Origin of the sequence: Bradyrhizobium sp. WSM1417, assembly GCF_000515415.1 — a bacterium.
Taxonomy (GTDB): domain Bacteria; phylum Pseudomonadota; class Alphaproteobacteria; order Rhizobiales; family Xanthobacteraceae; genus Bradyrhizobium.
The window spans coordinates 2070226-2300911 of sequence record NZ_KI911783.1; the positions used below are offsets into that span (position 1 = coordinate 2070226).

Here is a 230686-nt window from a genome sequence, read left to right on the forward strand (position 1 = left end):
CCTGCACCGGCAATTGTAGGCATCGCCGCGACAGATACTCGATTGTCGCCGACCTGAATGACACCGAGCTGCGTTAAGCTTCCTAATCTGTAGAACTAGAAAAGCACGCGTTTTGAGTCTATATCTCGCCACCGGGGCTGGACTGCATATATTCACGATAGCATTTTGAACCCGGAAGGTCGCCGGCGAGATTGTCGGCGGCCTTTTTCAGCGATAAGCGGATAGGGATGGGCCGGCCTAGATGCGATCGGCCTAGCTTTCATAGTCGCAGCTTGGTTATGACGGATTGGCCCGCCAGTGTGGCGGTGCCACACGGGGGCGTTAATGCATGATTGGAAGAGCGAACTCGACGCCCTGCTCGCTGAAACGGTGGCGTTTACCAAATCGCTGAAGATCGAGCGGTCGAGGTCTGAGCTGAAAAAAGTGGTTGAGCCGCATGAGCTCAGCTTTCCGGACTATGGCGGCAGCGAGCGCGATGAGATCAGGAAGCGGGTCGAGAGCTTCAAAGCACATCAAGCGCGCTTCATGCGGGAGCGCGAGGAACATGCCGAGGCGCTGCTGCGTCGGATCAGGCCGATCACAAAACCCTAGGAGAGCTCAACCCTAGGAGAGCTCAAAGTCGCTGAATCTTCCTAGGCCGCGCCAGATCCACTCGAGTCGCTCATCTCAAGTGATGCATGCTCTAACGGCCGGGATATTTCCGCGTTCGAGATAACCGCGCCCTGGAGTTGGAGCACCCCGAACCGATAATTTCCAAGCTCGGATCGACTATTTCAGTACGGTTTTTGCTAGCCTGACGCGTGAATACTGCGCTGCTTTTGAAGGAGCCGCAGGAATCCTGCTCCAACCGCGGAGCCTCTGACGATCGGAGTTCTTTCGAACGCGATCGGACAAGAGGTCCACCAAGAGCTTGTGGCATTGACCAAATCTAAAAACATTACATTTAGAGTCTCATCGAAGACCTGACGGAGGCTACAGTCAGATGCGCAACCTTCTCTCTCTTGGTGTGCTTGCACTTCCGATCCTCGCCGGCTTTGGATCACCTTCGCTGGCCGCTTCGCGGGGGCATTCGTACATTCCACCGGCTCGGCAGGACGTTTATTGCTTGCAGGGACGTACCTGGGGATATCCGGGCAATTGCGAGTTCTCGACCTATGACCAGTGCATGGCCACTGCCTCCGGTACCTTGGCCTATTGCGGGGTGAATCCAACCTACGCATTCCAGCGACAAGGACGGCCATCGCGCTGATGCGTGATCCGCAAGCGTTATCGAGATATCACCATCATAGAAGTGGATCCGCCGGCTCGGCAGCTTAAGGCTTGAGCTTCTGCCCGATTGACATCCCGCTTGAATACGGTCGCGCTCTCGGTTGCACCGGGACGCAAGCCAGCAATGATGGCGCTATGGCTTATCGGCCTCACATAACATCTGTTGCTGGCCGGAGTGAGCAGGTTCTTCCAGCCAGGCCTTGCCGCGACAGACGCATGGAAGGATTCCTAGAGGCCTCAGTTCGGTTCGCGTGAAGCGTCCCGCCATCTGCTCGAGGAGCGCCAAAGTTTGTCCGCCGCGGTCACGGTGGGACTGGCATTTGCGGTGATCCAGACTAAAATCCTGCTGTTGCCTTGTTTTGTTATTCATTCGCTTGGAGGCGGGAATGAGCAGCCCGCTGACCGCGATCTGCTCTATGCCATGCTGTGGAAGTCCCTCACGGGCTGCGGCGAGCGGACATTTTTTACCCCATTGGATTCTACCCTGACCGGTCGTGTCCAGTCACTCAGGACCTGCTGACAGGAGGACTCGGTGCGCTAATCTTCCTGCTTCCGGCGCTTTTTGAAACGCCGCGGAGGTGGGGCTTTACGCGATGACCTGAGTCACGGTCCTCGTCACTATCGCGCTTGCCGGTCTATGGACCCAGGGCCGAGCATATGGGGCCGCTGAAGAGCTGAAATTTCAAAGGAAAATTTTTCAACCCGGCTCTGCCGAACTGCTTGCGGCGGCCGGAAAGAGGCAAGACATGCTTTTCGCGTCCAGGTTCAGGTGACGAGGGTCTCATCGAAATCCATCACGTGCAATGGCCGATCCGCGCCGCTGAAGCAGATGGCTCTAGCGTGGTTCGGGCGACTCACGGTATCCATCATTCCCGATGACTTACCGCACAATGGGAATAAAATGGTTGCAGCCACCCCTGAATTACCGGCCTCTGGTTACGCCCTTGAAGTGGACGGTCGATTCAAGGCCGAGTTTGCGACCAGAGATGGCGCCAAGGCGGGCGGAGAAGAACTGAAGAAGCGTTTTCCTGTGCTTCAGATCAGGATCTATGACGCGCAGACCAATGCGCGCGAGGAAATCTAGATCTTGCGACTAGCGGTCTCTTCCGCGTGCGCGCGTGCGGCTTTCGCCGCATCGGGCTCTCGTGAACCGAGCCGCTTTGCGTCTCGGTAGGGTAGGCGCGGGATACCTCGACGAGGATATCCCTACGCCTCCCCCCAAACCGTGCGGGCACTTTTCAATGCACACGGCTTTCCGTACGCGCATGCTCTCGACCAGAGACGGCTGCACGGCATGACGGGCACAGGACGATGGTCTTGCGCCGCCAACCGGACCGTTTCCAATCCGTCAGCGATCCGCTTCGCAGGTCTCCTACGCGGCGGAGGTGATGCATCTCAAATGGCCCCGTCGTATCGCCGCATGCTTCGCATCTGCGAGCGTTGAGGCGATCGATCAGATCATTTGGGCTTTTGACCCACCACGCCCCTGCTGTGACGTTGTCGACCACAGGACTCGTCCAGTAGGTTTGGGTCAGATGCTTCAGCCTCCACAGCTTGATGCTGCGAAGCTTACCACGGACCACGGAGCTGACCTCGTAGTCCGTACCATTCCACAGACGCGCCATGGTTCTCGCTCTCGTCGTCCGATGGCGCATCGCCAGCGTCTTCACGAGGCTGCGGAACACAACGAGCTCCAACAGTCCCAAGGCGCCCTTGAAGTCATCAGCAAACGAATGGTAGTTCGCAAAACCACGGAACTCTGAGTTATAGGCGAGGACGGTCGCGACATCGCTGGTAACCAAGAACTGCTCGCGCGGGCGGCCAGTTTTTCTGGCGAGATCGCCATAGCCATGTCGCTTGCAGAACGCGGTAACCTCCTTCCGCGGCACTCGCAAACTGACATTGCCAGTGGTCGGCCGGCGTACCACGCGCCATGTCCGTCCATCCGGTCCCGTGCGGTTGGATTTACGTCCAGCCCCGTAGGATGTGTATGTCGAGATGCGATAGCTCAGGAAGGTCACTCCCTTTGAAGCGGCGTAGATCCCACTTTTCTCGGGCGATACGGTGAGCTTCAATGTCTGCGTCAGAAATTGTTCGACGCAAGCCATGATCTCACACGCTTCCCGCTTGCTCCCGATCACGCCGATGAGGAAGTCGTCGGCGTACCGGCAGTAGCGGAGCCTTTTGAAGTTGGGGTCCATCGGATCGACGGAAGGCACTTTCCGTCTTTCCTGATTGACGGCTTTGATCTCCGCAAATGTAGCATCGATCTCGGCCCGATCCGCGCCTTCGGCGCGGAGCCGTTCAATTTTCCGGCGGAGACTAAGGACGCGCCGTTCCAACGCCGCGTAGCGCGGGAATGGACGTCGATCGCGACCCTTGTCGAAGCCCGCCTTCATCGTCTGCATGTGCTGATCCAGCTCGTGCAGATAGATATTGGCGAGCAAGGGCGAGACAACGCCGCCCTGTGGCGTGCCACTGTAAGTGCGTCCGTAGACCCAATCTTCCATGTAGCCTGCTTTGAGCATTCCCTCGATCAGACCGATGAACTTGTCGTCATCGATCCGCTTCTTTAGAATCCCAAGCAGAATGTCATGGTCGATGTTGTCGAAGAACCCACGTACATCCACTTCGACTAGCCACTTGCAGCCCGTCCAGGTCTTGTTGATGGACTTGAGCGCGGTATGACAGGATCGTCCCGGGCGGAACCCATGCGACTCATCGAGGAACACGGGTTCGTAGATCGCTTCGAGCAGAATCCTGACCGCCTCCTGAACGAGCCGGTCTTCCACCGTAGGGATACCCAGCGGTCGTGTTTTGCCGTTGTCCTTCGGGATATAAACCCGCCGGACCGGCCGGAAGCGATAAGTGCCATCTGCTACCCGCCTGGCGATGCCGGCGATCTTCGCCAGCGACATGCCGTCGAAGGTCTTGCCATCTACGCCAGGCGTCAGGGCTCCCTTGTTGCGAGAGACCTTTTCGTAAGCCCGCTCGAAGAGATGCGGAGATCTCATCAAGCGGTGAAGGCCATTTACGCGCTTACCCGACCGCGACAAAGTCGGCAGTGATTCAATTCTTCTCTGGATGGTAGCGGCCTGCATCAGCAGAACCTCTCCGTCGAAGAATCGTTTCTACGCATACTGCAAATGCCGTTTTTAGCGGCAACGTCCTTCCCCCCGATCGGAGGCGCTTTCGGTCCGGTCACCCGGCCTTATACGCATGATCGTCCGCCTCGCGGCGGCTGTCCCGGCCATTACGCCGGGCATTTGGGTACTATGACGGCTCCGTCGCCATACAGGTCCTCGAAAGAGCCTGCTGCAGGCGATCCCGTAGTTGCGTGTGTAGGAAGTTGCGGCGTGTTTAGGTGTCCCATTCGTCTCCTTGACCCACCGATGGTGGTCGTCCCACGCGGACTGGTGGCAAATCGCACTGGCCGGTGCGATCTGCCCCGCGTGGCATAGCGTGTCAGCCGCGTTCGCTACGGCCAGCCCTTTGGCAACTGGAAACTGGGATTCAGGCAATACAGCTTTCACCATGCACACCTTACTCTGTGCTCTCCACCGGACTGCGGCGCCCGACTTCGAGACGTTTCCCGGCATGCTCTGGTCCCGTTCTCCTTTCGGAGTCTCAGTCGTTTCCGACACCGGTAAGCCGGGCAAGTAAGAGCCATAACCAGCAGGCTCCATTCGTTCGAACACTCCCTTCTTCTCCACGCCTCAACGGCGCACGCCATCCGGCTTCGATCCCTCGCGCAAGAACTTAAGGAGCTCCTCGCCGGGGGCACTCGGAAAAGGGGCTCGCCTTGCGGCGATCGCTATCACTGCCCCGTTCCCGGGTGCCGCTATTGAACCGGTCTCGTCGCTGCACTCGGACCCGCGTGCCCCTTCGGGTCGCTATGCTCACGCTCTCCGGGTGCCATTTTCCCTTGAGGCGATGCGCTATTGGCGCACGCCTGGTGGGGCCTGCGGCCTTAGGTAACTGAACGCATTACCATGAACACCCGATGGAAGGCTGGCTGCCTCGCAGATTTCGCGTTCTCACAGGTAGGGCGAGAGTCAGAGTGTCGCGCGGTTTTGCCGTGACGGGTTACAGGCTGCGAGAGAGGCTCGCGGCGCCCGTCGCGGAGATCCGCGATGTCCAGACATTATCCTCAGGCGCGCACCGGTGAGGACCGGGCAAGCCTTTATGACGACATCACCAACAAGATCATCACCGAGCTGGAGGCTGGCCGGGTGCCGTGGGTGCAGCCTTGGGGCAGCGCGGCGGCGAAGGCGCCTTTGGCCTTGCCGAAGAGCGCGGCGTCCGGCCGCCAATACAGCGGCATAAACATTCTAGTTCTATGGGGTGCCGCGACCGAACACGGATTTACAGGCCAGAGCTGGCTTACCTTCCGCCAGGCGCTGTCGCTCGGTGGTCACGTCCGCAGGGGCGAGCGCGGCACGACCGTCGTCTATGCCGACCGCTTCGTGCCTGCCTGCGAAATGCGCCGCGCACATGAGACCGGCGAGGAAGCGCAGGCCATACCGTTCCTCAAGCAGTTCACGGTGTTCAACAGCGATCAATGCGACGGCCTGCCTCCAGAGATCGCAACAACGTCGTCACCTCCGCCGCCAGGCCTGATCGAGCCGCAGGTCGAATATCTGATCAAGGCGACCGGCATCGACTTCCGCATCGGCGGCAACCGTGCCATCTATATGCCGACGGAAGATTATGTGCAGGTGCCGCCTCCGCAGGCCTATTTTGAAGCAATCAATTGGCATCGAACGGCTCTCCACGAGCTGGCGCATGCCACTGGCCATCCATCGCGTCTCAACCGTGACCTGTCAGGCAGCTACGGTTCCAGGAAGTATGCCTTTGAGGAGCTGGTTGCGGAAATCTCGTCTGCCTTCAGTTGCGCCTCGCTCGGCATCGTGCCGACGGTGCGGCATGCCGATTATATCGGCTCATGGCTTGAAGTCTTGCGCGAGGACAATCGTGCGATTATCCGGGCCGCGTCCCAGGCCAGCAAGGTCGCGGACTATCTCCTTGGATTCCTGCCGGAAGTCACTGCCGACCCGACGGCCGAGAGAGCGGAGCAGGAGGTGGCGTGAGTTTCTCCCCTGTTGCCCCGAACAAGAGAGTGAGAGGGGAGCGGCGGTTTTCGCGACGGGTTGGAGGCCGAGAGAGAGTCTCCCGGCTGCCCGTCGTGGAGAATCGACATGACGAAGGCTGTTCAGAAGATCACGCTCTCCCCCTCGCGTGACATTCCGTTCAACAAGCTCGTGCTGAGCCAATCCAACGTCCGACATGTGAAAGCGGGCATTTCGATCGAGCAACTCGCCGAAAGTATCGCGCAGCGTACGCTGCTGCAGAGTCTGAACGTGCGGGCGGTTGTGGACGCCGAAGGCAATGAGACCGGCATGTTCGAGGTGCCGGCCGGCGGCCGCCGCTATCGCGCGCTCGAGCTTCTCGTCAAGCAGAAGCGGATGGCAAAGACGCAGGCCGTTCCTTGTGTCGTGCGCGAAGTGGGGCATCGCTGAAGACGACTCCCTTGCAGAGAATGACGCGCGGATGGGGCTTCATCCGCTCGATCAGTTCCGGGCCTTCCAGACCTTGAGTGGCGCCGGATTATCCGACGAGGATATCGCTGCCCGGCACTTCGTGACACCGGCCGTCGTGAAGCAACGGCTCCGGCTGGCGTCCGTGTCGCCAAAACTCCACGACGTCTATGCCGAAGACGGCATGGCTCTCGAGCAACTCATGGCCTTCTCTGTGACAGCCGACCACGCCAGGCAGGAGCAGGTCTGGGAGAACGTCAGCCGATCCGGCTATGACGAACCGTATCAGATCCGGCGAATGCTCACGGAAAATTCCGTGCGCGCGTCCGATCGCCGCGTTCAGTTCATTGGACTCGATGTATACGAGCAGGCTGGTGGCGGCGTCTTGCGGGATCTGTTCGAGCACGATGATGGCGGCTGGCTTCAGGACGTGGCTTTGCTCGATCGTCTCGTGACAGAAAAGCTCAAAGCCGAAGCCGAGACGATTGCAGCGGAAGGCTGGAAGTGGATTTCGGTGTCCGTTGAGTTCCCCTACGGCCACACGAATGGGCTGCGTGAGCTGGAGGGTAACCCCGTCGAGCTCTCCCCGGAGGAGCAGGCCACCATCGACGCCCTCAACGCGGAGCAGGCCAAGCTTGAAGCCGATTATCAGGATGCCGACGAGTTGCCCGATCAGGTTGACGAGCGTTCTCTGCGAAATCGAGACGGCACTGATCGCGTTCGAGGACCGGCCGATGATTTACGATCCGGCCGAGATCGCCCGCGCTGGCGTCTTCGTCAGCATCGATTCCGAAGGGCGCCTCTCGGTCGATCGAGGTTACGTCCGGCCGGAGGACGATTTGTCGGCAGCCGAGCCCGATGTCGGGCAGGACGCCGATACACAATCGATCGAGGGGAAGGCGGCTGGTCCTTCCGTCCAACGCTCGGTCATCGCCGCGGCTAGCGGCGCGACTGACGCGGAAGAAGATGATGAGGATGCGACCAAACCTCTGCCGGATCGGCTGATCACCGAGCTAACGGCGCATCGCACGCTGGCATTGCGGGATGCGCTGGCAGAAAATCCTGCGATTGCGTTCCAGGCGGTGCTGCACAACTTCGTGCTCACGGCCTTTTACCGGTTCGCATCGTGCGGGAGCTGCCTCGAGATCGGGCTCCGCACGCCGACCTTTCCGGCTCAAGCGCCTGGCTTGAGGGAAAGCGCGTCCGCGAAGGCCGTCGAGGCGCGGCATGAGTCCTGGAGAGCACGGTTGCCGAAGGGCGAGAACGATCTTTGGGACGCGCTGACGGCTCTCGATGGTGGTGCACAGCCATCGCTGTTCGCTCACTGTGCGTCGTTTGCGGTCAACGCTCTCTACGAGCCGGCCAACCGCTACAATCAGGGCCGCGTCTCCGCCCACGGCGTCCGCACCCGGCTCGACTAAGCCGATGTGCTGGCACGTGCCGTCGGCCTCGACATGGTTCAAGCGGGGTGGAAGCCCTCCCTTAACAACTATCTCGGGCGGGTCACTAAGCCTCGCATTCTGGAGGCAGTGCGGGAAGCCAGAGGCGAGTCTTCCGCGCAATTGATCGACCACCTCAAGAAGGCCGACATGGCCAAGGAGGCCGAGCGTCTTCTCGACGGCTCGGGCTGGTTGCCGGAACCACTGCGTCTCGTCGATCCCGATGCGGCGTCAGGGGAGCAGGAGAGTGAAGCGGGCCCGCTGCCCGAATTCCTCGGCGAGGACGAGGATCGGGACAACGCCGGCGAGGATGATCCGCAACAGCTCGACGCAGCTGAGTGACATCTAGAACGGGATGGCTTCCGCCGTCACACAGTTGCTTGGGACCGGTGTGTCCGCGCCGGTCCCCATTCTTATGGGCGAGGGCTGAGAGGGAGAGCCGGGCCGGAAAGGGTTTGAGCTGTCGGGTCTTGAGGAGAGCGCCTGATGGCTCGACCCATTCCTGCTCTCCCGAAAGAACCCTGTCATGACCGAATCTCTCGCCGGCGGCGCTGCCGCCGCGCCGCTCTCGATGCGTGCCGCTGCAACTATCACCTCCGCCGCCGTCAGGGCCGCGCGACAGCTCGCGATTGATCTCGAGCGCGGCCGTCGCGTCGATGCCGCTGTCCTGCGCGGCGCCATGGAAGCTGCCTTCGGCGGTTCCGACGCCACTGGCGACTGGAACTGGAAGACCGCCTATGATGTCTGCGAGGCGGCAACCGTTCTGTTCCTTCGCAAGTTTGGCCCGGCCATCCGGACCAGGGCTGGCTCGACGGCCGCGATGCTGCCGATACTCGCGAAAATCGCCGCTCTCCTGCCGACCCACACGCGGCGCTCCGAGGACAGCCAGGCCCTTCAACAATTCTCAACGCCGATCCCGCTTGGGCTTGCCGCGTGCACCGCAGCCGGCATCACGCTGTCCGACAGGGTTTTGGAGCCATCCGCGGGGACCGGCTTGCTCGCCATCTTTGCCGAGCTCGCCGAAGGCACTTTGATATTGAACGAGTTGGCCGAGACCCGCGCGGCGTTGCTCGATCAATTGTTTGCCAACGTTAAGGTCACCCGGTTCGACGCTGCCCAGATCGACGATCATCTCGATACGGGTGTCGTGCCGAGCGTCGTCCTGATGAACCCGCCGTTTTCGGCATTGGCGAACGTCGATCGGCGGATGGCGAATGCGGCGCTTCGGCACATCGCTTCTGCCTTGGCGCGTCTTTGCGACGGCGGGCGTCTCGTCGCCATCACCGGCGCGAGTTTTGCGCCGGACAATGCGGCATGGCGAGATGGCTTTGTTCGCCTCCAGCAGCGCGGCAGGGTGGTTTTTTCTGCCGCCATCGATGGCGCGGTCTATGCGAGACACGGAACGCAAACTGACACACGACTGCTCGTGATCGATAAGCTGCCTGCCGTAGATCCGAAAGTCTTTCCGGCCTCGCTGGGCATGGCGAGCGATGTTGCCACATTGCTCGACTGGGTGATCCAGCATGTGCCCCCGAGGCTGCCTGTTGTCGCGCCGGGCATGGTCGACGTCGTCAGGCGCCCTGCGATACCACGATTCGTCGGCGCTTCTGCGCCACGTCGATCGTCTACTTCGAGCGGTGCAGCGCCGGAAAGCGCCGAACTGACGTATGAGACGCTCGAGTGGACACCTCCGGAAGGCGCTCGACTGACCGACGCGCTTTATGAGGAATACGCGCTGCAGGCGATCCGTATTCCAGGCGCGCATGCGCATCCGACCAAACTCGTGCAGTCCGCCGCCATGGCCTCGATCGCGCCGCCGAGGCCCTCTTACCGGCCGCATCTGCCGGCCAAAATCGTGGCGGACGGCATCCTGTCCGACGCCCAGCTTGAGAGCGTCATTTATGCCGGCGAGGCGCATTCCGAGTTTCTTGCGGGCTCCTGGATGGTGGATGCGACCTTTGATCTTGTGGCGGCCGCTCGCGATGCAGAAAATGCCGTGCGGTTTCGCCGCGGCTGGTTCTTGGGCGACGGCACCGGCGCGGGCAAGGGTCGGCAGGTCGCGGGCATCCTGCTCGACAATTGGCTCAAGGGCCGCCGCCGTGCGGTCTGGATCAGCAAGTCCGACAAGTTGATCGAAGATGCGCGGCGCGACTGGTCGGCGCTCGGCATGGAGCGGCTGCTCGTGACGCCGCTGTCACGTTTCCGGCAGGGCACACCGATCCGGCTTTCGGAAGGCGTCCTTTTCACCACCTACGCTACGCTGCGCACCGATGAGCGTGGCGAGAAGCTTTCTCGCGTGCGGCAGATCGTCGATTGGTTGGGCTCCGACTTCGACGGAGTGATCGTCTTCGACGAGAGCCACGCGATGCAGAACGCGGCAGGCCAGAAGGGCGAGCGCGGTGACCTCAAGGCGATCGCTTGCAATCGTCCGGGGGCGGCCTCTCAGCAGGGGCGCGCGGGGCTGAGGCTCCAGCACGCCTTGCCGGATGCCCGCGTCGTCTACGTCTCGGCGACCGGTGCCACCACGGTCCACAATCTCGCCTACGCCCAGCGGCTGGGATTGTGGGGTGGCGTCGATTTCCCGTTCGCTACCCGGGCCGAGTTCGTCGAGGCGATCGATGAGGGCGGCGTCGCGGCCATGGAGGTGCTCGCGCGCGACCTCAAGGCGCTCCGTCTCTACGCCGCCCGCTCGCTCTCTTACGAGGGCGTCGCGTACGAGCTCGTCGAGCACCAGCTCACGCCGGAGCAGGTTCGCATCTACGACGCCTACGCCGGCGCATTCAGCGTCATCCATAACAATCTCGATGCGGCGATGCGGGCTGCCAACATAACGGGCGAGACCGGCACGCTGAACGGCCAGGCTAAATCGGCCGCGCGATCTGCCTTCGAGAGTGCCAAGCAGCGCTTTTTTGGCCACCTCCTGACCTCAATGAAAACGCCGTCGTTGATCCGCTCGATCGAGCGTGATCTCGGCGCCGGCCATGCCGCCGTCATCCAGATCGTCTCGACGGGCGAAGCCCTGATGGAGCGCCGGCTCGCCGAGATTCCGACCGAGGAGTGGGGCGATGTCCGGGGCGATATCACCCCACGCGAGTATGTGCTCGACTATCTCACCCATTCCTTTCCGGTCCAGCTTTACGAGCCGTTCACCGACCAGGAAGGCAATCTCTGCTCCCGGCCTGTCTATCGCGACGGCCAACCAGTCGAGAGCCGGGACGCCGTCGCTCGCCGCGACCGCCTCATCGAGAAGCTCGCCTCGCTGCCGCCGATGCCTGGGGCGCTGGACCAGGTCGTGCAGCGCTTTGGTGCCGACATGGTCGCGGAGGTGACCGGCCGCTCGCGTCGCATCGTTCGCAAGGGCGACCGGCTGCTGGTCGAAAACCGGGCCGCATCGGCCAACCTCGCCGAGACCTCGGCGTTCATGGATGACGTCAAGCGGATCCTCGTGTTCTCCGACGCGGGCGGCACGGGGAGGAGCTACCACGCTGAGCTGTCGGCGCGGAATCGCCGCCTGCGGGTCCACTATTTGCTCGAGCCCGGCTGGAAGGCGGATGCCGCGATCCAGGGGCTCGGCCGCACCAACCGGACCAACCAGGCGCAGCCGCCGCTGTTTCGTCCCATCACGACTGACGTGAAGGCCGAAAAGCGCTTCCTCAGCACCATTGCCCGCCGGCTCGACACATTGGGAGCCATTACGCGCGGTCAGCGCCAGACCGGGGGGCAGGGCTTGTTCCGCCCCGGGGACAATCTGGAAAGCCAGTACGGGCGTGATGCGTTGCGTCAGCTCTATACGCTACTCGCGCGCGGCAAGGTCGACGGCTGCTCGCTCGAGAGGTTCGAGGATGCGACCGGCCTGAAGCTCACAGATGCCAACGGGCTTAGGGATGACCTGCCGCCGATCACGACATTCCTGAACAGGTTGCTGGCGCTCACGATCGAGCTTCAGAATATCCTGTTCACCGTCTTCGAGCAGCTCTTGACTGCTCGGATCGACGGCGCGGTCGCATCAGGCACCTATGACGTCGGGCTGCAAACGCTCCGCGCCGAGAGCTTTGTCGTCACTGACCGGCGCACGATTTACGTTCACCCCGGCACTGGTGCCGAAACCCGGCTTCTCACGATCACCCAGCGCCAGCGCAATCATCCTGTGAGCCTGGATGATGCTCTTGGTCGTCTTTCCGATCCTGGCGCCGTGCTGCTGTTCAATGAGCGCTCGGCACGAACCGCCGTGCAGGTCCCAGCTCCGAGCTTCATGCTTGATGACGGCGAGATCGAGCGGCGTGTTCGCCTGATCCGCGCCGTGGAGCAGCACAGCGTTTCCTTAAGAATGATGGCGGAAAGCCACTGGGTCGAAGCTGACCGCGAACGCTTCGCCGCAAGCTGGCTGGCGGAGCTAGCCGAGATCCCAGAGTTCACGGAAAGCACGATGCACGTTGTGACCGGCTTGCTGCTGCCCATTTGGAAGCGGCTGCCGAATGAGTCGACCCGCGTCTATCGGCTGCAGACCGACGCGGGCGAGCGGATCATTGGTCGCAAGGTTTCGGCGACCTGGGTCGCGAACGTCCTTGCGGCGGACGCACCGGTGTTGACGCCGGACGTTGCCTTTGCCGCGCTCGTCGAGGGGCGAACCGTTCTTGAGCTTGCGGAGGGGCTCCAGCTTCGCCGAGTCCGGGTGATGGGCGCACACGGTATCGAGCTGTCGGGCTTCAACGACACGATGCGTGATCGCTTGCGAGCCTACGGCCTCTTTGGGGAGATCATCTCCTGGAAGCTGCGCATGTTCGTGCCGACGGACGCAAGCGGCGTCGAGATTCTGGCGAAAGTGCTCGACAGCTATCCGGTCGCGCGTATCAGTGAGCGGGAGGCCGCGTGATGTTCCGCGATGCTTCCGAGCTAGCACGCCGCCTCGCGCGCGAGGCCGAGGCGGTGTGCCGACACTATCTCTCCAATGGCAAGCGGGCGGGGCGGTACTGGGTGGTCGGCGACGTCCACAACACCGCGGGCCGCTCACTATTTGTGCGGCTACAGGACTCGCCGAAGGGGCCGGCGGGCAAGTGGACCGATGCCGCAACCGGCGAACATGGTGATCTCCTCGACATCATCCGCGAAAGTCTGGCCCTGCGCGACTTTCGTGAGACCGCCGAGGAGGCGAGGCGCTTTCTTAAGCTTCCTCGTTCTGAGCAGCAACCCACTCTGAAACCTGTTCGTTCCATAGCGCCGGTCGGATCGCAGCAAGCCGCCGGTCGGCTCTTTGCGATATCGAGTTCGATCGACGGGACGGTGGTTGAAACGTACTTGCAGCGCCGTGGAATAACCCGCATCCATCACGGTGGCAGCCTGCGCTTCCACCCACGTTGCTACTATCGGCCGGACGACCATTTGCCGACCGAGACTTGGCCGGCGATGGTCGCCCGCGTCACCGATCTCGATGGTCGGATCACCGGCGTGCACAGGACCTGGCTCGATCCGGATGGCTTTGATCGTGTTCGGCTGGGCAAAGCTCCGATCGACACGCCCCGACGGGCGATGGGTGACCTGCTCGGCAACGCCGTTCGGTTCGGCGTGGTGGACGACGTGCTCGCTGCCGGCGAGGGTATTGAGACGATGCTTTCGCTGCGGTACGTGCTGCCGACTATGCCGATGGCGGCGGCCCTATCGGCCAATCACCTTTCGGCCGTGTTACTGCCCTCGAGCCTGCGACGGCTCTATATCGCGCGCGACGCTGATGCTGCCGGCGATGCCGTACAGGCTATTCTCACCCAGCGCGCGGAAGAGGTCGGCATTGAAGCGATCCCGCTGTCGCCCCGGCTAGGCGATTTCAACGAAGATCTGCATACCTTCGGACCCGAGGCCCTCCGAGCAGCCCTACGATTTCGGCTCGCGCCGGAGGACGTCGCTCGCTTCCTGCATCCGTCGATGGTGGACGCGGAGTAGCTTCTAGTCTTCGATCGAAGTCGATAGGCCGGTCACAAGCGAGGCCAATCCCGGAAGAGGACGCGACCTCGGCCTTCTAGAGGGCGATCGGACGGCAAGCGGCCCGGGCCGGCAATGGCTGCGTCCGGCTATTTTCCGCCGCGCGCCGACGATGTGAAAACACATCATGCGGTTGGCCGCGCGCTTTGCATCGCGAAGCAAAATAGCCGGCCTCCGCCATCCTCCGCTGCCGCTTCGGCCCTTTCGGGTTCTGGCCCGTTCCGCCTGCCGTCAGAGGATCGCCACGAAGGCCGCGATGGTCGCGGCCGATCCGGCAAAGGACCTCTTCCCATGACCGACTATGACGACATCGAACCGCCGCACGCCACATCTCCGACCGACCACGCCCTCACCGAATTACAGCTCTTCGGCTATCGTCCCTTCGACGACCAGCCCGATCCAAGACCGCTCCCGGAGGGCAAGATGATCCTCGGCGCCGTGGTCGATATCTTCGACGCCTTGGTTGCAACCCTGAACGATACGCGGCTCGAGCCGGACCTTGACGATCTGCTCTGGTCGACCGTCAACCTGTTTCATCGCGCCGTCGATCGCATCGAACGCCAGCTCGACGATAACGAGCAAGCGCAGCACAAGAGTCAGCGCGAGCAGAACGGCTCTGAAGTGCGATCGGTCGAACTCGAGCGCCTGACGGCCGAAGGCATTACGCTAATCGAGCGCCGCAATTGCCTGGAGCTCTTCCGGGACCAGGCCATCGAGCAATTTGAGATCCACACCGGCTCGGCCTGGCGTCCTCGGTCGAGATCATTGGTCAATCACCGAACCCTGACCGCAGCAATGATCGACTCCCGCGACTTCATCGTCGCCAAGCGCCGTTCAGAGACTGAGGTCTTGTTGCCCCCAGGACCGAAAATCGCACTTACTGGTGGGCTCGACTTCAACGACCATCAGCTGATCTGGGATCGTCTCGACAAGGTTCATGTCAAGCATCCCGACATGGTCCTGCTCCATGGCGGGTCGCCGAAAGGCGCCGAACTGATCGCCTCGAAATGGGCGGCCAATCGCAAGGTGCCTCAGATCGCCTTCAAGCCCGATTGGGCGAAGCATGCCAAGGCAGCGCCCTTCAAGCGCAACGATGCACTGCTCGAGCTTCTGCCGATCGGCGTCATGCATTTCCCGGGCACGGGAATTCAGGACAATCTCGCCGACAAGGCGAAACGGCTCGGCATTCCGGTCTGGAAGTTCGGCGGCGCATGAGCGCCGTCGCCTCGACACGCCAAGGTGGAGTTGCACGCCGCAACTCCGCCTCGTTTCGTTTTTACATCCAAAACTGCGCCGTGGTGGTGGTGGAAGGCGCGATTGATAAATCCATGCACATGGAGCCACCACCATGCTCGCTATTGGGCTTGCTCTCAACACACTCGGTATCGGTTTGTTTTTGCTGGGCGATCTTTGCGCTCGCGGTGTACGCTTTGCCGTTTTTCGTCGCACTCAGTGTCGGGATACTGGCATTTCGTCATAGCGCGGGCGTCTTCGGCGCACTGCTTATCGGAATTGCTTCTGGCGCGTTGACGCTTGCTGCTGGTCAGGTCGCCGTCGCCCTTAGTCGGTCGTTGACCTTGCGCATCGCGATCGCAACAGCATTCGCGGTCCCTGCGGCAATCGCTGGCTATCATGTGATGTTCGCCCTGTCGCAGATCGGGGTGCCTTCGCTGGCTTGGCGCGAGGCCTTCGCCTGCGGAGGTGCGGTTTGCATCGGCGGCACGGTATGGGCGCGCTTGACCATTTTTCACGAAGACCCGCCCATCGGAGTCGGTCGGGGTGGTGGAGAATACGCCTCGACCAGTTCTTATAGCCGTCGCGCATGAGTGATGAGGCTTCGTCACCATCATCGGTCGAGCAAGACCGCACGGGGCGGCACGTTGAACGAGGTTCGTCGAGCTTGAGCGAGAGGTAATCGCACTCCTCCTCGCGGCGCTTTAAGTAAGCCCTCTCAATCTCTGTCTGGCCCACATAGCTGCGTTGGGGCGGCGCGCGGCGCTCGAGCATTCCTTCCGGACGATACCGCCCTTTGCGGCAGATTGTTTCTCCTTCTACGCCGAAGCGTACCAACCTCTTGTGCAGCTCAACCGAGATTCGCCAAGTCTTCTCCTTAAGATTGCGGTTCAGCACGCAGACCACGTGGCCTCTTTGATGGCTTGATCTGGCCGAAGATCGGCTTCGCCTCGATCGTCTGAGCCGCAACGCCGTTGATGCGACTTTCTTCCCCTGGGCTTCGCCCATTCCTCGCGAGACAAGAAAGTCGCCACAACGACGTCCTCCGCTGCGCTTCGGCCCGCGAGCGGGTGCGTCGCCGATCGTCTTCGGCCCTAGATCGCCATCGAGGCCGCGGTGGTCGCGGGCTCGAAACACAACAGGTAGAGTAGGGGCACAGCGCCTGTCCGTCTTGCGACGGATGGTTTCTGCGCCCCTCTCGCCGAACCGGGCGTGCAAGTTTCCAAGCCACCGGCTCTCCATGCGCGGCTTACGCCGCGTGTGATCCTCACGCGTCCATGAGGGTGTTGAACGACGCCCAGAAGCGATCGGCTCCTTTGCGGAACTTCTCGCCAGGATCGTTCCATCCGTTCGGTATGCGTATGCCCCGGTGCGGGAAGTGGAGTGATCCGCCTTCCCGGAAGAACCGCAGCGATTTCGGTCCGTCGACCCATCGCCAGCGGCTGTCGGGCGCTGTTGCCTGGAAGCGACGACGCAGTTCTTGCCACGTCGTCTTAGGATGCTTTCTGTGCAGCCATCGCCCGATGCGCTCCCACAGCCACCAATCCAGACTGGCGAAGTCCCGCGTGGCCCACGTGGCGTAGCGGTAGTAGTTTCGCCATCCGGTGATGACCGGGTTGAGATCGTCGATGAGATCGGCAAGGGCCTGGCCTGTCGGCGTCGCCCTCACCCTGACCTTGATCTTGTGGCGCAGGTCTTTCAGCTTGCTCTTCGGAATGAAGAGATTACCGACCATACGACCGGTGCGGCGTGCCTTGGTCTGCACCACTCGATAGCCGAGGAAGTCGAAGCCTTCCCCGACGCCGGTGATCCTGGTCTTTTCCATCGACAGTTCCATGCGCAATTCCGTTTTGAGGAACTGCGCCAACGCAAACTTTTCGGCTTCTGCTTCCTCGCGGGTCCCGTCCGTCAGCACGACGAAGTCGTCGGCGTAACGTACGGCGTAGAATGTCGGCCTGTTTCTCCGGCGATCGTAAAGCCGCCGGTCGGCTGCATTCTGCGGTCGTTCGCGAGGGCGCATCGACCACCGTCCGTATCTCTCGTCGATGGCCGCCAGATAGACGTTGGCCAGCAACGGCGAGATGATGCCGCCCTGCGGGGTGCCCGTAACAGGGTGGCGGACGGTGCCCTCGATCATGACACCAGCTTTTAGGAAGGCGAGCACGAGCCTGAGGACCTTGCGATCCCCGATGCGTCGGCGCACACGCTCCATCAGCACATGATGATCGACGGCATCGAAGCAGCCCTTGATGTCACCCTCGATCACGAAGCGGTACTCGGAAGTGCCGCTGGGTGTGGGGTGCAGTCGTCGCTGGATTTTCGCCAGCGCGTCATGGGTGCTCCGGCCGGGCCGGAAGCCATAGGAGGTCGGATAGAAGTCCGCCTCGAAGATCGGCTCCAGCACGAGCTTCAAAGCCATTTGCACCAGTCGGTCTTTGAGCGTCGGAATGCCGAGCGGACGCACCTTGCCGGGCTTACCCGGTTTGGGGATCAGCCTTTGCCGGACAGGCTCGGGCCGATAGGTGCCGCTGCGTAGTTCATCGCGGATATCGTCGATGAACCGTACTGCACCGCCCAGCCGCTCTTCGACCGTCTTCCGCGTGACGCCATCGGTACCCGGTGTGCGGCTGCCTTTGTTACGGGTCAACCGACGCCAGCTTTCCAAAAGCGTCCTGCGGTCGCATACGATGTTAAACAGATCCGCGAACACCTTTTCGGCATTCGCGACACTCCACCTGTGAAGCTTGCGCTGCATGTCGAGGACGAACGCGGTATTCACCGCGCCGGGCCTCATCGGCCCGCCTCCTGCCGGCTTGCTTCACCCACTGTCTCCCTTCGCCATGTGGACGGCTTTCCCGCCCTCCGACTAATACGAAGACTCCGCCCCCTGCCGCGCCAATCATCGGTCGCCTCGATCATCTCGCGCCATCCGGCGCGAGAGAACACGGCAAGGTTCCCAAGTTCACCTGACGTCCCTTCACCTGCCTTAGGGACCGACTCTACCCCGTGAGGATTCCGGCCAACGGTCACCGCAAGCTGGGCCGCTGGCTGACGTGCGCGATCACGCACGTCCCTGATCCCCGTCCACTCAGCGGAGATCGGCACTCCTCCGGTCCTTCGACCGATCCGCCCACTTCCGGTTCGGCGGATTCCATGTTGCAACGAGGCTTCAAACATCGGTTCGATAACTCTTTCCGTAGCAGGTACGCTCGCCGGACCAGCCTCGGACGGAAGTCCCGGGTCGTCCGACTTTGACGGGTTCTGCTCATTTATGGCTCGCCGGAGGCACCCGGCTTACCTCACCCGTCTGCTTCAACCCCCGTGCTTGCGGCACGTGGGCTGCGGGGTCTCCCACCCCGCAGGGGCAACAAGTGCGCGTGACGGACTCCACCCGTCACTCTTGGCGCACGAGAAGTGACATGGCTAACATCGGTTCTTTCAAGAAGGTGGGTAACGAGTTTCACGGCGAGATCGTCACCCTGAGCCTTCAGACCAAGGGCGTCCGCATCGTCGCCGAAACCAACCGCTCCACCGACAACGCGCCGAGCCACCGCATCTATGTGGGCCGGGCGGAGATCGGGGCCGCCTGGTCGAAGCGCTCCGAGGAGGGCCGCGACTACCTCTCGCTCAAGCTCGACGATCCCTCCTTCAACGCACCGATCTACGCGAACCTGTTCGACGATGAAGGTGGCGAGGGGTACACCCTGCTCTGGTCGCGGCCGCGCAAGAACGGAGAGTGAGGCTCACCACCGCCAAGCCCCGCCCGAACTGCTCGGGCGGGGCTCTTCTCTTTTTGAACTTTATTTGCCAGACCGCTCCCTGCCATGTCGCGTTGGAACTAGAATCAAGAACGAATCTTCGACACTTTCTCGTCAAGCAATTCTGCAGGTCGAACTTCAAGCGCCTGAGAAACGTGCCACATTGTAAGAAGGGTGACGTTTTGTAGCCCTCGCTCCATGCTACTGATGAAGGCGCGATCGACGCCCATACGTTCTGCAACGGCCTCCTGACTTAGGTCTAGGCCCAAACGAAATCGACGCGCGTTTGCTCCAAAGACCTTGCGAATATCCATCCGCAGGATAGGAAGCAATCGCGTATTTAGGCGCTACGTGTTATAATACGCGGAAGAAAGCGATTGGTCCGGCGGCTGGCGCGCGCCGCGACTTCAATAACTGGGTCACTAGAGGAATTTTGCTGGACCTGATGACATTATGGCAGTTGTGTGGAGATGCCCAAGAGCAGCGACATATTTCGAGCAACGGAGGTCTTGGTAGCAGCCATGCAGACCCCCCCACTCGACCCTGATGTGGCCGATGCAGCTCCGGATAATCCGGTGCTGACGAGCTATGATGAACAGCATCTCGTGACGTATTGGCGACTTCTTGATGCCGAAGCCGATGGCGCGGATTGGAAAGAAGTGACCCGGATCGTGTTGCATATCGATCCGGATCGCGAGCCGGCTCGCGCCCGCAATGCGTTTGATAGTCATCTCGCGCGCGCAAAATGGATGGCAGACCACGGCTACCGTGACTTGCTTCGCGGCGGCGCCACTAAATAGGAAAATCTGTCATAATGAGTTCGGCCTTGAGAACAGATTTCTCCGCTGAGGCGTGATCGCCTGAATGCATCACGCGATGCACAATTGGTGACTTCCCCAACAATCCCAAGCTTCATAGACATTGCGCCGCAATCGATCTACGGCAGGGAATATAGCAATGTCTGAGTTCGACTGGCGCTCACCGGAGGCGTATCGACAAGCTATCAAGTCGGGCGAGATGGCGGATTTCGCCTGGGAGTCACTGCGGCGGAGCCCCAACTATCGAGCCTCCTATCGTGAAAATCAATCGCAGGTAACTTCCGAATTCCGAAGGAGATGGGGCGTCTGCTTTCGCTCATGACCCTCAGGGGTCCTTTTACCAACAGACAATCTTCTGGGCACCTGAGGCGTTGCCGACGGTGGTGCCGCTCGTTCAGAGCACGTCCGGCTCGAAAGCGGTCGGCGCGAGGCTACGGCTTACCGACCTTTCATCGGGCACCATCAGACAGGCATCTGACGGCTGGCATGCCGTATTGCGCATTCAAGGGGCACAACATCATCTCTGGCTGAAAGAGGCGCCGCAGTTTGGTGTCTCTTATGCGGCCGAACTGCCGCTCGATTCGGACTTTGAGATCCGCGCCCATGCCTCACATCGGCTCTGGCGCGCAATCAAGGGCCGCCGGCCGGGACCTCCCCTTCACCAGCTTTCGGCGCAGCGGCGCGAACGACTCGTCTTGGTGCTGCGAGCGCTCGATGGGCGCATGGATGGTGCGTCATATCGCGTCATCGCCGAGGTGCTGTTCGGCCGAAAACGCATCCCTGAGCGCGGCTGGAAAACCCACGAATTGCGCAGCCGGACCATCCGCCTGGTGCAGGCTGGCTGGGCTCTGATGCGCGGCGGCTATCGCGCATTGCTACGTCCCTCATCTCGCAACGAGTAGGGCAGGGGTGCCGAAAATCATCGCTCAATCTTCGGCATCCCCCTAAGCCCTCCTACTGCGCCATCGTGACCGTCGACGCGCGGCCAAAGCTGGCCACGCTCCAGACGCACCACGGAGCCTCGCAAATGCCCGATCGGAACGCCGGCCTGCCGCCACGATACCTGCGCACGCCCGAAGCGGCGCGCTTTCTCGGACTCTCTGGCCGAACCCTAGAAAAGCACCGCACCTATGGCACAGGCCCGACCTACCGCAAGCTCGGCGGTCGCGTTGTGTATGCGCTCGAGGACCTGAAGGCGTGGGCTGATCGTGGCGCCAAAACGTCCACCAGCGATCCTGGTGCAGGCACAGTCCTGCCCGCGAAACGGCACGCACCGATTCCGTATGCGGGCAAGGAGCGGCGCTGACCTATGCCGGACAGCAACTCAACTGCAGCCGGACGACGGCGGTCAGAGCGCGACCAACTCGATCTGCTTCGCGCGCTTCCTGGCGATCTCGCTCCACGGGACGCGCAAGACTTGATGGCGTATCCGTTCTTTTCGCTCGCAAAGTCGAAGCGGATCGTTCCGATCGACTTCCGCGCAGGTAAGATCACCATCCGTGTCGAAGCGGTGCCGGAGCATGGCCTGGCGACGATCTGGGACGCGGACGTTCTGATCTGGGCTGCCTCGCAGATCGTCCAGGCCCGTGATGCCGGTTTGAAAACCTCGCGCCTGATGGCCGGCACCCCCTATGAGATCCTGACGATCGTCGGCCGTGGCACCAGTGTACGCGACTACGACCGCCTAAAGGCTGCGCTGGACCGATTGCAATCAACCAGCGTCATGACATCAATCCGGCAGCCGACAGAACGGCGGCGGCATCGCTTCTCCTGGATCAACGAATGGAAGCACACGAGCGATGTGCACGGGCATGCTCGTGGAATCGAGTTGATCCTGCCCGATTGGTTCTACACGGGCGTCCTAGACGAATCGCTCGTGCTGACCATTGACCGCGCGTATTTCGATCTGACCGGTGGACTCGAACGTTGGCTCTATCGCCTCGTCCGCAAGCACGGGGGTCGTCAGCATGGCGGTTGGAGCTTCGGTCTCGTGCACTTGCATGCCAAGTCCGGGAGCCTCTCGCCGCTCAAGCACTTCGCCTACGACCTGCGCCAGATCGTGCATCACCAGACGTTGCCGGGCTATCGGCTGGCTATCACACACGACCTAAATGGCGAAGAACGATTGAATTTCGCGCCCGTCGCGATCAACCCGCCTACCCAGCGGTTGCGAAAGCGTGGCGTTATCGGCCCTGCGGGGGATAAGCTGTGAATTCGCTCGTGCTATCAGGGACTGGAAGCCTCGTGCCTCCGGGGACGGCATCCACGTGCTATCGAGGACCGAAATCACACCTAAAGCACTGCGACGCCAATCTTTCCAGCTCTCTTAACTTTACTAACATACTGACACTAACTTCCAGTTGTGAATCAGTACGTTGTGAACAAGTCGGCGGCGCGTGCAGCGAGGATGCCTCAGGCCTCGACTCTCTCACGCGCAAAGCTTCGCTGCAATACGATTGTTATCTCCAGTCTGCGCGCGCGAACGCGATCGCGCGCAAATCTTCGCGATCGCTGGCGTCGACATCATTGCCAGGTGCGCGTCACGTCCTTTTGCAGCCACTCGCTCGTCGAGGAGAACTCGCTAACATCCGTGGTTGGCACGATGGCCACCACAAGCCGGAATCTGAGGAAAGGGCGGTCAGGCTAACCAGCGCCGTGCTTGATGGCTTCAAACCTCGTCATGAAGCCGCCGGCAAGAAAAGTTGCGATCTCACCCAGATCCCCGTCTCCTCGGGAGACGCCGCTCCGCCGTGGCGGAAGGAAAAGGCGCGCGTGGAAGCGGCCGGGTCGCGGAGGCCCTTACACCGCCGCAGCGACCCGGCCGCGCTTGCCGCCGGCGCCAAACCGGAAGGTGGTGCCATCGATCCAGATCTTGTGCAGCAGCACGGCGAGCGCCCGCGCCACCGCGGTTGCCGCGCGCTTCAGACCCTTCTTCCTGGCCAGCCGCAGGCCCCAGAGCCGCAGCTTGAAGGTCTTCGGAATGCGCGTCAGGATTGCGATCGCAGCCTCGTACAGCATCGCCCGCGTCAGCTCGTCGCCGCATTTGGAGATGCTGCCGATCCGGTCGGTCTGGCCGGATTGATAGCGCCGCGGCGTCAGTCCGAAATGGGCGCCGACATTGGTCGACTTTTTGAATCGCGACGGATCGTCGACGGTGGCGCGGAATGTCAGCGCCACCAGCGCGCCGACGCCCGGCACCGTCATCATCCGCCGCACCACCTCGTCACCGCGTGCGGCCGCCAGCACCAGGCGGTGCAGTTTTGCCAACTGCAACCGCATGGCGTTGCGGGCGTCCAGCAGCGGCACGACGATCGCTTCCAATTCCTTCTTCCCGGCCAGGAGATCGCGCACCCGCGCCTCAAAACGGCCGACCGAGATCTCGCCAACCTTGAGGCCGAACGGGCGCAACAGGCCGTGGATCATATTTTCCATGTCCGGCACCTCGCCGAGCGTCGCCTTGCGCCCGACCTGCAACGCCCGCTGCGTTTGCGCGCTTTCCTATTCGACCGCACGGGAACAACCGGTCCGCACCATCTGCGCAATGCCCTTGGCGTCATTGCGGTCGGTCTTGTTCAGCATCGCGTTCGGCGCCGGCTTGGCGCACCCAGTCTCGATGCAGGTCGCGGCAACGTCTTTTTCGCTCAAAGCCGTGAACAGCCAGGCAGACTAAGGGAACCCGTCCAGCTCGAGATGCTTCCGCCGGACTCTCCACTCCGCGAGACTCAGCCCGGTCGCGTCCGGATCGGTCTCGAGTGTCGCTTCCTCGACGGAGTTGCCGTCGCCGTCCACCACGCAAAACATTCATCGTCTGCAGCGACACCTCGATCCCCGCATAAAATGCCGTCGTTCGTCTCTACCATTCTCCGCCGGAACGCGCCGGCCGTTCCGTTCCCCGACTGTCGCGAAGCATCATCTCCACAATCCGGCCGGCGAGGGGACACAAGTCTCGGAAACCTGCAATGCTTTCGCCTCTTCCAACGAATTGGAGCCTCGCCGATGTGGTCCTTTGCAGCAGGATTGCTGCAAGCGTTCGGCGACCACGATTCCATCGAAGCGTCATTACAGCAGTTCTGCCGACGCCACGGCTCTTCGTGCGATGCGCCAGCGAAGCGCATCGTTGGCACGTCAAAAATTCCTCTCGGCGATATGGAGCAGTCAGGTGAGCGAGGTCACAACTGTTGAGCTTTTTTGGCTCGAGAAGCGCATCGAAAATCGAATCCGATTCGGCAAACCTGCATCAGAGAGGATCGTTGACCATCACCGGCGCATTCTCTCGTTTTTGCCCGGTAGCATCTTCGCGCTCGTGCGCTGGACGTCCAACGACTTCGGAACCATCCTGTCTCGGATCGACATTTTGCGCGCAGTCGCGCCAGGGCAGCGATACTCAACTGTGCCTTGGGTCAGCCCCGGCGGCGAAAGCCTGCTGCGATTGTCTGGGTGGCCAAAGGTCGAGCGCGTTCTCCAGTTGATCGACGCCGTGGAGTCACTTGGCATCGATCCTGCCGATGCAGCCCCTGACTATTGGCATCACGCCCACAACCGTCTTTCCGTCAACGAAACGCCACGACCTTATACGCGTGCGCGCCACCAGGCGTGGCTCCGCCGCTGGAGGATAGTATTCTGATGGGACGGCTAAGGATCATTCTTGCGATGTGTGGGGCCACAACGCTCGCGCTTTGGCCGGTCAACGACACCTCGCTATCGTACATCTGGAACGCTTCTGAAAGTGTGCCGATCGGCCTCTACCGTTTGCAAGAGACCGCTCGCTTGCACATCACTGAGCTCGTGGCCGTTCGGGCACCAGAGCCGCTTGCGAGCTTCCTCGACTTCAACGGCTATTTGCCGAGCGGTCTTCCGATGCTCAAGCGCGTGCTGGCGTTGCCCGGGCAAACCGTCTGCAGAACGGGACTCACAATCGTCGTCGGCAGCATCGAAATGGGCCAGGCCCGCGAGCGCGACCGCCGTGGCAGGCCATTGCCGGCCTGGCAGGGTTGCCGGGTCCTCGCCGAGGACGAGGTCTTTCTCATGAACTGGGAGTCGGCCGAGTCCTTTGACGGCAGATATTTCGGACCACTCCCGAGATCGGTCGTCATAGGGCAAGCGGTACCGGTGTGGACCAGGGAGGACTGACAAAATGGCGGCATTGCTGCAATGGCTTGCGGTTTCTCTAGTCGTCCGATCGCACCGTCATTCCTCCATCCCGGCCGAATTGTCGGCAATCGGCGCGCGTCGCAGCCGTCTCGCGCCGGCTCAGTGCTGGCCGGGAAGAGCCTTGTCCTCGACGGCTGTCCGCACGTTGCTATCTCGAGCCGCCGCTTGCTTTTTGGGAATTCTGCTGACGTTCGCAGCGCCATCGGCTGGCAGAGCAGAGGCTGAATCGCGCGCACAAGCTGCGCGCTCCCCAAACCTGCTGCCACGCGTTGCATACGCCGCGTTCGTGACCGAGGCCTCGCATCGGTTCGCGATCCCGGAGCGTTGGATCCGTGCTGTCATGCAGGCCGAAAGCGGCGGCAATGCGCACTCCATATCACCACGGGGAGCGATCGGGCTGATGCAAATCATGCCCGCGACCTGGGTCGACCTTAGCGTTCGTTACGATCTCGGTATCGATCCGTTTGATCCTCACGACAACATTATGGCTGGGGCAGCGTACCTTCGCGAGATGCTCGATCGTTTCGGATCGGAAGGGTTTCTCGCAGCCTACAATGCGGGACCAAAACGGTACGAGGAGCACCTGGCCACCGGTCGACCGCTTCCGGATGAAACACAAATCTATATCGCTAGACTCGCACCAGTGACCGGTATTGAGCAGCGCAACAGCGGTGGTTCGGCTGCCAGACGCTTCGCCGCGTGGCAGCAAGCGCCAGTCCTTGTTCAGCGGTCCGAGAGCTTATCCGCTGACGGCAACTCGGCATCTGGCGTCCGCACAATGAATTCGTCGAAAGCAGCGCCTAAGGCGGGTACGACTGCACTCGTACCTCGTGCGACGGGGCTGTTTGTGCGGCGATCAGACGAGGTGCGGTCCCGATGATCGCAATCGCATTTCCTCGCATGATGTCGAAGCTAGTCGCAACGTTGAGAGTGGTCGGCAGAGAGCCGGGAGTGAGCGACCGGGGAGGGCAGGATAAAAGCCGCAAGGTGCGGCCGGTCGGTTGTGCGAGAAAGTGTATTGATTTCAATGATCGAGTAAACATTACGGGGACTCAGAGCAAGGTTCATCTTTCCCCAAGGCGCTGTTCTTACACGGCATTCGGTACCTTGCGGCAGCCGGAATGACGCGTGACGATGATCTTCGGATCCGTCCCGGCCGTATCCGTTCCACGCGCGCGCCCCGGACAAAGCCCTTTTTGGCGCAGGCACTCACAGCCGCTCGGAAGGCCGGCGGCCTCTCGCGCGGCAAGCATGGCCATGGCCGTAAATTTGGACGCGGCCGCGCCGCGAGCATCGCTGCGGCGCGGCTTCTCAACGCCCGCGCCCGGGGCGCAATGGTCAAGGCGCGGGTGGTGCGGCGGACGCGTTCGCCGGGCGCGTTGCGCGCCCATATCGGTTACCTGCGGCGCGATGGGGTAACGCGCGACGGCGCTCCGGGCAAACTATTCGACGCTGCGGGGGACGATGCGGACGGTCGCGCCTTCGTCGCGCGTTGCGAGGGTGACCGCCATCATTTCAGGTTCATCGTCTCGCCTGATGATGCTGGTGAACTTGCCAGCCTGCGTAGCTTCACTCGGGAGCTGATGGACCAGGCCTCGCGCGACCTTGGCACACGGCTTGACTGGGTCGCGGTCGACCATTGGAATACCGAGCATCCGCACATTCACATCCTCGTGCGGGGCCGTACGGATGACGGTGCCGACCTGGTCATCAGTCGCGATTATATCGCTATGGGCCTACGCGCCCGCGCCAGCGACCTTGTCACACGCGAACTTGGCCCTCGCTCGGAGCTCGAGATACGCCAGAGCCTTGAGGCGGACATGACAGCCGAACGCTGGACCAGGCTCGACCGGGCGCTTGCCCGGGAAGCGGGGACGGCGAACGGCGCCATCGATTTGAGGTTGGAGCGGGATGCCGGCCGCGATCCATTCCGGGAAATTCGGATCGGTCGGATGCGGACGCTTGAGCGGCTCGGCTTGGCGGAACCTGCGGGGCCCGCGGTCTGGGTCCTCGCCGCCGATGCGGAGGCGCGGTTGCGCGCGCTTGGCGAGCGCGGTGACATTATCAAACGGCTGCACAAAAGTCTGACGCGGGACGGCGCCAACCGCCCTCCTGGATCCTGGGCACTGGAGGGCGAAATTCATGGCGAGCCGATCGTTGGCCGTCTCATCGCGCGCGGGCTTGATGACGAGCTCAAGGGCACAGCTTTTGCCGTTGTCGATGGGATTGACGGGCGCGTGCATCACGTGAAGCTTCCTGACCTCGAGGCGGCTGGCGATGGGCCGATTGGTGGGATTGTGGAACTGCGCCGGTTTGCGGACGCCCGTGGCCGAACACGGACTGCACTCGCGGTTCGCTCGGAACTCGTTCTGGAGCAACAGGTCGCGGCGGACGGAGCCACGTGGCTGGACCGGCAGCTCGTCGCGCGAGATTCTGTCGAGCTCTCCCGCAATGCGTTTGGCGCCGAAGTTCGTGCGGCACTCGAACAGCGCATCGATGTTTTGGCCGACCAAGGGCTCGCCCAGCGCCATGGCAACAAGGTCCGGCTAAGCCGCAATCTGATCGACACCCTCCGGAATCGCGAACTCGACATCCTCGCACGACGCCTTATGGAGGAAACGGGCCTTCCGCACTTGCCATCTGATGCAGGTGAGCAGATTTCGGGGATTTATCGTCGGCGCCTGTCACTGGCCTCGGGGCGCTTCGCGATGATCGACAACGGCCTCGGCTTTCAGCTTGTGCCCTGGTCGCCTTCGCTCGAGCGCGAATTGGGCAAACAGGTCAGCGGCATCGCCGGTCTAGGCAGCGTCGACTGGGACTTCGGGCGCAAGCGCGGCCTATCGCTCTGACCTGAGGTCCTGGCGCTGCACTGCGCCCAATTGCAGGGCCGGCGAGACTTGGTTGCCCCCGCGTGGACTGGTCAAGACGGAAAAATGCGAGAGGAGCGACGGTGAGCAGCGAATGGCAAATGGAGGATCCACCGTTCTGTGCGCATCTCTTGTCGCCGCTGGGTTCCCTCGACCTTGGTGGCGCTCGATCGTCGGCTGGACACAGCCGCGTGGAAAAATGCGCCGTTCACGGTGAGCTTGCTGAGGCTCGTCAGCCTCTCACGGCAAAAATCGGCTAGCAGGACCTTAGAATCTAAACGGCCCTCCCGTGCGCGGAACCGGCAAGGGACCTTCGATCTTGAAGTGATCGGAAGGTGTCTGGCTGTGGCTTGATCGCGGTGACGATACCTCCGTGCGTGCTGGTCTCGGATGCCGATGCTCAGATGTTCTGCAGAAGATTCCGCCGCTTCGCTCGCGCTTTTCCGTGCGCCAGAGTCCAGTTTGCTGGACCCCGGTTATGCAGGTGTCATCGAGCGGGCGAATAGCGATTCTATCTGCTCGACTGTGGAGGCATTCGCGCGGGGTCATCCGCGTATGCAGGCCGGCGACAATCGGACAACTCCGGGCCGGCAAGCCAGCTTGAGGAGTTGATAGCCGAACTGCAACCGATTCGCGCAATGATGATTTGGCGAACGCTAGTCGCCTGTCCCACTCTCCAGAGGGACCGCAACAGCTGATATGCAACTTCCAAACATCTAGCGGGCCAAACAATAGGGGCCAATAGGTGACTGGCTGGAGGAGGACCTCGCTCGATACCGATCTGCGGGAGTATCTCGATGACCGTCGGCCCGGCAGTGTCGTCCCGTCGGGTAAGCGCTCCTGCCGGGACGCTCGCCGCGTGAACCTTATGCTCCAACTCCGCGAACCCCGCCTCCGATCGATTTAGTCCGCGAACGTCCGCCTCATCAACAAGGAGTTGTGGCACGCCGCACGATCTCTGGATCGCGCGCGCTTGACGGAGAGCTTTAGGGGAAGACGTGAGCTAGCCTTCGCAGGAATCTATAACCCGGAGCGTCGCTTCGCGAAAGCCGGCCGGTTCGCCTCGAGCGGCAGCACGGTACGAGTTGATTCTGTCATTATCCAAGCGCCGATCACGCGAAGCTGGTTGGGACGGTTCGCTGAGGAAGCCTGCTCTAGGCCGAGCGAACTTTTTCGGCCCAAACGCCGCTTCCCGATCTGACCCGCCGATCCCTTCGCTAGGGTGCGCGCGACTACGAGAAGCGTAAGCCCCTGATTGTCGCCAACAGGTCAATGGTGTCGATATCCGCAAGCCATGACTGCGACAAAAATCATTTGGCATCAGGTCATCCTGGTTTGCCTGATCGCGTTCACCTTCATGTGGGCAGCGACCCAATGGACCGCCCATCAGCTTGCGTACCAGCCGCAGCTTGGACCGGCCTGGTTCATGTTAGGGGCTTGGCCCATCTACCAGCCGTTTGCCTTCTTCATCTGGTGGTTCGAATTCGACGCTTACGCCCCCACGATATTCCTCCAGGGGGGCGCCATCGCCGGAAGTGGTGGGATCGCGGCAGTCGCCGCAGCAATGGTGCTTTCGGTCTTGCGCGCGCATGAGGCTCGCGATGTCACGACTTACGGATCAGCGCGTTGGGCCGATACGCGCGAGGTCAAACGGGCGGGGCTGCTAGGCGGCGATGGCCTCGTGCTCGGGCGTTTCGATGGTCGATATCTTCGCCATGATGGGCCTGAGCACGTGCTCTGCTTTGCGCCTACCCGTTCGGGCAAGGGGGTCGGCCTGGTTGTTCCAACTCTTTTGACTTGGCCGCGCTCGGTGATCGTCCACGATATCAAGGGCGAAAATTTCCAGTTGACCTCGGGATGGCGCGCGCGCCTTGGAGATGTACTCTTGTTCGACCCGACAAACGCGGCAAGCGCGGCTTACAATCCCCTTCTTGAGATTCGGTGTGGTGATTGCGAAGTCCGAGACGCCCAAAACGTGGCGGATATCCTGGTCGATCCCGAAGGAGCGCTCGAGCGCCGCAATCATTGGGAAAAAACCAGCCATTCTCTGCTCGTCGGCGCTATCCTGCATGTCCTCTACGCTGAAGCTGACAAGACACTTGCCGGCGTTGCCAGATTCCTGTCGGACCCGTGCCGCCCGATCGAGACCACGCTGAATGCCATGCTTGCGACCCCTCATCTTGGCGATCGCGTTCATCCCGTCGTCGCTTCAGCTGCGCGAGAGTTGCTCAACAAGAGCGAGAACGAGCGGTCGGGCGTGCTGTCGACCACAATGAGTTTCCTGGGCCTTTATCGCGATCCGGTCGTCGCCAAGGTCACCGCGCGGAGCGACTGGCGGATTCGCGATCTCGTCGACCGACCGCAGCCCGTTTCACTCTATCTCGTCGTACCGCCATCCGACATCGTCCGCACAAAACCGCTGATGCGGCTCATCCTCAATCAGATCGGACGGCGCCTGACCGAGAGCCTTGATCCCGATCATCACCGCCAAAAGCTCCTCCTGATGCTCGACGAGTTTGCAGCCCTTGGCCGGCTCGACTTCTTCGAGAGCCAGCTTGCCTTCATGGCGGGCTATGGCATTCGGAGTTTCCTGATCACTCAGAGCTTGAATCAATTAGAACGCGCCTATGGGCCGAACCACGCGATCCTCGACAATTGCCACATCCGGATCGCCTTCTCCACGAATGACGAGCGCACCGCTAAGCGCGTCTCGGACGCGCTGGGGACCGCGACCGAACTGCGCGCCATGAAAAACTATGCCGGGCACCGCTTAAGCCCCTGGCTTGGACACTTGATGGTGAGCCGCCAAGAGACGTCCCGTCCGCTCCTGACGCCCGGCGAAGTCATGCAGCTCTCATCGAAGGAGGCGATTGTGATGGTGTCGGGCCTCCATCCCCTGCGGGCCACTAAGGTTCGCTACTATGAGGACCCGCAATTTCAGAAGCGAATCTTTAAGCCCGCTAACACAGGGACGATTCTCTTGTCTACGCGCCAGGATGAGGACTGGTTAGGGCACACGACCGCTGCACCCTCGATCGAATTGGTTGCGCCTCGGCAGCGAAAGCGTAGCGACCCGAACGGGGGGCTGCGGCGCGAGCCAGAATTGCCGCAGCACGAGGAGATCGAAATCAAGGCGCCGCTCGCGGAACATGAGTTCGATACTGGTCCCGATGAGCCGGACGCAGATGCGGTCCAGGCACAAGCCCTAAGCCGCGCAATGCAGGGAGTAGCGCGCGCGACCAGCCTCGATTCTGACGATGGCATGGATCTGTGAGCGAGCCGAAATTGGTGAAAAAGATTCAGCTCAGCATCTACCTTGATCCGCAGACATTCAGAACGCTTGATGTCTTCGCAGAGCGTCGCGGCCAGCCCAAGTCGCTGGTCGCAGAGGCCGCGATCGCGTCATTTCTCTCGCCCGACGATTCCGACCGACGCGAGGCGGTTGTTGCCAAGCGGCTGGATCGGATCGCGCGGCTGCTCGAACGTCTCGAACGCAATGACACCATCATGCTGGAGACGCTCGCCCTGTTCATCCGCTTCTGGTTGACGTCGGTGCCAGCGTTACCAGAACAGTCTAGTCCAGCCGCCCGAGCCAAAGGCGCCGAACGCTACGATCGGTTCATTGAAGCACTTGGCCGAAGGCTTTCTAGCGGATCAACCGTTCTGAAAGAGGTGAGCTTCGATTTGAACGCCGGAACTCCAGAGTGATTCGATGGCCGGCGGGCGGACGATGCAGAAGGGAATTTGCGAGGGTGCTTGCGCCGAGACATTTCCGCCACAACAACGATAGGACCGAATCGAACAGAGCGAGCGCGTTAGATCAGGGCCGGGGTAGATTTCTGAGCGGGCAGCATGACATGAATGCTGAATCTGAAGCGAGTTAAGAAAAGACTCGGCCTTGATTCGAGCTGCCGCTCAACCGAGTGAGGCCGCTTGCTTGAGCAAGCGCAAGCCTTTCCAGTCTTCGCAAGGTCTTCTCAATGGTTGCCGCTACCAGTCTTTGCGGATTGCACGGCAGTTCCTCTGTGTTAGCAATCCACATTGTCCGGCCTGACTTCGCGAACACGATATCGAAAAATGCGAAAACATACACTGCCCCAAAGCTCAGCGAATCGGTGCGACGGATCCGTTTACGTCGGATAGCAATCAGGCGGTGCCTGAGACCGCCTGCAGTAAGTTTCCGCATTCAAAAGGCACGCGAACTAAATCACCCTGTTTCGATGAAAGGGACAACTGGGCCCAAGAGAAGCACATCAGTTTGGAGCCGCTCAATGAGGCCCAATTCCCCCGGGTGGGACGATGGCCAAGCATCCTCGCACGAAGATCAATCTGATCAGCTCTTTCGCCTCGCGGCCAGACGGCCTACCCAAGCAGAGTGCGCAAGGCCACGGGATGGAAGCTTGTCCCGATGCCGCTGATCGCCAAGCCGTGCAAGGTGCAGCTGATTACCAACTTGAGAAGGGCAACGTCACTCGCAAGAATGGCAAGATCGCCAGCAAGAGCGGCCACTTCACCACGTACTGCATGACGGCGCATCATTCGACTACGGGAGTAGCCGACGCGACTACCCACACGGCGGGCAGAAAGCCTTATCCCTCAATGCATAAGCCAAACGATGCGGAAAACACGTCATGAGCCATACTCCCGCAGGGCGTTGCGCAGCTATCCGGGACAGGGAAGTTTAGCTATTGCCTCTTTTCGCGCCGGCTATCCCGCTTCGAAGGAATGCGCGAAACTATCATTTCGATGCCAATGCGGAAATCGCGAAACTCGGCTCGCTCGCGGAAGCAACGCAGCGGAGCTTTGACGTCTTGAACGTCAATTTCCGCAGATCCTAGTCAACGTTCAAAAGGCATTGCGTCTGATGCGCAACGGCAGCGCGATTGTTTTCACGGCTTCTTTGTCCGATCAGGCCCGAAATCGCGGCCACATCCACCGTGTCGGCAACGAAGGGTGTACGGCGCAACTTCACCCGAAGGCTTGGCGTCGAGCCGATCCGCCGAAGCGTCCGGGTAAACGCCGAGAGCTCGGGCGTCACCGAAGGCCCACTGTTTAGGAGGCTCAGCATTGCCGAAGTCAGCGTGCAAGAACACGGAAAGGCCCTGCTGGAGCAGATATCCGCGAAACGTTTCGGAACGCCGCGGAAGATCGCGGCGGGTGACTGTTCTCGCTTCCGACGACGCATCCTACATCACCGGCATCGACGTGGCTGTCAATGGCGGACGCAGCACATAGCCCTGAGTCCAACAAGCCCTGCCGGTGTGCTCGAACCAGCCACTCCAGACGCCATCAAGACTCACTACTGTCACCACCTTACTCCGGCAGGTGCGGGCGCGCCCTCAGTAAACAACCGCAGTCTCAGGGCGCAGTATCCACGCCTATGCTGGCCGGGTGGAGCAATCAGTACCTTTTCACGTGCCGCGTACCGGCATGAACGGCAGCGCCTGCTGATAGGAGTGGAGCAGATCGGTCCCGACACTGATCTGCCGGTCGTTTGTCCGGCATGCTCGTTGGTCCATTTGGCGAATGCCTCCATCGGCAAGCTGCTCGGCGACCGCAGTGCTTTCGAAGTGCGGTGAGGCGGTCGACCGGTGACATCCGGCATGCTCACTCCGGTTTGGGTGCGCATCCTTTCCCGATGTAAGTCGCGTATCGTCCCCGGAAAAATCCAGCGCCTTGGAGTTACATGCGAGGGTCGATGCTTGCTGCCGCTGCAGACGTCGCAGCCGACCTCGCTGCCGGCGCTCTTCGTCAAGCCTCGCCAGCATCGGAGACGGAGCTCACGGCTGGCACGGCGCGGGGAAGCGGCAGCGTGCGTTGACGGTTGCGGCCGGCCGGCGAAGGCTTGCCGACGTTGGCATCGTATCCCTCGGCCAGCACCAGAAGCCGCTTTCGCGTGAACGGGTCGGCCTTATCGGCTAGATCGCGGGCCCGCTGTGCTAAGCCCCTGTAGAACTCGACATCCATGATGTGCCCCCACTCAACGCTACCAAGGTCGCACTTAAGTACATCGACGGCTCCGACGTCAAGGCGGGCGAGCAGGGTGGGCGCGTCGCGGAATATTCTGCGACGAGCCTGTAGCAGCCGATCTGGCGCAACGAAGCTCGCCGTCGGCAGTGGGCAATTCAAATCGCAGTCCTGCATCGGATCCGGAAGGTGCCCGGAGTGCGGGGGACCGACGAATCTCCTGCCTGGTAAGGATGGGCACGAGGAGCGCTACGTCTGCAGCCACGCCGAGGGGGGCCCGCTGCGCGATCCAGCCGTCCGCGAATGGGGCCGACAGTCCCCCTGACGCCTCCCGAGAAGTGAGTGGTCGCACTGGGGTCAGCGGATACATTTTGATGATCCTGAGGGGGCTCGGCGCGCGGCGCGCGAACGGTTGTGCATACCGGAAATCGACAAGGCGGGTGTATTCCGTCGCGCGCGCATGAGCTGGTGCGCTTGGTATTGAGGCGCATTGGGTAGAAAGGGATGATGCCGGCGCATTTTCCGGGGTCGTTCCTTCTTTGTCCGATCGGTAGCTTTTTCGATCTCAAGCAAGGGTGCAGGTACCGTCCGCGAAATCGCTTGTCTGTCGGCGACCTCACTGTCTAGAGGGACAAGAGGCTACGAGACGTCTGGTCTTTCGGAGTCCGCCGTTTCTTTCTTTCGGTACACCAGACTGCGACCAGGATGTTCCCGCGGTTGAAGCGGCATGCGGTCTCGGCCCTTTTGTCGTGCGTCGTCGCAGGGAGATTCGTTTCGACCGAACATCCAGAGCACGCGCGTGCAAGCGCGGGCGGTGTGCAGTCGCAGAGAGAAGGAAGCCGGAGTATGCAGATTAGCGGTGAGCGCCGGCAAGAACCGAGCTCAAGTCGGAATGAAGCTGAGGTGGACGCGCAGCCGAGCCCAAGCGAAGCTCAGCGCACCAGAAAGATAACGATTCAAGTTTCGGAGAGCATCTTCCAGCGACTTGAAGCCGCGACTGACCGCCCAGGGATGGGCAAGAGCGTGGTCGTAGAGGCGGCTCTTGATCGCTTCCTAGATCCGGCGCCGCCTATAGAGGGTCTTGTTTACGAGGCCATCGATCGAACGAATGAGCAGGTGCTCGGTCTGCGTACGGACATCGCGAAGATCGCGGAAATAGTGGCCCTCCATGCGCGATACCATCTCACGCTGACGCCGCCGATGCCGCCATCAAAGCAGGACGAGGCGTGCGTACTCGGGCTTGAGCGCTTCAAGGCCTTTGCCGAGCAGGTCGACTGTCGGGTACGGCTTGGCCGGCCGTTGCTGCAGGAGACAATTGATCGCGCTGGAAATTCCAGGCGATCCGGGTCTGAAACGGGCGGCGGGGCGTGCACGGGCGCCAGTTGAAGAAGAACGCCACTGTGTGGCCGCCGTAGGTGAAAAATCGGAAGCGTGTGCTGTCGCCGAGGAGGGCGGCAGCAAGATCAACTTTCGACAGTTGCCAAACGCCTTCTGCTAGCGCCAAAAGCCGCGCTCGCAGATGCACGCGCAGCGATGCCGCCGGGCGGATATCACGCGAAAAGCTGGTCATCCGGCCTTGGAGCTGGCGGATCATCTCTTACGTGTTCCTTCCCTTTGCCGCGGGATATTATCTTTCCTACCTGTTTCGGATGATCAATACGCTCATTTGTGGCCGCCTCGCCTCTGAATTCGAGCTTGGTACAGCCGATTTGGGTTTGTTGGCCTCGATCTACTTTCTGATCGTTACCGGCAGCCAGATCCCGCTCGGCATACTCTTGGATCGCTTTGGTCCGCGCCGGGTCCAAAGTGCGCTCTTGCTGCTGGCCGCCGCAGGCGCTGCACTTTTCGGATTATCGAGCGGATTCCTGTCGCTTCTGCTTGGTCGCGCGATGATAGCGTTTGGCACCGCAGCTTCCCTCATGTCTGGCCTGAAAACAATTGTCCTCTGGTTTCCGAGAGAGCGCGTGGCGCTCGTCAATGGCTATATGATCATGCTGGGTGCACTGGGCGCGGTGACGGCAACCGCACCAGCCGAGGCATTGCTTAACTGGATAGGCTGGCGCGGTCTATTTGAGGTGCTTGCCGCATCCAGTGCCACCGCAGCCGCTGTGATCTATTTTTTAGTTCCAGAGCAAGACGCAGCTACGACGAGTCCTCGAGGGATAGTCAGTCTGAAGACCGTCTATACGGATGGGCGGTTCTGGAGAATTGCGCCGATTTCTTCAACATGTATCGGATCCGCATGGGCCCTGCAGTCCTTGTGGGCAGCGTCTTGGCTGAGCGATGTGGAAGGGTTGGATCGAGCAAGCCTTGTCACACAATTGCTCATCATGGCGATAGCCCTAAGCATTGGCGCATTGCTGCTCGGTGCAATCGCCGATTCGCTGCGCCGGCATGGCAAGAACATTGAAACGTTGCTCGCGATCATAGCTGCTGTGTTCATTGCAGCCGAACTCGCGCTGATCTTGCATCCACCTTTCCTGTCGCTTCCGTCATGGATCATTGTGGCGGTGGTGGGATCAGCAATCGCCCTCAGCTACGCGATCATCGGAGATTACTTTCCGGCCGAATTGATCGCCCGCGCAAACGGCGTGCTCAACGTTCTGCATTTCGGATGGGCTTTCCTGGTCCAGTACGGGACGGGGTTAATTCTCGAGCAATGGCCGGCAAAGGACGGACATTACCCCTCAATCGCGTATCAGACGGCGTTCAGTATCAATGTGCTGCTGCAGCTGGCCGCGCTGGTCTGGTTCATCGCCCTTTGGCTCAAAAAGTTGAACTGGAAATCTCAAATCGCCCTCAAGCGCAAGTCGACGGACCAAAGCAGGTCAGTTCACGTCGTGATCCCGAGCGCTGAAATGGTCATCCTGGAAACCGATCAGGATGTGGAGTGGTGAACTCGGCCTTGCTGCCTGTCTTCCCGCCTCGTCGGTCTACAGGTGCGTCAAGAACGTTCGGCCGACTGATTGCCTGAGATGCCCCAAACAGCTGGTCGGATATGCGACATGCGTCGCGAGGTCGACAGGAATGATACGAAAAATGTGCAATATCAATGAGCGCTGACTGGCATGCGACTTGCTATTTTTTCTCGGCAGAGCCAGGTAAAGCGAGTTTGAGCAATGACCAGTCTGAGCGAGAGCGCAAGTCAAGTCGGTGCGGCGAATGTGCTGAGTGTCGGTTCGCGGGCCCCCTTGATCAAAGTTGAGGACTGGCTACGTGGCCAGCCGGTTACAAAGTTCGAGCCTGGGAAAGTATACATCGTCGAATTATGGGCGACGTGGTCCGGAATATGTATCGCCTCGATGGCGAATTTGGTGATCCTGCAAGACAAATACAGGAACAATGGAGTTGAGGCGGTGGGCATCGCGGCTCACGAACAAGCTTTGACGGCAGATGAAGCGCGAGCCAGCCTGGACGCCTGGTTGACGAAGAACGTGCCGAATCTGAACTACGCGATCGCATTCGACTACGCGGACGAAATGAACAAGCTTTGGATGGATCCCAGCTTTTCTGTCGGGATTCCCACGTCATTCGTGGTCGACCGTGACGGCCGCTTGGCCTTTATCGGCCATCCGACGCAACTCGATAACGCGTTGCCCAAAATTATGAACGGCTCCTGGGTAGTGAGCGATGAAGCCAAAGCGCTGGATGCGGAGAGGATAAACACGGGCCGACGCAGAAAGCGCGAACTATCGCAGAAGCGAGCGCTGGTGGAGCCGATCTTTGCCAGACTTGAACCCGCCGTGAAAAGTAAGGATTGGGCGGCAGCCCTTTCGGCGGTTGAGGAGGCACTCGCTGCGATGCCGGACGAGGTCACCTTCCGCGGGCTTCATGCGGAATTGTTGCTTCACAAGATGCGCGACATGGGGGCCGGCCTGCCGGTATTGCGCCAATTGGTTCGCGAGGCGATCGACAAGAAATCGGTGGTTTGGATGAGCGTGGCCATCCGCCAACTGTTCGACCCAGCGAAAGACTACTCCGGTTTCCCACATGCAGAGCGCTTCGCCATGGGCAAGGACCTCTCCGAACACATCCTGGCGGCGAACGGGGCGGTCGCTCAGTACTATTACGAGGCCGGTAAGAGGGATCGCGCGATCGAATTGGTCGAGGTGGCGCTGCAGTGGCTGGATGCAGCGCCTGCCTCGGATCGTGCGAAACGTGACGTCGTGCACGGCTCTCTCCAGGCCTTGGCGAGCTACAGGAGTGAGAAGCTCTCACACGAGGAGTGCTGTTCAGCGCCGCAAAACACGGCTCCCGAAAAACCGGAATCGAGATCGCCAAGGGAAGCAGCGTGAGCAATGCTGCTTGGCATGTCTTTTCGGCCTCGTGGTTTTGCGATCGAAATCGATGCCGATTGGGAATGTCGGTACATTCACCTTGAGGTGAGGACAAGACGAGTGAGCGGTTGAACGCGGGCGAGCCGACCACCACAAGATATTTACGGCGAATGTTTCTTCAAGATGCGCCGCGCTTGGGTGTGATAGGCGAGAGTGCCTGTCCAGGTGAAGAGTGGTCGCCGGCTGCTAAGGCTGGCGTCTTAGAAGATGCTGGATGGCATCTTCGAACAACAAAAAAATAGAAATGGGTGGTGACGCTGATGCTTTCCAGCTCTCAAGGAAGCTTTCTCAAGATTGCATCGCTGCTCTCAGAAGCGATTCAGAACCTCGTTTCGCTTAGACGGCAAGCCGATTCGGGAGAGGTGCCAATCCGTGGCTCTGGACTGTGCTGTTCGGAGCCGTCAGATTCCCCTTCGCCCCGCACTCAAGGAACACTGAGCGAAGCTGTACCTTCATTGACACCCCTCTTTGCTACCACGGCCCCGGGGGGAGCGTGATGTACAATCGCCGCCAGCGCCGCTCTGTCGAAGCCGCCGTCCTGTTCCAGCCATCTGGCCCCTGGTACAAAGTTCTTTACGTCCAGGTACTCATAGCGATCCTGATTGGCATTCTCGTTGGCTGGTTGTGGCCTGCTGTGGGGACGAGCAGCTGGGTCAAAGCACTTGGTGATGGCTTCATCAAGCTGATCAAGATGGTGATCGCGCCGATCATCTTCTGCACTGTTGTGTCCGGAATTGCGCATGTTCAGGATGCACGAAAGGTCGGCCGAGTCGGGGTCAAGGCGCTGCTTTACTTCGAGATCGTATCAACCTTCGCGCTTGTCCTGGGTCTCGTGATGGGCAATCTCGTTCAGGTAGGTCATGGGCTCGCTCCCAGGGCTGATGCCGCGGCGGTAGCCAACTACGTCAAGTCGGCGGAGGGGCAGAAGGCGGTCGATTTCCTCCTCAATATCATTCCTGATAGCGTGGTTGGCGCCCTGGCGCGAGGCGACGTGTTACAGGTGCTGCTGTTTGCCATCCTATTCGGGTTCTCGTTGATGGCGCTTGGCGAGCGAGGTGAGCGGATGCGCGGTCTGGTTGACGATGCTGCGCACGCGGTGTTTGGTGTCATTAGGATCGTGATGAAGGCCGCGCCGATCGGAGCGTTCGGCGCGATGGCCTACACCATCGGCGAATTCGGCCCCTCCGCGCTCGGTAAACTCATCGGATTGGTTGCGCTGTTCTATGTGACAGCCGGGCTCTTCGTGCTCACTGTGCTTGGCCTGATCGCGCGCTTGGTCGGCTTTTCTATCCTAAAGTTCATCGTCTACATCAAGGATGAGCTGCTGATCGTGCTCGGAACGTCGTCGTCCGAAAGCGCGCTGCCGCAGTTGATGGAAAAGCTCGAACGGCTGGGCTGTTCCAAGCCGGTCGTTGGCCTAGTGGTGCCGACAGGATACTCTTTCAATTTGGATGGGACCAACATTTACATGACGTTGGCGACCTTGTTCATCGCACAGGCGCTCGGGGTCGATCTCAACTTTGGCCAGCAGCTCACGATACTGGTTGTGGCGATGCTCACCTCGAAGGGCGCAAGCGGTGTTACTGGTGCCGGCTTCGTCACCCTGGCCGCAACGTTGACGGTGGTCAGTCCTGAGCTTGTGCCGGGCATTGCGATCGTATTCTCGATCGACAAGTTCATGAGCGAGGTGCGCGCGCTTACGAACATCATCGGGAACGGTGTTGCCGCGGTATTCGTGTCCTGGTGGGAAGGCGAACTCGACCATGTCTCGCTACACGCGCAGCTCAAGTAGATGTGCGAGCTCAGCTCGGCCCGGCGACGGCCAATACCGTCGCCAACAGAATGCCGCGGGCCAGCAAAAGTCGCGGTTCAATCCTGTTCGGGAGCGCCAGCTAAAGGCGGCAAGATTTCCAGAACTTGCTGCAATTGCGGACTAGAAATCACTCTTTGAACTCCTGCATTTTGCGTTGGCAATTCTCGTGCAGTAGTCGGCCGGCCTGAAAGAAATGGTCCTGCAGGGGCGCAACACTCGGGGTGGTATATTGGTGTTTGCGGCTGCCCGCCGGCTGGTGTGGTTCATTATCCCCGGGCTGAGCTTCCTCAAAAAGAAGCGGGATCTCAATCGTGCCCACGTGGGCGAGCGGCACTGGTTCAGGAGAAGCAACGGAGCCTGGGGAAACATCGCTACCGCACGAGAGGCAAATAGCGAAGCCGGGTCATGGGGCATTGCTGATTTCTCGCCTCGTCGTCGACGGGGCGTGGCGTCAAGCTAGCTCTTTCAAATGTTTCTTCTTCTACGCTAGGCTACGAACGGCATATTCCCTTTGTTGCTGTCATCAGGTGCTGCCTCTTATTGCCTCCCGATGAAGCTCCGAAGCGGCCTCAGCAGCTTGTGGCAATTGTGGCGGTCCATTCTTTTGATTCAGAAGCGAACTTGCGCGGCTGGGTACCACGCGACTCCGGATTGTCGGTCCATTCCTTCGATAGATGCAGCACGAGGTCGATGAGCGCATGACCATGACGCCAAACATAGGTAGCGAAGACTCCGATCTGGCTATTTGTAATATTGACTACCGAACCATTGTATTGTCGCGCCACTTCGCACGACGCGTTGCCCTGTCTGAGAACCGGTCTTGTCGATCACCAGCACGTCATCGTCATCCGCCAAATGCTCGACATCGTCGCGCACGATATCGCGCAGGGACTCAGCGTCTCAATCCCAATGGCCCAGAATTGCCAGTTGCCGTCAGGGGCCTGGATCGCCAGCCGCCTCCGCCCGTATCCAACTGGTGTTGCGCTGGTGATCTCCGAGCAGACCTTCCAGAAACAGGCCTGCATTCGTCGCGCGCGCTCTTGCGCAGAAAAGCACCATAGAAGCAACTGTAATGCTATAGCACGTGCACCCACCTACTCCACGGCCGAGATTATGCGGTCCAATTCAGTCGTCTGGCGCTCGAACAGGCCTCGATAGATGCCGCCGGGCTTGCCAGCGAGCGTGGCATGGGTGCCCTGCTCGACGATCTCGCCGCGGTCGAACACCAGGATGCGATCGAAGCTGCGCACCGTCGACAGCCGGTGCGCAATCACGATCGAGGTGCGGCCCTTCATCAGCCGCTCCATCGCCTGCTGGATCAGTGCCTCCGATTCCGAATCGAGGCTCGATGTCGCCTCGTCCAGGATCAGCACCGGCGCATTGGCCAGGAAAGCGCGCGCCAGCGCCACGCGCTGCCGCTCGCCGCCCGACAGCTTGACGCCACGCTCGCCGACCAGCGTGCCGTAGCCCTTCGGCAGGCGCAGGATGAAGTCGTGCGCACTCGCCAGCCGCGCCGCCTGCCCGATCGCTTCGAGGCTGGCACCGGGCCGGCCATAGGCGATGTTCTCGGCGAGCGAACGGTGAAACAGGATCGGATCCTGCTGCACGATCGCGATCTGGCTGCGCAGCGATTGCTGCGTGGCCAGCGCGATATCCTGCCCGTCGATCAGGACGCGGCCGCCGGTGACGTCGTAGAGCCGCTGCACCAGCTTGACGAACGTCGTCTTGCCGGACCCGGAGCGGCCGACGAGGCCGACACGCTCGCCGGCGCGGATCCTGACCGACAGCCCGTCATACAGCGGCGCGCGATGGCCGCCATAGTGGAACGTGACGTCGTCGAACACGATCTCGCCGCCCTCGATCGCGATCGGCCGCGCGTCGGCGGCATCGGCGATGCCGATCGGCTCGTCATGGATCGCCACCAGTTCCTCCATGTCGTTGACCGAGCGCTGGAGGTTGTTGATGTGCATGCCGACATCACGCAGATAAGCGTGGATGACGTAATAACTCGTCAGCACATAGGTGACGTCGCCGGGCGAGGCATGGCCGTACATCCACAGCAGCACCGAACCGCCGATCACCGACCCCCGCAGGCATAGCAGCAGCGAGAGCTGCGCCATGGCGGTGTAGTTGTAGCGGAACCAGGTCCGCCGCACCCGCACGCGCCAGCGTTTGATGACGCGCCCAAGCCGCGCATCCTCGCGCGCTTCCGCGCCGAACGATTTCACCACCGCATTGCATGTCAGCGCATCCGCCAGCGTGCCGCCGACCTTGGTGTCCCAGGCATTGGACACACGCGCAGCCGGCGCGATGTAGCGCGTCGAGAACAGCACCGTCATCGTGACATAGATAGCCGCACCGAGCGCGATCACCGCGCCGAGCGAGGCCCAGTGCACGCCGAGCAGGATCATCGATCCGATCAGCACCGCCAGCGACGGCAGCAGCGCCAGGAGGATAGTCTCGTTCAACAGATCGAGCGCCCACATGCCGCGCGTGATCTTGCGCACGGTCGAGCCCGCGAAGGAGTTGGCGTGCCAGTCGGTCGAGAAGCGCTGCACGCGCAGAAATGCGTCCTGCGCCACGTCGGACATGATCTTCAGCGTGAACGGCACGATCACTTGCAGCCCGGTCAGGCGCAACACCATCGACACCGCGCCCAACACCACGATGCCGCCCAGCGCCACCAGCGCGGCGTGGCGGGCGGCAGGATCGGTCGGGCCACGCGTCAGCGCGTCGACCAGATGTCCTGAAAACACCGGCATGAACAAATCGGCGACGGTCGCACCGAGCAGACCTACGGCAATAGCGAACGTGCGCCCCGGCTGATTCAGCCAGTGCCGGAACACGAAGGGCAGGACCACGCGGATAGCCGCGGGCTTCTTTGACAAAGCGGTCATGGCGTCATCCGGCCGCGTCTGACGCAGGGAGCCGTTCCTGGGTGGAAGCTAGAGCACCGTCTAATGGCCAAGTTTGTCGCGTACACCTCTGAACCTTTGATTTGTACCCCAGTCCAAAAACATGGGAGGCCATAAATCTTGTAGGCCATTATTAAGGATCCTTGAGCAAGCGCTGCTGAACCACAGCTCTCCTTCAATGCTCGTGCCAGTCGCAATAGCTTGACTTTTGGGACATTTTCGAACGGACGTGTCGTGTCCCCGCCGGCCTGTCGCGGACCCGACAGTCGGCCTTCTGTGAAACGGTGGAGCTTCGGTCAAAGGTGCCCCGGCGCGCCGCTGGAGCTCGGCTGAAGCCGTTATTCCGCCGGCCGAGCGTTCCATCCTGGAGCTGGACGAATGCGTCGGCTGGTGAGACCGGCTTTCTTGCCGAGTAGCGTTTGCAGCGCATCGATAGCAGTCTCTTCGAAACTTTCTTCTTCTACGCCGGACTACGATCCATTCGATTACATTGTTGCGATAGCTTACGTTCTGCTTTTTCTACTTGTCCCCATGGAGGCCGCTGAACGGCAGCTGCCTCAATCATCTGGGGGCAGTCGTGGCGATCCATTCATTTCATTCGGAAGCCGAGCTGCGCGGGGCGCGCATGCTGCGCACAGCACTGGGCTCGGCCATCGCAGGTTTTTTGGAAGATCCGTCGGTCGTTGAGGTGATGCTCAATCCAGATGGCCGGCTGTGGATCGACCGGCTATCGAGCGGCCTTACCGAAACCGGCGAGAGCCTTTCCGCGGCCGACGGCGAGCGAATTGTCCGGCTGGTCGCGCACTATGTGGGCGCTGAGGTTCATGCCGGCTCGCCCCGAATCTCGGCTGAGCTGCCGGAGACCGGGGAACGCTTCGAAGGGCTGCTGCCGCCGGTGGTTGCAGCGCCCGCCTTCGCGATCCGCAAACCCGCCGTCGCTGTCTTCGGCTTGGACGACTATGTCGCTGCCGGCATCATGAATTTGGAGCAGGCGAACGCGCTCCGCGATGCGGTTGCCGCGCGAAAGAACATCCTGGTCGCCGGCGGCACCTCAACCGGCAAGACGACGCTGACGAATGCGCTTCTGGCGGAAGTGGCCAAAGGTTCGGATCGCGTCGTTCTCATTGAAGATACGCGGGAGCTTCAGTGCAGGGCACCGAACCTCGTGGCGCTGCGGACCAAGGACGGCGTCATCTCGCTGTCCGAACTTGTGCGCTCGTCACTTCGTCTGCGCCCTGATCGTATCCCGATTGGCGAGGTGCGCGGCGCCGAGGCGCTCGACTTGCTCAAAGCCTGGGGGACGGGCCATCCCGGCGGTGTCGGCACGATCCACGCCGGCACCGCGCTTGGCGCGCTCCGCCGGCTCGAGCAGCTCATCCAGGAGGCGGTCGTCGCGGTCCCGCGCGCGCTGATCGCCGAGACCATCAACGTCATCGTCGTGCTCTCTGGCCGCGGTGCGGAACGGCGATTGAGCGAACTCGCGTCTGTCACCGGGCTTGGGCCATCAGGCGACTACACCCTTTCGAAAATCGGAGATCAGTCATGAACGTACGATCATCTTTCGGGCGAGATTTCACATCAATTGCGGCATTCGCTTGTCTGTACCTGGCCAGCGTGCCGGCCTGGGCCGCCGGGTCGAACATGCCCTGGGAGCAGCCCCTCAACCAGATCCTGCAATCGGTCGAAGGACCCGTGGCCAAGATCATCGCGGTCATCATCATCATCGTGACAGGTCTCTCGCTCGCATTCGGCGACACGTCGGGCGGCTTCCGGCGGCTGATCCAGATCGTGTTTGGTCTGTCGATCGCATTTGCCGCCTCGAGCTTCTTCCTGTCGTTCTTCTCGTTCGGCGGTGGGGTGGTGATCTGATGGATGAGCCAGTCCCGGGCTTTGTCGCCCCTGTCCACCGTGCGCTGACCGAGCCGATCCTGATGGGCGGGGCACCGCGATCGGTTGCCATTCTCAACGGCACATTGGCTGCAGCACTCGGCCTCGGGCTGCGCTTGTGGCTGGCCGGTCTTCTCCTCGCCTTCATAGGCCACATGGCCGCGGTCTGGGCCGCAAAACGCGATCCGGAATTCGTCGAAGTCGTGCGCCGGCACGTTCGTGTTCCCGGTCACCTCAGCGATTGAGAATAGTCCCATGATGAATCTTGCCGAATACCGCCGCTCGAATACGCGCCTTGCCGACTTCCTCCCCTGGGCCGCGCTCGTCGACGAGGGAATTGTATTGAACAAGGATGGCTCGTTTCAGCGGACGGCGAGATTCAGGGGGCCGGATCTCGACAGTTCCGTGCCGGCTGAGCTCGTTGCGGTCGCAAGCCGGCTGAACAACGCGCTCCGGCGTCTCGGATCGGGATGGGCCATCTTCGTCGAGGCGCAACGGCATTCGGCAGGGCGCTATCCGCCCGACACATTCCCCGATGTCGCATCCGCCCTGGTGGATGCGGAGCGCAAAGCGCAATTCGAGGAGGCCGGCAGCCATTATGAATCGAGCTACTACCTGACCTTCCTTTATCTGCCACCCGCAGAGAGTGCAGCTGTCGCAGAGCATCTCCTGTACGAGGGCAGCCATCGCAGCCCCGGGGCGGATGCGCGCGAGGTGCTGAGTGGCTTCGTCGACCGGACCAAGCGCGTGCTGCAGCTCGTGGAGGGCTTTATGCCGGAATGCGGCTGGCTCGATGACGAGGCAACGCTCACCTACCTGCACTCGACGGTCTCGACCAAGCGGCATCGTGTCAGGGTGCCGGAAATCCCGATATATCTCGATGCGCTGCTTGCCGATCAGCCGCTGACCGGCGGGCTTGAGCCGATGCTGGGTGAGGCGCATTTGCGCGTTCTGACCGTCGTGGGGTTCCCGACGGCAACCACGCCCGGCATCCTCGATGATCTGAACCGGCTGGCGTTCCCGTACCGCTGGTCGACTCGGGCGATCATGCTCGACAAGACCGATGCTCTAAAGCTCCTGACCAAGATCAGGCGGCAATGGTTTGCCAAGCGCAAGTCGATTGCCGCGATCCTGAAGGAGGTGATGACCAACGAGGCGTCCACGCTTCTGGATACCGACGCCCACAACAAGGCGATGGATGCAGATCACGCGCTCCAGGAGCTCGGCTCGGATCAGATTGGAGAGGCCTTTGTGACGGCAACCGTCACGGTCTGGGACAGGGATCCGCACGCGGCCGACGAAAAGCTCCGCCTCGTCGAAAAGGTGATCCAGGGCCGGGACTTCACCTGCATGGCCGAGACGGTGAATGCCGTCGAAGCCTGGCTCGGCAGCCTGCCGGGACAAACTTACGCCAATGTCCGCCAGCCTCCGGTCTCGACGTTGAACCTCGCCCACATGATCCCGCTCTCTGCAGTCTGGGCAGGAGAGGTGAGGGATCATCACTTGCACGCGTCTCCGTTGTTCTTTGGCAAGACGGAAGGATCGACCCCTTTCCGCTTCTCGCTGCATGTCGGCGATGTCGGACACACTCTGATCGTTGGACCGACCGGCGCCGGGAAATCGGTGCTGCTCGCGCTGATGGCGCTGCAGTTCCGGCGATATCCGCAAGCGCAGATCTTTGCCTTCGATTTCGGTGGGTCGATCCGTGCGGCGGCGATCGCCATGGGTGGCGACTGGCATGATCTTGGCGGCGCGGTTGGTGGAGACTCGGCAGAGTTCGTGGCGCTCCAGCCGCTTGCGCGCATCGATGATGTCGCGGAGCGCGGTTGGGCAGCGGATTGGATCGCATCGATCCTTGCGCGCGAGCGAATCGAGGTGACGCCCGAGACGAAGGATCATGTCTGGTCGGCATTGACCTCGCTCGCCTCGGCGCCAGTTGGGGAGCGGACGCTGACTGGCTTGTCCGTTCTTCTGCAATCCAATGCCCTGAAGCGCGCGCTGCAACCCTATTGCCTCGGCGGTCCGTTTGAGCGGCTGCTGGATGCGGAAGGTGAGCGGCTGGGAGAGGGCTCCGTCCAGGTGTTTGAGACCGACGGGTTGATCGGGACCGGTGTCGCGCCGGCTGTTCTTTCCTATTTGTTCCACCGGATTGAGGATCGGTTCGACGGCCGTCCGACCCTGCTCATCATCGATGAGGGCTGGCTTGCGCTGGACGATGCCGATTTTTCCGGCAAGCTCCGCGAATGGCTGAAGACGCTGCGCAAGAAGAACGCCTCCGTCGTGTTTGCGACCCAGTCGCTGGCTGATATCGATGGCTCCGCAATTGCGCCCGCCATTATCGAGAGCTGCCCGACCCGGATCCTTCTTCCCAATGACCGCGCGATCGAGCCGCAGATCTTAGGCGTCTACCGGCGCTTTGGACTGAATGACCGGCAGATCGAGATCCTCGCTCGCGCGACGCCAAAGCGCGACTACTACTGCCAGTCGCGCCGGGGCAACCGCCTGTTCGAGCTTGGTCTTGGCGAAATCGCGCTGGCCTTTGCGGCCGCGTCTTCCAAGACCGACCAGACTCTCATCGAGCGGGTTCTTGAGGAGCACGGAAGGGACTATTTCGTCACCGGCTGGCTCAAGGCGCGCGACCTCGGCTGGGCCTGCAATCTCATTCCGCAGCTTGCCAAGGAAGGAGGCTTGTCATGAAACGTCTCCGTCCGCTGCTGGCAGCAAGTATCATCGCAATTAGCCTGACCCAAGGGCCCCGGGAAGGGAAGGCACAGTGGATCGTGTTCGATCCCAACAACTACGTGCAGAATGTGCTGACGGCCGCGCGCGAGCTGCAGCAGATCAACAACCAGATCACCTCGCTGCAAAACGAAGCGCAGATGTTGATCAATCAGGCGAAGAACCTGGCGAGCCTGCCGTACTCGTCGTTGCAGCAGTTCGAGCAATCGATTCAGCGTACCCAACAATTGCTCTCGCAGGCGCAGCGGATCGCCTACGATGTCCAGCAGATCGATCGCGCGTTCTCCACCACTTACGCGCCCGCATCCGCGAGCATGTCCAATGGGCTCCTCGTCGCCAACGCCCAGACACGCTGGCAGAATGCGGTTGCCGGCCTGCAGGACGCCATGCGGGTGCAGGCAACCGTCGTCGGCAATCTAGATACCAACCGCACCCAGATGTCGGCCCTGGTCACGGCAAGCCAGGGCGCGTCAGGTGCTCTGCAGGCAAGTCAGGCCGGCAACCAGCTCCTTGCGCTGCAAGCAAAGCAGCTTTCTGATCTCACCGCGACCGTGGCCGCGCAGGGGCGCGCACAAACGCTCGAAGCCGCGCAAAGAGCAAGTGCCCAGGATCAGGGCAGGGAGCAGCTGCGGCGCTTTCTGACCCAAGGTCAGGGCTATCAACCGACAACCGTGCAGATGTTCCACTGATGATGAAGAACAGATTTGAACGGCTGCCGATGGCAGTGGCAGTTAGCCTCACAGTCCTGGTCGTCGCCGCCTGCGCCATTCGCCTGCGCGGCGACGACAGCGCGACTCAACCTTCCGCCTCGCTCGCGGCGAAGCCCGATCCGACGGCGGCAAAGCTCGAGCAATGCCGCACCGTCACCTACGAGCAGAAAGAGGCTCTGCTTGAATGCCAAAGGATCTGGGCGGAACGGCGCAGCCAGTTCTTGGGGAAAAGCGGATCGGTAAACGGTTCGGATAGCAATGCGGGTACGGCGCCATTTTCCTCGCCTGTGCCGCGTAAGGACGAAAGCCGCCTCCCGTCCCTCTCACCCTCCATTCCAAGCCAAAGCGAGTAAGCAATGGGCGGCACCTCCGTCATCGACCAGTTCCTGGAAACCTTCACCCGCTATATCGATACCGGATTCGGCCTGGTCGGGGGCGAAGTCGGCTATCTCGCGACCACCTTGGCTGCAATCGACCTCACGCTTGCGGGCCTGTTCTGGTCCCTCGGAAGTGATGAGGAGATTCTTGCCCGGCTCGTCAAGAAAACCTTGTTCGTCGGTGTCTTTGCCTACCTGATCGGTAATTGGAACCGCCTCGCCCGCATCGTCTTCGAGAGCTTTGCTGGTCTTGGCCTCAAGGCCTCGGGCACGAGCCTGTCATCGGCAGATTTCTTGCGGCCAGGTCGGATCGCGCAAGTGGGGCTCGATGCCGGCCGTCCGATCCTTGACTCCATCTCGGGCCTGATGGGGTATGTCAGCTTTTTCGAAAATTTCGTCCAGATCGCGGTCCTGCTGTTCGCCTGGATCGTGGTGCTGCTCGCCTTCTTTATTCTCGCCATCCAGCTCTTCGTCACGCTGATCGAGTTCAAGCTGACGACGCTTGCAGGTTTCGTCCTGATTCCCTTCGGTCTGTTCGGGAAGACCGCCTTCGCGGCCGAACGGGTGCTGGGCAACGTCATCTCCTCCGGCATCAAGGTTTTGGTCCTCGCCGTCATCGTCGGCATTGGATCGACCTTATTCTCGCAGTTCACGGCAGGTTTCGGCGGCAATCAGCCGACCATCGAGAACGCGATGGCGCTGGTGCTCGGCGCACTCGCCTTGTTGGGCCTCGGCATTTTCGGACCCGGGATTGCCAACGGCATCGTCTCCGGAGGTCCGCAGCTCGGCGCAGGCAGCGCCGTTGGGACGGGACTTGCCGCCGGTGGAGTCGTCGCGGCTGGCGCTGGCGTTGCAGCCGGTGCTGCCGGTCTCGCCGGCGGCGCGATTGCAGGCTCGCTACGAGGCGGAAGTGCGATTGCAAGCGGCACCATGAGCGTGTTTCGGGCGGGGAGTCAGTCCGGCTCCGAGGCGAGCGCGTCCGGTGCTGCAAGTCCCTTGCGCTCGGTCGCGGCTGGGCTTGGTGGAGCGGCGAGCGATGCCGGCAAGGGGGAAGGGGACGCCTCGAGACCTTCCGACAGTGTGCCCGCTTGGGTTCGGCGCATGAAGAGAGCGCAGACGATCAGCCATGGCGCATCAGCGGCAACCCACGCGATCCGTTCGGGTGATCCCGGCGGGGGCGGCGGATCTGTCGACCTCTCCCAACATGACCGCTGACTCTTCTGATCGACCAAATCCGTTTTCTCACCCGTCACTTGAGGTCTAGCAATGTTCAAACGATCGGCCGTTCACTATGGCCGCACGCCAGAAGCCGTCACCCCCTATCAACGCGCAGCTCAAGTCTGGGATGATCGCATTGGGTCCGCGCGCGTGCAGGCCAAGAACTGGCGCCTGATGGCCTTTGGCTGCCTCTTCTTATCCGCTGGTTTCGCCGGCACCCTGGTCTGGCAATCGGCGCATGGGACGATCACGCCCTGGGTGGTCGAAGTCGATCAATTGGGGGAGGCGAAAGCCGTTGCTCCCGCAAACGCCAGCTATCAACCGACCGATCCGCAAGTAGCTTTTCACCTGGCGCGCTTCATCGAGCATGTGCGCGGCCTGCCGATGGACGCCATTGTCCTTCGCGAAAACTGGCTACGCGCCTACGACTTTACAACCGATCGCGGCGCGGCCGCACTGAATGACTACGCCCGCAACAACGATCCCTTCGCCAAGCTCGGCAAGACGCAAATTGCGATCGAGGTCTCGAGCGTCATCCGGGCTTCGCCTGAGAGCTTTCGCCTCGCCTGGGTCGAGCGGCGCTACGACAACGGTCAGCTTGCCGCAACCGAGCGGTGGAGCGCGATTGTCAGCATCATCGTGGAGATGCCTCGCGATCTCGATCGCCTCCGCAAGAATCCGCTTGGCATCTATGTCAACGCCATCAACTGGTCGAAGGAGCTGGGCTAGTCATGCTGTCAGGTCTCGTTATTGCGTCACAGAGGGTCCGCCCGAGCCTGGCTCTGGCTCTCGTCATTGGTGTGTCCACCCTTGGCGGGTGCACCACGTTCAAGCCGCCGCAAATCAGTTACGATAGCGATGTCCCGCCGGCTCCAGATCTGCCGGCGCTTGCCGACGATCGGCCGCGGCCGCTGCATGTGCCACCGGCCTGGAAGGCTGCGCGCGGCGGCAAGAACGCGGAAGCCAAGGAGCCGATTGAACGGATTGAGACCGCGAATGACGCTGCACGTGTGCAGCCGAGAAAGGCTGGCTACTTCAATGCGGTGCAGGTGTTTTCGTATAGTCCGGGCGCTCTCTATCAAATCTATGCCGCTCCGGGTCAGATCACGGACATTGCGCTGGAGCCCGGCGAGCAGCTGATCGGCTCGGGACCGGTCGCCGCCGGTGACACCGCCCGCTGGGTGGTCGGCGACACCGAGAGCGGCAGCGGCGACACGCGACGTGTGCACATCATGGTGAAGCCGACTCGTCCGGCGATCGAGACCAATCTCGTCGTCAACACGGATCGGCGTACTTACCTGGTCGAGCTCCGGTCCCGCGAAAAGCCCTACATGCCACAGGTCGCGTGGTTCTATCCGGAGGATCGGACCGCGCGTGGTCGAGCTCTGCCGCCCACACCCGTCATCCCGGACCAGGCGCAGCGCCGTTACCGCTACGCCATCGAGGGAGACAGCCCACCCTGGCGTCCTGTCAATGCCTATGACGATGGGCGCAAGGTCTACATCGAGTTTTCGCCCGGCGTCGGCCAGGGCGAGATGCCGCCGCTGTTCGTGATCGGGCCTGATGGCAAGACCGAGCTCGTCAACTATCGCGCTTACAGCAATGTGCTGATCGTCGATCGGCTGTTCGCGGCCGCGGAACTGAGGCTGGGCGAGGAGCGCCAGCAGAAGGTCAGAATCGTCCGAACCGACGGGAGGTCGCTGTGACAGATACTGGCCAGCCCAATGACACACCCAAGGACGCTCCTCGGGTTAAGCCGCCGGAAAATATCACCGAAACCCTTCGGCTCCGGCCAGATCGGCCGCAAGTTACGCGCCTGTCGCGCAAGGTGCTTGCGGGTGGCAGCGCCCTTTTGCTGGTGCTCATCTCTGGTGCGGTCTTCTGGGCTCTGCAGGAGAAGCGATCGCGCTCGCCGGCCGCCAAGGAGCTTTACGCGACCGACCACCACAATGTCGCCGATCAGCTCGCAACCTTGCCGAAGGATTATGCTGAGATCCCGAAGGAGGTGCCGCGTCTTGGACCACCTTTACCCGGCGATCTTGGTCGGCCGATCATTGCAGCACAGGGCTCTTCGACGCTCAGCCCACTCGGTGTTGACGCTGAACAGCAGCGCGTCAATCAGGAGAGCGAGGCGGCACGCACCAGCAAGGTGTTTGCCAGCACGAACGTCCGCGCACAGGCCCCTGTCACATCGCCAAGTGAAGTCCCATCAAATGCGGCGCCATCATCTGACGAAGCATTTGCCCAGAACGGCCAGGATCGAAAACTTGCGTTCGTCAGTGCTTCCGTTGACCGTCGAACTACCAGTCCCGATCGCCTGGCAAGACCGGTCTCTCCCTTTGTGGTCCAGGCGGGAACGGTCATTCCGGCTGCTCTTATCACGGGGATTCGGTCCGACCTGCCTGGGCAGATCACGGCCCAAGTCACAGAAGCGGTATATGATTCCCCTACCGGGCGAGCTCGCCTTATCCCGCAAGGAGCCCGGTTGATCGGGACGTATGATAGCCAAGTCGCATTTGGCCAATCGCGCGTGCTCCTGGTGTGGACGCGCCTCATCATGCCAAATGGGCGGTCGATCGTGCTGGAGCGGCAGCCGGGCGCAGATGCCGCGGGCTACTCTGGGCTTGAGGATGAGGTCGACAACCATTGGAAGGAGCTGTTGGGGGCCGCTGCGCTTTCGACGCTGCTCGCCGTCGGCACCGAGGTGAATTCCGGATCGGATACGGGTAGCACCAACAGCGACCTCATCGCTGCGCTCCGCCGCGGGGCGGGGGACTCGATGAACCAGACGGGCCAGCAGGTGGTCCGCCGCAATCTCAACATCCAGCCGACTTTGACGATTCGTCCGGGATTTCCGGTGCGGGTGATCGTCAACCGTGACCTGGTGCTCGAACCGTACAGAGGCTGAAGACGATGACAAAGCTTAAACTTAGAGCGATCGAAGACGATAAGCCGATCAAGATTACGCATGAACTCCCGGCGAGCGTGCACAGGGATCTCGTGGCATATTCCGAAATCCTTGCACAAGAGAGCGGACAGCCGATCGGGGAGCCGGCGAAACTGATTGCACCCATGTTGGCACGGTTCATGGCAGCGGACAGAAGTTTTCGGAAGGCTCGACGTGCCCGTCAACATCCGAGCGGAGGCGAGGGATAGCGCTCAGAAAGCAAGTTCAAGAAGGCCGCCAACGCAGGGTTTTCGTTGTCGTCTCGCCAGTATGCCGAAAAGTCGAATCGGCTCGGACCGGCTCCATCGCGCAATTCGCGGTAGACGAGGCCCGCATAGTTGATGCCCATGTCGGATTCCAGCACCAGGCTGATTCCTGTGTTCATCCTGATCAGGCTCTTGATGATACCGCGGCTGACGTCGTGACGCTCGAGTTTAGGAAGGTCCTCAGGCGACACGAGCTTGGAAATGAGAAGATCTTCAAACTCTTTTCCCGGATCGTAATGGCTCAGCAGGACCGTCTCACCGCGCAGGTCAGTCCAATAGACTGTCTCGCGCGCGGTGAGGGGATGATCATGGGGTAAGGCGACCAGAACACGTTCGCTCCACAGCGGCATCACCCGGTTGTCGAGTAACGGCAGGTTCCCAGTGACGATCAGGATATCGAGAACGCCGTTGCGAAGTGCAGTCGCGAGGCGTGTTCGCGATTTCTCGATCGTCACAAGCTCGATTTGCGGGAATCGCTGCTTGAAATCCAACAAGGACGTCTGCAGGTTTCCAATTGAAAGTGAGGTGCAGAGCCCGACACTCAGCCGGCCAGCCTCGCTGTTCCGTACAGCCTTCGCGGTCGCGATGAGCGCATCGAACTCCTCCAGAATTGTCCTTGCCAAGCGAAGAACACTGCGGCCTGCCTGCGTGGGGCGCACACCACCGCTGAAGCGCTCAAAAACCGCAATTCCCAGGTGATATTCGATCTCGCTGATTCTTCGGCTGAGACTCGATTGTTGGGTTCTCAGCAATTCCGCCGCTTGACGGAGGCTGCCACAATCAGCCGCAGCCACGACCGATTGCAGGTGTTTCAGTTCGATTGCCTTGCTGGCTTGAACGGAGGGTGTTGATCGACGTGGTTTGTGCATCGTAAGTCTTAAGCAGATGGGTTTCCGCTCCATGCGCAGCGATACCCCGATTGTACTTGCTTCCAGATCCTAGGCGGCCGCTCGGATGACTGGAGCCCAGAGCACCGGACCTGAGATGTGTCCTGCTTTGAGGATGCGACGCAACGCATCGGGCGAGACCTCCAGGTATCCAGCAATGGCCGTGGTGTTGCCGAGAGGACGAGCTTTTCCGATTTTGCGGAGCGGCCAGCCCGCGCGCCGAAGAATGCGTTCCATCCGGGCGTCAGTGACGGTAACGATTTCGGTCAATTCAATCGAAAGGCCGAATTCAATCATGCCCGCAAATAGCTCGTAAGTAGCAGTAGCAAGTCCACCACTTGACTTCGGCGCATCCAGAGGAACATCGAGCGCGAATCGACTGCTCTCCCAAATCCGGTCGCTTCGTGGCGCCGGCTGCCCGTCCAGAAGGATCGGGAAGGTGTCTCTCAGCATGGTTGGGCCGGTCGAAGGCAGAAGTCGGACGCAACCCTGAATACGTCCAGCGTTCGAGCGGTTCAGGAGGTGCGCGGGTCGAAGGACATCAAACTCGTCGACTTCCATCTCGCCGCTGACCTCGACGTTCCAGTCCAGGCGCTGTTTGAAAACGCGATACCGCAGCCGGTGCATCTCGGTGAGATCGTCGACGAACTCGCCGTAGTACTCTGGCCTGATGAGCTGCATCATTCTTGCCTCCCTGATTATGGTGGCAATGAAGCAGAGAAGCCGAAGCAGCGCATCCTGTGCAGTTGCACAGGTGCTTATGAAGTGTCGTCGCTTATCTTCGAAATTTAGATTCGGCTAACAGCACGGCGGCTTGACGAAGCGAGCGAACCCCGAGCTTCGCTCGAGCGTTATCCAAGTGAAAGCCAGCGGTTCGCTCCGAGATGCCGAGAATAATCCCGATGTCCCCGGCAGATTTGCCGCGAGAAGACCATTCGAGACATTCGAACTCGCGAGGAGACAAGACAACCCCACCCACAACGCGATCGGACGTCCAGAAACGTCTCGCATTTGCATGGAAAAAAATCGCGATTAGTCGCAGGTTCTGGGCGTGCTTGACTATCGAGCGTTCGAAAGCAGTTCGACGCGCATCAGTCGCAAAGGTCAGCGCGGCGGTTGCGCCCTTGTTATCGTGGATTGGAAAGGTGATCCCACACCGAATGCCGAATTCGGCAGCTTCTTCGAACAGCTCACGCTCAGATTCCGGCCGATTTCGCGCTTCGAAATTAAGCCCCCAGCGGAAGGGATCAGACTGGCGGATCGCCCGACGTACTACCGGATCGATGGATTCGTAGCCGCGCTTCAAATAAAGGGCGGTCCAAGAGGATGGATATGTCGATATTAGGTTGGGGTTGCTCCCTCGTCTTTGAGGAAGAGCAAGATAGGCGAAGCAAGACAAGTTCAGCGCAGCGGTGACATCGGCCATGCTCTGCTGAGCTACATCTGGGTGTCTGCTTTCCGTTAGTCGCTCAGCAAAAATTTGAAAAACCCGATCCATCGTTGATGAACCCGCGGGCCTCCCTCGTAAGCGCTACTCGTATTGCCGAATTGAGCATCCCTGCGAATGGGGCAAAACAACGAACAAGTCGACCGATTGCCGCTAGATCAAACTCACTACAATTGCTTGGATTGGTGTTAAGGCCGCATCGGTCAGCGGACCTCATGATCACTCAGTTGTATCATCCCCGCAACTCGGGTCCTCGCTTCTCCCGTTCTAAATCCTGCAAGCAGGCCGCGAAGATCGCCGGATTAATGCGCCATTTGGCTCTCCGCGGTGCAGGTTTGTACCGCATTTCCGATTACAAGGAGCCGCGCACCACGGAGATTGCAATGAAGGTCGGCGTTCCCAAGGAAATAAAAACACACGAATACCGCGTGGGGCTGACGCCCGGGGCCGTTCGCGAATACGTGGCCGCTGGCCACAGCGTCTTGGTCGAGACGAATGCCGGTGCGGGCATTGGCGCTACAGATGATGCCTATCGCAAAGCTGGCGCTAACATCGCGGCATCTGCTCGCGAGGTGTTCGCGTCGAGCGAAATGGTAGTGAAGGTCAAGGAACCACAACCGTCCGAATGGACAGAATTGCGCGAAAACCAGATCCTCTTCACTTACCTCCATCTAGCTCCAGATCCGGAGCAGGCCAAAGGGCTCATCAAATCGGGCTGCACCGCAATTGCTTATGAAACGGTCACTGACGCGCAGGGTGGGCTTCCGTTGCTTGCTCCGATGAGTGAGGTTGCGGGGAGGCTTGCGATCGAGGCAGCGGGTGCGGCGCTGAAGCGGTCCGCTGGCGGACGAGGATTGCTGATTGGCGGCGTGCCCGGGGTGCAACCCGCGCGCATCGTGGTGATCGGAGGGGGAGTTGTCGGCACTCACGCGGCCCGGATGGCAGTGGGGCTCGGAGCTGAGGTTACTATCCTGGACCGTTCGATTCCTCGGCTTCGCGAACTTGACGAGGTGTTCAACGGGCGAGTTCGTACCAGATTCTCAACTATAGAATCTCTTGAACAGGAGGTATTTGCGGCAGACGTCGTCATCGGTGCCGTTCTCGTTCCGGGCGCGAGCGCGCCGAAGCTTGTAAGCCGGAACATGTTGAGCTCGATGCGCAAAGGTTCCGTAATGGTTGATGTGGCTATCGATCAGGGCGGCTGCTTCGAGACATCGCGCCCGACGACGCACGCCGATCCAACCTATGAGGTGGATGGCGTGATTCACTACTGCGTCGCAAACATGCCGGGAGCTGTTCCACTCACCTCAAGCCAAGCGCTGAACAATGCGACGCTGCCTTTTGGCCTGGCTCTCGCCAACCGGGGATTCTCAGCCGTGCTCGAAAGTCCGCACCTGCGCTCAGGGCTCAATGTTTATCGTGGGCGGCTCACTTACAGGGCCGTGGCAGAGAGCCTCGGTTTGCCCTTCTCACCGATCGATCAGGCCGCAGCCTGATCCCAGAGGTCCCTCCTTGGGACATTTCCTCCCTGACTTGATGGGGCCACTCTTCGGGGTGGCCCCATTCTTTCTGTTCGATGCGTCCGCAAGGCGGCTGGCCTCAAACGGGCCGTGGTCGCCGCTCGGTCGGACCCATTTTTGCGCAGTCTAGAGGGTAGGATGTGCTGGGAGAGGTGTCGCTCCTGCCACGCTCTTGGCTGACTTCCGCATCGCCGCGGTCCTCAGTGGCGAAAGCGAGAACTGGCTGAAATTCAAAGCATGGAGCGAGGCGCTTTGCTGCAAGCGCAATTATTCCCTCTGTGGCTCTAAACGCCCGCTACCTCGACAGCCTCCCGGGGAGGACATGGTTTACATCTCTGTCCGGAGTGTCTTCCTTCCAGCGAACAGATCCGAATGGGCGATCCAGCATGCGTCGGACGCGCACCGGTTCGGGACCCATGTGGAAAGCCAAAGCTTTCTCGTCCAGCGCGCGTTCCGACTGAGTCGCGCGGTTACGCTGGCGCAAATAGTCAAACCAGGTTGGGCACTGATAGCGCTCAGTCCACGATTCGGGATCAGCGATGTCGCGAGCAATCGACCAGCCGTACGCACCGTTCCGCTTGCGAAACAGCTGAATGTCCTGCATCAGGATGTGGAATGCGCGCGCATTCTCCTGCGCGATCCGATACTCGATCTCCACAACAAGCGGGCCACTGCGGCCAGTCAGCGCCAGCCGCACCTGAGGATCGTCAAGCATCTCGGCCTCTTCGCTCCGAGCGCTGATACGCGGCATAGGTAGCCAAAGCCCCAAGAGCGGAGAAGCGAACATCAGGCCAGCCGAGATCAAAAGCGTAGTATCAACTCCGACGACATCCGTCAGATGGCCCCAGCCCCAGCTACCGAGGGCAACCCCGCCCGAACTCGCTGCCTGGTACGCCGCGAGCGACCGCCCTGCGACCCATCGTGGGGCCGACAGTTGCACGCCTATGCTAAAAAGAACCCAGGCCATCATCCACACCGCTCCCGCCAAGACCAGTGCGACCGCGGTCATAGCGGAGTCGCGACTAAGAGCGACTGCGGCAACCGCTCCGCCCATAGACAGTGAACAGGCGCGGATCGCTGCCTCTCCACTCATGCGCTTACGTACCTCAGTGATGTTGAGCGCACTTACCACCGCGCCCAAACCAAAGGCGCTGAGCATAAGGCCATAAGTCTCGGCGCCACCGCCCAGGAGATCGCGCGTGACTAGCGGCATCAGTGCAAAAATCGCGCCGCCAAACACGCCCATGACCATGGATCGGGTGAGCACGATCCTTATCGCGGGCGAATTGACGATATAGCGCACGCCTGAAACGATGGCGCGGCTGAGCTTCTCAGGAGGCAAACGAGAGGGTTCGGAGATGCGCTTCCACATGAAGAGTGCGAACATCAGCGGCAGATAGAGCAGTGCATTGAGCGCGAAGGCAGCTACCGCGCCGGCCGCCGCAACGACAATGCCGCCGACGGCCGGCCCTATACTGCGCGCTATATTGTAGCTAATGCCATTCAGCGCCACGGCGGCAGGAAGTGCTTCGGAGGGCACCTGCTCGCTCACGGAGGATTGCCAAGCGGGCCCCATCAGCGCCATGCCGCTGCCGACCGCAAAGCAAAGCACCAGCAAGAGATTTGGAGTGGTGAGATCGAACCAGTCGAGCACGCTCAGCGCGGTTGCGCCGCAAAGCTCAATCGAGAGTGCAACGAGCCCCACGATCCGACGGTCATACATGTCAGCGACCGCTCCAGCCGGCATCGAAATCAGCATCACGGGCAGCAAGAGCGCGGTCTGCACCAGCGCGACTTGATCCGCGGAAGATGTCATCTGTGTCATCGCCCAGGCTGCGGCTACGCCTTGGATCAGGATCCCGAGATTGGTGAGCAAGCTCGCAAGCCAAATTCGACGAAAGGCAGGATAGCGCAACGGCGCGGTGATGCCGTCGCTACTGGCCGGCACGGACTTGGACGAATGCGTCACTTCTGCTCCCATGGCGAGACCACATCAGCCATGCCCAGGCAGAGTTGGATTCTCATACCGGCCAACGTTTCTTGTCAGATTTCGTTTTTGCGCACCACGTTTCCGGGCGCTTATTGATTCCGCCAAGCTCCCGAGGACCAGATCGAGGTTCGGAATTAGGGCCCGGCGCGATGGAATTTGACTCTCGGCCTGTGGCCGGACATTCCACGCGCTCCCCGGACTGTGTCGGCATGGCAACTCCGTTCCCGCGGGCGAGGATGCGGCGACGTCCACTAATTCCCTTTTGGAAGTTGCTGCGTCGCGCTTCGGTGCGCAAGCCCCGCCTCGATTCTCTGATCGAGAACAGTGTAAAGGAGGAACCTTGCCTGTTTTCTGCATTTCGCGCGGGCGAGCGAGGAAAAACACACATGTGCCCGCTTTGTGAACCGTGCACTCGTATCAAGCTTCAGGCGGAATCTCTATGGGGACGGCAAAACCTGCCTTTGCTCGATCCATTATGACTATGGTCTTAAATCCCTTGATGTCCGGTTTGTCATAGAAGAAGCGTCGGGTAAACTGCTCATATTCTTCCATGCTGCGCGTAGTGATGTAGAGAACAAAGTCAGCGTCCCCTGTAACGTAGAATCCGCTGACCACTTCGGCTGACGATTTGATTGCCTTCTTGAAGTTATCGATGATTTCTAAGCGTTCCCGCTCGAGACTCACGAGAACGAGCATTTGAACAGGACGTCCTATCGCTTTCGTCGACACGACGGATACATCCGCCTCGATGATGCCCTCCGAACGGAGCCTCTTTAGCCGTCGCTGACACGCGGTAGCAGAAAGCCCCGCCAATTCGCCAATCATCCCAGAAGTCAGCCTATTATTTTTTTGCACGATTTTCAGGATCTGGGCATCTATTCGATCGTACGGCATAATTGGCTCCCAGCTTTCAGCTGCATTCCATCACAAACGCCTGCGTCTTGCAGAAAATCCTCGAAATGGCCGGAAAATGCGACGCAAATATCTCTGCGACAACAGTATTCTGCACCGGAGATTTCACCACGCGACCGCATGGAGTTCAAATGGACTTTCAAGCTGCTCGTCACAAGGGTCCGGATTTGATCGGCATTGCTGCTAGGCACCTGCAAAATCTCCGTCGTCGCGATTTTCTGGCGGGGAACGCGCTCATCGACGGCCGCTGGATTGCGAGCGATGAGAGGGATTCTGTGGTGGATCCCGCTACTGGCGAAGGGATCGCGGAGGTTGTTCGTTGCAACCCTACGCACATGGATCTGGCCATCGCTGCCGCCGAACGATCTTTCCAGACGTGGCGAGGACTATTGCCGACCCAGCGCGGAGCGTTTCTTCGGTCTTGGGCGTCATTGATGAACGAGCACTCAGAAGAGCTTGCTATCCTGATTACGAGCGAGCAGGGAAAGCCACTCGATGAGGCGCGCTACGAGATTAAGTACAGTGCTGGCTTTCTTGAGTGGTTTGCGGCCGAGGGCGAGCGTGCATATGGCGAGACGATTCCCAGTCATAAAGATGGAAGTCTGCTTCAAGTCAGAATGCAGCCCATCGGTGCCGCTGCGGCGATCACGCCATGGAATTTTCCGGTCGCTATGATCACCCGAAAGGCGGGTGCGGCTCTTGCGGCCGGTTGTCCGATAATTGTAAAGCCTGCTCCGGAGACGCCGCTTTCTGCTCTCGCCTTGGCTCGGTTGGCCGAAGAGGCTGGCGTGCCGCGCGGCGTACTCCAGGTGCTCGTTGGCGATCCAGTCGATCTCTCGACTCCGCTTTTGCGTGATCCAAGAATACGCGCTCTCTCGTTTACAGGGTCGACCGAAGTTGGACGTCTGCTTCTTGGGGGCAGCGCGCAGACGGTGAAAAAGGTCTCGCTCGAGCTCGGAGGGCATGCCCCGTTCCTCATCTTTGATGACGTTGATCTTGACAAGGCCGTCAAAGGCGTGATGGCCGCAAAATTTGCGACTTCCGGTCAGGACTGCCTAGCGGCTAACCGCATCTATGTGCAAAGGGGTCTCTACGCTGCTTTTGTCGAGGCGCTTGGTAGGACGGTGGCGCAACTCAGGGTCGGCCATGGTCTGGAACCGGCCACTGAAATTGGTCCGATGACTAAGTTGTCGGTCGCCAACAAGTGTAGGGCACAAATCGACGATGCAGTGAAGAGGGGCGCGCGAGCTATTTCCGCAACCCGCGGAGTTGCTATGGGACCGAATTTCGTTCCGCCGACGTTGCTAAGTGATGTCACCGAAGACATGCTGATTGCACGTGAGGAAACATTTGGGCCTGTAGCTGCTGTGCTTCCGTTCGACTCTGAAGAAGAGGTCATCGCCCGAGCCAATGCCAGCGAAATGGGTTTGGCGGCGTACATTTACACCGATAGCTTGCGTCGCGCGCTCCGGCTTTCAGAGCAGATCGAGTACGGCATGGTCGGCGTCAATACGGCTTCATTCACAGGGCCTCCTATTCCGTTCGGAGGTTGGAAACAGTCTGGGCTCGGTCGCGAAGGGTCGCGGCACGGATTGGCGGAGTATATGGAGCTGAAATATGTCTGCTTTGGCGATTTGGCGGCTTAGGGAGAAGCGATATGGTAGACATTAAGACCATCTCCGAACGAGACCGGGCGAGTGTTTTGCATCCTTTCACGCAGCTGAAGGATTTCGCTAGCGGCAAAAGTGGCGATCCCACGATCGTTACAGGAGGGAAAGGTATTCGAATCGAAGACGCCCAGGGGCGCACCTACATAGACGGCTTTGCCGGCCTCTACTGTGTAAATATCGGCTACGGTCGCACCGAGGTGGCCGAGGCAATTGCGCGACAGGCCTACAAGCTGGCATACTATCACACGTACGCGGCCCACACGACCGAAGAGCTCGCCATTTTGTCGGATCGTCTCGTGCGCATGGCACCTGGCAAGCCCAGCAAAGTGTTCTTCGGGTTATCCGGCTCGGATGCTAATGAAACCCAAGCCAAGCTCGTCTGGTACTACAACAATCTACGTGGTCAGCCCAAGAAGAAGAAGATCATCTCGCGCGAACGAGGCTATCATGGCTGTTCGGTAGTCTCCGGCTCGATGACCGGCATGTCGTTCTACCATGATCACATGGATCTCCCCTTTGCCGGGATTCTGCATACGGGCGCCCCGCACCATTATTGGGGCGCAGAGCCAGGTGAGACAGAGGACTCCTTTTCTCGGCGCCGTGCAGCGGAGCTTGAAGCACTGATCCTGCGAGAGGGGCCGGAAACGATCGGCGCGTTCATTGCCGAGCCGGTGCTGGGTACGGGGGGCATCACACCGCCCCCGACCGGTTATTGGCGTGAAATTCAGGCCGTGCTCAGGCGCTACGACATTCTTCTCATCGCCGACGAGGTAATTTGTGGATTTGGCCGAACCGGCGCCGATTTCGGGAGCACGCTGTACGAGATCGAGCCAGACTTGGTTACGGTCGCCAAAGGCCTGACTTCCGGCTATGTGCCGCTCTCGGGAGCCATCGTTGGCGAGAGAGTTTACGCTGTCATGGAGGAAGCTGCGGAACGAGTAGGGGCATTCTCGCATGGGTACACCTATTCGGGCCATCCGATTGCGGCAGCAGCTGCCAATGCAGTGCTTGATATCGTCCAGAAGGAACAACTAAGCGAGCGCGCCAGGATCGTCGGCTCGCATTTCCAGAAGCGACTCAAGGAACGATTCGCTCAGCTCGAGATCGTCGGGGAAGTTCGTGGGGTGGGCTTACTTGGCGCCGTTGAGTTCGTTGCAGATCGCCAGACGAAAAGACGATTTGACCCGCACCACAAAGTAGGGGCACGCATTTCGAAAGCTGCCCGTGATCGGGGGCTAATTGCACGAGCGATGCCACACGGAGACATTCTTGGTTTTGCACCACCTCTAGTCGTATCCGAAGCTGAGATAGACGAGATTGTTGATCTAGCGTATCGAGCGACCAAGCAGGTTATGGACGAACTCGCCAAGGAATCTGCTGCTTGAAAGACTCTCGTTACGTCGCGCCCGAGACGGCTAACTCGTAAGCCATGTTCGACGGCCCCGCGACGCCCCAACTGACAGACTTTCGTTCAGGCCGATACTGCTCTCGAGGCCGGGATCTGTACGGCGCACAAAAGTGGGCCTAATGGCGTGCATTAGCTCCAGCGGGCCTGAAGTTGCATTGAATGTCGCTTGGAGAGACAAATCAGGCGCGTCCACAAGCTGCCCAATTTCCTCTCTCAGGAACTAACCATGGATGCCATCAAGATCGATGGAAAAGCTATTGCTGAGGCTATTCGGGCTCGTGTCACGCAGAATGTGGCATTGCTGCAATCCAGGTGTGATGTCACCCCTGGTTTGGCTGTGGTGCTAGTCGGTACAGATCCGGCGAGTTCGATTTATGTAAAGACCAAGGCAAGACAGGCGCAGGCGGTAGGCTTCAACTCGCAACAACTGGTGCTGCCGAGTCATATTGGTGAAGACGAGCTGTTGAAATTAATCCAGGAGCTTAACGCCAACGATTCCATCGATGGCATACTCGTTCAGCTTCCGCTCCCCGGCCATATCGACCACTGGCGCGTCCTAGAAACCATTGATCCGGCCAAGGATGTCGATGGCTTTCATCCGTATAACATTGGAAGACTATCAGCGGGTCGGCCCGCTCTCGCCCCTTGCACTCCGCTCGGTGTTGTTCATCTTATTAAGACCGTTGTCAGCGATTTAAATGGAATGGACGTTGTTGTCATCGGTCGCTCGAATGTCGTTGGAAAGCCCCTGGCGCTTTTGCTTGGCGATGCTGGATGCACAGTTACAGGTGCACAACTCCAGACGCGAAACCTACCCGATCTCTGTCGAAGGGCCGACATTGTCGTCGCCGCCGCCGGGTGCGCGGGACTGGTTCGGGGCGATTGGCTTAAACCAGGCGCAATCGTCATTGATGTAGGTATCAACCGTACAATCGATTCGAACGGCACTGCCAGACTTATTGGAGATGTCGCTTTCGTCGAAGCGAGTAAGCGCGCAAGCTACATAACCCCAGTGCCCGGGGGCGTTGGGCCTATGACTGTCGCCTACTTGCTCGCGAACACCATCACTGCGGCAGTTTCGCGCAGAGGACTGTCCCTGCTGACGAATGCTGGGGTTTTTACATTCGACCAGCCCGAGCTGGAGAATCGGCCGGCGACAATCAACCCGCACCGGGAATCACGTAGGGTGCTGGACATCACCGCCGGTTGACGGCGCTTTAGGCAATCGCTTCTGAATGCGAAGGTTCATGAAGCGAAACCCCTTGTCACTGGCGCGGCACAGATGCTCTCGGTCGGCGATAAGGGCTAATGCCCAATCCGCGTTCCAATACGTTCGCCCTCAACTTCGCAGGAAAGCTTCATCTTTACGAGACGGAGCGCGCAATTTATGCGCAAAAGGCGCAATTTTGGTTATATTCGAGCGGATCGCCCGATACTATTTCCACGAAATAGATCAAAGCGGCGGAGTCGCGCGGATCTCGTTAGCGAAGCCGGGGGCGTTCGCCGCATGCTGCGGCGGCGAACTTCGCTCGAAATTGCTCCGGACTGAGGCGCAAGGAAATGAGCAAAGAGGCTTGGAGCGAGTTGCGTACAAACCGACCAGTGATCTTCTGCTCGAGAACGGCTCAATACTTAAATTGGAGGCCCATTCTCCACGGTATTGAAGGCCAACGTAAAGACTGAGGGACAACCACTCATCATCTGTTGAGGGGAACAAAGGAGAGGAGATCCGGCAATGAAAAGACGAGCTTTTTTGAGATTTGCTACTACGGCTGCCGCTGGCGTGCTGGCCGCTCCCTACGTCCAGGCTCAGACGAAAAAATTCGCCAATGTTACGTTGCGCGTGAACGGGTTCGGCGGCGCGTTCGACGAAGCTCTTAGAAAAGGCGTGGCCGGGCCGCTAGAAGAAAAGTACGGGCTAAAAGTCCAATTTACCGCTGGCGCGACGCAAGCAGACCTCGTCAAACTGATCGCGAATAAGAGCAGCCCGCCGTACGACTTGTTTATGTGCGACAGCTCTTACGTCGTCGAGCTTCTTAAGGCCGACATCGTCGAAGAAATCAAGGTGTCAGACGTTCCCAACATCAAACGTGTTCTTCCGGGGTTTCGCGAATTCGGTGACTATGGTGTTCCGTTTAACGTTTCGTCCGTCGTACCGGTTTTCAATTCCAAATATATCAAGCGGCCTCTTACGTCATACTCAGATATCGCCCGGTCCGACCTGACCGGACGCGTGATCCTACCTGCCCCGGACCAAATCGCCAGCAGCTTATATCTTCTGGGCATGGCTGAGGAGAATGGAGGTTCGATTTCGGAAATGGAGCCTGCGATGAAGATACTAAGTGCCGCGAAGCCCAACATTGTTGCGCTAGCACAAACGAACGTCGCCGAACTGCAGATGTTTCAAAGCGAAGAGGGCTACGCCGGTATTTTTTGGGACGGCCGCGCTCACGAATTGCGCACCAAGGGCATTCCTATCGTCACGGTTTTTCCCTCCCAAGGCGTTTACTCCACAATCAGTTATATCAACGTCGTCAAGGGCATGAAGTATCCGGAAGCCGCGTACGCCTTTGCTGACCAGCTGCTCTCGGATCAAGGCATGCTCGCGATACCTGAGGCGCTCCGGTATGGAGTAACGACGGATGTCAAACTGCCCGAAGATCTTCGCAGAGATCTCCTGTTCAATTCTCCTGAGCGCAATGCCCTGAGAAAGCAGATCGATTGGCAACAGCTCTGGGCAAACCGCAGCGGTTGGATCGAACGGGTCAATAAAACGATCCGGAACTAGGAGTGTTTCATCTCGGTGTGGCGCGGATTCTCGGGAGTACGCAAACGCCGGGCCAACCTAGAACGCTCGATCGAAGTACGAAGGGTACGCCGTGAAGCAGTCATTGCTCAAGCGCCGAAGCCTAACTCTGGTGATCTTGCTGACCCCAATGGTCTTGCTTCTTGCAGGCTTTTTGGTGCTTCCAGTCCTAGGATTGCTGCGATCGAGCTTCTTGCCAAGTACCCATCTCCTAGATGGTACGGGTTTCAGCCTTAAGCACTACGTGCATTTCTTCTCAGATACTTACTACTCGTCTGTTCTGGTGGAGACGTTCGTCGACGGACTTATCGTCAGTCTGGTCTGCTTGTTGATCGGCTTTCCCACCGGATATTCGCTCGCCCGTCTAACGTCTGCGGCGCGGAGGTGGCGGATGATTGTTGTGATCCTCCCGTTGACGCTCAGTCTCGTCGTCGTTGTATTTGGCTGGCTGATCATTCTTGGTCGTAATGGTCTCCTCAATTCGCTATTCGTTTACCTTGGCATTTTCTCCTCGCCAAAAACGCTCCTCTTTAGTCGACCTGCGGTGCTGATCGTTTTGGTACAGCAGTTCCTCCCATTCATGATCTTGTCGGTCATGAGCGTAGTCACCCAAATACATCCAGTATTGGAGCAGGCAGCTTCGAATCTGCGTGCCAACCGCTTCGTGACTTTTCGAAAGGTCATTCTTCCACTTGCCGTGCCTGGAATTCTCATTGGCTTTAACATTGTATTCGTTCTCTCGATTTCGGCGTTCATAACGCCTCGTCTAATCGGCGGAGCACGCGTCGCGATGCTCGGAAGCCTGATCTATGAGACCATTATGGCGCAACTGAATTGGCCGTTTGGTGCGGCAATGGCTTTCGTACTTTTCGTGAGCGGACTTGCCTTCACAGTGGCGCTCAATGCGTTGGTTGCTTCGCGTTTCACCGTCAGGGGATGAATCTATGCGCGCTGATCTAATTGATCGTCTGATGGCCGTGTCCGGCACGCTTATTCGTGCGCTCGTTTACTTGATGCTTGCCTCGCCCGCGATCCTGGTGGTTCTATCATCGTTCACCAGCAGCGACACCATGAACTTCCCTCCCATGGGGTTTTCTCTACGATGGTATAAAGTCGCATTTGCAAACGAATTATTTATGGCCGCGCTCTGGACGAGTACCTACGTGGCTGTGCTAGTTGCCATCGTCGCGCTGTTGGTCGGCTTTGCCGGCGCATTCGCCATGAACCGGTTTTCTTTTCGAGGAAAGGCATTCTTGCAAGGCCTGGCGTTCTCGCCGCTGGTGGTCCCGGCTGTCGTGCTCGGAATCGGATTGTTGCAGCTGTTCGCGTGGCTCGATCTTACACAGACAATGTATCCGTTACTTCTGGGACACCTAGTTCTTACGATACCATACGTCGTACGTACGATCCTCGCGAGCCTTACTTTGCACGACCAGCAACTCGAACAGGCCGCAATGAACCTCCGAGCTACACCATTCCGAGTCATTCGACGCATTACGCTGCCGCTGATCATGCCCGGCTTACTCTCTGCTTCGATCTTTGCTTTCGTGACATCGTTTGGAAACGTGACCGTTTCCTCATTTCTCACCTACGGCGGCCACGTTACTCTGCCGGTACAAATCTTTGCGTACGTCGATACCAGCTATGACCCACTAGTGGCGGCCGTCTCTAGCCTCATGATCGTCGTAACATTGGTCGTTATCCTAACAATTGAACGTCTGATTGGCGCGGAAAGACTTGCGTAGATAGGAGTGAATATGCTGGCTTTATCGAAAGAGCGTGACAACTTCGTGCCTGAAGCAGATGATCTTGTCGTCGAATTGCGCTCTGTTTCCAAATACTACGGTGAAGTTGCTGCAGTTTCGAACACTTCGATTGGGGTCCGTCGTGGCGAACTACTTTGCCTGCTTGGACCGTCAGGCTGCGGCAAGACAACAACGCTGCGCATGGTGGCGGGATTTGTAGAACCGACGTCAGGTAGCATTACGATAAATGGCGTCGACATGACGCGCCAGCCACCCTATCGGCGAGATACCGGAATGGTATTTCAGAGCTACGCCTTATTCCCGCATATGACGGTCGCGCAAAATATTGAATTTGGCCTCGAAAATCTCAAATGGCCGCGTGACAAGCGCAAAGCGCGGGTTGAGGAAATGCTCAGGCTGGTGGAGCTGCCTCATTTAGCTGACCGTCTTCCGGCGCAACTTTCGGGCGGGCAGCAGCAACGGATCGCGCTTGCGCGTGCTCTTGCGATGCGACCAGCAGTACTGCTTCTTGATGAACCGTTCTCAAATCTCGATGCGCAGCTGCGCCTACGCATGCGAGAAGAGTTGCGGGAAGTAGTGCGGAGCGTCAACGTCACGACCCTGTTTGTGACGCATGATCAGGAAGAAGCACTGGCTATGTCGGACCGCATCGTCGTCATGAATGCCGGTCAGGTTGAGCAGATAGGCACGCCTGGCGAGATTTACGAGTCGCCGGAAACGCCTTTCGTTGCCAAATTTATTGGCTGGTGCTCTCTTTTGAAGGGAGCCGTAGGGGCTGATGGCAGTTTCACGTCGACGGCTGGATTGCGCCTCGGTGGAAATTGGAGTGCTGGTTCTGCTACAGCGGTGATCCGGCCGGAGCACGTCCGGCTATCGACCGATGGCGGTAGCGGACCATCCTATCAAGGGCGCGTCTTGCAGGCGCACTACTACGGTGGGGCGACGCGAATCGTGCTTGACCTTAATGGAGAGCAGCTGACGATGCAGGAGCGCTTTCCGTTTGGGCAACATCCGAAAACCGGCGATCGTCTCAACGTCGCAATAAGCACGGACGACATTCGCGTTATTCCCGCGGGAGAAGATCGTCGATAGGCAATCATCGCACGAGGTATACCGTGGTCTTTGTTGCTGCGTGCAAGCAAGGGCCCTGTTGTGCCATTCAGAGGGACAGATATGCGGTGGGGGACGGGTAGTCTGAACAACTCGCCTCCGGTTCATCGGCGGCACGGCCCCATGTTCGCCTAGACGCCCGTAAACTCGTGCGTGAAGCGAACGCCGCGCTGCACAATCTCATCGCCGTTTTGCACTGGCCGGCCAGGTTCCGTTCTCATCAGGATGATCTCTCACAGCGAAACTGTGGCAGCCAACATGGCATGCTACACGCGCCGGATCTGATGTGCTCAGGTAAGGTCAGGTCGACAGAATAAAATCGCCGGACCTTGCGGAGAGTGTGCAGTATTTCTGCTTTGAGAACGTCATTTCAGTTTAATTCAACTCCATCAGCCCGATACTATTTGCGTGAGAAATAGAACGCTCCGGCTGACCAAGTCCGAATTACAACGCGCGGGAGGGGGACCGAATTTGCAAAGCTCAAGATAGCCGACCGTTATCGCGCATAGCTGCACGCTCGGCATCAGCCATCAGACACAAGATACAGCGACGTTTGATTTCGCGCATGTGCAGATCGGCTCCCACAGCCCAAGCCTCCAAACATCCCGCGCTATTCACCTGCTGATCCCGCGCAAGGCGCGGGCAGCCAGCGGTCATTTCTCTGAGTCGTTCAAATGCAAAGCAAACTGCCTTCCCAAGCTGAATACGTCATCGTCGGTGGTGGCATCATTGGCCTATCCATCGCCTATCATCTCACCCGACTTGGACATCGCGACGTTTTGCTGCTCGAACGAGACCAGCTCACCTGCGGTACTACGTGGCACGCGGCGGGGCTCGTTACCCAGCTGCGCGCCAGCGAAAACATGGCGAAGCTGGCGCAGTATACCGCAGGCCTATTCCGAGAGCTTGAGCAGGTGACTGGTCAGCACACCGGGTTTCGGCAATGTGGGTCGATTACTGTCGCCGCGACGCCTGCGCGTTTCGAGGAGCTGAGGCGAGGCGCGTCGATGGGGCGCTCCTTTGGTCTCGATGTTGAGATCATCGACGCTGCGGAGGCTAGGCGACGGGTACCCTTGCTCGACGTAACCGACGTGCTTGGCGCGGCATGGATTGCCTCCGATGGAAAGACGAATCCGGTGGACACGGCGCGCGCGTTCGCCACTGGCGCGCGGCAGGGAGGAGCAAAAGTCCTGGAACGCACGCCGGTGACCCGTATCCTGGTCGAGAAGGGGCGAATCGCCGGCGTCGAAACTGCCGAGGGCGTCGTGCGTACCGAAAAGGTGGTTATCTGCGCAGGGATGTGGACCCGGACGCTGGCTGCTGACCTTAATTGGACCGTGCCGCTTCATGCGGCAGAACATTTCTACGTGGTGACCGAGGCCATTTCAGGCTTGCTGCCTGATACTCCCACAGTGCGCGATCTTGATGCGTGCTTCTATGCCAAGGAGGATGCAGGAAAATTGCTGGTGGGCTTCTTCGAACCGAAGGGCAAGCCGTGGGGCATGGAAGGCATTCCCTCAAAGTTCAGTTTTGAGTCTCTGCCTGACGATCTCGATCACATGGAGCCTCACCTCATCAATGCAATGCGGCGTATGCCGGCGCTTGCGGATGTGGGACTGCAACTGAACTTCAACGGACCGGAGAGTTTCACGCCCGACAATCGATTTTTGCTAGGGCCTGCGCCCGATATCGCCGGCCTCTATGTTGCTTCGGGCTTCAACTCGTGTGGCATCGAATCCTCCGGCGGGGCGGGCAAAGTGATGGCCGACTGGATGTCGACCGGTATGCCGGCGGCTGACTATTGGGAAATGGACGTCCGACGCGCCATGCCCTTCCAGCGCAACCGTCGATATTTGCGCGACCGAACAGGCGAAGCTGTTGGACTCCTTTACGCCCTTCACTGGCCTCACAAATCCCCCATGACAGCTCGCAACGTGCGAGTGTCGCCGCTGCATGATCGACTAGCTGCCGCAGGTGCGATCTTCGGCGAGGCCGCGGGGTGGGAGCGAGCGCAGTGGTTTGGTACTCCCGGGATGGAGGCGAGCGGCCACGGCACATTTGCTCGCGATGATTGGTTCAAGGCAAGCGGGGCGGAACATGAGGCGGCTCGTTCCGGAGTTGCACTCTTCGATCAGACGTCATTCGCACATCTCCTTGTGCAGGGCCGCGATGCACCTACGTTTCTTCAACGCCTTTCGACTAACAACATTGATGCTCCGGTGGGGCGTGTCGTCTATACGCCGTGGCTCAATGACCGCGGCGGCATGGAGTCAGACGTCACGATCGCACGAACCGGCGAGAACGAATTCCTCATCGTAACTGCAGCCGTTCAGCGCATTCGAGATCTTGCGTGGTTGCGGACCCATGCCAAAGATGCAGGCCACGTGTTCGTCACCGACGTGTCATCGGGCTACACATGTCTGTCGGTCATGGGGCCGCGTTCACGAGATCTGCTCATGCGCGTCAGCCCAGCTGATTTTTCAGACGCTGCGTTTCCGTTCGCCACGGCCCGAGAAATCGAAATTGGTTATGGCATGGCGCTCGCGTTCCGCATGACCTTCGTGGGCGAACTCGGGTGGGAGCTCCATATTCCTGCCGAGCAGGCGTTGGGTGTCTACGATGCACTTATCGTTGCTGGGCGCGATCTCAATCTGCAACACGCGGGCTACGTGGCACTAAATACGCTGCGCCTCGAGGCGGGTTACCGCGACTGGGGGGCAGACGTAAGTGATGAAGACACACCGATCGAAGCAGGACTGGGCTTCACCATCGCTTGGGACAAGGGGGAGGATTTCATCGGCCGCGCGGCTCTCGAGTCTCAGCGCGGCCAAATCCCGCACCGACGCCTTGTCCAGCTAGCTGCGCCCCGCGCGGTGCCGCTCATGTTTGGAACAGAGCCCGTTTGGCGCAATGGTTCTCTCGTTGGTTACCTGCGGTCAGCGGGATTCGGCCATACTCTTGGCTGCGGTATCGGCATGGGATATTTGCATTGCGCGAGTGGGGTAAGTGCCAAATGGCTGTCTGACGGAGACTTCGAAATAGAGATCGCCGGCCAAAGGCACGCTGCCATCGCATCGCTTCGTCCTTTCTACGATTCGAATCGCACTCGAGTGAAAGGCGAATTGCGAAAGGCCGAAGATTTAATCGCCCCGGAGCTGCTCATGGCACGCTCTAAAAAATGACTTTCAGCTCTGTGTTTTACGAGGGCCGCCGCTGGCGGCGACTGCCATGTCCGACCGTTCCATGATTCTTACCTTGTCTTGCCCTGATCGCCCGGGAATCGTTTCGGCAGTCTCGCGGATCCTATTCGAAGCTGGTTGCAACATCATCGATGCTCAGCAATTTGATGATAACGAGACCGGTCGATTCTTCATGCGCGTTGTCTTCAATCGCCTCGAGCATGCGAACTCGGAAGCCGACATCGCTGCCTCAATCGACGAACTCGCTGGGCGTCTTTCCATGACATTTAATCTGCGGCAGAGCTCCGTAAAGAAACGTGTGATGCTGCTCGTCTCTAAAGTCGACCATTGTCTGGCCGATTTACTTTACCGTTGGCGAATCGGTGAACTGCCGATGGAACTAACCGCGATCGTTTCCAATCATGACCGCGAGCACTTAGCTTCCACAGATCTAGGCCAGCTGCCCTTCTATCATTTCCCGGTTAGCAAGCAGACCAAAATGGAGCAGGAGGCGCGGATTTGGGGACTCGTGCAGGAGACCAACACAGAGCTTGTTGTCCTCGCCCGTTACATGCAGATTCTGTCAGACGGCTTTTCGGCCAAGCTGTCGGGTCGCTGCATAAACATCCACCACTCCTTTTTGCCAGGCTTCAAAGGCGCCAAGCCGTATCACCAAGCCTACGAACGAGGAGTCAAATTGATCGGAGCGACAGCGCACTATGTGACTTCTGATCTCGACGAGGGACCGATCATCGAGCAGGATGTCGAACGGATTTCGCATCGCGATACGCCAGAAGATCTCGTCCGGAAGGGCCGTGATATTGAACGGCGCGTTCTCGCCCGCGCGGTGAGGCATCACCTCGAGGATCGCGTGTTGATGAACGGAAAGAAAACTGTCGTATTCACCGGCTGACCGGGACGTCTGATGGTCTGATGCAACGCACACTGGCGTCTACTCAGCTGTCACCGACTGAAAATCCTTTGGAGCTGCCGCAGACCCTCGCTCCAGTACTTTTGTCATTCCTGCAGACTGAATGAGTGACGAAGCGCCATATCCCTTGCGAGCACCAAAGGAAAAGTTCCTGATCCTCGTTGCAAGCGGCACGGCAAGCGAAAGTGACAACTTTTGTGTTTCGGCATGGAATAAGGGCTCTGACTCATATGTGGAACGGCCCGGGCTGCAAGATCTTTTTCTGGTAGAACAAGGGATGACGGTGCGGTCATATGTTCGGCCTGTGAGTGCGGCGCCTGGCCGCTGGCCACGATGATATCCGCGGAAGCAATCGCCCAATCAATTTCTCGCGCGCGAAGCGCAGTGAGTCAGGCGGTCTGATTGCTACCGGGCATGACGTCATTCGAGGTTCATCCAGATTTGCACCTTGCCTCCTCGGCGGATTTCTTCTTCCGCCGGAGAGCTCTTGAGATTAGGATTTCAGCATTGCGGCCGGCGCCTGATAGATGCCTCCTCTGACCAGCAAGGCCCAGATCGTGCGCGCAATCTTATTAGCGAGCGCGACAGATACGACCTTGACCGGCCGTCTTTGCAGCATGGTCCGAATCCAGAGCGGGACTTTCAAGCCTCGTTTAGCAAGCTTGATGATAGAGGTCGCACCAACGATCAAGAGCGTCCGTAGTTGCCGATTTTCACGCTTTGATATCGCGCCGAGCCTTTCTTTCCCGCCGCTCGATTGTGCCCTCGGTGTTAGCCCCGTCCAAGCGGCAAAATCTCGTGCAGTCGCAAAATCGCGAGCATCCAAGACCGATGTTCGAACGGTAGCGGCGATGAGAGGACCGACACCCGGAATGCTCATCAGACGCCTTGCATCGGGGTCCTGTCTGACGGCAACCAAAATCTCTCTGTCGAGCTTCTCTATGCGGGTTGTAAGCAGCTCAATCTGTTCGGCAAATAGGATCAGGGCAATGCGGGCGGCGCCGGGGATCCTGTTGTCTTTTTCGTCCCGGAGAAGCACCAGGAGTTTTGCGATGCTTGCCATGCCCGTGCCAGCGATAATGCCCAATTCGGCCACATGAGCCCGCAGAGCATTTGCAGTCTGGCTGCGCTGCCTCATCAGCATCTCTCGCGTTCGCAAAATCATGCTGGCTGCTTGTTGTTCGGCAGTCTTCACCGGTACGAACCGCATTGTCGGGCGGGTGACCGCCTCACAAATGGCTTCAGCATCCGCCACGTCGGTCTTGTTACGTTTGACGTAAGGCTTCACGTAGGCTGGCGGCATCATGCGGACAGAGTGGCCCAGCGCCGCTATCTCGCGCGCCCAGTGATGGGCACTCGCGCAGGCCTCCATACCTACGAAGCAAGCTGGAAGGCTCCGAAAGAAGGGCAGAACCTGCGATCGCCGCAATGTGCGACGAACCAAGACTTTCCCGTCTTCGGCGGTGCCGTGAACTCGAAAGATCGACTTGGCCAAATCCAAACCCACTGTGATAATTTTCTCCATGGAACGGTCCTTCCTTTGTGGCGCCTCTCTACGCGACCACGTTAGGCACTTTTGATGCCGGTTCGAAGGGCCGGTCCACACCATCACTTTTAATGAAGTTCAAGCGCCAGCTCGCGTTGGTTTCACAAAGGAATCAATATGATGCAGCGAGCCCTACGTCCGTCGGTCTTGGTCCCTCGCGGATTTGACGTGGAAAGCGCCTTTTGTAGTGGCGCTACAACCGTGATCACCGTACATCCCACGAGCAGGACGAGTCTCTGTCCCGGTTGCGGGACCAGTTCAGAGAGGATTCATAGCCGATATCAGCGGCGCCTCACCGATCTGCCGCTGGCGGGGCGGCAGGTTCGCCTGGTGGTCGTGGCGCGCTGCTTCCGCTGCGTTACTGTTTTGTGCGATCGGCGCATTTTCACCGAGCGCTTCGATGACGGAGCTCTGGCACCGTGGGCGCGGCGAACGACCCGGCTCGATCTAATCGTCCATCACCTTGGCCTTGCTTTGGGGGGCCGCCCGGCGGCGAGTTTTGCCCGTCGACTTATGCTGCCCGTAAGCAACGACACATTGCTTCGGGTGGTTAGAAGGCGCGGGTGTCCGCCCTTTGCTCCGCCGAGCGTGATCGGAATCGACGATTGGGCCTGGCGGCGCAATCAGAGGTACGGAACGATCATCTGCGACCTCGAGCGGCGACGACCAATCACTCTCTTACCCGACAGAGAGCCAGCCACTGCGCAGGTTTGGCTCGCGGGCCAGCCACAGATCGCTGTGGTCTCGCGCGACCGCGGCTGTGGTTACGCCCTTGCTGCGGCCAAGGCACTCCCGCACGCCACCCAGGTCGCCGACCGTTGGCACCTCATGGAGAACGCCAGCCACGACTTCCTGGATGCGGTTCGCAAATCCATGCGCCAGGTCTGCATCGCGGTCGGCTCCGCCACTATAATCCCAGCTTGTTGACCGCCGCCGAGCGCATTCAATATGAGGGCTATCTTCGGCGAGAAGACACCAACGCGGCAATCCTCAAACAGGCTGAGACGGGCATCTCCATAAAGGAGATCGTACGGCTCACCGGCCATAGCCGGGGCCTCATCCGCAGGGTATTGCGAGGTCAGCGATCCGACGTGTTCAGGGTCCGCGAGAGCTCGCTCGAGCACTACCTGCCGTGGCTCGACGCTCAGTGGGCTGCTGGCCATTGAAATGGCGCCGACCTTTGGCGTTGCCTCAAGGCGCAGGGATTTAGAGGCTCGCTGCGGGTCGTTACCGAATGGACGACACGCCGTCGACGTGCCGAAATGCCCGATGCTGAGAGCCTGCAGCGCATACCGTCCGCGAGAACGATCGCCCGCCTGATGACCAATGGCCGCGATACGCTATCAAATGCGGATTCCGGGGATTGCGGCCAGAGATTCCGATTGAACGCGACCATGCATTCCGATCGAAGGCGGCCACCTGTTCCGACGAAGGCGGCCGGGGTGTCGTTGCCGGCATGAGGAGTTGGGTCAGGTTTTCTTCGCGGCGTCAAGATTGGCGCGTTGGGCAGTTATTTTCCGCATGCTGTCTCCTTTGAGGATGAGGCGGTGAGCGTTGTGGACGAGGCGGTCGAGGACGGCGTCGGCGATGGTCGGGTCGGCGATGATCTCATGCCAATTTTCGATCGGTACCTGGCTGGTGATGATGGTCGATCCGCGCTGGTGACGATCGTCGACGACTTCGAGGAGATCGCGACGCTGCTCGCCGGTAATCGGAGCGAGGCCCCAGTCGTCGAGGATGAGCAAATCGACCCTCGATAACGTCTTGAGAAGCCGCGCATAGCGTCCGTCGCCGCGGGCGAGCGCAAGAGCTTCGAACAGCCTTGGCAGGCGATGGTATAAGACCGATCGATTATCGCGGCATGCCTTGTGACCGAGCGCGCAGGCGATCCAGCTCTTGCCGACGCCGGTCGGCCCGGTGATGAGCAAATTTTGCTTGCGGCCGATCCAATCGCCATCGACGAGCTTGGCAAAGAAGGCGCGGTCGATGCCGCGCGGAGCGCGCAGATCGACATCTTCGACGATTGCGGCCTGCCGTAGCGAGGCAAACTTCAGGCGTACGATGAGCCTTTTGTTCTCTCGCTCAGTTGCTTCGCGATCGATCATCAGGCCGAGGCGCTGCTCGAAGGTCAGCGCGGTGACGTCCGGTTGGCGTTGCTGATCATCGAAGGCCTTGGCCATTCCGGCGAGCCCGAGAGCGGCGAGACGTTCGTGGGTATGATTGCTGAGCATAATGCCTCCTTGTTGCTGGTCAGTGGTAGTAGTCGCGGCCACGGATGTTACCGTGCTGGATGGGATCGGCGTCGGGGGTGGTGTCGGGAAGGAAGGACTTGTCCAGGCCGGTCTTGAGGATCGAGGCAATCGACCGATAGCTCGCTGAGCCGATGCTGATCCCGCGGCGGCAAGCGGCTTCGAGACGTTGCGTCCCATAGGTCTTTTCCAACCGCAGGATGCCGAGACAGGATCGGAAGCCCTGCTCGGGATGCGGCTTTGTCCGCATGATCGCCTCGCACAGCGCGATTGTGGACGGACCGACTTTCTCAGCGGCGGCCAGCAGACGCGCCGGCGTCCAGAAGGCGTATCGGCGATGCGCGCTCGGCATGTGCTCGGGGATCGTGGTGTGGCGGCGCTTCACCCCCGAGCGTGCATGGCTGGCGATGCGGGTGCCGCGATGGAACACCTCGATGGTGGCTTCGGTGGCCCGAACCTCGACAACCTGGCGGATCATGCGGGATGGCACCGAGTAGAAGTGTCCCTGAACTTCGACATGGTAATCCGGCGCCACACGGGCACGACGCCATTCGGCGTACTGATAGGCCTCGGCCGGCAGCGGCATCAGGGCCGGACGATCGATGGTGTCGAAGAACTCGCGGCGGCTGGCACCGAGCTTGCGCATCAGGCGGGCGTTGAGTTGGTCGACCAGGATGCGGATCGCAACATTCAACTCGGCGAGCGAGAAGAAGCGCCGGTTGCGCAGCCGCGCCAAAATCCATCGCTGGACGATAAGAACCGCCGCCTCCACCTTGGCCTTGTCGCGCGGCTTGCGGGGCCGCGCCGGCATAATGGTGGTGCCGTAATGGGCGGCAAGATCTTGGTAGGTCCGGTTGACGCCTGGCTCGTAGCGGCTCACCACCGTCACCCCGGCCTTCAGATTGTCGCAGACGAGCGCCTTCGGCACCCCGCCCAGGAAGGTGAGCGCATCCACATGGGCGCCGATCCAGTCGGGCAGCGCCTCGCTGAACCGGGCTTGGGCAAAGGTGTAATTCGACGCTCCCATGACCGCGACGAAGATCTTGGCGGCGCGCACCTCCCCGGTGAGCCCGTCGAACACCGGCATGGTATCGCCGGCGAAGTCCACGAACAGCTTTTCGCCGGCCGCGTGGGTCTGCCGCATGGTCGCCGTGATGCCGTGGCGCCATTCGACGTAGAGGTCGCAGAACCGGCTGTAGCCGTAGCCGTCGGGATGATGGCCGCGGTATTCCTCCCACAGCAGTGCCAGCGTTACGCTGCGGCGGCGCAACTCGGCATGGACATGCCCCCAATCCGGAAGCGGCTTCGATCGTGGCGGGTTGTAGCCGGCCGGCGCAAACAGCTTGCGCTCCAGGGCTGTGTCGTCGAGCTCCTCCGGGATCGGCCAGGTGATGCCGATCACCGCGGCCCGGCGGACATACTCCGCGATCGCCGTGCGACCGATCCCGACCGATCGGGAGATCACCCGATCGCTCACCCCACAGGCATACTTCAGGCGTAGAACTTCTCGAATCTTCCGCATCGGCAATCTCTCGGCGAGCATCGGACCTCCCATTGCGTCAACCGCAAAAGGGACCTTGCCCCGTTCAGATTGCCGACAACGCCCCCCGTCTCACCCTATCAACAGGGTGGCCGCATTCGTTCGGATCGAATGGCCGCTTTCGATCGGAATCGGTGGCCGCCTTCCGTCGGAATCGGTGGCCGCTTTGCCCCGGATTCCGCATTCAAAGTCAGAAACCGTCACCATTGCGGCGATCGAGCAAGGCGTTCCTCTTTTGGTGGAAGCTCGAGAGATCATAGCCGCTTTCCATGCGATGATCCGCAAGAAGGCTCACGTAGAGCTTGAACCATGGTTGGAACGAGGCGCGCAAGCCTCGTCATGTCTTTCGCCAATGGCGTCATCAAGGACAAGGCCGCTGTCAGCGCAGCGATCGCGACGTCATGGTCCAACGGACAGACCGAGGGCCAGATCACCAAGCTCAAACTGGTCAAACGCCAAATGTACGGACGCGCCAAGCTCGACTTGCTACAGGCTCGGCTAATCGGCGCCACGTGACCAGTGCTGCACCAAAAATGCGTCAGAGCCCCTTTTGGATGCCGATAGGGGGGCCCGGTCGAACGCCGATTGACAACTTTTGAGGCGTCTGGACCGAACTACCGCCAAAAAGTGCACAGCGGGCAGAAGCCCACGCGAGATCAATCGTCTGTTGGAGTTTCAATGGGCATGGCAAAGCCCGCCTTTACGCGGTCCATGATAACCATCGTTTTGACCGCCTTGATATCCGGGTTCTCGTAGAAGAAATGTCGCGTAAACTGCTCATAGTCTTCCATACTCCGCGCAGTTATGTAGAGCACGAAGTCGGCGTCGCCGGTGACATAAAATCCATTGACGACTTCCGCTGAGGCTTTGATCGCCTTCTTGAACCTGTCGACAATATCTGAACGCTCCCGCTCCAACGTTACTAGCACGAGCATTTGAATCGGGTTTCCTACCGCCTTGGGTGAAACGATGGAGACATCCGCTTCGATGATGCCTTCCGCACGAAGCCTCTTCAGTCGTCGTTGACACGCCGTCGCTGAAAGTCCTGCTAGTTCCCCGATTACGTCAGTAGTTAAGCGGTTGTTCTTTTGCACGATTTCGAGGATGCGGGCGTCTATTCGATCGTATTGCATGTCGGCTCAGGCCTCAGGTGAATTTCACCGCGGTATGTCTGCATGATGCAGGAAATGGTCCAAACGGCAAGAAAGTGCGACGCAAAAAGTCCAACAAACGCATTATTCTGAATGTAAATGCAATTTCAATAGGCTCTGGAGAATGGACAATTTTTGGTTAAAACAGGCGTTCGACCGGTTAGGGACGCCTCGAGTGCAGTCCTTATCGGCACACGTCACGGCCGACGTGACGATCGTCGGCGGCGGTTATCTGGGTCTCTGGACGGCAATCCGGATCAAAGAGCGGTCGCCCTCGTTAAAAGTCGCGGTAGTGGAGAGAGACCTGTGCGGGTCGGGCGCCAGCGGCCGCAATGGCGGATTTGTCACCAGCTTCTGGGCTAAGTATCTCTCGTTGCACAAGCTTTGCGGTACAGCTGAAGCAACCCGGATTGCGAAAAGCTCAGCGGAAGCAGTATTGGAAATTGGAGCTTTCTGTCGGGATAATGGCGTAAATGCAGATTTCCGAGCCGATGGTTGGCTTTGGACCGCTACTTCCCCTCCGCAAATTGGCTGCTGGAACGTCCTGATCGATGAACTAGGCAAACACAACGTGCGGCCCTTCGAGGTGGTCGACAACGCGGATGTGGCGCGGCTAAGCGGCACTAGTCGCAATTTGGCTGGCGTGTTCGAACCAGATGCCGCCACAGTGCAGCCAGCCATCCTTGCCTTCGGCCTTCGACGGCACGCTCAGAAGCTGGGTGTGACAATCTACGAGCATTCACCCATGGTGAGATTGGAACGGACCAAAACACCAAAGGTGATCACGCACCAAGGCTCAATTGCAAGCAAGAAAGTCATTCTTGCCATGAACGCCTGGGGAGCGAAGTTCTCTTATCTTCGGCGTAAGGTGGCGATCGTTTCCAGTGACATGATCGCGACAACGGCTAACCCCGGCAAGCTGAGAGAGATTGGATTCGAAAACGGTATGGCAATATGTGATTCTCGCATGTTCCTGAACTATTATCGGAACACGCCTGATGGTCGTATCGTTTTCGGCAAATCGCTAGGACACTTCGCATTTGCAGGACAGGTCGCCAACTACTATGAGGGGCCGTCGCATAGGGCTGGCGAAGTCGAGGAAAGCTTCCGCAAGCTTTACCCGATGCTTGATGACATGGATATCGAATCGTCCTGGACTGGCCCGATTGATCGGTCCGTCGACGGACTGCCATTCTTCGGCCGTCTAGACAATCACCCCGACATTCTTTTCGGGATTGGCTTTTCTGGGCAGGGGGTCGGGCCCACTGTTCTGGGTGGAAAAATACTTGCGTCGCTCGCGCTTGACCAAAACGACCACTGGTCCAACTGCGGATTGGTTCGTGAGCGCGTAGACAATTTCCCGATCGAGCCCTTCCGATATGTTGGCTCCGTTCTTGTCCGCGAAGCGTTGCGTCGCAAAGAGGGCCTGGAAGATCATTCCCGGCGCCCCGATCCGCTTACTCTTGCGATCTCGAACCTTGCTCCCGTCGGCTATGTGCCATCGAAGCGTGACTGAAATTAAGATACGAACAGGAACCAATCATGACCCCAGTTGTCCTCAAAGCGTCCGCGAATCTTCCCACCAATGAGCTCGATAGCATCAGCCCGGTTGCCCGGCCGATCGGCGAGCCAGTCTCCATTATGCGCAGTAAAGTCGCGTTCAAGTCTTCGAGCGACTCAACCAGTGCCGGCGTTTGGGAATGCTCGCCTGGAAAATGGCGCCGTCAGGTCGCTGAGGCGGAATTCTCAACGTTTCTGTCAGGACGCTGTACGTTCACGCCGGACTGCGGGCCAACGATTGTCCTCGAAGCCGGCGATTCCATATATTTTCACCCGAATACCAACGGTGAATGGAAAATCATTGAAACGGTTCGGAAGGCCTTTGTCATTCTTCCAACAGCACATCAGCCGGTGTGATCGCTCACTGGACGAAGAGCTAGAATCCACGTCGGGATCGTGCGCCCTTCGCTTAGTCGCTTCCATAAGAGTTCGGCTGCGTCTCGAATCAAACAGGTGACCGGCTTCTCTAACCGACACCTGTTCACCAACAGAGTGCATGAAAAGTTCCGATTGCGCGCACGGTATGAGCGCTATAGTAGGCGGCGCTCGGCACATCCGCTTTACCTAAGCCTCGATCTCGCGGCGCATGCTGTCCATTGTTGGTCTCCGCTTGGGCGTCTAGTCGCAACGCGTCGTGCGTAAGCTTGAGACCTCTCCGTGCTCCCGGCGTATTCGAGTTACGGGTCTCGGTCACCAGCATTATGCAATGCACGTGGCCACGGACACTACCCTCCGTTAGTTAGCATTCAGCTCCCGGGCAGAGCCTACTGTCGAGACAGACTACCGTTTGGGGCTTGAGGTCGAATACCCATTCGTGACCGAACCGCCGCCAGCCCGCCCGCAGCTGTAAAATAGACGTTCGAGCGCTTCAAGTTTAGTCAATCTCTTACGAGGGACTGACGAAAAAAGCGTGTAGACGCGCGGATTTGCAAGCTGAAATTTCACACTAATCTTCTGATGGAGCCTCAATGGGGACGGCAAACCCTGCCTTGACGCGGTCCATAATGACCATCGTTTTGATTCCCTTAATATCTGAGTTCTCATAGAAGAACCGGCGGGTGAACTGTTCATAGTCTTCCATACTACGCGCAGTGATGTAGAGGACGAAGTCAGCGTCCCCTGTAACGTAAAATCCATTCACGACTTCAACTGATGATTTGATCGCCTTCTTGAACTTGTCGATGATATCTGAACGCTCGCGCTCGAGACTCACCAGCACGAGCATTTGAATAGGCCGTCCGACTGCCTTGGGCGAAACGATGGAAACATCAGCCTCGATGATGCCTTCCGAACGGAGCCTCTTCAATCTTCGTTGACACGCGGTAGCGGAAAGCCCAGCCAACTCACCGATCACCTCAGAAGTTAAGCGGTTGTTCTTTTGCACAATCTCAAGGATCCGGGCGTCAATTCGATCGTATTCCATATCCGCTCCAGAGTTCAGGTCTATTTCGCCGCAATATGCCCGCCCGATGCAGGCAATAAAGTGCAGCGCAAACATCTGTGTGATAGCAGTATCCTGAATAGGCGAGCAATTTCAACCAACCGCATGCGCTTTCAAATCGACTTTTAAGTCGGTCATTCCAGACGCTGGCACTGCTCGGTGCTGCTACGTACGTGCAAGATGTTCTGCGGCGCGAAGGAAAGGCAGCTGAGGCGGCGCTCGTCATCGGCAACTCGACTTCAAAGACGAAAGAAATCTGGTCTTCAACGCCTCAGGATCAGCCTGCCAACGAAATGGCCAACGTTTTGGACGTCAGCGGGGCGGTGGCTGCCGGTGTTGCGCTCGCTGCGTACTGCGCCTAACGACCGAAATTCTCACGTTGTCGTCACTCTGCGTTGATAAGATTTTGGAAATCCTTCCTGCCGGCCCTCGCCCAGCACCGCAACTATACGGCTTCAGGTCATGAGCCATTGGAGTGACAAGTGGGTTGAACGACTGTCCACGGGAGCGCGAATGTCCGCTTCAGCGTGCAGATCCCCCCAACGTATCCAACAGGGCCGCTCCGGTGCGAACGCCATTCAGAAAGCAGCGAATCTCGATGTTCTCGTTCGGAGCGTGATTGGCTTCATCGGCATTGGCATAAGGCACCACAAAGGACGGTGTGCCTAGAATCTTTGTAAAGACGTAGTCGGGCAGGGTTGCTCCAAGCGAGGGATAGACCAGAGGTTCTACGCCGTGTGCAATCTGTACCGCGGACTGAATAGCTCTTGAGAACGGTGCGTCGAGGCGGGTTTTTGATGGAGGCGTCGACTCTATGCGTACGAACTCCACGTCCGGAGCATGGCTCTTAACGTGAGCCTCTATCTTCCTAAGGATGTCATCGGGATCTTGCCGATCGACAAGCCGAGCGTCGCACTTCACGACGGCCTCATTCGGCACGATTGTTTTCGATCCGGGCCCGCCGTACCCGCCGTGGAGTCCGTTAATGGTCAATGTCGGGCGAAACATAAGCCTGTCCGCGAGCGGCAGATCTGTTGGGTTATCGAGCTTTGCGAGGCCGAGAGCCCGCTGGACGTCCTCAGCATTTAGAGGCAATCGCGCTGCGGCGGTGCGCTCAAGCTCTGTTGGTGCGACCACATCATCGTAAAAGCCATCAATCGTAATGTTTCCGTCTGCATTTTTCATGGTCGCTAGCAAGTGCACAAGCGTCCAAATCGGGTTCGGCACAAGGCCACCGAAATTGCCTGAATGAACATCCGATCTGGCTGCACGAGCCCGCAGTTCGAACGCTACGATTCCACGGACTCCGTATGTAATAATCGGGCGTCCCGACTCGTGGAGAGGCCCATCTGCCGTGATCACTAAGTCCGCCTTGAGTAGATCCCGATGAGCGTCAACGAACTCGGCAATGTGCGGACTTCCTATCTCCTCTTCACCTTCTAGCAAAACTAATACGTTGCATGGCAAGGAGCCATGTACGGCCAAATGTGACTCTAAGGCTAGGATCTGAGCGAAGTGTTGACCCTTGTTGTCGCCGGCACCGCGCGCATAGACGCGTTCTTCCCGAACCACCGGTTCAAATGGAGGGCTAATCCAGGCTTCCAGGGGATCTGGAGGTTGGACGTCATAGTGCCCGTAGAGCAAGACCGTCGGCGCTCCCGGCGCGCGTTCCCACCTTGCCATGACCACAGGATACCCTGCGGTGGGGATTGCGCTCGCTTCGAGCCCCAGTCTGCGCAGCATGCTCACGAGGAGCTCGACGACCTCTCCCATTCCCACGTTCTGGGCGCTAATACTGGGATGTCTCAAATACTCAAGCAAACGGCTGACGAACTTGTCCTTGTTCGTCTCAATATGATCAAACACTCTGGACAGTTCCGGGCCGACCGTCATTGCTGGGCGCGCATTCATGAGCGGCGATGGCTTTCTCAAAGTTGTAAATTCGACCGCAACTTTGCTTAAATAGGAGATCCATCATAAGGGCAATCACGCGGTGAAAATCATCTCGTTGGCGCGATATAAAGCGACATTTATGCACCTTCGAGCGGACTTTCGCCGTTTTTCGGTGTTGCTGACCGAGATGCTATCGAACGTAGATGGGCGGGCTGACTGTCTCTGATTTAGCAGGTGCCCACTCAGGTGATTGATCCGAAGCGCCTGGAGCATCGTTCGGAGATCGGACCCTAAGTTCTTCAACGGATCTGCCTTAAGCTCGTCCCGCGCGCGTGGTTTTTGCATTTGGCGTACGCCGCGAACACTGCGCTGGTTGCCGCCCATAGCGAGTTTGCTGGCGACCATAGCCACTGTTGACTACACGCAAGCCTCTGATTTTAAATCGCGGGTGCGATCTCATGAGGTCTTCGCGTTTTCGAGAACTGGTGCGGGATTTCGGCGCTAATGTAGATTGATTCGACAGAAAAGCACCTCCGGTCGGCAATATGCTTTCTTGAGATCCGTGCCCGAATCTTGTGAATTGGCCAAGCTGATTCCAGGCGGGTGTTTCACGGATGGACAACAGGAAGATAACTGCCGCTTGGCTAGATGGCTGGTGACGTGGAAGTCGGCAATGAATTCCAGGGTTCAGGGAGGCAGATTCTGACATGGCGCAGAAAAGTGGGGCGCTTGGCGTGTTGCAGTTACAGAATACGCCACAGACCATGGCGGGATCGCTCAGCAATCCTGCTACCTTCCCGTTTCCTACGCTTTATCGCCAAGCTCCAGGCGCATGGACGAAGAATGTCGTTTTCGGTGGCGAGGACGACAAAATGGAAGCCGCATTCATAAGCGCAGCGAAGGATTTGGTGCGTGAGGGGGCGGTCGCGATCACGAGCAATTGCGGATTCACGATTAAGTACCAGAAGGCTATGGCGCGGGCCCTAACTGTGCCTGTTTCGATGTCCTCTTTGCTGCTCCTGCCGTATCTTATGGCCACGATCAAGGGGCGAGTCGGCGTAATGACGTTCGATTCAAGGCCCCTGAGCACTGATCTGCTAAAACTCGCCGGTGTCGTGTCGCTCGATCGTGTGGTGGTTGCTGGCATTGAAAATTCTGAGACCTGGCGCATCATGTCGGGGCCTGAGAATAATTACACCATTCCACAAGTCGCCAGAGACGTGGGAGCCGCAATCGCACTTATGCGAAAGCAACACGACGATATCGAGGCCGTCCTGTTCGAATGTGCGGGGTTTCCAATAGTGACGCAGCAGGTGCGTGAGCAGACCGGCCTGCCGGTATATGACGCCGTTACCAACGCGAAGCTATTGATGAGTAGATACAACGTCCCAGTCTAAGTCTCACCCGACCCTTCAACCACGTTCGTAAGCGAACTCTGAGTTGTCAAGGCGGTATGGGGGGGGCGAGCGGGTCGGTCGCTCTGGCTGTTCCCGGCCATCGATTTGGCGGCGTGAAGCTCTTGTGGTTGACCTACCACGAGAGCTGCGCGCATGCCAATCTCCTTGCGACTCAGAAAGCCATCTGCACCCACGCGATTTCATGAGGCCTCCTCTGGAGCCAGCGAGGCGTGTTGTGCGTGCCTTCGGAATGAAGTTTCCGTCGGTCGGAGATGAGTGCTCTGAATAAAAGTAAACCCGTTTATCACACGTTCGCGTTCAGATAATTGGAAGCACCGAGGAAGATCAAAAACCCAAACCTTGCCGCCTTTCCGCGCTCCGTTTCGAGATGGAGCGGCAATTATGCGTGCCAACGCCTGAATTCGCATGATTCAGGCGTAAGCGTCGGGTTAATCTTAAACTAGCACGGTTCCGGGCCCTTAGTCGGGTCGCTTTACCCAATTCGCCGTCACGCCGAAGTCGAGGGCAGAGATCGAAAAGTTCGGTCGAAAGGCTCTCTTCGCCCGATGCTGCGTATCTCATATGCATGACGCGTAGCGCATTCTGTCAGAAAGGGGAATCGCCATGACCCGAGCTATCACCACGCTCGACGATCTTCGCTCCGGCCTCACGCCTCTCGAGAACCATTTGATTGACGGTTTTGTTGATGGCCGCGTGAGCCGTCGAGAGCTTTTGCGGCACGGCAGCTTACTTGGCCTGTCGCTGCCGTTCCTTGGGCGGGTAGCATTGGCGGCTGGCTTCGGTGTAGCGCCGACGGCAGCCGGCGCCCTCCCTCAGCCAGGTGCCACCATTCGGGTCGCATGCTACCCCCCGTCGACGGCCGTCGACCCTGTGAAGGCTTCCAACGCCCCCTTGTACCTGATGCTTCAGCAGGTCGGTGAGTATCTCTGCATCGATGGACCGGACCTGCTGCCGAAGCCTTGTCTTGCGAAAAGCTGGAAGCCTAACGAGGATGGCACCGTCTGGACCTTCGCGCTGCGCAAAGGGGTCAAATTCCATTCGGGCGGCGAAATGAAGGCCGACGACGTCGTTGCGACCTTCGACCGGCTGACCGATCCGAAAAATTCCTCAGGCGCGCTCTCGGCGTTCAAGGGAATCCTCCAGAACGGCGGTGCCAGGAAGGTGGAAGACTACACCGTAGAATTTCATCTCGACAGTCCGAACGGCAACTTCCCCTACTTGGTCTCGTCTGACACCCCCAATGCTATTATCCTGCCCGCGAGCTACTCCGGCAATTTTGAGGAGACGTGGGACGGTACTGGTCCGTTCAAGATCGACAAGTACACCCGGAACGTTGGTGCGAGTTTTGTGCGCAATGAAGATTACTGGGGCGCGCAGGCGCTGCCAGCGCGGACAGAATTCACGTTCTTTGCTGATATCCAGCCGCAAATCGTTGCTCTTCAGGCCGGACAGGTCGATATCATTAATACGGTTTCCGCGCTTGCCGGTGTAGCGCTGCTGGACGATCCGACGGTGGATGTCATGAGTCTACATTCCGTTGCGCATCAGCCGGTTAATATGCGGTGCGACAGCGAATTCTTCAAAGATCCGCGTGTCCGTCAGGCCGTTGCGCTATGCCTGGATCGCGAAAAACTTACAAAAGGTCTATTGAAGGGGCGCGGCGTGGTCGGCAATGACAGCCCGTTCGCCTCCATCTATCCCTCGATGGACCCGACGGTCCGGCAACGCAATCAGGACATCAGCAAGGCAAAAGAGCTGATGAAGGCGGCGGGGATGGAGAAGGGTTTCCAGGTCACACTCACCACGATGCAATATCTTGAAATCCCGGCTTACGCACAGCTCATCCAGAGTTGGGTGAAGGAGATCGGCATCGAGCTAAAGCTCGAAATCATGGACCGGGCCTCCTTTTACGGCAGTCTTGTCCCCGGCAAATCGCCATACTTGGACTCAGCAATGAGCATCTCCGACTTCGGCCACCGCGGCGTCCCAAACGTCTACCTCACATCATCGTTGATGAGCAGTGGCCCTTGGAATCCGGCACACTTCAAGAACACCGAGTTTGACACCCTGGCCAACAGTTATATCGCCGCACTTGACCTCGATGCGCAGCGAGCTGCCGCAGGGAAAATCCAGCGGCTACTGCTGCAAGAAACACCGGTGCTCTACGGTTATTTCTACGACAAATTGACCGTGGTGAAGCGCGGCATCACCGGGGTCCAGCCGACCGGCATGATGCAGCTCTTCCTTCAGAATGCGGGAAAGCTATAACTTCGCTCGGCTCGCTTGAATTGGTCCAGCGGCGATCAATTGTTCCACCGACTTAGCCAAAGAACATCATGAAGCGCTTCCTTGCTCGACGATTCGCGTTTTCATTGATGACTCTCTTCTTACTGAGCCTGCTCGTTTTCTTTGCCGGACAGGTTCTGCCTGGCAACGTTGGACGAGCTATCCTCGGGCCCTTCGCCGATCAGCTTGCGGTAGATGAGCTGAACCACCAGCTCGGCGTCGATCGACCGTTCCTCGTACAATATGGCACGTGGCTCTGGCATCTTATTCAAGGCGACATGGGGGAGTCGTACATCTATCGGACCCCGGTCGCGCCCTTCGTAATGCAGGCGCTTGGTCATTCACTGAAACTTGCGACGCTGGCCTTTCTGTTCGTCGTGCCGCTCGGCATATTCGGTGGGGTGCTGGCTGCGCTGAACTTGAACCGGCCAATTGATCGCATTATCAGCGTCGCGGGTGTGTCGATGACGGCACTACCCGAGTTCGTCACCGGCATCGTGCTGATCCTGCTCTTCGGCGTCTGGCTGCGCTGGCTGCCAATCTCCGCCGCCTGGCCGGATGGCGCGGGGCCCTTGGTCCAAGTCTACTATCTGATCTTGCCCGCGATGCCGCTCGTCCTTGTCCTGTTTGGGTACATTGCCCGAATGGCACGTGCAGGAATGATCGAGGCGCTCGACTCTGACTACACCCGCACCGCCGTCCTGAAGGGCCTTCCTTGGCGAGGGGTCATCTGGCGGCACGTCCTCAGGAACGCCCTACTGCCGACAATCACTGTCATCGCCAGCCAAACAGGCTACCTCATTGGCGGACTTGTGGTGGTGGAGACATTGTTCCGATACCAGGGAATCGGATCGTTGATCTTCAACGCGGCCAAGAGCAAGGATTTCCCGATGCTTGAGGCGTGCGTACTGACTATTGGCATTATCTATGCCGCAGCGACTTTGATCGCCGATCTCCTCTACTCTCTTCTCAACCCGCGCATTCGGATTGGGAATGCCAATGACTAACCTCGCCGCCGCTGTACCATCGAGCAGGCGCCAGGAGATTTTCTCCGGGCTGTTCCGCTCCAGCTCGTTTCTGGTTGGCATGACCATCGTGCTTTTCTGGGTGATCTGCGCCCTTTTCGGGCCCAGCTTCGTACCCTACGATCCCTTAGCCGAGGACATCCTGAATGCGCTCGGGCGCCCCTCGCAAGAACACTGGTTCGGCACCGATCAGCTCGGCCGCGATATCTTTTCCCGCGTCATTGTTGGCTCGCGCGACATCCTCGCCGTCGCGCCTCTCGCCACGATCCTGGCCACCGTTGTTGGAACCGTGCTTGGCCTTCTGGCCGGCTATTTCCGAGGCATCGTCGATGACCTCGTCTCGCGACTGATCGAGGCGAAGATGGCAATCCCGTCGGTCATTGTCGCGCTAATTGCGATCGTCGCGCTCGGGACTTCCAATATGACAGTCATCATCGTCATCGGCCTCTCCTTCGGTACTCTCATCGCCCGCACCGTTCGCTCTGCCGTCCTATCGGAACGGGAGCTCGACTACGTCGCTGCGGCCGCTCTCCGCCGAGAGAATGCCGCACACATCATGTTCTTCGAAATTCTACCCAACATAATCCCGCCCATTCTCGTGGAATCAACGGTGCGCCTCGGTTATGCGATCTTCGCCGTCGCCACGCTGAGCTTCATCGGATTTGGCCTGCAGCCACCCTCGCCGGATTGGGGATTGTCGATCTCGACCAACTACGGGATGACCAGCGGGGGATATTGGTGGACGGTGCTTTTCGACGCGCTGGCCATTGCTAGCCTCGTAGTTGGGGTAAATTTGCTAGCCGACGGGCTGCATGGAGCCCTCGATGGTTGAGCCTGCGTTTCGCCTGGACCGACTGTCGGTAGCCTATCGCGCTGGCGGGCAAAGCCGTGCGGTGCTGCGCGACGTAAGTTTCGAGATCGCTTGCGGCGAGGCATACGGGCTGGTCGGGGAGTCAGGCTGCGGCAAATCTACTGTGGCGTTCACAGCGGTGCGCTATCTGCCCCGGAATGGCCGAATTACCGGCGGGTCAGTTATACTCGACGGCGCGGAGGTGATGCGGCTCGGGCCCGACGCGCTTAGGGACTTGCGAGCAAAAAAAATCTCGATGGTTTATCAGGACCCTGGCAAAGCGCTGAACCCTTCCCTGAAGGTCGGGCGGCAGTTGGTCGAGGTATTCGAGGTGGCGGGCATCCCGCCGGCACAACGCGAAACTCGTGCACTCGAGATGCTGAAAAAGGTGCGAATCGCTGATCCCAGCTCGGTCATGCAACGCTATCCGCATCAGCTCTCAGGCGGAATGCTGCAGCGTGTATTGATCGCGATGGCGTTGGCGAACGATCCCGCAATGCTTATTCTGGACGAGCCCACGACCGGTCTGGACGCTACCGTGGAGGCCGAGGTCCTCGACCTCATCACCGATCTTCGGCGCGAGTTTGGTACCTCGATCCTGTTCATCAGCCATAACCTCGCGGTTGTGGCGAAGACGTGCGACCGCATCGGTGTCCTTTATGCGGGGATGCTGGTCGAGGAAGGGCCGACGCAAGAGATCCTGGGTTCACCGCGCCATCCGTACACTCGGGCGCTTCTGCGGTGCCTGCCGCGAGGCGGGCAGCGCAAGGACCATGGACGGCTCGACACGATTCCTGGCTTTCTACCCTTGCCCGGCGCGCTGCTGCCGGGATGCCCCTTCGCCGAACGCTGTTTGCTCGCCGACGATCGCTGCAGAACGGAAATTCCTGAGCTGCGAGATTCTAACGGTCGGCTCGTGCGTTGCCACTACTCGGATCGGACCGCTGATCACCCCCCTGCCGCGCCGGCCGATGCGCCGGTACCAAAGCCCACATTGGCGGCAGCCCCGGTCCTGCGGATTGCCAATCTTTCGAAGACTTATGGCCAAGGCAACCATGCGGTCCGCGCGGTTGTCGATGTTTCCCTAAGCCTGCTCCAGGGAGAAACACTAGGTCTGGTCGGCGAGTCCGGCTCAGGCAAAACCACCCTGGCCCGGATGCTTTTGGGCCTCGTGCGTCCCGATTCCGGCGGAACGATCGAGCTCGACGGCAAGCCCCTCGCTGCCAGTCTCGACCGCAGAACGGATCAAGAGGTGAAGGCGGTACAGATCATCTTCCAAAATCCAGACGCGGCGCTGAATCGCTCCCACTCTGTCGGCCGCATCATTCGTCGCGCATTGCGCAAGCTCGGGGGCTTTCGCGGTACCGAGTTTGCGGACCGGCTCGATGCACTCGTAGCGGCGGTCCGGCTGACTACCCGACACCTAGCTCTCCGGCCGCGGCAGCTCTCAGGCGGGCTTAAACAGCGGGTGGCAATAGCCAGAAGCTTTGCCGGCGATCCTCGCGTGGTGGTCTGCGACGAACCCACCTCGGCGCTTGACGTCTCAGTTCAGGCTGCGATCTTGAATCTTCTCGCCGACCTTCAGACCGCCCGCGCTACCAGCTACCTTTTCATATCGCACGATCTCGGCGTCGTGCGCTATCTCTCCGACAGAATTGCCGTGCTTTATCTCGGACGCATCATGGAGCTGGGCCCATCAGAGCAGGTTTTCGAAGGTCCAAGCCATCCTTACACGGAAGCTCTTCTTTCAGCTGCCCCCGACCTTGACGGGACCATCAAATCGCGCATCCGTCTGACGGGCGAAATCCCCTCCGCCGCGAATCCGCTATCGGGCTGCGTCTTTCAGAGCCGATGTCCGCGTAAGATCGGAGCGATCTGTGAGATCATCGAGCCGCCGCTGATAGAAGCGGGGTCCGGCCACGCGATCCGCTGCCACATCAGCCCCACAGACCTCGAGCGCCTTCAACAGCAAACAAAGGCGGCGCAAAGTCGAGAGCAAGGTTTCTCTGGATCGGCTCAGGTCGATCTAGCTCGCACTGCCAGACATAGACCCGAACCCGATGGCTGCACTAAGACGAGGTTGAGCGAATAGGTTGATCATAAGGGCCGCCGTTTGACCGCTCTCGCGAGATAATGCGATGTTTCGATGCTTCTGAGGTCGCCGCGCCAGCTCGGCGAGGCGGTCCGACGAAGGCATCGTTATATCATGTTGTCACTTCAATTCGCGCGCAGATGGCGAGCAACACGTTCCGATTCATGCTCACTCCGCTTTGAGAACTCGTTGACTTGTTCCCGGATCGCGCATTGGGCCGGCCCGTCGCTCCTATAACAGTCTCTAGATGCGTTCTGAGCGCATCGCAAATGACTGCTGCAACGAGAAGCGTCGGCGAAAGGTTTCCGCGCTAAGGGCGAATAGAGCCACCATGAAATGGATACCGCGTTGGCCATCCTCGGCCTGCACTGCCCCCGCACAATATCGTGCAGCGTTTGTTGCGATCGCTTGGGCCCGGGCATGGCCGGAGGTGCCGCACCCGCCACCAGCACTGAGGGCCGGCGCTGCGTGCGATAGGCACTCCGCGGCGTCCGCCAGTCCCTCCGATTCTGCGAGCGATGATGCAACCTCCGGCCGGGCGACGTCGAGGCTGACGCGCAGGGCGAGCACAAATTCGCCGGGCCATGAGTTTCCCATCTGTTCGGCGCGCTATATCGCCAATCACGCTTTACGCGCGAAATGCCTCGCGCGCGAACGCGCTTGTGTGGACGCGCCGGGACGGGAGCTTGCGGCGATGGCGCCGTTCCACAAGAATTTTGCAGGGAGCAGGATTGAGGGGCGCGCACTAGTGATCCATCGCGGCGCCTATTTGGCCAAAACGAAATGACATTGAAGAAAAATAACTTTCTTGCGGCTAGCTGCGATCGAGTAACCGGGAGCACGATGGCCAGGTGCTGGTCAACTTTTGATGAAACTGTCTAATCCTGTCGTCTGAAGGGGCATGATAGCCTGCAAGTACTTAGTTTAGCGCTACAAAGAGATTCCGCCGCGAATTTCCTGTTTGAGCGCCGCCGATCGACCTGCAAAGCCGCTCAGGAGAGAACGATGCCTCTGATCGATTTGGATGTTGATCAAGCGCAAAAGAACCCCGATGTGGACCTCTATCCATATCTCACCGCGGGTTAGCAGGAGTATGTGATCGGTGGTGATCGATCCGGAAAACTTGGTCGCGGATTAAGCGTCGTGCCGCCATACAAGCAATTCGCTCACAACCCGAACGGCTTTGAACGCAAGGACGCCGTTCCTGGCGACGGCACCATTGCCGGTTCGGAGCCGCAGTTGATCATCGACCAGCTGCTTGACCGTAACGGCGTCGCTGCCGGTGCCTCCACGTTGAGCAATCCGTATTTCGCGGCCGATGTGGTGCGGGCGTTTGACGATCACCTCATTGACCATTGGCTCAACTTTGACCAACGATTCTATGGCGATCTGCCTGCAAGTCCCTGAATGGGACGCGGCCGAGATTCGTCGCCACACAATCGTAACGGAGTACAAGTGACCTTAGGCGACGAGTGCGACATGTCAACTCTAGTCATGACTGGGATCATACTTCGTGCGGGCCAAATCGTCCTTCAAGCAGACGACCAGCCTTGGCCTGCTCGCGCCAGCCCCAAGTGACGCGATAAAATCCTCACGTTTTGGCGATCAAGCGCCGAATTTCTCCTTCACAACAGCTCATATTAGTCAAATTCAGATAAGGAGCCCGATACTATTTCTCCCAAATGGAACGCATCGCCGTTTGGCTAGGAGAAGGTGAGAATGATTTCCGAGGTTTTCATCACTTGTGCGGTTACAGGGGGAGGGGCGGCTCCGAGCAGTCCGCATGTGCCGGTGACCCCGGAGCAGATTGCGGATTCGGCGATCGAGGCTGCGCGCGCCGGGGCGGCGGTGGTGCACCTCCACGTACGCGATCCTGAGACCAAGCGAGGATCACGGAATCCAGCCCTGTTTCGGAAAGTGGTCCAGCGCATACGGAAGTCGGATGTCAATCCGGTTATCAACCTGACCGTAGGGGCGGGCGGCGACCTTACGCTCGGTGGTGCCGACACTCCCTTGCCGCCGAATCCGGTTGGGACGGATCTGCCAGGCGCGATTGAGAGACTGGCGCACGTCGAAGAGTTGCGTCCTGAGATTTGCACACTCGATTGCGGCACGATGAACTGGAGCTCCGCCGGAGGGCACTACATCATGACCAATACGTACGGAATGCTGCGCGCGATGGCAGCGCGTGTCAAAGAACTCGGGGTTTGTCCTGAGCTTGAGGTTTTCGATACCGGTCAACTGGTCACCGTGCACGACCTGATGAAAGAAGGGCTGATCGGGGACGCGCCGCTCATCCAGCTATGCATGGGAATTCGCTATGGCGCTCCTGACGACCTGACCACGCTGATGGCGCTGGTCCACCAGCTCCCGCCACGAGCCGTCTACTCCGCCTTCTCGATCGGACGAATGCAGCTTCCCTATGCAGCATTGGCGCCGTTGGTGGGCGCCAACGTGCGGGTAGGGCTGGAGGACAATCTGTACCTCTCTCGCGGGCGGCTGGCGACTAACGCGGAACTCGTTAGGCGGGCGGTCGAGGTTCTCGATGGGATCGGGGTGCGGGCGATGAGCTCTGAAGAGTTGCGCAAGAAGCTCGCCCTCAAAGCCCATGTCTGAGAGGTCAAGGTTCATGTCCAAGAACGCAAACTTGGTCGCGGCGAGGCGGCCGCGAGCGATCGGTCTGCTGGCAGGTGGAGTAATCGGCGGCGGCTGGGCTGCTCGGTTTGTCCTCAACGGGATTGACGTGAAGCTGTATGATCCGGCTCCCGGTGCAGTCGAGCGCGTGCAAGAAACCTTGGCCAGCGCGCGTCGAGCATTTCGGCGGTTAACGTGGATTCCGCTGCCGGCCGAAGGCGCGCTGACGGTGGTAAACTCAGTCGCGGACGCGGTCCACGACGCGGATCTCGTGCAAGAATCTGCGCCGGAGCGCTTGGATATCAAGCAGGAGCTGCTCGCGGCCGCCAGTCGCGAGACCCGGCCCGAGACGCTGATCTGTTCCTCAACGTCTGGCTTGAAGCCGTCGTTACTGGCTGCGGGGTTGGACCACCCCGAGCGCTTTCTAGTCGCGCACCCTTTCAATCCAGTGTACCTGTTGCCGTTGGTTGAACTGTGCGGCGCACATAGCACGGCGCCCGAGATGCTGACATGCGCGGCGGAAATCTTCCAGTCGGTGGGGATGCATCCACTCGTTGTGCGCAAGGAGGTGGATGGGTTCATTGCGAACCGACTGCAAGAAGCGATGTGGCGCGAAGCGCTGTGGCTTGTCCACGATGATTTGGCGACCGTGCAGGAAGTCGATGATGCAGTCCGTTACTCCTTCGGTCTTCGCCGGGCAGTCATAGGCCCCTTCCGCGTTGGCGGGGGCGGGAAGGGAATGCGCAATTTCTTGGAGAAATGGGGCCCGCAATTGAAAGGGCCGTGGTCGAAGCTCACCGAAGTCCCTGATCTCACCGACGCGTTCCTAAACAAACTTGCTGAGCAATCAGATGCGCGGGCCGAAAACCTATCCGGCTCTGAGCTGGAACGGCAGCGCGATGATTGTCTCGTTGCCGTGCTGCAGGGGTTGCGCTCACAGTGCTATGGTGCCGGCGAAACGCTTGCGCGCTGGGAACAGGGGCTGCGTGACCACATTCCGCAGCCCGCCAGCAGGTCTGGCCCGCTCCTGATGCCAACTCTCGAATTGCCGTCTGACTGGGTTGACTACAACGGTCACATCACAGAGAACCGCTATCTCCAACTCTGCGGCATCGCCACAGATAATCTGCTCACTTACGTCGGTATCGACGCCCATTACCGGTCAAAATTCGGCAGCTATTATACAGTCGAGACGCATCTGTCCCATCTCGGCGAACTGCACGCCGGCGACCGCGTGCAGGTTCTTACGCAGGTCCTCGGGGCCGACGACAAGCGACTTCATCTCTTTCACGTGCTCTCGCGCGAAGGGGACGACAAGCCAGCGGCCACGGGTGAACAAATGTTGGTTCACGTCATGTCAGGTAGCGGCCGGAGCGGTGCGGTGCAGGGAGACGCGCGCCAGCGCTTGCTGAAACTCGCGCAGTCGCACACGGAGTTGCCTCATCCGGAGCGGGCTGGCGCAAGCATCGGGCTGCGTTGAGCCGAGGACATCAGCGGCGGCACGTAAACGCGACGACAAGGGCGGGGCTCACGTATTATGCAGCTGCGTGCATGCCGTTGCTCCCCGCTACCACTCCGCATCACAAAAAAGAACAGTTGAATCAAATCACGGCGCAAGCACAGAGCTTGGCCGGCACCGACTTACCCACCGGTCAGCCCTCATTCTGCAAAACGTCGACAAAGATGGGACGTAAAGCGATGCAGAGGGGTAATCTATCGATGCCCGCCGCATTTCTCACAAGCCGCCTGGGGCATCTGACAGCGAAGCTGCGAGGTGATTGCATCAGCTGCATACGGAGCCGCCGTTCGGAAAAGCGACTCTCTATGCCGATGCCGCTCGCATTCATGACCGGTGCCATGTCCCGCAGCAGCGCCAATCAAAATGGAAAGCTAAATCAATGACCAAGGCCTCACAGAACTTGCTGGCCATCCTAGATCTCGAGCCACTCGAGGCAAATCTTTTTCGCGGTGACTGTCAACGTCCAGGCTTGGAGCCGGTGTACGGCGGTCAGCTGATAGGGCAGTCGATCGTAGCGGCATCTCGTACTGTGGATAACCGGATGGCGCATTCGCTACATGGCTACTTCATTAAGCCCGGCGAGCCGCATGTGCCGATTCTCTACAAGGTTGAAGCATTGCGCGATGGCAAGAGTTATTCGATGCGCCGCATCACAGCGATCCAGCATGGGAATGCGATTTTATCAGCCCTGGCGTCTTTTCACGCCGGGGAGGAGAATCCCCCCCTTGACCACCAGGACCCGATGCCCGGCGTACCCCCGCCGGAAGATTTGACCATTGAGAAATTGTCCAAGCAGCCCTTGTTTGCCAAATTGCCAGAACGCATTCGCCGGTGGTATGAACCAGGCACTCCCGTGGAACTACCCGATCGTCCGATCGATTTGCGACCGGTCGAGATCGGTCACCACGTCGGACAGAAGAGCGGCGATGGCCGTGTTCACTACTGGTTCAAAGTCGCCGCGAAGCTGCCTGATGATCTAGCTTTCCATGTTGGTGCGCTGGCCTATGCCTCGGATTGGTCGTTGCTCGATGCGGCGATGGCGCGCTATGGCCGTACGCTGTTTGATAGGCGGATATCGCCGGTAACCCTTGACCATGCTATGTGGTTTCATCGGCCATTCCGGGCCGACGACTGGCTGCTCTATGCCCAAGATTCGCCGAGCGCGCAGCTCGGACGGGGCTTCACACGTGGCCTAATATTCAAACGCGATGGTACGTTGGTCGCGTCTGTGGTCCAGGAAGCTTCAATGCGCGAGCGACGCTGATCTGATGATCATCGCGTGATTGAGCGCGGCATTTCTTGCGCCGGACATCCTGTGCGACTCCAGCGCCCGTGTGCGTCTGCTTCAAGCGTAGCGCGTTGCGCTCCTTGATATCGGGATCTTTCCTGGAGCGAGAGCCGTTCTTCGCGCAGCCGCTGACGCCAGCCTATCATCGGCGGTCGACCGAACGGCTGCCAGTGGCAGAAGCTCAATCGCCGCAGAAGTACTAGTAACACGACCTCTCAATGCAGCTGGCGCACAGCACCGCGTCCGAGAAGTTGTGCATGTGTTCGATAATATGCCCCCAACACAAGCGGATTACGCGCTGTTTGCGCCTATGACCGTGGAGGAGAACCTCGCGTTCCCACTGAAAGTCCCAAAGTCCGTAAGTTCGCCAAAGTCGAGACCGTGACGAGCGCTCGATGCGGCTCGGCGCTTATGGCAATCGCCGGCCCTCCCAGCTTTCGGGCGGTCAGTAGCAGCGCGTCGCGCTCACCGGTGCTGCATGATGCATGATCAGAGTGAGGCGCTGACCACATCGAACAGGATAGCCGTGTTCAACGACGGTCTAATCCAGCCGCTGGCCACGCCCGCCGAGTTTTACGAGCAGCCGCAGAACCGCAGAACCCGTTCGTTGCCGAGTTTATCGGCGAGAACAACGACTAAATGGTACCGTCCTGCGATGAGCGGGACGACCCGCTAGGCGGAGATTCCAGGCGCCGGCACCGAGTGGCTTAGTCGCGAGCGTCGCTGCTGAAAAATTCGTGAAAGAGCCTTACGGTCGCCGCGTTTGATCTCTCGACCATGCGGCGATGCTCGCTCAGAATCAAAGAGGCCTAACGCAGGGATTTAATTGCGCACGTTTGCCTTTAGTTTTCTGGCGCTCGCAAGTTCACCTGCGAGATCCGCTGGCCGCACTTAGCCTAAGTGGCTCGCCCGCCCGACATGATGCGCCCGCGTCCAGCCCGGCCTGAAGCCAAACGTGAAGCTCTATAAATGGAGCTATGCGAGATGCCTGCCGGCGTTCCTCTCCGGCAGGTCATTCGAAATCCGGTGCGCATCACAAAACTTCTAAAAGTCCGGCAGCGCCCATACCGCCTCCGACGCACATGGTAACGACGACGTATCGAACGCCACGCCTTTTGCCCTCAAGCAGTGCATGGCCGACCATGCGCGCGCCCGACATCCCGTAAGGATGCCCGATTGAGATTGCCCCGCCATTAACGTTGAGCCGTGCGTCGGGGATTCCGAGCTTATTCTGACAGTAGAGCACCTGGACGGCAAAAGCCTCATTGAGCTCCCACAAACCGATATCGTCAGAGCACAGGCCAAAGCGGCGTAACAACTTGGGGACGGCAAACACAGGACCAATACCCATTTCGTCCGGCTCGGTCCCCGCCACGGACATGCCGACATAGCGTCCGAGTGGAGCGATGCCACGCTTAGCGGCCAGTTCTGCTTCCATCAGAACACAAGCTGATGCGCCATCAGACAGTTGAGAGGCGTTGCCGGCGGTAACGACACCGCCCCCCACAACCGGCTTGAGCGATGCCAACGCTTCGAACGTCGTTCCAGGCCTATTGCCCTCGTCCTTAGTAAGCGAAACCTCCTTCTTGGAGGTCGTGCCAGTCGCCTTGTCGACGACAGCCATCGTGGCCGTAACCGGAATGATCTCGCGCTCAAAGGCACCGGTGTCCTGCCCCTTCGCGGTCAGCTGCTGCGATTGGAGTGCATAGGCGTCCTGGCGCTCCCGGGAAATGCCATAACGTTTTGCCACCACCTCGGCCGTTTGTATCATTGGCATATGAATGTCGGGATGCATCGCGACTAGTTCGGGGTCCGATCCGAGGCGAACCTCCTTGGTTTCCACCGTGGAAATTGATTCGACGCCTCCGGCGACGACCACATCCATGCGATCGACAATCACCTGTTTGGCTGCGGTTGCGATTGCTATCAGCCCAGAGGAGCACTGACGGTCGATTGTCATGCCTGAGACAGATACAGGCAGGCCAGCGCGAAGGGCAGCCGTTCGTCCGATAGATTGTTGCACGCCTTGTGGGAGTGCCGAGCCGAAGATCAAGTCATCAACCTCAACAGGATCGATGCCCGATCGCTCGACTGCTGCCCGGATCGCATGCGCTGCGAGAGTGGGGGACGGCGTGATGTTGAAGACGCCCTTATACGCCCGCCCAATCGGAGTGCGGGCCGTGGAAACGATAACTGCTTCGCGCATTCGAAAGCTCCTGTTGATCATAATCGGTGCGGCAGGGATGCATATTCAACACTACTGACGCGTTGCAGGTGCGAGCTGGACTAGTCGCGCCCAGTCCGCGTCGAGGCATTCCGAATTTCGAGCAAGATCCGAATCGACCTTCGACCCTCGATTTGGCCGCCTAGTACATGAGCTCGCCTCGAGGCTAGCTTTCGCCGACTGCATCTTCGGCCGTTAGTAACCCGCAAGCTTCGCCAAGCGGTTCGAATGGTAGTCGGCGTCGCCGAATAGCTCGGCCAATACTCGTTGTCGTTTCATGTAGAAGCCCATATCATACTCGTCGGTCATGCCGATGCCGCCGTGCATCTGAATGCCTTCCTGAACAGCGAGTGCGCTCGCCATGCCGGACATGGCCTTGCCTACCATCACAGCCTGCTCGGCTCCTGCGTCGCCACAGTCGAGCAGCTGCTGGGCCTTAAGAACGGCGGCGCGAGCCACTTCCATCTCCGTGTAGAGATGGGCTGCTCGATGTTGCAGTGCCTGGAACGAGCCGATCAGGCGACCGAACTGCTTCCGCTGCCTGAGATAACCTAAGGTCATGTCTAGGGCGGCCGACCCGACCCCTACCATCTCAGCCGACGCGCCGGCGCGCAATGAGCTAAGCGCCTTCGTCAAGGCGCCAAACCCGTGGTCGATTTCGCCGATAACTGCTTCCTCGAGGACCTCCACGCCGTCAAACTTCAAACGGGCGGCGAGGCTCGCATCGGTGAGCCGGTCGGCTTCGGCCGTAAGATTCGCTACGTCGCTCTCAACCAGGAAGAGCGTGACGCCCAGCTCCTCGTCGCAGGAGCCGGTGGTCCGGGCCGCAACGATCAAGAAGTCGGCGACATGGCCGTAGGTCACGAAGCGCTTTTCACCAACCAGGCGAAAGCCGTTGCCGACCCGCCGCGCCAGCAGCGCGATCCGCTCCGGCCGATGCCTGGCGGTCTCGTCGACCGCAAGCACGCCCACCGCCTCGCCGGCTAGGATGCGTGGCAACCAGGCTTGTCGCTGGGCCGTAGAACCGGCCTTTAACATCGTGACAGCGCCTACCGCCGTCGCGAGGAACGGCGAAGGTGTGAGGTTTCGGCCAATCTCCTCCATCACGATACCAGCCTCGACGTGTCCCAGTCCTAAGCCGCCTTCGGACTCATCGATCAGCACGCCATTCAGGCCGAGCTCAGCGAAGCGCTTCCACACCTCAGGCGAGAAGCCGGTCCTGTCGTCGGCATCCCGCAGCGCGCGAATGTGGCTAACCGGTGCTTGCTCAGCAAGGAACGGCCGCACCGTATCGGCGAGCATCGCCTGGTGTTCGGTGTGGAAGAGGGGCACGATGTCAGGCTCCGGGTAACTGGAGGATGCGCTTGGCAATAATGTTGAGCTGCACCTCGGAGGTGCCGCCTTCGATGGAATTGGCCTTGGTGCGGAGCCAAGCGCGGGCGTGGGCGCCGCCGAGAGAGCGCTCGCTCTCCCACTCCAGAGCGTCCGAGCCTCCGATGTCCATCATCAGCTCGTACCGCTGCTTGTTCAGCTCGGTCCCAAAGTATTTTATCACCGAGGGCTGAGCGGGGTGCGCACGCTCGTGCTTCAATTCGTCGGTAAAGCGTTCCGACATGGCCATAAACGCTTGAGCGCGGACATCGAAAAGAGCGAGGCGAGCACGCAAAACGGGATCGTCCAGCCGACCGTCCGCCTCCGTACCGACCGTACGCTTGGCCATCTCCCCGAGCGACAGCTGGCCAAACCCTAAACCGGTGCCAGAAAGGCTCTCGCGTTCGTGGCTGAGCAAGTACTTGGCGACGTCCCAACCCTTGTTTAACTCACCGACGAGGTTCTTCTTCGGCACTTTTACGTTGTCTAGAAACGTCTCGCAAAAAGGCGAGTAGCCGGAGATCAGCCTGATCGGTTTAACCGAGACACCAGGCGTTTCCATGTCGATCAACAGAAACGAAATGCCATTATGCTTGCTGGAGGTGTCTGTCCGCACGAGGCAAAATATCCAGTCTGCTTTGTCTGCATCGCTGGTCCAGATCTTTTGGCCGTTCACCAGGAAATGATCGCCCTTGTCCTCCGCCCGGGTAGCCAGTGACGCGAGGTCGGAGCCAGCCCCCGGCTCGGAATAGCCTTGGCACCAAAGAACTTCGCCGCGAACCAACTTTGGCAGGTGCTCCAGCTTCTGCTCCTCGGTGCCATATTTGAGGAGGGCCGGCCCTAGCGTGTAGAGGCCGAACGAACTTAATGGAGTGCGACAACCAAGCCGGCTCATTTCATTTCGGAGGATCTTCGTCTCCTCGGGAGAAAGCCCACCTCCGCCGTATGGCTTGGGCCAGTCCGGCGCTGTCCAGCCTTTCTCTGTCATGCGGTCCAACCAGACCTTTTGGGCTGGGCTGTAGACGGCTCGACGGCCGCCCCAAACGGCATCATCCTCAGAACGAATCGGTTGGCGCATCTCTGTCGGGCAATTCAACTCGAGCCACGCGTGCGTCTCCCGACGGAATGTCTCAAGTTCGCTCACTTTATAAGCCCCTCCTGCTTGCGGACCCGCTCTCCGGCTGCTTCGACGTTTTGAGTGTGTTGCGCATCTGCGGTGCGCACCACCTCAGCCCGCGGGCAATCTTCGGAAGGGAAAACATGTCGCCCCAGAACAAATTGCTCATGTAGGGCGGTGAGCCACCTCCATGCATCGAAGCAATCTCGGCATCAATGGCGCGTTGGTTGGTGCCCCTGTCCAAGGCTCCTCCTTCGCTCAACATCAGATATCCTTCAGTTACCTCCACTTTGGAGTACTGCCTCGGCGCCCTTGGCGCAGTACATCGGTACCAACGCTAACGTACCCGAGCGAATAAAATCGCTAAGTTCCGGCAATTCCGCGCAGTCTTCCGGCTAAAAAGAGGGAACTGCCGCATTCCGCGGCGCAGGTCAGGATGGCGCACGCTCATGCTCATGCATGTTAGAAACTCCAGCCAGCGCATCGGGCGTGATTCTCTAATCAGAGACTGGATTGAACGGGGACAGTGCTCGACCTGATCTGAGCCCGATCACGTGGCGCTTCGCACCGCAAGCATCGGCGCTGCGGGCGCCGCAGTTGGAACGCAGCCAGGGTGATACAAATCGAGCGGGGCGATCCACATCCAAACGTTAAGCGGGAAAACTGCATTGCCCCGCTAAGAATGCACGAATGCCGCGGAACTGCTCTAAAGTAAGAGGCAAATCGGACCGGTGAGAAGCTAATTTCAGACAAGAGCGCAACCAGAGAGCGCCGCCACCAGCGAGCCGGACGTCTCGGCCACGGTGGCGCTTGCGTCAACAACATCGGGCGCGATTTTTAACTAGTTGGACGCAAATTGCGGCTTTGAGTGACAAACCAACCAATGTCGAACGTTTCGTGGTCACCCATTGATCGCATTCAGGTGCTCGTCTCCAAGGCGTCTGAATCTGTGGTGATGGTTGATAGGATCTCGCTTGAGCGCGGAGCTACGGACGTCGTTCCTCGCAAATTGCTATCGTTCACCGCATCACGGACACTCCGAAAATCGGAGTGCGACGTCTCTGTATCTGATGTCTCAGCGGGGCTGAGCCCCATCCTTGTGCACAAGCTTGGTGGTTGCGACTGGTGGTCGTGGACTCTACCCTCGCTTGCGGCGGTATGGAGCTTAATCCGATCCCGCCGGCACGGGCGCGTTTTGCTTTATGACGGGTTGCTCCAAGTTGGGATCCGCCTTTCGAGATCATTGTCAGTTCTCAATCGGATCCTAAAAAAAACGTGAAAAAGCTGTGCGACGGTGATGGGCGACCTCTCTCGCAAAACTGTCGAAATCTCAACAGTTCTGTCGCCTTGGGCTCTGCCGCCGAAGTATCGGCCGCGCCTAGCATGCATTGTGGACGGCAAACGGCGACACCAGTTCAGACGAGAGCATCTTCGCTGCGCTGGACGAACGGCGATCGACAGTTGCCGAGGCATCTCCCACGAAATATCCATAGCTCCATAACGAATAATGGATCCTATGGGTTGATCAAACCCTTCTTGAGCCGAAATTCCGGAGGATAATCCATGCCGATCTATTACCCCGATATTCTGGAACAGAAGACCCAACCACGCACCTTTACCTACGGCGAGCGGGATGTGATGCTGTACGCACTTGGGCTTGGCATGGGCCGCGATCCAATAAACGAGCGCGAGCTGTCGTTCGTGTACGAGAAAGATCTTAAGGTCATGCCGACAGTTGCCACAGTGCTGGCTTCGGGTAAGGGAGGGTATGCCAAGCCCGCGTCGGACCAGAAGTCAGGCCTCCGGATCAGCGAGCTGAATCTCCTGATGTTGGTTCATGGCGAGCAGAAGGTCGAGCTGCACAAACCGCTTCCGTCGTCTGGCACGATAACGGCCACCACTCGCACGATTGGAGCCTACGATAAGGGCAAGGATAGAGGCGCTGTGGTCGTCGACGAGACCGTGTGGACGGACGAAAAAGGCGAGAAGGTAGCCACTCTCACCGACTCCACCTTCGCCCGCGGTGACGGCGGCTTCGGCGGGCCGTCACACGGGGCACCCGAACCGCACGTTGTGCCCACACGCAAGACGGACCGGTCGGTCCTGTTCGAGACCCGACCGGATCAGGCGCTGCTCTATCGACTGAACGGCGATCTCAATCCGCTTCATTCCGATCCTGATGTCGCCAAGCAGGCCGGCTTCTCGCGCCCCATCCTGCATGGCCTGTGCACCTTCGGGATCACCTGCCGGGCCGTGCTGCAAGAGCTTTGCGATTACGATCCCACAAGGATCCTGAGCCACCAAGCCCGCTTCTCGGCACCAGTGATCCCCGGTGATGCCATCACTGTCGATCTCTGGCGAGATCGCAATGTGATCTCGTTCGAGGCTCGCGTAATCGATCGCGATGCGACTGTGATCAAGAACGGCAAGACCGTGCTGCGTGCCTAGGCGCACTGCCTGGCTGGGCCGCGACTGCGCGTCTCCCGTTGCAGAGGATTTCTTTACGCGGCTCGCGTTCAGAGCCAGAACCCGCGTGAACGTGTGCCGAGGGCTTGCGGGGACGTAATCGTTCTGTCGGATTGGAGTACAGCGTCCCATATTTGCCCGGTGGCCACGAAGGGCGGAGAAAGCCAACGACGATGGCAAGTTCAGGGTAAGCGCGATTTTCCCCGCAGTTGACGCCTGCGCTTTTGACGGATGGCCTTCGTATCGGGGGCGGCGTCTGGCCTGTTCAGGCAGTGGCGGTTTTGGGGAAGTTGAAGGGCAACAGCTCGGTGATATCGGCGTCGCCCGCGCGCTGAGGCAATTCGGTGAGGACGTGACGCAACCAGGCTAACGGCTCGACGCGTGAGGCGCGGCAGGTCAGCATCAGGCTGTAGACGACGGCGCTGGCCCTGGCGCCCTCGACGGTGTCGCTGAACAGCCAGCTCTTTCTGCCAGTGGCAAAGATTCTGATATCACGCTCCAGGAGATTGTTGTCGATCGGCATCCTGCCGTCCTCGGCGTAGCGCGTCAGATATTCCCATTGGTTTCGGGTGTAGGATATGGCGTCGCCAAGCTTGCTGTCCGGCAAGACCTTCGGGCGATTTGATCGAGCCATTCCTTGAGGGCGTTCAGGACGGGAATGCTGTGTTGCTGGCGGAAGCGGCGAATGCATTGATCTGGCGTTTCGCCTCTGTCTGGTTTTTCGTCCCGCGCCTGCCTTTCAACCCGGTAAAGCTGTTCGAAGAACCGCAGCGCCTGCTCGGGCGGACCGCCGCCTTTCTTCCTCGCCTTGAGGGCATCGACAAAGCGTCGCCTGGAGTGGGCCATGCATCCAATGTGGGTTGGCCCTTCCAGCGTGCGCCAGGCGGTATAGCCGTCACTCATCACGATGCCACGGTAATCGCCGAGAAAGGCCTGCGGGTGGATTTGGCCACGGCCTGACTGATAGTCGAGAAGCACGATGGGCTGGTCGTTGTCCTCGCCGCTGCGATAGGCCCACATATACGATGTGCTGGTGGCCTCTCTGTCCTTTTCCTTGAGGACCTGAACCGTCGTCTCGTCGCCATGGATGAGGGGCTGCGATCTGAGCCGCAGCTTCAGGGCGTCATAGATGCGGGAGAGATGCTTCTCGCTTGAGCCGATCACCCAGTGGCCCAGAGCGCCGCGGTTGACCGGAACGCCGGCGCGTTCGAAGGCCTGCGCCGGGCGGTAGAGCGGCGTGCCATCGACATATTTATGAACCAGCGCGAACGCCAGCGTTGAGGCCGTGGCAACGCTGCCCGGCAGCGGCTGCGTCGGCATCGGCGCGGTCACGACAGGGGCGTTGATCCCGGTGCGATCGCAATGGCGGCACGCATATTTGAAGCGTACGTTCTGTAAAACCTTCGCCTTCACCTCGATATGAAGTTGCTCGGTGACAGCCTCGCCCATGCGATGCATCTGGCCACGGCAGCAAGGACACGCCTTCTGATCGTCGGGCAGGTCATACTCGACGCGCTCACGCGGCAGGTTCGCTGGCAGCGGCCTGCGGCCGCGCTTCTTTCCCGTTGTGTTTTCGACGGGTGGCAAGCCCGTGTCCGGAAGTTCGGCGATATTGTTCTTTTCACTGCCGGCGTCATCCTCATCGGCGGCCTGCTCGGCTTCATTGAAGAGACGATCGACGTGCTTTCGCTGCGTGGCGCAAAACGATGCAGGCGTGCCAGCGCCAGTTCTTCCTCGAGTTTGACGACGCGGTCGGCGAGTTGATGGTTCTCCCGCCTGCAGCGCGGCAATGCGCGCCAACAGCACTTCAACACTCCGATCGCCGGTTCGATTCATCGGATTCTTGAATCTGAACCGTACCGACGCGTCAACCGCTCAACTCGAGAGCTCAGCCGGCAACCTGATATTGCCGCACCGGATGGCGGACCATCGCGTCGATATCGATGCCGTCAAGGATCCAGTGCAATTGCTGGGTCGTCAACGTGACGACCGCCTCCTGGCGGCGCGGCCATCGGAACTTGTCTTCGGTCAGCCGCTTCAGGACCAGCACAAAGCCGGACCGGTCGAAGAACAGCAACTTCATCCGGTCGCAACGGCGATTGCAGAACGCAAAAACCGCCGGAGCAAACGGATCGAGCGCCATCGTCTCCTGGACCAGGACCGCAAGGCTGTTGATGCCAGCCCGGAAGTCGATCGGCTCACGGTGCAGATAGACTTGCAGGTCACCGCCCAGTCTGAACATGGCTCAGTGCTCCGATGATCGCCGTCAATGCATCTACATCGCCGCATTCCAGCGCGAGCTTCACGCCGTTCGGCAGGGATGCGCTCACTTTGGCCGGAGAGCAAAAAGCTGCAGTCCTTTTGGATTCCGAATCACGCACTTCATCGCAAGTCGCAGGCAAATCCACCGTCGCCACGCTGCTCTGCCGCGACAGGGCCCGATCGGCAGTCCTCTCAAGCTGAACCGGGATGAACGCCGGTGGTGAAGACGGCGGCAGCGACCTGGTCGCCGTCCACTTCTTGATCCACTTCCGAAGAAGGTTCGCATTGACCCCATGTTCGAGCGCAAGCCTCGATACCGAAACCCCAGGTTCAAGGCAGGCCGCGACAAGACGGTCCTTCGACGTGGGGTCGTATCGCCGGCGCCCATTCCGGCCAACAAGCCTGACCCGCAGTTTCTGATCATCGTCTGCCATCACAAGGTGTCCACCTAATTTGGTGGACACCTCATGCATCACAGCACTCAACCGCAAAAGGTGCGGGGAAATTCGCGCTTACAGTTCAGGAGCCGCTTCGCCAGGGTCGACAGCTGCGATAAGCTTTCCTTTTGTCTTTTTGCCCAGGAGACAGAGGTCTTCTCAAAATCATTAAGCAATCTTGTGGCGAAGATCTTGGTCTGGCCGTCGGCGGACGCCGCTGTAAGGGGAGCCGCAGGGCGCACGGAGAAGGAAGTAGAGGCGATCGGGGACACATGCCTTTGTGGAGTTCTCAGGCGTTCAGAAGACCTATGATAGCGAAACGCCGATTGTAAGAATCTCAACCTGGTCGTTGGTCGGGTGAATTTCTGGCGAGGCCGGATTCCTACCGTCCCTGGCAAGACTACGACCCTGATGATGGTGCCCGCGGGCTTCGAGGTGCCCACTCACGACGCGATCCTGCTCGCGGGCGTCCGATCGATAATATGCCGCCACACAATGCGCGACATCGGCATGGTGTTCCAAAAGTACGCGCTGTTTCCGCCTATGGCCTGGAGGAGAATCTCGCGTTCCCACTCAAAGTCCTCAAGTTCGGCAACCTGAGACCGCGGCGGGAGCTCGACATGATTGCGGCTCGGAGCTATGGCAATCACCTGCGGGCGCGGCAATCAGGATGGAAGTGCAGCGTCAATCAGGATGAGAGAGCGTCGCCGGGCTCGTGACGCAGGGAGGGCGTGGCCCGACCGGAGTTACGAGCCCGGCGACGGCGCGATCCGAGCGGACCGCGCCGTCTGGTGATCGCGGCTGGCCGGTGATGGATGGTTCTTCTCGCCAAAGAGGAATCACCCGTCGGCAGGCTGCCATGTCACCGATCACCAGATGAGGCTCTACATGAAGTTCCGTCAAACCAATTCGCCGCCAGTGGCGGCCGCGAAGGTGTCGTTCAGTTCGTCGACCGCTTATCGGCTCGAGAAGGATCTGCGTCTTCCGTCGCAAAAGAAGTCACCGCGGCAAAGGCGCCGGCCGGATCCCTTGGCCAACGTCTTCGGCCTGGAGGTCGTGCCGATGCTGAAGGCGGCTCCCGGCGTGCGGCCTGTGGCCATCTTCGAGGAGATGCTCTGACGCCATCCTGAGCTGGGGGCTGGAACCCGCCGCACGCTGGAGCGCCGGCACCGCGCAGGCGCTGGCCATCAACGTCGAAGCCGTCGGTCGGCGGACCGTGCTCTAGTTGTGGCCGTAGCGGGTGATGTTGAATTTAGTAGCAGCTCGCTGGCGAATGTCTTCAGTGCGCGCATTACCGACCTTGATTACCTGGGCGACGACGCGCGCACCTGCCTCTCCGTGTGCGGCCATGATGACTTAAAAGCTCCCGAAGACGGATGGCGTGGCGCAGCTCAAGCCCGGTGCCGAACAGAGGTTGTCGAGCGCTGGAGGCGTCCTGACAATATTACCGATCTCGCCGTGAGCAGGATTGGCCAATCTTTGATGGGGCCGCGCTATTCTGGGACCAGGAGGGGTGCATTGATCATCGCGATTACCGGCCTCGCGGCGGAGGCGCTTGCCGAAACCCGGGCGATCAGCTCACGATTACGGGCCGCGGTGGCGGTCTACCAGAAGGCGCTGCGCAACGCGCATTTCTCGCACTGTGGCAGCGATTGCGGTGCCTAATGGAAAGCAGACAAGCACCGAATTTTTCGTTTGCGCTGTCGGTTATCGTCCCAAACCAACGCTGTTGCACGGCGTGGCTTTCTGACACGGCGTACGGATCTCAACGAGCGACAGGAGCGGTCAGGTGCCGCGGATGCCACGCAGCCGTTCCGAGCGCCGCCGCAACAGCTCCACTGTGGTCAGCATGGCAATGGAAAACAGGATCAGTATAGTCGCGGCGGCGGTGATGGTCGGACTTATTTCCTCTCGAATACCGGAGAACATGACCTTCGGCAGTGTACGCTGCGCGGGGCCGGCGATAAAGAGCGCCACCACCACCTCGTCGAAGGAGGTGAGGAAAGCAAAGAGCGCGCCAGAAATCATACCCGGCAAGATCAGTGGGAGGGTGACCTTGAAAAAAACCGTGACCGGCGCCGCGCCCAGGCTCGCTGCCGCTCGGGTGAGCGAATGGTCAAAACCCTTGAGGGTTGCGGTCACCGTGATGACGACAAACGGAGCCGCCAAAGCTGTATGCGCGAAAATCAGCCCAGTATAGCTATTCAGCAAGTTCACATCCGCGAAGAAGAAATACACCCCGACCGCCGTGATCACGACCGGCACGATCATGGGAGATATCAGAAGACCCATGACCGCCGTTCGCCAGGGAAAGTTCGGCCGGCTTAATCCCAAAGCGGCGAGGGTGCCGAGCACGGAGGATAGCAGCGTCACCGACAGCGCGATGAAGATCGAATTGTGCAGTGCGCCCTGCCATCGGTTAGTCAGAAAGAATTCCTGATACCAGCGCAGCGATACCGATGGCATCGGATAGGTGAAGAATGGCACCGAATTGAAGGAGAGCGGCACCACCACAAGGATGGGCGCCATCAGGAACAGCAGCACGGCTCCACAGATCAGCCGGTGCAGATAATACCAGCCCTTTTCGAGGGGAGAGACATAGACGGAAACAGACATCGTACTCACCCCATCTTGATCCGGTCGACGCCAATCAGCTTGTTGACGACGAAGTAGAGCAGCAGCGTCATGGTAAGCAGAATGGCGCCAAGGGCCGATGCCATGCCCCAATTGAGATCCTCGTTCGTATACACGGCGACGAAATAGCTAATCATCTGGTCGGATGCCCCGCCGACGAGTGCCGGGGTAATGTAATAGCCAAGGCACATGATGAAGCTCAGGAGGCAGCCCGCAACAATGCCAGGCAGCGTTTGTGGGAAATAGACTTTCCAGAAGGCATAGAACGGGCCGGCGCCAAGCGAGCGCGCAGCGCGGACATGGCTGGATGGGATGGTCCTCATCACGCTATAGATCGGTAGCAGCGTGAAGGGCAGCTGGATGTGCGTCATGGCGATGACTGTGCCGACCCGATTGAAAATGAGCTCAACGGGTTCCGATACGAAGTGGAGCGCCATCAGCACTTCGTTGACGACGCCGCGTTGTTGCAAAAGAATAACCCACGCGGTTGTACGCACCAGCACCGAGGTCCAGAGCGGCAGCAGGACCATGATCATCAGCAGGTTGCTGGTCCTTAGCGGCAACGTCGCCAGGAGATAGGCCACCGGGAAGCCGAGGAGCAGGGTCGCCGCAGTGACGCCGACACTGATGCCGAGCGTGCGCAAAAATGCGTCTTGAAATATCGCGGTATCCCGCGGCGAGGGGACGATCTCGCTATCGGGGCCGTATTGGTAATCGATCGATCGAAGCAGGTAGTAGGCCGTGTAGGCGAAGGTTCCGCGTTTCAGCAATGTCCAGACATCGTGCCGCCCCCAGAACGGACTGATCTCTATCAGCGCTGCCTTGTACGGACCGGAGTTGAGCGTGCTCACCTTGCTGGCGCTCACCGTCACCTCACTGATGGCCCCAGGCAGTTCGTAGTTGATTCGCGTACCGATCTCGGCGGCGGTCATCTGCTCCGAGGACTCTTTAAGATCGCCCGCCAGCGCCGCATAGACCGCTTCGTCCGGCAGGTCCCTGCCGTCCCACTCCTTAAGTGCTGCCATTGTTCTCGGCATTCGCGTGAGCAACGTATCATCGTGGACGGCGTTGAAGATCATCCGGCCGATCGGCAGGATGAAAATAACCAGCATGAAGAGAAGAAGCGGCAGGACGAGCATGAAGGCCTGTCGCTTGCGCCGACGTTCGACCCGCTGCAGCGTGACCCGCAAAGGAATTCCACAAGAGCCGTTGATTGGGGCTGCCGTCATCGCCAATTGGACCTCGTCCTTTAGGAGCGCGGGGAGGCCTCGAGCCTCCAAGCGGTGCTCTTGTTGACACGTTATTTCGCGAGCCAAGCGTTGAAGCGCTGGCGCAGCTCGGCGCCCTTTTCGGCCCGGAAGGTTGGGTCGGGCATGATCAACTTCTCTAGATGGTCCGGCGCAGTCGGAAGGCGAGCCAGGATTGCGGGATCCACCAAAGCCATCGCGTCCGAATTGAGTGACGAGTAAGTTATGTAGCGGGTCAAGTCGGCCTGCGCGCGGGGCGAAGCGGCGAAGGCGATGAACTTGTAGGCTTCTTCCCGATGCGGCGTGCCCTTGGGAATCACCCAGATATTGATGGCCAACGAGGCGCCATCCCACATCATTTCAAAATGCTTGCCGGAGTTCTTGTTGGCATCGTCGATGCGGCCATTATAGGCTGAAGTCATTACAACCTGTCCGTCGGCCAGAAGTTGCGGCGGCACCGCGCCAGACGTCCACCAGATGATGTCCTTCTTGATCGTATCGAGCTTCCTAAAGGCGCGATCGACGCCCTCGGACGTACGGAGGACAGTATAGAGGTCCTTGATCGGCACCCCGTCGGCGATCAGTGCCCATTCGAGATTGCTTTCGAACCCTTTCCACAGGCCGCGTTTGCCGGGAAATTTCTGCGTATCGAACAGATCGGCGATGGTTTTCGGGCCGTTCGGCAGCCTGTCCTTATCGTAAGCGATCACTGTCGCGGAAACGTGAGAGGGCACCCCGCAGTCAGTATACTTCTCGGCTCCGATGAACTTCGACCGGTCGAGGCCCAGCTTCTTCCAGTCGACCTTTTCGATAAGACCCTGATTGCATAATTCAATGGAGTAGAGCGAGTACTGGTCGACCACATCCCAGCTCACGCTCTTGGACTCAACCATGGCGCGGATCTTCGCGATCTCATAGTTGTACTCGTCTTCAGTGATCTTGATCCCGCTTTCTTTTGTGAATGGTTCGAAGAAGGCCTCGCGCTGGGCAGCCTGCATGGCGCCACCCCCAGCGACGATGGTGATCTGATCAGCCGCCAAGGCGAGTTTCGTTGGCGCAATCGTACTAGCTGCTGAGCCGATTACGGCTAGCGCGCCAGCGATGATCAATGCCTTTCTCATCGTCTGTCTCTCCTTCTTTCGATATTTTGTGTGTTATTTCGCGAGCCAGTTCGTAAACCGCTGGCGCAGCTCCGCGCCTTTCTCAGCTTGGAAGGCTGGATCGGGCATGAACAACTTGGCTAGATGGTCCGGCGCAGTCGGAAGATTCGGTAACATCGCCGGATCCACTAATGCCATCGCATCCTGGTTGAGCGATGAGTAGGAAATGGAGCGGGTCAGGTCGGCCTGCGCACGGGGCGAAGCGGCGAAGGCGATGAACTTGTAGGCCTCCTCCCGCTGTGGCGTGCCCTTCGGAATCGCCCAGACATTGAGGGATAACCCGGCGCCATCCCACATAATCCCAAAATTCTTGCCGGAGTTCTTGACGGCATCGTAGATACGGCCGTTATATGCCGTGGTCATGACGACCTGTCCGTCGGCCAGAAGTTGCGGTGGCACCGCGCCAGACGTCCACCAGATGACATCCCTCTTGATCGTGTCAAGCTTGCGGAAGGCACGATCGACGCCCTCCGGCGTGCGGAGGACCTTGTAGAGGTCTTTGATCGGCACTCCGTCGGCGATAAGGGCCCGTTCGAGATTGCCTTCATAGCCCTTGTACAATCCCCTTTTGCCCGGGAACTTCTGTGTGTCGAACAGATCGGCGATGGTTTTCGGGCCGTTCGGTAGCTTATCCTTGTCGTAGGCGACCGGTGTCGCATAGACCTGAGCCGGCACTCCGCAGTTAGTATACTTCTCGGCTCCGATGAACTTCGACTGATCGAGGCCAAGCTTCTTCCAGTCGATCTTTTCGATAAGACCCTGATTGCATAATTCAACGGAATAGAGCGAGTATAGGTCGACTACGTCCCAGATCACGCTTTTGGACTCAACCATGGCGCGGAGCTTCGCAGTTTCGCCGTTGTACTCGTCTTCGACGATCTTGATTCCGGTCTCTTTGGCGAAAGGTTCGAAAAAGGCCTTGCGCTGGGCAACCTGCATGGCGCCACCCGGACCAACGACCGTGAGTTGGCCGGCCGCCAAAGCGGGCTCTAGCGCCAGCCATGTGATTGCCGCCAATCTAGCGACTTGCAAGAATCCACTCATGGTTGGACATTCCTTTCTGTAGTGCCGTCCTTACGCTGGAAGCCGGTAGTAAAAACAGAGCGCGCCCTGTTACCGCGCGGCGGCTCCTGTGCCGTTCGAGGCGGCTAGCGCCCGACAATCCTCCGTTTTCCAGCCGATCGCAATCTCCGCACCGGGTTCGAGCTGCGCGAGGCCATCCGAGCTTGGGAGCTTGAGGACAAAATCATCATGACCGCACACCGAAACGCGGGTGCGCACATGATCGCCGAGGTAGATGATCTCTTCGACCCGAGCGCTGAAGATGTTTGGCATCGAGCCCGGCATCGGGTTCAGCTTCACGCGCTCCGGCCGCAACGACAGCACCGTCGGCTGGCCGACCGCCTCGACGTTGACAGCTACCGCCTGCACATTGCGCGCGCCTGAAACTTCAACCACGCAGGTCGCGCCCTTCAGCGTAACGAGCTTGCCGTGCAGCCGGTTGTTCTCGCCGATGAACTCGGCGACGAAGGCGTTTTGCGGCCGCTCGTACAGCTCGGCGGGCACCGCAAGCTGCTGGATGGCCCCGCCGTTAAACACCGCTATGCGGTTCGACATGGTCAGCGCCTCGCTCTGGTCATGCGTCACGTAGACGACCGTGACACCGAGAGCCTTATGGATATGTTTGATTTCGAGCTGCATCTGCTCGCGGAGTTGCTTGTCCAGCGCGCCGAGCGGCTCGTCCATCAACACAAGCTTGGGGTCGAAGACGAGCGCACGGGCGAGCGCGACGCGCTGCTGCTGGCCGCCGGAAAGCTGGCCAGGCCGGCGGCTGCCATAGGCGACGAGCCGAACCATATCGAGCGCCCGTTTTATTCGCATCGCGATCTCGGCTTTGCCGAGCTTGCGAACCTTGAGGGGGAAGGCGAGGTTCTCTTCCACGGTCATATGCGGGAACAGCGCGTAATTCTGGAAGACCATTCCAATATTGCGCTTGTTCGGCGGCACGTTGTCGATAGAACAACCCCCCAGCAGGATCGAGCCTTGGGTTGGCGCCTCGAAGCCGGCGAGCATCATGAGGGTCGTCGTCTTGCCGGAGCCCGAAGGCCCCAGCATAGTCAGAAACTCACCCCGGGCGATTTCCAGATTGAGATTCTTAACGACTAGCGTCTCGCCGTCATAGGTCTTCTGGACACCGGAAAACTTCACAAACGCATTGCTCGTGTCTGGCATCACCCCTCTTCCCCGTGCGTCCTGGCGCAGCCGCTACTGCGGCGAGCGTCGGTCATCAAACCAGGAGTTTCCTCTTCACGGATTGCAGCACTTGCATACGCAGGCGAAATGGCAGCCAGCCGCCCGCATAAGGCGTGTGCGACTGCCCAAATGCCTCATTGTTTCCTCATCTGCGTTCGACCCGCGACATTGCGGTCGACAGAAGGCTTTTTTTCACGAAGAAAGTTACCCGGCTCAGAGAACTGAATTTCACTGATGTGGCCCATCGGACGACCGAAATTCTGCGCCGAGCTGGGCAAAATCGAAGGATTGTGTTGACGGCATTTTCGGCGGCCCGGGGTGAACCTTAATAAATGTCACGCGAACGTGGGCGGCCCGGGTCTCAAACGAGACGAAGTAGAAAGTAGCGGCGATCGACCGGAGATAACCGCACCATTACGTTCACTTCACGCCCACTTCTACGTCGTGGATTTGGTTCGCTGAGCTCACCAGAAAGCAGATCCAGCGAGGTGTTCACAGTCTGTCAGGCAGCTTTTGAGGCCGGCATCCGAGCCTTCTCGAACTCCAAGCCCAGGCGGTTACCCGACATTGAACGGATACTTTGTGAGAGCGCAAGCATCTTGAGCGACAGAAACCGGCCGAAATGCGTCCGGCGAGAAATTCAGGACAGCATGAGTTGATACGGGCGAGCAGCCAATGATCGCTTCCTGCCGTGCTCATGCACACTTTATAATGCCCTTCTACGCAGATGCCGCAAAATTCGCGGAAATTCTGCGCGAGGATGGCGACGTACGGCGAATTTATTTCGGCGGAATCAGGTAACTGCTCGGAGACGCCGATTAGTCATTGAAATGAAAACGATGGCGATTTGTCATTGAAAATGCCAGAAGACGTGATCCCCTTGGGAGAGAGGTTGTTCCGCTGCGCCCAGGCGGTGCCAGATGCCCCAGCGGTCACCTGCGGGGAAACCACCCTGACGTACGGGCAGCTGGAGGCGCGGACCAATCGAATTGCCCGCGCCCTGGAGAGATTGGGCGTCAAGGTTGGTGATCTAGTCACTATCGGGTTGCCCAATGGGATCGGCTTCATCGAGGCTTGTTGGGGCGTCTGGAAGCTAGGTGCGACGCCGCAACCGGTGTCCTTTCGACTGCCGAAACGCGAGCTGCGCGACATCGTCGATCTCGCCGCATCCTCGGTGGTAATCGCGTTGCCAGGTATGGAGACTGGCCGGCGGTGTGTTACGGTCGACGACTTGCTCGGGCTATCCGACGACGCCCGGCCAGTCGAATCGCGTGCGGCTCCGGTTGCATATGCGGTGACCTCCGGCGGGTCGACCGGCCGACCCAAGTTGGTCCTCTCGGGATCGCGCGGTGTGACATTGGCGGAACCCAATACGCCGACGGTCTGGCGCTTGGGCTCGGGGGACACAGCGCTGATTCCTGCCCCGCTCTATCACGCTGGACCTTTCTGCTTTGCCATGGAGGCAATGCTCTGCAACACTCATCTGGTGCTGATGCCGCGCTTCGATGCCGAGGGGCTACTGGCCGAAATCCAGCGGCACCGCGCGACCTGGGTCTATCTAGTGCCCACCATGATGAGCCGCATCTGGCGGCTCTCGGAAAAGGTGCGGACCGGATATGACATCTCATCGCTAAAGACGCTCTGGCACTTGGCTGCGCCCTGTCCGTCTTGGCTCAAGGAGGCCTTCATCGGCTGGCTGGGGCCTGAGGTGATCATGGAAATGTACAGCGGCAGCGAGAACATAGCTTCTACCATGATCACCGGAAGCGAATGGATACATCGCCGCGGCTCTGTCGGTCGTGTCAAGATAGGCGAGATGAAGGTCTTCAACGCCGAGGGCAATGTTCTGCCGCCGGGCGAGGTGGGTGAGATCTACATGCGGCGACCGAACGACGCGCCGCCTGCATATCGCTATCTCGGCGCGACGGCCCGCGCCCTCCCGGGCGGTTGGGAGAGCCTCGGTGACATCGGCTACTTTGACGCCGATGGCTACCTCTATCTCGCGGACCGGCGCACCGATATGATTCTAGTCGGTGGCGCCAACGTTTATCCGGCCGAGGTCGAGGCGTCGATCGACGAGCATCCCCTAGTACTGTCAAGTGCTGTGGTTGGCCTGCCGCACGAGGGCATGGGCTCGTCCGTCCACGCCATTGTCCAGGCTCGCCCAGGCTTGACTCAAGGGATGCTCCTGGCGCATTTGGCTGAACGGCTCATAACCTATAAACATCCGCGCACGATCGAGTTTGTCGATGAGCCTCTCCGCGATGACGCTGGCAAGGTTCGGCGGACGCAGCTGCGTGACGATCGTATCGCCCGGATGAAGTCGTCAGTTGACCAAACGTAACCGGCCCGTTGAGAGATGAGTTCTGACTTGAGATGAACATCAAGCGCAAGGCGGAGCAACCGTTCCGGAACATCCCACGTCTCACCAGCGGTCAGACCACATCCATTGCGCCGCGGCTGTCCTTGAGGGCGCGGAACGCTCCTTCGGCGGTCGGCGCGCCACCTTTTGCGCCGACGAAGTACGTCGCTTTCGCGCGCGGCCCAAGGTCGAGTAAGTGGATGTGAAGCTGAGACACACGGCGATCGATGCCGCTCAATTCGAGACGAACGAGGCCCCAACTCCATGAAGAAGTTACTTATCGCCAATCGGGCCGAAATCGCGATCCGCATCGCGCGAACCGCTGCCGACCTTGGAATCGAAACCTTCGCGGTATTTGCCGAGGACGATTGCAAATCCTTGCACGTGAAAATGGCGGACGGTGCTGCCAGTCTCGAAAAGCAGGGCGCTGCAGCCTATCTCGATTGGGAGCGCATGCTCGACGTAGCGCTCCAGAATGGCTGTGATTCCGTTCACCCTGGATACGGCTTCCTCAGTGAAAACCCGGCCTTCGCGGCTGCGTGCGAAAAGGCAGGAGTAATCTTCGTGGGGCCGACGGCAGCGACGCTCTCGCTGTTTGGCGACAAGGCTGCCGCGCGGCGCGCAGCGGAAGCCTGCCATGTGCCAGTCCTGCCCGGCGTAAACCGCCCTGTCACCTACCTTGAGGCTCGAGAATTCTTTGAGTCTCTAGGGCCCGGCCGCGCTGTCATGCTCAAAGCCGTCGCGGGCGGCGGCGGGCGTGGGATGCGACCGGTGATGTCGGTGCAAGATCTTTCCAGCGCGATGGAGCGTTGCAGCTCTGAGGCTCTCCGGGCCTTCGGGTCCGGCAATCTCTACATTGAGGAGTTCTTCCCCCGCGCGCGTCACATCGAGGTGCAGATTATCGGTGATGGCCGCGGAGCCGTCGCGCACTTATGGGACCGCGAATGCAGCCTCCAGCGCCAGCGTCAGAAAGTGATGGAGATCGCGCCTGCATTCGGCCTGAAGCCAGGGGTGCGCGAACAAATTTTTGCCGCATCCGTGCAGCTCGCCAAGCACGCGACTTATCGCGGGCTTTGTACGATGGAGTTCCTGGTCGACGCGCAGCCCGGATCCGACAAGTTCGTCTTTATGGAGGCGAACCCCCGGATCCAGGTCGAGCACACCGTGACCGAGCAGGTTTTGGGTCTCGACCTAGTCGCGGCACAGCTCAAGATCGCCGATGGCTCAACTCTGGCCGACCTGCAGTTCTTACAGGAAAAGGTGCCAAGCCCGAGAGGGTTTGCCATCCAGGCGCGGGTCAACATGGAGCGGATGACGCCAGAGGGAACGAGCATTCCGACAGGTGGAGTGATCGATGTTTACGAGCCGCCGAGCGGGCCGGGTGTTCGTGTCGACGGATTCGGCTACGCTGGATATCAGACGAGCGCCCGTTATGACAGCCTCCTAGCAAAGGTGGTGGCGCATGGCCCAGATCTCACGACGGCCATCGCGCGAGCCCGGCGCGCGCTGACCGAGTTCCGGATCCAGGGGGTCACGGTCAACCTTTGCTTCCTCCAAGCGCTTCTGAAGAGCTCCGCCCTCACTGGTGACGAACTTCACACCCGCTACATCGACGAGCAGATCAAGAGCCTAATCGCGGAAACGTCGAGCGGCCGCGATACTTCTCACGACTTTGAATGAGTGGTTGATCCTTGCCGAAGCCGACGTCGGATCTGGATGACTCACAGACATTCGTTTGCCCGATCAGATTGATTATCGTCGCTGCGTCAAGCACGCAACACCGGTGAGTCTCCGGGGCGGGACTGTAGCTACGAGTTTCAGCTTGAAGAACGGCCTGTCCGGCCGGACGATTCCGCTGCGACGCCCTGCCCTTCGACTTTCGCCGGCATGAGGGTAGGAAAAGACTCCGCGAAAACGAACCGCACGCTCCAGCCGCTGAGCAGCAGGGGCAGCACTGAAAACTGTCGGATGGCTCGCTCTGGTGCTGTCAGTCTCGCATTCAACCAGACGAGCGGCCGGGCATGGTCTGGCGTCAAAAACGGCCATGAGTCACCCTCGTTTGCAGAATTTCCCGTCATTTGGACTACCTTTCGCTGCTAATAGGCGTAGCTTCTCACATATCTTTTTGGGCTAAGCGAAAAGCGGAAGAGTGCTTCTTAAATGACCACAGTTCTGATAACAGGCGCGAACCGAGGCATCGGACTTGCGCTCGCGCGCCAATACGCCACTGATCGTGCCGATGTGATTGGCTGCTGCCGTGAGCCGGCAAGGGCCGACGCACTAAAGGATCTCGCGGCCGCGTCCGAAGGTCGCGTGCGGGTCATGCAGCTCGACGTGTCCAACGAGGCTTCTATCGCGTCGCTTGAGCGCGCGCTCAGCTATCAGCCGATCGATATTCTCATCAACAATGCGGGAATCGTGGGTCCGGAAGCCCAGTCGGCCGACAGCATCGACGTCGAAGGCTGGATGACGACATTGCGCGTCAACGCCCTTGCGCCAATACTCATAGCCCAGGCGCTGCGCGATAACTTGAGGCGCGGCTTCGAGAAGAAGCTGGTGGCGATCAGCAGCGATGCCGGGTCTACCAGCATCGACTCTTACGGTGGCAGTGCTCTTGGCCGCAATAGGTATGCCTACCGGGCCTCGAAGGCGGCGCTGAACAACGGCATGCGTGGACTCGCACGCGACTGGGCGAACGACGGCGTGTTAGTAAGGATACTCAATCCCGGTTTCGTGCAGACCGACATGACCGGCGCACGCGCCACTGGCAGTACCGCCTCCATATCTCCCGAAGATAGCGCGCGCGGCATCATTCGACGGATCGCAGAGCTGGCACCGGACACCAGCGGTTCTTTTCTGGACTGCCTGGGCCAGGTGGTTCCGTGGTAATTCTTATCCGCTTCAGCCTGAGCAACCGAGCGTAAGGGCGGCCTCAGGGCCGATCTCGTCGAGACATTGAATGAGAAATGGCCACCGTTACGTATGACACCTTTACGACTACAAGATCTTCATCTGGGATCAGCGAACCGGCGATGGCAAGACCTCCACCTGCGATGGCGTCCGGCGGCTTCGACTTCAACTTGCTAGGTGTCGACTCCCCGCATCGCTGCAAGAATATTAGATTGCGGGTCATCTTACGTGCGTTCGGATTTAGCTCTGATACTAATAAGGTGGAGGGCGCGACCGTCTCCTGGTTGCCCGAGAATACGAGTCAGAAATTACCGGACCTTGCGCGACAGCATCACGCCGATGCTGCCGACGACGCCGAGGCGGCGTTGCGTGGCTTTCAACTACACCGAGTTCTAGGGTTCAGACTCAATTGATCCAATAAGCGACGAGAGCGGCGAGGTGGACGGCGGCCAAGAAGTTTCTGGCAAGTTTGTCGTAGCGAGTAGCAACACGCCTGAAATCCTTGAGCCGGCAGAAACAGCGCTCGATAACATTGCGCCCTTTATAGAGGCGCTTGCTGAAGCTGTGGAGGGTTACCCGGTTGGATTTGTTTGGAATGACGGGTTTCGCGCCGCGATTGACGATTTCGGCGCGAAAGCCGTCGCCATCGTAGCCTTTGTCCCCAATGAGGGAAGACATGGGCGGCGCGAGCTTCAAAAGGGCCGGCCCTGCGGCAATGTCTGCGGCTTGTCCCGGAGTGAGATGAAATGCGCAAGGTTTGCAATCAGGGTCGCTCAGCGCGTGGATTTTCGTGGTCCGCCCACCGCGCGAGCGGCCGATCGCCTGTTCACACTCCCCCCTTTTCCGCCGCTCGCCGAGCGATGCGCTTTGATCGAGGTGGAGTCGATCGACAAAGCCACTCGGTCCTTGCCGCAGCGGGCGAGCGCTTCAAAGATCGCCTGCCAATGTCCGCGCTTAGCCCAGCGATTGAACCGATTGTAGATCGTCGTGTAAGGGCCATAGTCGGACGGGCAATCGCGCCAGCGTGCGCCGCACTGGAGCATGTGAATGATACCGCTGATAATGCGTCGATCGTCTTCGCGCGCCGGGCCGGTCTGGTTCGTTGGCAGATGCGGCTCTATCTGAGCCCACTGCTTGTCGTTGAGCCAGAACAGTCCTTTGCGCATCGAAGTCCCCCGTGCCGAATCAACTTGGCACCAGGGAATCAGAACTCGCTAATTAGGTACAGACCCTAGCATTACAGTTGCATTTTTGATTTGAAGTGAGCGCGTTGGGCGTTAGCTTGGTGAGCTCTGCGCCAGCAAGACCATGCGATGATGTGTGCGGGTTGAATACGGTTTCGAGCGAGTCTGATGGCAATGCGGCGGATTTCCTGGATTGACCAACGGATCAGTGGCGCCGTGGCTGTGTTTTGGCTTTTGCCGGGGGGCGCCGTTTTGTTTTTTTGGGCGGTGGCGGGTTAGCGCGATGTCGGATCGCAGCCATCATGGCGAAGGCGAGCATCACCAGGGACACGTGACGGTGCCAGCCATGCCAGGATCTGCTCTCGTTGTGATCGAGCCCGAACTCGTTTTTCGCGGTTTCAAAGCTGTCCTCGATCGCCCATCGATGGCCTTCGACCGCGACCAGCGTTTCAATGGCTGTTCCCGCTGGGCACCAGGTGGTGAAGAAGGCGAGGTCATCATCGGCGATGCGACGACGGATCAGTAGACCGCGTGTCCACAAACCGTCATTTGCACTGTTGAACTGCTCGGCCTCGAGATCGGCCAATTCGAGATAACACCAATCGTGCAGCCGCGGTCCTTTGGTTCCGGCTCCCGCCGACAGGCGCTTCCAGTCGGATTGGTGCCGCGTCCGGGCGAGGTCTGCAGCCGTACCGGCGACCGGCGGTCGCTTGCCCCAGGATCGAAACACATGAGCGCTGCTGACCCCAAGCACGTAGCCTTTGCCTGCCCGACGTAGTTGCTGTTCGATGTCGCCAACGCCGTAGACTGTATCGCCGGCAACCCACCTGAATGGTACAGACGCGGCTATCGCGCGTGCGATCATTCTCGTCGCAAGCTTTGGTTTGGTCGCAAAGCCGACATCGGCAGGCACATATGCGGCTTCCAGACGATCCGGATCGTCGGTCCATTCCTTCGGAAGATACAGCGCGCGGTCGATGAACGCATGACCATGACGCGAAACGTAGGTAGCGAAGACTCCGATCTGGCAGTTCGTAATCTTGCCTGCCGAACCAGTGTATTGCCGCGCCACTCCGCATGACGCTTTGCCCTGTTTGAGAAAACCGGTCTCATCGATCACCAGCACCGCATCGTCATCCGCCAAATGCTCGATGACATAGTCGTGCACGATATCGCGCAGGGCATCAGCGTCCCAGTCTCCACGACCCAGAATCGCCTGCTGCCGCCATGGGCCGGGATCGCCAGCCGCCTCCGCGCGCATCCAACCGGTCTTGCGTTGCTCATCTCCGAGCAGACCTTCCAGGAATAGACCTGCATTCGTCGCAACACGCTCTTGCGTGAACAACGGACGTATCCGTTGCTTGATCTCTCGAAGCGACGCCGCCCACAACGCAAGCGTCTCCTCAACCAACGCGGCCCTCGCCCACGACATTCGAATCATGGTTGCCCATGGATTCAGAAGCCCGTAACAAAAGCAACTGTAATGCTAGCCACATAGGAGAAGCCGCGCGATTTTGGCTGGCGATATCCAGTTGCGAGACTAAGCAGATCTTAGCTTTATCTCGTTCGGAGGACATATTCGATGCGATTGTAGAACCTCGATGAAGACGATGACACCGATCTGGACCTCGGCGTGACATTTGATGTTCGCGATGATGAAGGAGACGATTTCGAGGTATGGACGAAGCTCTCTTGGAGCATTGTCGAAGTGGTCGGCTTTGTGGCTCCTTGATGCGGCGATATGGGCAACCAGGAAGGCCGAAATGTTTAGGCCGTCTATCAGGCCAACTTCGCCGGGTTCTCCTTCGGCTTTCGGCCGGGGTGGAATCCCGGGCGAGCCAGACCAGGTTAGCGCTGCGGCTCGGCGTCATCGTGGCTCGAATGCGGTGCCGACCCATCAGTCGCTCGATCCGCGTCAGCCCATCATCATGAATAACATATCATGAGAACATTTAAGATCGGCGGACGCCGGGCCCGCGACTGCCATGGAGCGGCCGGCCTCGCCCCGAAAGACCTTTCAATTTGCAGGATTTCTGCATTCTCGGCCCGATCTTCGCGATCTTTAGGCATCAGCCTGCCTTAGATTACTTCGAGCGCAGTTGGGCGACGATAATCAAGGAAACCACCCCAAGCTCTAAACAGAGGAAGCGTGGAAGTATGTCGAGGGCGGCGCACATGCCGGGACGAAGCTAATGGTGGGCTTCCTCATCCGGCGGGTATTACAAACGATTCCTGTTCTGTTTATCGTCACCGGTCTGATCTTCGGCATGCTATGGATGATTCCTGGCGATCCGGCCCGTGCTTTCGTTGGCCCCGGCGAGGTGCTGGACGAGCAACAACTCGACGTTATTCGTAAGGAACACAGTTTCGATCGCCCCGTCGTTGTTCAATACGCGCTCTGGCTTGGCAAGATCGTGAAAGGTGATCTCGGCCGCTCGGTGCAGACCAACCGTCGTGTGGCCGGCGAGCTGGCGGAGAGGGCCCAGGTCACTCTCGGTCTCGGGCTGATGGGCGTACTGCTCGCCGTTGTACTCTCGCTTCCGGCGGGCATCGCTTCGGCGATCTATCGCGGGCGATTCGCCGATTACCTTGCCACGATACTCTCCGTTGGCGCCGTCGCGATCCCTGGCTTCTGGCTCGGAATCGTCATGATCCTGTTGTTCGGCGTGGAGCTACGGTGGCTTCCGGTGCAAGGCTACGTGCCGTTCAGCGACAGTCTCCGCGGATGGCTCGCCCACATCGTCCTGCCGGCAATAGCGCTCGCGGTCACTAGTTGCGCGCTCCTCATGCGCCAGACGCGTTCCGCCATGCTCGAGGTCCTGGCTCAGGATTACGTCAGGACGGCGCGCGCTAAGGGTATGCCGAATTCCATCGTGATCTGGGTTCATTCCTTGCGCAACGCGCTGCTCCCTGTTGTTACACTGTTGGGTCTGCAAGTCGGGCAAATCTTTGCTGGCGCGGTGGTCATTGAAACGCTTTTCGGCATCCCCGGCTTGGGCAGCTTTCTCGTACAGGCGATTTTTCAGCGCGATTTTGCGGTCGTGCAGGCCGCGGTTCTGTTGATCGCACTGGGCGTTCTGACTGCCAACCTCATCACAGACGTCGTATGTGCATGGCTGGATCCGAGGATCAGATATGGCATCTGATGCGATTGCCGGATCGGTGCGTTCGCCGTTGATCACAGTGCTCACGAAAAGCCCGCAACTCGTAATGCTTCGTAAGCTGGTCCGCATTCCCAGAGCCGTCTTTGGCATTGTGGTGCTCGTTGCCGTGCTGATTTGCGCGATTTTCGCCGAACATATTGCGCGACTCGATCCCGAGGACATGGACTTCGGCAACCTCCTGAGCGGGATGACGGTCGCGCACTGGCTCGGATCAGACCAACTCGGACGCGATACATTCTCGCGGCTGGTCTATGGGAGCCAAGTTGCGCTGTCGGTCAGCGTCGGCGCGATCGGTCTTGGGGTCCTGATTGGCGTGCCGCTCGGGCTCGTCTCAGTCTATTTCCGTGGCTGGGTCGACGATCTCCTGATGCGGGCAATGGACGCGCTGACGGTGTTTCCGAGCCTTCTCATCGCAGTAGCATTGGCGGCGACGCTTGGCAGCTCGTTGACCACGGTCATTCTCGCTATCGGCATCGCCAACGTGCCGTGGATCGCCCGTGTCGTTCGGAGCCAGGGTTTGTCAGTGCGAGAGCAGGATTACGTGGCGGCGGCCATCGCTGGCGGCATGAGCAATTTCGGCGTGATTGTAAAACATATCTTTCCGAATACGCTTGCTCCGATCATCGTACAAGCGACGCTCGGTATGGGCTACGCAGTTCTGGCGGAAGCGGGGCTTGGCTTCATCGGTGTCGGCGTGCAGCCGCCGACCCCAACGTGGGGCAACATGCTCCAGCAGGCGTTTCCACTCCTGGAGCGCCAACCGTTGATGTCGATTGTGCCAGGGCTGGCGATCTTTTTGCTCGTATTGGCCTTCAACTTCATCGGCGACGCGCTTCGCGACATCCTAGATCCTCGGCTGAGGGGCGTCGTTCACTAGGGACTTGGAAAGAATGCAATCAAAAAATCAAAGCGCCTTAGCAGGCATGACAGTGATCGAAATCGGCAGCGGAGCAGCGAGCGCATATTGCGGTCGGCTGCTTGCAGATGCAGGAGCATCGGTGACGGCCGTCAGGATGATTGGCGATGCGCCTACGATCGCGCGTGAACGGACCGACCCAGAACTTGCTTTTTCCGCCTACTTGTCTGCCAACAAGTCGATGTCCGATGCTGCATTGGAGTTGGAATCAATTCAACGTCTGTGCCGAGATGCCGACCTCGCGTTAATCGGTGAAGACTCCAAATTCCGCGCGTGCGACGTCAACCCTAAGAGGGGAGCCATCGATCTAACCTGGTTCGGCCGTAAGGGACCCTATAAGGGGTGGGAGGGAAGCGATCTTGTCATTCAGGCTCTGACCGCGATGCCTCATCTCGCGGGACCGGTGGAGGGACCGCCTCTGCATGCAGGCGACCGTCACGCGACGATGATCGGCGGAGTCACCGCCTATATCGCGGCGCTCGCCGCAATGCTCGCGAAGCCGGCCCGAGTTACCCGGAGTTTCGAGCTCAGCATCCTTGAGGCAAACCTCGTGGTCAGCGAAATGCATATGTATTACGTTGAACAAGACGGTGCGCCGATAAAGCGACAGGGCATCAATCGCTTCTCGCCCATTGGTCCGGTTGGGATCTACCCCTGCAAGGACGGCTGGGTTGGGATCACTGCGACGACGCCAGATCAATGGAAATCGCTCTGCGTCGTCCTGGGGATGGAAAAGGAAGGGGCCGACGAAAAGCTCGCGACACGACAGTTGCGGTTTGAGCGGCTCGATGAAGTCGAACAGGCCATGATTCGTGCCCTCAGCGCGGGAAGAGCTGAGCATTGGGCCGAACGTGGCCGCCGCTATCGGGTGCCGATCGTGATGGTGCCCGACGCCGCAGGAATTTTGAGCCATCCAATCTTTGCGGCGCGGGAGTCGCTTGCAATGCTGTCCACGCGGAGTGGCCAGCTCAAGGTGCCTCGCACCCCCTTCAGTCTCAGCAAGACGCCGACGCATACAATACTCAACGCAGTTGACGGCAAGCTAATTGCTCAATTGGGGGGGACTGCTCAAAAGCCGCAAGGTGGAGCACTCCAGGATGACTTGCCGTTGTCGGGCCTCACGGTTGCGGACTTTACAATGGGGTGGGCCGGACCGATGGCGAGCCGGTTGCTTGCCGACTTGGGCGCGGAGGTTCTGAAAATCGAGGCGGGACGCTATCCCGATTGGTGGCGCGGCGTGAACTGGACGCCGGAATATATCGCGGCGAAGCAATATGAGGCGACCAAGCATTACTGCGGACTTAACCGCGGCAAGCGCGGTATCACCCTCGACCTCACGAAACCTGCGGGCAAGAAGCTCGCGCTCGCACTTGTCGCCAAGGCGGACGCTGTCATCGAGAACCAGGCTGCCGGAGTAATGGATAAGCTGGGCCTCGGGTACACCGATCTCGTCACGGTGAACGCCAACATCGTCATGACCTCAATGTCCGGGTTTGGAACCGGCAACGCCTGGTCAAGCACGCGTGCATACGGTTCGACGTTGGAACAGGGGTCAGGGCTTCCCCATTTCATGGGCAGTCCGGGGACACCACCGACGATGGCCCATATGGCCTACGGTGATCCGGTAGGCGGGCTCTATGGCTGTGCGTCGCTTCTTACGGCGGTTTTTCACAAGCGCCGCACCGGCGAGGGGCAATACGTCAATATCAGCATGGTGGAATCCATGCTGCAGTTCGCGACGCCGGCGCTGCTGCAATATCAACTCGATCCTGCCGCTCCATTGCGACGGCGGAACCGGCATTCGCTCTTTGCGCCGCACGGCATCTATCCATGCGCAGGGGAGGACCGCTGGCTCGCCGTCGCTGTCGAGAGCACAGAGATGTTCACAAGCCTCGCACGCGTAGTCGGACGCAGCGATTGGATTGGCGAGGCCGCATTCGACTCGGCTGCTTCACGAAGGCAACGCCATGATGACATCGATGCTGCTATCGTAGCTTGGACGAAAAAGCAGGAGCCACATCAAGCGGCAGCTATACTCCAACAGGCTGGTATTGCGGCGGCGCCCGTCCTGCACACTGAGGAGATTGTTCAAAACCCGCACCTCATCGCGACAGGCTTTTTTATCGACCTCATTCGCGACATATCTGGACCACAGCGCCAAGCAGGCATCGCTATCATGCAAGACGGCGGGCGTCTCGGTGCCCGCACCGCAGCACCGCTCCTTGGCGAGCACAGCTGGATGATCCTTGAAAAGCATCTCGGGCTCGAGCGCGCCGCCTATGAAGAGCTAGTGGATGATGGCGTAATCACCTTCGCTCCAACGTCTCTTCGACGCATGCTCTCGCAACCAAAATCAGAGATCGCGGCTCTTGAAACTAACGCCGAGCCGCACATCGGCGTAAACCTAGTTTAGGTCTGACAACAATGGCGAAAATCGAAATCAAAAGCGAGCTTGCAGGCATCGTTCAATCGCTCCCGGCGGTCGGACAGACCGTCGCTGTCGAAGACGAGCTTGTGCTCCTGGAGTCCATGAAGATGGAGATTCCGATCGTGTCGAGGTGGGCCGGAGTGGTCACCGCAGTGTGCGTTGAGCGCGGCGCAACGGTTGCCGAGAGCGATGTACTTGTCGTCATTGAGACCCGATAGTCCCCGGTTTTGGGACAATGAAGAGAGGGAGAACAAGAGTGACAGAATGTCGTTATTTTCGATCCGGACTACGTCTCGTAGCAATGATGCTCGGTCTACTCGCCGCCGCGCCGCTGGCCGCGCAGGAGAAACCGCAATACGGCGGACATTTGCGAGTCGGCTACGGTTACGAGCCAACGTCGCTCGATCCGGTCCTCGGGCGCTCGGGGGGCGACCACTATTTCTTCCGTCAAATCTTCGATCAACTCGTCGACGCCGACCAGGCGGGTGTCCCGGATGCATCGTCGTCGCTCGCGACCGCGTGGGACATTTCCGAGAACCCGGACGCGATCACCTTCACATTGCGTGAGGGCGTCACATTTCACGACGGCACGCCCTTTAATGCTGATGCGGTGAAGAAGAACATCGAGCGCATTCTCGATCCGGCGACCAAGGCGACGCCGCGAAGCAACATGGCCATCATCAGCTCCGTCGATGTCCTCGGCGACCACAAGATCAAGTTCAACCTGCGCGGTCCATGGGCGTCGGGGCTCGGGCTGCTGGCGGACCGCGGCGGCGCGATGAGCTCGCCGACCGCACTCACAAAGCTGCTACAGGATTACGGCTGGAATCCTTCAGGCACCGGGCCGTTCAAGATCAAGGAGGTCGTCACCGGCAGCTACGTGCGGATGGTCCGCAACGAAAACTACTGGGGCAAGGACAAGGCAGGCAACAAACTGCCTTACCTGGACGAGATCACCATCGAAATCATCAAGGACGAAACCGTCCTCGCTTCGGCGCTCAAGACGGGCCAGATTGATATCGCCTATCTCCCGAACCGCGAGGTCGACGCGTTTCTTGCGGACAAGAATTTCAAGGTCGAGAAGATCGAAGGTCAAAACTTGGCCTCTCTCCTGGTGTTCAATCCGGAGATCGCGCCGATGAACGACATCAACCTGCGCCTCGCGGTGGCGCATGCGATCAACCCGGCGGATATCAACAAGGCAGTCTTCCTCGACAAAGCCATCGTCGCCGATTCCGGCATGTGGCCTGTCAAGACCTGGGTCTATCAACCGAGTCCGGCGCTCGCGTCGTATGATCTGAAGAAGGCGAAGGCGGCCTTGGCAGCCGCCGGCAAGCCAAATGGCTTCGAACTCACTATCCTCACCTACCCAGATTCGTTGACGCAGCAGACGGCTGAGATCCTGCGTGCCCAGCTCGGGCGGATCGGCATCAAGGCGAATATTGAGGTACTGGCAGTCGGACCGGCCACGGAGAAATTCTTTTCGGCCAAGGCATCGCCTCTGTACCTGACATCGTGGAGCCGCAGTCCGGAGCCGGACGAAATCGCGTCTAGGAGCTTTAAGAGCGGTAGCTACTACAATCCGAGCAAGCAGGCGAATGCCGAGTTGGATGCGCTGATCCAGCAAGGCATATCGACCTATGATCAGGCCAAGCGCAAAGAAATTTACGCCAAGATCAACGAAATCGTGCTTGGCCAAGTGCTGTGGCATCCGATGCTCTATGGAACGGCATACGTCGCTGCTCCTAAGAAAGTTCAAAACCTGAAATCGCTGGTGACCTGGGATGGAAAGATGAGCCTGAAGAACATCTGGATCAAGCAGTGAGAGAGCCGGAGGCGGCTGGCGGCACGCGAGCCGCCTCCTCAACGGGTGAGCTTTCGTGAATATGAAATCGTCAGAATGGCGAGAGGCTCAGGATCGGCACGCGATCCTTGAAGTTCGCAACCTGTCGACCGGAATTGCGTCTCCTGGAGCCTTCGTCAAGGCCGTAAACGGAATGTCGCTTTCCGTTCGCAAGGGTGAAACCCTTTGCGTCGTCGGTGAGAGCGGATCGGGGAAGAGTGTTACCGCACTCTCGATCATGCGGCTACTCAACTCGCCGATGCGGATAAGCGGCGGCGAGCTGCTGCTTGAAGGGCGAGATCTGCTCAAGCTCAGCCAGAAGGAGATGAACGACGTTCGCGGCAACGACGTCTCCATGATCTTCCAGGAGCCGATGACGTCGTTAAACCCGGTGTTGACGATCGGCTACCAGATCGCAGAGGTGATTCGCCGCCATCAGGGGCTTTCAAAAAAGGAAGCGCGATTGAAGGCGGTAGACATGCTGACGCTGGTGCGGATCCCTGAACCGGCGCGACGGGCGCGTGAGTACCCGCACCAGCTTTCTGGCGGCATGCGGCAGCGCGCCATGATCGCCATGGCGCTGTCCTGCAATCCGAAAGTTATCATTGCCGATGAGCCGACGACTGCGCTGGACGTAACGATTCAGGCCCAGGTGCTGGAGTTGATCCGCGACCTGCAGCGACGTCTTGGCACGGCGATGCTGTTGATCACGCACGATCTCGGCGTGGTCGCCGAGACTGCCGACAACGTCATCGTCATGTATGCCGGACGCAAAATCGAGGAGGCGCCGGTGCGTCAGCTCTTTGCGCAGCCGAGGCATCCCTATACGCGCGGCTTGTTGAAAGCGATGCCGCGGTTGCGATCGAGCGTCAGCGAGCCGGAAGGCCCCTCGCCGCATTTATTCGAAATCACCGGCATCGTGCCTCCCCTCACCGCGTTGCCTACGGGCTGCTCGTTCGCGCCCCGATGCCCGCTAGCGGAAAACATCTGTCGCGAACGAGTGCCCGATTACGAGCAAGTCGGCCCCGGTCATTGGGTGGCATGCTGGAAGTCTACTGCGATTCAACAGGCCACACCATGAATGCGCGTACAACGCCGGCTGCCGCACCGTCCGGACCTCCCTCAGTGACCGCCCCGGTGCTGGAGGTGGTTGATCTTCAAAAGCGATTCGAGATCAGACGCGGCATGTTTAGTCGCGTCGATGGGCATGTCCATGCCATTGACGGTGTTTCGTTCGCAATTTCGCAAGGCGAAACGCTTGGTCTAGTCGGCGAGAGCGGTTGCGGCAAGTCGACCGTCGGCAGAACTATACTCCGGCTGATCACACCCTCCGAGGGTCGCATCGTTCTCGGTGGTCACGACATCACAAAACTCAGCAACCGCAAACTGCGGCCGCACCGGCGCAACATGCAGATTGTGTTCCAAGACCCGGCTTCTTCGCTCGATCCTCGCCAGAAAGCCGGCGACATTGTCGGCGAGTACCTGAAGATTCATGCGAAGCTATCGAAGCAGGAATTACGCGAGCGCGTAACCCAGCTGTTCCAGAAAGTGGGGTTGCGCCCGGCGCAAATGGAAAATTATCCGCACGAATTTTCCGGCGGGCAGCGCCAGCGGCTGGGAATCGCGCGAGCACTGTCGCTTAACCCGAAAATCATCATCTGCGACGAGGCCGTGTCGGCGCTTGACGTCTCCATTCAGGCTCAGGTCATCAATCTGCTGCGCGACCTCCAGGACGAACTCAATCTCTCCTACCTGTTTATAGCCCATGACCTCGCTGTGGTCGAACACATCAGCCACCGCGTTGCAGTAATGTATCTCGGCCGAATCGTCGAGCTCGCCGACAAGCGCGAGCTGTTCGGTAATCCACTACATCCCTATACTGAAAGCCTCTTGGCCGCTGTTCCTGTTCCAGATCCGACAGTCGAGCGAAGCCGGACGATCGTGCAGGGCGATGTAGCGAGCCCCATCGACCGTCCTTCCGGCTGTCATTTTCATCCACGCTGCCCATACGCATTTGGACGCTGCAGGGTCGAAAGTCCACCACTTCTTGAAGTGACGCCGGGCCGTGTCGTGTCGTGTCACCTGCGGCAACCTGCAACCCCCAAGTAGACCCTGCTGGAGCATACAGATGTCCTGGACTGAAGAAGTCGCCGAATTGAATCGGCGCAAGAAACTCGCCGAGCAGATGGGCGGCGCGGAAGGCGTCGCGAGGCAACGCCAGCGCGGGAAACTAACGGTTCGCGAGCGAATTCACAGACTGGCCGACCCGGATAGCTTCCGTGAATTCAGAGGATTGGTCGGCACTGGGGAGTACAAAGACGACAAGCTCGTCAGCTTCGTTCCAAAGCCGGAGGTCGAAGGGACGCTCCATATCAACGGGCGCAAGGCCATCGTGCAGGCGAGTGATTTCACCGTCCGCTCAGGCGCGACGGCGACGGGACAATTGGGGCAAGAGATGTCTGCCAGCGCCAGAGCCACAGAGTGGCGTCTGCCGCTGGTCCGGCTGCTCGACACCGCAGGCGGCGGTGTGCGCGCTTTTGACGAGCTTGGCCGGACTTACCTACCTGACGGCAACCTATATCACGCGCCGGAAGTTAGGCTCCTCTCGCTCGTTCCTGTTACCTCAGCGCTGCTCGGTTCCGTAGCAGGGTATGCGGCGATTTCGGCAGTGTTATCGCACTTTAGTGTCATGGTGAAAGGGATCAGCCACTTGTTTCCTGGCGGTCCGCCAGTCGTCAAGGCCGCTGTCGGCTATGACATCACCAAGGAAGAACTGGGCGGCGATGCCATTCATGTCAACGTGAGTGGCTGTATCGACAACCTGGCTGAAACCGAAGACGACGCATTCGCTCAGATCCGCAAGTTCCTGAGTTATTTGCCGTCAAGCGTCGATGAAATGGCACCGCGTGTGATAACTGGCGATCCGCCCGCGCGTGCGGACCAAGCGCTGCTCTCGATCGTGCCGCGCAATCGCCGTAGGCCATTCGACGCACAAAAGCTGATTGAACTAATTGTCGATAGGGGCTCTTTCTTCCAGATCGCGCCGCGCTACGGGCGCTCTCGGATCACAGGGCTCGCGAGGCTGAATGGCTACACAGTCGGCATCATGGCCAACAATCCCATGGTAAACGGCGGCGCGACAGATGTCGCTGCTGGCAGCAAAGCCATCCGGCTGATGCAACTTTGCAATACTTTTCATCTTCCGTTGATTTCGCTTGCTGACGAGCCTGGCGTTCAGGTTGGCCTTGAATCGGAAAAACAGGGAATTGAAAGGGCGGGAGCGCGCCTAGTTTCCACTGTCTGCCTGAGTGAGATGCCTTGGTGTACGGTTGTGGTTGGGCGGCTTTATGGGGTCGGAGGCCAATGTCATCACCGGCCGTCCGGGATGTTCCGACGTTACTGCTGGCCGTCGGCATGCTGGGGTTCCATGCACATTGCGGGTGGAGTGTCAGCGGCCTTCCGCCGGGAGATCGAGGCTTCACCTGATCCCGAAGCGAAACGAAGGGAGATCGAGTCCAGGCTGAATGCGATCGCCTCACCCTTTAGGACCGCGGAGGCCACTGGGCAGGATATTATCGACCCGCGGGAAACAAGAGCGCTCTTGTGCGACTTTGTCGAGGACGCGCAGCGTATTCTGAGAAACCAACTCGGCAGACCACCAATTCCGTATCTTCCTTGAGGGAGGATGCCAGAAGGAGCTTCGCTGTTGTTCGCGCCCCAAGGAATCGAACAGCAGCGGCTCGGCCGAATGAACCTGTTATAAGGTGGATCGCAGTCCTAAAGGTTGCGCCGACGGCGGGGTTTATGGATATATGGCCATCCCATCGTCGAGCAGTGCGGACTGGGCGAGCGCACTAGGATAGGGAATGAGATGGCTCTGATCCAGCGCTCCGAACACCTCTGGGAATTTCGGGATACCTGCAACGTTTACATTCTGAAAAGCGGCACCGAGTGCCTGCTCATCGATCCAGCATCCGGCGTCATGCAAGCATCTTGCCGCTCTCGATATCGAGCGGGTGGACTGGGTTTTGCATACGCATCACCACCGTGATCAGTGCTGGGGCACGCCCGTCGTAAAGCAGGCCGGAGCAAAAATTGCGGTGCCTGAAATCGAACGCCACCTGTTCGATAACCTCGACGCTTGCTGGCAGGCTCGGGGCATCTACGACAACTATAACGACAGCAACACGTTTTTCTCGCTAGCGGAGAATCTTCCGGTCGATGCCGTGCAAGACTACGGCACCTTTGTCTGGAAGGAGTACAAGTTCCGCGTGCTGCCGGCCACTGGGCATACTTACGGCATGGTCTGCCTAAACGCGGAAGTGGACGGCAAGAAAGGTGCCTTTATCGGCGATCTCATGACCAGCGGCGGAAAGCTCTATCAACTGCATGCCATGGAATACAGCTACAGCGATCTGGTCGGCGTCGAGTTACAATGCTGTCGATCCTGGCTCTCAAGAAGGAAAATATCAAGACCGCGTTTCCCTGGCATGGCGAGCCGATCAGCGAAGTAAAGGCGGATATTGTAAAGCTTGAGTCGAGCCTCGAGAGACCCGCTTGCATAGGTAGGCTGCTTACGTCGGTCCGGAATACCGATTCGTGAGAGCAGGCTGCGATCGATTTCGGAGCATTTGCTGTGGGCCGGACCATACACCTGCTCCAACTTCTACATTGTATTGAGCGGAAGCGGCCACGCGATTCTGATCGACTACGGCTTGGCCCCCGTGGGCACCTCCATTTCAGTAACGCTCACGACGGCACGCAGCCTCTGCGTTCCATCGAGCATCATCTCGACCAACTGCGCGATGATCATGGGGTGCGGGACAATCGAACTCGTCGTTCCCACCCACATTCATGACGACCATGTCTGCGGCATACCGTTCCTGCAAAAACATTTCGGCACGCAGTGCTGGGCTCTCGATTGTGTCGCTGCGGTCATTACCAATCCGGCTCCGTGGGCCAGCACCACACGCTGCTTCCACAAGCCGATCGATGTGCAGCGGATTCTGCGCGACGGCGAGGCATTTCACTGGAGAGGAGTTAACTCGAGGTTCATCACGCCGGCGAAACCGAATACCACGCGGTCGTCCTCGGTAAGATTGATGGCAAGCGGGTCGTCTTCGGAGGTGACAATTTATTCCTCGCCGGAAGAATTGAGCGCGACGTCGCCGTCCAGTCGACTGTCATGCGCAACAGTTTCCAGTTGGAGATGCATCGCCGCTGCGCGAAGGTAATACAGGCGACGAAGCCAGATCTCGTCTGTCCTGGACACGGTGAGCTGATACCCATGGATGCATCGAGGAGTGATCGGTTCAGGCCCTTTCGGCGAATTGCCAGGCCATCTGGGCGAGCGGTCGCGCGTTTGCGCCAGAAGAGGCCGCCTGCGCGCTCGAGGCCGTGCTGGCTTCGGCGCGCTTGGCGATACCTTGCAAGATCGCCGCGAGCCGGAACAGGTTGTAGGCCATGTAGAAATTCCAGTCCGCCTTGAGCTCTTCGGGCGTTATGAGCTGCGTGCGCTCGCAGTAACGGCGAATGTATTCGACTTCCTGCGGGATTCCGAGCCCAGACAAATCCAGGTCGCCTATGCCGCGAAAGGAGCAGTTGGACATGCGCCAGGCCACGCAGTGGTAGCTGAAGTCGGCGAGAGGGTGGCCAAGCGTCGACAGCTCCCAGTCGAGCACCGCGATCACTCGCGGCTCGGTGGCATGGAACATCAGATTGTCCAGGCTGAAGTCGCCGTGGACGATCGAGACCTTGCCTTCATCGCGCGCCGCAGCGGGGATGTGGTTAGGCAGCCATTCGATGAGCCGCTCCATCTCGGGGATCGGCCGGGACATCGGGCCCGCGCCGTCGGCGGACGTCCTGTACCGCTTGCTCCAGCGACCGATCTGGCGCTCCAAGTAGTTGCCGGGCTTGCCGTAATTAGCCAGACCGCGCTCGGCGAACTTGACGGTGTGGAGCGCGGCCATGACCCGGTTCAACTCGTCGTAGATCTCGCCGCGTTGCGCAGGCGTGGCGTCGGGCAGCCTCTGGCCCCACAGCACGCGGCCCTGCATGTACTCCATAATGTAGAATGCGCGGCCGATGACCGACTCGTCCTCGCCCAAGATGTAGATGCGCGGCACGGGGACCTCGGTACCCGCCAGGCCGCTCATCACCGCAAACTCGCGCTCGACGGCATGCGCCGATGGCAGCAGCTTGGCCGCTGGCCCGGGCTTGGCACGCATCACGTAGCTGCGCGATGGCGTGTTCAACTTGTACGTGGGATTTGACTGCCCGCCCTTGAACATCTCCACCGTGAGCAGGCCCTGCGGGCAGTCAATGTTGGCTTGCAGCCAAGCCGTGAGCACCTCGACATCGAAGCGGTGCTGCTCGGTCACGGGACGTGTGCCGATGAAGTGGTCGAACTGACTCATTCGGCGGCTTCCCAGGCTGCCAAAATTCGATTCCGGCACAAGGTTTACCTGCCGCCATTTTCTTGGACCGAGCCGTTTAAATCCCACGAAGACTTAAGTGTAGTGAGCGTTCAGATGTTGTTGATGCATTCAGACGCATGAGCACGCGGAAATTCCACAGTTTTCTTGAAGTGGCGAAGATGTTCTGCATCCGCGTGACTTGCCAGTTTTTAGATACGTTAATAGCCGCCTTTCGAGTCCACTTGGTCACGAACAGCATGGGCTGTGTAGTACGCGAGGCTGAGTGGCCCTTCCTGTCGCCTGCTAGCGAGTGAAAGGCGTCAAAAGAAGCGGGGCGCTGCAGCTAAGTTGCTGTGGATGGTCTCACATAAACCATCGGGCGTTGGGCGTCCTTGCAGCAGTCTTTGGAAGAGTGTCGGCCTGCGGCGCATCGCGATACAGCGGCGCCAGCGCCCTGGGAAAATATCGCCGTTGAGGGCGAGCCAATTGCGCACAGTCCCGTGTAGTATTACGAAAAGCTCACCGGCACGGCATGCGCGTGGTGATCTCTTCAGGCAATGTGCTTGATCGATACACGACGGTCGGGGCAGTGCGACAGAAGCGGCAGCGAATATCTCGTCGAAAGACGCATTGCGGAGCCTCGAATCGTGCTCTCGAAGCGTTCGGATGCACCGATAGACTCGTTTGCATCTTGCGAGCAAACCGTACTGCGGTCCGACGTCGGGTATCCCGGCGAGCAGTGTCGAAAGATTCTCAACAATAATCTCGATGTGCGTGCCGCGGATGATTGAGCGCAGATCGGGGTCGGTTCTAATTGTGTCCTCGACAGGCTGTCAAACGCTGTCCGGAACTGCCCCCTTGCGTCATGAAGAACTGTCCCCCACCCTCGGGTTCATGATGTCGGTTCAGGGTTGGCTCCGCCGCTCGTCGCCGCCGCGCTGCGCCCTCAAACTATTGCCGAACTTGCCCGCCTGTCTCGGCGAGAAGAGCTATTCGACGTACGCGCGACTGGTTTCGTGCAGGTCCTTTTCGGTAGGTCGGCTGCTGACTTCAATTCACCATCACGAGCTTGCCCTTCACGCTGCGCGAACCCATCTGTGCATACGCAGCCTTGAGTTCGGCCATCGGCATCGTGCGATCGATCACGGGCTTTATTTTTCCTTCCTCGTACCAACGGCCGAGTTCGATGATCATCGCCTGGTTTGCCTTCGGCTCATTGCGCGCGAAGTTACCCCAGAACACGCCGACAATGGCGGCGCCCTTGAGCAGTGGGAGGTTGAGCGGCAGCGACGGGATCGGACCAGCAGCGAAACCGATCACGAGATAGCGCCCGCGCCATGCGATTGAGCGGAACGCGGGTTCGGCGAAACCGCCGCCCACCGGGTCGTAGATCACGTCCGGGCCCTTGCCGCCCGTTACGGCGTTGATTGCTTCGCGCAGGTTTACCTGCGAGTAGTTGATTGCGACGTCGGCGCCTTGCTCCTTGCACAGCTCGCACTTGTCGTCGGTCGATGCGGCGGCGATCACCCGCGCCCCTACAGTCTTGCCGATCTGGATAGCGGCCGTGCCCACGCCACCCGCGGCGCCGAGCACGAGCAAGGTCTCACCTGATTTCAGCTGGCCGCGATCGAGAAGGGCGTGGTGGGATGTCGAGTAAGTCATGATGAATGCAGCCGCGTCGACGTACGTCATACCCGGCGGCAACGGCATGCAAAGCGCCGCAAGTGCGATCGTGTGCGTGCCGAATCCCCCCGTGCCCCAGAGACACGCGACGTCCTGCCCTAGCGCAACGTGCGTGACGCCTTCGCCCACTGCTACGATCCTGCCCGCGTATTCGCTGCCGGGCACGAAGGGCAGCTCCGGCTTGTGCTGGTACTTATTCTGGACGATCAGCAGGTCGGCGAAATTCAAGCTCGCTGCCTTGATCTCAAGGAGCACTTCGCCTGCTTTCGGCTGCGCCGTGGGCAGCTCCCTTCCATTTCAGCGCGTCGACGCCGGTCGGGTTCTCGCGTAGCCAAGCATGCATGGTGGTCTCCTAGGAACAAAATGAGAGTGGAGCTTCCGTTCGCGGATGAGCGGAATTGTCGCAACCGTGGCGCGAATTGATCGTGCCGGGCACGATGATCGAGGAATGCAATTACTCGCATCGCGCCTAATGCTATCGGTTGTTGGGAGAGGCCGCGCGTTCGATCATAGGCGGGCGCGCGAGGTCGGATTCTCCAATCGTTGGGCTCTTTTCGCTGAGATTGTGCACGTGGCGGGGCCATGTGGAGCTTTCGTGCATTGATTAGCCAGCGGCCATGAATGCCGCTGGCTGCGCGGCGATTAGATCTTTTGCACCGGGCGATTCGAACGGGAGAAAGATGTGGGACGGTTACTTTTTCCATTCGAGGCATGAGACAGACCGCACCCCACCCGCTGGCGATTTAGCGGTGCCGATATCCTCCAGAACCTAAAATTTCGCGCCCTGCTCTTCACTTGCAGATTTCCCGGTGATCACGTCAGCGATGCGCGGCAACCTTGGCCTCCCGATCTACGACATCTCGATGGCGGAGCGTCTCGCACTCAACTCGCCCTCTCCGCGGGGCGGGTGCGTGCCAGGGCGCGAGATGCCCCGCTACCGTTTCGATCATGGGCGCCTCGGCCGTCCCCCGCGCGGCAATACGTGGCCGACGGGGGCTGAGCGGGTAAGGACGAACGCGCTGAAGGATCGCTGCTTAATCTGACCGTCTCATGCGGATCATGCAGGAAGAAGCCGAGGACGCCTTTAACGCGTCCCTCAAACGTAGGCGCGACGATGGACCTATCAACAATCCTGATCACACCATGCATCCTCAGCCCGGAGATCCGGCTGGCCCATCGTATTGATGCCGAGGGGTCGATTGGCCACGCTGTGCATCAACGCCTCCTCCCGATACTCATAGCGCAGGGCGCGCGATATTGAGGCGCGGTTCCGCGAACAGAGGAGTGGCGATCGGCAGCGATGCTGGCTCGGGTGCCGATTGATACTCTTGCAGCCGCGAACCCAGGCTCGATGGTCCGCGCCCAACAGCGGTACGCCTGGGCTCGCACGCGTCTGTTCGCGCGAGTGCGTGCTAGTCGGGATACTGCGTACCGACGGGATGCGAACCGATATGGGCGGTCTACGCGGCGCACCCTCTTCCGCCGGCCATCAGCGGCCCCTTCCTGACTACCGCGTGAGACGATTCCCTAGCGAACCCAGTCCTCTCCAGTCTGAGCGGTCAACTACAAAGTCGGCACACTCTTGGGCGCCCAACCGATTTTATAACCCAGTGCGCATCGCACGTATTGCTCACGAATCTCGTGTAGCATCCTGTCGTTCGAGCTACGCCTCGTTCTTCACAACACCAACCGCATCGGTCGTCCACTTTATCGCCTCTGCATCCGATATATTGTGCCTTCAGCTACGCCTGCACGTACTCCGGCGGCTCAGGCTCGCCTTGGGCCTGTACTTCGAGGTGCGGCCTAGATCGTGCGCGCCGCGGTGGGCTCGATGATTCCTCTTGCGTCATATTTGCAGGATGACAGCGCCTTCACATTCCGAAATCCCCACAGCAAAACGGGCGGTGTCTTGACATCTCCTCCATCCCTATCGGCGATCTGCGTTCCGAGACGGCGCAAGTGCACGCAAACCGCAATCCGGCTGAACGCTGCCGCAGCCTCCTCGCGCGTGGAGATGTCTAGCATTCCTGATCACCCTCCCGATGGCTGGGGTGCCGCCGGCACAACGGATAATCAGTTATGGCGAAATCCGTCGATACACGCGCGCAGGCGCACAGTTTAAGCGTCGTCACGGGATCTTTTGCACTAATCGGTATCAACATCCGGATAGCATGCCAATATCGAGCATAAGCCCTGTTCTACTACCACCCGCCGAGCTCACGAGGCTAAAGCCTTCCCACACACCGGCATAGACACAGTTGAGGCGTGACAGAATGGCGAGTATCGAAATTAAAAGCGAGCTTGCGGGAATCGTTCAATCGATCCCAGTGGTCGGACCGTCTCTTGCCAATACGAGCTGTGATCCTGGTCCATGAAGATGAAGAGTCCGGTCGCGTCCAAGTGGCCTGGAGTATTCACCTCGGTGCGCGTTGAGCCCGCGCAAAAATTGCCGAGGGCGACTTCCTTGTCGTCATTGAGACCCTATAATCCGAGTTTTGAAATAAGAGAGGCAGAACGCAATGAGAGCGTTTCGTAATTTTCTATCCGGAAATGGCGCCGTGGCAATGCTGCTCAGTCTACTCGCCTCGGCGCCGCTGGCCGCGCAGGAGACGCCGCAGTTCGGCGGACATTTGCGAGTCGGATACGGTTATGAGCCGACGTCGCTTGATCCCATCGCCGGGCGTTCGGGGGGTGACCAATATTTTTTTCGTCAGATATTCGATCAACTCGTCGACGCCGACCAGTCGGGTGCCCCGGATGCATCGTCATCGCTCGCGACCGCATCGGAGATTTCCGAGAACCCGCACGCGATCACCTTCACATTGCGTGAGGGCGTTAAGTTTCACGATGGCACTGGATTCAATGCGGATGCCGTGAAGAAGAACATCGACCGCATTCTCGATGCGGCGACAAAAGCGACGCCGCGAAGCAACATGGCCATCATCAGCTCCGTCGAGGTGCTCGGCGATTACAAGGTCAAGTTCAACCTCAGCGGTCCATGGGCGTCGGGCCTCGCCCTGCTTGCGGACCGCGGCGGCGCGATGAGTTCGCCGACTGCATTTACAAAGCTGTTGCAGGATTACGGCTGGAACCCTTCCGGCACCGGGCCGTTCAAGATCAAAGAGGTCGTCACCGGCAGCTTCGTGCGCATGGTCCGCAACGAAAACTACTGGGGCAGGGACAAGGCAGGCAACAAACTGCCTTACCTGGACGAGATCACGATCGAAGTCATCAAGGATCCAACCGTTCTCGTTTCGGCGCTCAAGACGGGCCAGATCGATATCGCCGTTCTCCCGAACCGCGAAGTCGATGCGTTTCTTGCGGACAAGAATTTTAACGTCGAAAAGATGGAGGGAGCAGGGGTGGCGTCTCTCCTGAGTTTCAATCCCGACATCGCGCCGATGAACGACATCAACCTGCGCCGCGCGGTGGCGTATGCGATCAACCCTGCGGACATCAACAAGGCGGTATACCTCGGCAAGGCCATCGTTGCCGACTCCGGCATGTGGCCTGTCAACACCTTGATCTATCAATCGAGTCCGGCGCATATATCGTATGATCTAAAGAAGGCGAAGGAGGCCTTGGTAGCGGCCGGCAAGCTAAATGGGTTCGAACTCACGATCCTGACCTTCCCCGATCCGCTGATGCAGCAGACGGCCGAGATCATGCGCGCTCAGCTCGGCCGGGTCGGCATCAAGGCGAGCGTTGAGGTGCTGGCGCTCGCAACGGCTACTGAGAAGTTCTTTGCGGCCAAGGTATCACCGCTGTACCTGACATCGTGGAGCCGCTATCCCGAGCCGGACATCATCGCATCGACGAACTTGAAGAGCGGTGGCTACTACAATCCGAGCAAGCAGGCGAATGCCGAGCTGGACGCGCTGATTCAGCAAGGCGCATCGACCTACGATCAGGCCAAGCGAAAGGAAATCTACGCGAAGATCAATGGCATCGTGCTTGGTCAGGCGCTGTGGCATCCGATGCTCTACACGGTGGCGTATGTCGCCGCTCCCAAGAAGATCCAAAACCTGAACTCGTTGTTGGCATGGGACGGCAAGTTCAGCCTGAAGAACATCTGGATCAAGCAGTGAGAGGACTGGAGGCGGTTGACAACACGCAAGCCGCCTCTTCAGCTGGTGAGTTTTCGTGAATATGATATCATAAGCACGGCGAGAGACGCAGTATCGGCACGCGATCTTTAGGTCCGCAAGCTTTCGACCGGAATTGCGTCTCTTGGAGCCGTCGTCAAGACCCGTGAAGGGAATGCGGTTTCCGTCCCACGACGGTGACCCCTTTGCATCTTCGTTGAGAGCGCCGGCAGCGTCTGAGAACGGCTGGTACGCTCCATCAAGCGTGCGCCTCGAGTAAGCGTGAGTCGGTGGCGCCGGACGTCGGTTCGTGCAGGATGCGACCCGGACCACATCTCCTTTCGTCGACTATCACGCACGTGGAGACGCCACGCTGGGTGTCCCGTTTGCTGGCGACGAGCTCGATCGACTGGACGCTGTTGGTGCATGAACCGCAGCGATCCGCGCTCCTTCGCGGCTGCTTGAATTGAGTTCAGCTTCTAATCGAACTCAGCCCCGCGGCCGGTATGCCGCGCTCAGCGTAGCAAATTAGGCATAATCAGCCTTGCTTTGAGATTGTCCGCGACTTCCGCCTTAAGCGGTTATTAGGCGTCACCGCTCGCCTATCTCCTGGCGCCAACGAGCAGCGGCATCGGCCGTCCGCTTGCACGGCAATATGCGGCCGAAGTGAGTTTCTGCTTCCGCCATCGCTCAAGGACTGATGCGCACAAGGTGCTCGTCGCCTGATCTGGCGCTCACGCGCGGATCATACAGGAGGAAGCCGGCGGCGCCTTTACCGCGCCCCTCAAACATCGGCTCGGCGATCAACCGATCGATATCATCCTCGGCCCGGAGATCCGGTGGGCCGACCGCATCGGTGCCGAGGGCTGGTTCGACCACACTGCGCGTCAACGCACACGTCCCGATAAGCATAACGCAGGCGCGCGCGATACTAAGCCGCGGTTCCGCGAACAGAGTAGTAGTTATTAGCAGAGATGCTCGCCACCCGGCGTCGTTTTACTCCCGTAGCTCCGACGCAAGCAACAGGTGCACTTGTCGCCCCTCGAAGGTGGGGTGAGCTGGTCCCGGTTGTCTGAACAGAATCTGCGCATCGATAAGTGGAGCGTCTGCCGGGGTTATGCTGCCAGGCGGAGCGGCAGCGAGGTGAAGTAGGCTTGATCGGGCGTGCTGCCGTCAAGACTCGAATGGGGACGTCTACTGTTATAAAAGTCGAGATATCGGCCGATCGAATTGCGCGCCTCGTTGACGCTATCATAGGCCCGTAGGTACACCTCCTCGTATTTGACGCTGCGCCACAACCGCTCGACGAACACGTTGTCCCGCCATGCGCCCTTGCCGTCCATGCTGATCGCGATGCCGTTGTCGGCGAGCACGCCGGTAAAAGCCTGTCCGGTGAACTGGGAGCCCTGATCCGTATTGAAGATGTCCGGCTTGCCGTGACGAGCCAAGGCATCCTCCAGCGTCTCGACGCAGAAGGCTGCTTCCATGGTGATCGACAGCCGCCACGACAAAACCCGGCGTGTTGCCCAGTCCAGCACCACGGCGAGATAGACGAACCCACTCGCCATCGGGATGTAGGTGACGTCCATCGCCCAGACCTGGTTCGGCCGTGTGATCTCCATGCCGCGCAGCAGATACGGATGGATCTTGTGGCCGGGCTCGGGTTTAGTCGTGCGCGGACGGCGATAGAGCGCCTCTATCCCCATCCGCCGCATCAGCGTCTTGACATGCCGGCGGCCGATCTTGCACCCCTCGGCAGCCAGCAGGCCTCTCAACATTCGCGAACCGGCGAAAGGGAACTCCAGATGCAGCCAGTCGAGACGCCGCATGATCGCGAGATCGGCGTCCGGCACCGGACGCGGCAGGTAATAAACGCTGCCGCGGCTGATCTGCAGAATCTCCGCCTGCTTGGTGATCGACAGATCGTGCTCACGGTCGATCATCGCTTTGCGCTCAGCAATCCCGCCTTGGTGAGCGCTTCTTCTAAAAAATCGTTCTCCAGCGTCAGCTCTCCGATCTTGGCGTGCAGCGACTTCACGTCGATCGCAGGCGCGGCAGGCGACATGCTCCCAGAGCCGAAGACCCCGGAAGCGCCACCCTCCAACTGCGCCTTCCACGCCGTAATCTGATTGGGGTGGACGTCGAACTGCTCGGCAAGCTGAGCTATCGTCCGGTCGCCCTTGACGGCGGCAAGCGCCACCTTCGCCTTGAACGCCGGTGTGTGGTTCCGGCGCGATCGTCTGTTCATGGTCTCTCCTGTTCACGGCGATTATCGCCGCGTTTCAGGCAGAAACTCCACTTATCGTCTTGTTCAAATTTGCGGAGCCGGCTCTGGGTTCAATTCATGCGTGGGTTCTGGCGTGCTGATCGGGAGACTGCATACCGGCGATACCCTCTCGCGTCATCTTCGCAGAAACGACGCTGCCTTCACACTAACCGCCCAAGCTGAGGCTATTTGTGCCGGGATCGATTCCGAGCACGGGAATCGCGAGGTTTGGTCTCGGTTCTCTCCTCATCGTCCGACGCAGTTGACGTCGGAAGTGAGCGAGCCATTCTATCAAAGTTTCACTCATGAACTCAGGGCCGAAATCGGCAGCAGGCGCCGCTCATTTTGCAGATTTTCTGCAAGTCCGGCGAAATTTCCGCTGTCTTTAGGTGTCGGTAGGATCTTATGCTTTGCCGGGAGATCAGCTACCCCGCTGATCACATAGACAACACAATAGATAAGCAATCTGATTCTCTATTGTAACAGGAATAAGTAGAATGATCCCTGCTGTGAAACTTGAAAAGAGCGGCAGCGGCAGCGGTAGCAGGGCGGGGATCCGTAATGACTGGGAGCGCGCCGAGGCTGAAGCGCTTTATGGCCTGCCATTTTCTGACCTGATGTTTCAGGCCCAGAGCGTTCATCGGGCGAGCTTCGATCCAAACCACATCGAGACCGCAAGCCTGCTCAGCATCAAGACGGGCGGCTGTCCAGAAGACTGCGGCTACTGCTCGCAGAGCGCGCATTACGACACCGGCTTGAAAGCCACCCGCCTGATGGATTGCGACCATGTGATAGCCACTGCGCAACGCGCCAAGGACGCTGGCGCGACCCGTTTCTGCATGGCCGCGGCGTGGCGCAGTCCAAAAGATCGTGACCTCGATCAAGTCTGCGACATGATTAGCGCAGTCAGACAGCTCGGGATGGAAACCTGTGTCACGCTCGGCATGCTGACATCCAAGCAGGCCGGTCGACTCTCCGAAGCCGGGCTCGACTTCTACAATCATAACGTCGACACCTCGCCGGAGTTTTACGGCAAGATCATCACCACCCGCACCTTACAGGATCGCATCGACACGCTTGCGTATGTGCGCGAGGCCGGGATCAAAGTCTGCTGCGGCGGCATTATCGGAATGGGCGAGCGCGCCGAGGATCGCCTCGGCATGCTGGTGCTGCTTGCCAATCTTCCAAGCCATCCCGAAAGCGTGCCGATCAACCTGTGGAATGAAGTTAAGGGCGTGCCAGTAAATGAGACTGCGGAGCGTCCCGATTCGATCGTTATGGTGCGCCTAGTAGCGACCGCTCGAATCATGATGCCGAAGACCGTGGTGCGCTTGTCTGCCGGAAGGCAGTATATGACCGATGAACTGCAGGCGCTGTGCTTTTTGGCCGGCGCAAATTCGCTTTTCATTGGCGATGTGCTATTGACAACCAAGAATCCGCAGCGTGACCGCGACGCGCACTTGCTGCACCGGCTAGGCATCACCTCGGGGCTTGCCTAACGAAGCGCCTGGGATCCTGCGCCTCCTCAGCTTGGCTATGTACAAAGCCCATGAAAGCCACTGTTCATCGTGCTTCCCTGGCCGATGCCGATCTGAACTGTGTGCGTCGCCACGTGTGGCTACAAGCCATATCGTTGTATATGTCTCATTCGAGGAGGAAGACGCCCAGCTCTTCGACCCACGCGTCGCACTTGCCGTCTAGGAGTGTCAAATATTGTGGGGCTCAAGAACCTGCAGGCGGAAGCTGACGCTTTGCAGCCAATGAAGGATTGCGCAATTGGAGCGGGAGTAACAAATGAAATCAAACTATGCGGCCAAGGGCGACGTCTATGTTGCAGGTTTGCAGGCTCTAAAAGAAGCTGAACGGCTCCGCGGCCTCACGCCGCGCGCGGGGGTTGATTTCGCATCCAATGATTATCTGGCGCTCGCGACGGCGCCGCGTATTAAGAATGCTATCTCAGCCGCGCTTGAGGCGGGAAAAACTCCCATCGGAGCCGGCGGTTCGCGGCTTCTGCGCGGCAATTGCGAGGAGCATGAAAGGCTCGAAGCTGAAGCGGCTCAGTTTTTTGGAGCGGAGACTGCCCTCTTCTTTGGCGGCGGTTATGTTGCAAATTTCGCCGTGCTTACTACGCTGCCGCAGCGGGGTGACTTGCTGGTTCTGGACTCTCTCGTGCACGCAAGCATTCATGAAGGTGCGCGAGCCAGTCGGGCCGATTTTCGGATCAGCATACATAACGACCCGCAGTCCGTCGAAAGTACGATTTGTGAGTGGCGGGCAAATGGCGGGGTCGGGCGCGTCTGGATCGTCGTCGAAAGTGTCTACAGTATGGATGGCGATTTCGCGCCTCTGACGGATCTGGTAGCGATCGCCGACCGGCACGACGCGTTCCTCATGATTGACGAGGCTCATGCCACCGGCGTTTACGGCGAGCGCGGACGAGGACTCAGTGCGCCCTACGAGAAGCGCGAGAATCTCTTAGTGGTTCATACTTGTGGCAAAGCCCTGGGGGCCGCCGGCGCACTCGTGACTGCTCAGCGCGTTCTGCGCGACTTCTTGGTTAATCGCTGCCGCCCATTTATTTTCGCTACCGCCCCCTCGCCCTTGATGGCCGTCGCCGTTCGAGAAGCGCTCTTGATCCTGCGAGAGGAACCCGAGCGGCAGCAGCATTTGGCCAACCTTGTCGCATTCACGCATCGGGAGATCCGCGCACGAGGTCTTCGGAGTCCTTCGGACTCGCAGATCGTCCCCTACATCGTTGGAGACAATGCCCGTGCAATGGCCTTGGCTTCTGCGCTGCAAGCGCGCGGTTTCGATATCCGTGGGATCCGGCCACCAACCGTGCCAGCGGGGACGGCCCGCCTCCGAATTTCAATCACACTGAATGTCGGGGAAGACGACGTCCGATTAATGCTAGATGCACTTAAAGAGGATACGAGGAGCTGGTCTCAGTGAATCAGCGCATCGTGGTGACGGGCACCGACACCGGAATTGGAAAGAGTGTGTTCTCTGCAGGCCTCGCCAATCTTCTTGGCGCGAACTATTGGAAACCGGTTCAAGCTGGCCTCGAAGGAGAGACGGATGCCCAGCTCGTCGCACGGTTGGGACGTCTCTCGCCCGATCAGATTGTGCCGGAGTTCTACCGATTTAGAACGCCTGCCTCGCCGCATCTATCCGCGGAACTCGACGGAGTGCGGATCGATACGGATTGGCTCCATGTACCGGATACCGGGAAACGGCCGCTCGTGATCGAGGGCGCCGGTGGGCTCATGGTCCCGCTGACGCAGAATATTCTCTACATTGACATCTTCGAGCGATGGCAGCTTCCGATCGTGCTTTGTGCAAGGACGGCGCTCGGCACAATCAATCACTCGCTACTGAATATAGAGGCTCTGCGACAGCGCCGGATCGGAATCCTCGGAATTGCTTTCATTGGCGAAAAGAATTCTGACACTGAGAGTGCAATTTGCGAGATCGGGCGGGTGCGATGGTTAGGGCGATTGCCCCAGCTTTCTCCTTTAACGGCAAACACGTTGCAGGCCGCATTCAAAGCCTCGTTCCGTTCTGATGACTTCAAATGATGAGACCAAAGAGGAAGTCACCGATTTGGCACCCGTTCACGCAGCACGCGCTTCACGACGTGATGACGGAGATCGTGCGTGGCGATGGTGCCTACCTCTACGCTAGGGATGGATCTCGTATCATCGATGCAATCTCATCGTGGTGGGTCGTGACGCATGGTCATTGTCATCCACGAATTGTGAGCGCGATCCAAGAGCAGGCAGGCAGGCTCAACCAGATCATCTTTGCCGGTTACACCCATGATCCGGCCGAGGAAGTTGCGGCACAACTGTTGAAACTCACGCCCGATGGGCTTGATCATGTCTTCTTTTCCGACAGCGGCTCCACAAGCGTGGAAGTCGCTCTAAAAATGGCCCTTGGCTATTGGCATAATATCGGCAAGCATCGGTCGCGCATTGTCGTGATGGAGCATTCCTATCACGGTGACACCATAGGGGCGATGTCGGTCGGTGCCCGCAGCGTATTCAACGCAGCTTACGGGCCACTTCTGTTTGACGTTACAACGATCCCGTTCCCGGCGAAAGGCCATGAGCAGGCGGCTCTCGATGCACTCGACTCTATTTGCCGAAAGGAAAGGCCGGCTGCCTTTATCGTCGAACCACTGATTTTGGGGGCGGGCGGAATGCTGATGTACCCAGCCTGGGTGCTCAGAGAAATGAAGCAAATCTGCGAGCGCTCGGACGTTCTGTTGATTGCTGACGAGGTCATGACGGGCTGGGGCCGCACCGGTACACTATTTGCTTGCGAGCAAGCCAATGTCACGCCCGATATCGCCTGCTATTCCAAAGGTCTCACCGGTGGGGCGCTCCCACTTGCGGTGACACTCTGTCGCGCGGAAATTTTCCACGCGCACTATTCACAGGATCGTACGCGTACCTTCTTTCATTCGAGTTCATATACTGCGAATCCAGTAGCCTGCGCCGCCGCAAGCGCTAACTTGGATCTCTGGCGGCACAAGAACACTCGCGACCAAGTAGCGTTGATCGCCAAGTTGCAAGAGCAGGAACTCGAGCCATTTCGGAGCGACTCCCGCTTTGCGAACGTTCGGCGGACAGGGACCATTACAGCACTCGATCTGAAGACGACCGATCCGGGCTATCTGGCGGGTATCGGCCCGAAGCTTGGAGTGTTCTTTAAGGATCGAACTCTGCTGCTGCGGCCGCTTGGCAATACGATCTACGTGATGCCGCCTTATTGCGTCACAGCGGCGGACCTGGCGGAAATCTACTCCGCCATTAGCGACGCTGCCGATGCTGTGTACCGATCTTGTATCAGCTGACTGTCTGAGCTGGCCTCATTCCTGTAATGGCTCGTGCGATGAACTTCTGCGCGAGAGCGAGAAATTAGTCCGAAATGCGCGTATCTAGGTAATAGGGGGCCGATTTTCTTCCTTACGGTAGAGGTAAGCTTTTGTTGCTGCGCGATGGGGCAGGCCAATCAGCAGACGTAACAACGATACGGGTGGATGATAAATTCGACACTGTGATGGAGTGTAAAGCTTAGGATCGCGAGCGTGAGTCGGTGGAATTGGAATGGCGCAGCTTTGGTCTTAAAGGCGGAAGACCTGCGCACAGCAGCCGTCCTCTATCTCGACGAAACTCTCGTTTGGCTGCGTTACGCACGCAAGCTCCTTGGCTTTTTTAGTCGTGAGCCGAGAGCAGACGAGCAAAGAACTACTAAGGACGCTTCGGTAGCGCCGCGCGCGCTTGCGATGCAGACATTGGAGAGGGCACGACATGGGATTGTTGGACGGCAAGGTGGCGATCATAACTGGAGCAGGTGGCGGGCTCGGCGAGGCTTATGCAACGCTTTTCGCCAAGGAGGGCGCGGCCGTCGTGGTCAATGACCTCGGCAGCTCAGTCGATGGTTCCGGCGCTAGCGCCGCGGCTGAAAAGGTGGTGGCCAAGATCGTAGCAGCGGGCGGCCGTGCCGTGGCCAATGGGGATGACGTATCCACCGTGACCGGAGGTCAAAATATCCTTAGGGCCGCGATCGACACTTTTGGCCACGTCGACATCTTGATCTGTAATGCAGGCATCTTGCGCGACCGGACGTTTGCCAAAATCTCCGAGGAAGATTGGGATCTCGTCGTCAAGGTTCATCTTAAGGGGACCTACTGCTGTTCGCTACCGGTTTGGAACTGGCTCAAGGATAACCGTCGGCCTGGCGTGATCATTATGACGTCTTCAACGTCGGGACTTTTCGGGAATTTCGGCCAAGCAAATTACGGAGCGGCCAAGGCGGGTATCTATGGCTTGATACGAGTTCTCTCGATCGAGGGTCGAAAATATGGCATCCGCGTTATGGGTGTGGCACCAAACGCGATCACTCGCATGTGGGCGGACGTTCCAGGCACCCGGGAAGGCGAACCCGACCCCATCCTGCGTCCCGAGAACGTCGCTCCTGGCGTGCTCTTCATGGCCTCCGACTTGGCGGCTGACCATTCGGGCAAGGTCCTCGCCGTATCGGGCGAAGAGATCGCAGAGATTAAGATGGTTATGACTGAGGGCTTCCATCCCAAAGGGTCGTACACTGCGCAGGACGTGGCGGCGCGCGCGTCTTCGGTGTTCTTTCCCGCAGACCTGAAGCGGGTCCTCCCGGAGGCTTAGAATCGAGAAACCCGGCGGCGGCAGCACAAGAAGGTCCGCTGCCGCTCCTGGCCGACGCCGTCCACACAACTGATAGTAGCGACTTGCCTCCTCAAGCACACATTCGACCGACGAGGTGCTGTGCGAGCGCTGGGTGGTGAACCCCTATTTCTCAGCTTAATCAACGATGCTCGATCCTGCAAGGTCCTCTGCCGGCGGGTCCTCTGCCGGCGCCGATCAGTATTTTGTTGGGCAGATGCTCGAGCAATTGGTCCGCTGCGATCTGGACGTCAACGATCGTGTCCCGTGACGTGGTGTAGCTGAAGTGCGGGCTACCGCGTTCGCCGGCAGGGGCCGGATCGGTCAGCTGGCGATCGCCGGGAAACTGACGGTGGGATCATCGCCCAACGGGGCGATGGTTTCCAGTGTCATCTAGCGACCGCGCTGGACCGCCCACTCGTCGTTCTGTTCGAGGAGGATGGCGCCGTCCAGACGGGTGATGGTATCCTCATTGGGGAAGATGCCGACCACTTCGGTCCGCCGCTTGATCTCGCCATTGACCCGTTCGAGCGGATTGGTCGAGTGCAGCTTGGCGCGGTGTGCGGCCGGGAAGCTCATGTAGGCCAGCACGTCGGTCTCGGCCTTTCGAGGAACGCTGCGCGCTTCGGCAGTTTGGGGCGGAGCTGATCAGCGATGCGCCGCCATTGCGCCCGCGCCGCTTCAGCGTCGTCCGTGGCAATGAAGGCGGAGACCACCCGCCGCCTGCTCTTGCCGGCATGCGCCAGCGCGTTGCGCATGAAGTGGACGCGGCAGCGTTGCCACGTGGCGTTGAGAACCTTTCCGATCGTGGCTTTGATCCCCTCATGCGCATCGGAGACGACGAGCTTGACACCGCGCAGGCCACGGCGGGCAAGCTTGCGCAGGAACGCGCTTCCAGAACGTCTCAGCCTCGGACGGGCCGATATCCATGCCGAGAACCTCGCGCCGGCCATCGCTGTTGACGCCCACCGTGATGATCACCGCGACCGAGACGATGCGCTCGTTTTGGCGCACCTTCACATAGGTGGCGTCGATCCACAGATAGGGCCAATCGCCCTCGATCGGTCGATTGAGGAAGGCCTTCACCTTGTCGTTGATGTCACTGCACAGCCCCGACACCTGGTCTTTGGAGATCCCTCATGCCCATCGATTGCACCAGATCGTCAACGGAGCGGGTGGAGACGCCCTGGACGTAGGCTTCCTGCACCACCGGCGTGAGCGCCTTCTCGGCCATCCGCCGCGGCTCGAGGAAGCCCGGGAAGTACGAGCCCTTGCGAAGCTTGGGGATGCGCAGCTCGACCGTGCCGGCACGGGTCTCCCAACTCCGATCGCGGTAGCCATTGCGCTGGATCTGACGCTCCGAGTTCTTCTCGACGTGAGCGGCCCCAGTCAGGCCCTCGACCTCCATCAGCCGGTGGGCGGCAAAGCTGATCATCTCGCGCAACAGATCGGCATCTGGGGTCTTCTCGACGAGCGCGCGCAGGTTCATCGTGTCGTTGGTCATCGGTGATTCCTCGAATCAGGTTGGTGTCGCAATCCAAACCTTACCGACGAATCATCGGTGCCCATCCGCAAAGCCGCTCGCTCGCTGCGGCGCTAAGTGGGGCGCGCGTCGCGAGCGGCTTTGCTAATCAGCTACACCACTCCTTCGGACACAAGATGGTCAACTGGCTGGCCGAATCTTGGTCCATCGAGGGTACGCCAGACGAACCAATCATCGACGTGCATCTCCGTAAGGGGGTGAAGTTCCACAACGGCGATCCATTGACCTCCGCTGATTTCGAATTCTCCTATGAGCGGCTCAGGGATCCAAAGATCTCGCGCTTTTCGTACACACAGGCCAACATCGAAAAGTTCGAAATCGTTGACGACCACCATTTCAAGCTGCATTTCAAGGCGCCGGACGGCAACTACATCCCCAACGCGCTGCAGCTCTGGGCGATTCCGAAGAAGTATTTCGAGAAGGTGGGTGAGGAGGGTTTTGCCAAGGCGCCGGTCGGCACCGGCCCGTGGAAATTCGTCTCACGCTCGATTAAGGAGGATCTGAAGCTCGAGGCGTTCGATGATTACTGGAACAAGGATGCGCGGCCGAAGATCAAGAACTTGGTCCTGAAGATCATTCCGGAAGACCTTACACGCGTTGCGGCGTTCAAGTCGGGCGCAGTCGATTGGATCGACACGGTGCCACTGTCGGCGGTCGAAGAGTTCAAGAAGATGCCGGGCGTGACGACCTTATCGACGGTTGCGAACAACAATCTCTATATCGAGATGACGGCCGACAAGCCGGATTCACCTTTGCTGACGCACTTTCGCTGATTGAGTAGCGGCTTCTGAAGCTGCTTCCTTCTGCTCTTCTTTCGGTTGTACTCCAGCTCCTCCGCTTTGTCGATCTCCAAGACCGAGCAGTTAATTGTCGCGGCGGCTCCTTCCGAGCTCGACGACGATATAGGGAAAGGGATTCGCCCAGGCCTCCGCCCGAAGCGACGTGGAGCAGGAAGGATCCCCCTCACTGCCCCCCTTCTGTTGCGCGAGGATCTCGCAATTCTTTGGCGCTGACTCTTTCCTGCCCGCGGGATTCCTTCGGCGATGTTCAGCCCAACTGGGTCGGCAGGTACACAACCGAAAGACAAAAGCAGCTGTTGATCCGGGGTTGGCCGCAGGAGAGGGGTTACACCCTAACGCCCTGTCCGTGCCTATTGACTCGCTTACATTTCCAAAACGATGTACTCACTTTCCACCGAGACGCTGAAATTTTCCGCGACATGCGGATCCTTCTCGAGCTCGGCGCCGGATTGTACCTTCACATCATACGACCTCGTCTTAACGGATTGTGGGCTGCAGTACGACTCCCCGGAGCGAATGTCGAACTCCCAACCGTGCCAGGGACATTTGATGATCTCGCCCTCCCGCGAATATCGAAAGCATCCCGGCCCGTCGGACTGAAGAATGCCGGTAAGTAGGCCGAGACTCAACTTAGCTCCAGAGTGTGGGCAACGGTCCAGCAAGGCGAAGTATTGCCCGTTCCGATTGAAGACAACGATTGGACGCCCCCTAACATTTAGTGCGAGCCGCCCGCCATCGGGGATATCGCCCACTGATCCGATGATATGCTTAGCCATTGCGGAACTCCAGCCGATACAGCTTCTCCGCGTTTGCGGAGTAGATCATCCGGCGCTCCGAGTCCGAGAGAAAACATTTGAACGCCTGATTGGGATCGTCCCAATCCCAGTGGGGATAATCAGATGCGAACAGAAAACGATCCCAACCAAACCAAGACATCACCTCCCGGAGATCACTCGAGCTCTCAGGCTCATCCATAGGTTGCGTGGTGATATATACCGCCTGCTTTACGTATTCGGATGGAGGCCGCTTCAGATGCGGTACTTCATCGCGCATGCGAAGCCACTGACGATCAGCGCGCCAGCACCAAGCATTGATCCACGCAAATCCACCTTCAACGAGCACCACCTTCAGCTTCGGAAAGCGCTCGAAAGCCCCCTCAAAGACGAAGCTCGTAAGAAGCTCACGATGAACAAAAGTAAATCGATGGTGACTCTCCTGATAGAACGATGGCCAACCGGCTCCGCCAGGCGAACCGCTGTCGCCACTTAGATGTAATCCCAACGGCAGACCATGCCGTACTGCCGCTTCGTAGATCGGCCAATAACGTTTGCGGCCCAATGGCTCGACGCCACGACACGTCATGGAGATCTGAACGAAGTCCTTGTTGTCGGCCCACCGCTCAATCTCCGCAATTGCGCCTTCTGCATCCTCGCCGTTGACGAGCAGACTCCCTTTTAATCGCTGATCTTTTTGCGTCCACTCGTCATATTGCCATTGATTGACAGCGCTGCACAGCGCGGTTCCAAAATCCACACTTCTTTCCATCATTCCATCCGGAGACAACACAAACAGAATGCCATAATCGATCCCACAGGGATCGAGATATTGCTCTTGCATGAAAGAGAGCGACGATCCCGGTGGTCCACCTTCAGGGGGCCAGGCATCCCGCCGAGAAATGGCAGGATTTGCTTGCGGAATCCTCGACGCGCCGACGAAAGGCACCCGAAAGCGAATTCCATAATTTGCCAGATGCAGCTTCCACCGCCGACTTAGGTAAGGATGCAAATCACTGTATGAGCGCAGCGCCGGATGGATGTCACAGTCGACTCGCCGCTGCTTGATCTTCGCAGCGCCTTGGAGAGCTGCCCGCTCGATCGGCTTCTTCATTGTTGAAGTCTCCGCAAACGAGGATAGGTCTTCAAGGGATTCTCGACGCAGATCTTATGTGCCAACTCATTCGAGATACCTTCCGGTAATGCGCTGTTGGCATCGAAATGATGATGCGGGTAATCGGTGGAAAAGAGGATCATCTCATCAGATCTGAGCTGCTCGAGAACTCGATCAAAGATACCAGGCTCGAGGGGAGCATCGATCGGCTGGAGCGTGAACCGAAAACAGTCGCGAATAATATCAGCCGGGGATCTATCAACCCAGGGAGTCTCGAACCGCATACCCCGCCAAGATTTCAACGCGCGCCACATGAAGGGCGGCAGCCACAGAAAGCCAGATTCGGAACACACGAACTTTAGCTGAGGAAACTTGGAAAAAACTCCGTGAGTGATGATACTCAGTATCTGCGACTGGAATATACTAGTATGATCAACGTATTCCGCGACAAAAAACGATTGCCATCCGAGAGACGAAGGAGCTTGTTTATAGTTGCTGCCCGCGTGTAGCGCAATCGGAAGGCCATGCGTCGCCGCCGCCTCATAAATGGGCCAGTAGAATTTTTGCCCAAGCGCCAACTCAGTCGAGGCGAGCATTAGCACTTGAACGAAGCGCTCATTTCGAGCCCACCTTTCGATTTCCTCAGCGGCCGCACCCGGATCCTGCGGCGTGACGACAATGGCCCCATAAAGACGCCCATCCTTGGGCAACCACTCCTCCGCGATCCAGGCGTTGAGGGCTCTCGCAAACGCGACAGCCATTCCTTCATCTGCAATAGCCTGGACGCCGTATAGCGGATTGAGTATCGCTGCCCGCGTTCCAAAAGGCGCAACTCCATGTTTAATCAATTCTTCAGGGTCCGAACCTGGTAGCCCTTCAGCGCGGAGCCAGTCAGAGCGGCAGAGAGCTGGGATATTCGGAGGGAAGCTCGAGGTATTAAAATCGTGACGGTCCAATCCCCGTTCGGCGACTTGTCTTTGCCAATGCTCATCCATGTACGGGAGAAGGGAACTCAAATTCGGAAGTGCCGGGTGAATGTCGCAATCAATACAACTTATCTCCAGCGTACCAGGATTCGATAGAGAAGCGATGCAAGGGACGCCGTCAGATCGCATAGGAAGTGCTCCGTAAGACGTTTTAATACCTGCCGCCCCGGAAGGGCTTCACAGGTGCCGACGGCTCTCACCTGCGCGAGCTCCGCTGAGAAGTTCGATTTCGTCTATCTCCGAAAAACGCGGTGTCAACGACCCGGTCTTCGTTCCGATATCGAGAGCGAAGCTTAGGTCGTGGACTTTGGTCAGTGACGCGACTGAGAACTCCGGTTAGTCATGGATTATGGTTGAATGCGTGCTGTTGCCAGTCTGGCCAACTTTCCTGCGTCTGGGCCAACTTTCTCGTTCCCCGTCGATTGTAAATCTCCGGGCATGTCGCAGATTGCGTGACCAGCGATAGGTCGGTTTGTCTACCTTCGTCGAAAATGTTCCGAGACACAATGTACAGATTGAAGCGAACACGGTTAGCACAAGCTTCCTCAAGCATGCGCCCTTTCTTCGGGCGCGCCGTCCCTCGGCGCGCCTGAGCTTATGTTTGCCCCCGAGGATTGTTAGGGGCTTGCAGGAGCGCAAGGAGGTGGCCCGACGAAGATCTAGGTCTTCATTAAACTGCGAGCCCCTCCGACACCATGTGTGCTCTGAGCCTCTCGAAGGCTCCGATAAGCACGTCGTCACCTATTGGAGACCCTGCTGACTTTGGACAATTGAGATTATCGCAGCAGAGTTAGTGAGCGACACTATGGTTGTTGGTCGGCTGTCGATGGAGCGAAGAGCGTGGCTTAATCGGCTTGTATCACGCAACGACGAACTACAGTTCATTTAAGCTGCAAACGATCCTCTGATCCAATTTTTTGCGCAGTGCGCTTAAACAGAATCGCACTAGCCATTCCCCTCAAGGGCTGCCGGACTAGACGTAGATGGAGCAGTCCCAAGCTTTGCCAGTCGTCCGTCAGCTTGGAGTCTTATGACGCGGGATGTGAGGCGCTGCGAGGCTTCCGCCGCGGTCTCGGGCAGCCATTCGGCTCACTATTCATCTGGCATCGCGCCGGTCGACGTTGTTGCGATCTCGTTAGAGCGAGGCGGGCGTCGCGGCGTCGAACCGTGTCATTGCGGATGGCACCGCCCTCGGTTTCGAGTTGGCGACCGTAGCTCGGCGTTTAACCCTCTCGAGGACCCCATTCTTGCAGATTTTCTCTGATCCTGAGCCGGTTTTCGGCGCTTTTATTCTTGAGCAGCCCTTTACGATTGTATGACGTATCAGGGAGGAGAGAGCATGATTCATAGAGGGGTAATCATCGTACGTGTTCTTGCGGGCGCCTTGTTTGGCCTGCTCGCGCTCAATGCAACAGTCTCGGCACAAACTAAGGATACGGTTGTCGCGGCCCTCGCGGCCGAACCAACGTCGCTCGATCCCACAAAAATGGTTGGCGGGGTCGATCAGTATTACATCGGCCAGATGTACGAGCAACTGGTCCGCTTCGATCCGGACTTAAAGATGGTCAACTGGCTGGCCGAATCTTGGTCCATCGAGGGTACGCCAGACAAGCCGATCATCGACGTGCACCTCCGTAAGGGGGTGAAGTTCCACAACGGCGATCCATTGACCTCGGCTGACTTCGAATTCTCCTATGAGCGGCTCAGGGATCCAAAGATCTCGCGTTATTCCTACACACAGGCGAACATCGAAAAGTTCGAAATCATTGACGACCATCATTTCAAGCTGCATTTTAAGGCGCCGGACGGCAACTACATCCCCAACGCGCTGCAGCTGTGGGCGATTCCGAAGAAGTATTTCGAGAAGGTGGGCGAGGAGGGTTTTGCCAAGGCGCCGGTCGGCACCGGCCCGTGGAAATTCGTCTCACGCTCGATTAAGGAGGATCTGAAGCTCGAGGCGTTCGATGATTACTGGAACAAGGATGCGCGGCCGAAGATCAAGAACTTGGTCCTGAAGATCATTCCGGAAGACCTTACACGCGTTGCGGCGTTCAAGTCGGGCGCAGTCGATTGGATCGACACGGTGCCACTGTCGGCGGTCGAAGAGTTCAAGAAGATGCCGGGCGTGACGACCTTATCGACGGTTGCGAACAACAATCTCTATATCGAGATGACGGCCGACAAGCCGGATTCACCTTTCAGTAAGCTGAAGGTGCGGCAGGCAGTGGCGCACGCGGTGGATGTCGATGCCATCATCAAGAACGTGCTGTTCGGGCAGGGCCAGCGCTATGTCGAGGTCGGCAAGGGCGAGACCGGCTACGATCCGGACCTGAAGCCATATGCTTACGATCTGAAACAGGCGAAGCAGCTGCTGGCGGAAGCGGGCTATCCAAATGGGTTCGAGACGCCGTGCTACAACCTGATCACGCCGCGCGAGCCGAACGTGAAGGAAATGGGCGAGGCGGTGTTTGCCTATCTCAGTACGATCGGCATTCGCTGCAAGGTGCAAGGACTCGAGTATCTGGCCTGGGTCAATCTCGGTCGCCGCGACCACGGCCCACCCGAGATGGACGGCCTCGCGCCATGGATGTGGGGCCACGGGCTGCCGGGTGATCCCGCGGAGCCTTGGGCAGGGATGCTGCACAGCTACGTCCCGGGCAAAGGCTTCGGCATTTATTCCCATAGCAATGATCCCAAAGCCGACGCGATGATCGAGGAATTGAAGAATACTATGAACCCGGAGAAGCGGGCGGAACTGATCAAGCAGATCGCCCGCTACAAGCATGAAAACGTCCTCGGCGGCGTGACTACCTATCGCCCGATCGTCACATTCGCCTGGCGGGACGGCATCGTGTTCCGGGCGTGGCCGTGGCCGGGGCAGTGGCGTGCTTTCCAGGAAATCAGTTTCAAGAAGTAGCTAGCGGCTTTGACGTGCGCGTACCGAATGCTGTTCGGCATTCGGTACGCCTTCGCTTCCATTGTGTTCGACGAGGTACTCGAGGGGAAACCGGGATGACGATGGACGGGGTAGTCAATATCGATGACCTACGCAAGCTTGCGAAAAAGAGGCTCCCGAGAGCCGCCTACGATTTCATCGAGGGCGGTACCGACGACGAGGTTGGGTTGGTAACCAACGAACAGGCCTTCCGCAGCAAGCGCATTGTACCGCGGTACCTGATCGATGTCAGCGTCCGCGACCAGTCGACGTCGCTCTTCGGCCGTAGTTATTCGAGTCCAATCGGCATCGCGCCGACCGGACTGGCAGGCATGTTTCGCCATGGCGCTGATATGATGCTGGCCGAGGCGGCGCGTGATGCGAACGTGCCGTTCATTTTGTCGGGCGCTGGTACCGGCTCGATCGAGGATCTGGGCAAGTTGGCACCCGACCACGGCTGGTACCAGCACTACTCCGCCAGGGACTCATCGATTGATGAGGACATGATCAAGCGGGCGAGTGACGCCGGGCTCAAGACTCTGGTCTTCACCGTCGATGCGCCGGGAAGCTCGAACCGCGAGCGCAATATCAGGAATGGCTGGGGGTGGCCGCCAAAGCCGACCTGGAAGGTCAAGTTCGAAGCGCTAAGCCATCCTGCGTGGTTTATACAATGGCTGCAGCACGGCACCCCTCGTTTTGACAATTGGGCCAAGTACGCCGGTCCCGCGGCAAGCGACGAAGAAGTTGCTGATTTCGTCTTCGACCAACTAAAGGCGCCTATGACCTGGAATCATGTCGAACGCTATCGACAGCTGTGGAAGGGCAATTTCGTGCTCAAGGGAATCATGCACCCCAATGACGCGATCCGCGCGCATTCGCTCGGCTTGAACGGCATCATCGTCTCCAATCACGGCGCGCGGCAGCTCGACAAAGCACCGTCGCCGCTGGAGGTCCTCCCCGCGATCTGCAACGCAGTGGGCGACAAAATGACCGTGATGCTCGATAGTGGTGTTCGCCGTGGCCTCGACGCGCTGATCGCGATCTGCATGGGTGCCAAGTTCGTCTTCCAAGGTCGACCAACTCTATATGGCGTGACCGCCGGCGGAGTGGCCGGCGCAGCCAAGGCGCTGGCGATCTTCCGTCACCAGATCGACATCAGCATGGCCCAAATCGGGGCCACAAAGATTGCCGATCTCGGCCCGGATTTCCTGATGTGGAAACACGAGGAGGATTTGCTCCGCAAGGGGCGCTGAGGAATCTAGAGGGACTGGCTGTATCTCGGCCTCACGGACCTCGATACCTATAGTTGGCTCGTCGGCTGAAAGCCGGGAGAGATTAATAGGGCCAAAAAGGGCGGACCAAACTGGACGCGAGCGACGACCGAAAGCAGACTTCTTGACAGTCACGCGTCAGGAGGCGTCCTTGTGAGCTGATACCTTGCCGCTGGAATCAGGCGTCGTAAAACCCGCCGCTGAATACGAGCTCAAGGATCAGAACAGCTTGCCCTTGCTGCGCTGCGCTCAACGAAACTCGTGGTCTCTGTCAAGCTAGCGAGGAGCAAACAAGGGGCCATGCTTAGGTTTAACACCCGAAAAGGCGTCGGCGTGCCCGCCGGGGTCTGAGCTGGACGGAAGGACGCCGTAGGGCATGTTTGTGGCAACGAGTATGCGCGCGCCGGATGGAGGGCATAGCATCGTGTGCATATCAAACAGATCTTAGACGATTTTGCGATAGCTGTTTTCCTCAAGCCACTCGAATACTCACGATCGCGGCGGAGCTCCTCCCCGGCGATCACTATGCACGGGCGATCTCGATCGCGGCGAACCAGACAGATAAAGGTTTTGGCTCAATCCTGGGGGCGAGAGCCTGCTGCGTTCTCAGGCTAGCGAAAGGTCGAGCGCGTCAGGATAGAGCAGCTTCGCAAAGTTCAAGGCGATCCCGCGCAAAGCCGCCGATCGCTCCGTCGAAGGCATCTGGAGCGTCATCGCAGCATCGTCGATTGCTTCACCTTGCCCGAATGCAAACTCCTTGCAGCGGGATACGATCCAACATGATCGGCGACGGCTCTAGCTTTCGAGCAAGGCTCTGCAACGTGCTCCGCTAGCTCAGCCCTTCGCGAAGCGAATCCTGCGATGAACTCAGTTTATTGCAGTTTAACTGCGATCGAAACGTAAAATCGAAGCCTTTTCGCTCGCTGGTGCTGATCAAAGTATCTTCGGAGTTGATTTTCCCGCTCGTGAAGGGTGGCGGCACAGACGGAGGTAAGCGCATGGACTTCAAGGTTTCGCCGAAATCGCTGCGGGAGAGCAGCAGCGCCGAGGAGTGGCAGGCTCGGGTCGATCTAGCGGCTGTGCATCGAATTGCTTTCCTCGAGGGCTTCTCAGAGGGCATTTACAACCATCTGACTTACGTGGTGCCCGGCCGCAGCGATCGCTACTATCAGATTCCGTTCGGGATGCATTGGTCCGAAGTAACTGCTTCCTCATTCATGGAAGTAGGCATAGACGACGGCCAAGTGAAGCGCGGAGAAGGTGTGGTCGAGCGCTCCTGCTATTGCATCCATGCACCAATCCATAAGGCAATCCCAAAGGCGAGGGCGGTCTTGCATACCCATATGCCTTTCGCCAGTGCCCTTACCCGTCTCGAGGATCCGCGCATTAAGGAAATCGGGCAGACCGAAGCCATTCTGTCGCGGGCAATCGCATATGATGATTACTACGGGGGGCCTGTGGGCGATCCAGCCGAGGGCGCGCGACTTGCAGAGGTGCTTGGGGAAAAGCAAGTGCTGTTCATGGCGAATCATGGCATCACGACCGTCGGAGAGACAATCGCTGATGCTTACAATATGCTTTACTATATCGAGCGCGCCGCACAGGTGCAGCTTTACGCCATGTGGACCCACCAGCCGCTGAAGCAGCTCCCGCAACAGGTCGTCGACCACACTGCGCTCGGCTCCGGCGCGCGTGTGCGAGAGAGTCCAAGTCCAGCCGAGCGGCACTTCGATGCCTTGAAGCGGGTGCTCGATCGCAAGGAGCCAGAATACGCGACGTAACCGCGCATTGTAGGGCGGAGGGAGAAGCGGCTGCGATGCCGAGCAACGCAAGTGCGGGTGCGCTCGGGTTTGCCACGTTTAAACCTCTATTGGCCTGTGCGTGAGCCGGTGCGCCTGCTCGTCTCTAGTGTGCGGTCGGCATGTGCTTGCTTGAGCGAGGCGAGCTCTGGTATCGTGGTGGCGCTGCCCCAACCGGTCGACGATCACCTGGCGGCGGCGAGCGCCACCACGCGGTAGTCGCAGCGTGGTGCGGTCGTCGGCGAAGCCACGATGATGTCGCCTTAGTTCGTAGCCGCTCCTACGCTTATTCGGTCGCAAAGATGACCATTGGATGCGATCCAGTGCTTGAAACCGTCGCCGCCGATCGCGCCAGCGGCGAGATGATCCCGAGCACTCGGTGCGCGGTTCTTGGGCTGCCGAACCCGATCGGCATGGCAACGTTGATCCCGATCCGCAGAGGGCGAGCGCCCAAGTAGCTCGCACCTGTCCCGCCAACCAGACGAAATGGGGTTTGCCAATCGCCAACGAACCGGTCCCGTCGAGGCTTCGAAATTGCTGAATTAACCCGCGGGAACTTTAGTGGTCTCTCCTTGTCAGTCTTTCTTATGGGCACCTGCAGGGCCCACCACGCGCGATTTGCTGTTGAAGCAAAGCTATGCTCGGAAGGCACAGCCACTTGCGCACAAATACCAGGTAACAAATAGCCAAATCGGCTGCGTTGCTAGCAATCTCAAACAGCTTCGGTTTAGTCGTTCCTATTACTTCGGAGATGAACATGCGCGCTGAAAGGCCAGACGTTACCATTGTTCTGAGCCACCCCGACGCTGAATTGTATGCGCGGCTTGTTGCGGATCGCTTCCCTCAAGTTCGTACAATCGTTGCGCCAAATCCTGGCCAGCTCGCACGCTGCATAAAGGATGCGGATGCTATCCTCGCATCTTCGTTACCCATCGACCTGTTTGAGCACGCGAAAAAACTGCGTTGGATCCAATGTCCAGTCGCGGGTGTCGACTCGATTATGCCGTCTCGCGAAAGGATAGGGCACATCACCGTCACAAATGCGCGCGGCATTCATGGCGACATCATCGCCGATTTTGTAATGGCCGGCATAACTATGCTGCATTGGGATTTCCGTAAACTCCTGCGCGATCAGGCCGAGCGGAGATGGACCGCGCGCTTTGTCGCGCCGTTGGCCGAGAAGACGCTCGGCGTCGTGGGACTGGGCTCGATCGGGGCAACGATCGCCCGGCGCGCGAAGAGTGCGGGGATGACTGTTGTGGGCTCGAAGCGGGATGTCTCATCATCTATTGATGGTGTCGACCGGCTGTTCGCCCCCGAGGCGCTCAAGGAAATGCTGCCGCTTTGCGATTTTGTGGTGTTGGCCGTGCCGGCGACGCCAACGACCGTGAGTCTCATCGGGGCGCCTGAGATCGCGCTAATGCGCCGCGATGCGTTCCTGATCAACATCGCCCGCGGCCAGGTTATCGTGGAGACCGAACTGATCAAGGCGCTGGAGGCGGGCACGATCGCCGGTGCGTTGCTTGATGTGTTCCAACGGGAACCGCTGCCTCTGGGAAGCCCGTTGTGGGACATGCCGAACGTAATTGCAACGCCGCACGTATCGGGAAGTCCGACAAACTATACGGAGCGAGTATTTTCGATCTTCGCAGATAACATCGAACGCTTCCTGAAGGGCCAAACGTTGACCAATGTCGTGGATCTGGGACGTGGTTATTGACTGCAGCGCAATCGGGAGACCCGATCGTGCTGCCTATGCGTTTCGGGCGCTCGGTTGTCACACCGACATGGCGCGTTGTGATAGGAAGTCTTCGGACTCGATCCGCGTGGCGGCGACCCCTGTGGTGTTCTGTGGCAAAAGCGGCAAGCTGATGCGTCAGTTGAAAACGATGCTGCACGTCGAGCCGCGGGCCGTTTGGCCGCGAAAGCCGAGGCGCGGACAACTGGACCTCGCCGCTGATCTTCGCAAAGATCGTCCATGAAGTGCGGATTTCGACATCACACTACGAGGCCGGCGTGCCGAAGGGCGTGTTCAACCTGATTGACGCTTTGCTCCGAGATCACCATGAGCTTATCCGCCGACCTGCAAAAGTCAGTGACCGGCGGCGTGATGCAGATGTTCAATAACTTCGACCAATCCTGCAACGCGCCCTCGCGCATGATCGTGCCCTTTCGAAGATGAAGAAGGTCGCCGCGATCGGGAACTTGGGTGGCCGAACAAGACCAAGGACGGCGTCCTGCCGTTCGGCGCGCCCCGTGATTTCGGCAGTAGAGGCTCTTTTCGTCCGGCGAGAACCACAGTCCCTTCAGACCCGGCAATTGACTTACGCCAATGGCAAACGTTCGCGCGCGAAACTTGCGTTCATAGCCAGCTTATTGCAAGCTAGTCTAAGTCCACGCGCGTCAGAAAAGAATGATCGCATCGTCGTCCGGCGATCAGGCGCATAATTTCAACATCATGCGGTCAGAGATTGTGGAAAGTCGGCGTTCAAAGCGCTTAATGCTTCGTCCGAAATAGTGAAAATCGGCCGCCTGTAAGGGAGCAGAGCTTGTAGAACAGGTGCGATCTGTTCTGATCTCTGTCCTGCTGGACAGTGATGATCGCTGCCGTGTTGAACGATATGCCGTACCGCTACAATGCCGTCGTTGAACTCATCCGCAAGCGGGTCGATGCCGGTACGCTGAAGGTCGGTGACCGTTTGCCGTCAATCAGGCAACTTAGCCAATTGACAGGATTTAGCACAGTTACAATTCATCACGGTTATGAGCTGCTCGAGAGCCGGGGATACTGCACGGCTCGGCCACGCTCGGGATATTATTTGACGCGCATTTCATCGGAGTTAGGTGATTTCGCGCAACACGCGGAGAACCCGGCCGACCCCATTTCCATCGGGGACTTTCCGCAGTCCCTGCTTTTGTCGTGGCAGAATCGGACTTTGGATTCGTTCGGGGCTCCCCATCCAAGCGGCGATCTCTTCGACTGTGCAGAACTTGACAGAGTGATGCGGCGCATTCTCCGCCGAGGGAAGCTGCCTGCAAAAGAAGCCGTCTTGGGTGACATCGATCTCCGCCTGCAGATTGCCAGGCGCGCCGCGCAGCGTGGCATATTCACGCGATATCAGGACATTATTATCACGGGATCTGCTATGCAGAGCCTCGATCTCTGCCTCGACGCCCTGACCGATTCTGGGGATATCGTCTTGGTTGAAAGCCCATCCTATTTCCCGGCGCTGTCCCGTATTAAACACCGGAACCTCCGCGTCATTGAGATCTACTCGCATCCTAGGACAGGCGTCGACCCAGACCAGTTCGAATATCTGGTCAAGAACAACAAAATCCGGGTTGCGCTGCTGATGGCGAACAATCACTTCCCAACTGGTATCACCTACGGTGAGGAAGGCATGAAGCGTGTCGTCGCCGCCGCGCACAAGAACAACGTCACCATCATCGAAAACGATATGCTTGGCGACCTCTCTTATGGCATTAGAAACCCCGCGTCGTTGAAAAAGTTTGATTCAAGCGAGACAGTGCTGCAGTTCAGCAGCTTTGAATGCAGCTTGGCCCCGGAATACGGGCTTGGGTGGGTGATAGCGGGCAAACATGCACAGCCAATTCTCGCCGCCTCTTATTTGGGAGGTTACGGGATAAACGACGCCCGGATGCAGCAGGCCCTTGCCGAATATCTAATGAGCCATAGCCAAGACAGGCACCTGCGCCGGATCCGGGATACCCTCGCCTCGCGGATGGAGCGGGGGCTTCAGCTCCTTGCAAAGAGGTTGCCAGCCGGTTGTTCCATCAGCCGACCGAACGGCGGATGTATGTGCTGGATTCATGCCCCACAAGGGTTTAAGTCATTTAGCGCCGCAAAGGCACTTCACAAACAACGCGTAAGCATTTTGCCCGGCCCAGTATTTTCCGCAGCGGCCCGGTCGTTCGAGAATTCGTTCGCGCTGAACTTCTCGTTTCCATGGACGGCGACCAATGAGGCCAAGATCGGCAAAATTGCCGACTTTGTTGCCGAAATTACAATTGGCTAGGTCTGAGAGACGTGTCGTTTTGGACCGAGCGGCGGCGCCCCGGCGTCAAATGGCCTTCCGACTATATAAGAGCATACGCTTTTACGACTTCTGACCGGTATCGGCGGCGCAGCGCGCTAGGCCGATGCATATTGCCCATGAGTGGTGATTATCGGGTGCGCCATTGACGGCGAGAATACTATGCGCGCCGCGAAGCCCCTCCGCACGTGACGAAATGGCAGTGCCATCCGATCAGCAACAAGCCGGAGACATCAGTTTCGTCCTGGCTGCGGCGCTTGCATACGCTCCGCCGAACCATTTCTCAGCAGCAGAGCGGTGTCGATCGGACGATTCCGATATAAGCTGGTTGTGCTGATCAAGATTGAGATCAGCTGTATCTAGGAACTCGATGAGCTTTGGTCCCAAATGAGTTCACCAGTGGAAAGCAAAAACAGATGGGCGATTTCATAATTGTAGGCAGTGGCATCGCTGGCCATCAGGCCGCTTCCGAGCTCTGCCGAAGCGCACCTGACCAAAATGTTCAAGTCATCGGTGCAGAGTTGGGTCGACCCTATGATAGGCCCCCGCTTTCCAAGGAATATCTGGTAGCAACCGAGCCTGTCCACCCGGGCCTTCGCCCGTCGGAGATCTATGGCCCGAACGTGGCTCTGCGAGACGGCATAAGCGCAACGAACATTGATCGGGAGAACCAGACGGTCACTCTCGCGGATGGATCGCGGCTTCACTATGATAAGTTGTTGCTTGCAACGGGATCCCGGCTGCGGCAACTGCCCCTCCCGCATGTTGACCCTAGGCGCATTTTCTACTTACGCACCCTGAGGGATGCTCACCGACTGAGAGGGGCGCTGCGTGAGAGTCCACGTGTTGCCATTATCGGAGGTGGCTTCATTGGACTAGAGGTGGCTGCAGCAGCACGTGCGCGCGGATGCGCAGTGACAGTACTGGAGCGCGCGCCGCTGCTCTTGTCGCGTGCAGCAACGCCCATACTATCAGAGTTTGCGCGCGACTTGCACATCAAACGGGGCGTCACGGTCCTTCTTGGCATCGAAGCGGACGAGATCTTCGAAGAGAACGGCGAGATAGTTCTGAGATGGCCCGCGGGAAAGCTCCGTTCCGACATTGTGCTGGTCGGTATCGGCGTTACTCCGAATCTGGAGCTTGCATTTCAGTGCGGGCTCGCCACAGCCGATGGCATTCTCGTTGACCAACAATGTCGGACTTCGGACGGTGCAATCTTAGCGGCCGGCGAAGTGACCAACTATCCAATTGGCGCGCTTGGTTTGCGAGCACGCACCGAATCCTGGGCCTCGGCATCGATTCAGGCGACCGTTGCGGCAAAAAACATGTTGGGGCAGGACAGCAGCTTCAACGAATTGCCATTGTTCTGGTCTGATCAGTATGAGATCAATATCCAATGCATTGGATTGCCGGCTAAAGCATCGCGTTTCCTTCAGATCGGCGATTTGTATTCCAAGAGCTGGCTCCGTTTAGGGGTTGATGACGCTGGTCTCTTGGTTGGTGCCGAAGCGGTCAACAGGGGACGTGACATATCGGCACTGCGACGAGCCACTCGAAACGGGCGATCTATCCCAGCGGCACTTGTCGAGGAGCTGAATCGAGTAGACGCCAATCGATGATTCGCTGGCAGCGCGGTCGCTCGACGACGCTCGGCCTAGCAGAAATGATGGGATCGAGTAAGCGCCCGGATCGGAGGAAATACGCTCTTGGGAATGCCCTCTAAGGCTGCTGAGCGAATACGAAATCGCTGTTTGGATGCGCTGGTACCCAGATGCGAATGGAGCAGGCGCCCGCGCTTCCGTTCGGGCATTGTGTAGCGCGGGGGTCGCTGACCAGGGCTGTGTCGACGAATTTGACGGCGTACTCGACAGAATGCCAAGCTTATCGATGACGGCGATAGTAGAGTCTCCTGGTACGATTGAGACGCGCACCCGCGTTAGTTCAAAACGCGAACGCAGCTCGGATATCTTTGCCGGCAGCAAGGCGCGTCAACCCGACATTGACCTCGGCGAGTGAAATGGTTGAAGGGACGTATTCATCGAGCTTAAGCGAGCCGCCGAGATACGCGTTTGCGAGCCATGGAAAATCGCGGATCGGCGCCGCCGTAGCTTGATCGCACAATGCGCTTTTCGCCCATCAGCGAGCTTTAGCGAAATGCCATCTCGTCACTGCTTGGCAACTTGCCGAGCCGCACCACCTGGCCGCCGAGTCGCACCATTTCAACGCTTGTGCAAAATGCCGCGCGATTACCCGCGGCTTCGATCACGCAATCAGCGCCACGTCCATCTGTCGTTTCGGAATCGGCACTTTCGTAATTGTTCGCTCGCCGTAAGGAGCCTACTTCGCAATGGACGGCCATTGTTCTCACGAGAGGGTTCATCTCTCGGGCGGCATTGTCGATCGCCGCATCATCGAGTGTCCCAAGCACTTCGGAAGCTTCGACTATCGAACGGGTGAGGCGCGTGGGCTGCCGGCGTGTATCGATCTACGCAGCCATGAAGTCAAAGTTGAAAACGACACTGTTTTACGTCAGGATCTGAGCGTGGCCTGCTCAAGCAGTGTCGGTTGACCGTCTATCGGTGTTCTGACTCGCGCCTGCGCGCGGTTGTCTAAGTTCGCGAACACTGGAGCGGTTAAGATCGTGTGCTGACCAACATTGGAACAAACTGTCTATTCCAATTCCGAAGGGGAGTGATAGATTTACACTTTGTGTAGCACTGAGGAGAATGCAATGGACAACGTAGTCGATCAAAAGACTCGAAGAAAATTGACCATTGTGGATACCGATGTGCACCACGGTTACAAGAGCAAGTCGGATCTCTTTCCCTATTTGAGCAAGTTCAATGCGGAGCGGTTTGCGGAATACGGGATCGAGGCCGGGTTTAGTTTCGGCTTCAACGGCGGGATCCGCGGGCGTCGTGCGGAATTGGTCGACGAGAACGACCCGCCTCCGAAGGACAACTTTTTCAGCTCCGCCTTTGACGTCGAGGATACTAGGGTCCGGCTACTGGATGGTAGCGGCGTCGACTTGGCCATCCTTAGCGGCGGGATAGGTCAGGCCGCAAGCGCAATGTTTGATGTGGACTACGCAAGCGCCCTATGCCGGGCATTCAACGACTTCTCGCTGGAGCATTGGATAGCCAAGGATGAGAGGTTTCGTCTCGCGCTACACATCAATTCGCAAGATCCGAATGGCGCCGCCGCCGAGATCGATCGGCTCGGCTCGCATCCGGCTGTTTGCTCGGTGATGCTGGGCTGTGGCGGACTGAGGCCTTTCGGGCATCGTTTCTACCATCCGATCTATGAAGCCTGCGTCCGAAATGGCTTGGCTGTGGCGATGCACTTCGGTGCGGAGGGCACGGGTGTAAATCCACCGATCTCCGCTGCGGGCTTCCCGAGCCACTACATTGAGATGCGTCAGATACGCTCCTCTTGGTATTCCGTCAACGTAGTGAGTTTTGTGTTTGAGGGAGTTTTCGAAAAGTTTCCAAACCTGAAGATTGGCATGCTCGAATCGGGCTTCTCGTGGCTGGCCCCGCTAATGTGGAAAATGGATTGTGACTGGAAGGGGCTTCGCAGGCAGACGCCCTGGGTCAAGAAGCTGCCCAGCCAGTACATTAAAGAACATATCCGCTTTGCGACGCAACCGATGGAAGAGCCGGAGGAGCCCAGCCAGCTTAAGCAAATCATCGACTGGATAGGTGGCTCGCAGATACTGATGTTTGCATCGGATTACCCTCACTGGGACTGGGATGACCCAGCGAGAACGCTGGTTGATTATCCCGAGGAGTTTCGGCGCCGCATCTTCTCGGAGAATGCAATTGACACCTTCCGTTTGAGTCTGCCGTCCTTCTCCAAGGCCGCATAGGAGTCGGTGTTGGTGTCCAAGAAGTATCAGGTCTGTTATGCGGACGAGATTCCTGCAGGCGGCCGGTTGATCGTCGATATCGCTGGCCGCAGCGTCGGGGTGTTCAACGTCAACGACGAATACTTCGCGCTTCGCAACAGCTGCCCACACAAGGGCGCGCCGCTTTGCGGGGGACTGCTAGACGGAATGGTCACCGGGGACGCTCCCGGTCATGCGGAGTTCGAACGATTAGGCGAGATAATCCGCTGCCCATGGCATGGTTGGGAGTTCGATATCAAGACGGGGCAATCCGTCCTCAATCCTCACAAGGTCTGGGTGCGTACATATCCCGTCAGCGTCGATGCGGATGAATTAATTCCGCCGAAAGTGGATTGCGCAGGGCCGGATCCGTCCATTGAAACCTACGCAGTAACTGCCGAATCCACTAACAGCGGCAAGCGGCGCCTTCTCTGCGTTCATCTCTGAAAGTCACGTCAGAATGCATCAAGAATCAAAGGCGCAATTCAAGCTCGCTCGGCGCCGTGACCTGTTTCGTCACGCCGAGGCAATGCCGGCCGAGGGATTATCAGACGACCTTATGCAGGAAAATGTTCGCTTCCTGTTTGGAGGAGAAGAGAGTCAGATCATATCATCGAGGACGAGGACAGCGGCGAGATTATCTTGATCTCCCCCGGTACCTGCGTTCATGTCGCGGATGGGATGGGCAATCCGCGGCTTGGCAGCCACGCCATCTCGAGAGGACAAAACGTTCGTGAGGACAATGACAATAAACTGGATCGGTCTATGTCGCCTTGACGAATTGCCAGGCGACGGAATGTACGCATATGAGGTTGGGCCTAAGAAACTGGCTCTCTATCTCTTGGATGGAAAGGTCCACGCGACCGATAACGTGTGCACCCATGCTTTCGCTCTGCTTACAGATGGTTGGCTCGAGGACGGTCTTGTCGAGTGCCCTTTGCATGGTGCGCAGTTCGACGTGGCGAGTGGAGCGGTGGTTAGCGGGCCTGCCGATTGTGCAATTCCAGTTTTCGAAACCCGGATTCGGGACGGGCTTATTGAGGTTCGGATTGATGACTGCGCCTGAGGCGATGCAAATTGCAGGCGTCTATATTTTGGTCGTGTTGAGACGGCGGAATTAAACCGCCTTCAGCAATCGAGCGTGTACGCGATGCGGTGTCACAGTTCGTCACGGTTTGCTTCAAGCGAACAGCGGTATGTGTCAGCGATTCTCCGACGAGAACGTTCAGTCCCCAGCGAATCCGCTGGCTGCACGCGTTCCATTTTGCAAGCCGGTGCGCTCTGCATCGCCTGTGAGAGCGGCCCGACCTGCCTGACGGTGCTACGCCGATGACCAGGAAGCCTGGGACTACGCTCGGCGAAGCGCTCATAACCTTGCTTGAGGCGCATGGCGTCGACACCGTCTTCGGCATTCCAGGCGTGCATACAGTTGAGCTCTATCGTGGCCTGGCACGTTCGAAAATCCGCCACATCACGCCGCGCCATGAGCAGGGTGCTGGCTTCATGGCCGATGGATACGCACGTGCCAGCGGCCGGCCGGGAGTCGCCTTCGTCATCACCGGGCCGGGGCTTACGAACACCATCACCTCCATGGGGCAGGCGCGCGCCGATTCCGTGCCGATGCTGGTGATCTCGGGCGTCAACGCCACCGGCACGCTCGGCAAAGGATTAGGCTTCCTGCACGAATTGCCCGATCAGCGTGGCATGATGGAGAAGGTCGCGCTGTTGGTTAGGCTCACCAAAGAGGAAATCGGGCGCCTTGGGGAATAGAAGGCAGAATTTCGCTGAACGTAGCTCTGACATCGGGGAAATTCGGCCGAGGGAACATAATAATGTTCGCGCGATCCGATGGTGCATCCGCATCAAGAGGGGAATACTCGCGGGGGAGGCGGCATTGTCAGTGAGTCAAAGGGGCAGCAAACCGTCAAGCTGACTACGTCGCTGCGCGCATCAGACTAGGGTTGGCCGGAAGTCCACTGCTCTCAGAACTGAGATCATGCCCCGAGCGGCAGCTTGAGGATTGTCTGTGAGTTTGCGCTCTTTCCTGATCATTCGACAGGAAGTACCGCGGCAAAAGGCAGAGAGCAACTAAAAGGAGGAATGCTTGAGATTAGTTTCATTCACTGTTGGGGAGCGCGAAAGCTTCGGACTTCTCTCTGGGGGCGGCGTCGTCGACCTCGCGCAGCGAACTAAGCATGCAGATCTCCGCACGGCATTGCGGGAATTGGACAAACTTCAATCACATGCGGGTGGAACTCCGGATTACCGTTTGGAGGACGTCCGATTTCTTCCGGTGATTCCCAACCCCTCTCGCATCCTGTGTGCGGGCTTGAACTACCTCAGCCATCTGAATGAAACTAGACAGCCGCGTCCGCAGCGCCCGATAATCTTCACTCGTTTCGCGAGTTCTCAGGTCGGCCATCTCGACAGCTTGGTGCGCCCGAAGCTCTCCGAAAACTTCGATTTTGAGGGCGAACTGGCGGTAATCATCGGCAAGCCTTGCCGGTATGTGAGCCGCGACGATGCGTTTGACGTTATCGCCGGCTATAGCTGTTACAACGACGGGAGCATTCGCGACTGGCAGCAGCACTCCGGCCAGTGGATTCCCGGAAAAAATTTTCCGGCCAGCGGTGCATTTGGGCCTTGCCTCGTGACGTGCGATGAAGTCGCCGACATCACGCGATCGAGCTTGATAACTCGCCTGAATGGGGAGGAAGTTCAGCGCGCGACAATTAATGACCTCATGTTCGATATTCCGTCGCTTGTCGCCTATTGCTCCTCATTCACGATGCTAGACGTCGGCGATGTGATCGTCACCGGTACCACTGGAGGCGTAGGAGAGGCGCGTAAGCCGCAGCTCTGGATGAAGCCTGGCGATTTGATCGAGGTGGAAATTGACGGGGTTGGCCGCTTGTCCAACCGTGTGATCGCGGAACAGTAATGACCTAGCTATGAGCTCGTGCGTGACGAGTCTCGTAGCGACTATCCGCATCATTGGCGGGGACAGGCTTGCGAATGGTCGTTGTGCATGCCGACGGCGCCGCCTCAGCCGCCGGCCAACGAGATGCGCCACTAGTTATCGCAACGACCAGGATACGGGGCCTTTGGGCAAAATTGTTAGCGGGGGCAGGAAATGGGTTCGACGTCGAAGGCGGTCTTTGTTGCGGCAGCTCTCCTCCTTCTAACCACTCAGACTCAGACTGCTCTGGCGCAAGCTCAAACAGCCTCTGCCACCTTGACGTTGGCATTCGCTGCCGAGCCGGCGACGATGGATCCCGCACGATTGATTTCGGGCGTAGATTCCTACTTCATTTCGCAGATGTTCGAGCCTTTGGTCAGATTCACGCCCGATCTTCATCGCGAGGGCTGGCTCGCCGAATCTTGGAGTTCTGGCGAACTCAACGGAAAGCCTATCGTCGACGTCGTCCTTCGAGCGGACATGAAATTTCACAACGGCGATCCCGTTACGTCCGATGACATTGTATTCTCTTACGATCGGTTTCGAGACCCAAAGAGCGGGTGGTCAAGTCTTGTGGCGTCTATCGAGAAGGTGGAAGCTCTCGATGAAAGACGTGTGCGCATCCATCTAAAGAAAGCCGATGCTCAACTTCTCGCCGAAAACCTCGTTATTCTTGTGATGCCGAAAAAGTATTTCGAGCAAGTTGGCGAACAGGAGTTCGCAAGGCGTCCCGTCGGAACCGGACCGTGGAAGTTCGTCTCGCGCAAGATCAAAGACGAGCTCCGGCTCGAAAGGTTTGATGATTACTGGAAGCGCGACGCGGGTCCCGGTTACAAGCATCTTGTGATCAAGGTCATACCCGAAGACATCACGCGAGTTAGTGCCTACAAGACGGGGCGCGTCGATTTCATTGATGGCGTCCCATTGGCCCTAGTCAATGAATTCAAAGCACTACCTGGCACAAAGACTGTGACGGTTCCGAGCGGCAACAATGTCTTTCTGAACTTTAATACTCAAATGCCGAATTCGCCGTTCAACGATCTGCGGGTGCGAAAAGCGGTTGCGCATGCAATCGATATAGATGCTATTATCAAGACCGTCCTCTTCGGGCAGGGCAAACGATATGCTCAGGTCGGTGAATCTGCTGCCGGGTATGACCCGTCGCTTAAGCCTTACGCCTACGATCCAGCGAAAGCGCGGAGTCTGCTGAAAGAGGCCGGCTTCCCCAACGGCTTTGACATACCTTGCTACAATCATGCCACCCCGCGAGAACCGAACATCAAAGAATTTGGTGAGGCGATATATGCCTATCTCTCGGTGGTGGGAATTCGCTGCCGTGTGCGGGCACTTGAACTCGGTGCCTATCTCGCCCTCGTCAAACGCGATCGAAGTACGCCAAGCCTTCCGGAGGTCGATGGCATCATCAACTGGCAATGGCCACAGGGATTGCCGGGCGATCCTGGATCGGCCTGGATGGGACACCTGCACACCTACGAACCCGGGAAGGGATGGGGAGCCTACTCATACTCGAGCGATCCTGAAGTGGACACGTTGCTCGAAAGGCAAGCTGCGGTGCTCGACGAGAAACAACGAAATGAATTGCTCAAGCGTGTCGCCGCTCTAAAGCATGAGAGGGTGCTCGGAGGGTTGCCTACCTATCTTCCGACCATAACCTTCGCCTTCAGAGACACGATCGACTGGACGCTGTGGCCCGATCGCAATGCCCAATGGAGGACCATGCAGCAAATCAGGCCAGTCAAATAATGCAAGCCGATGGACAACGAGTAGAGTGAGCGAATGGGTCCTGAAGGAAAAATCGCTGTGGTGACAGGCGCTGGTTCCGGCATTGGTCGCGCATCTGCCGAGGCGCTAGCGAAAGCAGGTGCACGAATTCTTGCCAGTGATATAGACTATGAGAGCGCGCGGCAGACGGTATCCGCAATCGAAACCGCTGGCGGTAAAGCATTTGCACTACAGGCTGATGTTTCGGAGCCGGATGATGTCAAGCGCATGATAGATGCCGCTGTCTCGCGTTTTGGCGGATTGGATATCCTTCACAACAATGCCGGGATCCTTTCGGGGCCGCGTTTCCCAGATTCTGACCCATCTTGTTGGAGGCGAGCAATCTCCGTAAACATCATGGGTGTCCTGTCCGGAATTCACTACGGCACAGAAGCAATGCGGCAACGAGGCTGCGGCGTCATAATCAACACCGCTTCGATCTCGGGCTTGGAGCCTCATTTTACCGACCCGGTCTACGCCGCAACTAAAGCCGCGGTCGTAAACCTCACGCGTTCCCTCACTTTCCTAAAGGAGGAAGCGAATATCCGGGTGAATTGCGTTTGCCCGGGCTTCGTCCGCACGGACTTGGAAGCTCACTCAAGTGCGGTGCTTGACGCAGAGGCGCAACGACGTTTCAAAAGCCGACGCGCCGGCTTTAAAGATCTGCCTGCTCTGGAACCGGACGATATCGCGCAGGCCGTGATGAAGTTGATCCATGAAGATGGCCTCAATGGCAAAGCCTGCATAGTTAACCCTGGCGAACCTTGGCAAATTCAATAGTCAGAGGATGAGCAGAGGGTGAGAAGAGAGCAGGCAGACGTAGTTGTCGTCGGAGCTGGTATGGCCGGTCTTTGCGCGGCGGTTACCGCAATCGATAAAGGTGCAGACGTTGTTGTCATCGAAAAGGGGAATCGCGTCGGCGGCTCTATGCTGCTATCACATGGGCTAATCTGGACATTCTCCGACAAGAGGCAACTAAAGCAGGAAATTCCCGACGGCAACGAAGCGCTCCAAGAAATTGTCGTAGATTATCTGCCGGCTGGTCACGCTTGGCTAGAAGGGCTGGGTGTTGCCCTCGAGTCCGAAACGGCGTTTGAGTGGTATGGGCGCGGCCGAGCAGCAGATCCTCGCTCTTTGGCCTCGGCGCTGATGCAGCGGGTCGGCGAAAAAGGTGGACGGCTCCGTCTCCGGACTGGCATGCAGCGACTGCTCCTTTCGGACGACCAAATTGCGGGGGTGGTTGCGTTTGATGATGAGGGACCTGTTGCCGTGGAGGCGAAGTCGTCGGTGCTTGCTACCGGCGGATTTCAGGGCAACGCGAGTTTGATCACTCAATACATCACACCCCATGCTGACTTTCTCTACCTCCGAAGCAATCCCTGGAGCACCGGCGACGGCTTTCTTGCCGCCACAACAGCAGGTGCAGCAGCTACAACACATTTAAACTGCTTCTATGGTCACGCCTTAGCGGCGCCTCCCGCTCGTTTCTCCCACCTTGACTTCTCCAATCTGACGCAGCGCTACGGGCAATTCGCCGTAGCCCTGAATCTCGAAGGCCGCCGTTTCGTAGATGAGTCGGAAGGGACGGGCGAAGAAGCCCTCAATCTAGCATTGGCCGCTCAGCCGAACGCGACAGGAATCTATGTGGTGGATGGGTCGATAGCGAGTGGCGCTGGACACGATGCCTATCCTCCCAAGGTCGCCATCGATCGGGCGCGCAATGCAGGCGGTCCAGTAGTGTATGCGGACACGCTCGAAGAACTCGCTGACAAATTGGCTAGCTGGTCGGTGCCGCCCGACGTCGCGCTAACCTCGCTGCGTTCATACAACGCCGCTGTTCGCGAAGGGCGCGGCAGCGCACTGTTTCCCTCAAGACAAAGGAATGCGGTGCCCCTCGAGACCGCGCCGTTCAGCGCAGTGATGGTACGGGCTGGCATCACCTTCACTTGCGGGGGTCTCCAAGCCGATCTTCATATGAACGTCCTGCGAAGATCTCTAACGATTTCCACCTTGTCCCTGACGAAGGCAGATGCGGACGAAATGTCGCTCACGCCGCTGGCGAATCTTTACGCTGCAGGTTGCGATCTAGGCGGAATAAGCACGCGCGGATATATGGGTGGCTTAGCGACAGCCCTGGTAACCGGGCGGATCGCAGGAGAGTCTGCAACTTACAACGCACAATACAACAAACCTTAGAAGAGACCGCGGGGCGACTGATGACCTATCCGAAGCGTGTAGCAGTTATAGGAGTGAGCCATTGGCATTCAAGCTATGACGCCGCATATGTCGAACTGCTGCAGGCTATGAATGTCGATGTTGTCGGGATATCGGACGAGAACGAAAGAATTGTCTCCAATCGCGCGGAGCGTTTCAAGGTTAAGCCGTTTCGAGACTACAAGGAAATGCTTGACCGGACAAAGCCGGATTTTATCGTCGCTCTTGGGCGCCACGTCGATATGCCGGAAATATTTCGCCACCTCGTCGAAACAGGGATTCCATTTCTCATGGAAAAGCCGTGGGGCATTCATGACACAACAGTAAGGGAACTTGCAGAGCTGGCATCAAAGCGCAATTCATGGGTCTGCGTACCTTACTTCACTCGCTATAGTCTGTGGGCAGAGATGGCGCGCTCGATGGTGCAGAGCGGCGAACTTGGAGCCATTTCTCACATCGTTTTCCGAATGATCCGACCCACGATGAAACGCTATGTGGCGTGGGACTCGCCTTGGATGCTCAGTAAGGATCAAGCTGGCGGCGGTGCGCTGCTTAACCTTGGATCCCACGGTTTCGACATCTGCCGATTCATCACCGGAGAAGAGCCATCAGTGGTCTCCGCGGTATTGAGCAACGTTGTCCATAACTCCGAAGTTGAGGACTACGCGCACGTAACCCTGCGCACGCCTAAAGGAATAATCTTTCACAATGAAGTCGGATACACAATGCCGACTTGGCCCAAGAATTCGACTGACGCCGAGCAAAAGCTGGCTGCCGAAAATGCAATCGTGCGCGAGGTTACAGGTGGAGTTCACATCTTCAGTCGTGATCGAGATGAAAGGGTGCCGGTGCCGCATGGATACGTAGGCGGCTATCGTCGGGTGCTGCTGGAGTGTTTCGAGCGGTTGGCCGTTGGTAAGCCTCCCCCAATCACAGCTCATGACTGCGCTCGCGCTGTTACGCTAATCCACGACGCCTACCGACTGGTGCATTGATGGAGTTCGAAGCGATGATGCATGATCCGAACTGCGCCATTTGTAATGCCAGCATGGATACTTCCTCAGTGCCAGGAGGAATCGTTTATGAAGACGATCTTTGGCTCGTTCACCACGTGATGTCGGGCAGGGGCGTGCCAGGCTGGATGATGGTACAAACTCGACGGCATGTTGCGGGTATAGCATTCTTCAACGACGCCGAAGCCCTCAGCTTTGGTCCCACGTTTCGACACTTGCAAAAGGTATTGATGGAGGTGACGGGCGCTTTGCGGATCTATACCGCTTCCATGAACGAAAGCGTGCCCCATTTCCATTGCCATGTTGTGCCGCGCTATGAAGCCATGCCGAAGAATGCTAAAGGATGGGAGGTCTTCGACCTCTTTCGCGCATCGGCCGCAGGCGAAATTGACGTTGATGCAGACTCGGTCACACGCCTAACCGATCGATACCGCGAAGCTCTTAAGATCGATCCCCCTGCCAAGACTGTCTTGGCTTGATAGCTATATTGGAGGAAAGATGAAAATCGATGGTCGGACCGCGATAGTGACTGGCGCTGCCTCAGGGATTGGTCGCGCGTCAGCTATGGCGCTGGCGGCGCATGGCGCACGCATTGTTGTCGTCGATATCGATCCAAGCGGAAGGCGAGTCGTTGACGAGATCGAAAGCGCGGGCGGCGAAGCGAGCTTCTTCGCTGCCAATGTCGCCTCGGCTACGTCTCTGGCAGAAATGTTTTCGTTTGCAGAAGCAGCCTACGGTGGCTTCGACATACTTCATAATAACGCTGGAATTATGTTTCCCGGCGGCTTTGAAGATCAGCCAATTGGCGCTTGGGTTCGAATGATCGAGGTAAATTTCTTGTCGGTCGTATTCGCTACTCATGCAGCAATACCAGTTTTGACGAGACGCGGCGGCGGAGCAATTCTGCAAACGGCTTCGATTGCGGGGGTGCTAGCGTATCCTAGTTCGCCGATCTATGCAGCTTCCAAAGCCGCGGTCGTGAGCTTTACACGGTCGCTTGCACCCTTGAAGAAATCTGCAAATGTTGCAGTCAACTGCTTGTGTCCTGAGTTGGTGGATACTCCACCAATTCAGGAGGGGCGACTACGCAATCGCGCTGCGGGCATTTCGACGAAACCCATGACGTTACCTCCCATTCCCGTCGAAGCGGTAGCTGCGGCAGCGGTTGAGCTGATTCAAAACGATACTCTCGCTGGCCAAGCGATGAAAGTGTCGCCCGGACGACCGGCTGAGCTTTTGGAGTTTCCAGATTGGGGACTTCGGCGTTAGTCCCTTGCAGCACGAACTCGCGACCATGCGATATGGACAACGCATCGAAAGGCGTGCCGTCTGAGAGGCAAGGTCGGTTACTCAATTGCGCGGGGGACGCTCGCTAAGCGTGAGATGTTAGCGACCTGGAGTTAATTAAACCCAGGATGCGGCAGTGTTTGAGTTGGTCGATGGCGGAGGCTACACAAAGTTGAACAAGATCTCAGATATATACGATGTAATTGTTGTCGGCGGTGGCGGGTCTGGATTAGCAGCCGCACTATCAGCTGCGTCCTCTGGTGCTAAGACGCTCCTTCTGGAAAAGAATGGGGCGATCGGCGGCTCCACCGCTATGTCTATCGGTTCAATTACTGCCGCGGGCACGAGGTTTCAGAAGGATCGAGGAGTTGTCGACACAACCGACTCTCATTTTATAGACATGGGCTTGTTTCTTGGCGCCGATGATCATCGCGAGAACAAGGAACTGCGTCGTATTCTGGTTGATAATGTCCCTGATACGTTGGAATGGCTTATGGGTTTGGGCTTGCGATTCTTCGGGCCGATGCCGGAGCCGCCACATTCCAAACCCAGGATGCACAACGTAATTCCAAATTCACGAGCTTATCCCTACGTGCTTTCGCGAGCTTGCTTCAAGTCAGGGGTTCAGTGTCTAACCAATGCGCGCGTGACCGAACTCTTAAAGGATGGCGATGCTGTCACGGGTGTAATCGTTTCAGTGGCAGGAGTGCAGCGCCATATTAAGTGTCGAGGAGGGGTCATTCTCGCTACGGGCGATTTCAGCGCCAGCCCAGCATTCAAAGAGCGATTCCTTCCCTCTGTTGCGCATATTGATGCCATTAATCCGTCCTGCACTGGAGATGGACAAAGGATTGGGGAAGGTATCGGCGCTCCGATTCTCAACGGCGATATCTTGTGGGGGCCGAGTCTCCGCGTGCAACCTGGAGAAGGTACCAGCTTGGCGCAGCGACTCCCAGCTTGGCCGTTATTGACAAAGGTTATGTCGATCGCACTTGCAAAGTTGCCGGTGTGGCTCTTCCGACCGTTTGTCCTGTCCTTTATGACGTCGACACTAGCGCCGTCGGGTAAGCTTCTCAGAGCTGGCGCGATTTTAATTAACCGAGACGGCCGTCGCTTTACCAGCGAAGCGGATAACCCGGCATTAGATGTCGCCAAGCAGACCGGAAATCAAGCTTATATCGTATTCGACGAAGAAATTGCCCAGAAATTCACGCGGTGGCCAAACTATGTGTCGACGGCTCCAGGGGTTGCATATGCCTACATCGGCGATTATCAAAAGCAAAACAAGCTTTATGCACAAGGTAAGAGCGTTGCAGAGCTAGCGTCTAGGATTGGAGTTCCGAGTGAAAGGTTGAGTGAAACATTCAGAACGTATAACGAGGAGTTAAAGACCCGATCTGACGAAACACGAAAACCGCTTGACCGAGGTCCTTTTCACGCAATTGGACCTGTTTCCGCTTGGATTGATATAACCGAGGGTGGGCTCGGCGTTTCGTCAAAACACGAAGTTCTGACTGCTCAAGGGCAGATAATTCCCGGAATGTATGCAGTCGGATCGGTGGGCCAGGGCGGCCTAATCCTCGCAGGGCATGGTCATCATCTTGGGTGGGCTTTCACCTCTGGGCGGCGCGCCGCCACTTTTGCCGCAGAGCGGGCGAGAAATCTGTCAGAACAGTAATCCTAATGAAGTTGACTCTCAGGGACGCCTTGCTATTTCGAACGAAAGAGGCCGGCATGGCAAAGCACCCGGCAGAATTAGTCAACAGATCATCGAGGTGTGGCGCGCCGGAAGGACTCTGGCAGAGCTGTCGTGCTAGTGCTGCCCCAGTGCGCAAAGCATCTCCAACTGGATTGCGCGCCACCGCGGCAAACCGCTTCTTGGCAAGAGCAGGCTGAGCGGCTTCGGAAAGGAGGAGCTGCTGGCGTTGAGCGGGATCGCGGCAGTCTGGCAAAGGTCACGGCCTCCTGCGTCGTGAGCGCGAACGAGCTCAACGCCAGCAGCACCTTGAGCGTGCGCGCGACGTGCCGCGTGCTAAGCGTCCCGTACCGCGGCTAGCACAACTGGCTCGATAGCTCGCCCAAAGTTTATGCTCATGCCCGTTGAAGCGATAGCTTCAACAGCGATCGAACTAAATCGAAACGAGACTCTCGCTGGCCAAGCAATGAAGGTGTCGCCCGGACGACCCGCAGAACTCCTGGAGTTTCCAGACTGGACCCCCGGTGTTTAGCAGGCGGCGTTTTGTCCCCACGTTCGCTGTCTGATCGGGCAATGTTGCTCGGTTGGCAATCAACTGGGTTGGCATATGTCCTATAGAGAGCTTTTGCTCGAGCCGAGGGCGAACGCCAGAGGCTATCTTGGTCCTGACGGTGATCCATGCCGAAGAGCGCGGGTCGCCGAAAAACAGAAAGGAGATCGTGGAAGCTGATCACCGAGCTGTCCATTGGCCCCCGCAATGACACCATCGAGAAGTCGAATGGCATGCTTTAAAAAGATCGAAGTGCTCCACAACGTCCTACAATCGGGCTACAAATTGAGGGGTCGAAGCTTAGGACCGCCCAGCATCTAGTCAATCTGATCTCCATCTTTTGCATCCTGGGTTGGCGTCCTTCTGGATGACGATGCTCAACCGTTCCGAACCAGACACGCCGCCAACCCTTGCGTTGACTGCGACCAAAGTTGGCGTGCTTGATCAGCGTCGACGGCAACCAGAAGCAAGACAGAGACCGCTCTCGCACTATCTGATCAAGATTGCCCGGCTCGGCAGTGGTGTCGCCTGCGGCGGCGATCCGCCTCCATATATAGCGCGGGCTATCACGCCTCGCCTACATCGGGCTGGGCGTTCGAGGCGCTGTCGAGCCTTTCCGCTGCAGACCCGAGCAGCCATCGGCTCGCTATTATGCGATTTCCTCTTCTGGCCGTCACCGGCGATCGAGGTGGTCACGATCTCCTTTCGAGAACGGCGCTGGTGCCACGGCGCCGACGCGCCGTTTCGGCTGGGGGTGGCTGCGGGAGTCTACTTATCCACGCTCGCTCGGCGTTAAAATATCAAGGATGGCCTCATGTTTGCGGTATTTCTCTAATTCAGGGCCGAGTTTCGCCGTTTTTCTTCTTGAGTAGCCTCTACGATTGTACGACTAATCGGGGAGGAAAAGCATGATCCAAAGAAGCGTGATCATCGCGCGTGTTCTTGCAGCCGCGGTGTTTGGCCTCTTCGCCCTCAATGCAACGGCCTCGGCACAAACCAAGGATACGGTTGTCGCAGCGCTTGCGACGGAAGGTACGACGCTCGATCCCACAAAGTCTATCGGCGGCGCCGATCGATACTTCATCGGTCAGATTTACGAGCAATTGGTCCGCTTCGATCCGGACTTGAAGATGGTCAACTGGCTGGCCGAATCTTGGTCCATCGAGGGTACGCCAGACAAGCCGATCATCGACGTGCATCTCCGTAAGGGGGTGAAGTTCCACAACGGCGATCCATTGACCTCGGCTGACTTCGAATTCTCCTATGAGCGGCTCAGGGATCCAAAGATCTCGCGCTTTTCGTACACACAGGCGAACATCGAAAAGTTCGAAGTCATTGACGACCACCATTTCAAGCTGCATTTTAAGGCGCCGGACGGCAACTACATCCCCAACGCGCTGCAGCTCTGGGCGATTCCGAAGAAGTATTTCGAGAAGGTGGGTGAGGAGGGTTTTGCCAAGGCGCCGGTCGGCACCGGCCCGTGGAAATTCGTCTCACGCTCGATTAAGGAGGATCTGAAGCTCGAGGCGTTCGATGATTACTGGAACAAGGATGCGCGGCCGAAGATCAAGAACTTGGTCCTGAAGATCATTCCGGAAGACCTTACACGCGTTGCGGCGTTCAAGTCGGGCGCAGTCGACTGGATCGACGCGGTGCCACTGTCGGCGGTCGAAGAGTTCAAGAAGATGCCGGGCGTGACGACCTTATCGACGGTTGCGAACAACAATCTCTATATCGAGATGTCGGCCGACAAGCCGGATTCGCCTTTCAGTAAGCTGAAGGTGCGGCAGGCAGTGGCGCACGCGGTGGATGTCGATGCCATCATCAAGAACGTGCTGTTCCGGGCAGGGCCAGCGCTATGTCGAGGTCGCCAAGGGCGAGACCGGCTACGATCCGGACCTGAAGCCATATGCTTACGATCTGAAACAGGCGAAGCAGCTGCTGGCGGAAGCGGGCTATCCAAATGGGTTCGAGACGCCGTGCTACAACCTGATCACGCCGCGCGAGCCGAACGTGAAGGAAATGGGCGAGGCGGTGTTTGCCTATCTCAGTACGATCGGCATTCGCTGCAAGGTGCAGGGACTTGAGTATTCGTCCTGGGTCGCTCTCGGTCGCCGCGGCCACGGCCTGCCCGAGATGGACGGTCTCGCGCCATGGATGTGGGGCCATGGTCTACCAGGTGATCCGGCCGAGTTCATGGACCGGTATGCTACATAGCTTCGTCCCAGGAAAGGACTTCGGCGTTTATTCCCATAGCAATGATCCCAAAGCGGATGCGATGGTCGAGGAATTGAAGAACACCATGAACCCGGACAAGCGGGTGCGACTGATCAAGCAGATCGCGCGCTACAAGCATGAAAACGTCCTCGGCGGCGTGACGACCTTTCGCCCGATCGTCACATTCGCGTGGCGGGACAATATCGCCTTCCGACCCTGGCCATGGCCCGGATATTGGCGTGATTTCCAGGAAATCAGTTTCAAGAAATAGCTAGCGGTTTCGAGGTGCGTACCGGGTGCTGCTCGGTGCTCGGTACGCCTCTCGTTTCGCTTTGTCGGGTGGATCCGCGGCACATGGTTGTAAAAAACGTGATGAGTATGACGACAGCAGATGTCCCTGGCAGGCGTTCGAGTGCCGCCCAGGTGGGGAAGCCTGCGATGCATCGCGGCTCCGCTTCTCGTGCGGCGGTGTCTGCCAACAGGTTTGTCACTAACCGGAGTGCCGGCCGATGAGAATCGTCTTCGCCAAAGGACTCCTCAATGCGCTCATCAGCATGCTCGGCGCCAGTTTGATCATCTTCATTATGTCGCGGCTGTCCGGCGATCCCCTGTCGCTGCTGCTGCCGATGGACGCGCCGCAATCGGCGGTGCAGGCAATGAGGCACGAGCTTGGTCTCGATCGGCCGATGTGGGATCAATACCTGATCTTCCTGTGGAAGGCGGTCCAGGGCGATTTTGGCCGGTCCTATCGCTGGCAAATGCCGGCGATAGAGCTCGTGTTCGAACGGCTGCCGGCAACAATCTACCTGGCCATGGCGGCGTTCGCCTTCAGCCTTGCGCTCGCAATTCCGCTCGGCGTGCTGTCGGCAGTCCGTCGAGGCTCGTGGATCGACCAAATCGCACGGATCATTGCAATGCTGGGCCAGGCAGTGCCGTCGTTCTGGGTTGGGCTCCTCCTTATCCTGGTGTTCGCGGTCAACCTGCAGTGGCTTCCCGCCTTCGGTGCTGACGGCGTCCAGCACGTGATCCTCCCGGCCATCGCGCTTGGCTGGTATCCGGTCGCAGCGCAGACCCGCGTCATCCGTTCCGGCATGCTCGAGGTGCTCGATAGCGACTACATTCGCATGGGGCGTGCCGTCGGCACGCCGGAGCGTCTGCTGATCTGGAAGTACGCCCTCCGCAACGCGCTGTTGCCGCTCGTTACCATCATGGGCGTCTACTTCGCCTATATGCTGAGCGGCTCGTTCGTGGTCGAGACGGTGTTCGCCTGGCCCGGACTTGGACGAACGGTCGTCGAAGCGGTATTTGCGCGCGACTATCCAGTGGTTCAGGCCGGCGTTCTCATCACGTCGATCCTATTCGTACTGTCCAATTTTCTTGTCGACCTATCCTACAGCATTATTGATCCAAGAATCCGCCTGTGACTGTAATCTTGGCACCGACACCTGTCACCGTGGCGGACGCTCCGCAGCTGCCGTTTTTGGTCCGTTTCCGCCTGAAGGGCACGCCATGGATCCCGATTTTGATCCTGTTGCTGATCATTGTCGCAGCCATGGGCGGCGAAAGCATCGCACCGCATGACCCGAACGGACTGGACCTCGGCGCGGCATTCCGGCCGCCGTTCTGGCAAGCGGGCGGTAGTTATGACTATCTACTTGGCACCGACAATCTCGGCCGCGACGTCTTATCGCGCATCATTGCTGGCGCGCGGGTATCCGCAATCGTGGTTCTGTATGCGATCGGATTTTCCGGTGCGATCGGCACGATGCTTGGCATTATGGCCGGCTATTTCGGCGGCATCGTCGATATGATCATCGTCCGCATTACCGAGATCATGATGGCCATTCCGACGCTGGCACTAGCGTTGATTTTCACCGCCACGATGGATCCCGGGCTTTCCACTGTCATCATCGTCATCGTGTTAACCTACTGGACCTGGTACGCGCGCATCATCCGTAGCGAGATCCTGTCGCTGCGCGAGCGCGATTATGTGGCCTTTGCCAAAGTTGCCGGCTGCAGCCCGGTGACCATCTTCTTACGGCACCTTCTGCCGAACATCTTCAACACGCTCGTGGTGCTGATGACGCTGCAGGTCGGGCAAGTTATCATCTTCGAGGCCTCGCTCTCTTTTCTGGGCGTCGGCATTCAGCCGCCCGACACCTCATGGGGACTGATGCTTGCTGACGCGCGGCAGTACATTACTTACGCGTGGTGGGGCATCACCATGCCCGGAATCGCCATCATACTCACCTGTCTCTCATCGAATCTGATCGGCGACTGGTTGCGTGACCTGCTCGACCCGAAACGGAGACAACTGTGACCGCGGCGCCCCTTCTGCAAGTCGAAAACCTACAAATGCACCTGCATCTACGCCGCGGCGTGGTGAAGGCGGTGGATGGCGTTTCATTTGAAGTGCACGAAGGCGAGACACTAGGCATCGTCGGCGAGTCCGGCTCGGGCAAGACAATGACCTGCCTATCGATCCTGCGCCTCCTGCCGATCCACAGTGACGGCAGGCTGGACGGCAGTGTGAAGCTCGACGGCGAGGACCTGCTGCAACTCAGCGAAGAGGACATGGCCAGCCGGGTGCGCGGACCGAAGGTTGCGATGATCTCGCAAGACCCAATGACCTCGCTCAATCCGGTCTACACCGTTGGCGACCAGGTCTCCGGGCCGTTCCTCTACCACAAGCTGGTCAGGACCGCTCTCGAGGCGATGGCTGCCGCCGCGCAAGGCTTGCGTCGCGTGCGTATTCCCTCACCGGAGCGGCGGCTGAAGAACTACCCTCACCAGTTTTCCGGCGGCATGCGCCAGCGTGTCGTAACCGCCATGGCAATCGCCTGCTCGCCACGTTTGTTGATCGCCGACGAGCCGACCACCGCACTGGACGTCACCATCCAGGTGCAGATCATGAATCTGCTGCGCAACATCCAGCAGGAGTCGAAAGTCGGCATCATCCTGATCACTCATGATCTTTCGATCGTCGCCGGTCTCTGCCATCGTGTTGCGGTAATGTATGCAGGCCGCATCATCGAAACCGGCAAGGTGCGCGACATCTACCGCAATCCGCAACATCCCTATACCCAAGCCCTGCTGGAGGCGATCCCACATCTTGGACAGAAGCGCCGGCGTCTTGCGGCGATCCCTGGCCAGCCGCCGAACCTGATGGACTTGCCTAAGGGATGCCGCTTCGCGCCGCGCTGCCCGAAACGCATGTCGGTCTGCGACGACTATCCGCCGGCGACAGACCTCGGAGACCGTCATGTCGTCAATTGTTGGCTCGCAACGAAGCAGTAACAATGATGGGCCTCGAACTTCGCAACCTCTCCAAGCACTTCACAGTCCGTAGCGATCGCGGCAAGGCGACGGTGCGTGCGGTAGAGCGCGTTAGCCTCGAGATCCCCGAGGGCCAGACCGTCGCGCTGGTCGGAGAATCCGGCTGTGGCAAGACCACGATCGCCAAACTCGTGCTGAAACTCGAAACGCCGACCTCCGGCGCCGTAACCTTCGACGGCAAGACTCTCAAGGAGATGTCGCGCAAGGAGATCAAGGATTATCGCCGGCAGGTGCAGGCCGTGTTTCAGGATCCTTACGCCTCCCTCAATCCGCGCCTTACGGTGCGCCGGATCATCACTGAGCCGATTCTTGCGCACTATAGGCGCGATCGCGCGACGCTCAATGCGCGCGTCGCCGAGCTCCTGGAGATTGTCGGCCTGCCGCCGAGGGCGGCTGATCTCTACCCGCATGAATTCTCTGGGGGACAGCGCCAGCGCATCGCGATCGCACGTGCGCTTGCGCTCAATCCGCGCGTCATCATCCTCGATGAACCGATCTCGGCACTCGACGTGTCGATCCGCGCGCAGGTGCTGAACCTGCTAATGGACATCCAGGAGAAGTTCGGCCTGACGTATCTGTTGATCGCGCACGATCTCGCGCTGGTCGAGCATCTCTCCACCCGCGTGGCGGTGATCTATCTCGGCAGCGTGGTGGAGACGGGTGAGAGCGAGCAGATTTTCGCGGCACCAAAACATCCCTACACGCAGGCGCTGTTGAACGCGGTGCCGCGGCCGGATCCGGACTATGTGCCGAAGGCGGCGGAAAGTTTCGACGATACCGGCAGTGCCCTGGAACCGCCGGGCGGCTGCAAGTTCCATCCGCGCTGCCCGTACGCAATGGCGGTGTGCAAGACCGACAACCCGCCGCTCACCAAAGTCGCCGACGGCCGCGAGGCGGCGTGCCATCTGCTGAGTGGCGCCTCGGCTCAAGTGTAAACAGAACAGAAAACAACAAGGAGAAACGGCTCAAAGAGCAGCGCACCTTCCGTGCTGACGACTCTACTAGCTCTGGACGGTGTTGCGGCCCTCCACCAGACGGGGCTCCACATGCGGTCGCGCTTATGGCTCTCATACTGGAATCGACTGGTCTGGTCGATGCGACCCATCTGACACTGACCTGATTTCTGCGCTCTGCCAGCAGGGCGCGATCGGCAACCATGTCGTGCTGAATACATAATAAAAATCGAGTACTTTATATGAAGAGCCTTCTGATCGCCAATCGCGGCGAGATTGCCATCCGGATTGCCCGCGCGGCTGCCGACCTGAGAATCCGTTCCGTCGGAATCTCTTCCGAAGATGATGTTGCGTCACTGCACACAAAGCGATGCGACGATGTGCGCCTGCTGGAGGGTGTTGGACCGAAAGCCTATCTGGACGCCGCACAAATCATTGCCGCTGCGAAAGAAGCGGGCTGCGATGCCATTCATCCCGGCTATGGCTTCTTGAGCGAGAATGCCGACTTTGCCGCCGCCTGCGCTCGCTCAGGCATTACATTCGTTGGGCCGTCGCCCGAAACGCTGACCGTCTTCGGCGACAAGGGAAAGGCTCGCGCCCTGGCGGCGGAACGCGGCGTGGCAGTGATGCGGGGGACCTCGAAGGCTACGACCTTGGCAGAAGCGCGCGAGATGTTTGACGCGCTAGGCGGCCTAATGATTAAGGCGGTGGCTGGTGGTGGCGGGCGCGGCATGCGACCAGTATACAACCGCGAAGATATTGAGCAGGCCTATGAACTCTGTCGTACGGAGGCGTTGCAGGCGTTCGGCAATGGGGACGTTTATGTGGAGGAGCTGTTTCCCATAGCACGACACGTAGAGGTGCAGATCATCGGCGACGGCACTGGTGCGGTCAGTCACATCTGGGAGCGTGAGTGCAGTGTACAGCGCCAGCGCCAAAAGCTGATTGAAATCGCGCCGGCACCAGCCCTCAACAGCGATGTTCGGCAGCGCCTGCTGCAGGCGGCGGTCAGCCTGGCTTCGGCCGTAAAGTATCGCAACCTCGGCACGTTCGAATTTCTGGTAGATGCGTCAGACGATTCAGGCGCTGCCAAAATTGCCTTCATCGAGGCTAATGTGCGATTGCAGGTCGAGCACACGGTTTCCGAAGAGATAACGGGGATCGATCTGGTGCGCGCGCAGATCGAGATCGCTCGTGGCGCACGGCTTGGCGATATCGGGCTCGATCAGGCGTCAATTTGCTCGCCGCGCGGCATTGCCATCCAGATGCGGGTCAACATGGAAACTATGTCGGACGATGGACAAGCGCGTCCAAGCGGCGGCACGCTGACTGTGTTCGAGCCGCCCATTGGGCCCGGGATCCGCGTGGACGCCTATGGCTACGCTGGGTATCGTACCAATCCGCGATTCGACTCGCTGCTCGCGAAAGTCATTGTGCATGCGCGGTCAGGCGAATTCGATGAGGTTGCCGAGCGCGGCTATCGCGCCCTGTCGGAGTTCCGCATCGCTGGCGCGCCGACCAACGCCGCTTTTCTGAAGTCAGTCCTGAAACACCCCGATTTCCGCGCCGGGCGCGTCCATACGCGATTTGTGGAGGAGCGGATTGCCGATCTGCTGGCAATCGACGATGACGCGCATCCGAGCTTTTATTTTGAGCCGAAATCTGGAACGCAATTACGTCAGCCGGCCGGCGCCCGCATCGATGCGCGCGATCCGCTCGCGGTGCTCACCTATGGTCAGGAGGAACGCGATGAAGCAACCGACACACAGGCGATCAAGAATGACACTGGTCTAGCCGGGCCTGATGGCACCGTGCCGCTGCTGGCACCGATGCAAGGAACGATCGTCTCGATCAGCGTCAAAGAGGGCGATTTGGTCCGCACAGGCCAGCAGATTCTCGTCATGGAGGCGATGAAGATGCAGCACCTGATCACGGCTGTGGTTGGTGGCCGGATAAAAATGCTCACCATCGCAATTCATGACACGATCTTTCAAGGTCATCCGCTTGCATTTATAGAGCCAAGTGACGATGCCGGGCACGTGCTTCAGAATGACGAAGAGATCGATCTCGACGAAATTCGGCCGGATCTCGCGGAGGTGCTAGAACGCAAGGCCAAGACAAAAGACGTCAATCGGCCTGAGGCAGTTGCAAAACGTCGTCGCACGAATCAGCGCACAGCTCGCGAGAACATTGAGGATCTCGTTGATCCTGGCTCGTTCTATGAATACGGCGCAATGACCGTTGCCGCTCGGCGGAGCACGACGCCCATGAAACAGCTGATCGAAACGACGCAGGCCGACGGCCTGATCATGGGCCTCGCAACCATCAACGGTGACCAATTCCCAGAGAAGAATAGCCGCGCGGCTGTTGTCTCGTACGACTACACTGTACTTGCCGGCACACAGGGCACGAAGGGCCACTACAAGATGGACCGCATATTCGGCTTGGCCGAAAGTTGGCGCATTCCGGTGGTGCTGTTCGCCGAAGGTGGTGGCGGCCGCGCCGGTGACTCTGATTTTATCGCCGTGGCATGGCTGGAGAATACTTTGTTTCATCGCTTTGCGCGACTGAGCGGCCTGGTGCCTCTGGTCGGTATTACGTCGGGGCGGTGTTTTGCCGGGAATGCCGTTATGCTCGGTTGTTGCGACGTGATCATTGCGACTGCAGACTCCACGATCGGTATGGCCGGACCCTCCATGATCGAGGGGGGCGGGCTTGGAGTGTTCAAGCCGGAGGAAGTCGGACCGATCAGCGTGCAAGTTCCGAACGGCGTGGTCGACATCGCCGTAAAGGACGAGGCGGAAGCGGTCACCGTGGCCAAGCAGTATCTTTCTTATTTCCAAGGGCCAGTGTCTGCTTGGAGTTCCCCCGACCAGCGCATGCTTCGGCACCTCGTGCCGCGGGAGCGGCTACGGGCCTACGACATGCGCAAGATTATCGAAACAATGGCCGACACCGGCTCGGTGCTGGAGCTTCGCCGTGGGTTCGCGGCCGGCATGATCACAGCCCTGATACGCATAGAAGGGAGGCCGATCGGAGTCGTGGCGAACAATCCCGCGCATCTCGCTGGCGCCATTGATAGTCCTGCGGCAGACAAGGCTGCGCGGTTCATGCAATTGTGCGATGCGCACGACATTCCGCTGCTATTCCTTTGCGACACACCTGGCAACATGGTCGGTCCTGAGTACGAAAAGACGGCGCTGGTCCGTCATTGCTGTCGGGCGTACCTTGTCGGCGCCAATGTCAGCGTGCCGACTTTCACCGTCGTGATTCGCAAAGGATATGGTCTCGGCGCGATGGCTATGGCGGGCGGCAGCTTCCATGCCTCGTTCTTCACTATCTCGTGGCCAACTGGCGAATTCGGGGGAATGGGTCTGGAAGGCCACGTCAAGCTTAACCGGCGCAATGAACTCGCCGCGATAGAGGATCCGGGCGAGCGGTTGTCTACGTTCAACCGATTGGTGGCCGAACGCTACGAGAACGGAAAGGCACTCAACGCGGCGTCGCTGTTTGAGATCGATGACGTAATTGATCCGGCTGAAACGAGGAAGTGGGTCCTTTCGGGGTTGCGCTCGGTGCCGCCGCCGCCGCCTCGCTCGGACAAGAAGCGGCCGTTCGTCGACGGCTGGTAGAGAATTTGATTCTAAAGGCCCGGGCAGAAGTTCGCGTTCGGCACATCATCCTCTTGCCGCTGAGGGTCCCCACACCTGTACAGCCGGCCTCGGGTGCGCGTCTTGCGCCACCGACGCACCCGGCTCCGCGCATTCGGTCAGCACCGGTGCTATCAAGTTGCGGCGAATGCGCCTGAAACTCCCGGCGTTGGCGTGTTCAATAGATCGGGTAACGACGAAATCTTCTGATACGACAGCGGCTGCTGCCGGCGCTCGGCCCCAAGTGCAGCTCAGTCGAAAAATTTGCCACTAGGTCAGCGTTTTCTTGGTTGAATCATATCAGGCGGCGTCGGCGAGTTTGTAGGACCAGGTATGGACGACGGGATGGCGATTGACGTCGTCGATTCCGGCCATGACGCGCTCTTTGAGTTTGTGCTTTGATGTGACCCGGATGTGACGCAGGACGGAGCGGGCGAACTTGGAGAAGAAGCCCTCGATGAGGTTGAGCCAGGAGCCGTGCTTGGGCGTGAAAGTAAACTGGAAGCGGCCTGCCGGTCGTGTGTCGAGCCAGGTTCTGGTTTCTCTCGAGATGTGTGCGGAATGGTTGTCGAGGATCAACTTGATCGCGGTCTTGGCCGGATAGGCGGCATCGAGGAGCTTGAGGAATTCTATGAACTCTCGGCTGCGGTGGCGGTCTTTAACGAGCGCGTGGACCTTCCCGGTGAGCAGGTCAATTCCCGCCAACAGGCTGAGCGTGCCGTGACGTTTGTACTCATGATCGCGCGCGAAGGTCGCATGCACGCCCGGCACGGGCGGCAGATCCGGCGCTGTCGTCGCGATCGCCTGGATCCCCGGCTTCTCGTCGTAGGAGACGATCGCGACCGGCTGGTCCGATTTCTTCGACCGGGCAGCGGCTTTTTTCAGGACCTGGACCTCGCGATAGACATACAGCACCTCCGCCATCTTCTGCTCGAACTCGGCGTCGCGGTTTTCAAGATAGTAGCGCACCTTGTGCGGCTTGATGTCCTCCTGACCGAGAAGCTTGCACACCGTGCCCTGAACCAGGCGGGCGAGACGTTCATGTCCGGCGTCCGGTCCGTGCTCGCGTGCATGGCGGGCCAACAGCCGCGTCGTCCACAACTCGTGCGGATAGCCGTGCTCCCTGGCTTTGTCGCACGCCAGAGACACCAGCCAGGCCTTGGCCGCCGGCGTGATCACCGGCTCCTTGCCCGGTCGCGGGCGCTCGTCGAGCGCCGCCAGCGCGCCATCGGCCGCCGCCCGCTCGACGCAGCGCTGGACCGTCTGATGATGGGCACCAAGTCTTTGTCCCACCGCAAAGAACGACGGGGTCTCGCGGTAGGCAAGCAGCATCGCGGCCCGCGACACCCGGCGCGTCGGTTCGGTCCTCGACCGCGAAAGAGCCGTCAACGTTTCAATCTCCTCATCGGTCATCGCCAACTCGACCGCTTGCCGCCATCCTGCCATGATGAAACTCCTCGTTCAGTCAATCGCAAACGAAGAATCCACAAACAAACGTCCCGTTCCATGACAGCCAAGTTCATGGAATCGGTCGTCTAGTGCGTTGCGTTTGAAGAGATGGGCTGGGCGGGGGCACCGATGCGGCGATCCTGCCCGAACATCTCGTTGCTACGACCTCTCCTTGCATCGAGAGCAATAATGCTGCGCCGAATAGGCAATCGGCTAACTTGGCGGGAATCGCTGCTCTGCGGCCAGTCATGCGCGAAATTGCCCGCCCAATACGCTGACTTCACGAGGTGTTATCGGTCTTCGTATCCGCGTATTTATGCTGCCTCGATCAAGCCTCCCGTCGTGTCGTGTCGGTCACGAGGAAACCGGGCGCCCTTCCGAATGACAAGCAGAATTTCGTCAAAGCGGGGCCTTACATTGAGGAAATTCGGCAGAGGGGAAAGTTAGTATTGATACGATCCAATATGGGATTCGGCATCAAGAGGCGAACCGGATGTTGTGCGCTGCTTGGCCTCAAGTATGGGGTGATCTTGCGTCTACAAGACGAGGTGCCGCGGTATTTTTGGACAAGCTGCAGGGAATTTGGGGCGGCACCAATCGGCAAAACTGGGCCGCAAAATGGATCCATATTGGCGATGCTCAGTGCATTCTGTGCGATCTGAATCTCAAAAAGGAAGCGTTCGTCGAGGCGACCGAGGCTTGGCTTAGCGCGCTGACCGCCTTCGAGGTTGCCAAGCGGCTAATTGATGAAGATGATGAGCAAAGCGAAGAGATTTTGGCGAAGGTCGAATCTGGCATTCAAAGGTTTGGATCATCTCTAGAACAGAAAGTAGAGCGGGTAAAACTAGCGTGTGTCGATCGAGGCGAATTCGGGGCCTACTACTTGCCCGGTGCCAAATCCCATAAAAGCAGCCCGGCGGTCATTTGCATCAGCAGGGAAGAAGAAACGGAAGCGGCATTGCTCGGAAGGCTTTTGCCCGTAGTGATTGGCCGCAGCATTTCGCTGCTTGTTGTCTCTCACGACGATTTATCAAATCACTCGCGGAGCCAATCGAAAAACTTCTTTTCTTGCTGCGTCGATTACTTGTCAGCTCGGCCTGACGTTGATGCCGCTCGAATTGGCGTGTATGGAGAAGGGTTATCGGCTGTTCTAGCAACTGAGTTCGCTGTATTTGATCGCCGGGTTGCTGCGGCGGTCTGTGACGGTGGCCTTTGGAATTGGGCTTCGACTCTGGCCTCTGTCAGCTGGATGACGAAGACTTCAGATATCATGGACGACGACGTCACGTCGAGCCGTCGTTTGCGTTTGGCGCGACGGTTAACGTGCCCAGCACTCGTGGTCGCTGGGGGGCGCGGCGTTGTTAGCGCCTCGGAGGCGATCAAGCTTCAGGCCGACTGCGCCGCCGCGGGTATCGACCTGGAGCTGGCTCTATCGTGCGTCAGCCAGACCCCAATCGGGGAGATCGAAAACTTCGTGGCTTCCGATAACCGCATCTTCGCCTGGCTAGAGCATACGCTCGCAGCCGTTCAGGCTTCCGATCATTTCATGAACAGCGGCCATGATAGTGAAGACCTCCTCAGCATTATTGATCTTCGCTAGTAGGAGCTAAATACCACCGTGGCGACGCCCTCGGTGCATTCTGGCTACAATATGCCTATAGTCAGTTTCTGAGATGCCAATCGGCTATTCTTGGCGATCGATGTCAGCCGTTTGTTCAGGTAGCGCAGGGCCTCCTCATCAAGCTCCGCAAAAATAGTCGAGTTAAGAGCCTGTCTTTTGATTGACAGATTCGCAATTTCGGCTCGCGCGTTTGGAGTGAGCGACATCTCCAGAAATCGTGCGTCGTCAGGCGACGTCACGCGAGCTAGAAACTCCATTTTTTCGAGTTTCTTGGTTTGGTTGGTAACGAAGGCGGGATGGACTCGGAGCTTATTTGCCACTGCTGTTCCCGACACTCCGCGACCTTCATCAAGTTCATCGATCGCCATCAGGATCAGCCACTGCGACTCGGATAGCCCGAGCATGTGCGCCCAGCTTTTATGTATCTCTTCGAGCTGAGAGTTGATCTCGATAATGTTCCAGATGAAATCCCGGACCGCTCTTTCAGGATATTCTTTTTCTGCCATGTGGGTCTTTCGCCAAGTTCGGTGTGCCGATACGGAGCCGCAGAGTTGGCGCTACATATAGCTCTTCAGACCACCCGACATAGAGCCTGCCGGGCAGACAGGCCATGCAAATATCAATTGAACAATTCAGTTAATCTAAAAGCCCAACTCTCGTCGCTTAGTTGGTTCGGGCGATCCTGACCGCCTCAGCCTTCGCGATAGGCGCTTTGTCGTTCGCGTCAGCTCGATTTGTTGCCGAATAGTGACAGTTTCCGCAGAAGCATTGATAACTACAGTTAGTTGATTGTAACAATTGCGCTAATCAATTACATGACCAGAGACAGCGAGGGGGCTCCTCGAAGTCGTTCCGTCAATCCCCGCCCGTCGGGCGAGGCTCATAGCGGCGGATCTTTGAAGGACGGAAACGACGTTTCCCAGCTTGGAGGGTTCACTGATGAAACTGACAAAGGGGCTTGTCCTCGGTTCTGCGGCGATGTTCCTCGCGACCGGGGCACAGGCGGCCGATCTCCCTGTAAAGGCGAAGGCCATCGAGTACGTGAAGATCTGCTCGTTGTATGGCGCCGGGTTTTACTACATCCCGGGTACCGACACTTGTATCAAGCTTGGTGGCTATCTGCGTGTCATGGGCAGCTTGCGTTCGAATAGCTACGCTTACCCAGCTGACAGTGGTTTGGCGGGCGCGCAAAATCGGCTCAGCAACTACTATACGGCTTTTTCTCGCGAAGCCCTGAACATCGATACGCGAACCGCCACCGAATATGGCGTGGTCCGTACCTACTTCCAAGGGGTGTTCAGTTGGTATTCCGGCGGATATGCCGGGGCGGGCACGGGCCTCACGGGTGGGGCAACCGCGTATAACGGAGCTCCGGCCGGAACCAACGGTAGCGGCTCGGTTGCCGGCGGCAAGCTTGGCGTCTATGACGCCTTCATCCAATTCGCTGGTTTCACAATTGGTAAGGCGCAGTCGCAGTTCAACGCGCCGTGGTCCGAATATCCGGGGAATTGGTACGAACTGGTGGGTAGCGGCGGCTGGGAGCGCGTCAACCAGCTCACCTATACGGCCGATTTCGGCCAAGGCATCACAGCCGCCTTCTCGGCTCAGGATCAAGTCGCCAATTACACAACCAACATTTGGAACGTGAGCGCCGCGACCCCCGCAGGTCTCGCAGCGGGTGTGTATGGTGCCAACGACATCGGCGGTTCACGCGCTCCTGATCTTGTCGCCATGGTGCGCGTCGATCAGGCTTGGGGCCTCTTCCAAGCGTCGGTGGCTGCCCACGACAACCATGCCGGTTATTATGGGGCCTCAGAGGTCACCGGCTATCCGAGCGACAAGTGGGGTTGGGCTAGTCAGCTGTCGTTGTCGATCAAGAATATCCCGACTGGTCCGGGTGATACGATTAACATGGCGGCAGTTTATACGAAGGGCGCAAGCCGTTACAGCTTCAACAGTTATATCGCCTCCTCCTTCGCGATGTACGGCGGCACAAATTTGGCCGGCGGCTATCAAAGCCTCGGATTTGGTGGTGTTTCTGATTCCGTGTTCGTTGCTGGCGCTGGCCAGGAGTTGACCACGACCTATGGATTTAATGGCGCCTTCATTCACAACTGGGATCCGCACTGGGCGACCAGCATCTACGGTGGAATCGGGGCTGTGCGCTATAACGACACAGCTAAAGGCTACATCTGCGGTGCAGTTGTTCCGGGACTGGCGCTGTCGAGCGGGCTGGCTGGCTGTAACCCCGACTTCAACTACGCGAGTGTCGGTTCATACACGTCGTGGACTCCGGTCAAGGGTCTAACCTTCTTGGCCGAGCTCAATTACACGATGCTGGACCAGAAATACGCAGGCGGAAGCACGGTGACGCTGCCGCTGCAGGCAGGTATTGCAAAGCCTGGGGCTACGTATGAGTTGAAGGACCAAAATAGTCTCACCCTGCTATTCACCGCCCAGCGCAACTGGTGAGTTTCCGCCAACCGCCGGAAACAGATAAGTAGCGGATCCCGGATCTGCTGTTGACGTCCAAAGAAAGGCCTCCGGCATATCGCCGGAGGCCTGGCCAGTTCAGATTCGTTGTTTGCTTCGTGGTGACGCTAGTTAGACGGGGCGGGGGCATGGATGGCCTTCGAATTGGTAGATCGTGTGATGCACGAAGTGGAGTGGCGTTGGCTTGCTAGGCGCGACGTAACGCCGGGCGCCGCGGCTTTTGCCGGCCGATGAAGGATGAGGTAACCGAAACGGCAATCTCCCTTGGGTGTGCCCGGGCAAACGCCGGCATCCTACGCACGGTTCCTGTTTCTTGCGGCCATGCGGCAGCAGCCGATAGTTTTACCCCGCCGTTCGCTTATGACCTCGCTCCTCGTGCATTGTTGAAGCACGGCACTGTCCCGATCTACTATTCTTGAGCCCCAGAGAGGCCATGGCGTTCGCGGGGCTGACTTGCCCCCGAAAGAAAGTTGCAAATGAAAAGCGATAAATCAATTGACTTATACACTTGAATACGATAACTGTCGTCGCCAGATCGTTCAGGTCCTCTCTGACGGTCATAGTTAAACCTCCAAGGAGAGCCCCTGGGATGCCCCCTAGGGGCTCTTTTTTTGGATTACGCAATCGAGCGCCTACGGTCGAAAGATCTTGTTGCTCAACGGTGACACACGCTGTCTATAAACAGTCGCGCTACATTAATTAATTGCATCAATTGTTGATCCAAACTAGATGTCGCTCGACAGCGGGGGGGCTCCTCGAGGTTGTTCCGTCGAGCACCCGCTCACCCAGGTGAGTAGTCCTGGCGGATCTTTAAACGCGAGTTTTCCAGCTTGGAGGTTCATCTATGAAACCAACGATGAAGGGTTTTATTCTCGGCTCCGCCGCAATGTTGGCGGGGGGCGGGGCACAGGCAGCCGATCTACCGGTAAAGGCCAAAGCGATCGAATACGTGAGGATCTGCTCGCTTTACGGCGCTGGCTTCTATTACATCCCGGGCACTGATACCTGCATCAAGCTGGGTGGTTACCTGCGCGCCGAGGTCGCCCTGGGCACCAACAGCGACTATAATTGGACCAGCAGCGGCGTCGGTGGCGCGCACAATCGCCTCAGCAACTACTACACCGCACGCTCCCGCGAAGATCTGAACATCGATACGCGCACTGCGACCGAATACGGCGTAGTCCGTACGTTCTTCGATGGTGTGTTCTCGTGGACGACTGGTGGTTACGCTGGCGCCGGTACCGGCCTCACCGGCGGTGCCACGGCTTACGACTCGGCTCCAGCTGGCACGAACGGCAGCGGCTCGGTTGCCGGCGGTTCGTTGGGCGTCTACTACGCCTTCATCCAGTTCGCTGGATTTACGATTGGTAAGGCTGTCTCGCAGTTCAGTGCGCCCTGGACCAACTATCCGGCCAACAACTTCGATGGACTCTGGGGTGGCGGCGGCACGGTCACTGGCGTGAATCAGTTCACCTACACGGCCGACTTCGGTCAGGGCGTTACAGCCGCGATCTCGGCGCAGGATCAGACTCAGTACTATCAGGCTGGCCTCATCAACGTGTCGGGAATTACATCGTCGGGTATTGTCGGTGGCGCCTACGGCTTGAACGACATCGGTGGTTCTCGGTCTCCCGACCTCGTTGGTATGGTTCGCGTCGACCAAGCTTGGGGGCTTTTCCAGGGGTCTATCGCGGCTCACGACAATCATGCCGGTTATTACGGAGCAGACGAGACCACTGGCCATCCTGGCGACAAGTGGGGCTGGGCGGTTCAGCTGGCATTGTCGATCAAGAACATTCCGACCGGCGCGGGTGACACCCTCAACATCCAGGGCGTGTATACTGATGGTGCAACCCGCTATAACGCCCAAGACTTGGCCCCTGTCGCGTTCTCGATGTTTGGCGGCACCGGTTTGACTGGCGGGTATCAGAGCGTCGGTTTTGCCAGTGCGCCGGATGCCGTTTTTGTAGCCGGCTCTGGACTGCAAACTGTCAAAACCTATGGCTTCAACGGTGGTTACACGCACAACTGGGATCCAAACTGGAACACGGGCATATATGGTATGTGGGCTGCGGTCCGCTACACAGATGCGGCGAAGGGCTTCATTTGCGGCAGCGCCGCGATGGGTGCTCTTCTCGTAACCGGTTCGACCTGTAACCCGGACTTCAATGTCATGTCGGCCGGTGTCATCACGCGCTGGACTCCAGTCAAGAACCTGACCTTCTCGGCGGATCTTAACTGGAGCCGTCTCGACCAGAAATACTCTGGTGCGGTCGCTTATGCGGGCGGCGCTGCCACTGCCAAACCGGCAGCTGTCTATGAGCTGAAGGACCAGAACAGCCTCACGCTGCTGCTCCGCGCTCAGCGCAACTGGTGAGCTTTTTAGCTCGGAAGGAGAAAGGGCTGGCGTTCTAACGAATAGGAGGCCTCCGGCATGCCGCCGGGGGCCGCTGAGGTGGCTCGAGTAGCAGAGCACGAAATAGGCAAAACGCAATTGAGGAAGTTTCATAATTTTCGATCTGGAACAGGCGTAGTGGCAATGCTGCTCGGTTTACTCGCCGCGGCGCCGCTGGCCGCGCAGGAGAAACCGCAATACGGCGGACACCTAAGAGTCGGCTACGGCTACGAGCCAACGTCGCTCGATCCCATCGCGGGGCGTTCTGGAGCTGACTACTACTTCTTCCGTCAAATCTTCGATCAGCTCGTCGACTTCGACCAGTCGGTCGCCCCGGATGCATCGTCGTCGCTCGCCACAGCGTGGGACATTTCCGAGAACCCGGACGCTATCACCTTCACATTGCGTGAGGGCGTCAAATTTCAAGACGGCGCGCCCTTCAACGCCGACGCCGTGAAGAAGAACATCGATCGCATTCTCGATCCGGCGACCAAGGCGACGCCGCGAAACAACATGGCAATCATCAGCTCCGTCGAGGTGCTCGGCGACTACAAGGTCAAATTCAACCTGCGCGGTCCATGGGCGTCCGCGCTGGGCCTGCTGGCGGACCGCGGCGGCGCGATGAGTTCGCCGACTGCATTTACAAAGCTGTTGCAGGATTATGGCTGGACTCCGTCAGGCACCGGGCCGTTCAAGATCAAGGAGGTAGCCACCGGCAACTCGTGCGCATGGTCCGTAACAAGGACTACTGGGGCAAGGACAAGGCAGGCAACCAACTGCCCTACCTGGACGAGATCACCATCGAAATCATGAAGGACGAAACTGTTCTCGTTTCCGCGCTTAAGACGGGTCAGATCGATGTCGCCTATCTCCCGAACCGCGACGTCGATGCGTTTCTTGCGGACAAAGATTTCAACGTGGAGAAGTACGAAGGTCAATCGGTGGCTTCCATCCTGGTGTTCAATCCGGAGATCGCGCCGATGAACGACATCAACCTGCGCCGCGCGGTGGCGCATGCGATCAACCCGGCGGACATCAATAAAGCAGTCTACCTCGGCAAAGCCATCGTTGCCGACTCAGGCATCTGGCCCGTCAATACCTGGGTCTATCAACCTAGTCCGGCGCACATGTCCTATGATCGAAAAGAAGCAAAGGAGGCGTTGGCAGCGGCCGGCAAGCCAAATGGGTTCGAACTCACTATCATGACTTTCCCCAATCCGTTGATGCAGCAAACGGCCGAGATTATGCGCGCACAGCTTGGCCAGGTCGGCATCAAGGCGAACATTGAGCTACTGGCGATCGGACCCGCTACGGAGAAGTTCTTGCGGCCAAGGTGTCACCGCTGTTCCTCACGTCGTGGGGCCGCAATCCGGAGCCGGACCTCACTGCGTCGACGAGCTTCAAGAGCGGTGGCTACTACAATCCGAGTAAGCAGGTGAATGCCGAGTTGGACGCGCTGGTCCAGCAAGGCGCATCGACCTACGATCAGATCAAGCGAAAGGAGCTCTACGCCAAAATCAACGACATCGTGCTTGGCCAAGTGCGCTGGCATCCGATGCTGTACTCCGTCGCATATGTGGCCGCTCCTAAAAAGGTTCAAAACTTGAAATCGCTGGTAACTTGGGACGGCAGGATGAACCTGAAGAACATCTGGATCAAGCAGTGAGAGGGTCGGAGGCGGCTGTGGACACGCACGCCGCCTCTCCAACAAAATCGCTTGAGCCTTCGTGAATATCAAATCGTTCGGCACGGCGAGAGAGGCAGCTCCGAAGGTATGGCCACCTCGATCATCAAACTATCTCGCGCCGGCGGGTGCTTCGGCCCCGGCCTGCGCTCCGACGCACGGCCGCCGCTTCGTGCCATCCAGCCCGATGCCCTGTGGTGTGCCCTTTCAGAAGCGAGCGGGTCTGATCTCGGCTGTGACCAACAGGCGATTGCAGAACGCAGGCATCTATCGCAAATGGGTCCAGCCCGTCAACTTCCACAGGAAGCGCAAGCCCCGTCGATAGCCGCGCGAAAGTCGCCACCGGATCATAACGAGGCTTCCGAAGGCGCGGATGAAGGCAGTTGCTGCAAGCTTTTCTGACGAAGGTTCTGGGGAATGCGTCCACTGACCTTGCGATCTCAGAAGCCCACGACGAAAAGGTGCGATCAATGGAGCGCTTGCAGAATTTCTGCTCTCTGAGCGGTAATATTGGTGAATTTCGGGTGCCGATGCGCAGTATCAACTGCCCAATGGCCAATTGTACCATCGACTTGCGAATGTCGATCTCTTGGTGGAAGGGGGGAAGTTCAGGATGATCTCTGAAGTGTTTATCACCTGTGCGCTCACGGGGACCGGGAACGCAGTTGAACGTAGCCCGCATGTGCCGGTAACTCCGAAGGAAATTGCCGAATCTGCGATTGAGGCAGCGCGAGCAGGGGCCGCGGTGGTGCACGTGCATGTGCGTGATCCTCAAACCGGACAGGGCTCGCGCCATCCGGCGCTGTACCGTGAGGTCGTGGAGCGCATTCGGAAATCGGATGTGAATCCGGTTATCAATCTCACGGGGGGAATGGGTTGCGTTCTCACCTTGGGCGGTGTGGACTCTCCGCTTCCGCCCGCGCCAGAATCGGACATGGTGGGTGCTCTCGATCGACTCATTCACGTTGCAGAGCTACGGCCGGAGATTTGCACACTGGATTGCGGCACGATGAATTTTGGTTCTCATAACGTCATGGTCAACACGTCTAGCACTTTGCGCGCCATGGCAGCCCATGTGAAAGAACTCGGCGTTCGGCCAGAACTTGAGGTTTTTGATACCGGGCACTTGGTGCAGGTGCACGAGTTGATCAAAGAAGGGCTGATCGACAACCCGCCATTGATCCAACTATGCATGGGGATCCGCTATGGCGCTCCGCATGACCTGACCACGTTGCTAGCAATGGTGAACCAGCTCCCGCCCGAAGCCATCTACTCTGCCTTCTCAATAGGTCGGATGCAGCTTCCATATGCGGCGCTGGCTCCGTTGGCCGGGGCGAATGTGCGCGTGGGATTGGAAGACAATCTGTACCTTTCCCGCGGCCGACTAGCAACCAATGCCGAACTGGTCCAGCGAGCAGTAGAGATTCTCGAAAGGATGGGAGTGCGGGTGATGAGCCCGGACGAAGTCCGGGAGAAGCTGGCGTTGAAAGTCCAGGTCTGAGAAGGTCCAAGATGATGGTTGAGAGATTGCCGAGAACGGTCGGATTGTTGGGGGGTGGGGTCATTGGCGGCGGATGGGCTGCAAGATTCGTCCTAAATGGAATAGACATTCGTCTGTTTGACCCCGCTTCTGGCGCTTTAGATAAGGTGCAGGAAATGCTGACCAGGGCCAAACGGGCTTATCAGCGACTCACATCGGTGCCGTTGCCTGCGGAGGGATCTCTTACGGTAGTCGATTCCCTCGAAGACGCTGTGCACGGTGTAGAACTCGTGCAGGAGTCTGCGCCGGAGCGGCTGGAGCTCAAGCAGCAACTCCTTAGAGCGGCTAGTAGTGCGGCGGCGCCTGATGCTCTCATCTGCTCTTCGACTTCGGGATTCCGTGCGTCATTGCTGGAGGTGGGGGTCGAGCAACCCGATCGTCTACTCATCGCGCATCCGTTCAACCCAGTCTATCTTCTACCTTTGGTTGAGCTATGTGCTGGGCAGAACACCACGCCGGAGGTAATGGCGCGGGCTGGGGAGATTTACCGTGGCATCGGGATGCACCCGCTTGTGGTACGGAAGGACGTAGACGGTTTCATAGGGAATCGGCTCCAGGAGGCGCTGTGGCGCGAGGCGCTCTGGCTGGTGCATGACAATGTGGCCACGGTGCAAGAGGTTGACGATGTAATCCGCTATTCGTTTGGCCTTCGCCGGGCAGTCATCGGACCTTTCAGTATGGGAGGCGGAGGAGCTGGCATGCGAAGCACCATGGAGAAGTGGCCGAGCGAGTTGAGGTCGCCATGGACGAAGTTCACCGCTCTTCCCGAGCACGACGACGCTTTCCTCGAAAAGCTCGCCGAGCAAACAGATGCGCGGACCGATAATCTGAGCAGCGCGGAGCTCGAACAAAAGCGCGATGACTGCCTCGTTGCGGTGCTGCAAGGGCTACGCTCCGAGAAGTACGGTGCCGGAGATACGCTTGCCCGCTGGGAGCAGTCGCTACGTGACCGGGCGCCGTAGGGATCTTCCGGCACCGGCCCGCTTTGGACCCCGACGAGCCAAACGGACGGCGATTATTGCGCGAATTCGGCAGCTACTACACAGTCAAGACTCACCTGTGCATTGGAGTTGGAGAACTACTTCTCTTTCACTTAATCGTTCGCGAGAAAGAGGAGAGGTCGGCGGCCAGGTGAGTAGATGCTGGTTCACATGGGCCGCAAGCACCGGCCCTTGGGCCCGTCCAGGGACGCTTCAGCTTGCGCCTTTTGACCTGGCGGAGCCACATGGGTATCTAGCTCCTTCCGGAGCGAACTCGCGCGAGCGTCGAGTTTAGGCGATAAACAGCGATGGCAAAGCCGAATGCGATAAAGAGGCGACTCGATCCGACAGGGGCCGCCTTCGCGCCAAAAAGGGCGGCCTTCGAGAAATCGAAAATATCCGCCGATGGTCAGTGCGCTGGGTAACTATGCTGTAGCCAGACACGAAGTCATGCGAGTTGCAAAATGCGAGAAAGCTCTCATTTTGGGGATGATGTAAATCAGCTGGCGGTCCTCAGCTATGCGCTTGCACTTGCGCCGAGATCGATGGGGATGCATGTGCCATTGATTCCGGAAGCGCAAGGGCTCGCGAGAAAACCAATGGTGGCCGCGACCTCACGGACATCGACAAAGCGATTCCCTGGTTGCGCCGCGCGAAAAAGCGCGATGACCTCATCGATGCTCGTGCCTCGGTTGGCGGCTTGAGCCTCTAGCTGACCTCGCATGAGCGCGGTATCCATCCAGCCCGGCGCGACGGCGTTGATAGTCAGGCCATGGACGGCTCCCTCCAATGCGGCAACGCGGACCAAGCCAAGAACTCCGTGCTTTGCGGCAGTGTACGCGGCCTTCTGACGTCCACCCCCGTAGCTTGCCACTGAGGCGGTAACCACAACGCGGCCGCCAGGAGCTCTCGTCAAAGCCGACCATGCAGCCTTTAGCGCGAAGAATGGTCCGTCCAGCATCACAGCCCGAAGACGTTCCCATTCGGCATCTGGAAACTGATGGAGTGGTGACACGAACTGACATCCAGCATTCAACACGAGAATGTCAAGATGCCCCGCGGTCGCGAGTACGTGCGCGACCATGTCCCGATTTCCGTCCGCAGTGGAGAGATCCGCGTGGAAAACGCCGTCTCCAGCGATGTCTGCACCGTGCACGGTGGCCCCGCGTTCGCGCAGTTCCGCCACGATCGCTTTCCCAAGCCCTCCCACGGCTCCAGTTACTAGCGCGACTCGCCCCTCAAGCGACCATCCATGCGCGTTGGACAGCTGTTCGTCGTGCTTGGCCACTCACTCGTCTCCTAAGCTGTCTCAAACTGGTTGGGGTCGAACAGTAATGTATATCTTGGGCTTGTGTTGAATTCCCTAAAACGTAGATCGTTTTGCAGAAGTTATGCGCCGAATGCTGAAAGCCCTCTGGGATCAGGCAGTCGTTCGCGAACGGTGAGCTATCGCCAAATTTTGGTGACGGCCGGGGCCGGTCAGGCGGCGGCGGTTGTGGGCTGACGGTCGGTCGACTTGGCGATGACCTCGATCCCATTGCTGAATGTCACACCGAGAACGAGTTTTGGCAACTGGTTATGGCCGTCGAGACGGCGCCAGGTTTTCTGCGCGCCCTCGATCAGTTTGAAGACCATCGCAAGCGCGGTCTTGTTGGATAGACACCCCTTCGATCGGATGGTGCGGTGGCGCACGGTGGCAAAGGTGCTTTCAATGGGGTTGGTAGTCCGCAGGTGCTTCCAGTGCTCGGCGGGGAAGTCGTAGAAGGCGAGCAGCGTGTCTCGATCCTTGGCCAGGCAGTCGGCCGCCTTCTCGTATTTTAGCGTGTAGCTCTCGATGCAGGCGTCGAACGCCAGCTCGGCAGCGGCCTCGGTTTCGGCCATCCAGATCTCCTGCAACGCGCGTTTGGCTTTCGGCTGCTGGCTCTTCGGAAATTTGGCGAGCACGTTCGCGGTCTTGTGCACCCAGCAGCGCTGCTCGCGCGTTTTCGGCCAGACCTCGCCGGCGGCTTTCCAGAACCCGAGTGCGCCATCGGCAATGACGAGCTGCGGGGGCACGTCGAGCCCGCGCCGCTTCAGATCGAGCAGCAGATCGCGCCAGTCCTGCGCGCTCTCGCGGGCGCCTGGTGAAGCCGACCAGTTCCTTGCGGCCTTGCGGCGTCGCCCCGATCAGCACCAGGATACACTGCTTTTCGTCCTCGAGGCGGGCTTCGAGATGGATGCCGTCGGCCCAGATGTAGACGTAGCGCTTCGCCGACAGATCGCGCTTCTGCCACGCGGCATGCTCGTCGAGCCAGCCGACCTTCAGCCGGCCGATGGCCGATGCCGACAACCCGGAAGCATGCTTGCCAAGCAGGCCGCCAGCGCCTCGGAGAAATCGCCGGTCGAGACACCCTTCAGGTAAAGGATCGGCAGCAGCGTCTCAATCGACTTCGAACGGCGCATGTAGGGTGGCAGGATCGACGGAGAGAACCGGATGCGGTCGGGATCGGTGGCGTCCGCCTCGCGATCGCGCACACGTGGCTGGCGGACGGCGACCGGACCGATACCGGTCATCACCTCGCGCTCCGGCAGGTGACCGTGGCGGACCACGCGCTGATGGCCGTCCGCGGTCTTCAAATCGGCATGCTTGCCGAGAAAGTCCGCGACCTCGGCCTCGACCGCCTGGGCGAGAAGGGCACGTGGCCCCGTTGCGCAAGACTTCTGTGAGTTGATCGGTGACGTTTCCTGGCTGAATCAGCTTGATGATGTTATCGTTGGACACGGCATATCGCTCCTTCGGTGGAGAAGTGGAGGCGTCAAGCACCCCCACGATATGCCGCCTTTCCGATTCCCGCCGTCACCAACTTTCGGCGATAGCTCGCGAACGGTGAGTTGATTTGGGAGCCGTCGCGGCACGACACACTCGCTAAGGCGAGCCGCGCGCTCGTGAAGGAGCCGAGTGAATAGAGCGGTTAGACGCCGAGGTCCGGTCCATGGTGGCAAAAGGGACTGCTTGTTTTACCAGCAGTCGAGTCCTCGCGACCACCAAACCGGGCGAAGCCGAACTGTCAGAATGCATAAGTTCCTTCCTGCAAATGGTGTCTACAGGATCCACTCAGTCCGAGGCCTCGAGCCTGGTGCTATGCCGCCTCGCTAACTGACCATCGGACTCCTTGAACCGGAAGCGAACGAAGAACCCCTTCGGTTCTGCTCCTTATCGATTGCTACAGTCGCCATCGATTTCGCAGCGGCTAAACACCTGCTGACATGATACCCACAACGATTGACCAAGCAGTACGTACGCATGCCTGTTAGGAATGAGAAGAGATGCGTGTACTGCTAAGAATGGAAACTGCGCCTTGTGCTGTTCGCTCGCAGCTTTTCGCCTTACGATGCCGTGGATAAGCGGAATTTGCGTTCGACCTGCGGAGCATACTGCGCATGCCGTATCGTGCTGGCCTGACGCCATAGACCGTCCCAGTTCCGATCCGACGCGGCTTCGAGAAATCTAGATGGATTACGGAACCAAGCGGGAAGCTAAGGACGGTAGACATGGATGTTAGGTAGGCATGCCTGCTCGTCGGCAGCAGCTCGGTTAGAACGAGACAGCAAAGGCGGCGAACGGTTTTTCTCACCAGAATCCATCAGTATCGTGGGAGCTTCGCGCAAGCGGGCATGACCACACCACAGATGAGATCGACAAAGCAGTCAGTGAAAGAGGATCGATGAAGGTCTTAGTGCCCGTAAAGCGGGTGGTCGATTACAACGTCAAGGTCCGCGTCAAGGGCGATGGATCAGGCGTTGAACTCGCCAACGTCAAGATGTCGATGAACCCGTTCGACGAAATCGCGGTCGAGGAAGCGCTGCGCCTGAAGGAAGGCGGCAAGGCCACCGAGGTCGTGGTGGTCTCCATCGGACCGGCGCAGGCGTCGGAGACGATCCGCACCGGTCTCGCCATGGGCGCCGATCGCGGCATCCTGGTGAAGGCGGAAGGCATCGTCGAGCCGCTCGCGGTGGCCAAGATTCTGAAGAAGATCGCTGAAGAAGGGCAGCCTGGCCTGATCATTCTGGGCAAGCAGGCGATCGACGACGACAGCAACCAGACCGGCCAGATGCTGGCCGCACTGCTCGGCTGGTCGCAGGCGACGTTTGCCTCGAAGCTCGAGGTCGAAGGTTCGGCTTTCAAGGTCACGCGCGAGGTCGACGGCGGCCTGCAGACCGTGAAGCTGAAGGGACCCGCGATCGTCACCACCGATCTGCGTCTCAACGAGCCGCGCTATGCCTCGTTGCCCAACATCATGAAAGCCAAGAAGAAGCCGATCGCGGACAAGACCGTTGCCGATTACGGCGTCGACGTCACCGCGCGTCTTGAGGTTCTCAGCACGACCGAGCCGGCGGGCCGCAAGGCGGGGGTCAAGGTCAAGGACGTCGCCGAGCTGGTCTCGAAACTCAAGAACGAAGCCGGGGTGCTCTGATGACGACGCTTCTGATTGCCGAACACGACAATGCGTCGCTCAAGGATGCGACCAACAAGGCGCTGACGGCGGCGGCCACGCTGGGCGCCGACGTCGAGGTGCTGGTCGCAGGCGAGGGCGCCAAGGCCGCGGCGGACGCCGCCGCCAAGCTCGCCGGGGTGAAAAAAGTGCTGCTCGCTGACGGCGCGCTCTACGCGCATGATCTCGCCGAGCCGCTGGCGGCGCTGATTGTCTCGCTGGCGCCGTCCTATGCCGCGATCGTTGCGCCCGCGACCTCGCGCTTCAAGAACGTGATGCCGCGCGTGGCGGCGCTGCTCGACGTCATGCAGGTCTCGGAGATCACCAAGGTGGTGGCCCCGGACACCTATGAGCGTCCGATCTATGCCGGCAATGCCATCCAGACGGTGAAGTCGAAGGACGCCAAGAAGGTCATCACGGTCCGTACCTCGACCTTCGCCGCGGCGGGCGAGGGCGGCAGCGCGCCGGTCGAGAGCGTGGCGGCTGCAGCCGATCCGGGCCTGTCGAGCTTCCTCGGCGAGGAAGTCGCCAAGAGCGACCGTCCCGAGCTGACCTCGGCGAAGATCATCGTCTCCGGTGGCCGCGCCATGCAGAGCCGCGAGAATTTTGCAAAATACATCGAGCCACTGGCCGACAAACTCGGCGCCGGCGTCGGTGCCTCGCGCGCGGCGATCGATGCCGGCTATGCGCCCAACGACTGGCAAGTCGGCCAGACCGGCAAGGTGGTGGCCCCCGAGCTGTATGTTGCGGTCGGCATTTCCGGCGCGATCCAGCACCTGGCCGGCATGAAGGACTCCAAGGTGATCGTCGCGATCAACAAGGACGAGGACGCGCCGATCTTCCAGGTCGCCGATTACGGCCTGGTTGCCGATCTCTACCAGGCGGTTCCTGAGCTCACCGACGCGCTCGGCAAGCTCGGCAAGTAGAGACGATACACTGGCCAGAACAGATTTTCGCCGGTTCTCAATTCTGGGCGACCTGCGCGCAAGGTCGTACGTCCGTAACGAGAATAGATCCATGCGCCCTGGCGAGCCGCATACTGTTCGGATCCTGGAGCAGATATCGCCTTCGCGTCGGTGTCTACATCAAGATGGTATGGCCTGATCGACCGCGCCTAGCCTGCTAATTGGACCTGTCCTTCGGCCATGCAGCGCTCGTGCAATACGCGTCAATTTGCAAATCTCAAGGCGGATGACGGCCTGATGCCCCGTTCTGCAGTGCATTCCCTGCCGATAAGCTGCATAATGTCCAGTGCTCGCGCTATAATGCTTCGTAGTCTCGAGGCATATCGACTAAATTCGGTAGCTGAGGTGTTGTACCGATGTATTATCGCGCGGCGAGCGTTCCGCTCTGTTCCGCAAAGTAGAATTTTAGGCGACCATGGAGCCTACAACGATGGCAATCGCAAAAGCGCCGCAGGCCTTCCCAAGAGCAGAATATCTGCGCAGGTTGGCTGCAGTGAAATCGGAAATGGCCCGGCGTGAAATCGATGCACTTGTCATCACGAGTTGGGGCAATATCACTTATCTGACCGGAAACGTGACGCGTATGCTGGCTGTGCATGCGCTTGTCGTCTCGGTCCAAGATGAGGAACCGACTCTTATCGTGCGCAAAATGTGCGCGCCGGGAGCAGCTCACCAGAGCTTCATGGCCAGAGAAAAGATTATCGGCTACTCGGAAAGTCTCGTCGGTAAGGCTAACATCGACGGCTACGATGCCGTAATTGATTTCCTCCACGACATCGGCGTGGCGCAGCGCGGTGTTGGACTCGAGCAGGGCTGCTTGATGGCGCCCGCGGTAGAGAAGTTCAAAACGAGATTGCCGCAGGCCCGAATCGTAGATTGCACCCGAGCGGTGGACTGGATTCGCGGGGTTAAATCAGACCTGGAGATCGAGGTCATGCGCGAGGCTGCGGCGCTCGCTGATGCGGCCGTTATGCGGGCGAGAGAGGTTATCCGCCCTGGTGTGCGAGAAGCAGATGCAGCGGTCGAGATCATGGCGGCCCAGGTTAATGGCGTTAAGGGTGGGCCAGCCGCGACAGGATTACGGCCACCGTTGATTTCCTCGACCCCGCGCACGGGCACGCCACATATTTTGTGGAGCGAGAGCATTTTCTGCGACGGAATGCAGATCAACTCGGAAGTCAGCGGAAACAGGTATAACTATCTTGCAGCTCTCATGCGCACATTCTCAATTGGTGCACCTGCCGACCGCGTTCGCCGGTTACATGATGCGCAGGTCGCTGCCATTGAAACGGCGCTCGATGTCATCCGACCTGGACGCACTTGCAGCGAGGTCGCACACGCCATGTATAGCGCGATTGAGAGGCATGGATTTCCAAAGGAATCGCGCTGTGGCTACTCGATTGGTATCGAAAATCAATTCACTGCATGGATTGAACCGACTGCAAGTTTTGGCAGGGAGGACATGACTGTTCTCAAGACCAACATGACCTTCCATCTGATGTTGGGCAATTGGGTGGATGAGGAGTTTGGCGTAACAGTGAGCGAAACCATCCGCGTGACTGACACGGGCGTCGAGGCGCTAACCCGTGCGCCGCGCGAGCTTTTTGTACTCTAGCAGGGCGATGGTGCAACGACGCGGTTGATAGTAACGCGATGAACGGAGCTTAGTCTGCTCTCAGAGTTGGGGTGGTGCTGAGGAATGCTATTGGACGTGCCTTCAAGATTTGAAGATCCGGCACGCAATGATCCTCGATAGTACACCAGGGTTGCAGCAAGTCTCCCTCCCGCTGGTAAGCCGAGTGCGTCGCAACAACCCATTATGGACAGCAGTGGGTGCAGTATTGTATTGAAGCTGGCCTGCGTCGTCGCCGACCTATGAAGAGAAATCGTAAGCGAGCGGTCGCATGGAGATTAGCCCGGCAGAAATGATCGCCTTGGTTCGTGTTGGATCTGCCGGTGATCCCGATCGCAGCAGCGGCGAGAATGTGAATCGCAACGAACTGCGTCATTGAGCCCACACCACTGCGCCGCCGTTTGAAAGGCGCGGACGCTCCGATCCGCACCCAGGATTGAGCAGGCTCACCGTTCCGATAGGCTATGACAGCCTGCACATGAGCGATTACAGCGCGCTTGGCAGCAAGGCCTATGAGTGTTTTTTGAAAGGAGCTCGCGAAGTGCTGCCGCATCAAGCATCTGCTCGGCCAGAAGCTTCTTCAGCTTGTCGCTGTCCTCCTCCAGCCCTCAGCCGTCGGGCCTCGGAACCGCTTTTGCCGCCGAACTTGGCCTTCCAATTGTAGATCGCCGTCTCAGAAAATTCCGTGCTTGCGAGAAGCCCTTCTTCCCAGCCCCGCCTTTCTTCAAGCCAACTCTAACACGTTTTGGTGGAAATACGCAGTGGGCAGGTCACTGCCGATCAAGTCGGTCTGCGCTTCTTAAGAAGTTCGTCAGCAGTGTGTTTCCGGCTTGCGTGAGGATCGATTCTGGATGGAACGGCACGCCGAAAGTTGGTTGATAGCGATGTGCGATGGCCATGATCTCGCCTTCGTCCGAACGCGCCGTAACCCTCAGACAAGGCGCGCATGACCGATCCAGCGCGATGACCAGAGAATGATAACGACCAACGCGGAGCGGGGACGGTAGATCCTGAAATAGTCCTCGACGGTCATGCCTTACGGGCGAAGAGCGACCGTGCATAGGGTGGTGAGCACGCACTACGCGGCCGCCGAAGAGGCTTCCAATGCATTGGTGTCCGAAGCAAATGCCCAAAATGGGCACTCGACCAGAAAATTCGCAAATTGTCGAAATCGATATTCCGGCCTCCGATGGAGTGCAGGGACCGGGGGAAATGACTACTGCACGCGGGCTGAGGCGCGCAAGATCGCTGACCGCCGCCTCGTCGTTCCGGACCACCTCCGTTGCCTCACCAAGTTTATGGAAATACCGGGCAACGCTGAAGACGAAAGAGTCGTAATTGTCGATAATGAGAATCAAAATGAACCGGCTGGTTTGGTTTGGAATGCGTGGAAGAGTCGCTGCGCCTTCGCGAGCATCTCCTCGTATTCGTTCGCTGGATCCGAGAGCGCCGTTATCCCGCTCCCCGCATAAAACACTGCTTGATCGGCGTTGATCGTTACAGTTCGGATCGCGATGTTCGTATCCATGTGCCCGTTGAATCCGATGAAGCCAATCGACCCACAATAGACCTCTCGTGCCACACGCTCGATCTCCGTAATAATCTTCATCGAGCGTACCTTCGGTGCGCCGGTAATTGAGCCGCCGGGAAAGCAAGCTCGAAGGAGTGAGATGGCGTCTGCGCCTCCTGCAAGTGTCCCTGCAACGATCGATACGAGATGGTGCACCGAAGCGTAGGTTTCGAGCTGGCAGAGCGCCACAACGTCCACCGAATCAGCGGTACAAACACGTGACAGGTCGTTGCGCAGCAGGTCAACCATCATCGTGTTCTCGGCACGGTCCTTTTCGGAAGCATTTAGGATCTCAATACGGCGCTGATCTTCCTCAGAATCAGCCGCCCGCGCAATCGTGCCTTTGATGGGGCGCGTTTCAACGTCACGTCCGTCTAACTTTAGGAAGCGTTCCGGCGAACTTGACGCAATCGTCAGCTTGCCGTAGCGCAAAAGAGCTGCAAATGGCGCAGGGTTCAATAATCGCAGATGACAGTAGAAGGAAAGTGGATCAAATGTGCTGGGCAGCCCGGCAGTGAAGCGCTGCGCAATATTAGCCTGGAAGATATCGCCAGCCAGGATAAGGTCAATGACACGGCGCACCGCCTCAATGTAGCTCTCCCGGCTGAAGTTCGAACGCCACGTGTCCGCCGTGGTCGGGAGCACAAAGTCCCGCGATTTTGGAGCGGCGAGCAGCGCAGCAAAGTGATTGGCTCGCCGCCGAGCTCGCTGAACGCGACCGGCGGGATCCTGCACCGGCCATCCAGTGGAAACAATCCAGCATCGCTGATCGTGGTGGTCGAAGCTGAGGACCACATCATACAGATGCAAAATGGACTAAGGCAAATTCTGACCAGGAATTGCTGGTGCCGACAACCGCTCCAGCGTCCGATTAAGATCGTAACCAAAGTAACCAGCAATGCCTCCCTGGAACGGCGGAAGACCGGGACGATGCTCCTGCTGATACCTGCCGAGAATGTAACGAAGCGCCTCCCATGGGTCGCCCTCGAGAGGGGCTCCATCGCAACTCGCCTGTCAGGCCGCGACCATAAAGGTGCTGAATGGATCACAGGCTACATATGAATAGCGTCCGAGTAGCTCATATCTAGAGGCGCTATCCAGAAAAGTGAGATGAGGTTGCGCCGCAAGACACTGCACGGCTCTCACCGGCTCAATCCATTTCAATTCGCGGACGTTCATGGGATGCCAACCACCAGTGCCCGACATTTTGGCACCCGACCCGATTGTAAACGCCAAAGGTGGCGCTGCTGGCCTGTGGCCCATAAGGTCTTAAGACTGATCGTCGGTCGATCACGGTGGGCTCGATATGTCGAGTAGCGCTGCAATTTAGCCAAGATGTCTAGCTGACGATACATTGTAATCAGCCGCGAACCGCAATTGACGAAGCGGTCGCACCCGCTTGATTGAATCCTGGTATAGCTCATGCGCTTTGTAGGCCGCGAGTTCTGTTTCATTGTCGAACTCACCATAAACGACGACGTCGACGTCGTTGCCGATCTGGTCCGTCTTGCGATTGCGCGCAATCTCGAGCCGGCGTGCATGGGGGATTGCGGTTAGGACCGATAGGCCTTCGACTATTTGATCGATGTTGGCCTTCTCCTTCGCGGTAAACAATTCGATGTGACGAATCATGGATGACCTTCTTGTAAGTTGTAACTTGGGCGGATAGCTACCGTGACGGTGAGACGCCAGCAACCGCTAGAACCGTTACCGGCTGCGATTGCCGACGTCGCATCGCTACTCAGTACGCCTCGTTTCCTCCTGACGATCAGTCAACATAGTGAGGCTGGCCAAGCTCTCATCGTGCCTTTCCGCGTCGGCGAATTGAGCTAGGCCGCACGAGTGCTTGGATCGATACTCCGTAACTGCCGACCACACTAAAGCACTTAATATCGCGTTCTTTCTAGAGATCTACCTATGGAGCGCGCAAGCATGTTTGTCGTCTGCAGGTGTGACATTCATTCTCAAACTTTAGGCAACACCGATCAATAATGGGGCGCAGGTCCGCGATCGTACTGAGCGGATCCGACCTCCGCAGACGTGTGCAGCGGTGCCAAGCGTCGTCAGTTGTTGGGACGAAATTCTGCGTCTAAGCGGAAAAATCCGCCGGAAAAGTGCAGACTTGGATGGAAGCCGACGATTTTTCTCCGGAGGACGGAGATGAGTTCTCAGGGTTGCAATGTAATTGACACATTCTGCTTGCTGTCCCGAGAGTCGATGAGAGCGACAGTCCCACTAGCGACGCTTGGAAATTCGGGCAGGCTGAGGCGCTCCGTTATGGTGCCTTTCCGGAGCTCACGCTTCAGGTGGAAAACATTGACAGGGATAACTTCGATGTAAACCGCATCGATGCCATGGGTCGGGCTAGCATCGCGACCGGTGGCAGTCCGAAGTTGCGCCTACCTTCCGGATAGCGCTCACCATGAAATCGAACCGAAAGCAACACGCTTGATCAACCACGGTCGCGGTCACGATTGGGCCGGCCAAAGGACGCTCGTGCGCCTGCGCCTCTCGAGACACGACATTACATCTACTCGGATAGGGTTGCCGAGAGTTACTGAAAGTTAGTGTGGGTGATCAATGCAAGTTACCTTGATGAAAAGCAAAATCCATCGTGCCTCGGTGACCCAAGCTGATCTGCAGTATGACGGCTCTATATCGGTAGATCGTGAGCTGATGGACGCGGCGGGATTATTGTTCAACGAACGTGTCGAAATCTACAACATCGAAACTGGAGCGCGCTTCGCCACCTACGTGATCGATGCGCCCCGAGCATCCGGCATCATAGCTTTGAACGGCGCGGCGGCCCGACTCGCCATGCCGGGAGAAAAAGTTGTTATTGTCGCGTATGCCTGTTTTGATGAGGCAGAAACTGAAACCTTCAAGCCTCGCGTCGTGCTCGTTGACCGAGACAATCGCATCTTGCGAGATTGAACCCAGTGGCCAAGCAGAGAAATTATTGGACATGCCTCGCCGTTGTGTTGATACGCTTTTCCATACTTGCGAAGCTAGCCGTCAGCCCGTCCGGTTGGGTTCGCTTGTCAATTTCAAACCCTCGATATCCATGAGGGTGAGATGCGGCCAAACGTTGCGGCGCTGATCGAGGACGCGAGAGGCTGGTAATTTCTGTGCGAATCGTGGTGACCGGTACGGATGCCGGAATCGGAAAGACCGTCTTTTGCGCCGGGCTGGCTAACCTTCTCGGCGCGAACTATTGGAAACCGATTGAGAGTGCCCCGGAAGGAGAGGCCGATTCTGATCGGGTGGCACGGCTGGGCAACCTTTCGGCCGACCGGATCGTGTCGGAGCGTTACCGTGTTCGCACGCTGGCTTCTGTGGGTCACTCTGCCGAAATCGACGGAGTTCGCATCTGCCCGGAGTCGCCGATTTGCCGGACGGCGGGGAGCGACCGCTGGTAATCGAGGGCGCCGGCGGGCTGATGGTGCCGCTCAATGGCGACATTCTCTACATTGATGTTCTTCAGAGCTGGCAGCTTCCGGTGGTGCTTTGCGCGAGCACGATGCTGAGTACCATCAATCACTCGCTGCTCTCGATAGAGGCTCTACGAAAGCGCCACATTCGTGTTCTTGGCATTGCCTTCATCGGCGAACGAAATGTTGAGGCGCAGATCGCCATACGCGAAATTGGACGTGTGCGGTGGCTAGCTAGGCCGATTGCCCTGGCTCTCTCCACTGACGTCGAATACTTTGCAGGCCGCGTTCAAAAGCGCATTCCGGGCTGATGATTTCAAGACATGACGCCAAGTTCACAAGTGTCTTCCGTTTCTTGAAAGGAAACGGGCTGAAGATAAGAGTGTAAGTAGCAGATCGAGATCCAGCATGAGCGACATTTCGCAGCCTTCTGTTGAGCGTGTCACCATTAAGTGCTGCAGCGGTGGAAAGACGAGGGACGGCGCCTTGTAATGACCACCGCTTATGACGCGGTTACTGCACGATTGCCGATCCCATCGTAGACATCATCCTTGTAGGTGATAGCGTCGGCAATGTCTGCCTAGGATTCGATAACACTCTGCCGGTTAGCGTGATGATGATGAACCATCATCTGGAAGCCGTCGTACGCACAAAGCCTCGCGCACTGGTCGTGGCTGATATGCCGTTTCTCAGCTTTCATCTCAGTCCCGAGGAGACGATTCGCAATGCCGGCGGATGTTTGCAGCGAGGGGCTGACGCCGTAAAGCTCGAAGGAGGTGCAAGCCGCATCCAAACGGTACGCGCTCTGGTCGGCTGCGAAATTCCTGTGATGGGCCATCTTGGCCTCACCTCGCAGAGCGTCAATACTATGGGCGGATTCAAGGTACAGGCTCGGAATGCAGATGACGCCTTACGCCTGCTCGAGGACGCATACCGTCTACAGGAGGCCGGCTGCTTTGCTCTCGTCTTGGAGGGTATTCCGGTCGCGCTCGCTGCGCGAGTGACCGAAATAGTCAATATACCGACGATTGGAATCGGAGCGGGGCAGATTGTGCTGGCCAGGTCCTAGTTCTTCACGATGTGCTCGGCTTCCCGGTAGGGCGCGATAGCTTGCTGGTTGCGCAAGTGGCGAACGCGGGCGCGGGTCCAGCTGTTACCCCGCCCCGTCGACTTGCCCGCTCGGTTGAGGACCGCTGCGATCGTGCCGTCGGGCATCTGGCGTGCCAGAACACGCACGAGATCGATGACATCTGCGGATGTGCTCCAGCGATGTTGGCCCGTGCGGTTCTTTCTGGTCTTTAGCGCTGTGTGATCGCCGCCCTGCCAGTGGATCACAAGCTCAATTGCCGCATCGCCGACGCGTACAACGACTTCGTGGCTAAGGTTCGGATGATCCGCTTGCGCGTGGCAGGCGTCGCCCCAGGACTGTTCCAGGCCCGCTCCAAATCGGAGCCAAGCGCGAGCAACCGCTCGCGGTCCGCCTCGCTCAGAGGACTCTCCGGCTTGGCCAACAGTGCACCGCGCTCTTCCTCGAGCGCGCGGGCGGCCAGCAGGCGTTCATTCCAACGTCGCTCCAGCTCGCCGGCGACCAGGCGATTGTCGGGATCGACAGCCTCATATCGCCGACGAGCCCGAGTGGCCTCATAGCGCGCTTGCTCAAGAGCAAGTTCAAGTTGACTCAGCTTCTCGGCGTGCTCCCGGCCGCGGTCCTCCATGGCAGACAGCGCAGCTTGGACTCCGAGCGGCTGCAGGCGCGCGATGACTTCGGTGCTGATTGCGGCATCCACACGCAGGCCGCCGAACGAGATGCATGGCTCTCCGCCATGATTGATCTGGCTGCCGCGGCAATGATAGCGCCCGACGTTGCTGTGCGTGCCGCTGTAGGCAACGTGAAGTTTACGACCGCAGTGACCGCAACGAAGGAGCCCCGCAAGAAGGGCCTCACCGCAGCGGACCGAGCCACGACTCATGAAGCTCTTCCCATTGGCGTTATCGGCGATCAAACGCTGATTCCTCTCGAACTCCGCCCATGTAATGTAGCCCTCATGGTGGTCCTTGATCAAAACCTCCCAGTTGCTGCGCTCCCGGCGGAAGCCCCGCACGATTCTCTTGCGGCCGGCCTCGATCGTCACCCGACTGCCTGAACGCCCGAAGGCGTAGGTGCCAGCATAGATCGGATTGGTCAGGATGTGGCGGATCGTGTTGTAGACGGGTAACTTCCACTCGACGTGACGGCCCTCGGGGCCACGGCTGACTGCAGGCAAGGCGATTCGCTCTTGCCGTAACCATAGGTGGACCTGGCGCAGCGTCTGCATCTCGGCGAACTTGGCGAACACGAGTGTGAGCGCCTCCTGAATGCGTCGATCAGGATCCTTCTCGATCTGATCGTGGGAGACTTTGATATAGCCGATGGCAACGTTGAGGAAGAGCTCACCCCTGCGCGCCTTCTGCTTCAAGGCCTCAAGCGAGCGCTGCCGAAAGATCGACAGCTCCATCTCGCTCATTGTGCCCTTCATGCCGAGCAGAAGGCGATCATTGGGGTGGCGCGGATCGTAGACGCCATCCTCATCGACGATCAGCGTTCCAACGAGCCCGCAGAACTCCAGGAGCGTATGCCAGTCCCTGCCGTTGCGGGCCAGCCCAGAGGCCTCGATCGAGACCACAGCGCCAACTCGCCCTTCGCAAATCGCGGTGAGTAGCTTCTCGAACCCGGGACGCGCGGTGCCGCCACCAGAGCGACCGAGATCATCGTCGATCACGATCACCTCGCTCCAGCCCAGCTGGCGCGCACGGTCGGCCAAGCCGTACTGGCGGCGCTGGCTCTCTTTGTTGTTGATAACCTGGTCGGCCGTCGACTGACGAATGTAGACGGCGGCCTGGCGAGCAAGGTGCTCAGGCGTGATCTTGCTCACCGCTGTCCTCCCCGCTCACGTCGCGTGTCTCGGCCGCGCTGTCGGTGAGCGCTTCGGCCAGAAGCTCCTTTAAGAGCTCCAGCATCTGCTGGTGAGCTTCGATCGGAATGCTGCTGTATGTTGGAGGGTTCTCGAAAAGATCCCCCTGACGACGTGATGCGTCCGCCATGACCGCCTCCTCGCGAATGGGATGATTCCCTGGAAGAGGAGGCTAAGACCGCATCGACGAGAACGCGCACCTCCAGCAGACGATCCACCGGAAGCTGCGGATCAGCTATCACTCGGAAGGAAGCGGCGGCGGGAGCCGCCATCCATGCCGGCAGAAGCGTTAACGTGGCATCAGGCTGTCTGATAACAAAATGCGTCTCATCGCCGAGCCGCTTGCAGGCGACAACGACTGACGCTCCGCATCGCGGATGAAACGGGGAGAGGATCTCAATCTCGGATCCTAGACACCCGGCATTATGACGCTGGTTCGCCCGGCGGCGGCAAGAGTCACTTGGCGGCAGCCATCGGCCTGGCCCTTATCGAGAATGGATGGCGCGTCCTCTTCACCCGCACCACCGATCTCGTCCAGAAGCTCCAGGTGGCGCGGCGTGAGCTCAATCTCGAGGCCGCCATTAACCGCCTCGATCGCTTCGACCTCCTGATCTGCGATGATCTTGCCTACGTCACCAAGGACCAGGCCGAGACCAGCGTGCTGTTCGAGCTCATCAGCGCACGCTACGAGCGGCGTTCCATGCTGATCACCGCCAATCAGCCCTTCGGAGAGTGGAACAGGGTCTTCCCGGACCCTGCTATGACGCTCGCCGCCATCGATCGCCTCGTTCACCACGCCACCATCGTCGAGATGAACGTCGAAAGCTATCGCAGGCGCACCGCGCTCGGGTGGAAGCGCGGTCCAGGGCGACCATCCTCGCACACGACACCAAAAACACTCGCTGATTGACGCTCCGCGACAATCAGAGCGAACAAAACTCTTGCGCGCGACAATCGTCGCGGCAATCATCACTTCGCCATCCTGATTGTCGCGCGCTTCCCATCTAGATTGTCGCGCTATAGAAGATCCCGCTGCGGACGCAATCGGATTTGTTCGCCATCGCCGCCCGAACTGTCGGACGACGAGAGGCTGAAGGCAATAGCGGTGTCTGCTCGTCGAAGCGGTAATCACGCCAAGGGCCGGGCAGTCGGTCCAAAGCCTCGCGGAGGTGCGCGATGAGCAAGATCAGCGCTGAGCACCTTTGCCGCGACGCCATCGTCTACATCCGCCAGTCGACATCCTACCAAGTCGCGAACAACCTGGAGAGCCAGCGGCGCCAATATGCCCTCGCCGACCGCGCTCCCCAATTGGGCTGGAGGGATGTTCAAATCGTCGATGATGATCTCGGCCGATCTGGCGCCGGCACGGCTCGACCCGGCTTCGAGAAGCTTTTGGCAGCAATTTGCGAGGGTCGGGTGGGCGCCGTTGTTTCGCTGGAGGCGTCGCGGCTCGCGCGCAATGGCCGCGACTGGCATACTTTGCTTGAGTTCTGCAGGTTAGTCGGAACACTGATTGTCGATGAAGACGGGATTTATGATCCTCGCTCGATCAACGATCGTTCTCCTGCTTGGCATGAAGGGCACGATGAGCGAGATGGAGGTTTCGGTGTTCCGGCAGCGTTCCCTCGAGGCGCTTAAGCAGAAGGCACGCCGTGGAGAGCTCCTACTGACCGTGGCAGTCGGCTACGTCAAGGCCGAAGATGGCCGGATCGAGAAGGACCCGGATCGGCGCGCCCAAGAGAGCATCGCCCTGGCGTTTCGCAAATTCGCCGAACTGCAGTCGATTCGGCAGGTGTTGCTTTGGTTCCGGGAGGAGCAAGTCGTCGTTCCGGCGGTCGTTCAAGGCCATGGCAAGCAAACAACCGAGTGGAAAGCGCCGGTCTATTGCACACTGCACCACGTGCTGACCAATCCGGTTTATGCCGGCGCATACGTCTTCGGCCGGCGCGGCACGCGCGTTGTGATCGAAGGTGGCAGAAAGCGAGTCGTGCGCGACAGTATCCGTCGGAACTGGAAAGACTGGGAAGTTTTGATCCGCGACCATCACGAGGCATATATTTCCTGGGAGGAGTTCGAAAGGAATCAGCGTCTGATCGCCGACAATGCCAACGGAAAGAGCTATTTGGGGCGCGGGGCTATCCGGCGCGGCGAAGCTCTGCTGCCTGGTCTGTTCCGTTGCGCTCGCTGCGGCCGCCGATTGCATGTCGCTTATACCGGCAAAGGCGGCAACACCAAACGTTATGTTTGTCGCGGGCCATTCGGTGCCAAAGCCGTCAACAACTGCATAGGCTTCGGTGGTATGCGGGTTGACCGCGCCGTTGCCCAAGAGGTTCTTGATCGCCTGCAGCCGCTTGGAATCGAAGCGGCGCTGGCCGTCCTTGAGGCACAAGGCCAGGAGCACGGCGATAAACGACGGCAGGTCGAGAACGCTTGTCGGCAGGCTCGATACGAGGTGGATCGGGCGCGCCGGCAATATGATGCGGTCGATCCGGATAACCGGCTCGTCGCCGGAGGGCTCGAGCGACGCTGGAACGAGAAGCTTAGCTGCCTGCGCGAGCTCGAAGATGAGCTCGATGGCTTCGCAGCCGAGCAGATGCCGATGGTGTTTACTGAGGATCGTGCAAGACTGATGGCACTCGGGAAAGACCTCACTCGGGCATGGGATAGCCCAGGAGCCTCGGTCGAGACGCGTAAGAAGATCATTCAATTGGTCAAGGAGATCGTCGTCGATATTGTGGACGACACGCTCTCTCATGTCATCCATTGGCAAGGCGGCGATCACACCCGACTGATCGTAAAGAAGAACAAGGTCGGGTTAACTCGCTGGGCGGTAGCGGCTGATACGCTCGATCTCGACCATGTGTTGGCCCGCCAGATGCCGGACCAACCGATCGCGGCCGTCTTAAATCGGGCCGGCAAATCGACCGGAAGAGGCAATAGCTGGACGCGTACCAGAGTCTGTGGCCTGCGCAAAGACCCACGGCATCGCGCCATACCGCGATGGCGAGCGCCTGGAAGGCGAACGCATGGAGAGAGGAGAAATCACTCTGGACGAAGCCGCTGCTGTGTTGAAGGTCAGCCCATCGACGGTTCGCCGCCTGATCGCGGAGCGAAGCTTGCCCGCGCACCAGCTGTGCAAGGGCGCACCCTGGGTGATTAAGGCGCCTGACCTGGAGCACCCCGAGGTCAGGAATGCCGCGCAGGCGCGGCGTGTCCGGCGCCCGTCGTCTGGCGATCTGCGCCAAAGAGAGCTTGAACTATAATGGCATAGCGAGGTGGGCAGTATGAATCGGACTCGGGCGGGCCGAACAGCAGCAGATTGGCGCCCTTGCCGAGCCAACTATCGCCGGCGGCGAGCGCGGCCACCTGCGCCTTGGAGATCATCGGCACAGCCTCGAAGTCGAAGTTGTCGAAGGTCTTTCCAGCGGGCAGCCGCGCCTCGAGGAGGTGGCGCTCGACCCGGCGGCGACCGCGTTCGGCGATCTCGTGCTCGGCAATGGTGGCGAGGAAGCGGGCCGCCGGCCAGCCTTCCTTGTCGGACTGCTCGGCAAATTGCGGCCACAGCACCTTAATGGCGGGCAGCCGCAACTCGTTGAGCGACAGATTGAGGCGCGCGGTGTCGACTGTGTTGGCCGTGCTCATGCGGCACCTCCGATCTCGCCGGCACCGATGAGGCACTCATAGCTGGCGAGCGGGGCGAGCTGCACCACGAGCTGCGGCATGCAGGCCGGATCGGGCGCAAGTAAGCGCACAGCCGTCCGAGGTCGGGCAGTTGGCCAGCGTTAAGGTCAGCCGCGAGCTGATCGGCGAGTTCGGCCTTGCAGCCGCGCTCATGGGCCAGTGCGAGCAGATCGACCATGAGCCGGCAGGCCTTCTTGTCCGGCAGCCGTTCGCGCAAGCGATCGAAGGTTCGGCGATAGGCATCACGCGGGAACAGCCGATCACGGTAGACGAGATTGAGCAGCGCCAGTGGCTTGCGCCGCAAGGAATGGATCACGTGCCGATAATCGACGACGTGGTCGTGCTTGCCGTTGGGATGCGGCCGCCCACGCGGCAAGTGACGAGATGGGTGCCGCCGACGAACACGTCCAGACGATGGTCGTAAAGGCGCACCCGCAGTTGGTGCCCGATCAAACGCGACGGCACGGTGTAGAACACCTTGCGCAAGGTGAAGCCGCCGCTTGAGGTCACGCGGACAATCACCTCCTCGTAATCCGAGGTGCGGCGATCTGGCAGCGCCGGCAGGGTGGCGCGCTCGTGGTCGATGCGTTTGGTGTTCCGGGCATTGCGGCGATCTCGTCGATGAAGCCGCGATAGGCGGCGAGATCATCGAAGTCGGCAGTGCCGCGCAACAGCAGCGCATCGGCGATCGTGGGCTTGAGATGGCCATGCGAGCTCTCGATCGCCCCGTTCTCGTGGGCGATGCCGCGATTGTTGCGGGAAGGCCGCATGCCGTAGTGGGCGCAGAGGTCCTCGTACCGCCGGGGCAGATCGTCCCTCGCATTGCGATCGAGATTGCAGAAGGCGGCCGACAGGCTGTCGGTCCGATGCTCCCGCGGTGCCCCGCCGAGCGACCAGAGGGCATTCTGCAGCCCTTCGGCCAATGCGACGAAGCTCTCACCACCAAGCACGACATGGGCGTGTTCAAATCCGCAATAGGCCAACCGGAAGTGATAGAGGCGATGATCGAGCGGCATACATGCGATGGTGACCCCAAGCTCGTCCATATCGGTGAAGTCGGACAGACCGACCTGGCCCACTTCATGGGTCTGGCGGAAGATGACCTCCTGCTCCGCGCCGCGGATCGCCGGCGGATCCGGCGCTCCAGGGTGCGGCGGATTCCGGCCCCCAGCTCAGGATGGCGTCGGAGTATCTCCTCGAAGATAGCCACGGGCCGCACGCCGGGAGCCGCCTTCAGCATCGGCACGACCTCCATGTCGAAGACGTTGGCCAAGGGATCCGGCCGGCGCCTTTGCCGCGGTGACTTCTTTTCGCGACGGAAGACGCAGATCCTTCTCGAGCCGATAAGCGGTCAGAGCCGGCTCCGCAAATTTGAACAAGACGATAAGTGGAGTTTCTGCCTGAAACGCGGCGATAATCGCCGTGAACAGGAGAGACCATGAACAGACGATCGCGCCGGAACCACACACCGGCGTTCAAGGCGAAGGTGGCGCTTGCCGCCGTCAAGGGCGACCGGACGATAGCTCAGCTTGCCGAGCAGTTCGACGTCCACCCCAATCAGATTACGGCGTGGAAGGCGCAGTTGGAGGGTGGCGCTTCCGGGGTCTTCGGCTCTGGGAGCATGTCGCCTGCCGCGCCTGCGATCGACGTGAAGTCGCTGCACGCCAAGATCGGAGAGCTGACGCTGGAGAACGATTCCTAAGAAACGGCAGCACCGACTTTCGGTTCCAAGGGCTGGAGAACAAAGCCGAATGCCTTGGCACGCCGATGCAAATTGTTGACCACTCGCGTCCGATAACGCGTCTCGTAGGACGAGGCCCCGGGATCGACATAGTCCATTCCGTATCGCACAGCATTGTAGAACAGAACTGCGATCTTGCGGGCCGTGGCGGTCACGGCCTTGGCCTTGCCGATGCGCGCTAAGAGCCGTCTATAAAAGGCGCCGAGCGCGGTGTCTGTACGACCTACGGTCACGGCAGCAAGGCGCAGAAGTGCCGCCGCCCGGCCGCCGGATCGGCGCGTTCGGGACGAGAGCATTTTGCCGCCGGAGACCTTGTTGCTCGGCGCCAGTCCCAGCCAGGAGGTAAAATGCTTTGCACTTGGCCACGAGGAGAGGTCGTCGCCGCATTCAGCGATCAGCTTCAGCGAGAGGTAAGGACCGAGGCCGTCGATCGTGGTGACGTCCTTTGCGAGCAACGCGAACAGCGCCTCGCGGACGTCGAAAGCTAGAGCGTTCGCCTGATCGGTTCGATTCCCGCGCCGCGAGGCCCGCGGCGCTGATCCATGGTCATGACCGCGATGGATGCTCAGTTCCTTCAACACTGCTTCGATCCGGGCGTCGCAGGCAGATGCCTTCTCGTGGTAGACGTCGTAAAGTGCAAGTGCCTGCTCGAGCGCAAACAGATGCTCGGCGCGGTAGCTTCCGGTGAGCGCCTTCGCGATCGTCTCAGCGCTGGAGTGGCAACTGTAATGGCGCAAGCACGCCAGCGCCTCAGGATCGCGCTCGCCGGCAAGGATCGCGCGTATGATACGCAGGCCGGTCGCGCCGGTGATGTCGGCGACGACGTGGTGCAGCTGAAGATTCATCTCCGTCAAGGCCTTCTGCATATGCTGGATGTGTGAGGCCGCGTACTCCAGCAGACGCTCGCGCTGACGCACGTAGGCTCGTAGCTCGGCAATCTGCCCTTTGGGCCGAAAGCTGGCCCGCAGCAACCCGAATGAATGGAGCCGCTGCAGCCATTGCGCATCGCTGACATCGGTTTTGCGCCCCGGCACGTGCTTGGCATCGCGCGCGTTGACAAGAAACACGGCAAATCCCCGGGCATCGAGAAGCTCGAAAATCGGAATCCAGTAGACGCTGGTCGATTCCATGACGACGGTCTCGACGCCGCATTCAGTAAACCAGTCGACCAGCCGATGCAGATCGGCCGTGAAGGTACCGAAGCTACGGACTGGCTCCGGTGCGCGATCTGGCCTCACGGCAGCCATGTGCATAGTCGCTCCGACGTCGATGGCAGCCGCGTTCGGGTGCACCATCGGCATCATACCACCGTTCCTCGACTTCGATCTTTTGGGGTTCATCTCCAATCCTCCTGCTGACGGCGGCGGAAGGGCTGGGCTGCGCTATTGGTCAGATTCCTAAACGGGATCGCCGGATGGCGTCACCACTCTCAAGTGCGCAACAACCCATGGACCAGGTTTTTTAACGGGGTCACGTGCCACCAAAATCGTATCGGCCGCTCCCTTCCGGTCGGCAATCTAGCGCCGGTCCGTTTCTATCCCACAGGGGGAGCGCAGCGCCGCGCATAGTTTTTTAGAAGAAGCGCTCACCAAGGCGGGATTGCTGAGCGCAAAGCGATGATCGACCGTGAGCACGATCTGTCGATCACCAAGCAGGCGGAGATTCTGCAGATCAGCCGCGGCAGCGTTTATTACCTGCCGCGTCCGGTGCCGGACGCCGATCTCGCGATCATGCGGCGTCTCGACTGGCTGCATCTGGAGTTCCCTTTCGCCGGTTCGCGAATGTTGAGAGGCCTGCTGGCTGCCGAGGGGTGCAAGATCGGCCGCCGGCATGTCAAGACGCTGATGCGGCGGATGGGGATAGAGGCGCTCTATCGCCGTCCGCGCACGACTAAACCCGAGCCCGGCCACAAGATCCATCCGTATCTGCTGCGCGGCATGGAGATCACACGGCCGAACCAGGTCTGGGCGATGGACGTCACCTACATCCCGATGGCGAGTGGGTTCGTCTATCTCGCCGTGGTGCTGGACTGGGCAACACGCCGGGTTTTGTCGTGGCGGCTGTCGATCACCATGGAAGCAGCCTTCTGCGTCGAGACGCTGGAGGATGCCTTGGCTCGTCACGGCAAGCCGGACATCTTCAATACGGATCAGGGCTCCCAGTTCACCGGACAGGCTTTTACCGGCGTGCTCGCCGACAACGGCATCGCGATCAGCATGGACGGCAAGGGCGCATGGCGGGACAACGTGTTCGTCGAGCGGTTGTGGCGCAGCGTCAAATACGAGGAGGTGTACCTACGGGCCTATGATAGCGTCAACGAGGCGCGCAATTCGATCGGCCGATATCTCGACTTTTATAACAGTAGACGTCCCCATTCGAGTCTTGACGGCAGCACGCCCGATCAAGCCTACTTCACCTCGCTGCCGCTCCGCCTGGCAGCATAACCCCGGCAGACGCTCCACTTATCGATGCGCAGATTCTGTTCAGACAACCGGGACCAGCTCAGTCGACGAACTGAACGACACCTTCGCGGCCGCCACTGGCTGCGAATTGGTTTGACGGAACTTCATGTAGAGCCTCATCTGGTGATCGGTGACATGGCAGCCTGGCAACGGGTGATTCCTCTTTGGCGAGAAGAACCATCCATCACCGGCCAGCCGCGATCACCAGACGGCGCGGTCCGCTCGGATCGCGCCGTCGCCGGGCTCGTAACTCCGGTCGGGCTACGCCCTCCCTACGTCACGAGCCCGGCGAAGCTCTCTCATCCTGATTGACGCTGCACTTCCATCCTGATTGCCGCGCCGCAATCTTCATTGGCATCTCCTCCTTCGGGGGTGGAATCCCCCACAGAAGAAGCTACGAGATGATCGAGCATGGCACGAATCTCAAGGAGGGCCTTAAGCGGAATCCGGGGTGTGGCAACAATCGCAGTCGAACCGGCTTGTGGGGTGACCATCCAGTCTGGAACGTGGAGCGTTCCGTCATGCGGCTGCCGGATTAAAAAGTGGCAAATGCCGTTATGTTCCTACTCACCGACCACAAGAACGGTTTGACCAACGAGCGGGTGGAATGGATAGGCTACAACAACATCGAACGCCAGATTCCCGGCAGTATGGCGCTGCTTCCGACGGCGGTGCCGAGCATTGGGCGGTCATCGCTTTCTTGGTCGAGACCTGCAAGATCAACGACATCGATCCGCTTGCCTATCTCACCGACGTCCTGACCAGGATCGTCAACGGGCATCCAAACCGCGATCGACCAGCTACTGCCCTGGGCCTATCGCGCTCCAGCCCTCAAAGCCGTGGCCTGAGAACGACGCTTACCGTTGTCCTCAGTGTCGATGAGAAAAGCCAGATGTCATTCGGCCTGCAATATTGGCTCTGACGCAATTTTGGTGCATCGGTGATGCGCCTCAACACTGTGAGAAATACGGGCTAGAAACTCGCTGACGAAACAAGAGAAACGACAGCTGGTCGCGCGATTGCGGTCCCACAGCCATGTGCCCGTTGCGAATTCAAGAACCCGGAGCGTGCCAAGGGCGCTGTAATGAGCTATGTGATCCCCGGTCGCGAACGCCCAGCCGATGTCGAGCCACGATCGAAATTTAGATGGCCGCTGTGGCCGAGACCGGGCTATTTGTGGCGTCATCCATAAAAGGCCGGACGATTATTGCGTAGGGAAAGCACGATCCCGTAGCCCCTTTTCCCAACGCGTGAGCGTCTCGCCCGCACCGTAGCACTGCGTGCGTAGCCCATGCAGCACAGCCACGAGGCAGTCATCGCGCTTTTGTTCGAGCTCAGCGACCGTCAGCTTGTCCTCCCGTGCCTCTGACTGCATGGCGAGTTTATCTATGAATGCTTCGTCGTGCTCGGGCATGTTGGTATACTTGGTCCATGGCGACCTCAGTTCGGGTTCCCATTTCTCGATGAGGTGGCGCATGGCGACTCCGCCGCCTCCGATGTTGAAGGGGCCAACGACAGCTCGGCGCAACCCAAATGAATAACGGATCGCATCATCGACCTCTTGCACCGAAGCTACATCGTCGTGCACCAACCATAGTGCCTCGCGCCACATCGCCTCCTGCAGCCGGTTCGCGATGAATCCATCCACCTCTTTGCGCACCACAAGCGGATGCATCCCCACCGCCCGATAGATCTGCGACGCCCTCATCAGAGTCTCAGGCGAAGTGCTCTGTCCGGCACACAGTTCAACCAAGGGCAGCAGATAGACCGGGTTGAACGGGTGTGCGACGAGCAGACGCCCGGGATGGGTCACCCCTGCCTCTAGCAAGGACGGCCGCAGGCCCGAGGTCGAGGAGCAGATCAAAGTGTCAGGTGACGCTGCGCGGCTGGCAGTCGCGAGCAGCTGTTGCTTGAGCTCCAGGCGCTCCGGAGCGGACTCCTGCACGATATCCACGCCGAGCACCGCATCCTCGACGGACTCCACGACCGTCAGCGACCCTTCGGCCGGCAGTGGGATGTTCGTCAGCTGTCGATATGCCCGGCGCGCGTTGGCCAGCATCTTCTTCACGCGCTCGACTGCACCAAGTGACGGACCATATAGCCGCACGTCCACACCATTGAGGGCAAACCGTGCCGCCCAGCCGCCACCGATGATTCCGCCTCCCAAGAGCCCGACCGCCCGAGCTGGCTTTTCATAAATGAAATTGGACTTCTTAGACATGAACCGTTCCTCTCAGACGTGAACTTTCACCGCAAGATTCTGGCCTACCTCATCGAGCCTCTCCAGCGCACCTCGATGCTCTCGACAATAGGGAGAGCCGGGCTCAGTCAGGACAAGGTTGCCGCCCACCAGTGATCAGGTTGATCACGGGTTCTTCGTCCTACTCCCGAATCGGCCGCACCAGTACCGGTACAGCTCCCGGTCACGCGAACCCCGCCGGAATGCGCACCACCGCAGCTCCCGCGGCCTCGATAATCCAGTGCGCTCCGGAGGCACCCGCCGTGCAGACTGCTCGCCGCCCTGACCGCGCCGACACTTGAGAAAACATCCGGACCTTCTCCTCTCGCTGAAGTCTATCGTGTACGAGGACCAAGCCAGACGGACCCACTAAGTTTCGTCTGTTGATGTTCACCGCTTCTGCGTTCTCGAGCGTAAACGGTGTCAGTGCCAGCGGGTGACCGAGCGGGCCTCATTGGGAGTTCCTAACGACACGCAGCGAGACGCGTTGGCAGCCGCAGCACTCATCTAAGCAATCGGCGTGCCACTCGCAGAAGCGTTTGCGTGGGCGGCGTGACGAGAGAAAGCACGTGTTAGAAGTCGGCGGCCATTGGAAGTGACGCGACAGATCGTCGGATTTCCGACATTCCGGTAGCCTGACACGGATCACATCGCAAAATGGAGCCTCTTACCATGACGGTCGTCCCTTAAGCGGAACTTGGACTGACTGACGAACTGACGGTTGACCCGCTCGACATCAGTCTCTGGCGCCGAGATCATGGCTGTGCGGTGATGCACTAGCTTCAGCTGTCGAAAGCTGTCGCACCGTGCTGCTTTTCTCGAGGATTGCGCCTTTGTTGGCCAATTCCCGCCAGCGGCGGTGGGCAGTTGCGGTGGGCCGGATAAGCGCATGATCTCGGGCCGCCGAAGTTGGCGGACCCAAATTTCTTGAGAGGAGAGGTCGATGCTGCGCCACGCTGCTTGAGTTACTTTGCCCGAATCTAGTAAATTACCACAAGGCTTTCTGCAGGTGGTCCGCGCGTGGTCTGCCCACCCATTTCGAAGCTCCTATGGCTGTTCATGCAAAGCCCGAGTGTGCCTTGCCTGAAGAATGCGAAGGCGATTTCCGGGAGGCGCTGAGGGCGGTACTGGGCAAGGGCGCACCGACCTCTCGCCAGCGGTAATTCCCGGCTCACGGGTGAGTGACAAAGCGACGTACGAGCCCTAGCAGAGGCGCGATCTGGCGCGACGATACGTGTACGTGTGGGCCGATGGCTTCTTCCTGCGGGCCCCCGTGGACGACCACGGCGGGTGCAGGGTGCAGAGCTGGCGCGATCTCCTGTTCGAGGTCAAACCGCGCGGACTGCAGATCGCCGCAGAAATTGCCGTTGCGATTACGCGCTCAGCTTGCGGAAGGTGCTCGAGGAGATCTTTCCCGGCACGCTTGACGCCTTCGCTGGCCTTCAGCAACTAATTTGCGCCTTTGAGCCGCGGCCAGGTCTTGGATGCGGCCATGATCAGCTTAAACACCATCATCTTGCCGGTGGTCAAGGGCGCAGATGTGTGGGTGAGTAGGCCGGGGAATTTCACCGCCGCCCTTTCGCAGAACCGAGCGTGAGACTCTCGCCTCAATCGGCTCCCATCAGGCAAACGTGTCCGTCATACCAAGCTGCCAGTGTACGAACAGCCTCGCTTTTTCCTGCGACAATTCTTGCAGAAAGCGACTCGCGCGGAGAGCGCCTGAACTTCCGCATGGCCAAGGCCAGAAGCATCCGATTGACGTATCTGACCAGAGGGTACAGAGCGCGAGTGCGGATTCCGGGGATTGCGGCCAGAGATTCCGATTGAACGCGACCATGCATTCCGATCGAAGGCGGCCACCTGTTCCGACGAAGGCGGCCGGGGTGTCGTTGCCGGCATGAGGAGTTGGGTCAGGTTTTCTTCGCGGCGTCAAGATTGGCGCGTTGGGCAGTTATTTTCCGCATGCTGTCTCCTTTGAGGATGAGGCGGTGAGCGTTGTGGACGAGGCGGTCGAGGACGGCGTCGGCGATGGTCGGGTCGGCGATGATCTCATGCCAATTTTCGATCGGTACCTGGCTGGTGATGATGGTCGATCCGCGCTGGTGACGATCGTCGACGACTTCGAGGAGATCGCGACGCTGCTCGCCGGTAATCGGAGCGAGGCCCCAGTCGTCGAGGATGAGCAAATCGACCCTCGATAACGTCTTGAGAAGCCGCGCATAGCGTCCGTCGCCGCGGGCGAGCGCAAGAGCTTCGAACAGCCTTGGCAGGCGATGGTATAAGACCGATCGATTATCGCGGCATGCCTTGTGACCGAGCGCGCAGGCGATCCAGCTCTTGCCGACGCCGGTCGGCCCGGTGATGAGCAAATTTTGCTTGCGGCCGATCCAATCGCCATCGACGAGCTTGGCAAAGAAGGCGCGGTCGATGCCGCGCGGAGCGCGCAGATCGACATCTTCGACGATTGCGGCCTGCCGTAGCGAGGCAAACTTCAGGCGTACGATGAGCCTTTTGTTCTCTCGCTCAGTTGCTTCGCGATCGATCATCAGGCCGAGGCGCTGCTCGAAGGTCAGCGCGGTGACGTCCG

Annotated in this window: 164 protein-coding genes and 25 pseudogenes (1 of these 189 cut by a window edge); 133 read left to right on the plus strand and 56 right to left on the minus strand. The window is 59.0% G+C overall.

Annotation, left to right across the window (positions count from 1 at the left end; all coding sequences use genetic code 11):
- Positions 1-324 precede the first annotated feature (324 nt).
- From BRA1417_RS0109960 to BRA1417_RS0109965, 4 genes are all read left to right on the plus strand, one after another.
- A complete protein-coding gene (locus tag BRA1417_RS0109960; protein ID WP_035968412.1) occupies positions 325-591 on the plus strand; it encodes a hypothetical protein in 267 nt (88 codons plus the stop codon).
- Between the two features lie 391 nt (positions 592-982).
- Positions 983-1249 (plus strand): DUF3551 domain-containing protein, encoded by a 267-nt coding sequence (locus BRA1417_RS42395; RefSeq protein ID WP_084462165.1) that lies wholly within the window; start codon positions 983-985, stop codon positions 1247-1249.
- Positions 1250-1558: 309 nt separating this feature from the next.
- Positions 1559-1789, plus strand: coding sequence for a hypothetical protein (locus BRA1417_RS43785; protein ID WP_156948668.1), 231 nt, complete (start codon positions 1559-1561; stop codon positions 1787-1789).
- 381 nt (positions 1790-2170) lie between these two features.
- A complete protein-coding gene (locus BRA1417_RS0109965) occupies positions 2171-2353 on the plus strand; it encodes a hypothetical protein (RefSeq protein ID WP_027515699.1) in 183 nt (60 codons plus the stop codon).
- Between the two features lie 154 nt (positions 2354-2507).
- Here BRA1417_RS0109965 and BRA1417_RS0109970 read toward each other — a convergent pair whose 3' ends face one another.
- Complete coding sequence (locus BRA1417_RS0109970) at positions 2508-4370, minus strand: reverse transcriptase domain-containing protein (RefSeq protein ID WP_027515700.1); 1863 nt, start codon at positions 4368-4370, stop codon at positions 2508-2510.
- A gap of 1032 nt (positions 4371-5402) precedes the next feature.
- Between BRA1417_RS0109970 and BRA1417_RS0109975 the strand changes: the two genes are divergently transcribed.
- From BRA1417_RS0109975 to BRA1417_RS39840, 6 genes and pseudogenes are all read left to right on the plus strand, one after another.
- A complete protein-coding gene (locus BRA1417_RS0109975; RefSeq protein WP_027515701.1) occupies positions 5403-6359 on the plus strand; it encodes an ArdC family protein in 957 nt (318 codons plus the stop codon).
- A 108-nt stretch (positions 6360-6467) separates the two neighbouring features.
- Positions 6468-8587, plus strand: a pseudogene (locus tag BRA1417_RS39835) (ParB/RepB/Spo0J family partition protein).
- A 184-nt stretch (positions 8588-8771) separates the two neighbouring features.
- Positions 8772-13118, plus strand: coding sequence for a strawberry notch-like NTP hydrolase domain-containing protein (locus BRA1417_RS0109990; protein WP_027515703.1), 4347 nt, complete (start codon positions 8772-8774; stop codon positions 13116-13118).
- Complete coding sequence (locus tag BRA1417_RS0109995; protein ID WP_027515704.1) at positions 13118-14179, plus strand: toprim domain-containing protein; 1062 nt, start codon at positions 13118-13120, stop codon at positions 14177-14179. Before BRA1417_RS0109990 ends, BRA1417_RS0109995 begins: the two co-directional genes overlap by 1 nt.
- 330 nt (positions 14180-14509) lie before the next feature.
- Positions 14510-15433: a DUF2493 domain-containing protein gene (locus BRA1417_RS0110000; protein WP_027515705.1), complete on the plus strand. Its 924-nt coding sequence runs from the start codon at positions 14510-14512 to the stop codon at positions 15431-15433.
- Complete coding sequence (locus BRA1417_RS39840; RefSeq protein WP_245286174.1) at positions 15430-16044, plus strand: hypothetical protein; 615 nt, start codon at positions 15430-15432, stop codon at positions 16042-16044. Before BRA1417_RS0110000 ends, BRA1417_RS39840 begins: the two co-directional genes overlap by 4 nt.
- Positions 16045-16718: 674 nt before the next feature.
- Here the strand turns inward: BRA1417_RS39840 and ltrA are convergent.
- Complete coding sequence (gene ltrA / locus BRA1417_RS0110010; protein WP_027515706.1) at positions 16719-18245, minus strand: group II intron reverse transcriptase/maturase; 1527 nt, start codon at positions 18243-18245, stop codon at positions 16719-16721.
- A gap of 625 nt (positions 18246-18870) precedes the next feature.
- On the opposite strand from ltrA, the gene BRA1417_RS0110015 reads away from it, so the two are divergent.
- Positions 18871-19191, plus strand: a complete 321-nt coding sequence (locus BRA1417_RS0110015; RefSeq protein ID WP_027515707.1) for a DUF736 domain-containing protein — start codon at positions 18871-18873, stop codon at positions 19189-19191.
- A gap of 104 nt (positions 19192-19295) precedes the next feature.
- On the opposite strand, the gene BRA1417_RS0110020 is transcribed toward BRA1417_RS0110015, so the two are convergent.
- Positions 19296-19523 (minus strand): helix-turn-helix domain-containing protein, encoded by a 228-nt coding sequence (locus BRA1417_RS0110020; RefSeq protein ID WP_027515708.1) that lies wholly within the window; start codon positions 19521-19523, stop codon positions 19296-19298.
- A gap of 207 nt (positions 19524-19730) precedes the next feature.
- Here BRA1417_RS0110020 and BRA1417_RS42400 point away from each other — a divergent pair, with 207 nt between their 5' ends.
- The 5 genes from BRA1417_RS42400 (at position 19731) to BRA1417_RS0110040 (ending at position 22239) form a co-directional block, all read left to right on the plus strand.
- Complete coding sequence (locus BRA1417_RS42400; RefSeq protein ID WP_084462466.1) at positions 19731-20009, plus strand: DNA -binding domain-containing protein; 279 nt, start codon at positions 19731-19733, stop codon at positions 20007-20009.
- Positions 20010-20226: 217 nt separating this feature from the next.
- The gene (locus tag BRA1417_RS45410) at positions 20227-20349 is read left to right on the plus strand and encodes a transcriptional regulator domain-containing protein (RefSeq protein ID WP_245286346.1); all 123 of its coding nucleotides are present in this window, start codon (positions 20227-20229) and stop codon (positions 20347-20349) included.
- A gap of 58 nt (positions 20350-20407) precedes the next feature.
- Positions 20408-20929 carry a DUF2285 domain-containing protein gene (locus tag BRA1417_RS0110030; protein WP_198034809.1) on the plus strand — a complete coding sequence of 174 codons (522 nt, stop codon included), beginning with the start codon at positions 20408-20410 and terminating at the stop codon, positions 20927-20929.
- A gap of 125 nt (positions 20930-21054) precedes the next feature.
- Positions 21055-21333, plus strand: coding sequence for an AlpA family transcriptional regulator (locus BRA1417_RS0110035; RefSeq protein ID WP_027515711.1), 279 nt, complete (start codon positions 21055-21057; stop codon positions 21331-21333).
- A gap of 3 nt (positions 21334-21336) precedes the next feature.
- On the plus strand, positions 21337-22239 hold the full coding sequence (locus BRA1417_RS0110040; protein ID WP_027515712.1) for a replication initiator protein A: 903 nt from the start codon (positions 21337-21339) through the stop codon (positions 22237-22239).
- Positions 22240-22826: 587 nt separating this feature from the next.
- Here the strand turns inward: BRA1417_RS0110040 and BRA1417_RS39845 are convergent.
- Together BRA1417_RS39845 and BRA1417_RS43790 are read right to left on the minus strand one after the other, a co-directional pair.
- Positions 22827-23510, minus strand: a pseudogene (locus tag BRA1417_RS39845) (IS110 family transposase); the annotation flags it as partial.
- Positions 23511-23525: 15 nt separating this feature from the next.
- On the minus strand, positions 23526-23672 hold the full coding sequence (locus tag BRA1417_RS43790; protein ID WP_156948669.1) for a hypothetical protein: 147 nt from the start codon (positions 23670-23672) through the stop codon (positions 23526-23528).
- Between the two features lie 514 nt (positions 23673-24186).
- Between BRA1417_RS43790 and BRA1417_RS0110050 the strand changes: the two genes are divergently transcribed.
- The 7 genes from BRA1417_RS0110050 (at position 24187) to BRA1417_RS0110080 (ending at position 32680) form a co-directional block, all read left to right on the plus strand.
- Complete coding sequence (locus tag BRA1417_RS0110050; protein WP_027520508.1) at positions 24187-24651, plus strand: DUF2840 domain-containing protein; 465 nt, start codon at positions 24187-24189, stop codon at positions 24649-24651.
- Positions 24651-25157 carry a S26 family signal peptidase gene (locus BRA1417_RS0110055; protein WP_035968414.1) on the plus strand — a complete coding sequence of 169 codons (507 nt, stop codon included), beginning with the start codon at positions 24651-24653 and terminating at the stop codon, positions 25155-25157. The genes BRA1417_RS0110050 and BRA1417_RS0110055 overlap by 1 nt, the downstream gene beginning before the upstream one ends.
- Positions 25158-25161: 4 nt before the next feature.
- Entirely contained in the window at positions 25162-26058 is an 897-nt protein-coding gene (locus tag BRA1417_RS0110060; protein ID WP_027515714.1) for a lytic transglycosylase domain-containing protein, read from the plus strand.
- Between the two features lie 241 nt (positions 26059-26299).
- Positions 26300-28027 (plus strand): DUF3363 domain-containing protein, encoded by a 1728-nt coding sequence (locus BRA1417_RS0110065; protein WP_027515715.1) that lies wholly within the window; start codon positions 26300-26302, stop codon positions 28025-28027.
- Positions 28028-29339: 1312 nt separating this feature from the next.
- Positions 29340-31319 (plus strand): conjugal transfer protein TraG, encoded by a 1980-nt coding sequence (locus BRA1417_RS0110070; RefSeq protein ID WP_027515716.1) that lies wholly within the window; start codon positions 29340-29342, stop codon positions 31317-31319.
- A gap of 14 nt (positions 31320-31333) precedes the next feature.
- On the plus strand, positions 31334-31753 hold the full coding sequence (locus BRA1417_RS0110075) for a CopG family transcriptional regulator (protein ID WP_027515717.1): 420 nt from the start codon (positions 31334-31336) through the stop codon (positions 31751-31753).
- 591 nt (positions 31754-32344) lie between these two features.
- Positions 32345-32680: a hypothetical protein gene (locus BRA1417_RS0110080; protein ID WP_027515718.1), complete on the plus strand. Its 336-nt coding sequence runs from the start codon at positions 32345-32347 to the stop codon at positions 32678-32680.
- 1116 nt (positions 32681-33796) lie between these two features.
- On the opposite strand, the gene BRA1417_RS0110095 is transcribed toward BRA1417_RS0110080, so the two are convergent.
- A complete protein-coding gene (locus BRA1417_RS0110095) occupies positions 33797-34012 on the minus strand; it encodes a hypothetical protein (protein WP_027515719.1) in 216 nt (71 codons plus the stop codon).
- 846 nt (positions 34013-34858) lie between these two features.
- Here BRA1417_RS0110095 and BRA1417_RS39855 point away from each other — a divergent pair.
- From BRA1417_RS39855 to dctA, 4 genes are all read left to right on the plus strand, one after another.
- Positions 34859-35398, plus strand: a complete 540-nt coding sequence (locus BRA1417_RS39855) for a hypothetical protein (protein WP_245286176.1) — start codon at positions 34859-34861, stop codon at positions 35396-35398.
- 215 nt (positions 35399-35613) lie between these two features.
- Positions 35614-36909, plus strand: a complete 1296-nt coding sequence (locus BRA1417_RS0110105) for a nitrate/nitrite transporter (protein ID WP_256379228.1) — start codon at positions 35614-35616, stop codon at positions 36907-36909.
- A gap of 222 nt (positions 36910-37131) precedes the next feature.
- Complete coding sequence (locus BRA1417_RS0110110) at positions 37132-38307, plus strand: TlpA disulfide reductase family protein (RefSeq protein ID WP_084462168.1); 1176 nt, start codon at positions 37132-37134, stop codon at positions 38305-38307.
- A 538-nt stretch (positions 38308-38845) separates the two neighbouring features.
- Positions 38846-40141, plus strand: coding sequence for a C4-dicarboxylate transporter DctA (dctA, locus tag BRA1417_RS0110115; protein ID WP_027515722.1), 1296 nt, complete (start codon positions 38846-38848; stop codon positions 40139-40141).
- A gap of 668 nt (positions 40142-40809) precedes the next feature.
- Here the strand turns inward: dctA and BRA1417_RS43795 are convergent.
- Both BRA1417_RS43795 and BRA1417_RS0110130 read right to left on the minus strand, forming a co-directional pair.
- Positions 40810-41221 (minus strand): annotated as a pseudogene (locus BRA1417_RS43795) (transposase); the annotation flags it as partial.
- Between the two features lie 35 nt (positions 41222-41256).
- Positions 41257-43059 (minus strand): ABC transporter ATP-binding protein, encoded by a 1803-nt coding sequence (locus tag BRA1417_RS0110130; protein WP_027515725.1) that lies wholly within the window; start codon positions 43057-43059, stop codon positions 41257-41259.
- Between the two features lie 643 nt (positions 43060-43702).
- Between BRA1417_RS0110130 and trbB the strand changes: the two genes are divergently transcribed.
- Genes trbB through BRA1417_RS42415 form a run of 11 tightly spaced genes read left to right on the plus strand, consistent with a single transcriptional unit; the run spans position 43703 to position 53164 of the window.
- Complete coding sequence (gene trbB, locus BRA1417_RS0110135) at positions 43703-44623, plus strand: P-type conjugative transfer ATPase TrbB (RefSeq protein ID WP_198034914.1); 921 nt, start codon at positions 43703-43705, stop codon at positions 44621-44623.
- Positions 44620-44946, plus strand: a complete 327-nt coding sequence (locus BRA1417_RS0110140; RefSeq protein ID WP_027515727.1) for a TrbC/VirB2 family protein — start codon at positions 44620-44622, stop codon at positions 44944-44946. The genes trbB and BRA1417_RS0110140 overlap by 4 nt, the downstream gene beginning before the upstream one ends.
- Entirely contained in the window at positions 44946-45209 is a 264-nt protein-coding gene (locus tag BRA1417_RS0110145; protein ID WP_027515728.1) for a VirB3 family type IV secretion system protein, read from the plus strand. The genes BRA1417_RS0110140 and BRA1417_RS0110145 overlap by 1 nt, the downstream gene beginning before the upstream one ends.
- Before the next feature lie 10 nt (positions 45210-45219).
- Positions 45220-47661 carry a conjugal transfer protein TrbE gene (trbE, locus tag BRA1417_RS0110150; protein WP_027515729.1) on the plus strand — a complete coding sequence of 814 codons (2442 nt, stop codon included), beginning with the start codon at positions 45220-45222 and terminating at the stop codon, positions 47659-47661.
- On the plus strand, positions 47658-48392 hold the full coding sequence (gene trbJ / locus BRA1417_RS0110155) for a P-type conjugative transfer protein TrbJ (protein ID WP_027515730.1): 735 nt from the start codon (positions 47658-47660) through the stop codon (positions 48390-48392). The genes trbE and trbJ overlap by 4 nt, the downstream gene beginning before the upstream one ends.
- Entirely contained in the window at positions 48392-48766 is a 375-nt protein-coding gene (trbK-alt, locus tag BRA1417_RS0110160; protein ID WP_027515731.1) for a putative entry exclusion protein TrbK-alt, read from the plus strand. The genes trbJ and trbK-alt overlap by 1 nt, the downstream gene beginning before the upstream one ends.
- A 3-nt stretch (positions 48767-48769) precedes the next feature.
- The gene (gene trbL, locus BRA1417_RS0110165; protein ID WP_027515732.1) at positions 48770-50005 is read left to right on the plus strand and encodes a P-type conjugative transfer protein TrbL; all 1236 of its coding nucleotides are present in this window, start codon (positions 48770-48772) and stop codon (positions 50003-50005) included.
- 51 nt (positions 50006-50056) lie between these two features.
- Entirely contained in the window at positions 50057-50737 is a 681-nt protein-coding gene (trbF, locus tag BRA1417_RS0110170) for a conjugal transfer protein TrbF (RefSeq protein ID WP_027515733.1), read from the plus strand.
- A 2-nt stretch (positions 50738-50739) separates the two neighbouring features.
- Positions 50740-51714: a P-type conjugative transfer protein TrbG gene (gene trbG, locus BRA1417_RS0110175; protein ID WP_027515734.1), complete on the plus strand. Its 975-nt coding sequence runs from the start codon at positions 50740-50742 to the stop codon at positions 51712-51714.
- Complete coding sequence (locus tag BRA1417_RS0110180) at positions 51711-52916, plus strand: TrbI/VirB10 family protein (RefSeq protein WP_027515735.1); 1206 nt, start codon at positions 51711-51713, stop codon at positions 52914-52916. Before trbG ends, BRA1417_RS0110180 begins: the two co-directional genes overlap by 4 nt.
- 5 nt (positions 52917-52921) lie before the next feature.
- Positions 52922-53164, plus strand: a complete 243-nt coding sequence (locus BRA1417_RS42415; RefSeq protein ID WP_084462170.1) for a DUF2274 domain-containing protein — start codon at positions 52922-52924, stop codon at positions 53162-53164.
- Here BRA1417_RS42415 and BRA1417_RS0110185 read toward each other — a convergent pair.
- The 3 genes from BRA1417_RS0110185 to BRA1417_RS0110195 all read right to left on the minus strand — a co-directional run bounded on the left by BRA1417_RS0110185 (position 53137) and on the right by BRA1417_RS0110195 (position 55534).
- Positions 53137-54090: a LysR family transcriptional regulator gene (locus BRA1417_RS0110185; protein WP_027515736.1), complete on the minus strand. Its 954-nt coding sequence runs from the start codon at positions 54088-54090 to the stop codon at positions 53137-53139. The two genes, BRA1417_RS42415 and BRA1417_RS0110185, sit on opposite strands and share 28 nt — an antisense overlap.
- Positions 54091-54159: 69 nt before the next feature.
- Positions 54160-54792, minus strand: coding sequence for an acyl-homoserine-lactone synthase (locus BRA1417_RS0110190; RefSeq protein WP_027515737.1), 633 nt, complete (start codon positions 54790-54792; stop codon positions 54160-54162).
- 91 nt (positions 54793-54883) lie between these two features.
- Complete coding sequence (locus BRA1417_RS0110195) at positions 54884-55534, minus strand: LuxR family transcriptional regulator (RefSeq protein WP_371259985.1); 651 nt, start codon at positions 55532-55534, stop codon at positions 54884-54886.
- Between the two features lie 404 nt (positions 55535-55938).
- Here BRA1417_RS0110195 and ald point away from each other — a divergent pair, with 404 nt between their 5' ends.
- Positions 55939-57051 (plus strand): alanine dehydrogenase, encoded by a 1113-nt coding sequence (gene ald / locus BRA1417_RS0110200; protein ID WP_027515739.1) that lies wholly within the window; start codon positions 55939-55941, stop codon positions 57049-57051.
- A 319-nt stretch (positions 57052-57370) separates the two neighbouring features.
- Here the strand turns inward: ald and BRA1417_RS0110205 are convergent, their stop codons facing one another.
- Together BRA1417_RS0110205 and BRA1417_RS0110210 are read right to left on the minus strand one after the other, a co-directional pair.
- On the minus strand, positions 57371-59056 hold the full coding sequence (locus BRA1417_RS0110205) for an MFS transporter (protein ID WP_051448301.1): 1686 nt from the start codon (positions 59054-59056) through the stop codon (positions 57371-57373).
- 426 nt (positions 59057-59482) lie between these two features.
- Complete coding sequence (locus tag BRA1417_RS0110210; protein ID WP_027515741.1) at positions 59483-59959, minus strand: Lrp/AsnC family transcriptional regulator; 477 nt, start codon at positions 59957-59959, stop codon at positions 59483-59485.
- Between the two features lie 185 nt (positions 59960-60144).
- Between BRA1417_RS0110210 and BRA1417_RS0110215 the strand changes: the two genes are divergently transcribed.
- The 9 genes from BRA1417_RS0110215 (at position 60145) to purU (ending at position 72829) form a co-directional block, all read left to right on the plus strand.
- On the plus strand, positions 60145-61623 hold the full coding sequence (locus BRA1417_RS0110215) for an NAD-dependent succinate-semialdehyde dehydrogenase (RefSeq protein ID WP_007606005.1): 1479 nt from the start codon (positions 60145-60147) through the stop codon (positions 61621-61623).
- A gap of 11 nt (positions 61624-61634) precedes the next feature.
- The gene (locus BRA1417_RS0110220; RefSeq protein WP_007606008.1) at positions 61635-63032 is read left to right on the plus strand and encodes an aminotransferase; all 1398 of its coding nucleotides are present in this window, start codon (positions 61635-61637) and stop codon (positions 63030-63032) included.
- 249 nt (positions 63033-63281) lie between these two features.
- A complete protein-coding gene (gene folD / locus BRA1417_RS39860; protein WP_035969217.1) occupies positions 63282-64265 on the plus strand; it encodes a bifunctional methylenetetrahydrofolate dehydrogenase/methenyltetrahydrofolate cyclohydrolase FolD in 984 nt (327 codons plus the stop codon).
- A gap of 525 nt (positions 64266-64790) precedes the next feature.
- Positions 64791-65843 (plus strand): PotD/PotF family extracellular solute-binding protein, encoded by a 1053-nt coding sequence (locus BRA1417_RS0110230; RefSeq protein ID WP_007606012.1) that lies wholly within the window; start codon positions 64791-64793, stop codon positions 65841-65843.
- Between the two features lie 91 nt (positions 65844-65934).
- The gene (locus BRA1417_RS39865) at positions 65935-66801 is read left to right on the plus strand and encodes an ABC transporter permease (protein ID WP_051448302.1); all 867 of its coding nucleotides are present in this window, start codon (positions 65935-65937) and stop codon (positions 66799-66801) included.
- Positions 66802-66805: 4 nt separating this feature from the next.
- Positions 66806-67606 carry an ABC transporter permease gene (locus BRA1417_RS0110240; protein ID WP_007606015.1) on the plus strand — a complete coding sequence of 267 codons (801 nt, stop codon included), beginning with the start codon at positions 66806-66808 and terminating at the stop codon, positions 67604-67606.
- A 12-nt stretch (positions 67607-67618) separates the two neighbouring features.
- The gene (locus BRA1417_RS0110245; RefSeq protein ID WP_051448303.1) at positions 67619-68719 is read left to right on the plus strand and encodes an ABC transporter ATP-binding protein; all 1101 of its coding nucleotides are present in this window, start codon (positions 67619-67621) and stop codon (positions 68717-68719) included.
- 692 nt (positions 68720-69411) lie between these two features.
- Positions 69412-71919 carry an FAD-dependent oxidoreductase gene (locus BRA1417_RS0110250; RefSeq protein ID WP_007606017.1) on the plus strand — a complete coding sequence of 836 codons (2508 nt, stop codon included), beginning with the start codon at positions 69412-69414 and terminating at the stop codon, positions 71917-71919.
- A 46-nt stretch (positions 71920-71965) separates the two neighbouring features.
- Positions 71966-72829: a formyltetrahydrofolate deformylase gene (purU, locus tag BRA1417_RS0110255; RefSeq protein WP_007606018.1), complete on the plus strand. Its 864-nt coding sequence runs from the start codon at positions 71966-71968 to the stop codon at positions 72827-72829.
- Between the two features lie 511 nt (positions 72830-73340).
- Here purU and BRA1417_RS0110260 read toward each other — a convergent pair.
- A complete protein-coding gene (locus BRA1417_RS0110260) occupies positions 73341-74372 on the minus strand; it encodes an IS110 family transposase (protein ID WP_027515744.1) in 1032 nt (343 codons plus the stop codon).
- 141 nt (positions 74373-74513) lie between these two features.
- Between BRA1417_RS0110260 and BRA1417_RS39870 the strand changes: the two are divergent.
- A pseudogene (locus BRA1417_RS39870) lies at positions 74514-75751 on the plus strand (ISL3 family transposase); the annotation flags it as partial.
- A 111-nt stretch (positions 75752-75862) separates the two neighbouring features.
- Here BRA1417_RS39870 and istB (BRA1417_RS0110275) read toward each other — a convergent pair.
- Both istB (BRA1417_RS0110275) and istA (BRA1417_RS0110280) read right to left on the minus strand, forming a co-directional pair.
- Positions 75863-76624 carry an IS21-like element helper ATPase IstB gene (gene istB / locus BRA1417_RS0110275; RefSeq protein ID WP_027515747.1) on the minus strand — a complete coding sequence of 254 codons (762 nt, stop codon included), beginning with the start codon at positions 76622-76624 and terminating at the stop codon, positions 75863-75865.
- A gap of 19 nt (positions 76625-76643) precedes the next feature.
- Positions 76644-78185 carry an IS21 family transposase gene (gene istA / locus BRA1417_RS0110280; RefSeq protein WP_027515748.1) on the minus strand — a complete coding sequence of 514 codons (1542 nt, stop codon included), beginning with the start codon at positions 78183-78185 and terminating at the stop codon, positions 76644-76646.
- Between the two features lie 181 nt (positions 78186-78366).
- Between istA (BRA1417_RS0110280) and BRA1417_RS43800 the strand changes: the two are divergent.
- A pseudogene (locus BRA1417_RS43800) lies at positions 78367-78698 on the plus strand (transposase); the annotation flags it as partial.
- A gap of 140 nt (positions 78699-78838) precedes the next feature.
- Here BRA1417_RS43800 and BRA1417_RS0110290 read toward each other — a convergent pair.
- Complete coding sequence (locus BRA1417_RS0110290) at positions 78839-79315, minus strand: Lrp/AsnC family transcriptional regulator (RefSeq protein ID WP_007606019.1); 477 nt, start codon at positions 79313-79315, stop codon at positions 78839-78841.
- Between the two features lie 142 nt (positions 79316-79457).
- Here BRA1417_RS0110290 and BRA1417_RS0110295 point away from each other — a divergent pair, with 142 nt between their 5' ends.
- Positions 79458-80849, plus strand: a complete 1392-nt coding sequence (locus BRA1417_RS0110295) for an FAD-dependent oxidoreductase (protein WP_007606028.1) — start codon at positions 79458-79460, stop codon at positions 80847-80849.
- Between the two features lie 26 nt (positions 80850-80875).
- On the plus strand, positions 80876-81250 hold the full coding sequence (locus tag BRA1417_RS42420; RefSeq protein ID WP_084462171.1) for a cupin domain-containing protein: 375 nt from the start codon (positions 80876-80878) through the stop codon (positions 81248-81250).
- A gap of 589 nt (positions 81251-81839) precedes the next feature.
- Here BRA1417_RS42420 and BRA1417_RS0110300 read toward each other — a convergent pair.
- Positions 81840-82316, minus strand: a complete 477-nt coding sequence (locus BRA1417_RS0110300; RefSeq protein WP_007606032.1) for an Lrp/AsnC family transcriptional regulator — start codon at positions 82314-82316, stop codon at positions 81840-81842.
- A 191-nt stretch (positions 82317-82507) separates the two neighbouring features.
- Between BRA1417_RS0110300 and BRA1417_RS43805 the strand changes: the two genes are divergently transcribed.
- The gene (locus BRA1417_RS43805) at positions 82508-82696 is read left to right on the plus strand and encodes a hypothetical protein (RefSeq protein ID WP_156948671.1); all 189 of its coding nucleotides are present in this window, start codon (positions 82508-82510) and stop codon (positions 82694-82696) included.
- Between the two features lie 160 nt (positions 82697-82856).
- Here BRA1417_RS43805 and BRA1417_RS0110305 read toward each other — a convergent pair whose 3' ends face one another.
- Entirely contained in the window at positions 82857-84227 is a 1371-nt protein-coding gene (locus tag BRA1417_RS0110305) for a M20/M25/M40 family metallo-hydrolase (protein WP_035968425.1), read from the minus strand.
- Positions 84228-84934: 707 nt separating this feature from the next.
- Between BRA1417_RS0110305 and BRA1417_RS0110315 the strand changes: the two genes are divergently transcribed.
- The 9 genes from BRA1417_RS0110315 to BRA1417_RS0110365 all read left to right on the plus strand — a co-directional run bounded on the left by BRA1417_RS0110315 (position 84935) and on the right by BRA1417_RS0110365 (position 97315).
- On the plus strand, positions 84935-85624 hold the full coding sequence (locus tag BRA1417_RS0110315) for a hypothetical protein (RefSeq protein WP_007606036.1): 690 nt from the start codon (positions 84935-84937) through the stop codon (positions 85622-85624).
- Positions 85625-86248: 624 nt separating this feature from the next.
- On the plus strand, positions 86249-87913 hold the full coding sequence (locus BRA1417_RS0110325; protein WP_027515751.1) for an ABC transporter substrate-binding protein: 1665 nt from the start codon (positions 86249-86251) through the stop codon (positions 87911-87913).
- Between the two features lie 68 nt (positions 87914-87981).
- On the plus strand, positions 87982-88938 hold the full coding sequence (locus BRA1417_RS0110330; protein ID WP_027515752.1) for an ABC transporter permease: 957 nt from the start codon (positions 87982-87984) through the stop codon (positions 88936-88938).
- The gene (locus tag BRA1417_RS0110335; RefSeq protein ID WP_027515753.1) at positions 88931-89788 is read left to right on the plus strand and encodes an ABC transporter permease; all 858 of its coding nucleotides are present in this window, start codon (positions 88931-88933) and stop codon (positions 89786-89788) included. The genes BRA1417_RS0110330 and BRA1417_RS0110335 overlap by 8 nt, the downstream gene beginning before the upstream one ends.
- Positions 89781-91898, plus strand: a complete 2118-nt coding sequence (locus BRA1417_RS39880; RefSeq protein WP_245286177.1) for an ABC transporter ATP-binding protein — start codon at positions 89781-89783, stop codon at positions 91896-91898. Before BRA1417_RS0110335 ends, BRA1417_RS39880 begins: the two co-directional genes overlap by 8 nt.
- 1095 nt (positions 91899-92993) lie before the next feature.
- A complete protein-coding gene (locus tag BRA1417_RS0110350) occupies positions 92994-93305 on the plus strand; it encodes a hypothetical protein (protein WP_156948672.1) in 312 nt (103 codons plus the stop codon).
- Positions 93306-93617: 312 nt separating this feature from the next.
- Positions 93618-94514, plus strand: coding sequence for a 3-keto-5-aminohexanoate cleavage protein (locus BRA1417_RS0110355; RefSeq protein ID WP_027515756.1), 897 nt, complete (start codon positions 93618-93620; stop codon positions 94512-94514).
- A 13-nt stretch (positions 94515-94527) separates the two neighbouring features.
- Entirely contained in the window at positions 94528-96012 is a 1485-nt protein-coding gene (locus BRA1417_RS0110360; RefSeq protein ID WP_051448472.1) for a 3-hydroxyacyl-CoA dehydrogenase NAD-binding domain-containing protein, read from the plus strand.
- 418 nt (positions 96013-96430) lie between these two features.
- On the plus strand, positions 96431-97315 hold the full coding sequence (locus tag BRA1417_RS0110365) for an acyl-CoA thioesterase II (protein WP_027515758.1): 885 nt from the start codon (positions 96431-96433) through the stop codon (positions 97313-97315).
- 1057 nt (positions 97316-98372) lie between these two features.
- Here BRA1417_RS0110365 and BRA1417_RS0110370 read toward each other — a convergent pair.
- The 3 genes from BRA1417_RS0110370 to BRA1417_RS0110380 all read right to left on the minus strand — a co-directional run bounded on the left by BRA1417_RS0110370 (position 98373) and on the right by BRA1417_RS0110380 (position 102078).
- Entirely contained in the window at positions 98373-99545 is a 1173-nt protein-coding gene (locus BRA1417_RS0110370) for an acetyl-CoA C-acyltransferase (RefSeq protein WP_027515759.1), read from the minus strand.
- Between the two features lie 213 nt (positions 99546-99758).
- Positions 99759-100895, minus strand: coding sequence for an acyl-CoA dehydrogenase family protein (locus BRA1417_RS0110375; protein ID WP_027515760.1), 1137 nt, complete (start codon positions 100893-100895; stop codon positions 99759-99761).
- Positions 100896-100899: 4 nt separating this feature from the next.
- Entirely contained in the window at positions 100900-102078 is a 1179-nt protein-coding gene (locus tag BRA1417_RS0110380) for an acyl-CoA dehydrogenase family protein (RefSeq protein WP_027515761.1), read from the minus strand.
- 1536 nt (positions 102079-103614) lie between these two features.
- On the opposite strand from BRA1417_RS0110380, the gene BRA1417_RS0110390 reads away from it, so the two are divergent.
- Entirely contained in the window at positions 103615-104499 is an 885-nt protein-coding gene (locus BRA1417_RS0110390; RefSeq protein WP_027515763.1) for a MaoC/PaaZ C-terminal domain-containing protein, read from the plus strand.
- A 283-nt stretch (positions 104500-104782) separates the two neighbouring features.
- Here BRA1417_RS0110390 and BRA1417_RS46185 read toward each other — a convergent pair whose 3' ends face one another.
- From BRA1417_RS46185 to BRA1417_RS42430, 4 genes and pseudogenes are all read right to left on the minus strand, one after another.
- A complete protein-coding gene (locus BRA1417_RS46185; RefSeq protein ID WP_371260016.1) occupies positions 104783-104920 on the minus strand; it encodes a transposase domain-containing protein in 138 nt (45 codons plus the stop codon).
- A gap of 84 nt (positions 104921-105004) precedes the next feature.
- A pseudogene (locus BRA1417_RS39885) lies at positions 105005-106353 on the minus strand (IS66 family transposase); the annotation flags it as partial.
- A gap of 52 nt (positions 106354-106405) precedes the next feature.
- Complete coding sequence (gene tnpB / locus BRA1417_RS0110400; RefSeq protein WP_027515764.1) at positions 106406-106759, minus strand: IS66 family insertion sequence element accessory protein TnpB; 354 nt, start codon at positions 106757-106759, stop codon at positions 106406-106408.
- On the minus strand, positions 106740-107213 hold the full coding sequence (locus BRA1417_RS42430; protein WP_187434778.1) for a transposase: 474 nt from the start codon (positions 107211-107213) through the stop codon (positions 106740-106742). The genes tnpB and BRA1417_RS42430 overlap by 20 nt, the downstream gene beginning before the upstream one ends.
- 814 nt (positions 107214-108027) lie before the next feature.
- On the opposite strand from BRA1417_RS42430, the pseudogene BRA1417_RS43810 reads away from it, so the two are divergent.
- A pseudogene (locus BRA1417_RS43810) lies at positions 108028-108332 on the plus strand (IS21 family transposase); the annotation flags it as partial.
- 402 nt (positions 108333-108734) lie between these two features.
- Positions 108735-108881 carry a hypothetical protein gene (locus BRA1417_RS43815; RefSeq protein WP_156948673.1) on the plus strand — a complete coding sequence of 49 codons (147 nt, stop codon included), beginning with the start codon at positions 108735-108737 and terminating at the stop codon, positions 108879-108881.
- Positions 108882-109001: 120 nt separating this feature from the next.
- Here the strand turns inward: BRA1417_RS43815 and BRA1417_RS0110425 are convergent, their stop codons facing one another.
- From BRA1417_RS0110425 to BRA1417_RS0110445, 5 genes are all read right to left on the minus strand, one after another.
- The gene (locus BRA1417_RS0110425; protein ID WP_027515767.1) at positions 109002-109832 is read right to left on the minus strand and encodes an ABC transporter permease; all 831 of its coding nucleotides are present in this window, start codon (positions 109830-109832) and stop codon (positions 109002-109004) included.
- A 5-nt stretch (positions 109833-109837) separates the two neighbouring features.
- On the minus strand, positions 109838-111079 hold the full coding sequence (locus tag BRA1417_RS0110430; RefSeq protein ID WP_051448304.1) for an ABC transporter permease: 1242 nt from the start codon (positions 111077-111079) through the stop codon (positions 109838-109840).
- A gap of 71 nt (positions 111080-111150) precedes the next feature.
- Positions 111151-112218 carry an ABC transporter substrate-binding protein gene (locus BRA1417_RS0110435; RefSeq protein ID WP_051448305.1) on the minus strand — a complete coding sequence of 356 codons (1068 nt, stop codon included), beginning with the start codon at positions 112216-112218 and terminating at the stop codon, positions 111151-111153.
- 33 nt (positions 112219-112251) lie between these two features.
- Complete coding sequence (locus BRA1417_RS0110440; RefSeq protein ID WP_035968429.1) at positions 112252-113301, minus strand: ABC transporter substrate-binding protein; 1050 nt, start codon at positions 113299-113301, stop codon at positions 112252-112254.
- 69 nt (positions 113302-113370) lie between these two features.
- Positions 113371-114489: an ABC transporter ATP-binding protein gene (locus tag BRA1417_RS0110445; protein ID WP_027515771.1), complete on the minus strand. Its 1119-nt coding sequence runs from the start codon at positions 114487-114489 to the stop codon at positions 113371-113373.
- Positions 114490-115369: 880 nt separating this feature from the next.
- Between BRA1417_RS0110445 and BRA1417_RS0110450 the strand changes: the two genes are divergently transcribed.
- From BRA1417_RS0110450 to BRA1417_RS0110465, 3 genes are all read left to right on the plus strand, one after another.
- Positions 115370-116854 (plus strand): AMP-binding protein, encoded by a 1485-nt coding sequence (locus BRA1417_RS0110450; protein WP_051448306.1) that lies wholly within the window; start codon positions 115370-115372, stop codon positions 116852-116854.
- Positions 116855-117136: 282 nt separating this feature from the next.
- Positions 117137-118552, plus strand: coding sequence for a biotin carboxylase N-terminal domain-containing protein (locus tag BRA1417_RS39890; RefSeq protein ID WP_084462174.1), 1416 nt, complete (start codon positions 117137-117139; stop codon positions 118550-118552).
- Between the two features lie 480 nt (positions 118553-119032).
- Positions 119033-119761 carry an SDR family oxidoreductase gene (locus BRA1417_RS0110465; RefSeq protein ID WP_027515773.1) on the plus strand — a complete coding sequence of 243 codons (729 nt, stop codon included), beginning with the start codon at positions 119033-119035 and terminating at the stop codon, positions 119759-119761.
- Positions 119762-120187: 426 nt separating this feature from the next.
- On the opposite strand, the pseudogene BRA1417_RS42440 reads toward BRA1417_RS0110465, so the two are convergent.
- Positions 120188-120948, minus strand: a pseudogene (locus BRA1417_RS42440) (IS5 family transposase).
- 223 nt (positions 120949-121171) lie between these two features.
- Entirely contained in the window at positions 121172-122407 is a 1236-nt protein-coding gene (locus tag BRA1417_RS0110485) for an IS701 family transposase (protein ID WP_027515776.1), read from the minus strand.
- Positions 122408-123158: 751 nt separating this feature from the next.
- On the opposite strand from BRA1417_RS0110485, the gene BRA1417_RS0110490 reads away from it, so the two are divergent.
- The 9 genes from BRA1417_RS0110490 (at position 123159) to BRA1417_RS0110535 (ending at position 133831) form a co-directional block, all read left to right on the plus strand.
- Positions 123159-124112 carry an ABC transporter permease gene (locus BRA1417_RS0110490; RefSeq protein WP_027515777.1) on the plus strand — a complete coding sequence of 318 codons (954 nt, stop codon included), beginning with the start codon at positions 123159-123161 and terminating at the stop codon, positions 124110-124112.
- Positions 124102-125007, plus strand: coding sequence for an ABC transporter permease (locus tag BRA1417_RS0110495; RefSeq protein WP_027515778.1), 906 nt, complete (start codon positions 124102-124104; stop codon positions 125005-125007). The genes BRA1417_RS0110490 and BRA1417_RS0110495 overlap by 11 nt, the downstream gene beginning before the upstream one ends.
- Before the next feature lie 13 nt (positions 125008-125020).
- Positions 125021-127459: a CoA transferase gene (locus BRA1417_RS0110500; protein WP_084462175.1), complete on the plus strand. Its 2439-nt coding sequence runs from the start codon at positions 125021-125023 to the stop codon at positions 127457-127459.
- A gap of 11 nt (positions 127460-127470) precedes the next feature.
- Positions 127471-127692, plus strand: coding sequence for an acetyl-CoA carboxylase biotin carboxyl carrier protein subunit (locus BRA1417_RS0110505; RefSeq protein WP_027515780.1), 222 nt, complete (start codon positions 127471-127473; stop codon positions 127690-127692).
- Between the two features lie 86 nt (positions 127693-127778).
- Positions 127779-129299 (plus strand): ABC transporter substrate-binding protein, encoded by a 1521-nt coding sequence (locus BRA1417_RS0110510; RefSeq protein WP_198034810.1) that lies wholly within the window; start codon positions 127779-127781, stop codon positions 129297-129299.
- 61 nt (positions 129300-129360) lie between these two features.
- Complete coding sequence (locus tag BRA1417_RS39895; RefSeq protein WP_051448308.1) at positions 129361-130398, plus strand: ABC transporter ATP-binding protein; 1038 nt, start codon at positions 129361-129363, stop codon at positions 130396-130398.
- A 44-nt stretch (positions 130399-130442) separates the two neighbouring features.
- Entirely contained in the window at positions 130443-131426 is a 984-nt protein-coding gene (locus tag BRA1417_RS0110520; RefSeq protein WP_027515782.1) for an ABC transporter ATP-binding protein, read from the plus strand.
- 19 nt (positions 131427-131445) lie between these two features.
- On the plus strand, positions 131446-132996 hold the full coding sequence (locus tag BRA1417_RS39900) for an acyl-CoA carboxylase subunit beta (protein WP_035968432.1): 1551 nt from the start codon (positions 131446-131448) through the stop codon (positions 132994-132996).
- A gap of 286 nt (positions 132997-133282) precedes the next feature.
- Entirely contained in the window at positions 133283-133831 is a 549-nt protein-coding gene (locus BRA1417_RS0110535; protein ID WP_084462177.1) for an MBL fold metallo-hydrolase, read from the plus strand.
- A 798-nt stretch (positions 133832-134629) separates the two neighbouring features.
- Here BRA1417_RS0110535 and BRA1417_RS0110545 read toward each other — a convergent pair.
- Both BRA1417_RS0110545 and BRA1417_RS39905 read right to left on the minus strand, forming a co-directional pair.
- Positions 134630-135733 carry a phosphotransferase family protein gene (locus tag BRA1417_RS0110545; RefSeq protein ID WP_027515785.1) on the minus strand — a complete coding sequence of 368 codons (1104 nt, stop codon included), beginning with the start codon at positions 135731-135733 and terminating at the stop codon, positions 134630-134632.
- Between the two features lie 1050 nt (positions 135734-136783).
- On the minus strand, positions 136784-137701 hold the full coding sequence (locus tag BRA1417_RS39905) for an NADPH:quinone oxidoreductase family protein (protein ID WP_198034915.1): 918 nt from the start codon (positions 137699-137701) through the stop codon (positions 136784-136786).
- A 2279-nt stretch (positions 137702-139980) separates the two neighbouring features.
- Between BRA1417_RS39905 and BRA1417_RS0110565 the strand changes: the two genes are divergently transcribed.
- Positions 139981-141504 carry an ABC transporter substrate-binding protein gene (locus BRA1417_RS0110565; protein WP_027515787.1) on the plus strand — a complete coding sequence of 508 codons (1524 nt, stop codon included), beginning with the start codon at positions 139981-139983 and terminating at the stop codon, positions 141502-141504.
- Positions 141505-142191: 687 nt separating this feature from the next.
- On the opposite strand, the gene BRA1417_RS0110570 is transcribed toward BRA1417_RS0110565, so the two are convergent.
- Together BRA1417_RS0110570 and BRA1417_RS0110575 are read right to left on the minus strand one after the other, a co-directional pair.
- Entirely contained in the window at positions 142192-142392 is a 201-nt protein-coding gene (locus BRA1417_RS0110570) for a hypothetical protein (protein ID WP_156948674.1), read from the minus strand.
- A gap of 224 nt (positions 142393-142616) precedes the next feature.
- A protein-coding gene (locus BRA1417_RS0110575) for an IS3 family transposase (protein ID WP_156948675.1) occupies positions 142617-143749 on the minus strand; the annotation gives its coding sequence in 2 pieces (ribosomal slippage) (positions 142617-143494 and positions 143494-143749; 1134 coding nt in all).
- Positions 143750-144264: 515 nt separating this feature from the next.
- Here BRA1417_RS0110575 and bioB point away from each other — a divergent pair.
- The 5 genes from bioB to BRA1417_RS0110605 all read left to right on the plus strand — a co-directional run bounded on the left by bioB (position 144265) and on the right by BRA1417_RS0110605 (position 149955).
- Entirely contained in the window at positions 144265-145266 is a 1002-nt protein-coding gene (gene bioB / locus BRA1417_RS0110585; RefSeq protein ID WP_027515791.1) for a biotin synthase BioB, read from the plus strand.
- A gap of 295 nt (positions 145267-145561) precedes the next feature.
- Positions 145562-146719: an 8-amino-7-oxononanoate synthase gene (locus BRA1417_RS0110590; RefSeq protein ID WP_027515792.1), complete on the plus strand. Its 1158-nt coding sequence runs from the start codon at positions 145562-145564 to the stop codon at positions 146717-146719.
- Positions 146716-147345 carry a dethiobiotin synthase gene (gene bioD, locus BRA1417_RS0110595; RefSeq protein WP_027515793.1) on the plus strand — a complete coding sequence of 210 codons (630 nt, stop codon included), beginning with the start codon at positions 146716-146718 and terminating at the stop codon, positions 147343-147345. Before BRA1417_RS0110590 ends, bioD begins: the two co-directional genes overlap by 4 nt.
- Positions 147345-148625: an adenosylmethionine--8-amino-7-oxononanoate transaminase gene (locus BRA1417_RS0110600; protein ID WP_027515794.1), complete on the plus strand. Its 1281-nt coding sequence runs from the start codon at positions 147345-147347 to the stop codon at positions 148623-148625. The genes bioD and BRA1417_RS0110600 overlap by 1 nt, the downstream gene beginning before the upstream one ends.
- A 457-nt stretch (positions 148626-149082) precedes the next feature.
- On the plus strand, positions 149083-149955 hold the full coding sequence (locus tag BRA1417_RS0110605) for an SDR family NAD(P)-dependent oxidoreductase (RefSeq protein WP_027515795.1): 873 nt from the start codon (positions 149083-149085) through the stop codon (positions 149953-149955).
- A 342-nt stretch (positions 149956-150297) separates the two neighbouring features.
- Here BRA1417_RS0110605 and BRA1417_RS39910 read toward each other — a convergent pair.
- Positions 150298-151477: pseudogene (locus BRA1417_RS39910) on the minus strand (IS256 family transposase).
- Positions 151478-151632: 155 nt separating this feature from the next.
- Here BRA1417_RS39910 and BRA1417_RS39915 point away from each other — a divergent pair.
- On the plus strand, positions 151633-152289 hold the full coding sequence (locus BRA1417_RS39915) for an ABC transporter substrate-binding protein (RefSeq protein WP_245286179.1): 657 nt from the start codon (positions 151633-151635) through the stop codon (positions 152287-152289).
- Positions 152290-152678: 389 nt separating this feature from the next.
- Here BRA1417_RS39915 and BRA1417_RS0110625 read toward each other — a convergent pair whose 3' ends face one another.
- From BRA1417_RS0110625 to BRA1417_RS0110635, 3 genes are read right to left on the minus strand one after another with little or no spacing between them, the layout of a single operon-like run.
- Complete coding sequence (locus tag BRA1417_RS0110625) at positions 152679-153092, minus strand: Rieske (2Fe-2S) protein (RefSeq protein ID WP_027515797.1); 414 nt, start codon at positions 153090-153092, stop codon at positions 152679-152681.
- Entirely contained in the window at positions 153085-154203 is a 1119-nt protein-coding gene (locus tag BRA1417_RS0110630) for an amidohydrolase family protein (protein WP_027515798.1), read from the minus strand. The genes BRA1417_RS0110625 and BRA1417_RS0110630 overlap by 8 nt, the downstream gene beginning before the upstream one ends.
- Positions 154200-155318: an amidohydrolase family protein gene (locus BRA1417_RS0110635; protein WP_051448309.1), complete on the minus strand. Its 1119-nt coding sequence runs from the start codon at positions 155316-155318 to the stop codon at positions 154200-154202. The genes BRA1417_RS0110630 and BRA1417_RS0110635 overlap by 4 nt, the downstream gene beginning before the upstream one ends.
- Before the next feature lie 1210 nt (positions 155319-156528).
- On the opposite strand from BRA1417_RS0110635, the gene BRA1417_RS0110640 reads away from it, so the two are divergent.
- The 29 genes and pseudogenes from BRA1417_RS0110640 to BRA1417_RS0110775 all read left to right on the plus strand — a co-directional run bounded on the left by BRA1417_RS0110640 (position 156529) and on the right by BRA1417_RS0110775 (position 190774).
- Positions 156529-158106: an ABC transporter substrate-binding protein gene (locus BRA1417_RS0110640; protein ID WP_027515800.1), complete on the plus strand. Its 1578-nt coding sequence runs from the start codon at positions 156529-156531 to the stop codon at positions 158104-158106.
- Positions 158107-158201: 95 nt separating this feature from the next.
- Positions 158202-159377, plus strand: a complete 1176-nt coding sequence (locus BRA1417_RS0110645; RefSeq protein ID WP_027515801.1) for an alpha-hydroxy acid oxidase — start codon at positions 158202-158204, stop codon at positions 159375-159377.
- Positions 159378-160393: 1016 nt separating this feature from the next.
- Entirely contained in the window at positions 160394-161176 is a 783-nt protein-coding gene (locus tag BRA1417_RS0110655) for a class II aldolase/adducin family protein (protein ID WP_027515802.1), read from the plus strand.
- Positions 161177-161951: 775 nt separating this feature from the next.
- Positions 161952-162914, plus strand: coding sequence for a D-2-hydroxyacid dehydrogenase (locus tag BRA1417_RS0110660; protein WP_027515803.1), 963 nt, complete (start codon positions 161952-161954; stop codon positions 162912-162914).
- 227 nt (positions 162915-163141) lie between these two features.
- A pseudogene (locus BRA1417_RS45420) lies at positions 163142-163364 on the plus strand (hypothetical protein); the annotation flags it as partial.
- A 427-nt stretch (positions 163365-163791) separates the two neighbouring features.
- A complete protein-coding gene (locus BRA1417_RS0110670) occupies positions 163792-165231 on the plus strand; it encodes a PLP-dependent aminotransferase family protein (protein WP_245286180.1) in 1440 nt (479 codons plus the stop codon).
- A 434-nt stretch (positions 165232-165665) separates the two neighbouring features.
- On the plus strand, positions 165666-166868 hold the full coding sequence (locus tag BRA1417_RS42445) for an NAD(P)/FAD-dependent oxidoreductase (RefSeq protein WP_084462179.1): 1203 nt from the start codon (positions 165666-165668) through the stop codon (positions 166866-166868).
- Between the two features lie 626 nt (positions 166869-167494).
- A pseudogene (locus BRA1417_RS42455) lies at positions 167495-167818 on the plus strand (Rieske 2Fe-2S domain-containing protein).
- Positions 167819-167980: 162 nt separating this feature from the next.
- Positions 167981-169117: an amidohydrolase family protein gene (locus BRA1417_RS0110690; RefSeq protein ID WP_035968436.1), complete on the plus strand. Its 1137-nt coding sequence runs from the start codon at positions 167981-167983 to the stop codon at positions 169115-169117.
- 12 nt (positions 169118-169129) lie between these two features.
- Complete coding sequence (locus BRA1417_RS39925) at positions 169130-169582, plus strand: Rieske (2Fe-2S) protein (RefSeq protein WP_035969243.1); 453 nt, start codon at positions 169130-169132, stop codon at positions 169580-169582.
- A 349-nt stretch (positions 169583-169931) separates the two neighbouring features.
- Complete coding sequence (locus BRA1417_RS0110700) at positions 169932-170201, plus strand: non-heme iron oxygenase ferredoxin subunit (protein ID WP_245286181.1); 270 nt, start codon at positions 169932-169934, stop codon at positions 170199-170201.
- Between the two features lie 171 nt (positions 170202-170372).
- A pseudogene (locus tag BRA1417_RS45425) lies at positions 170373-170468 on the plus strand (amidinotransferase); the annotation flags it as partial.
- A pseudogene (locus BRA1417_RS0110705) lies at positions 170465-170860 on the plus strand (thiamine pyrophosphate-binding protein); the annotation flags it as partial. The pseudogenes BRA1417_RS45425 and BRA1417_RS0110705, both read left to right, overlap by 4 nt.
- 379 nt (positions 170861-171239) lie before the next feature.
- Complete coding sequence (locus tag BRA1417_RS0110710; protein WP_027515811.1) at positions 171240-172076, plus strand: fumarylacetoacetate hydrolase family protein; 837 nt, start codon at positions 171240-171242, stop codon at positions 172074-172076.
- Positions 172077-172268: 192 nt separating this feature from the next.
- Positions 172269-173858, plus strand: coding sequence for an ABC transporter substrate-binding protein (locus BRA1417_RS0110715; RefSeq protein ID WP_027515812.1), 1590 nt, complete (start codon positions 172269-172271; stop codon positions 173856-173858).
- A gap of 33 nt (positions 173859-173891) precedes the next feature.
- Entirely contained in the window at positions 173892-174656 is a 765-nt protein-coding gene (locus BRA1417_RS42460; protein ID WP_084462180.1) for an SDR family NAD(P)-dependent oxidoreductase, read from the plus strand.
- Positions 174657-174674: 18 nt separating this feature from the next.
- Positions 174675-176072, plus strand: coding sequence for an FAD-dependent oxidoreductase (locus BRA1417_RS0110725; RefSeq protein WP_256379156.1), 1398 nt, complete (start codon positions 174675-174677; stop codon positions 176070-176072).
- A gap of 20 nt (positions 176073-176092) precedes the next feature.
- Positions 176093-177085, plus strand: a complete 993-nt coding sequence (locus tag BRA1417_RS0110730) for a Gfo/Idh/MocA family protein (protein ID WP_084462181.1) — start codon at positions 176093-176095, stop codon at positions 177083-177085.
- Positions 177085-177582, plus strand: a complete 498-nt coding sequence (locus tag BRA1417_RS41700) for an HIT family protein (RefSeq protein WP_051448311.1) — start codon at positions 177085-177087, stop codon at positions 177580-177582. Before BRA1417_RS0110730 ends, BRA1417_RS41700 begins: the two co-directional genes overlap by 1 nt.
- 19 nt (positions 177583-177601) lie before the next feature.
- Positions 177602-178372 (plus strand): SDR family NAD(P)-dependent oxidoreductase, encoded by a 771-nt coding sequence (locus tag BRA1417_RS42465; RefSeq protein ID WP_084462182.1) that lies wholly within the window; start codon positions 177602-177604, stop codon positions 178370-178372.
- A 154-nt stretch (positions 178373-178526) separates the two neighbouring features.
- Complete coding sequence (locus tag BRA1417_RS42470; protein WP_084462183.1) at positions 178527-180068, plus strand: FAD-dependent oxidoreductase; 1542 nt, start codon at positions 178527-178529, stop codon at positions 180066-180068.
- A 1698-nt stretch (positions 180069-181766) separates the two neighbouring features.
- Positions 181767-182423: pseudogene (locus BRA1417_RS45965) on the plus strand (ABC transporter substrate-binding protein); the annotation flags it as partial.
- Positions 182424-182451: 28 nt separating this feature from the next.
- Positions 182452-182853 carry an ABC transporter substrate-binding protein gene (locus tag BRA1417_RS45970; RefSeq protein ID WP_256379157.1) on the plus strand — a complete coding sequence of 134 codons (402 nt, stop codon included), beginning with the start codon at positions 182452-182454 and terminating at the stop codon, positions 182851-182853.
- Entirely contained in the window at positions 182804-183124 is a 321-nt protein-coding gene (locus BRA1417_RS45430; protein ID WP_245286183.1) for a hypothetical protein, read from the plus strand. Before BRA1417_RS45970 ends, BRA1417_RS45430 begins: the two co-directional genes overlap by 50 nt.
- A gap of 238 nt (positions 183125-183362) precedes the next feature.
- Complete coding sequence (locus tag BRA1417_RS0110755) at positions 183363-184277, plus strand: ABC transporter permease (RefSeq protein ID WP_027515817.1); 915 nt, start codon at positions 183363-183365, stop codon at positions 184275-184277.
- 8 nt (positions 184278-184285) lie between these two features.
- Entirely contained in the window at positions 184286-185173 is an 888-nt protein-coding gene (locus BRA1417_RS0110760) for an ABC transporter permease (RefSeq protein WP_035968438.1), read from the plus strand.
- Positions 185174-185208: 35 nt separating this feature from the next.
- A complete protein-coding gene (locus BRA1417_RS0110765; protein WP_051448313.1) occupies positions 185209-186150 on the plus strand; it encodes an ABC transporter ATP-binding protein in 942 nt (313 codons plus the stop codon).
- Between the two features lie 5 nt (positions 186151-186155).
- Complete coding sequence (locus BRA1417_RS0110770) at positions 186156-187124, plus strand: oligopeptide/dipeptide ABC transporter ATP-binding protein (RefSeq protein WP_027515820.1); 969 nt, start codon at positions 186156-186158, stop codon at positions 187122-187124.
- Between the two features lie 260 nt (positions 187125-187384).
- Positions 187385-190774 (plus strand): carboxyl transferase domain-containing protein, encoded by a 3390-nt coding sequence (locus BRA1417_RS0110775; RefSeq protein WP_027515821.1) that lies wholly within the window; start codon positions 187385-187387, stop codon positions 190772-190774.
- Between the two features lie 318 nt (positions 190775-191092).
- Here BRA1417_RS0110775 and BRA1417_RS0110780 read toward each other — a convergent pair whose 3' ends face one another.
- Positions 191093-192238: an IS630 family transposase gene (locus BRA1417_RS0110780; RefSeq protein ID WP_027515822.1), complete on the minus strand. Its 1146-nt coding sequence runs from the start codon at positions 192236-192238 to the stop codon at positions 191093-191095.
- 565 nt (positions 192239-192803) lie between these two features.
- Here BRA1417_RS0110780 and BRA1417_RS0110785 point away from each other — a divergent pair.
- Complete coding sequence (locus BRA1417_RS0110785) at positions 192804-193841, plus strand: S9 family peptidase (protein WP_027515823.1); 1038 nt, start codon at positions 192804-192806, stop codon at positions 193839-193841.
- 44 nt (positions 193842-193885) lie between these two features.
- Here the strand turns inward: BRA1417_RS0110785 and BRA1417_RS0110790 are convergent, their stop codons facing one another.
- Positions 193886-194368 (minus strand): MarR family winged helix-turn-helix transcriptional regulator, encoded by a 483-nt coding sequence (locus BRA1417_RS0110790; RefSeq protein ID WP_027515824.1) that lies wholly within the window; start codon positions 194366-194368, stop codon positions 193886-193888.
- A gap of 433 nt (positions 194369-194801) precedes the next feature.
- Between BRA1417_RS0110790 and BRA1417_RS0110795 the strand changes: the two genes are divergently transcribed.
- From BRA1417_RS0110795 to BRA1417_RS39950, 6 genes and pseudogenes are all read left to right on the plus strand, one after another.
- Positions 194802-196334 carry a porin gene (locus BRA1417_RS0110795; RefSeq protein ID WP_027515825.1) on the plus strand — a complete coding sequence of 511 codons (1533 nt, stop codon included), beginning with the start codon at positions 194802-194804 and terminating at the stop codon, positions 196332-196334.
- Between the two features lie 865 nt (positions 196335-197199).
- The gene (locus BRA1417_RS0110800) at positions 197200-198732 is read left to right on the plus strand and encodes a porin (RefSeq protein WP_027515826.1); all 1533 of its coding nucleotides are present in this window, start codon (positions 197200-197202) and stop codon (positions 198730-198732) included.
- Between the two features lie 162 nt (positions 198733-198894).
- Positions 198895-200189, plus strand: a pseudogene (locus BRA1417_RS45435) (ABC transporter substrate-binding protein).
- On the plus strand, positions 200186-200416 hold the full coding sequence (locus tag BRA1417_RS0110815) for a hypothetical protein (protein ID WP_027515829.1): 231 nt from the start codon (positions 200186-200188) through the stop codon (positions 200414-200416). The pseudogene BRA1417_RS45435 and the gene BRA1417_RS0110815 overlap by 4 nt, the downstream one beginning before the upstream one ends.
- A gap of 631 nt (positions 200417-201047) precedes the next feature.
- Positions 201048-201935: a 3-keto-5-aminohexanoate cleavage protein gene (locus BRA1417_RS0110820; protein WP_027515830.1), complete on the plus strand. Its 888-nt coding sequence runs from the start codon at positions 201048-201050 to the stop codon at positions 201933-201935.
- A gap of 11 nt (positions 201936-201946) precedes the next feature.
- Positions 201947-202936 carry a 3-hydroxyacyl-CoA dehydrogenase NAD-binding domain-containing protein gene (locus BRA1417_RS39950; protein ID WP_051448314.1) on the plus strand — a complete coding sequence of 330 codons (990 nt, stop codon included), beginning with the start codon at positions 201947-201949 and terminating at the stop codon, positions 202934-202936.
- Positions 202937-203471: 535 nt separating this feature from the next.
- On the opposite strand, the gene BRA1417_RS0110830 is transcribed toward BRA1417_RS39950, so the two are convergent.
- The 3 genes and pseudogenes from BRA1417_RS0110830 to BRA1417_RS46190 all read right to left on the minus strand — a co-directional run bounded on the left by BRA1417_RS0110830 (position 203472) and on the right by BRA1417_RS46190 (position 205666).
- Complete coding sequence (locus BRA1417_RS0110830; RefSeq protein WP_051448315.1) at positions 203472-204242, minus strand: SDR family oxidoreductase; 771 nt, start codon at positions 204240-204242, stop codon at positions 203472-203474.
- A gap of 191 nt (positions 204243-204433) precedes the next feature.
- Positions 204434-205283, minus strand: a pseudogene (locus tag BRA1417_RS39955) (IS256 family transposase).
- Positions 205256-205666 (minus strand): transposase, encoded by a 411-nt coding sequence (locus tag BRA1417_RS46190; protein ID WP_371260017.1) that lies wholly within the window; start codon positions 205664-205666, stop codon positions 205256-205258. Before BRA1417_RS46190 ends, BRA1417_RS39955 begins: the two are co-directional and overlap by 28 nt.
- Before the next feature lie 992 nt (positions 205667-206658).
- Here BRA1417_RS46190 and BRA1417_RS0110840 point away from each other — a divergent pair.
- The 3 genes from BRA1417_RS0110840 to BRA1417_RS0110850 all read left to right on the plus strand — a co-directional run bounded on the left by BRA1417_RS0110840 (position 206659) and on the right by BRA1417_RS0110850 (position 210006).
- Positions 206659-207408, plus strand: coding sequence for an electron transfer flavoprotein subunit beta/FixA family protein (locus BRA1417_RS0110840; protein WP_027515832.1), 750 nt, complete (start codon positions 206659-206661; stop codon positions 207406-207408).
- The gene (locus BRA1417_RS0110845) at positions 207408-208352 is read left to right on the plus strand and encodes an electron transfer flavoprotein subunit alpha/FixB family protein (RefSeq protein WP_027515833.1); all 945 of its coding nucleotides are present in this window, start codon (positions 207408-207410) and stop codon (positions 208350-208352) included. Before BRA1417_RS0110840 ends, BRA1417_RS0110845 begins: the two co-directional genes overlap by 1 nt.
- Positions 208353-208821: 469 nt before the next feature.
- Complete coding sequence (locus BRA1417_RS0110850; protein ID WP_027515834.1) at positions 208822-210006, plus strand: Xaa-Pro peptidase family protein; 1185 nt, start codon at positions 208822-208824, stop codon at positions 210004-210006.
- 788 nt (positions 210007-210794) lie between these two features.
- Here BRA1417_RS0110850 and BRA1417_RS42480 read toward each other — a convergent pair.
- The 3 genes and pseudogenes from BRA1417_RS42480 to BRA1417_RS0110860 all read right to left on the minus strand — a co-directional run bounded on the left by BRA1417_RS42480 (position 210795) and on the right by BRA1417_RS0110860 (position 213226).
- Positions 210795-211382, minus strand: a complete 588-nt coding sequence (locus BRA1417_RS42480; RefSeq protein WP_084462186.1) for an aminodeoxychorismate/anthranilate synthase component II — start codon at positions 211380-211382, stop codon at positions 210795-210797.
- Positions 211379-212773 (minus strand): annotated as a pseudogene (gene pabB, locus BRA1417_RS39960) (aminodeoxychorismate synthase component I). Before pabB ends, BRA1417_RS42480 begins: the two are co-directional and overlap by 4 nt.
- Positions 212774-212920: 147 nt before the next feature.
- Positions 212921-213226, minus strand: coding sequence for a Dabb family protein (locus tag BRA1417_RS0110860; RefSeq protein WP_027515835.1), 306 nt, complete (start codon positions 213224-213226; stop codon positions 212921-212923).
- 948 nt (positions 213227-214174) lie between these two features.
- Between BRA1417_RS0110860 and panD the strand changes: the two genes are divergently transcribed.
- From panD to panB, 3 genes and pseudogenes are all read left to right on the plus strand, one after another.
- Positions 214175-214528 (plus strand): aspartate 1-decarboxylase, encoded by a 354-nt coding sequence (panD, locus tag BRA1417_RS0110865; protein ID WP_027515836.1) that lies wholly within the window; start codon positions 214175-214177, stop codon positions 214526-214528.
- A gap of 188 nt (positions 214529-214716) precedes the next feature.
- Positions 214717-215352, plus strand: a pseudogene (locus tag BRA1417_RS39965) (dethiobiotin synthase).
- Positions 215353-215433: 81 nt separating this feature from the next.
- A pseudogene (gene panB, locus BRA1417_RS39970) lies at positions 215434-216327 on the plus strand (3-methyl-2-oxobutanoate hydroxymethyltransferase).
- A gap of 29 nt (positions 216328-216356) precedes the next feature.
- Here panB and BRA1417_RS39980 read toward each other — a convergent pair.
- Positions 216357-217937, minus strand: coding sequence for a recombinase family protein (locus BRA1417_RS39980; RefSeq protein ID WP_084462187.1), 1581 nt, complete (start codon positions 217935-217937; stop codon positions 216357-216359).
- Positions 217918-218106, minus strand: a complete 189-nt coding sequence (locus BRA1417_RS0110890) for a hypothetical protein (protein WP_027515839.1) — start codon at positions 218104-218106, stop codon at positions 217918-217920. Before BRA1417_RS0110890 ends, BRA1417_RS39980 begins: the two co-directional genes overlap by 20 nt.
- A 303-nt stretch (positions 218107-218409) precedes the next feature.
- On the opposite strand from BRA1417_RS0110890, the pseudogene BRA1417_RS39985 reads away from it, so the two are divergent.
- The 4 genes and pseudogenes from BRA1417_RS39985 to BRA1417_RS45455 form a co-directional block, all read left to right on the plus strand.
- Positions 218410-218886: pseudogene (locus BRA1417_RS39985) on the plus strand (ATP-binding protein); the annotation flags it as partial.
- Between the two features lie 266 nt (positions 218887-219152).
- Entirely contained in the window at positions 219153-219614 is a 462-nt protein-coding gene (locus BRA1417_RS45450) for a recombinase family protein (protein WP_027515840.1), read from the plus strand.
- On the plus strand, positions 219562-221136 hold the full coding sequence (locus BRA1417_RS39990) for a recombinase family protein (RefSeq protein WP_245286185.1): 1575 nt from the start codon (positions 219562-219564) through the stop codon (positions 221134-221136). The genes BRA1417_RS45450 and BRA1417_RS39990 overlap by 53 nt, the downstream gene beginning before the upstream one ends.
- A complete protein-coding gene (locus BRA1417_RS45455; RefSeq protein WP_245286186.1) occupies positions 221042-221239 on the plus strand; it encodes a helix-turn-helix domain-containing protein in 198 nt (65 codons plus the stop codon). The genes BRA1417_RS39990 and BRA1417_RS45455 overlap by 95 nt, the downstream gene beginning before the upstream one ends.
- Positions 221240-221273: 34 nt before the next feature.
- Here BRA1417_RS45455 and BRA1417_RS39995 read toward each other — a convergent pair.
- A pseudogene (locus BRA1417_RS39995) lies at positions 221274-221618 on the minus strand (ATP-binding protein); the annotation flags it as partial.
- A pseudogene (gene istA, locus BRA1417_RS40000) lies at positions 221615-223012 on the minus strand (IS21 family transposase); the annotation flags it as partial. The pseudogenes BRA1417_RS39995 and istA (BRA1417_RS40000), both read right to left, overlap by 4 nt.
- A gap of 83 nt (positions 223013-223095) precedes the next feature.
- On the opposite strand from istA (BRA1417_RS40000), the pseudogene BRA1417_RS0110940 reads away from it, so the two are divergent.
- Positions 223096-223353: pseudogene (locus tag BRA1417_RS0110940) on the plus strand (transposase); the annotation flags it as partial.
- Positions 223354-223355: 2 nt separating this feature from the next.
- Here the strand turns inward: BRA1417_RS0110940 and BRA1417_RS0110945 are convergent.
- Positions 223356-224738: an IS110 family transposase gene (locus BRA1417_RS0110945; RefSeq protein WP_027515847.1), complete on the minus strand. Its 1383-nt coding sequence runs from the start codon at positions 224736-224738 to the stop codon at positions 223356-223358.
- Positions 224739-224966: 228 nt separating this feature from the next.
- Here BRA1417_RS0110945 and BRA1417_RS0110950 point away from each other — a divergent pair.
- Together BRA1417_RS0110950 and BRA1417_RS42485 are read left to right on the plus strand one after the other, a co-directional pair.
- Positions 224967-225842 (plus strand): annotated as a pseudogene (locus tag BRA1417_RS0110950) (IS3 family transposase); the annotation flags it as partial.
- A 673-nt stretch (positions 225843-226515) separates the two neighbouring features.
- Positions 226516-226708 (plus strand): annotated as a pseudogene (locus BRA1417_RS42485) (transposase domain-containing protein); the annotation flags it as partial.
- Positions 226709-227064: 356 nt separating this feature from the next.
- Here BRA1417_RS42485 and BRA1417_RS40010 read toward each other — a convergent pair.
- Together BRA1417_RS40010 and istB (BRA1417_RS0110985) are read right to left on the minus strand one after the other, a co-directional pair.
- Complete coding sequence (locus tag BRA1417_RS40010) at positions 227065-228081, minus strand: 3-hydroxyacyl-CoA dehydrogenase NAD-binding domain-containing protein (RefSeq protein ID WP_051448316.1); 1017 nt, start codon at positions 228079-228081, stop codon at positions 227065-227067.
- A 1928-nt stretch (positions 228082-230009) separates the two neighbouring features.
- A protein-coding gene (istB, locus tag BRA1417_RS0110985) for an IS21-like element helper ATPase IstB (protein ID WP_027515747.1) crosses the window boundary here: on the minus strand, positions 230010-230686 show its 3' portion. Its footprint extends 85 nt past the window's final position; the window shows 677 of its 762 coding nt (coding positions 86-762); its start codon lies beyond the right edge, outside the window; it ends in the stop codon at positions 230010-230012.

Bases quoted from the DNA above. Each gene is read 5' to 3' on its own strand.
- BRA1417_RS0110055 (WP_035968414.1), top strand. From the start codon at position 24,651: ATGGGACGGCTAAGGATCATTCTTGCGATGTGTGGGGCCACAACGCTC.
- BRA1417_RS0110095 (WP_027515719.1), bottom strand. From the start codon at position 34,012: ATGGATGTCGAGTTCTACAGGGGCTTAGCACAGCGGGCCCGCGATCTA.
- BRA1417_RS0110130 (WP_027515725.1), bottom strand. From the start codon at position 43,059: ATGACCGCTTTGTCAAAGAAGCCCGCGGCTATCCGCGTGGTCCTGCCC.
- BRA1417_RS0109960 (WP_035968412.1), top strand. From the start codon at position 325: ATGCATGATTGGAAGAGCGAACTCGACGCCCTGCTCGCTGAAACGGTG.
- BRA1417_RS0110715 (WP_027515812.1), top strand. From the start codon at position 172,269: ATGGGTTCGACGTCGAAGGCGGTCTTTGTTGCGGCAGCTCTCCTCCTT.
- BRA1417_RS0110065 (WP_027515715.1), top strand. From the start codon at position 26,300: ATGACGCGTGACGATGATCTTCGGATCCGTCCCGGCCGTATCCGTTCC.
- ltrA (WP_027515706.1), bottom strand. From the start codon at position 18,245: ATGAGGCCCGGCGCGGTGAATACCGCGTTCGTCCTCGACATGCAGCGC.
- BRA1417_RS39890 (WP_084462174.1), top strand. From the start codon at position 117,137: ATGAAGAAGTTACTTATCGCCAATCGGGCCGAAATCGCGATCCGCATC.
- purU (WP_007606018.1), top strand. From the start codon at position 71,966: ATGTCCGACCGTTCCATGATTCTTACCTTGTCTTGCCCTGATCGCCCG.
- BRA1417_RS0110845 (WP_027515833.1), top strand. From the start codon at position 207,408: ATGACGACGCTTCTGATTGCCGAACACGACAATGCGTCGCTCAAGGAT.
- BRA1417_RS0110080 (WP_027515718.1), top strand. From the start codon at position 32,345: ATGGCCAAGCATCCTCGCACGAAGATCAATCTGATCAGCTCTTTCGCC.
- BRA1417_RS0110765 (WP_051448313.1), top strand. From the start codon at position 185,209: ATGCACCTGCATCTACGCCGCGGCGTGGTGAAGGCGGTGGATGGCGTT.
- ald (WP_027515739.1), top strand. From the start codon at position 55,939: ATGAAGGTCGGCGTTCCCAAGGAAATAAAAACACACGAATACCGCGTG.
- BRA1417_RS0110860 (WP_027515835.1), bottom strand. From the start codon at position 213,226: ATGATTCGTCACATCGAATTGTTTACCGCGAAGGAGAAGGCCAACATC.
- BRA1417_RS0110645 (WP_027515801.1), top strand. From the start codon at position 158,202: ATGACGATGGACGGGGTAGTCAATATCGATGACCTACGCAAGCTTGCG.
- BRA1417_RS0109990 (WP_027515703.1), top strand. From the start codon at position 8,772: ATGACCGAATCTCTCGCCGGCGGCGCTGCCGCCGCGCCGCTCTCGATG.
- BRA1417_RS45430 (WP_245286183.1), top strand. From the start codon at position 182,804: ATGGTCTACCAGGTGATCCGGCCGAGTTCATGGACCGGTATGCTACAT.
- BRA1417_RS0110890 (WP_027515839.1), bottom strand. From the start codon at position 218,106: ATGGCGGACGCATCACGTCGTCAGGGGGATCTTTTCGAGAACCCTCCA.
- BRA1417_RS0110775 (WP_027515821.1), top strand. From the start codon at position 187,385: ATGAAGAGCCTTCTGATCGCCAATCGCGGCGAGATTGCCATCCGGATT.
- BRA1417_RS42420 (WP_084462171.1), top strand. From the start codon at position 80,876: ATGACCCCAGTTGTCCTCAAAGCGTCCGCGAATCTTCCCACCAATGAG.
- istA (WP_027515748.1), bottom strand. From the start codon at position 78,185: ATGCTCGCCGAGAGATTGCCGATGCGGAAGATTCGAGAAGTTCTACGC.
- BRA1417_RS0110035 (WP_027515711.1), top strand. From the start codon at position 21,055: ATGCCCGATCGGAACGCCGGCCTGCCGCCACGATACCTGCGCACGCCC.
- BRA1417_RS0109970 (WP_027515700.1), bottom strand. From the start codon at position 4,370: ATGCAGGCCGCTACCATCCAGAGAAGAATTGAATCACTGCCGACTTTG.
- BRA1417_RS39990 (WP_245286185.1), top strand. From the start codon at position 219,562: ATGAGCGAGATGGAGGTTTCGGTGTTCCGGCAGCGTTCCCTCGAGGCG.
- BRA1417_RS0110495 (WP_027515778.1), top strand. From the start codon at position 124,102: ATGGCATCTGATGCGATTGCCGGATCGGTGCGTTCGCCGTTGATCACA.
- BRA1417_RS0110370 (WP_027515759.1), bottom strand. From the start codon at position 99,545: ATGCGCGAAGCAGTTATCGTTTCCACGGCCCGCACTCCGATTGGGCGG.
- BRA1417_RS42465 (WP_084462182.1), top strand. From the start codon at position 177,602: ATGAAAATCGATGGTCGGACCGCGATAGTGACTGGCGCTGCCTCAGGG.
- BRA1417_RS0110690 (WP_035968436.1), top strand. From the start codon at position 167,981: ATGGACAACGTAGTCGATCAAAAGACTCGAAGAAAATTGACCATTGTG.
- BRA1417_RS0110635 (WP_051448309.1), bottom strand. From the start codon at position 155,318: ATGCGATCTGACGGCGTCCCTTGCATCGCTTCTCTATCGAATCCTGGT.
- BRA1417_RS0110545 (WP_027515785.1), bottom strand. From the start codon at position 135,733: ATGAGTCAGTTCGACCACTTCATCGGCACACGTCCCGTGACCGAGCAG.
- BRA1417_RS0110640 (WP_027515800.1), top strand. From the start codon at position 156,529: ATGATTCATAGAGGGGTAATCATCGTACGTGTTCTTGCGGGCGCCTTG.
- BRA1417_RS0110060 (WP_027515714.1), top strand. From the start codon at position 25,162: ATGGCGGCATTGCTGCAATGGCTTGCGGTTTCTCTAGTCGTCCGATCG.
- BRA1417_RS0110655 (WP_027515802.1), top strand. From the start codon at position 160,394: ATGGACTTCAAGGTTTCGCCGAAATCGCTGCGGGAGAGCAGCAGCGCC.
- BRA1417_RS39855 (WP_245286176.1), top strand. From the start codon at position 34,859: ATGCAGATTAGCGGTGAGCGCCGGCAAGAACCGAGCTCAAGTCGGAAT.
- istB (WP_027515747.1), bottom strand. From the start codon at position 76,624: ATGCTCAGCAATCATACCCACGAACGTCTCGCCGCTCTCGGGCTCGCC.
- BRA1417_RS42400 (WP_084462466.1), top strand. From the start codon at position 19,731: ATGCAGACCCCCCCACTCGACCCTGATGTGGCCGATGCAGCTCCGGAT.
- panD (WP_027515836.1), top strand. From the start codon at position 214,175: ATGCAAGTTACCTTGATGAAAAGCAAAATCCATCGTGCCTCGGTGACC.
- BRA1417_RS0110435 (WP_051448305.1), bottom strand. From the start codon at position 112,218: ATGAGAAAGGCATTGATCATCGCTGGCGCGCTAGCCGTAATCGGCTCA.
- BRA1417_RS0110660 (WP_027515803.1), top strand. From the start codon at position 161,952: ATGCGCGCTGAAAGGCCAGACGTTACCATTGTTCTGAGCCACCCCGAC.
- BRA1417_RS0110625 (WP_027515797.1), bottom strand. From the start codon at position 153,092: ATGGCTAAGCATATCATCGGATCAGTGGGCGATATCCCCGATGGCGGG.
- trbF (WP_027515733.1), top strand. From the start codon at position 50,057: ATGTTCAAACGATCGGCCGTTCACTATGGCCGCACGCCAGAAGCCGTC.
- trbK-alt (WP_027515731.1), top strand. From the start codon at position 48,392: ATGATGAAGAACAGATTTGAACGGCTGCCGATGGCAGTGGCAGTTAGC.
- BRA1417_RS0110260 (WP_027515744.1), bottom strand. From the start codon at position 74,372: ATGGAGAAAATTATCACAGTGGGTTTGGATTTGGCCAAGTCGATCTTT.
- BRA1417_RS0110820 (WP_027515830.1), top strand. From the start codon at position 201,048: ATGATCTCTGAAGTGTTTATCACCTGTGCGCTCACGGGGACCGGGAAC.
- BRA1417_RS0110730 (WP_084462181.1), top strand. From the start codon at position 176,093: ATGACCTATCCGAAGCGTGTAGCAGTTATAGGAGTGAGCCATTGGCAT.
- BRA1417_RS0110020 (WP_027515708.1), bottom strand. From the start codon at position 19,523: ATGGATATTCGCAAGGTCTTTGGAGCAAACGCGCGTCGATTTCGTTTG.
- BRA1417_RS0110315 (WP_007606036.1), top strand. From the start codon at position 84,935: ATGGCGCAGAAAAGTGGGGCGCTTGGCGTGTTGCAGTTACAGAATACG.
- BRA1417_RS0110500 (WP_084462175.1), top strand. From the start codon at position 125,021: ATGCAATCAAAAAATCAAAGCGCCTTAGCAGGCATGACAGTGATCGAA.
- BRA1417_RS0110440 (WP_035968429.1), bottom strand. From the start codon at position 113,301: ATGAGTGGATTCTTGCAAGTCGCTAGATTGGCGGCAATCACATGGCTG.
- BRA1417_RS0110505 (WP_027515780.1), top strand. From the start codon at position 127,471: ATGGCGAAAATCGAAATCAAAAGCGAGCTTGCAGGCATCGTTCAATCG.
- BRA1417_RS0110185 (WP_027515736.1), bottom strand. From the start codon at position 54,090: ATGCACAAACCACGTCGATCAACACCCTCCGTTCAAGCCAGCAAGGCA.
- BRA1417_RS39915 (WP_245286179.1), top strand. From the start codon at position 151,633: ATGGTCAACTGGCTGGCCGAATCTTGGTCCATCGAGGGTACGCCAGAC.
- BRA1417_RS0110210 (WP_027515741.1), bottom strand. From the start codon at position 59,959: ATGCCGTACGATCGAATAGATGCCCAGATCCTGAAAATCGTGCAAAAA.
- BRA1417_RS39950 (WP_051448314.1), top strand. From the start codon at position 201,947: ATGATGGTTGAGAGATTGCCGAGAACGGTCGGATTGTTGGGGGGTGGG.
- BRA1417_RS0110300 (WP_007606032.1), bottom strand. From the start codon at position 82,316: ATGGAATACGATCGAATTGACGCCCGGATCCTTGAGATTGTGCAAAAG.
- BRA1417_RS0110070 (WP_027515716.1), top strand. From the start codon at position 29,340: ATGACTGCGACAAAAATCATTTGGCATCAGGTCATCCTGGTTTGCCTG.
- BRA1417_RS0110335 (WP_027515753.1), top strand. From the start codon at position 88,931: ATGACTAACCTCGCCGCCGCTGTACCATCGAGCAGGCGCCAGGAGATT.
- bioB (WP_027515791.1), top strand. From the start codon at position 144,265: ATGATCCCTGCTGTGAAACTTGAAAAGAGCGGCAGCGGCAGCGGTAGC.
- BRA1417_RS45450 (WP_027515840.1), top strand. From the start codon at position 219,153: ATGAGCAAGATCAGCGCTGAGCACCTTTGCCGCGACGCCATCGTCTAC.
- folD (WP_035969217.1), top strand. From the start codon at position 63,282: ATGGATGCCATCAAGATCGATGGAAAAGCTATTGCTGAGGCTATTCGG.
- BRA1417_RS41700 (WP_051448311.1), top strand. From the start codon at position 177,085: ATGGAGTTCGAAGCGATGATGCATGATCCGAACTGCGCCATTTGTAAT.
- BRA1417_RS0109965 (WP_027515699.1), top strand. From the start codon at position 2,171: ATGGTTGCAGCCACCCCTGAATTACCGGCCTCTGGTTACGCCCTTGAA.
- BRA1417_RS0110015 (WP_027515707.1), top strand. From the start codon at position 18,871: ATGGCTAACATCGGTTCTTTCAAGAAGGTGGGTAACGAGTTTCACGGC.
- BRA1417_RS0110110 (WP_084462168.1), top strand. From the start codon at position 37,132: ATGACCAGTCTGAGCGAGAGCGCAAGTCAAGTCGGTGCGGCGAATGTG.
- BRA1417_RS0110565 (WP_027515787.1), top strand. From the start codon at position 139,981: ATGCTGCTCAGTCTACTCGCCTCGGCGCCGCTGGCCGCGCAGGAGACG.
- BRA1417_RS39900 (WP_035968432.1), top strand. From the start codon at position 131,446: ATGTCCTGGACTGAAGAAGTCGCCGAATTGAATCGGCGCAAGAAACTC.
- BRA1417_RS0110780 (WP_027515822.1), bottom strand. From the start codon at position 192,238: ATGGCAGGATGGCGGCAAGCGGTCGAGTTGGCGATGACCGATGAGGAG.
- BRA1417_RS0110000 (WP_027515705.1), top strand. From the start codon at position 14,510: ATGACCGACTATGACGACATCGAACCGCCGCACGCCACATCTCCGACC.
- BRA1417_RS42395 (WP_084462165.1), top strand. From the start codon at position 983: ATGCGCAACCTTCTCTCTCTTGGTGTGCTTGCACTTCCGATCCTCGCC.
- BRA1417_RS0109995 (WP_027515704.1), top strand. From the start codon at position 13,118: ATGTTCCGCGATGCTTCCGAGCTAGCACGCCGCCTCGCGCGCGAGGCC.
- BRA1417_RS45410 (WP_245286346.1), top strand. From the start codon at position 20,227: ATGGCGGATTTCGCCTGGGAGTCACTGCGGCGGAGCCCCAACTATCGA.
- BRA1417_RS0110945 (WP_027515847.1), bottom strand. From the start codon at position 224,738: ATGAACCCCAAAAGATCGAAGTCGAGGAACGGTGGTATGATGCCGATG.
- BRA1417_RS39895 (WP_051448308.1), top strand. From the start codon at position 129,361: ATGAAATCGTCAGAATGGCGAGAGGCTCAGGATCGGCACGCGATCCTT.
- BRA1417_RS0110590 (WP_027515792.1), top strand. From the start codon at position 145,562: ATGAAATCAAACTATGCGGCCAAGGGCGACGTCTATGTTGCAGGTTTG.
- trbJ (WP_027515730.1), top strand. From the start codon at position 47,658: ATGAAACGTCTCCGTCCGCTGCTGGCAGCAAGTATCATCGCAATTAGC.
- BRA1417_RS39840 (WP_245286174.1), top strand. From the start codon at position 15,430: ATGAGCGCCGTCGCCTCGACACGCCAAGGTGGAGTTGCACGCCGCAAC.
- BRA1417_RS0110250 (WP_007606017.1), top strand. From the start codon at position 69,412: ATGCAAAGCAAACTGCCTTCCCAAGCTGAATACGTCATCGTCGGTGGT.
- BRA1417_RS42430 (WP_187434778.1), bottom strand. From the start codon at position 107,213: ATGGCAGACGATGATCAGAAACTGCGGGTCAGGCTTGTTGGCCGGAAT.
- BRA1417_RS0110850 (WP_027515834.1), top strand. From the start codon at position 208,822: ATGGCAATCGCAAAAGCGCCGCAGGCCTTCCCAAGAGCAGAATATCTG.
- BRA1417_RS42445 (WP_084462179.1), top strand. From the start codon at position 165,666: ATGGGCGATTTCATAATTGTAGGCAGTGGCATCGCTGGCCATCAGGCC.
- BRA1417_RS0110305 (WP_035968425.1), bottom strand. From the start codon at position 84,227: ATGACGGTCGGCCCGGAACTGTCCAGAGTGTTTGATCATATTGAGACG.
- BRA1417_RS0110670 (WP_245286180.1), top strand. From the start codon at position 163,792: ATGATCGCTGCCGTGTTGAACGATATGCCGTACCGCTACAATGCCGTC.
- BRA1417_RS0110605 (WP_027515795.1), top strand. From the start codon at position 149,083: ATGGGATTGTTGGACGGCAAGGTGGCGATCATAACTGGAGCAGGTGGC.
- BRA1417_RS0110485 (WP_027515776.1), bottom strand. From the start codon at position 122,407: ATGATTCGAATGTCGTGGGCGAGGGCCGCGTTGGTTGAGGAGACGCTT.
- BRA1417_RS45970 (WP_256379157.1), top strand. From the start codon at position 182,452: ATGCCATCATCAAGAACGTGCTGTTCCGGGCAGGGCCAGCGCTATGTC.
- BRA1417_RS0110450 (WP_051448306.1), top strand. From the start codon at position 115,370: ATGCCAGAAGACGTGATCCCCTTGGGAGAGAGGTTGTTCCGCTGCGCC.
- BRA1417_RS0110140 (WP_027515727.1), top strand. From the start codon at position 44,620: ATGAACGTACGATCATCTTTCGGGCGAGATTTCACATCAATTGCGGCA.
- trbG (WP_027515734.1), top strand. From the start codon at position 50,740: ATGCTGTCAGGTCTCGTTATTGCGTCACAGAGGGTCCGCCCGAGCCTG.
- BRA1417_RS42415 (WP_084462170.1), top strand. From the start codon at position 52,922: ATGACAAAGCTTAAACTTAGAGCGATCGAAGACGATAAGCCGATCAAG.
- BRA1417_RS0109975 (WP_027515701.1), top strand. From the start codon at position 5,403: ATGTCCAGACATTATCCTCAGGCGCGCACCGGTGAGGACCGGGCAAGC.
- BRA1417_RS39880 (WP_245286177.1), top strand. From the start codon at position 89,781: ATGGTTGAGCCTGCGTTTCGCCTGGACCGACTGTCGGTAGCCTATCGC.
- BRA1417_RS46185 (WP_371260016.1), bottom strand. From the start codon at position 104,920: ATGCTGACCTGCCGCGCCTCACGCGTCGAGCCGTTAGCCTGGTTGCGT.
- BRA1417_RS0110795 (WP_027515825.1), top strand. From the start codon at position 194,802: ATGAAACTGACAAAGGGGCTTGTCCTCGGTTCTGCGGCGATGTTCCTC.
- BRA1417_RS0110230 (WP_007606012.1), top strand. From the start codon at position 64,791: ATGAAAAGACGAGCTTTTTTGAGATTTGCTACTACGGCTGCCGCTGGC.
- dctA (WP_027515722.1), top strand. From the start codon at position 38,846: ATGTACAATCGCCGCCAGCGCCGCTCTGTCGAAGCCGCCGTCCTGTTC.
- BRA1417_RS0110195 (WP_371259985.1), bottom strand. From the start codon at position 55,534: ATGGCCGATGTCACCGCTGCGCTGAACTTGTCTTGCTTCGCCTATCTT.
- BRA1417_RS0110220 (WP_007606008.1), top strand. From the start codon at position 61,635: ATGGTAGACATTAAGACCATCTCCGAACGAGACCGGGCGAGTGTTTTG.
- BRA1417_RS0110360 (WP_051448472.1), top strand. From the start codon at position 94,528: ATGTCCAAGAACGCAAACTTGGTCGCGGCGAGGCGGCCGCGAGCGATC.
- BRA1417_RS42460 (WP_084462180.1), top strand. From the start codon at position 173,892: ATGGGTCCTGAAGGAAAAATCGCTGTGGTGACAGGCGCTGGTTCCGGC.
- BRA1417_RS0110790 (WP_027515824.1), bottom strand. From the start codon at position 194,368: ATGGCAGAAAAAGAATATCCTGAAAGAGCGGTCCGGGATTTCATCTGG.
- BRA1417_RS0110425 (WP_027515767.1), bottom strand. From the start codon at position 109,832: ATGTCTGTTTCCGTCTATGTCTCTCCCCTCGAAAAGGGCTGGTATTAT.
- BRA1417_RS0110800 (WP_027515826.1), top strand. From the start codon at position 197,200: ATGAAACCAACGATGAAGGGTTTTATTCTCGGCTCCGCCGCAATGTTG.
- BRA1417_RS0110510 (WP_198034810.1), top strand. From the start codon at position 127,779: ATGCTCGGTCTACTCGCCGCCGCGCCGCTGGCCGCGCAGGAGAAACCG.
- BRA1417_RS0110240 (WP_007606015.1), top strand. From the start codon at position 66,806: ATGCGCGCTGATCTAATTGATCGTCTGATGGCCGTGTCCGGCACGCTT.
- BRA1417_RS0110290 (WP_007606019.1), bottom strand. From the start codon at position 79,315: ATGCAATACGATCGAATAGACGCCCGCATCCTCGAAATCGTGCAAAAG.
- BRA1417_RS0110755 (WP_027515817.1), top strand. From the start codon at position 183,363: ATGAGAATCGTCTTCGCCAAAGGACTCCTCAATGCGCTCATCAGCATG.
- BRA1417_RS0110390 (WP_027515763.1), top strand. From the start codon at position 103,615: ATGCCGATCTATTACCCCGATATTCTGGAACAGAAGACCCAACCACGC.
- BRA1417_RS0110365 (WP_027515758.1), top strand. From the start codon at position 96,431: ATGACCAAGGCCTCACAGAACTTGCTGGCCATCCTAGATCTCGAGCCA.
- trbL (WP_027515732.1), top strand. From the start codon at position 48,770: ATGGGCGGCACCTCCGTCATCGACCAGTTCCTGGAAACCTTCACCCGC.
- BRA1417_RS0110490 (WP_027515777.1), top strand. From the start codon at position 123,159: ATGGTGGGCTTCCTCATCCGGCGGGTATTACAAACGATTCCTGTTCTG.
- BRA1417_RS0110205 (WP_051448301.1), bottom strand. From the start codon at position 59,056: ATGGGAGCAGAAGTGACGCATTCGTCCAAGTCCGTGCCGGCCAGTAGC.
- tnpB (WP_027515764.1), bottom strand. From the start codon at position 106,759: ATGTTCAGACTGGGCGGTGACCTGCAAGTCTATCTGCACCGTGAGCCG.
- BRA1417_RS0110355 (WP_027515756.1), top strand. From the start codon at position 93,618: ATGATTTCCGAGGTTTTCATCACTTGTGCGGTTACAGGGGGAGGGGCG.
- BRA1417_RS40010 (WP_051448316.1), bottom strand. From the start codon at position 228,081: ATGTCTAAGAAGTCCAATTTCATTTATGAAAAGCCAGCTCGGGCGGTC.
- BRA1417_RS0110190 (WP_027515737.1), bottom strand. From the start codon at position 54,792: ATGATGCAGCTCATCAGGCCAGAGTACTACGGCGAGTTCGTCGACGAT.
- BRA1417_RS0110295 (WP_007606028.1), top strand. From the start codon at position 79,458: ATGGACAATTTTTGGTTAAAACAGGCGTTCGACCGGTTAGGGACGCCT.
- BRA1417_RS0110145 (WP_027515728.1), top strand. From the start codon at position 44,946: ATGGATGAGCCAGTCCCGGGCTTTGTCGCCCCTGTCCACCGTGCGCTG.
- BRA1417_RS0110840 (WP_027515832.1), top strand. From the start codon at position 206,659: ATGAAGGTCTTAGTGCCCGTAAAGCGGGTGGTCGATTACAACGTCAAG.
- BRA1417_RS0110770 (WP_027515820.1), top strand. From the start codon at position 186,156: ATGGGCCTCGAACTTCGCAACCTCTCCAAGCACTTCACAGTCCGTAGC.
- BRA1417_RS0110600 (WP_027515794.1), top strand. From the start codon at position 147,345: ATGAGACCAAAGAGGAAGTCACCGATTTGGCACCCGTTCACGCAGCAC.
- trbE (WP_027515729.1), top strand. From the start codon at position 45,220: ATGATGAATCTTGCCGAATACCGCCGCTCGAATACGCGCCTTGCCGAC.
- BRA1417_RS0110465 (WP_027515773.1), top strand. From the start codon at position 119,033: ATGACCACAGTTCTGATAACAGGCGCGAACCGAGGCATCGGACTTGCG.
- BRA1417_RS0110330 (WP_027515752.1), top strand. From the start codon at position 87,982: ATGAAGCGCTTCCTTGCTCGACGATTCGCGTTTTCATTGATGACTCTC.
- BRA1417_RS0110630 (WP_027515798.1), bottom strand. From the start codon at position 154,203: ATGAAGAAGCCGATCGAGCGGGCAGCTCTCCAAGGCGCTGCGAAGATC.
- BRA1417_RS0110430 (WP_051448304.1), bottom strand. From the start codon at position 111,079: ATGACGGCAGCCCCAATCAACGGCTCTTGTGGAATTCCTTTGCGGGTC.
- BRA1417_RS0110700 (WP_245286181.1), top strand. From the start codon at position 169,932: ATGTACGCATATGAGGTTGGGCCTAAGAAACTGGCTCTCTATCTCTTG.
- BRA1417_RS0110325 (WP_027515751.1), top strand. From the start codon at position 86,249: ATGACCCGAGCTATCACCACGCTCGACGATCTTCGCTCCGGCCTCACG.
- BRA1417_RS0110245 (WP_051448303.1), top strand. From the start codon at position 67,619: ATGCTGGCTTTATCGAAAGAGCGTGACAACTTCGTGCCTGAAGCAGAT.
- BRA1417_RS0110445 (WP_027515771.1), bottom strand. From the start codon at position 114,489: ATGCCAGACACGAGCAATGCGTTTGTGAAGTTTTCCGGTGTCCAGAAG.
- BRA1417_RS0110040 (WP_027515712.1), top strand. From the start codon at position 21,337: ATGCCGGACAGCAACTCAACTGCAGCCGGACGACGGCGGTCAGAGCGC.
- trbB (WP_198034914.1), top strand. From the start codon at position 43,703: ATGCTGCGCACAGCACTGGGCTCGGCCATCGCAGGTTTTTTGGAAGAT.